General features: G+C 39.0%; 192 protein-coding genes and 4 tRNA genes (1 of these 196 cut by a window edge). 97 read left to right on the top strand and 99 right to left on the bottom strand.

Translation table 11 applies throughout. The annotated features are described in order from the left end of the window. Positions 1–40 carry the final stretch of a hypothetical protein gene (locus K348_RS0116500; protein WP_156032907.1) on the top strand. The gene continues 674 nt to the left of window position 1, outside the view, so the window shows 40 of its 714 coding nt (coding positions 675–714); its start codon lies off the left edge, out of view; it ends in the stop codon at positions 38–40. A 64-nt stretch (positions 41–104) separates the two neighbouring features. Then, entirely contained in the window at positions 105–584 is a 480-nt protein-coding gene (locus K348_RS0116495) for a hypothetical protein (RefSeq protein WP_029906648.1), read from the top strand. 247 nt (positions 585–831) lie between these two features. Here K348_RS0116495 and K348_RS0116485 read toward each other — a convergent pair whose 3' ends face one another. Genes K348_RS0116485 through K348_RS0116470 form a run of 4 tightly spaced genes read right to left on the bottom strand, consistent with a single transcriptional unit; the run spans position 832 to position 4,858 of the window. After that, on the bottom strand, positions 832–1,890 hold the full coding sequence (locus K348_RS0116485) for a hypothetical protein (protein WP_029906647.1): 1,059 nt from the start codon (positions 1,888–1,890) through the stop codon (positions 832–834). 37 nt (positions 1,891–1,927) lie between these two features. After that, a complete protein-coding gene (locus tag K348_RS0116480; RefSeq protein WP_029906646.1) occupies positions 1,928–2,593 on the bottom strand; it encodes a hypothetical protein in 666 nt (221 codons plus the stop codon). A 2-nt stretch (positions 2,594–2,595) separates the two neighbouring features. Further along, the gene (locus K348_RS19325; RefSeq protein WP_029906645.1) at positions 2,596–3,600 is read right to left on the bottom strand and encodes a hypothetical protein; all 1,005 of its coding nucleotides are present in this window, start codon (positions 3,598–3,600) and stop codon (positions 2,596–2,598) included. Between the two features lie 16 nt (positions 3,601–3,616). Beyond that, positions 3,617–4,858 carry a hypothetical protein gene (locus K348_RS0116470; protein ID WP_029906644.1) on the bottom strand — a complete coding sequence of 414 codons (1,242 nt, stop codon included), beginning with the start codon at positions 4,856–4,858 and terminating at the stop codon, positions 3,617–3,619. A 749-nt stretch (positions 4,859–5,607) separates the two neighbouring features. On the opposite strand from K348_RS0116470, the gene K348_RS0116460 reads away from it, so the two are divergent. After that, entirely contained in the window at positions 5,608–6,078 is a 471-nt protein-coding gene (locus tag K348_RS0116460; RefSeq protein ID WP_051697962.1) for a helix-turn-helix domain-containing protein, read from the top strand. Positions 6,079–6,267: 189 nt separating this feature from the next. Here the strand turns inward: K348_RS0116460 and K348_RS0116455 are convergent. Next, positions 6,268–6,340 (bottom strand) — tRNA-Lys (locus K348_RS0116455). A 435-nt stretch (positions 6,341–6,775) separates the two neighbouring features. Between K348_RS0116455 and K348_RS0116450 the strand changes: the two genes are divergently transcribed. The 3 genes from K348_RS0116450 (at position 6,776) to K348_RS0116440 (ending at position 10,697) form a co-directional block, all read left to right on the top strand. Then, positions 6,776–7,861, top strand: a complete 1,086-nt coding sequence (locus K348_RS0116450; RefSeq protein WP_029906641.1) for a phosphotransferase enzyme family protein — start codon at positions 6,776–6,778, stop codon at positions 7,859–7,861. 33 nt (positions 7,862–7,894) lie between these two features. Next, the gene (locus tag K348_RS0116445; RefSeq protein WP_029906640.1) at positions 7,895–9,901 is read left to right on the top strand and encodes a glycoside hydrolase family 97 protein; all 2,007 of its coding nucleotides are present in this window, start codon (positions 7,895–7,897) and stop codon (positions 9,899–9,901) included. A 454-nt stretch (positions 9,902–10,355) separates the two neighbouring features. Further along, positions 10,356–10,697, top strand: coding sequence for an MGMT family protein (locus K348_RS0116440; RefSeq protein ID WP_029906639.1), 342 nt, complete (start codon positions 10,356–10,358; stop codon positions 10,695–10,697). A gap of 51 nt (positions 10,698–10,748) precedes the next feature. Here K348_RS0116440 and rluF read toward each other — a convergent pair whose 3' ends face one another. The 5 genes from rluF to K348_RS0116415 all read right to left on the bottom strand — a co-directional run bounded on the left by rluF (position 10,749) and on the right by K348_RS0116415 (position 15,021). Beyond that, complete coding sequence (gene rluF, locus K348_RS0116435; protein WP_029906638.1) at positions 10,749–11,738, bottom strand: 23S rRNA pseudouridine(2604) synthase RluF; 990 nt, start codon at positions 11,736–11,738, stop codon at positions 10,749–10,751. Position 11,739: 1 nt separating this feature from the next. Further along, entirely contained in the window at positions 11,740–13,107 is a 1,368-nt protein-coding gene (gene hisS / locus K348_RS0116430) for a histidine--tRNA ligase (RefSeq protein ID WP_029906637.1), read from the bottom strand. Positions 13,108–13,216: 109 nt separating this feature from the next. Further along, on the bottom strand, positions 13,217–13,906 hold the full coding sequence (locus tag K348_RS0116425) for a ComF family protein (RefSeq protein ID WP_029906636.1): 690 nt from the start codon (positions 13,904–13,906) through the stop codon (positions 13,217–13,219). Next, the gene (locus tag K348_RS0116420; RefSeq protein WP_029906635.1) at positions 13,887–14,372 is read right to left on the bottom strand and encodes a regulatory protein RecX; all 486 of its coding nucleotides are present in this window, start codon (positions 14,370–14,372) and stop codon (positions 13,887–13,889) included. Before K348_RS0116420 ends, K348_RS0116425 begins: the two co-directional genes overlap by 20 nt. Positions 14,373–14,493: 121 nt before the next feature. Next, positions 14,494–15,021: a DJ-1/PfpI family protein gene (locus K348_RS0116415; RefSeq protein WP_029906634.1), complete on the bottom strand. Its 528-nt coding sequence runs from the start codon at positions 15,019–15,021 to the stop codon at positions 14,494–14,496. A gap of 165 nt (positions 15,022–15,186) precedes the next feature. On the opposite strand from K348_RS0116415, the gene K348_RS0116410 reads away from it, so the two are divergent. Beyond that, positions 15,187–15,549, top strand: a complete 363-nt coding sequence (locus tag K348_RS0116410) for a helix-turn-helix domain-containing protein (RefSeq protein ID WP_029906633.1) — start codon at positions 15,187–15,189, stop codon at positions 15,547–15,549. Between the two features lie 6 nt (positions 15,550–15,555). Here K348_RS0116410 and prmC read toward each other — a convergent pair whose 3' ends face one another. From prmC to rplS, 6 genes are all read right to left on the bottom strand, one after another. Continuing rightward, entirely contained in the window at positions 15,556–16,395 is an 840-nt protein-coding gene (gene prmC / locus K348_RS0116405) for a peptide chain release factor N(5)-glutamine methyltransferase (protein ID WP_029906632.1), read from the bottom strand. A gap of 5 nt (positions 16,396–16,400) precedes the next feature. Continuing rightward, positions 16,401–17,012: a YiiX/YebB-like N1pC/P60 family cysteine hydrolase gene (locus K348_RS0116400; RefSeq protein ID WP_081852599.1), complete on the bottom strand. Its 612-nt coding sequence runs from the start codon at positions 17,010–17,012 to the stop codon at positions 16,401–16,403. Next, entirely contained in the window at positions 16,982–17,323 is a 342-nt protein-coding gene (locus K348_RS0116395) for a DUF4878 domain-containing protein (RefSeq protein WP_029906630.1), read from the bottom strand. The genes K348_RS0116400 and K348_RS0116395 overlap by 31 nt, the downstream gene beginning before the upstream one ends. 64 nt (positions 17,324–17,387) lie before the next feature. Next, positions 17,388–18,608, bottom strand: coding sequence for a GTPase HflX (hflX, locus tag K348_RS0116390; RefSeq protein WP_029906629.1), 1,221 nt, complete (start codon positions 18,606–18,608; stop codon positions 17,388–17,390). A 120-nt stretch (positions 18,609–18,728) separates the two neighbouring features. Continuing rightward, entirely contained in the window at positions 18,729–19,682 is a 954-nt protein-coding gene (locus K348_RS0116385) for a hypothetical protein (protein ID WP_029906628.1), read from the bottom strand. 130 nt (positions 19,683–19,812) lie between these two features. Further along, positions 19,813–20,178 (bottom strand): 50S ribosomal protein L19, encoded by a 366-nt coding sequence (rplS, locus tag K348_RS0116380; RefSeq protein WP_029906627.1) that lies wholly within the window; start codon positions 20,176–20,178, stop codon positions 19,813–19,815. A gap of 252 nt (positions 20,179–20,430) precedes the next feature. On the opposite strand from rplS, the gene K348_RS0116375 reads away from it, so the two are divergent. The 5 genes from K348_RS0116375 to K348_RS0116355 all read left to right on the top strand — a co-directional run bounded on the left by K348_RS0116375 (position 20,431) and on the right by K348_RS0116355 (position 26,308). Next, on the top strand, positions 20,431–23,505 hold the full coding sequence (locus K348_RS0116375; protein WP_029906626.1) for a glycoside hydrolase family 3 N-terminal domain-containing protein: 3,075 nt from the start codon (positions 20,431–20,433) through the stop codon (positions 23,503–23,505). After that, positions 23,477–24,340 carry a hypothetical protein gene (locus K348_RS0116370; RefSeq protein ID WP_029906625.1) on the top strand — a complete coding sequence of 288 codons (864 nt, stop codon included), beginning with the start codon at positions 23,477–23,479 and terminating at the stop codon, positions 24,338–24,340. The genes K348_RS0116375 and K348_RS0116370 overlap by 29 nt, the downstream gene beginning before the upstream one ends. Next, the gene (locus K348_RS0116365) at positions 24,324–25,007 is read left to right on the top strand and encodes a M15 family metallopeptidase (protein WP_036930749.1); all 684 of its coding nucleotides are present in this window, start codon (positions 24,324–24,326) and stop codon (positions 25,005–25,007) included. The genes K348_RS0116370 and K348_RS0116365 overlap by 17 nt, the downstream gene beginning before the upstream one ends. Positions 25,008–25,012: 5 nt before the next feature. Continuing rightward, positions 25,013–25,723: a hypothetical protein gene (locus K348_RS0116360; protein WP_029906623.1), complete on the top strand. Its 711-nt coding sequence runs from the start codon at positions 25,013–25,015 to the stop codon at positions 25,721–25,723. Between the two features lie 360 nt (positions 25,724–26,083). Next, entirely contained in the window at positions 26,084–26,308 is a 225-nt protein-coding gene (locus K348_RS0116355; protein ID WP_029906622.1) for a winged helix-turn-helix domain-containing protein, read from the top strand. A 96-nt stretch (positions 26,309–26,404) separates the two neighbouring features. On the opposite strand, the gene K348_RS19470 is transcribed toward K348_RS0116355, so the two are convergent. Continuing rightward, a complete protein-coding gene (locus tag K348_RS19470; RefSeq protein ID WP_029906621.1) occupies positions 26,405–27,388 on the bottom strand; it encodes an FKBP-type peptidyl-prolyl cis-trans isomerase in 984 nt (327 codons plus the stop codon). A 262-nt stretch (positions 27,389–27,650) separates the two neighbouring features. On the opposite strand from K348_RS19470, the gene K348_RS0116345 reads away from it, so the two are divergent. The 5 genes from K348_RS0116345 (at position 27,651) to K348_RS0116325 (ending at position 35,322) form a co-directional block, all read left to right on the top strand. Then, complete coding sequence (locus K348_RS0116345; RefSeq protein ID WP_029906620.1) at positions 27,651–29,477, top strand: DEAD/DEAH box helicase; 1,827 nt, start codon at positions 27,651–27,653, stop codon at positions 29,475–29,477. A 112-nt stretch (positions 29,478–29,589) separates the two neighbouring features. After that, positions 29,590–30,414: an energy transducer TonB gene (locus tag K348_RS0116340; protein ID WP_029906619.1), complete on the top strand. Its 825-nt coding sequence runs from the start codon at positions 29,590–29,592 to the stop codon at positions 30,412–30,414. A 140-nt stretch (positions 30,415–30,554) separates the two neighbouring features. Then, the gene (gene dxs / locus K348_RS0116335; protein WP_029906618.1) at positions 30,555–32,501 is read left to right on the top strand and encodes a 1-deoxy-D-xylulose-5-phosphate synthase; all 1,947 of its coding nucleotides are present in this window, start codon (positions 30,555–30,557) and stop codon (positions 32,499–32,501) included. 12 nt (positions 32,502–32,513) lie between these two features. Then, positions 32,514–33,851 (top strand): Trk system potassium transporter TrkA, encoded by a 1,338-nt coding sequence (gene trkA, locus K348_RS0116330; RefSeq protein WP_029906617.1) that lies wholly within the window; start codon positions 32,514–32,516, stop codon positions 33,849–33,851. A 13-nt stretch (positions 33,852–33,864) separates the two neighbouring features. Beyond that, complete coding sequence (locus K348_RS0116325; protein WP_029906616.1) at positions 33,865–35,322, top strand: TrkH family potassium uptake protein; 1,458 nt, start codon at positions 33,865–33,867, stop codon at positions 35,320–35,322. A gap of 8 nt (positions 35,323–35,330) precedes the next feature. On the opposite strand, the gene K348_RS0116320 is transcribed toward K348_RS0116325, so the two are convergent. After that, positions 35,331–36,284 (bottom strand): ketopantoate reductase family protein, encoded by a 954-nt coding sequence (locus tag K348_RS0116320; protein ID WP_029906615.1) that lies wholly within the window; start codon positions 36,282–36,284, stop codon positions 35,331–35,333. After that, on the bottom strand, positions 36,281–37,117 hold the full coding sequence (locus K348_RS0116315; protein WP_029906614.1) for a helix-turn-helix domain-containing protein: 837 nt from the start codon (positions 37,115–37,117) through the stop codon (positions 36,281–36,283). The genes K348_RS0116320 and K348_RS0116315 overlap by 4 nt, the downstream gene beginning before the upstream one ends. A gap of 224 nt (positions 37,118–37,341) precedes the next feature. Between K348_RS0116315 and K348_RS19220 the strand changes: the two genes are divergently transcribed. The 5 genes from K348_RS19220 (at position 37,342) to K348_RS0116290 (ending at position 41,429) form a co-directional block, all read left to right on the top strand. Next, positions 37,342–37,881, top strand: a complete 540-nt coding sequence (locus tag K348_RS19220; protein ID WP_029906613.1) for a lipocalin family protein — start codon at positions 37,342–37,344, stop codon at positions 37,879–37,881. 24 nt (positions 37,882–37,905) lie between these two features. Further along, the gene (locus K348_RS19215; RefSeq protein WP_029906612.1) at positions 37,906–38,697 is read left to right on the top strand and encodes a glucose 1-dehydrogenase; all 792 of its coding nucleotides are present in this window, start codon (positions 37,906–37,908) and stop codon (positions 38,695–38,697) included. 2 nt (positions 38,698–38,699) lie between these two features. Then, entirely contained in the window at positions 38,700–39,746 is a 1,047-nt protein-coding gene (locus tag K348_RS0116300) for a lactonase family protein (protein ID WP_051697960.1), read from the top strand. Positions 39,747–39,771: 25 nt separating this feature from the next. After that, positions 39,772–40,098, top strand: coding sequence for a four-helix bundle copper-binding protein (locus K348_RS0116295; RefSeq protein WP_036930744.1), 327 nt, complete (start codon positions 39,772–39,774; stop codon positions 40,096–40,098). 137 nt (positions 40,099–40,235) lie between these two features. After that, entirely contained in the window at positions 40,236–41,429 is a 1,194-nt protein-coding gene (locus tag K348_RS0116290; RefSeq protein ID WP_029906609.1) for an MFS transporter, read from the top strand. 3 nt (positions 41,430–41,432) lie between these two features. On the opposite strand, the gene K348_RS0116285 is transcribed toward K348_RS0116290, so the two are convergent. The 3 genes from K348_RS0116285 to K348_RS0116275 form a co-directional block, all read right to left on the bottom strand. Then, positions 41,433–42,848 (bottom strand): tetratricopeptide repeat protein, encoded by a 1,416-nt coding sequence (locus tag K348_RS0116285; RefSeq protein WP_029906608.1) that lies wholly within the window; start codon positions 42,846–42,848, stop codon positions 41,433–41,435. A gap of 349 nt (positions 42,849–43,197) precedes the next feature. Continuing rightward, positions 43,198–44,892, bottom strand: a complete 1,695-nt coding sequence (locus K348_RS0116280; protein WP_029906607.1) for a glutamine--tRNA ligase/YqeY domain fusion protein — start codon at positions 44,890–44,892, stop codon at positions 43,198–43,200. A gap of 24 nt (positions 44,893–44,916) precedes the next feature. Next, the gene (locus tag K348_RS0116275; protein WP_029906606.1) at positions 44,917–45,177 is read right to left on the bottom strand and encodes a hypothetical protein; all 261 of its coding nucleotides are present in this window, start codon (positions 45,175–45,177) and stop codon (positions 44,917–44,919) included. A gap of 202 nt (positions 45,178–45,379) precedes the next feature. Here K348_RS0116275 and K348_RS0116270 point away from each other — a divergent pair, with 202 nt between their 5' ends. From K348_RS0116270 to K348_RS0116260, 3 genes are all read left to right on the top strand, one after another. Then, entirely contained in the window at positions 45,380–46,588 is a 1,209-nt protein-coding gene (locus K348_RS0116270; protein ID WP_029906605.1) for a TlpA disulfide reductase family protein, read from the top strand. A gap of 114 nt (positions 46,589–46,702) precedes the next feature. Further along, positions 46,703–47,737: a UDP-glucose 4-epimerase GalE gene (gene galE, locus K348_RS0116265; RefSeq protein ID WP_029906604.1), complete on the top strand. Its 1,035-nt coding sequence runs from the start codon at positions 46,703–46,705 to the stop codon at positions 47,735–47,737. A gap of 168 nt (positions 47,738–47,905) precedes the next feature. Continuing rightward, entirely contained in the window at positions 47,906–48,610 is a 705-nt protein-coding gene (locus K348_RS0116260) for a hypothetical protein (protein WP_029906603.1), read from the top strand. Between the two features lie 70 nt (positions 48,611–48,680). On the opposite strand, the gene K348_RS0116255 is transcribed toward K348_RS0116260, so the two are convergent. The 3 genes from K348_RS0116255 to K348_RS0116245 all read right to left on the bottom strand — a co-directional run bounded on the left by K348_RS0116255 (position 48,681) and on the right by K348_RS0116245 (position 51,079). Next, complete coding sequence (locus K348_RS0116255; RefSeq protein WP_029906602.1) at positions 48,681–49,094, bottom strand: DUF2000 domain-containing protein; 414 nt, start codon at positions 49,092–49,094, stop codon at positions 48,681–48,683. 6 nt (positions 49,095–49,100) lie between these two features. Beyond that, positions 49,101–50,054: a bifunctional helix-turn-helix transcriptional regulator/GNAT family N-acetyltransferase gene (locus K348_RS0116250; RefSeq protein ID WP_029906601.1), complete on the bottom strand. Its 954-nt coding sequence runs from the start codon at positions 50,052–50,054 to the stop codon at positions 49,101–49,103. Positions 50,055–50,218: 164 nt separating this feature from the next. After that, positions 50,219–51,079, bottom strand: coding sequence for a GyrI-like domain-containing protein (locus K348_RS0116245; protein ID WP_029906600.1), 861 nt, complete (start codon positions 51,077–51,079; stop codon positions 50,219–50,221). Positions 51,080–51,303: 224 nt separating this feature from the next. Between K348_RS0116245 and K348_RS0116240 the strand changes: the two genes are divergently transcribed. Then, complete coding sequence (locus K348_RS0116240) at positions 51,304–51,924, top strand: porin family protein (RefSeq protein ID WP_029906599.1); 621 nt, start codon at positions 51,304–51,306, stop codon at positions 51,922–51,924. A gap of 53 nt (positions 51,925–51,977) precedes the next feature. Here the strand turns inward: K348_RS0116240 and K348_RS0116235 are convergent, their stop codons facing one another. Genes K348_RS0116235 through sppA form a run of 3 tightly spaced genes read right to left on the bottom strand, consistent with a single transcriptional unit; the run spans position 51,978 to position 55,623 of the window. Next, positions 51,978–52,793, bottom strand: a complete 816-nt coding sequence (locus K348_RS0116235) for a purine-nucleoside phosphorylase (protein WP_029906598.1) — start codon at positions 52,791–52,793, stop codon at positions 51,978–51,980. Further along, the gene (lpxK, locus tag K348_RS0116230) at positions 52,750–53,850 is read right to left on the bottom strand and encodes a tetraacyldisaccharide 4'-kinase (protein WP_029906597.1); all 1,101 of its coding nucleotides are present in this window, start codon (positions 53,848–53,850) and stop codon (positions 52,750–52,752) included. The genes K348_RS0116235 and lpxK overlap by 44 nt, the downstream gene beginning before the upstream one ends. A gap of 18 nt (positions 53,851–53,868) precedes the next feature. Continuing rightward, positions 53,869–55,623: a signal peptide peptidase SppA gene (gene sppA / locus K348_RS0116225; RefSeq protein WP_029906596.1), complete on the bottom strand. Its 1,755-nt coding sequence runs from the start codon at positions 55,621–55,623 to the stop codon at positions 53,869–53,871. Positions 55,624–56,195: 572 nt separating this feature from the next. Here sppA and K348_RS0116220 point away from each other — a divergent pair. The 10 genes from K348_RS0116220 to K348_RS0116175 all read left to right on the top strand — a co-directional run bounded on the left by K348_RS0116220 (position 56,196) and on the right by K348_RS0116175 (position 65,615). Then, positions 56,196–56,930 carry a GDSL-type esterase/lipase family protein gene (locus K348_RS0116220; RefSeq protein WP_029906595.1) on the top strand — a complete coding sequence of 245 codons (735 nt, stop codon included), beginning with the start codon at positions 56,196–56,198 and terminating at the stop codon, positions 56,928–56,930. 3 nt (positions 56,931–56,933) lie between these two features. Continuing rightward, positions 56,934–57,548, top strand: a complete 615-nt coding sequence (locus K348_RS0116215; RefSeq protein WP_197027682.1) for a hypothetical protein — start codon at positions 56,934–56,936, stop codon at positions 57,546–57,548. Positions 57,549–57,571: 23 nt separating this feature from the next. Next, entirely contained in the window at positions 57,572–58,267 is a 696-nt protein-coding gene (locus tag K348_RS0116210; protein ID WP_029906593.1) for an SGNH/GDSL hydrolase family protein, read from the top strand. A gap of 26 nt (positions 58,268–58,293) precedes the next feature. Then, positions 58,294–59,499 (top strand): serine/threonine transporter SstT, encoded by a 1,206-nt coding sequence (gene sstT, locus K348_RS0116205; RefSeq protein WP_029906592.1) that lies wholly within the window; start codon positions 58,294–58,296, stop codon positions 59,497–59,499. Positions 59,500–59,581: 82 nt separating this feature from the next. Further along, entirely contained in the window at positions 59,582–60,685 is a 1,104-nt protein-coding gene (ychF, locus tag K348_RS0116200; protein ID WP_029906591.1) for a redox-regulated ATPase YchF, read from the top strand. Positions 60,686–60,699: 14 nt separating this feature from the next. Further along, entirely contained in the window at positions 60,700–61,521 is an 822-nt protein-coding gene (locus K348_RS0116195; RefSeq protein WP_029906590.1) for an alpha-1,2-fucosyltransferase, read from the top strand. A gap of 20 nt (positions 61,522–61,541) precedes the next feature. Further along, on the top strand, positions 61,542–61,970 hold the full coding sequence (locus K348_RS0116190) for a GNAT family N-acetyltransferase (protein ID WP_029906589.1): 429 nt from the start codon (positions 61,542–61,544) through the stop codon (positions 61,968–61,970). Positions 61,971–62,007: 37 nt separating this feature from the next. Continuing rightward, complete coding sequence (locus tag K348_RS0116185; RefSeq protein ID WP_029906588.1) at positions 62,008–62,787, top strand: M48 family metallopeptidase; 780 nt, start codon at positions 62,008–62,010, stop codon at positions 62,785–62,787. A 138-nt stretch (positions 62,788–62,925) separates the two neighbouring features. After that, positions 62,926–63,576: an HAD family phosphatase gene (locus K348_RS0116180; RefSeq protein ID WP_029906587.1), complete on the top strand. Its 651-nt coding sequence runs from the start codon at positions 62,926–62,928 to the stop codon at positions 63,574–63,576. A 197-nt stretch (positions 63,577–63,773) separates the two neighbouring features. Beyond that, positions 63,774–65,615: a helix-turn-helix domain-containing protein gene (locus tag K348_RS0116175; protein WP_197027681.1), complete on the top strand. Its 1,842-nt coding sequence runs from the start codon at positions 63,774–63,776 to the stop codon at positions 65,613–65,615. Positions 65,616–65,831: 216 nt separating this feature from the next. Here the strand turns inward: K348_RS0116175 and K348_RS0116170 are convergent, their stop codons facing one another. The 29 genes from K348_RS0116170 to K348_RS0116025 all read right to left on the bottom strand — a co-directional run bounded on the left by K348_RS0116170 (position 65,832) and on the right by K348_RS0116025 (position 97,390). Further along, positions 65,832–67,181 (bottom strand): PAS domain-containing sensor histidine kinase, encoded by a 1,350-nt coding sequence (locus tag K348_RS0116170; RefSeq protein WP_029906585.1) that lies wholly within the window; start codon positions 67,179–67,181, stop codon positions 65,832–65,834. 4 nt (positions 67,182–67,185) lie between these two features. After that, positions 67,186–68,544, bottom strand: coding sequence for a sigma-54 dependent transcriptional regulator (locus K348_RS0116165; protein WP_029906584.1), 1,359 nt, complete (start codon positions 68,542–68,544; stop codon positions 67,186–67,188). A gap of 111 nt (positions 68,545–68,655) precedes the next feature. Further along, complete coding sequence (locus tag K348_RS0116160; protein WP_029906583.1) at positions 68,656–70,140, bottom strand: TolC family protein; 1,485 nt, start codon at positions 70,138–70,140, stop codon at positions 68,656–68,658. Positions 70,141–70,219: 79 nt separating this feature from the next. Continuing rightward, positions 70,220–71,344: an FtsX-like permease family protein gene (locus K348_RS0116155; RefSeq protein ID WP_231496816.1), complete on the bottom strand. Its 1,125-nt coding sequence runs from the start codon at positions 71,342–71,344 to the stop codon at positions 70,220–70,222. Between the two features lie 135 nt (positions 71,345–71,479). After that, complete coding sequence (locus K348_RS0116150; RefSeq protein ID WP_029906581.1) at positions 71,480–72,727, bottom strand: ABC transporter permease; 1,248 nt, start codon at positions 72,725–72,727, stop codon at positions 71,480–71,482. 32 nt (positions 72,728–72,759) lie between these two features. Continuing rightward, the gene (locus K348_RS0116145; protein WP_029906580.1) at positions 72,760–74,046 is read right to left on the bottom strand and encodes an ABC transporter permease; all 1,287 of its coding nucleotides are present in this window, start codon (positions 74,044–74,046) and stop codon (positions 72,760–72,762) included. A gap of 3 nt (positions 74,047–74,049) precedes the next feature. Next, positions 74,050–75,303 carry an ABC transporter permease gene (locus tag K348_RS0116140; protein ID WP_029906579.1) on the bottom strand — a complete coding sequence of 418 codons (1,254 nt, stop codon included), beginning with the start codon at positions 75,301–75,303 and terminating at the stop codon, positions 74,050–74,052. 25 nt (positions 75,304–75,328) lie between these two features. Beyond that, complete coding sequence (locus K348_RS0116135; RefSeq protein ID WP_029906578.1) at positions 75,329–76,582, bottom strand: ABC transporter permease; 1,254 nt, start codon at positions 76,580–76,582, stop codon at positions 75,329–75,331. Then, on the bottom strand, positions 76,579–77,823 hold the full coding sequence (locus tag K348_RS0116130) for an ABC transporter permease (RefSeq protein WP_029906577.1): 1,245 nt from the start codon (positions 77,821–77,823) through the stop codon (positions 76,579–76,581). The genes K348_RS0116135 and K348_RS0116130 overlap by 4 nt, the downstream gene beginning before the upstream one ends. Positions 77,824–77,840: 17 nt before the next feature. Continuing rightward, positions 77,841–79,100 carry an ABC transporter permease gene (locus tag K348_RS0116125; RefSeq protein WP_029906576.1) on the bottom strand — a complete coding sequence of 420 codons (1,260 nt, stop codon included), beginning with the start codon at positions 79,098–79,100 and terminating at the stop codon, positions 77,841–77,843. A gap of 3 nt (positions 79,101–79,103) precedes the next feature. After that, the gene (locus K348_RS0116120; RefSeq protein ID WP_029906574.1) at positions 79,104–80,354 is read right to left on the bottom strand and encodes an ABC transporter permease; all 1,251 of its coding nucleotides are present in this window, start codon (positions 80,352–80,354) and stop codon (positions 79,104–79,106) included. Between the two features lie 18 nt (positions 80,355–80,372). Further along, a complete protein-coding gene (locus tag K348_RS0116115; protein WP_029906572.1) occupies positions 80,373–81,626 on the bottom strand; it encodes an ABC transporter permease in 1,254 nt (417 codons plus the stop codon). Continuing rightward, the gene (locus K348_RS0116110; RefSeq protein WP_029906570.1) at positions 81,623–82,879 is read right to left on the bottom strand and encodes an ABC transporter permease; all 1,257 of its coding nucleotides are present in this window, start codon (positions 82,877–82,879) and stop codon (positions 81,623–81,625) included. The genes K348_RS0116115 and K348_RS0116110 overlap by 4 nt, the downstream gene beginning before the upstream one ends. A gap of 62 nt (positions 82,880–82,941) precedes the next feature. Beyond that, positions 82,942–83,610, bottom strand: a complete 669-nt coding sequence (locus K348_RS0116105; protein WP_029906568.1) for an ABC transporter ATP-binding protein — start codon at positions 83,608–83,610, stop codon at positions 82,942–82,944. Positions 83,611–83,628: 18 nt separating this feature from the next. Next, positions 83,629–84,873: an efflux RND transporter periplasmic adaptor subunit gene (locus K348_RS0116100; protein ID WP_029906567.1), complete on the bottom strand. Its 1,245-nt coding sequence runs from the start codon at positions 84,871–84,873 to the stop codon at positions 83,629–83,631. A 284-nt stretch (positions 84,874–85,157) separates the two neighbouring features. Further along, positions 85,158–85,230, bottom strand: a tRNA-Gly gene (locus K348_RS0116095). Between the two features lie 6 nt (positions 85,231–85,236). Then, positions 85,237–85,322 (bottom strand) — tRNA-Tyr (locus K348_RS0116090). Positions 85,323–85,357: 35 nt separating this feature from the next. Continuing rightward, positions 85,358–85,855, bottom strand: a complete 498-nt coding sequence (ribH, locus tag K348_RS0116085) for a 6,7-dimethyl-8-ribityllumazine synthase (RefSeq protein WP_029906565.1) — start codon at positions 85,853–85,855, stop codon at positions 85,358–85,360. 70 nt (positions 85,856–85,925) lie between these two features. After that, complete coding sequence (locus tag K348_RS0116080; protein ID WP_029906563.1) at positions 85,926–86,483, bottom strand: hypothetical protein; 558 nt, start codon at positions 86,481–86,483, stop codon at positions 85,926–85,928. An 11-nt stretch (positions 86,484–86,494) separates the two neighbouring features. Continuing rightward, on the bottom strand, positions 86,495–87,358 hold the full coding sequence (deoC, locus tag K348_RS0116075) for a deoxyribose-phosphate aldolase (protein WP_029906561.1): 864 nt from the start codon (positions 87,356–87,358) through the stop codon (positions 86,495–86,497). 3 nt (positions 87,359–87,361) lie between these two features. After that, positions 87,362–87,688 carry a nucleotide pyrophosphohydrolase gene (locus K348_RS0116070; RefSeq protein ID WP_029906559.1) on the bottom strand — a complete coding sequence of 109 codons (327 nt, stop codon included), beginning with the start codon at positions 87,686–87,688 and terminating at the stop codon, positions 87,362–87,364. Beyond that, positions 87,688–88,140, bottom strand: a complete 453-nt coding sequence (gene dtd, locus K348_RS0116065; RefSeq protein WP_029906558.1) for a D-aminoacyl-tRNA deacylase — start codon at positions 88,138–88,140, stop codon at positions 87,688–87,690. Before dtd ends, K348_RS0116070 begins: the two co-directional genes overlap by 1 nt. A gap of 368 nt (positions 88,141–88,508) precedes the next feature. After that, a complete protein-coding gene (locus K348_RS0116055; protein WP_029906556.1) occupies positions 88,509–89,105 on the bottom strand; it encodes an HdeD family acid-resistance protein in 597 nt (198 codons plus the stop codon). Between the two features lie 207 nt (positions 89,106–89,312). Further along, positions 89,313–90,377, bottom strand: a complete 1,065-nt coding sequence (locus K348_RS0116050; RefSeq protein ID WP_029906554.1) for an acyltransferase — start codon at positions 90,375–90,377, stop codon at positions 89,313–89,315. Between the two features lie 41 nt (positions 90,378–90,418). Continuing rightward, positions 90,419–92,218 (bottom strand): excinuclease ABC subunit UvrC, encoded by a 1,800-nt coding sequence (gene uvrC, locus K348_RS0116045; RefSeq protein WP_029906552.1) that lies wholly within the window; start codon positions 92,216–92,218, stop codon positions 90,419–90,421. After that, positions 92,219–92,770 (bottom strand): adenine phosphoribosyltransferase, encoded by a 552-nt coding sequence (locus K348_RS0116040; RefSeq protein ID WP_029906550.1) that lies wholly within the window; start codon positions 92,768–92,770, stop codon positions 92,219–92,221. A gap of 72 nt (positions 92,771–92,842) precedes the next feature. Continuing rightward, positions 92,843–94,717 carry a tRNA uridine-5-carboxymethylaminomethyl(34) synthesis enzyme MnmG gene (gene mnmG / locus K348_RS0116035; RefSeq protein WP_029906533.1) on the bottom strand — a complete coding sequence of 625 codons (1,875 nt, stop codon included), beginning with the start codon at positions 94,715–94,717 and terminating at the stop codon, positions 92,843–92,845. A gap of 43 nt (positions 94,718–94,760) precedes the next feature. Then, positions 94,761–95,498, bottom strand: a complete 738-nt coding sequence (locus K348_RS0116030; RefSeq protein ID WP_029906531.1) for a copper homeostasis protein CutC — start codon at positions 95,496–95,498, stop codon at positions 94,761–94,763. 65 nt (positions 95,499–95,563) lie between these two features. Beyond that, positions 95,564–97,390 (bottom strand): YgiQ family radical SAM protein, encoded by a 1,827-nt coding sequence (locus K348_RS0116025; protein WP_029906529.1) that lies wholly within the window; start codon positions 97,388–97,390, stop codon positions 95,564–95,566. A gap of 130 nt (positions 97,391–97,520) precedes the next feature. Between K348_RS0116025 and K348_RS0116020 the strand changes: the two genes are divergently transcribed. The 3 genes from K348_RS0116020 to K348_RS0116010 all read left to right on the top strand — a co-directional run bounded on the left by K348_RS0116020 (position 97,521) and on the right by K348_RS0116010 (position 101,800). Then, positions 97,521–98,249, top strand: coding sequence for a helix-turn-helix domain-containing protein (locus tag K348_RS0116020; protein ID WP_029906527.1), 729 nt, complete (start codon positions 97,521–97,523; stop codon positions 98,247–98,249). Positions 98,250–98,395: 146 nt separating this feature from the next. Next, entirely contained in the window at positions 98,396–99,382 is a 987-nt protein-coding gene (locus K348_RS0116015) for a 4Fe-4S binding protein (protein ID WP_051697955.1), read from the top strand. A gap of 114 nt (positions 99,383–99,496) precedes the next feature. After that, entirely contained in the window at positions 99,497–101,800 is a 2,304-nt protein-coding gene (locus tag K348_RS0116010) for a BamA/TamA family outer membrane protein (RefSeq protein WP_029906515.1), read from the top strand. A 116-nt stretch (positions 101,801–101,916) separates the two neighbouring features. Here K348_RS0116010 and K348_RS0116005 read toward each other — a convergent pair whose 3' ends face one another. Then, a complete protein-coding gene (locus K348_RS0116005; protein ID WP_231496815.1) occupies positions 101,917–102,981 on the bottom strand; it encodes a tyrosine-protein phosphatase in 1,065 nt (354 codons plus the stop codon). Positions 102,982–103,202: 221 nt separating this feature from the next. Here K348_RS0116005 and K348_RS0116000 point away from each other — a divergent pair, with 221 nt between their 5' ends. From K348_RS0116000 to K348_RS0115975, 6 genes are all read left to right on the top strand, one after another. Next, positions 103,203–104,162, top strand: a complete 960-nt coding sequence (locus K348_RS0116000; protein WP_029906511.1) for a tyrosine-protein phosphatase — start codon at positions 103,203–103,205, stop codon at positions 104,160–104,162. A 235-nt stretch (positions 104,163–104,397) separates the two neighbouring features. Then, a complete protein-coding gene (locus K348_RS0115995) occupies positions 104,398–104,805 on the top strand; it encodes a DUF5856 family protein (protein ID WP_029906509.1) in 408 nt (135 codons plus the stop codon). A 152-nt stretch (positions 104,806–104,957) separates the two neighbouring features. Then, positions 104,958–106,625, top strand: a complete 1,668-nt coding sequence (locus K348_RS0115990; protein WP_029906508.1) for a formate--tetrahydrofolate ligase — start codon at positions 104,958–104,960, stop codon at positions 106,623–106,625. 19 nt (positions 106,626–106,644) lie between these two features. Beyond that, complete coding sequence (locus K348_RS0115985; RefSeq protein WP_231496814.1) at positions 106,645–107,481, top strand: N-acetylmuramoyl-L-alanine amidase-like domain-containing protein; 837 nt, start codon at positions 106,645–106,647, stop codon at positions 107,479–107,481. Positions 107,482–107,490: 9 nt separating this feature from the next. Further along, positions 107,491–108,378, top strand: a complete 888-nt coding sequence (locus tag K348_RS0115980) for a CPBP family intramembrane glutamic endopeptidase (RefSeq protein WP_029906504.1) — start codon at positions 107,491–107,493, stop codon at positions 108,376–108,378. A gap of 32 nt (positions 108,379–108,410) precedes the next feature. Beyond that, positions 108,411–109,823, top strand: coding sequence for an undecaprenyl-phosphate glucose phosphotransferase (locus K348_RS0115975; protein WP_029906501.1), 1,413 nt, complete (start codon positions 108,411–108,413; stop codon positions 109,821–109,823). A 19-nt stretch (positions 109,824–109,842) separates the two neighbouring features. Here K348_RS0115975 and mltG read toward each other — a convergent pair whose 3' ends face one another. Beyond that, positions 109,843–110,862 (bottom strand): endolytic transglycosylase MltG, encoded by a 1,020-nt coding sequence (gene mltG, locus K348_RS0115970; RefSeq protein ID WP_029906500.1) that lies wholly within the window; start codon positions 110,860–110,862, stop codon positions 109,843–109,845. 4 nt (positions 110,863–110,866) lie between these two features. Then, the gene (queA, locus tag K348_RS0115965) at positions 110,867–112,096 is read right to left on the bottom strand and encodes a tRNA preQ1(34) S-adenosylmethionine ribosyltransferase-isomerase QueA (protein ID WP_029906498.1); all 1,230 of its coding nucleotides are present in this window, start codon (positions 112,094–112,096) and stop codon (positions 110,867–110,869) included. Positions 112,097–112,181: 85 nt separating this feature from the next. On the opposite strand from queA, the gene K348_RS0115960 reads away from it, so the two are divergent. The 3 genes from K348_RS0115960 to K348_RS0115950 are packed head-to-tail and all read left to right on the top strand — an operon-like array spanning position 112,182 to position 114,152. Continuing rightward, positions 112,182–113,231, top strand: coding sequence for a DUF2027 domain-containing protein (locus K348_RS0115960; RefSeq protein ID WP_029906496.1), 1,050 nt, complete (start codon positions 112,182–112,184; stop codon positions 113,229–113,231). A 33-nt stretch (positions 113,232–113,264) separates the two neighbouring features. Beyond that, a complete protein-coding gene (locus tag K348_RS0115955) occupies positions 113,265–113,852 on the top strand; it encodes an LEA type 2 family protein (protein ID WP_029906494.1) in 588 nt (195 codons plus the stop codon). 21 nt (positions 113,853–113,873) lie between these two features. Continuing rightward, positions 113,874–114,152 carry a GNAT family N-acetyltransferase gene (locus K348_RS0115950; protein ID WP_029906492.1) on the top strand — a complete coding sequence of 93 codons (279 nt, stop codon included), beginning with the start codon at positions 113,874–113,876 and terminating at the stop codon, positions 114,150–114,152. Positions 114,153–114,212: 60 nt separating this feature from the next. Here K348_RS0115950 and K348_RS0115945 read toward each other — a convergent pair whose 3' ends face one another. The 6 genes from K348_RS0115945 to K348_RS0115920 form a co-directional block, all read right to left on the bottom strand. Then, positions 114,213–115,346 (bottom strand): YARHG domain-containing protein, encoded by a 1,134-nt coding sequence (locus tag K348_RS0115945; RefSeq protein WP_029906490.1) that lies wholly within the window; start codon positions 115,344–115,346, stop codon positions 114,213–114,215. An 8-nt stretch (positions 115,347–115,354) separates the two neighbouring features. Next, complete coding sequence (locus K348_RS0115940) at positions 115,355–115,996, bottom strand: DUF3256 family protein (protein WP_029906488.1); 642 nt, start codon at positions 115,994–115,996, stop codon at positions 115,355–115,357. 35 nt (positions 115,997–116,031) lie between these two features. After that, positions 116,032–116,931, bottom strand: a complete 900-nt coding sequence (locus K348_RS0115935) for a DMT family transporter (RefSeq protein ID WP_029906486.1) — start codon at positions 116,929–116,931, stop codon at positions 116,032–116,034. Between the two features lie 13 nt (positions 116,932–116,944). After that, positions 116,945–118,126 (bottom strand): Na+/H+ antiporter NhaA, encoded by a 1,182-nt coding sequence (gene nhaA, locus K348_RS0115930; protein ID WP_029906484.1) that lies wholly within the window; start codon positions 118,124–118,126, stop codon positions 116,945–116,947. Continuing rightward, entirely contained in the window at positions 118,126–118,875 is a 750-nt protein-coding gene (gene truA, locus K348_RS0115925; RefSeq protein ID WP_029906482.1) for a tRNA pseudouridine(38-40) synthase TruA, read from the bottom strand. Before truA ends, nhaA begins: the two co-directional genes overlap by 1 nt. 102 nt (positions 118,876–118,977) lie before the next feature. Next, a complete protein-coding gene (locus K348_RS0115920; protein WP_029906480.1) occupies positions 118,978–119,637 on the bottom strand; it encodes a DUF5715 family protein in 660 nt (219 codons plus the stop codon). 299 nt (positions 119,638–119,936) lie between these two features. Here K348_RS0115920 and K348_RS0115915 point away from each other — a divergent pair, with 299 nt between their 5' ends. Further along, positions 119,937–120,728 carry an RNA methyltransferase gene (locus tag K348_RS0115915; RefSeq protein WP_029906478.1) on the top strand — a complete coding sequence of 264 codons (792 nt, stop codon included), beginning with the start codon at positions 119,937–119,939 and terminating at the stop codon, positions 120,726–120,728. A gap of 8 nt (positions 120,729–120,736) precedes the next feature. Here the strand turns inward: K348_RS0115915 and uvrA are convergent, their stop codons facing one another. From uvrA to K348_RS0115900, 3 genes are all read right to left on the bottom strand, one after another. Further along, positions 120,737–123,523 (bottom strand): excinuclease ABC subunit UvrA, encoded by a 2,787-nt coding sequence (uvrA, locus tag K348_RS0115910; RefSeq protein WP_029906476.1) that lies wholly within the window; start codon positions 123,521–123,523, stop codon positions 120,737–120,739. 168 nt (positions 123,524–123,691) lie between these two features. After that, positions 123,692–124,183 carry a 3'-5' exonuclease gene (locus K348_RS0115905; protein ID WP_029906474.1) on the bottom strand — a complete coding sequence of 164 codons (492 nt, stop codon included), beginning with the start codon at positions 124,181–124,183 and terminating at the stop codon, positions 123,692–123,694. 77 nt (positions 124,184–124,260) lie between these two features. Next, a complete protein-coding gene (locus K348_RS0115900; RefSeq protein WP_029906472.1) occupies positions 124,261–126,228 on the bottom strand; it encodes a hypothetical protein in 1,968 nt (655 codons plus the stop codon). A gap of 972 nt (positions 126,229–127,200) precedes the next feature. Here K348_RS0115900 and K348_RS0115890 point away from each other — a divergent pair. After that, on the top strand, positions 127,201–127,584 hold the full coding sequence (locus K348_RS0115890; RefSeq protein WP_029906469.1) for a hypothetical protein: 384 nt from the start codon (positions 127,201–127,203) through the stop codon (positions 127,582–127,584). Positions 127,585–127,661: 77 nt separating this feature from the next. Next, on the top strand, positions 127,662–128,336 hold the full coding sequence (locus K348_RS0115885) for a hypothetical protein (protein ID WP_156032906.1): 675 nt from the start codon (positions 127,662–127,664) through the stop codon (positions 128,334–128,336). A gap of 13 nt (positions 128,337–128,349) precedes the next feature. On the opposite strand, the gene K348_RS0115880 is transcribed toward K348_RS0115885, so the two are convergent. The 3 genes from K348_RS0115880 to K348_RS0115870 all read right to left on the bottom strand — a co-directional run bounded on the left by K348_RS0115880 (position 128,350) and on the right by K348_RS0115870 (position 131,087). Then, the gene (locus K348_RS0115880; RefSeq protein ID WP_029906467.1) at positions 128,350–129,216 is read right to left on the bottom strand and encodes a hypothetical protein; all 867 of its coding nucleotides are present in this window, start codon (positions 129,214–129,216) and stop codon (positions 128,350–128,352) included. Between the two features lie 80 nt (positions 129,217–129,296). Beyond that, positions 129,297–130,151 (bottom strand): hypothetical protein, encoded by an 855-nt coding sequence (locus K348_RS0115875; RefSeq protein WP_029906466.1) that lies wholly within the window; start codon positions 130,149–130,151, stop codon positions 129,297–129,299. Between the two features lie 87 nt (positions 130,152–130,238). Further along, entirely contained in the window at positions 130,239–131,087 is an 849-nt protein-coding gene (locus K348_RS0115870) for a hypothetical protein (protein ID WP_029906465.1), read from the bottom strand. A gap of 351 nt (positions 131,088–131,438) precedes the next feature. Here K348_RS0115870 and K348_RS0115865 point away from each other — a divergent pair, with 351 nt between their 5' ends. Further along, positions 131,439–132,434: a helix-turn-helix domain-containing protein gene (locus K348_RS0115865; RefSeq protein WP_029906464.1), complete on the top strand. Its 996-nt coding sequence runs from the start codon at positions 131,439–131,441 to the stop codon at positions 132,432–132,434. A gap of 362 nt (positions 132,435–132,796) precedes the next feature. After that, on the top strand, positions 132,797–133,198 hold the full coding sequence (locus K348_RS0115860) for a VOC family protein (RefSeq protein WP_029906463.1): 402 nt from the start codon (positions 132,797–132,799) through the stop codon (positions 133,196–133,198). A gap of 198 nt (positions 133,199–133,396) precedes the next feature. Here the strand turns inward: K348_RS0115860 and K348_RS0115855 are convergent. Further along, positions 133,397–133,478, bottom strand: a tRNA-Leu gene (locus tag K348_RS0115855). 248 nt (positions 133,479–133,726) lie between these two features. Between K348_RS0115855 and K348_RS0115850 the strand changes: the two genes are divergently transcribed. Continuing rightward, positions 133,727–135,505 (top strand): DNA polymerase III subunit gamma/tau, encoded by a 1,779-nt coding sequence (locus K348_RS0115850; RefSeq protein WP_029906462.1) that lies wholly within the window; start codon positions 133,727–133,729, stop codon positions 135,503–135,505. A gap of 10 nt (positions 135,506–135,515) precedes the next feature. Here the strand turns inward: K348_RS0115850 and K348_RS0115845 are convergent, their stop codons facing one another. Beyond that, positions 135,516–136,655, bottom strand: a complete 1,140-nt coding sequence (locus K348_RS0115845; protein ID WP_029906461.1) for a hypothetical protein — start codon at positions 136,653–136,655, stop codon at positions 135,516–135,518. Between the two features lie 24 nt (positions 136,656–136,679). Beyond that, a complete protein-coding gene (locus K348_RS0115840; protein ID WP_029906460.1) occupies positions 136,680–137,843 on the bottom strand; it encodes an exo-beta-N-acetylmuramidase NamZ domain-containing protein in 1,164 nt (387 codons plus the stop codon). Positions 137,844–137,916: 73 nt separating this feature from the next. Here K348_RS0115840 and K348_RS0115835 point away from each other — a divergent pair, with 73 nt between their 5' ends. The 10 genes from K348_RS0115835 to K348_RS0115790 all read left to right on the top strand — a co-directional run bounded on the left by K348_RS0115835 (position 137,917) and on the right by K348_RS0115790 (position 158,277). Continuing rightward, a complete protein-coding gene (locus K348_RS0115835) occupies positions 137,917–138,453 on the top strand; it encodes an HDIG domain-containing metalloprotein (protein WP_029906459.1) in 537 nt (178 codons plus the stop codon). 355 nt (positions 138,454–138,808) lie between these two features. Then, the gene (locus K348_RS0115830; protein WP_036930729.1) at positions 138,809–142,867 is read left to right on the top strand and encodes a hybrid sensor histidine kinase/response regulator transcription factor; all 4,059 of its coding nucleotides are present in this window, start codon (positions 138,809–138,811) and stop codon (positions 142,865–142,867) included. 191 nt (positions 142,868–143,058) lie between these two features. Then, entirely contained in the window at positions 143,059–143,223 is a 165-nt protein-coding gene (locus K348_RS19210) for a hypothetical protein (protein WP_156032905.1), read from the top strand. Between the two features lie 534 nt (positions 143,224–143,757). Further along, positions 143,758–146,844: a TonB-dependent receptor gene (locus tag K348_RS0115820; RefSeq protein ID WP_231496813.1), complete on the top strand. Its 3,087-nt coding sequence runs from the start codon at positions 143,758–143,760 to the stop codon at positions 146,842–146,844. A 32-nt stretch (positions 146,845–146,876) separates the two neighbouring features. Next, positions 146,877–148,493: a RagB/SusD family nutrient uptake outer membrane protein gene (locus K348_RS0115815; RefSeq protein WP_029906456.1), complete on the top strand. Its 1,617-nt coding sequence runs from the start codon at positions 146,877–146,879 to the stop codon at positions 148,491–148,493. Positions 148,494–148,725: 232 nt separating this feature from the next. Further along, entirely contained in the window at positions 148,726–149,838 is a 1,113-nt protein-coding gene (locus K348_RS0115810) for a basic secretory protein-like protein (RefSeq protein WP_029906455.1), read from the top strand. Between the two features lie 22 nt (positions 149,839–149,860). Continuing rightward, positions 149,861–152,182, top strand: coding sequence for a GH92 family glycosyl hydrolase (locus K348_RS0115805; RefSeq protein ID WP_029906454.1), 2,322 nt, complete (start codon positions 149,861–149,863; stop codon positions 152,180–152,182). Positions 152,183–152,201: 19 nt separating this feature from the next. Beyond that, on the top strand, positions 152,202–153,590 hold the full coding sequence (locus tag K348_RS0115800) for an alpha-L-fucosidase (protein WP_029906453.1): 1,389 nt from the start codon (positions 152,202–152,204) through the stop codon (positions 153,588–153,590). A 28-nt stretch (positions 153,591–153,618) separates the two neighbouring features. Further along, positions 153,619–155,970: a GH92 family glycosyl hydrolase gene (locus K348_RS0115795; protein ID WP_036930799.1), complete on the top strand. Its 2,352-nt coding sequence runs from the start codon at positions 153,619–153,621 to the stop codon at positions 155,968–155,970. Between the two features lie 15 nt (positions 155,971–155,985). Beyond that, positions 155,986–158,277 carry a GH92 family glycosyl hydrolase gene (locus K348_RS0115790; RefSeq protein ID WP_029906449.1) on the top strand — a complete coding sequence of 764 codons (2,292 nt, stop codon included), beginning with the start codon at positions 155,986–155,988 and terminating at the stop codon, positions 158,275–158,277. Positions 158,278–158,351: 74 nt separating this feature from the next. Here the strand turns inward: K348_RS0115790 and K348_RS0115785 are convergent, their stop codons facing one another. Both K348_RS0115785 and K348_RS0115780 read right to left on the bottom strand, forming a co-directional pair. Then, complete coding sequence (locus K348_RS0115785) at positions 158,352–159,404, bottom strand: TIGR04133 family radical SAM/SPASM protein (protein ID WP_051697953.1); 1,053 nt, start codon at positions 159,402–159,404, stop codon at positions 158,352–158,354. Further along, a complete protein-coding gene (locus tag K348_RS0115780; RefSeq protein WP_029906445.1) occupies positions 159,405–159,779 on the bottom strand; it encodes a carboxypeptidase-like regulatory domain-containing protein in 375 nt (124 codons plus the stop codon). 240 nt (positions 159,780–160,019) lie between these two features. Here K348_RS0115780 and K348_RS0115775 point away from each other — a divergent pair, with 240 nt between their 5' ends. Next, a complete protein-coding gene (locus K348_RS0115775; RefSeq protein ID WP_029906443.1) occupies positions 160,020–161,915 on the top strand; it encodes an amidophosphoribosyltransferase in 1,896 nt (631 codons plus the stop codon). A gap of 172 nt (positions 161,916–162,087) precedes the next feature. Further along, entirely contained in the window at positions 162,088–162,789 is a 702-nt protein-coding gene (locus K348_RS0115770) for a porin family protein (protein ID WP_029906441.1), read from the top strand. 53 nt (positions 162,790–162,842) lie between these two features. Here K348_RS0115770 and thrC read toward each other — a convergent pair whose 3' ends face one another. Both thrC and K348_RS0115760 read right to left on the bottom strand, forming a co-directional pair. Further along, positions 162,843–164,141 (bottom strand): threonine synthase, encoded by a 1,299-nt coding sequence (thrC, locus tag K348_RS0115765; protein WP_029906439.1) that lies wholly within the window; start codon positions 164,139–164,141, stop codon positions 162,843–162,845. A gap of 170 nt (positions 164,142–164,311) precedes the next feature. After that, positions 164,312–165,445 (bottom strand): DUF4369 domain-containing protein, encoded by a 1,134-nt coding sequence (locus K348_RS0115760; protein WP_029906437.1) that lies wholly within the window; start codon positions 165,443–165,445, stop codon positions 164,312–164,314. A 292-nt stretch (positions 165,446–165,737) separates the two neighbouring features. Here K348_RS0115760 and K348_RS0115755 point away from each other — a divergent pair, with 292 nt between their 5' ends. Continuing rightward, positions 165,738–167,849 carry a S9 family peptidase gene (locus K348_RS0115755; protein ID WP_231496812.1) on the top strand — a complete coding sequence of 704 codons (2,112 nt, stop codon included), beginning with the start codon at positions 165,738–165,740 and terminating at the stop codon, positions 167,847–167,849. A 72-nt stretch (positions 167,850–167,921) separates the two neighbouring features. Here the strand turns inward: K348_RS0115755 and K348_RS18870 are convergent, their stop codons facing one another. Further along, entirely contained in the window at positions 167,922–169,742 is a 1,821-nt protein-coding gene (locus K348_RS18870; protein WP_051697950.1) for a leucine-rich repeat domain-containing protein, read from the bottom strand. A gap of 496 nt (positions 169,743–170,238) precedes the next feature. Between K348_RS18870 and queD the strand changes: the two genes are divergently transcribed. From queD to K348_RS0115730, 4 genes are all read left to right on the top strand, one after another. Then, positions 170,239–170,601: a 6-carboxytetrahydropterin synthase QueD gene (gene queD, locus K348_RS0115745; protein ID WP_029906431.1), complete on the top strand. Its 363-nt coding sequence runs from the start codon at positions 170,239–170,241 to the stop codon at positions 170,599–170,601. Further along, the gene (locus K348_RS0115740) at positions 170,582–171,163 is read left to right on the top strand and encodes a 7-carboxy-7-deazaguanine synthase QueE (protein WP_029906429.1); all 582 of its coding nucleotides are present in this window, start codon (positions 170,582–170,584) and stop codon (positions 171,161–171,163) included. The genes queD and K348_RS0115740 overlap by 20 nt, the downstream gene beginning before the upstream one ends. After that, the gene (locus tag K348_RS0115735) at positions 171,164–172,078 is read left to right on the top strand and encodes a ribonuclease Z (RefSeq protein WP_029906427.1); all 915 of its coding nucleotides are present in this window, start codon (positions 171,164–171,166) and stop codon (positions 172,076–172,078) included. 79 nt (positions 172,079–172,157) lie between these two features. Continuing rightward, positions 172,158–172,496, top strand: a complete 339-nt coding sequence (locus K348_RS0115730) for a T9SS type A sorting domain-containing protein (protein WP_029906425.1) — start codon at positions 172,158–172,160, stop codon at positions 172,494–172,496. 327 nt (positions 172,497–172,823) lie between these two features. Here K348_RS0115730 and K348_RS0115725 read toward each other — a convergent pair whose 3' ends face one another. Further along, positions 172,824–173,411 carry a bifunctional nuclease family protein gene (locus K348_RS0115725; protein ID WP_029906423.1) on the bottom strand — a complete coding sequence of 196 codons (588 nt, stop codon included), beginning with the start codon at positions 173,409–173,411 and terminating at the stop codon, positions 172,824–172,826. A 211-nt stretch (positions 173,412–173,622) separates the two neighbouring features. On the opposite strand from K348_RS0115725, the gene K348_RS0115720 reads away from it, so the two are divergent. The 3 genes from K348_RS0115720 to K348_RS0115710 all read left to right on the top strand — a co-directional run bounded on the left by K348_RS0115720 (position 173,623) and on the right by K348_RS0115710 (position 177,230). Further along, positions 173,623–175,374, top strand: coding sequence for a glycosyltransferase family 39 protein (locus tag K348_RS0115720; RefSeq protein WP_029906421.1), 1,752 nt, complete (start codon positions 173,623–173,625; stop codon positions 175,372–175,374). A gap of 28 nt (positions 175,375–175,402) precedes the next feature. After that, complete coding sequence (locus tag K348_RS0115715) at positions 175,403–175,882, top strand: GtrA family protein (protein ID WP_029906419.1); 480 nt, start codon at positions 175,403–175,405, stop codon at positions 175,880–175,882. A 202-nt stretch (positions 175,883–176,084) separates the two neighbouring features. Beyond that, a complete protein-coding gene (locus tag K348_RS0115710) occupies positions 176,085–177,230 on the top strand; it encodes a hypothetical protein (protein ID WP_029906417.1) in 1,146 nt (381 codons plus the stop codon). Positions 177,231–177,234: 4 nt separating this feature from the next. On the opposite strand, the gene K348_RS0115705 is transcribed toward K348_RS0115710, so the two are convergent. The 5 genes from K348_RS0115705 to K348_RS0115685 all read right to left on the bottom strand — a co-directional run bounded on the left by K348_RS0115705 (position 177,235) and on the right by K348_RS0115685 (position 185,280). Further along, on the bottom strand, positions 177,235–178,125 hold the full coding sequence (locus K348_RS0115705; RefSeq protein ID WP_029906415.1) for a bile acid:sodium symporter family protein: 891 nt from the start codon (positions 178,123–178,125) through the stop codon (positions 177,235–177,237). 66 nt (positions 178,126–178,191) lie between these two features. Beyond that, on the bottom strand, positions 178,192–180,807 hold the full coding sequence (locus K348_RS0115700) for a valine--tRNA ligase (RefSeq protein ID WP_029906413.1): 2,616 nt from the start codon (positions 180,805–180,807) through the stop codon (positions 178,192–178,194). Positions 180,808–181,032: 225 nt separating this feature from the next. Then, positions 181,033–183,123 carry a transglycosylase SLT domain-containing protein gene (locus tag K348_RS18865; protein ID WP_156032904.1) on the bottom strand — a complete coding sequence of 697 codons (2,091 nt, stop codon included), beginning with the start codon at positions 183,121–183,123 and terminating at the stop codon, positions 181,033–181,035. Positions 183,124–183,442: 319 nt separating this feature from the next. Next, the gene (locus K348_RS0115690; protein ID WP_029906409.1) at positions 183,443–184,747 is read right to left on the bottom strand and encodes an anaerobic C4-dicarboxylate transporter family protein; all 1,305 of its coding nucleotides are present in this window, start codon (positions 184,745–184,747) and stop codon (positions 183,443–183,445) included. A gap of 68 nt (positions 184,748–184,815) precedes the next feature. Next, complete coding sequence (locus K348_RS0115685; protein WP_029906407.1) at positions 184,816–185,280, bottom strand: GNAT family N-acetyltransferase; 465 nt, start codon at positions 185,278–185,280, stop codon at positions 184,816–184,818. Positions 185,281–185,407: 127 nt separating this feature from the next. On the opposite strand from K348_RS0115685, the gene K348_RS0115680 reads away from it, so the two are divergent. The 5 genes from K348_RS0115680 (at position 185,408) to K348_RS0115660 (ending at position 190,270) form a co-directional block, all read left to right on the top strand. After that, entirely contained in the window at positions 185,408–186,490 is a 1,083-nt protein-coding gene (locus K348_RS0115680; protein ID WP_029906405.1) for an acyltransferase family protein, read from the top strand. Between the two features lie 398 nt (positions 186,491–186,888). After that, a complete protein-coding gene (locus K348_RS0115675; protein WP_029906403.1) occupies positions 186,889–187,557 on the top strand; it encodes a DUF2625 domain-containing protein in 669 nt (222 codons plus the stop codon). A gap of 26 nt (positions 187,558–187,583) precedes the next feature. Next, complete coding sequence (locus K348_RS0115670) at positions 187,584–188,966, top strand: nucleobase:cation symporter-2 family protein (RefSeq protein WP_029906401.1); 1,383 nt, start codon at positions 187,584–187,586, stop codon at positions 188,964–188,966. 11 nt (positions 188,967–188,977) lie between these two features. Beyond that, a complete protein-coding gene (xpt, locus tag K348_RS0115665; RefSeq protein WP_029906399.1) occupies positions 188,978–189,547 on the top strand; it encodes a xanthine phosphoribosyltransferase in 570 nt (189 codons plus the stop codon). An 18-nt stretch (positions 189,548–189,565) separates the two neighbouring features. Then, on the top strand, positions 189,566–190,270 hold the full coding sequence (locus K348_RS0115660; protein WP_029906397.1) for a 16S rRNA (uracil(1498)-N(3))-methyltransferase: 705 nt from the start codon (positions 189,566–189,568) through the stop codon (positions 190,268–190,270). Here K348_RS0115660 and folP read toward each other — a convergent pair whose 3' ends face one another. From folP to K348_RS0115620, 8 genes are read right to left on the bottom strand one after another with little or no spacing between them, the layout of a single operon-like run. After that, positions 190,271–191,110: a dihydropteroate synthase gene (gene folP, locus K348_RS0115655; protein WP_029906395.1), complete on the bottom strand. Its 840-nt coding sequence runs from the start codon at positions 191,108–191,110 to the stop codon at positions 190,271–190,273. Beyond that, positions 191,097–191,531, bottom strand: coding sequence for a hypothetical protein (locus tag K348_RS0115650; protein WP_029906393.1), 435 nt, complete (start codon positions 191,529–191,531; stop codon positions 191,097–191,099). Before K348_RS0115650 ends, folP begins: the two co-directional genes overlap by 14 nt. Next, the gene (locus K348_RS0115645; protein ID WP_029906392.1) at positions 191,519–191,944 is read right to left on the bottom strand and encodes a hypothetical protein; all 426 of its coding nucleotides are present in this window, start codon (positions 191,942–191,944) and stop codon (positions 191,519–191,521) included. Before K348_RS0115645 ends, K348_RS0115650 begins: the two co-directional genes overlap by 13 nt. An 8-nt stretch (positions 191,945–191,952) precedes the next feature. Beyond that, positions 191,953–193,128, bottom strand: coding sequence for a Xaa-Pro peptidase family protein (locus tag K348_RS0115640; RefSeq protein ID WP_029906391.1), 1,176 nt, complete (start codon positions 193,126–193,128; stop codon positions 191,953–191,955). Then, positions 193,125–194,129, bottom strand: a complete 1,005-nt coding sequence (locus K348_RS0115635; protein ID WP_197027679.1) for an acyltransferase family protein — start codon at positions 194,127–194,129, stop codon at positions 193,125–193,127. The genes K348_RS0115640 and K348_RS0115635 overlap by 4 nt, the downstream gene beginning before the upstream one ends. 7 nt (positions 194,130–194,136) lie before the next feature. Next, the gene (gene nadD, locus K348_RS0115630) at positions 194,137–194,712 is read right to left on the bottom strand and encodes a nicotinate (nicotinamide) nucleotide adenylyltransferase (protein ID WP_029906389.1); all 576 of its coding nucleotides are present in this window, start codon (positions 194,710–194,712) and stop codon (positions 194,137–194,139) included. Then, entirely contained in the window at positions 194,709–195,272 is a 564-nt protein-coding gene (gmk, locus tag K348_RS0115625; RefSeq protein ID WP_029906388.1) for a guanylate kinase, read from the bottom strand. Before gmk ends, nadD begins: the two co-directional genes overlap by 4 nt. Positions 195,273–195,287: 15 nt before the next feature. Then, positions 195,288–196,160 (bottom strand): YicC/YloC family endoribonuclease, encoded by an 873-nt coding sequence (locus K348_RS0115620; RefSeq protein WP_029906387.1) that lies wholly within the window; start codon positions 196,158–196,160, stop codon positions 195,288–195,290. Positions 196,161–196,305: 145 nt separating this feature from the next. Here K348_RS0115620 and K348_RS0115615 point away from each other — a divergent pair, with 145 nt between their 5' ends. The 7 genes from K348_RS0115615 (at position 196,306) to K348_RS0115585 (ending at position 207,414) form a co-directional block, all read left to right on the top strand. Next, on the top strand, positions 196,306–196,665 hold the full coding sequence (locus tag K348_RS0115615) for an arsenate reductase family protein (protein ID WP_029906386.1): 360 nt from the start codon (positions 196,306–196,308) through the stop codon (positions 196,663–196,665). 9 nt (positions 196,666–196,674) lie between these two features. Then, positions 196,675–201,318: a translocation/assembly module TamB domain-containing protein gene (locus tag K348_RS0115610; protein ID WP_029906384.1), complete on the top strand. Its 4,644-nt coding sequence runs from the start codon at positions 196,675–196,677 to the stop codon at positions 201,316–201,318. A gap of 76 nt (positions 201,319–201,394) precedes the next feature. Beyond that, complete coding sequence (locus tag K348_RS0115605) at positions 201,395–201,724, top strand: zinc ribbon domain-containing protein YjdM (protein WP_029906382.1); 330 nt, start codon at positions 201,395–201,397, stop codon at positions 201,722–201,724. 85 nt (positions 201,725–201,809) lie between these two features. Beyond that, the gene (locus K348_RS0115600; RefSeq protein ID WP_029906380.1) at positions 201,810–202,634 is read left to right on the top strand and encodes an MBL fold metallo-hydrolase; all 825 of its coding nucleotides are present in this window, start codon (positions 201,810–201,812) and stop codon (positions 202,632–202,634) included. Positions 202,635–203,047: 413 nt separating this feature from the next. After that, on the top strand, positions 203,048–205,630 hold the full coding sequence (mutS, locus tag K348_RS0115595; RefSeq protein ID WP_029906378.1) for a DNA mismatch repair protein MutS: 2,583 nt from the start codon (positions 203,048–203,050) through the stop codon (positions 205,628–205,630). A gap of 85 nt (positions 205,631–205,715) precedes the next feature. Then, positions 205,716–206,660, top strand: coding sequence for a UDP-glucuronic acid decarboxylase family protein (locus K348_RS0115590; RefSeq protein ID WP_029906376.1), 945 nt, complete (start codon positions 205,716–205,718; stop codon positions 206,658–206,660). A 37-nt stretch (positions 206,661–206,697) separates the two neighbouring features. Next, complete coding sequence (locus K348_RS0115585; protein ID WP_029906374.1) at positions 206,698–207,414, top strand: glycosyltransferase family 2 protein; 717 nt, start codon at positions 206,698–206,700, stop codon at positions 207,412–207,414. A gap of 10 nt (positions 207,415–207,424) precedes the next feature. On the opposite strand, the gene K348_RS0115580 is transcribed toward K348_RS0115585, so the two are convergent. Genes K348_RS0115580 through K348_RS0115565 form a run of 4 tightly spaced genes read right to left on the bottom strand, consistent with a single transcriptional unit; the run spans position 207,425 to position 211,789 of the window. Continuing rightward, the gene (locus tag K348_RS0115580) at positions 207,425–208,543 is read right to left on the bottom strand and encodes a glycosyltransferase (protein ID WP_029906372.1); all 1,119 of its coding nucleotides are present in this window, start codon (positions 208,541–208,543) and stop codon (positions 207,425–207,427) included. Continuing rightward, positions 208,543–209,580 (bottom strand): glycosyltransferase family 9 protein, encoded by a 1,038-nt coding sequence (locus K348_RS0115575; protein WP_029906370.1) that lies wholly within the window; start codon positions 209,578–209,580, stop codon positions 208,543–208,545. Before K348_RS0115575 ends, K348_RS0115580 begins: the two co-directional genes overlap by 1 nt. Positions 209,581–209,614: 34 nt before the next feature. Then, complete coding sequence (locus K348_RS0115570) at positions 209,615–210,220, bottom strand: DUF4254 domain-containing protein (RefSeq protein ID WP_029906368.1); 606 nt, start codon at positions 210,218–210,220, stop codon at positions 209,615–209,617. A gap of 27 nt (positions 210,221–210,247) precedes the next feature. Next, positions 210,248–211,789 (bottom strand): YifB family Mg chelatase-like AAA ATPase, encoded by a 1,542-nt coding sequence (locus K348_RS0115565; protein WP_029906366.1) that lies wholly within the window; start codon positions 211,787–211,789, stop codon positions 210,248–210,250. Between the two features lie 484 nt (positions 211,790–212,273). Between K348_RS0115565 and K348_RS0115560 the strand changes: the two genes are divergently transcribed. The 10 genes from K348_RS0115560 to K348_RS0115515 all read left to right on the top strand — a co-directional run bounded on the left by K348_RS0115560 (position 212,274) and on the right by K348_RS0115515 (position 228,240). Beyond that, positions 212,274–212,771, top strand: coding sequence for an outer membrane beta-barrel protein (locus K348_RS0115560; protein ID WP_051697945.1), 498 nt, complete (start codon positions 212,274–212,276; stop codon positions 212,769–212,771). Positions 212,772–212,946: 175 nt separating this feature from the next. Then, entirely contained in the window at positions 212,947–213,465 is a 519-nt protein-coding gene (locus K348_RS0115555; RefSeq protein WP_156032903.1) for a thioredoxin domain-containing protein, read from the top strand. 11 nt (positions 213,466–213,476) lie between these two features. Then, positions 213,477–213,950, top strand: a complete 474-nt coding sequence (locus K348_RS18860; RefSeq protein ID WP_029906360.1) for a hypothetical protein — start codon at positions 213,477–213,479, stop codon at positions 213,948–213,950. A gap of 385 nt (positions 213,951–214,335) precedes the next feature. Next, positions 214,336–217,800 carry a CHAT domain-containing tetratricopeptide repeat protein gene (locus K348_RS0115545; RefSeq protein ID WP_081852596.1) on the top strand — a complete coding sequence of 1,155 codons (3,465 nt, stop codon included), beginning with the start codon at positions 214,336–214,338 and terminating at the stop codon, positions 217,798–217,800. 228 nt (positions 217,801–218,028) lie between these two features. Then, positions 218,029–219,651 carry a DUF6377 domain-containing protein gene (locus K348_RS0115540; protein WP_029906356.1) on the top strand — a complete coding sequence of 541 codons (1,623 nt, stop codon included), beginning with the start codon at positions 218,029–218,031 and terminating at the stop codon, positions 219,649–219,651. Positions 219,652–219,935: 284 nt separating this feature from the next. Next, positions 219,936–220,478: a DUF5004 domain-containing protein gene (locus K348_RS0115535; RefSeq protein WP_029906354.1), complete on the top strand. Its 543-nt coding sequence runs from the start codon at positions 219,936–219,938 to the stop codon at positions 220,476–220,478. Positions 220,479–220,483: 5 nt separating this feature from the next. Beyond that, a complete protein-coding gene (locus tag K348_RS0115530; protein WP_029906352.1) occupies positions 220,484–221,599 on the top strand; it encodes a hypothetical protein in 1,116 nt (371 codons plus the stop codon). A gap of 4 nt (positions 221,600–221,603) precedes the next feature. Then, positions 221,604–224,555: a TonB-dependent receptor gene (locus tag K348_RS0115525; protein ID WP_231496811.1), complete on the top strand. Its 2,952-nt coding sequence runs from the start codon at positions 221,604–221,606 to the stop codon at positions 224,553–224,555. A 21-nt stretch (positions 224,556–224,576) separates the two neighbouring features. Continuing rightward, positions 224,577–226,100 carry a RagB/SusD family nutrient uptake outer membrane protein gene (locus tag K348_RS0115520; RefSeq protein WP_029906349.1) on the top strand — a complete coding sequence of 508 codons (1,524 nt, stop codon included), beginning with the start codon at positions 224,577–224,579 and terminating at the stop codon, positions 226,098–226,100. A 142-nt stretch (positions 226,101–226,242) separates the two neighbouring features. After that, positions 226,243–228,240, top strand: a complete 1,998-nt coding sequence (locus tag K348_RS0115515; RefSeq protein WP_029906347.1) for a glycoside hydrolase family 97 protein — start codon at positions 226,243–226,245, stop codon at positions 228,238–228,240. 103 nt (positions 228,241–228,343) lie between these two features. Here the strand turns inward: K348_RS0115515 and K348_RS0115510 are convergent, their stop codons facing one another. Further along, positions 228,344–229,933, bottom strand: coding sequence for a glycoside hydrolase family 31 protein (locus K348_RS0115510; RefSeq protein WP_029906345.1), 1,590 nt, complete (start codon positions 229,931–229,933; stop codon positions 228,344–228,346). A gap of 334 nt (positions 229,934–230,267) precedes the next feature. Here K348_RS0115510 and K348_RS0115505 point away from each other — a divergent pair. Beyond that, on the top strand, positions 230,268–230,686 hold a 419-nt coding region (locus tag K348_RS0115505; RefSeq protein ID WP_029906973.1), incomplete at its 3' end, for a helix-turn-helix domain-containing protein.

Below are 230,686 nucleotides of genomic sequence, written 5' to 3'. Positions count from 1 at the left end.
CTATGCAAAAGTTAAATTTGATAAGATGCCATTAAGCTAAATTATCTATTCATACAAAACAGTAATAATCTTATAATATTTATAAACAACTAATTGAAATAATTATGAGCAACAAAGAAAATGAACCAGTATTGAAGTTAATTCGTTTCTGTGGAGATGAGATATATCCTGTAATAAGTGCTACATGCCATATAAGTGAGGATAAAGAAGAATCTGTATATAGATTGCATCTTAATATAGATGCCGATTATGGTCTTGTCATACATAATGATATAGAGCCGTTTGAATCACAACCGATTTGGGATTTGACTTACATTGTAGATGCTTTAAATGAAAGCGATTTACAGAAAGGACTAAAAATTGAAATCCCTATTGGAGATGATGAAGAAAGAGTAGAATTTTTATCTATTCTACATTATTGTGAAGCCGAACAAGTAGATAATAATGTGATTGAAATATTGGATGTTAAAGACGATAAGTTACTTATTCGTATTACAGGGGAAACAATAGATGTAAACTACCTCAGCCGTTCAAGACCTAAAATGAAACTATTCATTGAAACATGGTTTGAATGCCTTAAATAAATCTACTTGCATAGTTACTGATGCTATGAAAAACACACCTTAAAAAATACCCATAAAATAATATAACTATGTTTAGAAGCGTTACACTAAAAGATTTAATAAAATACTATGAATGTAGTATGACAACTGCAAAAACACGCTTAAAAGTGATAAGAAAAGCCTGTAAAAAACATCGTATAACGATTTATGACCTCGCTATGTTTGAAGGTTACCCGCCAGAAACGATAAAAGATTATTTAAATGAATATTAGAGGTTCTTATTCACATATTTATTTGGTTCTGTTCTAAGCAAGTCCAGCCATTGCATATACATTTCTTCGGGCATTTGTCGATAACCTGATTTATGTAAATGAATATATATGGATTCCATTTCAGCATACATATTTTTTATATTTTCATCAGAGAAAAGGGCATCGGGCTTTTTCAGGTTCTTGGCTTTCATTAGCGAATGAATATAATGCTTTTGCGCTTCGGCTTTAGTCAGCATAGCATTTACATTAGTAGGGTGGTATTCTAAGACCTTATTGCAGCATTTGATAACAAATTCGGGGTTATCCTTGCCATATTTATGTTGATAGCCCTGCGCTAAATCTACAAGGCAATTAGCGACAGCTTGTTTATTACTAAGGGTATCCATGTAAAGACCGTTGCGAATAGCATCGATAGTCACATAACCCGAAGCGATAATCCATGCGTCAATGGGAAATGTAGCGCTTGTCAGTTCTGTATTATACCATCCCGATTTTTCTGAAAATAATTTGATATAGATGTGGTTCGGAGCAAAAGCAAGATTACAGGGTACATCAAATTTATCGGCAAGAATTTTATATAAATAAGGCAATGAATGACAGTTGCCTTTTTCTGTTTTCAATAGCTTTGATACAAACATTTTTGTCCAATTTGTTTGTCCTAAAGGATCTTCGAAGTCATAGGTTAATGGTTTATGCTCATAGATAAGCATAGAATCAACAGGAATTAAGATTGTGTCTGTAAGGACTTTAAATATGGCTGCGTGTGTGGTAATTATATCTTTGTCTTTCTCGGCATAGGCAATCAATTCAGAATTGGAGAGACCTTTTATTAATCGGCAAAGGGTTTCATATTTCTCATTTATTTGTTGAGAATCTAATTTCCCATCAAAGTAGACATATTCTGTCAATAATACTGCATCTTTAAAATTTAAGCTAATTTTGTCTGAAAGCATATTATCTATATGAGAAAAGGCTTCCTCGTAGTATGTATCTTGGGCATGTGCGCCAATATTAACTATAAACAAAATACTTAAGAATAATACTGTTCGTTTCATATAACTATTTACATCTTACATTATACTTCTGTTTATCTTACCATGCAACGCACCAATAAATAATCATGTCATCAGGAGTTCTATAAGCAACACCACTTGTATATCCATGTTTTAGCCCATCTGGCAATATAGACCAATTGTATTTCATATATTCGGGTAATACAAAATCTCTTCCAGATTTCATTATTAATATTTCATAATCTGTTGGCAATCCACAAATTGATAAATTACCTTGGCTTTTTCTATGACGAGATTCTGTATATCCAGAAAAGGAAGGAAGTATATATTTTGACTTTTGGTATTTCTCTTTCAAAAATAAAGTATCATAAATATTAAATAAATCTTCTTCATTTCTAACAATAAAGTAATTGTCATCAGTCAACATTAAACTATCTATTGCGCAATCTCTATATTCTTTAACTAGTTTATTGTAGGAGTATCTGCTTGAGGGTAGCTGCGCCCGAATATAATAAGATTCTATAAAAATAGGTGCTTTTTCATTACCAGACTTTTTTCTTGCATTCGTTTCAATATAACTGCTTCCTGTAAAATCGGATGACTCCTTTATAGGATAAAACGAATATAATGAATCTGGGATCACTAAGCTATCTTCTTTTATATTATTCTTATTTTTGGGTGTGCAAAATTGAAAACAGAATAAACATATTAGGATGTAAAGAATTTTTATAAATCTGATTACCATGGCTAATTAAGTATTTTACTTAGAAAATTTGAAATTGTTTTTACTATTGGACTTTGAGGCTTTGGTGCTGAATAATGATATGTTTCTGTATATTTAGTAGTTTGATACCTACCCCCTAAATGATTTCTGACATCTTTTTTTATATCTAATGGAGCATAAGAACGGGTGCTACGTACATCTGTAAGCCCTTTTGGGACATATTTATATTCAATCCCTGCCGATTCAGATATAACTTCACTTGGAAAATCTCCTCCTCCTGCACCCTGTTTCATACCTCTTTTTTGGGTTTTTAAAGGAACACGCTTACCTCCACCACTTCCCGGCGATGGCTCGGAAAAGTATTTTATATGTTCTGTTATTTCTATATGTTCTTTGGATATCTGTTTTGAATATCCCTGTAAATCCATAAAGTTTGCAGACAAGTCATTAAAACTATAAGATTCTCTATCTAATACATTGAAAGATCCTCCTTTTTCTCCATAAATTCCCCATATAACATTATCCCCAAACATATTATCCGCACCCATACGGTCATAATAAGATATATCCCCTATCGCATATTTCTCCAACTGTTCTTTATTTAAAGATGATAAATCTTCAACACCTCTAACAAAAACTACATTTCCATTTTCTCGATTAGTAAACCAATCCATTCCAGTCGGGTCTGTTCTTAAAATTGGATTATTTCCTACATACACGTACGGCGACCAAGAATAATATTTTTCCGCCAGCGGGTCAACCGTCAAAAAACGGCTTGTAGCCTCTGCCCTGTAAGCATATTTTGTTGTATCTTCTTCTAAGAACTTAACGACCTTGTTTGTACGGGTATTAATTAATACTGTTCCTACCTGCATTACCTCTTTGTTGATAAAGGTTTCTTTGTATTTTCCTTTACTCAATGTAAGCGGCTCTTTTGTTACTCCATGCTTCTTAAAAATATCCTCTTGTGCCTGTGTGACTAAACAGGTAACAAATAAAATAGCTAAAAATAACGCTGCCTTTTTCATATATGGTTGATTTAAGTTATTCTATTAATCTTAATGCGTTCTTATATCTTATATCATGTTCGCGCCTTTCTTTTTCCTCATTGACCGAATTAAGCCAACTTTCATAGACTTCTTTAGGCATTTCAACATAACCTATTTCATCTAATTTGCGGTATACTTTATTCCTTTCTTCAAACAATTTATAAATATAAGGATAATTCACTTTCAATGTGTCAGGCGGTGGGCTTCCTACCTGATGGGCGGCATAACTCAAGTGTATAGAATGATAATTAGATTTTATCGCTAAAGCCGTTGTATTTGTCGGGGCATAGGATAATGCTGAATCAACGCATTGAATAACGAATTTGTCATATCCGTATTTATGAATATAACCCGAAGCTAAATCGGACAAACAATGTGCTATAACTTGTTTCTTTGTCTGGGGTTGCATATAAACTCCATGCTTTATAGCTGCTGCATTTATAAAACCCGAACCGATAATAAAAGCATCTGTTGTCATTATACCTTGTGTCAACTCAATGTTATACCAATTATTATCCCTATCCTTAAACTTAATATAAGAGTGTTGAGGTGAAAAAGCAAGGCTTGCTTCTGCGCCTACCTTTTCGCATAATATAAGATAAAGCAACGGTAAAGAATGGCATTGTCCTTTATGAGATGATAAGAGTTTAGTCACAAATAATTTTGAAAAATCCTGCTCTCCTCTAAAGTCGTCAAAGTCATATTGCATAGGAAAGGATATGGATGTTCTTTCCCGCATCGGAAATTTAATCTTTAAAGTATCAGCCATAACTCGATATAACATAATATTCTTTGTTATAGGATTATTCCAATTTAAACCATCTTGTCCTGCTTTTAACTTTGCAATGGTAGCCATTTGAGAAATAATTTCCTCATATTTCTTTTTGTCTAATAATCCCTCAAAATAGGCATTTTCGACAGCGAATACAGCATCTTTGAGATTAAGTGGTGTTTTGTCTTGAAGCATATTGAGCAACTTCTGTGCAGTCTGATAATAGAGGTCTGTGCCTTGTGTACCAGTCCAAGAGGGTAAATCATACTGTATCGATGGTGAACCAAATAAATCCCTGTCAGACATTTGCTGCATATCCATATTCATACGTTGAACAGTTAATCTATCCTGTTCATACATATTCAGTTGTTGCTGATTGCGATTGTTGGTAGTTGGAAAAGTAGGAATATTGGGAGTTTGATTATTTTGGTTATGAGAATTACCGATAATGATACTACGTGACATTGTTGCGGGTTGCGGTGTTTTCACAACAATTCCCTGTCCAAATATACTAATTATGCTGATTGACAGAAGCAAAGAAATAGTAAATATGTATTTGTATGGTATCACGTATTTTCAGATTTTAAGGCAATATCATCCTTTGTAAAATTAAATCTTTTTTACAACTAAACAAGCTGCTTGTTAATCTTTTATTTTGTTATTTATACTAATGAAAAACACACCTTAAAAAAAGAATGCCCCCTTTAATATCGGGAGCACTCAAAAGCTTATTTACAATCCCATTGGGTAGTCTATATCAGTCATTTTAAAAAAATATACATTGATACAAATATTGTTTACCATTTCGCAGCTAACTACACAATTTTTCTGTTGGAGTTCAATTATAAATTTAGTCCTGTCTTTTTTACAAGGATACAATACTTTTAAATCTGTGAAATTGTTTATAAAGTCTGTAAAGTGCATTCCGTTAAATTGGTCTGTTACTTTGTGTTCAGGTTGGATAGTCGTGAGTAAATAGAGTTGTATCGCTGTATGTGTGTTTGATGCTTTTCCCATTAGTATAAGTTTTATAACGACAAAAGTAGGTTCGATATTTTGCATATAGAATAATTGACAAATCATAAATACATATCTGATACATAGGTAAATAAAATAAGAATTTATAAAAAACAATTATGAATGTTGATTTATACATATAAAATGTTAATTTTGAAGTGTCATAACTCATATCGTATAAATTATGGATGAAATAGTTGAAAAGAAAAAAAATAATACATCAGGGTAGAAATGTCAAAATAGTAAGAGAATCGAAAGGACTTTATCAAAAAGATTTAGGATATAAAATAAATAAAGAGCAAAGCGATATTTCTAAAATAGAAAATAAAGAGATTATAGAGGAAGATTTATTGGAACAAATAGCTTTAGCTTTGGAAGTTCCTGTCGAATTTCTAAAGAACTTTGATTTGGAAGGTGCAACAAAAGCTTATTATAATACTACTACTGTAAATTCCGAAAATTCCCGTGATATGGTTAATAATCAAGGAACAATATTTTATCCAGTAGATGAGTTAACTTCTCTTTCTGAAAAGTTCTTAAATATGCAAAAGGAGCATTATGAAAAGGAGCAAATGTTGGCTAATAACTTTCATCAAAAAGAAATTGAGCTATCTACTGAAATAGCATTATTGAAGCAGGAATTAAACTTATTGAAAAATAAGAAGTAAAGATGTAAACTATATAAAATGAACTACCCTCCGAAGTATCAGAGGGTATTTTTATATCTACTTATCTTAAAATCATTAACAAGGTATATAGAGTATATCCTTAAAAAACAAAACACACCGTTTACTTCCTAAATTGGTGTGTAAAACGGTGTGAAATCTTTGTATGTTGCTGATTTCCAGCCTTATCAGTGATCCCGCTGGGGCTCGAACCCAGGACCCCATCATTAAAAGTGATGTGCTCTACCTGCTGAGCTACGGAATCTCCCTATTGCTTTATCAAAGCGAGTGCAAAGGTAGTAGAAAATATTTATTCTCCAAATTTATACTCTCAAAAAATACACATTATTACAGTTTTCCTCATTCTGTATGATATCTGTTGGTGCTCCCGTCAATAAAAATCGTTATTGAATTACTGATTTTAAAACAATTACTCTTTTGCTCATTAAAAAAGTAATAGTCTACTCAGTTTAATTTTTATTAACAAACATAATTTTCTTATCAGATTACAAAATCAATTCAAATATCGTTTATATATAGATAATTGAAATATGAAAAAACACAGAAAAATGAATGTTAAGAGAAATGAAGTTATTATCTTCGTTCAATATTTGACCTTAAACCAATACCGGTCTTGCAATTCAATCTCATTGCAAAACATCGATAACGATTATAATCTTAATTTAATAATAAAAGACCTATGAATGCAGGAAAACACTTTTCTTTCGACGGACAGGTAAAGGAAATTCGTCCGCTTGGCGAAGGACTTATTAATGATACTTTCTTTGTAGAGACTGTCGGTGACAGTCCAAACTACATCTTGCAGAAGAAGAATAAAAACATCTTCAAGGATATTCCGGCAATGATGGACAATATCCATAAAGTAACCTCTCATCTTAAAGAAAAGATTATCAAAAAAGGTGGAAATCCTTTACGTGAAGCTCTTACAATAACACCTACCAAAGACAATAAATTGTATTATCTCGATGAAGAAGGTGAATACTGGGCTGCCTGCCTGTTTATTGATAATACGCTGACATACGAATATGCCGATTCTCCCGAACTCGCTGCACGCGGAGGAAAAGGTATCGGACAATTTCAGGCAATGCTCGCCGACATGAATGAACCGCTAGCTGATATATTGCCCGGCTTTCATAATATGAAATACCGTTTCCAACAATGGGACGAGGTATTAATGAAAGATCCGGTAGCAAGAAAATCGCAGGTACAGAAAGAAATAGAATGGATAGAAAGCCGACGAAACGAAATGCTTGCCTTATGGGAAAAATTCGAAGCGGGGGAAATACCGGTAAGAATTACCCACAACGATACCAAGATAAATAATATCCTGTTCGATAAACAGGGGAATGTCTTGTGCGTCATCGATCTCGATACAGTGTTGAGCAGTATGTGCCTCAACGATTACGGTGATGCTATACGATCATATACAAACGCCGGAAAGGAAGACGATGAAAATCTTGACAAGGTATATGTTAAAATGGATATATTCGAAGGATATACCAAAGGATATTTATCCGAAGCAATCTCATTCTTAACTCCGGCAGAGATAGAAAATCTGGCTTTCTCTGCCAAATACATTACTTTCGAACAAGTACTGCGTTTCCTTATGGATTACATCGACGGCGATAATTACTATAAGGTAAAAGATGAAAAACACAACCTCGTTCGCACCCGTGCTCAATATAAGCTTCTCCGATCGATGGAAGAGAATTACGATATGATGTGCAACATTGTGAATAAACTTGTTGCCGACCTCCGAAAATAACCCAAAACCATTAACCCTCAAATATCAATAACAATGAGAAAAAACAATCTGACAATCTTATCATTATTCAGTTTATTACTCTGTTATTCAATGACGATGGACGCTCAAAAACAATTTACGCTAAAAGCTCCTGATGGAAAGCTGCAAGCCAATATCACTATCGGCAAGACTATAGAGTATTCTGTATCTCATGCCGGAGATCTGATGCTCGATAAGTCTCCTCTTTCAATGACACTCGTTGGCGGCACTACTTTAGGTCTCGAACCCAAGTTATCCGGCTCATCTACAAAAACAGTCAATCAAATAATAGATGCACCTGTTTACAAACGCAGCAAGGTAATAGACAATTACAACGAGCTTACTCTCAGATTCAAGGGAGATTATAATATCATATTCCGCGCCTATAATGACGGTATTGCCTACCGCTTCGTATCCATTTCTAAGAAACCTTTCATCGTGGAAAACGAGCAGGCAGAATATAATTTCCCTGCCGATCACAAAGCTTTTATAGCATACACAAACCGCTCCGAGAATACACCTATTGAAAAGCAATACATGAATTCTTTCGAACAACCCTACCACAATATATCCTTATCGGAATGGAACAAAAAGCGTCTCGGCATTTCACCATTGGTTGTCGAAGGAGCGAATGGTAAAAAGATATGCATCGCAGAAGCCGATCTTATGAACTATCCCGGAATGTTTCTCTATCCGGGTGACAAAGCCAACAGTCTGAAAGGTGTTTTTGCGCCTTATCCTAAAGATACACGTCAAGGAGGTCACAACGAATTACAGATATTGGTCGACACCCGCGAACCATACATAGCCAAGTTCGATGCCGGAACAAGCTTCCCGTGGAGAACTATCATAGTAGCTGAGAAAGATTCGGAACTGGCAGACAGCGATATGATCTTTAAACTTGCTACTCCTTCTCAGGGCGACTATTCATGGGTGAAACCGGGCAAGGTAGCCTGGGAATGGTGGAACGACTGGAATCTGTACAATGTCGATTTCAAAACCGGTGTAAACAACGAAACATATAAGTACTACATTGACTTCGCATCAAAATACGGCATCGAATACGTCATTCTCGACGAAGGCTGGGCGGTTAATAAAAAAGCCGACCTGTTTCAGGTAGTACCGGAAATAAACCTGCCGGAGCTTTCCGCCTATGCTCAAAGCAAGAATGTAGATCTCATACTTTGGGCGGGATACCATGCTTTCGACAGAGACCTTGAAAGGGTATGCAAGCATTACAGCGAAATGGGCATCAAAGGATTCAAAGTAGACTTTATGGATCGCGACGACCAGATCATGGTCGACTTCCACCGCCGCGCTGCCGAAATGGGTGCCAAATATAAGGTGCTTATCGATTTCCACGGGACATACAAGCCGACAGGACTTCAACGCACTTACCCTAACGTAATCAATTTTGAAGGAGTGAACGGTCTTGAACAACTGAAATGGTCGGGGCCTGAACTCGATCAGGTAACATACGATGTCACCATGCCGTTTATCCGTCAGGTAGCCGGCCCTGTTGACTATACACAGGGAGCGATGCGCAATGCCACAAAAGGTAACTACAGAAGCGTATATAGCGAAACTATGAGTCAGGGAACGCGTTGCCGTCAGCTAGCAGAATACATCATATTCGAATCCCCGATTAATATGCTTTGCGACAGCCCGTCTAATTATATGGCCGAACCTGAATGTACAGAGTTTATAGCCAAAGTACCTACCGTGTGGGATAATACAATATCTCTCGACGGACAGATAGGCAAATACATCGCTATTGCACGGCAGAAAGGCAACGAATGGTATGTAGGTACCCTGACAAATTGGGATGCCCGTAAAATGGAGATAGACCTGTCATTTCTCGGCGAAGGAAACTTCAAAGGCGAGGTATTCAAAGACGGGGCAAACGCTCACCGTGCTGCCCGTGACTATAAAAAAGAAACGATAGACATACCTGCTAACAAAAAGTTACCGGTATCTATGGCTCCGGGTGGCGGCTATGTCATCCAAATCACTAAAAAGTAACACTTCGATACAGAAATTGGCAATAGGGGTTATCCACTCGGGTAATCCCTGTTTTTATACCTACACTATTTTAACAGTATCCATTCCTAAACCAAATTATTATTTATACTTATTAACCATTTATTGTTAAAAAGTAACAAAAGTAACGGATTTTACAGTTAGCAGTCAACAGTTAGCAGTTAACAATATTTCTTTGGGGCCTTGTGACTTTGCGAGAGGCAATGTTAAAAAGTAACAAAAGTAACAGGAACTAATTAATAATTAAAAATGAACAATTAATAATCCGTAACTCGTAACTGCCCGCAGGGCGAAGTAACTTGTAACTAAAACCTATGTCAAAGAGCTAATGGCTAACGGCTAAAAGCTATCAGCTATTATTATATAGATAAAATTATAAGCATAATAAACGATATCACTACTTGATATATTATATTTGTATAAGAGTAAATTTATTATGACCAAAGTCGATAAAAAAGATTTTACAAGAGCCGTAAATGAGATTGTGAGAATGATTCCATACGGGCGGGCTACAAGCTACGGCGCTATTGCCAAAGCGATAGGTTATCCCAATATGTCGCGTATGGTAGGGCATTTAATAGGTGGAGACGACGGAGGAGGTGCTGTTCCGGCATATCGCGTGGTTAACAGCAGCGGAGTATTGTCGGGAAAAGAATCTTTCGGAAGTTCGGGCGAAATGCAACAGCTACTGGAAGCCGAAGGTATTACAGTCGTAAACGATAAAATAAAAAACTGGAAAAAAGTATTTTGGAATCCATTGGATGAGATAGAATTATAAATAACAAGAGCCGGCTTACTACCGGCTCTTGCTTTTCTTATTATTCTTATGTTACTTTTTCTTCGATTGGGGACGTGGCTTCGGTTTAGGCTTATTTGCCGCCACCTTTTGTTTGCCTACACGTAGTCCGCTTGCAGGTTTGCCTTTATGCTTCGGTTTTACCTTTCCTGTAGCGTTTTCTTCCGGAGCAAATGAACCCTTAGGTTTATCTGTTTTCTTCTCCTTAGCATATTTATTTGCAATGCCGGCTTTCCGGCGGTCGGTCTTTATATCGGATTTTTCAAGTTCCCTGTTGAATGACTTATTGCTGCCGCCTGTCTTCTTACTCTTTTCGGTTTTCTCCGAATCTTCCAGCAAATCGAATAATCCTTCCAGTTCAGCATTAGTCAGGTCTCTCCAGTTCCCTTGTCCCAGATTACCCAGTTCTATATTCATTATCTTAATGCGCTCCAGTCTGGTAACCTCATAACCGAGATATTCGCACATGCGTCTTATCTGCCTGTTCAGGCCCTGAATAAGCGTTATTTTGAATGTGTAGGGATTTATTTCCGTCAATTCGCATTTACGGGTAACACGGTCGAGGATAGGTATTCCCTGCGACATCCGTGTAATGAAATCCTTTGTTATTGGCTTATCAACCTTTACTATATAGTCTTTCTTATGGTTGTTCCCTACCCTGAGTATCTTATTTACAATATCACCGTCGTTTGTCAACAATATCAGACCTTGTGAATCTTTATCCAGACGACCAATAGGAAAAATACGCTGCTCATGCCTTATAAAATTCACGATATTGTCTTTCTCGAGCGGGTCGGTCGTACTCACAATGCCCACAGGCTTATTGAAAGCAATATATACGGGTTCAATATCATTGACAATAAGTTCGCCATTCACCCTTACCTTTTGCTTCGGCAGTACTCTCATGCCTACCGTGGCACGTTTTCCGTTTATAGTTACCTTACCGTTTTCGATAAGCTTATCTGCTTCGCGCCGGGAACAGAAACCCGAATTACTGATATATTTGTTAAGCCTGTATTCCATTTTATTTTACTGATGTAAGTATATTGATGCATTCTTCGAGGCTCAGCAACTGCTGCTCGCCCGTTTGCATATTTTTCAGTGTCATTTTATTTTCCGCCATTTCATTTTCGCCGATAATGGCTACATACGGTATTTTGTTCGAATCGGCATACGACATCTGCTTTTTCATTTTCGCAGCTTCGGGGTAAATCTCTGTAGAAATGCTTGCCTGACGTATTTTTGTAATGACAGGAAGGATATATTTTTCTTCCGCTTCACCGAAATTGACAAACAGTACCTGCGTATTTTGTATAGAATCTTTCGGATATAAATCCAGCTGGTTCAATACATCGAAAATACGGTCGGCACCGAAAGAGAATCCTACGCCCGATACTCCCTGCAGCCCGAATATACCTGTCAGGTTATCGTAACGTCCGCCGCCTGTGATGCTTCCTATCTGCACATCCAAAGCCTTGACTTCGATGATAGCACCTGTATAATAGTTCAATCCGCGGGCGAGCGTCAAATCCAGCTCTAATTGTGAACGGATGCCCATAATTTTCAGTCTGTCAAGAATGAATGCAATTTCTTCCACCCCTTTGACACCCGTTTCAGATTTTTCGAGAATTGTCCTCAGCGTCTGCAGCTTTTCTTCATTCGAACCCTCTAAAAGGATTATCGGCTGAAGTTGTTCTATAGCTTTCTGCGAGATACCTTTTGATGCCAGTTCTTCATTTACCTTGTCCAGACCTATCTTATCCAGCTTGTCTATGGCAATGGTAATATCCGTGATTTTGTCCGACTCACCTATAATTTCGGCAATGCCCGACAATATTTTGCGGTTGTTCAGCTTGATACATACACGGATACCGAAACGGTGGAATACCTCGTCGATAATCTGAATAAGTTCCACCTCATTTATCAACGAATCTGAACCTACTATATCGGCATCGCACTGGAAAAACTCGCGATAACGCCCTTTTTGCGGACGGTCGGCACGCCATACAGGCTGTATCTGATAGCGTTTGAACGGAAATGTAATTTCATTGCGGTGCATCACCACGTAGCGTGCAAACGGCACGGTGAGGTCGTAACGGAGACCTTTTTCGCTCAGCTTGGTAGCGAGCCGGTTTACATTCCTTTCTGTCAGTTCTTCGTCTTTGATATCCTTCAGATAATCACCCGAGTTCAGAATTTTGAATAAAAGCTTATCCCCTTCTTCGCCGTACTTACCCATCAGTGTCGAGAGGTTTTCCATAGCCGGAGTTTCTATCTGGCGGAAACCATACAATTTGAATACTTCGCGGATAGTATAGAAAATATAGTTACGCTTCGCCATTTCTTCAGGCGAAAAATCTCTTGTTCCTTTAGGAATTGAAGGTTGCGACATAGCTTTATATTTCAAAAATGTAAGTAACTGTTTATTTGAGGTGCAAAGGTAAAAAATTAGTTACAATTTACGGCTTGTATCAGGGCATTAACTTTTATCGTACAAATTATTAGCCGGCTGTACCTACCGCATAAATGCTTATACGGCAGCCGTCGCATTTAAGTAATTCCTTAGCGCAGGATTCTAATGTAGAACCTGTTGTAATTACATCGTCTACCAAAAGGATATGTTTATTTTTAAAAGTTTCTGTATCGGTAAGTTGAAAGATATCTTCTACATTCTTCCAGCGGTCGAAACGCGAATTCTTAGTCTGCGATTTATTGTTTACCTTTCTGATTAAGGTTTCATTATCGATTGCAATACCCGTTACTTTCGATATTCCTTTGCAGATTTCTAGTGACTGATTGTATCCCCTTTGCTTTTCCCGCTTCGGATGCAATGGCACGGGCACCAGATAATCGATACTTGCAATAAAATCGCTGTCTTTTATATTTTCTCCGCAAAGTTCACCGATAAAATTCCCGATTTTGGGATTACGCTGATATTTCAGTTCATGGATAACAGACTGGATGCTGCCACCTTTCACAAAGTACGCATATGCCGCAATATGCTGAAAAGGAATACGTCCGGCAAAGAACTGTTCCAGACGGTTATCGGGTTGCAGATGAAAGTTTGTTTTAGGAAGCAGAAATAGACAATCGGTGCAGATGTGCAGTTCTCCCTCCGATAGCCTCTCTTTGCAGACCACACAAAGGTCGGGAAAGAACAGATTCAGGAAATTACGAAACAGATTCCTCATAATCTCCACCCAGAAGTTTATTTACACACTTGATAGTTAAATCAATGGGAAAGCCTCGTCCGAGCGCAAAGCGAATGAGTTTCGTCTTTCTGTCATAGTCATTTTTCCCCTTTACGGATTTTGCTTTTATTGTGAGGATATGCATCAGCTGTTCTTCAAATTCATCTCCGGAAAGTTCTTCAAATACAGGATTATAAATAGATTCGGATATCTTTTTTTTCTTTAGTTCAAAAATAATTTTAGCCTTTCCCCATTTGTTAAACTTCATCTTATCGTTTATAAAGCTTTTGGCAAAACGCGCATCATCGAGATATCGTTCTTTTTTCAATCTATCGATAATCCGTTTTATAGCATCACTTTCCAGTTCCCATGCAACCAGTTTTTTGCGCACATCATATTCGCATCGTTCCGCTTTGGAACAATAAGCTGCTACGCGATTGAGGGCTTGGGGTTCGGTAAGTTTCATACTATCTCAGGATTTTGGTGTAAGCAATATCAAAAATAGATAAAAATTCGATAGTAGTAAATATAAAAAGCGGTCACTATCGCAACCGCTTCCTTATGCTAGATACTAAAGACCCGATATTTTACTTCAATGCTTTTAAAATTTCAGGTATAAGTTCGGGAATTGTGTTCTCAGTCTGTGCCGTATAAAAATTACCGTCTACAACTGTTTTCTCATCTGTTCCTATACATCCTTTCACCGCAGTTTTAGCATATGGATGCAAAGCAACTTTGCGACCGTCAACAATACCGAGATTATCAAAAAACATCGCTGCAGCACAGTGTCCGATCATAATCTTATCCTTATCGGCAAAAGCTTTTATTACAGCCAGCATGTCCTGATTGAACTGCTTTTCTGCATTTTCATTATACTTAGGAATAGCATCTCCACAACCGAAAACTAATGCATCGTATTCATCTTCATGCCCTTTAAGATTAGTAATTACATCATCCAATTTGATGCTGATTCCCGAATTTGTTTTAATTTCACTTGTTTCCGACACGGCATAGGTCTTGTACTGAATACCGTTTTCGTAGAATGCTTCCAGATACTGGAACAATCCGGCCCCGTTTACAGGGTTTACCGCTAATACTGCAACTTTCTTTCCCATGGTTGTTAATTTTAATGGTTTATATTAGTTACTAATAGTAATTATATTACTTTTGTTATGCAAACATATAATTAGTAATCGGATATTGCAAGAACGAACTTATTGATAATTAAGTTACACGGATGTTAGTAATGCTGATTATCAAAGATATAAAATTAAATAAAAATGAAAACTTTTTTACATATCGAAGCTTGCCCTATCAGGGATATTATCAGCCGGCTGGGAGATAAATGGTCGCTTCTGGTACTTGCTACCTTAAATGTAAACGGTACAATGCGCTTTAATGATATCCACAAATCTATCGGCGACATTTCGCAACGGATGCTCACCGTTACGTTAAGGTCGTTAGAGGCTGACGGACTTGTGGTGAGAAAGATTTATGCCGAAGTTCCGCCACGGGTAGAATATAAACTGACCGAATCGGGTAGTGAGTTGATGCCTTATCTCAATAATCTTGTAGAATGGGCTGTAAAGAATATGGAAAATATAGAAAATAACAGGAAAAAATACGAAAAGATAAAAGCCTGATAAAAATCAATTCTGCTTTTCCGCTCTTACCATTCGGTCTTTTTTACTTAAATCCTGAAACAGAGCGATATTTTTGAATCCTTTCTTTTCCAGCATAGCAACAGTTTCCTTTCCTTTTGCCTGATTGATTTCGAAATATAGTTTTCCGTCCGGATTCAGTAAATCGAGCGCTATATCTGCAATGCGTTCATAGAAAATAAGAGCATCATTATCAGGGACAAATAAGGCTGTATGAGGTTCATAAGCCAATACATTTTGTTCCATTGCCGATTTCTCGCTTTCCAATACATAAGGGGGATTGCTGACTATGATATCGAATTTTTTATCCTGAGGATAATCAACCAATACATCTACCCTTTTAAAAGAAATATCTACCGAATTAGCCTTTGAATTTATTACCGCTACATCCAGAGCCATAACCGATATATCCCATGCCGTAACGTTGGCATTATTCATTTGTTTGGCAAGGGCGATAGCAATAGCACCGCTGCCTGTGCCAATATCCAGTACTGTAAGATTCGGTTCCTTATTTTCATTCAGGATAAGTTCAACTAATTCCTCAGTCTCGGGACGTGGAATAAGTACATTCCGGTTGACAAAAAACGGTAATCCGTAAAATTCCGTTTCTTCTGTTATGTATTGTATGGGCTCGTATTTCTTCAGCCTGTCGAGTATGGAATCTATTTGCGCATAAGACTCCTGTGAAAGAATAAACGGGTCGATATATACCTGCTGATAAGGCTTCTTCGTAATATATTCTATTATAATACGCGTAAATCCCGAAATCTCACTTTCGGGATAATACGCTTTTAATGATTCTTTTATGTATGGAATTGCTTTACGCATGGATATTATTTTGTTGCCTTTTTTATTTCTTGTATTCCCGGCAACAAATATACATTATCGATGCCATATATTTTGCGTTTCCCGAAATTCAAAAGAGGCAAAACGAAATCACATCCGACCGATTTATTTATCGCTAAGGCTACAAGTTCGGTGCAATAAACCTTACTGTCGTCCGAAGCATCGAAATCGAGGTCGAATGGAGTCTTCCGGTCATAATAAGTTTTTGCATGCATTGCTATAAGATTGCGGATAGAATCCTGAGCATCGATACGGTATATTCCCCAAGTCTCGATATCGTCCAGGAAGACAGATACAGGCTCCCTTTTTACATAGCCGATACCCGTTAGTTCGCTGGCTTCGGCATGAATTACAAATAAAGAATCGCCCAGGGCCTCTATAATGCCTACATGGGAATATAGCTTCTCCGACAAAGAATAATCTTTAAACTTATCAGAAAAGAAACCTCTCCCTAAGCGACATATTATATCCCCGTTCTGGATTCCTGATAAAGAGAAAGGCTGAGTTGTTTTCCTCTCCGCTTCACCACACGACGCAAAAATAGAAAGACAAAAAAGGAGTAAGTATATTACTTTTTGGATTCTATATTTACTTTCCAATCCCCGTCTATTTTTACAAGATGAAGAGTCTGCTCTCTATCTGTATTTTTATCTTTGAAGGTAACCCAAGCCCTGTTGTCTACAACAGAATCTTTTACAAATTCGAATTTAAAGTCCGGATCTACCTTACTTGTACCCATGCTGGAAGCAAAATCCAATAATTTACCGGTTGCTTCTGTTGCATATTTTTTCGCTTCTTCAACTTTACCTTTCGAAAGGTTTTCAGAGAAACTTTGCGCAGCTTTTTGAGGGCCCGAAGAGCATGAACACATCAGTGCAACTGCAAACAATGTAAATAATAGCTTTTTCATTTAAAGAGGTGTTAAAGTTTATATCTTAACAAAGGTATATCTTTTAGATTGTAAATCAATTATTTTACTCCGTTTCTTCATCATATTTCTGAAACAGGAAATCGTTATAAGGATAGCGCTCGATATGGATTTCTTTTACTTTCTCGTAAACCTTTTTCTTCAACTCGTCGATATTAATTTTTTGTTTTGCAGAGATAAAGATGCAGTCGTCATGCATTTTGTTCATCCACGATTTTTCCAGTTCTTCCAGCGATACATTCTCTTTTGTTGCAGGCGTCAGGTCGTCTTCATCTTTAGGTGTGTAGGTAAATGCATCCACTTTATTGAATACGAGTATAGTCGGTTTCTCTTCCTTATCGATATCGGCCAGTGTATTCTTTACAACCTCTATCTGTTCCTCAAAGTTAGGATGCGAAATATCTACTACATGGATAAGCAAATCGGCCTCGCGCACCTCATCCAATGTCGATTTGAACGATTCTACAAGATGTGTCGGCAATTTACGGATAAAACCTACCGTATCGGATAACAGGAAAGGCAGATTATCAATAATCACCTTACGCACTGTTGTATCTAGTGTTGCAAAGAGTTTATTCTCTGCAAAGACATCCGATTTGCTCAATAGATTCATCAGCGTCGATTTACCCACATTCGTATAGCCGACAAGCGCTACACGCACCATTTTGCCACGATTTTTCCGTTGCGATGCCATCTGACGGTCAATATCTTTCAACTCATTTTTAAGGAAAGCTATCTTATTGAGGATAATACGGCGGTCGGTTTCCAACTGGGTCTCACCCACGCCACGCATCATCACGCCCCCGCCTCGCTGGCGGTCGAGGTGAGTCCACAGACGGGTTAGTCGCGGCAACAGATATTGATATTGTGCCAATTCTACCTGTGTCTTGGCGTATGCCGTTTGTGCACGCATAGCGAAGATGTCGAGGATAAGACTGGTACGGTCGAGGATTTTTACCTGCAATTCCTTTTCGATGTTCCTGATTTGCTTTGGCGATAATTCATCATCGAAAATAACGAGGTCTATCTCATTGTCTTCCATATATTGCTTTATCTCCTGCAATTTCCCTGTACCTACAAAGGTTACGGGATTAGGATATTCCAGCTTCTGTGTGAAACTCTTAGCAGGAATGATACCTGCCGTTTCGGCAAGGAATGCCAGTTCGTCGAGGTATTCGTGTACCTGCTCTTCTGTCTGGTGCTGGGTGATAAGCCCGACAAGGACAGCTTCTTTATTTTTTGATTCGGATATTATAAAGTCTCTCATATATTTTAAAATAATTGGCAATTAAGTTATAACACTTAATATAGCCTCGTTAAAGTTATAAATAAAAATTACGCTGCATCAAAAGCAGGCAATAATCCGCTGCATTTTTATTCAATATGTTTATATGCTTTTAATTTTTTTACTCAAAAGTAATTGTATGTCATGCAATATAGCTCCATTATCATTTATCGGCTTGTCTACAATTTTTACTATAGTCGAATCATACAAAGAGATATAGTAATCTGAACTAAGATGAAATCCTTTCATATTTTTGAGTCCGATTGTATCGATATCCCGTATTTTATCTATATCTATTGTATTTTCTACCCTGCCTTCATCTGTTGTCACATTCATTCTTCTATTATTCAAATCTATCATAATTTTATTGCTCTTAGGATAGAATAAAATTAATGCAACAATATACAGTAGAAAAATGTATTTATTAATAAATAAACTTGCTGCGAAAAACAGGATAAATCCCATAACAAAGAAACCGGATACTCTACCATACATTCTATATTTACACAAGTATACATTCGGTTCTATTTCTTTAAATAACAGGCACCTGTCTGTATTGGTATAATTTTTACCAGAATGTGATGAAACAAATTTCTGTAAATTATCATATGCTTCTTCTACATTTTTATTCGGTATATTTATTTCCTGAGTGAGCTTAAGCAGTTTTATATTATTTCCATGCCGAACATGACAATAGTATTGTGCTCCTTTAAGGGTCGGGTGTGTAGATATACCCAAATCACAAATATCAGATGCAGATGCAATGCTTCTCTTTATGCCAAATAATTCATAATATACCGAGCCGGAGTCTTTATCGACAACTATCTTTATTCGACCAATGATATACAATAACAACAATATGGAATATATAGCTGATATTACATAGAATAAATATTCTATTCCATTCGTACCTAAATCTACTACAATGGCCCAAAAGACTATAAGTAACGGCACGGTTATGAAAAGAGAAAAATAAACAGCTATTTCTTTCAGATTTCCGAGAGGATAGAATATTATTCTTTGAAGTTCTACTTTTGCATGTTTAATTTTAAACATCAGCCTTAATTTACTTCTTAAGCATTATTAAATTGACTTCCTATATACTTAAGCATAACAGACAAAAAAAGAGCCTGTTTGTAGACAGACTCTCCTATATCTTTCTGCGTGCAAGCTGCAGAATAAGAAATTAAGCTTGTTGTTGCTTTGTAACTCTTTTTTCTTTGATTCTGGCTTTTTTACCTGTAAGACCACGTAGGTAATACAGTTTAGCACGGCGAACCTTACCTACTTTATTTACAGTGATACTGTCGATAAATGGAGATTCTAGAGGGAAAATTCTTTCTACGCCGATGTTATCAGACATTTTGCGAACAGTGAAACGTTTCTTTTCTCCGTGTCCGCCGATTTTGATAACTACACCGCGGTATTGCTGAACACGCTCTTTGTTACCTTCTTTGATACGGTAAGCAACTGTCACTGTGTCGCCGCTCTTAAATTTAGGATGCTCTTTTCCTGTGGCGAATGCTGCTTCTGCAACTTTAATTAAGTCCATGATTATATATGGTTTATTGTTAATATACGCAATATACACGAGTCTCTCCCGTCAGAGATTACGCAAAGCGGATGCAAAGATAAATATATTTCGCAAATTTGCAAAGGTCTTAGTTCCTTTATTTTATCATTTTTCCACGTACTTGTTAATCTATGTTTAATTAATGATTCAAAGCCTCTCTCTAAAACATATTCGTTATACTTTTGTATATGGGTGGCAAACCCCGGCAAAATTTTCTTATATAAGAATAAAATGAAAATCAAATATATTATAGCATTGGCTGTCTGCTGCACAGTTTTTTGCTCATCCGGTATGGTCACCGGAATTAATAAAAAGACCCCGACCCTTAATCAGACCGCCGATTCCATTAAGATAAACCGTTGGGTCGACTCTGTATACAATCAAATGTCGACCGACGAACGTATTGGCCAGTTGTTTATGCCTGTAGTAACAGGAGATAATACCGAAGCCAATAAAAGCAGAATATCTTCATTAATCAAAAACCAGCATATAGGAGGCCTCCTCTTCTCAAAAGGAACACCTAATAATCAGGCAGACCTTACCAACTGGGCGCAAAAAGAAGCTAAAGTCCCAGTAATGATTTCCCTCGACGGTGAATGGGGATTATCGATGCGTCTTGCTAATACTACCCGCTTTCCGCGTAATATGATGCTGGGAGCTATACAAAATGATTCTCTATTATATTATTACGGACTGGAAGTTGCCCGCCAGTGTAAACTGATGGGTATCCATGTCAATTTTGCCCCTGCATTGGATGTTAACAGCAATCCATCCAATCCGGTAATCGGCAACCGTTCGTTTGGAGAAGATCCGGAAAAGGTTGCCCGTTTGGGAATAATGTATTCTAAAGGACTCGAAGCCGGAGGCATAATGGCTGTTGCCAAACACTTCCCCGGACATGGAGATACTTCTACCGATTCGCATAAAGTATTACCGCTGATAGCACACAATCGTAAACGGCTGGATGAAGTAGAGCTGAAACCTTTCAGAGAATATATAAATAGCGGATTATCGGGAATGATGGTGGCACATCTTAATATTCCGGTACTCGATAATAGAAGTCAGCCAAGTTCCCTCTCAACAGCTATTACCACAGATCTTCTGCAGAAAGAACTCGGATTTTCAGGACTTATATTTACCGACGGACTCCAGATGAAAGGTGTGTCGGGAGAAGATAATTACTGCGTACGTGCATTACTGGCAGGAAATGATATTCTGGTCGGCCCGCTGAATCCCGCAAGAGATTACGAATCGGTAAAAAAGGCTGTAGAAGACAATGTGATGACGGAAGAACAGCTGGCTGCAAAATGTAAGAAAGTACTTGCTTATAAATATATCCTCAGTGTAAAAGATGCGAAACCGATAGATACAAACGGGCTGGTTCAGAAGCTGAATACATCCAACAGCGAATGGATAAACAGGGAGTTACATAAAGAAGCGATAACCTTACTGAAAGACGATCAGAAAATCCTTCCGTTAAAAGGTCTCGATAAACGTAAAATTGCAGCTGTATCTATAGGCGAATCTTCAAATAATACTTTTCACAATACATTGAAAATGTATGGAGATGTAACCACATTCACCGTATCGGGCGGTGACGAACTATTGAAACTGAAAAAAAATCTGGAAAGCTTCAATACCATTATCGTATCTATCCATAACAATAAAGGCAATGCCAACCTAGCTATACAAACGGTTTGTGCGGGAAAAGAATCTGTTATGGCTTTTTTTATAGTACCATACCGCATGACGTCATATGCTTCATCCGTTAAAGCTGCTAATGGAGTTATTCTTGCATATGAGAATTCCGATTTGGCACAGGATTATGCGGCACAGGCAATATTCGGAGGCTATGATGTAAACGGCAAAATACCTGTATCAGTAAAAGGTCTGTTTAATCTCGATACCGGTATCGATACTAAGAAAACAAGGCTGGGATATGATGTTCCCGAAGTGGTGGGTATCGCATCAGGGAGATTCAACAAAATAGATTCCATTGCCCTGGAAGGTATAGAGGCAAAGGCTTATCCCGGATGCCAGATACTTATTGCAAAAGACGGAACTGTAATATACAACCGTTCGTTCGGCTCATTCGAATACAATGGCAACAGGAAGGTTACTAACACTGACATATACGATATCGCATCCATGACTAAAGCTTCGGCTACTGTTCCAGCCATTATGAAATTATATGATGAGAATAAACTCAAACTTACTACTCCGATAAGTAGTTATGTGTTGGAACTGATAGGAACAGACAAATCACGCATTACCATCAGGGATGCTCTCTTGCATGAAACAGGGCTTACGTCCTTTATTCCTTATTATATGAATGCGATAGATAAATCGAGTTATGAGGGGAAACTGTTTAACCGTCAGCGTACAAGTATCTATTCGGCACAGTTCGATACTGATACATGGGCTCGCACCGATTACAAATACAAGCCGGCCATGGTATCTACTACTCCCAAAACAGGATTTCTCCCTTTAGCTGACGGATTGTTTATAAATAAGGTATACAATGATACTATTATAAAAGCTATTGCCGACTCAAAACTTCGTAATAGGAAAACTTATCTGTATAGCTGTCTCAATTTTATGCTGCTTAAAGAAGTAATAGAAAAAGTAGCAAAACAGGATTTGAATACTTTCGTCCAGAATAATTATTTCAACAAACTCGGTGCAACCACCACGACCTATAATCCTCTGAAAAGATTCGGCAAAGGGCGCATTGTACCCACCGAGAAAGACGACTTCCTGCGCAAGCAACTTGTTCAGGGATATGTGCACGACGAAGGGGCTGCCTTTATGGGCGGCATATCGGGCAATGCGGGCTTGTTCTCCGATGCCAACGATCTGGCTAAGCTATACCAGATGTGGCTTTATAAGGGAGTTTACGGAGACGAAAGATATATTTCGGAGAAAACATGGCAACTGTTCACCAAAACAAAAAGTGCCTCATCGCGCCGCGGACTGGGCTTCGACAAACCCGAAATGCGTACTAACAAATCGGGGCCTACTGCCGCAAGCGCTCCCGCCAGTGTTTACGGCCATACGGGATTTACGGGAACTTGTTTCTGGATAGACCCTGATAATGATTTAATTTTTATATTTTTGTCAAACAGAATAAATGAAAAACGTACGCATAAACAAATATCGGGTTTGAGCATACGCCAACGCATACAGGAGGAAATCTACAGGGCTATGAGAAAAGGATCATCCCTGACAGAACCGACCGAATCGACTAACATAAATACTAATACTAACATTGACACGGATGACGACGACCAGACTGACGCTGAATGATGAAATAAAACCATTTTTTGAAACAGAGGACAAACAATTGTGGGACCTGATCATCGAAAACAATACAGACGAAGTGCTTGCTATACTGCCACGCGAACATACGGAAGATGAAAATCTTGACCTGATAATAAAAGAATTGCTGGCGACAGGTAAAAGTGAAGTACTGGAATCGTTCGATTTTGTCAAAATAGAAGAAGGCAACAGCGCACTTTTCAGAAATCTGGTACGCTTGCTTTTTGCCTTGGATATAAACGGAAATTATGAAGAAACCCGCTTAGTCATTGCCGATAAGCTATTCGATTCTTTGCCCGATATGGTCGAACAAATCCAAAAAGAAGCGACAGGATATCCTATGACAAGGAGAGTAGACGAACTGACAATATCCGAAGCAGTAGGATTAAGAGCATCATTAATAAATCTGATTTACTATTACCGTCTGAAAGATGATATAGAAGCCCTGCATTTTGTCACCATTTTGCGGTCGAAAATTACGCTGGCTATTCTGGGCAACTATAAAAATGTGGTAGGACATGACATGATAGAATCTGCTCAAATAAAAGAAAAAGTAGGAGAGACTGATACTGCCCTGACTTTTTATAATCTGGTAAAAGATAATCTCAAAGGCGAACTGCACTGGTTTATAGAAAGCCCCGAAATGGGAGCCAATGAAGACGATACAGTGATGCTGAAAGCTTTAAGGGAGGCCTTTTCTTCTATAGACCGCCTGAAAAGCACGGCAGACTTTGAGAGAGAATGCGCTATAATCGACGAAATACTCAGTAGGGAATACGAAGAGTTCAGCTTCGATGACGACGAGGATGAAGAAGAAGATTAAAATTATACACTGCTTACTTCTGCTTCTCCCCCTGACAATTGCAGGACAGCAGAAAGGCAAAACATCCGGACTTGAACACTACTTGCAAACGAAAGAACTTGTAAATGTTCATACGCTGGATGCAACTATCCGTATGGATTTGAAATACGCTACTACCGACAACTTTACCAAAACAATTCTTTACGATACCTTGTTTAATATATATCTGCATCCCGTTGCAGCAAAGAAGCTGGTGAAAGCGCAGCAATATCTGAAAACGCTCGATCCGGATTTATCTTTGCTGGTTTATGATGCCGTGAGGCCATTGAGCATACAGAGGAAAATGTACAAAGTTGTACAAAATACGAAATATGCCGCCTATGTAGCAAATCCCGAGCGAACAGGATTGCACAATTACGGAATGGCCGTGGACCTGACCATCTGCGATAAAAATGGTAAACCTCTTGATATGGGCACACCTTTCGATTTTTTCGGCCGTGCAGCCGGAATAAACAAAGAAGCAGAACTCTTGGAGCAGGGTGTACTGACCACACAGCAGATAAAAAACAGGCAACTGCTGCGCAAGGTCATGACACATGCAGGCTTTTTGACAATCAGGGGAGAATGGTGGCATTTCAACGCCGTGTCTCTCAATCAGGCAAAACAATCGTATAAAGTAATAGAATAGCGGTTATGAAAAAAACTAACACAATCTTACTCATCTTTATCCTGAGTGCTTTTGCATATAATGCATCTGCTCAGTTTGTAGTAGCGAACGATACAATAAGGGGAAGTATAGACTTCTGTCCCCGTCTGGGAGATTTGAAGAATGCAATTAACGTACCTAACGACTCCGTATTCTACATGTTTCCTATCACTCCCGGAACCGATCCCTGGCGTTATGCCGACTATTATACACCATCCCGGACAACTCAAAACGGATATCTACAAAGTTCGCTGATAATGCGGGTGGAAGATTACGATATTATAGAAGTGGAACGATTGTCGGCTCATGGTTACGTTTCATTCAAAAGCGATAAAGTGCGCGCCCGCGTAGACGTGGCAAAAATCACATCTAAAGATACATCCATAAAAAATTCATCATCCGGCTATACAGTCAATGGAAAGGAAGCGAAAGGCGCAGGTAAATGGCGCTCTCCACAGCTTCGGTATCAATCCATATCTGTTACTATTAAAGGAAAAACTATTACATTTCCGAAAAAATTTTATGAACATTTGTTAGAACCGGAAATCGATAATATGGCCATATATTATAACGAGAAAAAAGACATTGTTTATGTCATTGCAAATAACGGTGGTACAGACAATTACTATCAGGCAATGTGGCAGGTTTCACCGCGTGGCGTAGCCAATGTATATATCTTCGATCCGACGAAAAAATAACGGATAATTAATAAAAATTTAATTATTGCGTCGAAAGAACACCTGACCGTGAACATTTATTCACGATCAGGTGTTGTAGTTGTATAGGGATTGAATTATATAAATGCCATTAAAATCAGAGGAAATTAACACTGTCGTTTGACACTAATAAAGGAAAGAAAGAGAGACAAATACATCCGTAATTAAATTTCTATAAAATTTATGTATAATAAATTCTGTCTGTATCATTCAGTTTAAGGATTAAATTATACACACTTTCGGTCTGATGAACGAATCAGGCAAAAACAGTTATCTCTTTATCAGAGGCCCATCGTGGAGAATCAATATAATCTGTTTAATCTATTTAAATTATTTTGCATCATGACAGAAAAAGATGTTGGAATTAATGCCGGTAACATTTTCACATTATTGTCACACAAAGGAAGATTGACTATCAGAGAGATCGGAGATCATACTCATTGCAGAGACCGGGTCATATTTATGGCTTTAGGGTGGCTGCTCAGAGAAAATAAGGTCCGTTTTTCTGACAGGAACGGCCTGCTGTGTGTCGAACTGAATTCACTGATGGTAGAAACCAGCTATTAATTCTTTATCTGATACCATTTAACAAATGAGCACTAAAAACAAACGGGCCTGGCAGATGATGTCAGACCCGTTCGTTTTATATATACTCAAAATATTTTAGTTCGGAATATCGATCAGTTCAACTTCAAAAATCAGGTTGGAGAAAGGTTTGATCTTACCCTGATCTCTAGGCCCGTAAGCCAGATCGTATGGAATATACAACATCCATTTCGACCCTACAGGCATCAGCTGCAGCGCTTCTGACCATCCTTTTATCACCTGTCCTACACCAAATGTAGTAGGTTCTCCCCGTTCGTAGCTACTGTCGAATACAGTACCATCGATGAGAGTACCTTTATAATGTACGGTTACGCGATCGCTCGATGTAGGTTTAGCGCCCTTACCCTCTGTAATAATCTTATATTGCAAACCACTAGGAAGTATAACAACACCTTTTTTCTTTTTATTGTCTGCCAAAAACTTATCACCTTCAGCTATCTGGGTTGCATACTCTGCTTTAGCTGCTTCAGCCTGAGCCAGTTCTTTAGCTTCCTGCGCCTTCTGTGAAGCATCCTGAATTATACTCTCAGAATCCTCGATAAGCAATTGTTCATCTTTCAGACTGCTCGAGAACGCTGCAATAAAAGCCCCGGTACTGAAAAGGTCGGGAGTACCAAGCATCTCTTCCGAGAATTTACCGGTCATAGCCGACAACTGGCTTCCGATAGCTGCTCCGGCATTATATGCCGATTTACTCTTATCCTGATATATTGTTTGCGTAAATCCTGTGAGAAACTCGCTGAGATTTACCGTATTTGCCACATTCAGTGAATCTAATTTCACATACAGTTCTCTTTTCAGTTTATCTTTTTTTGCAGCATCGGCTTCCTTCTCGATTTTTGACATATAATCTGTCCTAACTGCAGCCGTGTCGGTTATAACTCCCATCTGGTTCAGATATGGCTTTAGACCACTCTGTACCATAGTAACTCCCAAAGCATACGAAATCGTATCGGCCTGGTTTTTAAGCACCGTCTGTGCAGATAAAGCCATTGGGCTTAATAATGCACATGCTGCCAAAGAGAAAAGTAATTTTTTCATATTATTATTGTTTATTTATTGATATTCTGTTTATAGTTTCTGAATAAGTGAGCGTTATCAATAGAAATGCAAAAATAGCATTTTTTAAGCTACAACTTCCATACTTAGATAAAGTTATTACTAAATGTTTTAAAAAACTGAAAAGTAATCACTACCTTTGCGCGTCCTTTTTTGGCGGACTCTTTTATGTCGAATGTTTTTGGGGTGGGAGTTGGCTATTTTTAGAGGGCTTAATTACCACATAGTTATTTGAAAATTTTTAATGAAAACATTTGAAGAATTAGGGGTTGCCGCGAATATACGTAAGGCAATCGAAGAAATGGGATACGAAAATCCCATGCCCGTGCAAGAAGAAGTGATTCCGTATTTGCTGGGCGACACGAGCGACGTTATTGCACTGGCGCAAACAGGAACAGGAAAGACTGCGGCTTTCGGTTTACCTGTATTACAGAAAGTTAATGTGAAGGAAAATGTACCTCAGGCACTTATCCTTTGTCCTACACGCGAGCTATGCCTGCAGATAGCAGGCGATCTGGCCGATTATTCCAAATATATCGATAATCTGAGGGTATTGCCTGTATATGGCGGTTCAAGCATCGAAAGCCAGATTAAATCACTGAAGAGAGGAGTACAGATTATTGTTGCCACTCCGGGACGTCTGATAGACCTTATCAACCGTAAGACTGTCGACTTGAAGAGCGTGAAAAATGTTGTGCTCGACGAAGCGGACGAAATGCTCAACATGGGCTTTACCGAGAGTATCGATGAGATACTTTCCAAAGTGCCCGAAGGGAGAAGCATGCTTCTCTTCTCGGCAACCATGCCTAAAGAAATAGCGAAGATCACCAAAAAATACATGCAAAATCCTAAGGAAATCACCATAGGACGCAAAAACGAAGGTTCGAGCAATGTAAAGCATGTATATTATATGGTGCATGCCAAAGACAAATATCTGGCACTGAAACGCATTGCAGACTTTTATCCGAATATTTACGGTATCATTTTTTGCCGTACCCGCCGCGAAACGCAGGAAATTGCAGATAAACTGATACAGGACGGCTACAATGCAGACTCACTGCATGGAGACCTGTCACAGGCACAACGCGATTATGTAATGCAGAAATTCCGTATCCGTAACATACAGCTGCTTGTTGCTACGGATGTTGCAGCACGCGGACTGGATGTAGACGATCTTACACATGTAATCAATTATGGATTGCCTGACGATATAGAATCGTATACACACCGTAGCGGACGTACAGGACGTGCCGGAAAAACAGGAACTTCCATCTCTATTGTCCATGTAAAAGAAAAGGGCAAGATCAGAGAGATAGAAAAAATAATAAACAAGAAATTCGAACAGGGAACTATCCCATCGGGAGAAGCGATATGCGAAAAACAATTGCTCAACCTTGTTGACCGTATTGAAAAAGTAAAAGTAAACGAGGACGAAATATCTAAGTTACTACCTTCTGTATACAGAAAACTGGACTGGCTCGAAAAAGAAGATATTATCAAACGTGTAATGGCTCTCGAGTTTAATCGCCTGATCGATTATTATCGCGATGCTCAGGAAATTGAATCCCCTTCCGACCGATATACCCGTGAAGAAAAATCTTATCCTCGCCGCAAAGACCGCGAATATTCAGACCGTTCTTCGGGTGGAAGCCGCGGTGCCGAAAGAGGATATTCGCGCCTGTTTATCAATATCGGACGTACCGATCATGTAAATCCTGCCACATTAATGGGATTGGTAAATGATTTCGTACCGGAGAAAGTAAATATCGGCCGTATCGATATCATGCAGAATTTCTCTTTCTTCGAAGTTCCCGAGAAAGATGCCCAAAAGGTAATAAAAGGCATGAGCAAACAGGAACAGAACGGACGCCGTATTTCGGTAGAAGTTGCACAAGGCGGAGGTGGTGACCGTGGAAACACAGGAGCTTCACGTTATGGCGGACGTGTAGGAAAGAAAGAATATAGCGATTCCCGTCCGGAACGCGGATCAAGAAGGAATTCAGATTACAAGTCATCAAAACCTTCCGATAAAGGACACAGGAAAGGTGGCCGGAAGCCGAAATATTCTTAAATATTATAAATGGTATAGGATAAGCAGTCAGAGGAATTTCTGGCTGCTTTCTTTTTAATGATATTAAATATATAGACTACATTTGTATTCTTATAATTATTACAAAAAGTATATGAAATTTGCATTCAAAATCGTAGGATTGTTATTGTCTACTCTTATATTTTCATTAAATACAAAGGCGAATGAAAATCTTATAAAGACTGATACTATCATATATCTGGCTCACAAAAATAAACTTTACCACAATCCCGTTAAATCTAACACCAATGAATTTGTAGATGAAGATCCTGAAATAGCAGGTGGGGACAAAATAATGGAAGAGTTCTTTGACAGTAACTTAAAATATCCGGAAGATGTCAATCCCGATTCTTTAACTAATAAAGGAGTACTGCTTAAATTTGTAGTAACAGATAAAGGGAGAATAAAAGACATTGGAGTAGTTTGGGGATTGAATCCGGTTTATAATGCAGAGGCAGTCAGAGTCATGAAGCAACTACCCAAAATGATTCCGGGAAAAATAAAAGGCAAGGCTGTCAATACTTTGACAACATATATGGTCGTCTTTAAAAAAATAGACCTAAAGCCTCAGGAAAAAATTGTAGAAAGAATGCCGTCTTTTCCGGGTGGGGAAGCAGGGCTTATTGAGTTTCTTAAAAATAACTTGCAGTATCCTCACAAAGCAATAATCGATAAGGTAGAAGGTAGGGTTCTTGTCCGGTTTGTTGTTGGTAAAGATGGACAAATTCGTGATGTAGAACTTATTAAAGGAATTAGTCCTGAATGTGATGCGGAAGCCATGTGGGTAGTAAAGGCGATGCCTCCCTGGGAACCGGGAGAATTGAAAGGAGGGGAACCGGTTTCAGTATTTTTCACTATTCCAATGGTATTCCGGCTACCGAAAGAAAGCCCTTCAATTATACCTATGCGTCGCAGATAGAGTTATGACTCTAAAAAAAATCTATTTTAGTTAAACATAGAAATTTAGCAAAATATCACCCTTTAAATAGCTTTTCTTTTATATATTTGCTTGTTTATTTACGCCTGTAAAAAGGCGGTTCTGAGAAGAAGAGAACAATTATGAGCGAACAAAATAATATATCGGTATTAGACAAGATAAATTTTCCTTCAGATATGAAGGATCTCAGCATAGATGAGTTGGAAACTCTATGCTCCGACTTGAGGACATTTATTATCGATCAGTTAAGCAACAACCCCGGGCATTTCGGTTCCAGCCTTGGTACAGTCGAACTTACCGTTGCCCTTCATTATGTATATAATACGCCTTACGACCGCATCGTATGGGATGTAGGACATCAGGCATACAGCCATAAAATACTTACCGGAAGAAAAGAAAAGTTTCATACCAACCGCCGTTTCGGGGGACTAGCAGGTTTTCCAAGTCCGACCGAGAGCGAATACGACGCTTTTATTGCGGGGCATGCTTCCAACTCGATTTCTGCAGCATTAGGTATGGCCGTGGCATCAAGCCTGAAACATGAAGACAGGCATGTAGTGGCCGTAATAGGAGACGGTTCTATGACAGGAGGATTGGCTTTTGAAGCATTGAATAATGCAAATTCACAGCCTAACGATATGCTTATCATATTGAATGATAACGATATGGCTATCGATAATAATGTGGGAGGCATCAGGGATTATCTGGTAAAGATGACAACATCGCAGGCATATAACCGCGTGCGTAACGATGTATATCAGAAGTTTAAAAAAGGAAACCTTATCACGGAAAAAGGTAAAAACTTTATACTCAGGTTCAACAATAGCTTAAAATCTCTTTTAACTAAACAGCATAATCTTTTCGAAGGATTTAATATCCGCTATTTCGGGCCTGTAGACGGTCACGATTTGCGCGGGCTGATACGTGTACTCCAAAATATAAAGAATCTCAAAGGTCCTAAAATGCTGCATATCCATACCATAAAAGGTAAGGGATTTAAGCCGGCCGAAGTGTCTGCCACCGTATGGCATGCTCCGGGAAAGTTCGATAAGGAAACCGGGGAACGCATCATAGTAAGGTCGAAAGACCAGCCGCAGTTATATCAGGATGTATTCGGACATACATTAGTAGAACTGGCCCAAAAAGATGAAAAGATAGTAGGTATCACCCCAGCCATGCCGACAGGTTCTTCGATGACATATCTGATGAAAGAGTTCCCCGAAAGGGCATTCGATGTGGGCATAGCAGAAGCGCATGCAGTAACTTATTCTGCAGGCTTGGCAAAAGAGGGTTTAATACCGTTCTGTAATATATATTCTTCCTTTATGCAGAGGGCATACGATCAGGTTATACACGATGTCGCCCTGCAAAAGCTCCATGTAATTATGTGCCTCGACAGGGCAGGCCTAGTCGGTGAAGACGGCCCTACGCATCACGGGGCATTCGACCTAGCTTATATGCGTTGTATCCCGAATCTGATTATAGCATCTCCATACAACGAGCATTATCTCCGTCATCTGATGTATACAGCTGCTTATGGCAATAACGGGCCGTTTGTTATCCGGTATCCTCGCGGACAAGGTGAATTGTGTGACTGGGAATGCAAAATGGAAAAGCTTGAAATAGGAAAGGGACGAAAGCTTAAAGGCGGGAAAGACCTTGCAGTACTGACTATCGGCCCGATAGGAAATGCAGCAAGAGAAGCTATCGGCATACTCGAAGGAGATACAGGCTATTCTATAGCCCATTATGATATGATGTTCCTGAAACCTATCGATACTGAACTATTGAAAGAGGTTGCGGAGAATTTCACGGATGTGATGACTATCGAAAATGGCGTCATAAACGGTGGTATGGGAAGTGCTGTACTTGAATACCTTTCCGAAAATAATTATCATAATGTCAATGTAACCAGAGTAGGTTTGCCGGACGAATTCGTTACGCATGGTTCTGTCAAAGAACTGAACAGGCTATGCGAAATAGATGCTTTAGGGCTGGCAAAACGTATGCAGGAAGTTTTGAGTGAAATAAAGTCAACTCAATCGAAGCACGAAAAGGAATATAAATAGATACAGGTATCGATGAGAATAGTTATCGCAGGTGCAGGAGCCGTAGGTACACATTTGGCTAAATTACTATCGGTGGAAAATCAGGACATTGTACTGATGGATTCCGATAAAGAGAAGCTGAACTTCTCCAGTACCAACCTTGAAATGATGACCATGACAGGCTCATGTACCTCATTAAAAGACCTCACCGAAGTAGACATAGATGAAACCGACCTGTTTATAGCCGTTACCCCCGACGAATCTGTAAATATTACCGCATGCATGCTGGCTGCCAATATGGGAGCGAAGAAGACCTTTGCCCGTATCGACAATTACGAATATCTGCTGCCCAAGAATAAAGAATTCTTTGAAAAGCTAGGCGTAGGCTCTATGGTATATCCTGAGATGCTGGCAGCTAAAGAGATCGTTACAGCCCTCAAGCGTCCGTGGGTACGCCAATGGATCGAATTATGCGACGGCAGTATTATCCTTGCCGGTATTAAAGTTAGGGAGAATTCGGAACTCGTTAATAAGCAGTTGCTTGAATTAGGAAAAGAGGATAAAAAGTTCCATATAGTTGCTATTAAGCGAAAGAATATAACGATTATACCTACCGGAAGCGATCAGGTTCTGGCAGGGGACATCGTATTTTTTACCGTTACGAGGGATAATGTGAACGAGTTGCCCAAAGTAGCAGGCAAAGCAACCTTCGACGTCAAAAATGTAATGATAATGGGCGGAAGCCGCATCGCTATCCGTACCTGTCAGTATCTGCCGGATACCACAAATATAAAATTGCTGGAATCGGATAAGGAAAAATCATATCAGTTATTGGAGAAACTTCCTAAAAACGTCACGGTATACCACAATGACGGACGGAATGCTGAATTCCTGTTGCAAGAAGGGATAAAGGATATGGATGCGTTTATTGCTGTTACTGGAAATTCGGAAGTTAATATCTTAGCATGCATGGCGGCCAAACGTTTCGGGGTAAGAAAAACTGTGGCCGAAATTGAAAATATGGATTATTTCTCTCTGGCAGAAAATCTGGATATCGGTTCTATTATTAATAAGAAACTCATTACTGTAGGGAATATATACAGGTTTTTGCTGAGTGCCGACGTATCGAATGTAAAATCGTTGACCGTGGCCAATGCAGATGTGGCTGAAATCATTGCACGGCCAAATTCTAGAATAACAAAAAAGGAAGTAAAAAAAATCATATTACCAAAAAATGTGACATTAGGAGGACTCATCCGCAACGGCGAGCCTATGATGATCGATGGCGATACCCTTATAGAGCCTTACGATCATGTCGTTGTCTTTTGTCTTGATGATACATTACGCGAAGCAGAGAAGCTTTTCCACTAACCGGTAAAGATCAATGAGCAACTTTAATTATCGTTTCGTATTAAAAACAATCGGCTTTCTGCTTATCATCGAATCTATTTTCATGATGGCGGCAACCATTGTTTCCTATTACTGCCACGAAATATCAGGCGATTCGATACTTTTAAGTGCAGCAATAACTTTTCTTGCAGGTGTATCTATCCGTCTGACGGGTACCGAATATTATTCGAAACCGATAGGAAAACGCGAAAGCTTCTTGATGGTTGCCATGTCGTGGATTGTGCTCTCGGCTTTCGGGATGCTGCCGTTCTATTTCAGCGGTTCGATTCCCCATATCAGCGATGCCTATTTTGAGACTATCTCGGGCTTTACGGCTACAGGCGCTACCATACTCACCGATATAGAAAGTATGCCTAACGGATTACTCTTCTGGCGCAGCATAACGCAATGGATGGGAGGCTTGGGAATCGTGGTCTTTGTGGCTACCATATTACCCATGGGCGGCAACGCATCGGTATTGTACGATGCAGAGGTTACTGGAATAGGCTACGATCGCTTCAGACCGCGTATATCGCAGATAGCAAAACGGCTCTGGATGGTGTATGTGCTCTTAACAGGCGTGCTCATCTTCTTACTTTGGCTCGGCCCTATGAATTTATTCGATTCGGTGTGCCATGCATTTACCACTATATCCACTGCCGGATTTTCGACTAAACAGGCCAGTATTGCACACTGGAATTCTGCTTATGTGGAATACGTTATAACTATTTTTATGTTTATCGGAGGTATAAATTTTCCTCTCATTTATTTCTTTATGAAAGGCAATCCGATGAAATTATTAAAAAACGAAGAGTTTAAATGGTATGTCCTTATTATACTGCTCTTTGTTGCCATAATATCTTTCGGACTTTATTCTTCGGGAAAAATTGAAGGTGTGGAGAAATCTCTACGTACATCCTTGTTTCAGGTAGTTTCCATGATTACTACGACCTGCTTTTCTACCGAGAACTTTATTAACTGGGGATCATTTTACCAGTTTATCATGGTTATTTTTATGCTGACCGGAGCCTGTGCAGGATCTACAGCCGGAGGTATTAAGATAGTGCGTATAATCATACTTTTCAAGAACTCTATCAATGAATTCAAACGGCAGGTACATCCTAATGCCATTCTGCCAATCCGCCTCAACGATCGGGTGATTTCGATAGATATCGTAACTAAAGTACTGGCTTTTATCTTCCTCTATCTAGGTATTCTTATATTCAGTTGCTTACTGCTATCCCTGTCGGGAATGGAATTTGAGAACTCCTTAGGCGCTGCCATTTCCTGTATAGGAAATGTAGGGGGAGGTCTGGCCGAAATAGGAACCGACGGACATTTCTACGATGTACCAACAGCCTCTAAATGGTACCTCAGTTTCCTTATGCTGACCGGACGTCTGGAATTATTCACTGTCTTGTCTTTATTCATGCCGACTTTCTGGAGAAGATAATATAAATTCTAAATAATACTGTCTCTCAACTCCTGTAGATTCCTTGTATCTACACTATATTTTTCTCCGCTATTAATTATATCCTCCAGCATCTTTGTTATTTCTTTGTGCGAAGAGCTTAGATATCCGTCAAGCATGAGGCTCATATCCTCATTACTGAATATCTTTTTCATTATCGGGATACAGATAAAAAAAGGTAGATAGTATAACTTATTTACCTTCTCTTTTTTAGGGTCTATCCCCCTTCTACATGATATTTGAAAGCCTTCTCTGATTGCTTTTACCGACTTCTTAATGAGAGTAGTATTTTTCAGAAATCTTTCCATTGTACCTCCCGCACTTAATACTCCGGCTGAAAGCGCTGCAATAAATACACAATGAGGAACAAGCCAGTCGATAATTTGGGATGAGATAAAAGGCTTCATATCGGCTTTCTCTAATGCATCTGAGAGTTTTTGTATGCGCGGGCTTACTTCTCCGTTAGATTCTCCCAGCATAGTTTTTGAATACTTCGAACCGGAGATGACAGTATTCACAGTATCAGAAGATTTACCCCCACCCGCCATAAAAGGAAAGCCGAAGAAATATTGCTCAGAATTAAGATGTTTCGCAATCTCTTCAAAATCATCCCATATATTCTGAAAAAACAGTATGTGCGCTTCCCCTGCGCAATCTTTCAATACAGGTAGCACTTCTTTTAGATTCAGATAATTCACACATATAAGGATGTATTCGAAGCCGTGATCCGGAGTCAATGGATCTGTTACTTTCGGGAAAAAGGTTTCTTCGCCAGTTTGTTTTTGGCCGTTTCTGTAATCGGTATAGTGGATAGTAATACCGTTTGTTTCTACTTCACTTTTTCTGTCTTCTCTTACAAGCATTGTTATATCATATCCGGCTTTGCATAACTGCCAGCCATAAGTAACGCCTATTACGCCTGCTCCGTAAATCAATATTTTCATAGCATATCTGTTTTTATAATCGAGTGAGTAGGAGCATCCAAAAACGCCGACCGAAATAAGGAATGATAATCCGAATAAGGATCGCAAAGGGATAAATATTCCCTAGGGGTATAACCTGTAAAAGTTTTAAATTCCCTGATAAGATGGGATTTATCGGTATATCCGGTTTCGATAGCCAGTTGCATTAAAGCTATATCCGCACATGTCTGTATAAGACTTGCCGCTTTCTGAAAGCGCACTATACGTATAAAATCATTGGGATTGATTCCTATATATTCTTTAAAAAGACGGCTGAATTGTTTATATCCCAGACAAGCTGTTTGTGCCAAATTTGACATATTACTCTCACCGCTATCAATTGATTTTATAACTGCAGATAAACGGTGATGATGATTAGTAAACCGATAAAGTCTTTTCAATAGGAAATCTTCAATTATACGGATGCACGTATCATTATCTGCAGTCTCTATCAATTGGTCTTTCAATTCTGTTACTTCTGAATCGGACAATGCATCAATCTCAATATAGGAATTACAAAGTTCATAGATAGGTATATAGAAAAAAGCCATTGCTCCGGCAGGCTGGAAAACTATGGAAATAAAATCAACATTCCCCGAATAGGATAAATCTATATATTGCATGCCCTGCCCTGAAAAGCAGGAAATTGTATTATTCGTACCTGTTTGCCTATTCCGGTGAATAGTCAGCATCGTATGGCCGAAAGGGATAAGCCGTTGGGAACTTATTTGTGCATCCTCCAACGACAAAAACCAATATTGCTTTACATAGGGTGCAAGTAATGGTGAGGGTTCTATAACCTGAAAATTATCCATATGTCAACAAGCAAAAATAGATGATATATTTCTGTTTTGGGTGTATAAAACGGACATCTTTGGTGAAAAGGATATAGTACAGATACAAAAGCAAAAAAAACTTTTTATATCAAACATTTAGCTTCTGTTATGCGTTAACAAACAAGTCTCTTATTTATAGGTGACTTAGATAATATCCCCCGAGTTTATATTATTTTTTAACAAACAACATTTTAGTTATGAATATGAAGAATAGAAATTTAGCTATTGGCGGGATAATACTGGCCGGAGCAGCTCTGGCAATATATAAATCACTTAAGACAATACCTAAAGGCGCAGTGCCTGTAAGGCCATTCAATCTGAAAAAATATCTGGGAAAATGGTATGAGATTGCACGGCTCGACTACAGATTCGAAAAGAATCTGAACAATACCACTGCCGAATATTCACTGAACGAAGACAAGACAGTAAAAGTGGTAAACAAGGGCTATAACCCTAAAAAGAAGAAAGAAGAGGTAGCTGTAGGCGTAGCCAGATTCGTAAACGAACCGGACGAAGCCCGCTTAAAAGTGTCATTCTGGGGACCTATCTACTCCGGATACAATGTTATCGCTATCGATTCTAAATATAAGCATGCGTTGGTTGTAGGAAAGAACAGGAATTATATGTGGCTCTTATCGAAAGAGAAATCAATGCCGGAAGATGTAAAACTAGAATATCTTCGCCGAGCTATCGAATTGGGTTATGATGTTTCGAAGCTTGTATGGGTAGAGCATAACAGATAGTCTCACTTCAATAAACCGAAATAAATGTACAACGATCTGAATGGAAAGACCGGTGTTGTAACCGGCTCTTCCTCTGGTATTGGTGCGGCCATAGCCGAACGATTCGCTAAGGAAGGCATGAACGTGGTAATAAATTACTATCACGACAAAGATTCTGCAGACAAAATTGTAGATAAAATTGAACATATAGGCAGTCATGCTATAGCCGTGCGTGCAGATATGAAAAACGAGGAAGAAGCTGCCTTATTACTACAAACGGCTATCGAAGAATATGGCGATGTAGACGTATGGGTGAATAACGCCGGAAAGCAGAAGGCCTTTTCTTCACACGAAATGCCGTTGGAAGAATGGCAGTCGGTTATCGATACGAACCTTACAGGGGTATTTCTGGGATCGAGAGAAGCTCTCAAATATTTTCTTAGTAAAGACAAGAAAGGAAATATAATCAATATATCGAGCGTGCACGAAATAATACCACGTCCTACGTATGTGCATTATGCAGCAAGCAAGGGAGGAGTGAAATTACTGACCCAGACCCTTGCCCGCGAATATGCAAAAAAAGGAATAAGAGTGAATGCAATCGGCCCGGGAGGAATAGATACTCCTATCAATGAAAACAGCACTTCCGATCCTAAACAAAGGGAGAAGGACGAAAAAGCAATTCCTTTGGGATATATAGGTTCGCCCTATCAGATTGCCAATGTAGCGGCATGGCTGGCATCCGACGAATCGAGTTATGTTACGGGAACAACAATATATGCCGACGGAGGACTTTTATTATATCCTTCGCCCGACGATATCTTTTTAGACATATAAATATGAACGACGTATTACATCTATTTGCCGGGACATACACTTCCGGAAGCAGTAAAGGAATCTATATATACAGGTTTAATCTTCAGTCCGGAGATTCGGAGTATACCAGCATGATAAATGTGGAGAATCCTTCGCATATGGTTGCCTGTAATAGTCGCAGGTATGTCTATGCCGTATCGGAAAATGAGGAAAAGCCCTCATTTGTAAATGCATTCTTTTTTGACCAGAATAAGGAGAAACTGACGTTGCTCAACAGGAAGCCTACCATCGGAGAAGGCCCATGCAATATAACAACCGACTGTTTCCGCTCACGTATTCTTACTGCTAATCACAAAGGAGGAAGTATTAATGTATTCGATGTGAATACATACGGGCCTATATATGAAGCTTCTCAGGTTATCGAATTTGAAGGAAAAAATATCACTGCAGAAAACAAAGAGGAAGCACACATTCAATGTGTTAACTTTTCCCCCGATCAGAAATACATTTTTGCTACTGACCAAGGTACCGATAAGATCTATCGGTTTGAAGTTAATCCGAATGAGAAAGATAATTATATACGAAAGTCTACCCGTAAGCAATACAATGTACCGGAAGGTTCAGGCCCACGGCATTTCATTTTTCATCCTTGCGGACGGTTCTTTTACCTTATCAATCAATTGTCGGGAGCAGTTATGGCATTTTCTTATAAGAACGGCAATCTCGAAGAGTTACAGATTATCAGGGCAGATAAGTCCGATGCCAAAGGCGGAGATATAGCTATTTGCCCGAGCGGTCATTTCCTATATACCTCAAACAAGTTGGAAGGAGACGGAATTACTATATTCTGTATCGATGACCTCACCGGAAGGCTGACTAAAGTAGGTTTCCAATATACCGGAATGCGTCCGCAAAACCTGCTGATAACCCCTAACGGTAAATTCCTGCTTGCTGCCTGTCGCGATAGCGAAGTAATAGAGATATATAAGATAAACCCGAACAATGGGACGCTTACTCATATAAAGAAAGATATCTACATCGACCAGCCGGTATGCCTCAAATTTATATAATATATAATCAATAAATAGAGAACAGATGGAAAAAAAAGTAATGGATCTGGCCACTGTATTGGCTAATTGTCAGGCAATGTGTAACTACTGTTTCGACTCATGCCTGCATGAAGAGGATGTAAAGATGATGGCAAAATGTATAAAGCTCGATAAAGAATGCGCAGAGGTCTGCAGTGTGACTTTATCACTGCTTGCATCCAACAGTTCTTTCACAATGGATATATTGCAGGTATGTGCAAGAATATGCAGTGAATGTGCTCAAGAGTGTAAAAAGCATAATAATGAGCACTGTCAGGAATGTACTAAGGTATGCGAGCACTGTGCAGAAGCATGTAAAGCATACGCGGCTTGATTATTACAGGAAATATTGATATAAGAAGTAAGGCTTTGACAGTCTTACTTTTTTCTTTATATAAGGTTAAGCCTATAGGAATAGTACATATTGATAAATATTAGTTATATCTTTGCAGACTTTTTAAACTATCCGCAATGAATACAACTTCCCGTACTACCGGTACGGCCTTCACTATACTCTCACTGCTGGCAGTATGCCATATGTTCAATGACATGCTGCAGTCCATTATTTCGGCTGTTTATCCTCTTCTGAAAGATTCTTTGTTACTCGACTTTACGCAGATAGGATTGATAACACTCGTTTTCCAATTATCATCTTCGCTTTTCCAGCCTATAGTAGGTCTTATTACCGACAAAAAGCCTCAACCATACTCATTGCCCGTAGGCATGACATTCACCATGATAGGTATTCTGTCATTATCTATGGCTAACGATTTTATACATGTACTCATTGCCGTATTCATTACCGGAATGGGCTCTTCTATCTTTCATCCCGAAGCATCGCGGCTCGCCTACCTTGCATCCGGCGGAAAACATGGTCTGGCACAATCGCTCTTTCAGGTGGGAGGCAATTTCGGCTCTTCGATTGGCCCTTTACTCGCTCTATGGATAATAACCCCCTACGGGCAACGCAATATCGGTTGGCTGTCCATTATTGCCCTTGTATGTATCGGCATTATGCTTGTCATCAGCAAATGGTATAAGGCCAATTTATACCGCTTAAAACCTGTATCAAAAGATAATAGCAATATAAATAAAACTTCTGTCTATTCCCCGCGAAAGACAGCCTTTGCTATCTCGATTCTACTGATACTTATCTTCTCGAAATATGTATACATGGCCAGCCTAAACAGCTACTATATGTTCTATCTCATCGATAAATTCGGACTGTCAGTACATGATGCACAGCTGTATCTCTTTGCATTCCTCTTTGCCGTAGCTTTGGGTACCATAATCGGAGGGCCTGTTGGTGACCGCATCGGCCGCAAATATGTCATCTGGGTATCTATACTGGGAACGGCTCCCTTTGCCCTTATTATGCCTCATGTAGGGCTGATGTGGACATGCATACTGAGCATCTTTATCGGGCTTATATTATCTTCCGCCTTTTCTGCTATACTGGTGTATGCACAGGAACTGGTACCGGGAAAAGTCGGATTGATCGGAGGCCTGTTTTTCGGACTGGCCTTCGGAATTGCAGGAGTAGCCTCTGCCGTATTGGGAAAGGTAGCCGACAATACAAGTATACAATACGTATATGATATCTGTGCTTATCTGCCGCTTATCGGACTGGTGGCGGTATTCCTACCGAATACCAAAAAAATATAAGTATCAGTGTTTCAGATTCTTAAATAACGTACGGGCTTCACGAGCCTTGTTAAGATATGAAATAAGCATTTTGCGGTCAAAATTTTCTGGCGACTGGGGCGTGTACATCAGTTCGAATAAAGTCATCAATTCCTTATCTGTAAACTGATCCAGTATAATATTGAATTCCATTTCATCTCCCAATTCGAAATACAACAAGGCCAAACGTTGTTTTATTGCCAGATTATCTGCATCCAGTTCCAGTAATTTCTCGGTATAATAAGCGGCTTGCTGGTAATCTTCCTCTTTGATATATACCATAGCCAGCCTGTCGAGCAGTTGGAAATTATCCTGATTCTGATTGTAAACGCTTAAAAAATATATTTCCGCCTCTTTGTAATTCTGCTGATCGAATTCTATCTCGCCCGCAATCATATTCAGATCGAGCGAATAAGGACTTTCCCTTATACCTTTCTCAGCAATAGACATCGCCTTTTTATAATCTCCCTTTTCAAGATAAACATATGCCTGCTTGGTAAGTAATTCTACGCTTTCTCCCTCTGCCTTTTCATATTGAGCGAGACAATGCAGGGCTTCATCATACATTTCCAATGATTCGTAGCATTCCGATAATAAGAAATAAATAGAGGTATCTTTCTCATCGTTACGCAGAAGTTCCTTAAATATTTCTATAGCTTCTTCTACCCTTCCTGATAATGAAAGACAGTGCGCTTTGAGTTTGAGGACATTCGTATCAGAATCTTTGATAGTCAGTGCAAAATCAAAAGCATCTATTGCTTTCTCATACTCTTCCGTCAATGAATATAGTTTACCGAGATTAATCCACGCCTCATAAGTATAAGGCTCTATATCGAGTATCTTATTAGTAGTCTGAATAGCCGATTCGAAATCGGACAGCATTTCATGTGCATATGCCAGATCGGATAATACTTCTATATTTTCGGGATCGTATTTCAGGCTTTCATTGAAATACAGCACAGCTTCTTTGAAGCAATCGGCCTCGACATGGAGAAATCCCAATTCGGCAAATACATTATCGAGTATTTCGGTATCTTCTTTTTCAAGTAATTCTTCCGAATAGCGGAAAGCATCGGCATATTGTTCCAGTTGGAGATAACACTCTATACGCAACAGGTATAAATCGAAATCGTATTCCGTTGAACCGTCCAGTAATGAAAGGGCAAGTTCATACTCCCCGTCATATACGGCAAGCTTGGCTTTCTTTACAATTAAAGGAGTATTATTCGGATGAATGGCAAGCCCTGCGTCTATGACTTTTCTGGCAGTATCCAGATCATCCTGCTGATCGAAATAATCTGCCAGATCGCTGAATTCATCGGCATCGAAATAGGCATTCTTTCCCGATTCCAAAGCCTGTTTGTATCTTTTTACAAGTGTTGATATATCTTTATCCGGCATGCGTGGTGCTGTTTTAATTTAAAAAAGTAACAAAGGTAACGGGTATCAATTAATAATAATTATATCATTGAATTTATCCTATCATCTTAAATTACAAAACAATTTACAAAGCTAATGTAATGAAATAATTCTTTATTAATTTACATTAATTAACAATATATAGTTAAAAAGTAACGATAGTAACGGAAATCAATGTGCTAATTAGTAGATATGCCAATGTGCCAATGACGAAAGCGATCAAATAATGAACAATTAATAATCCTGTAACTTATGACTAAAAAATCTATACTAAAGAGTTAGTAGCTATCGGCTAAAAGCTAACAGCTAAAAATAATATAGATAAAAATCTTTACTTATCTTTTGCTTTTGCCCATGAATCTTTCAGCGAAACCGTGCGGTTGAAAACCATATTGTCAGCAGTTGAATCACGGTCGACACAAAAATATCCGGTACGCTGAAACTGGAACTTGTCTCCTGCCTTCGCATCTTTCAGATAGGATTCCATTTTGCAGCCCTGAAGCACTTTTAAAGAATCGGGATTGAGTAATTCGATAATATCGCGTCCGTCATCTGCCGGATTCTCCACCATAAACAGACGGTCGTATAGGCGCACTTCGGCATCGAAACAATCTTCTGTCGATACCCAATGGATAGTGCCTTTTACTTTGCGGCTGCTCTGAGGCATACCGCTCTTGGTCTGGTCATCATATTCGGCATATACTTCCGTAACATTGCCGTCCTCATCTTTTTTGCAACCTGTACATTTTACGATATAGGCATTTTTCAGACGAACTTCGTTGCCGGGAGTCAGGCGGAAATATTTCTTAGGGGCATCTTCCATAAAGTCGTCACGCTCAATAAACAGTTCGCGGGAGAATAATACGTGATGTGTACCTGCACTTTCGTCTTCCGGATTATTCTGAGCCTCCATTTTTTCAGTCTGCCCTTCCGGATAGTTCGTGATAACCAGTTTTACAGGGTTAAGTACTGCCGATACACGGTTAACCCGTTTATTCAGATCTTCACGTACGGCATATTCCAGCAAACCTATGTCTATCACACCGTCATATTTGGTATAGCCGATGCGGTCTATCAGGTTATGAATCGCCTCAGGCGTATATCCCCTGCGGCGGAAGCCGACAAGCGTAGGCATACGCGGGTCATCCCATCCTGTAAGTATCCTCTCTTCTACCATACGGCGCAGATTACGCTTGCTGAGAAGGGTATATGTAAACTGTAACTTATTGAATTCGTACTGATGCGGGCGATAATCGTCTGATGCCAGCTGATCTATAAACCAATCGTATAAAGGGCGATGTACTTCAAATTCGAGTGTGCACAATGAATGTGTCACTCCTTCGAAGTAGTCGCATTGTCCATGGGCAAAGTCGTACATCGGATATGCCTGCCATTTATTTCCCGTACGGTGGTGCGGATGCTTGATAATCCTGTAAATGATCGGGTCGCGGAAATGCATATTCGGTGAAGCCATATCTATTTTGGCACGAAGCACCATACTTCCCTCTTCTAATACGCCTTCATTCATCTTATTGAAAAGGTCGAGACTTTCCTCAATCGGGCGGTCGCGATACGGGCTATTAACTCCTGCCTGTGTAGGAGTACCTTTTTGCTTGGCGATTTCTTCAGCCGATTGTTCATCGATATAAGCTTTACCCTCTTTTATCAGTTGAACGGCAAAATCCCACAGCTTGCCGAAATAGTCGGATGCATAATATACATTCTCCCACTTGTAGCCCAGCCACTCTATATCTTCTTTTATAGAATCTACATACTCCACATCTTCTTTTACAGGATTTGTATCATCGAAACGAAGATTACAGACCCCCTTATATTCCTGAGCAATACCAAAATCTATGCATATTGCTTTTGCATGTCCTATATGCAGATAACCATTCGGTTCGGGTGGGAAGCGTGTCTGCACCCGTCCGTTATTTTTCCCCTCTTTCAGGTCGTTTTCTACAGCCTGTTCTATAAAGTTGAGGCTTCTTTTAGGTTCTTCCACGTTCAAAACATTTTCAGACATATGATTAGAAATATATTATATTTTTTATTCTTCTTCAACCTTGCCATACATATACGTACTGTAGGCCTTACTGAATTCATTATATTTTTCTGTCCCTTTGTAGCGGGAAACTATTTCTTTCGATTCTTTATATATTCTCTCTGCTTCCATCAGATTACCCGCTTTTACATATTCTATAGATTCCTTATTGAGCTCTGCCGCCTTTTTAGCATCGCTGTCGACAGTAGAACAAGCCATAAAGAATAAGGAAGAAAAGATAACGATCAATAAAGAAGCAAGTTTCATATCAAAATAAATCAGGCTACAAAGATAACTCTTTAGTTAGAAGTTGGACGTAAGATACAGCAAGTTTTTAGCAGTTTATAGGGCTCTTAAGGTAAAAAAGTCAATATTTACAATATAAGAAATAAATGTTGAGTATCGGCGTTAATAATAAAGATGCACAACATATTAATTTCTATTATTCAAAATCTTAATCCGATATCCCATGAGACTATTCATTTACCTTTTTCTGTCCGTAAGCCTGATTGGATGCAATACACCCCCTTCCGACACATTCACACTGGAAGGCTATGTGAAAAACGCGGGGGAATCGGAAACCGTTACGCTGTATTATTTATCATTGAAGAATAATAGATGGCAGGTAGTAGGCGATACATCAAAAATAGTAGACGGTAAATTCTCTTTTGAAGGAAAAATCGATGAATTAACCGGTGCCGATGTATGTTTCGGAAACCAAATCATCATGTATGATTTTCGCATATATCTGGAACCCACCCACATGAAATTAATTGTTGATAAAAATAATCCTTACAGCTATGAACTATCAGGAACAAAAGCTGAAAAAGAAAATATTGAATTAAAAAAAGAACTAGAGCTTGATGAAAAAAATATTCAAGAAAAAATAGATTGCCTTCAGGATATTATAAATCAAATGATTTTACTCAATGATAATCATGTAGCACAAGACAGCTTAAGGAATATACATGGGCAAAAGAGACCCGAATTAATTGCTGCCAATGAAAGGATAGATAAAAAACGCCTTGATTTTATATCGAAACACCCTGATTACCATATAGCGCCCGATTTACTATATATAGTCGCAAAAAGAGGGCTAATAAGTATAGATACCCTCAATAAGGTTTACAATAGTTTACCCGATGCGGCTAAAAAAACATTAGCCGGTAAGCTCGCTAAGAAGCAAATTGAACATAATGAAAAGCAGCAAAATAATAAAATATACGAAGTAGGAGATACTGCACCTGATTTCGAAAGAGAAGACACTTCCAGAAAAATAATCAAATTTTCTGATTTGGCACAAGATAAGTATGTTCTCATCGATTGTTGGGCAAGCTGGTGTGCCCCTTGCATAAAAGAAATTCCTAAAGTAAAACAATTACATAAACAATATAAAGATAAAGGATTAGCAATAATCGGAGTTTCGCTGGATGGAGAAAAAAATGACTGGCTGAAAGCAATCGATAAATATAAACTTGATGACTGGCCACAGGTACTCAGCAAACCAGACATAGATGAAACAGTCTTTATAGAAAATGACATATCCGATTCCTATGGTATAGAAGCTATTCCCTATTACGTTCTGATAGATAAACAGGGTAAGATTTTAGCTAAATGGCAATATCTTGGCGATGAACAGTTAAGTGAAATTGATAAAATCTTAAAATCCAAACAGTAAATTAATGGTGAAAATTCATAATTTACCGTCATTAATTTTTACAAAGTTTCCCTCTTCGCGTTAACTTTATTTACGATTTTGTATCTTTATGCCTTAATTAAAAACACACTGATAATGAAAGGGAAAATACTTGTAACAGGAGGAGCCGGATACATCGGTTCGCATACTGTTGTTGAACTGCAGAATGCAGGGTATTCTGTCGTGGTTATCGACGACTTATCAAATTCTACAGCCGATTCTATCGACGGGATAGAACGCATCACAGGCATAAGGCCCGTGTTTGAAAAACTGGATTGCAATGACCTCGAAGGATTAAAAAAACTGTTTACCGCACATCCCGACATCAAAGGGATTATACATTTTGCAGCAAGCAAGGCTGTAGGCGAATCGGTACAAAAGCCTCTGCTTTATTACAGGAATAATCTGAATTCCCTTATCAACCTTTTGGATCTGATGCCTCAGTTCGATGTTAAGAATATTGTTTTTTCATCGTCGTGTACCGTATATGGCGAGCCGGATGTAAACCCGATAGATGAAACTGCTCCGGTGAAGCCGGCAGAATCTCCATATGGAAATACCAAGCAGATAAACGAAGAGATAATAAAGGACTTTGTCCGCTCGGGAGCAGATATCAAAAGCATCATACTGCGCTACTTTAACCCGATAGGCGCACATCCGTCTGCTGAAATCGGCGAACTGCCTAATGGCGTCCCTCAAAACCTTGTTCCGTTTATCACACAGACAGCAATAGGCGTCCGTGAACAGCTGAGCGTATTCGGAGATGATTATAATACGCCTGACGGTTCGTGTATCCGTGACTTCATCAACGTGGTAGACTTAGCTAAAGCCCATGTAATTGCTATCGATCGCATGCTGGAAGACAAATCGCAGGATAAGGTAGAGATATTCAATCTGGGAACAGGCCGCGGAGTTTCGGTACTTGAACTTATCAATGTATTTGAAAAAGTATCAGGCAAAAAACTAAACTATAAGATAGTAGGACGCCGTGCCGGAGATATAGAAAAAATATGGGCAGAGCCTAAACATGCAAACACAGTACTCGGCTGGACTGCCAAAGAAAACATTGACGACACAATGGAGTCGGCATGGAAATGGCAATTGAAATTAAGAGAAAACGGGATAATGTAAGATAAATCCTGAATTGTATTATATCAAACGGAGTGAAGTATTTCTTTTTACGGGATATTTCACTCCGTTCTTTATAATTTAAGCTAGAATCTATACTTCTTTAATCTCTATTTCATTTATTACAATTACTTTTGCTTTCCATAATTTAATTTTAAAGAGACAAATACTATGAAGAAGACTTTATTTATTGTGTGTTTACTATTATTTGTAATGAACCTATCGGCACAAGAGCAGGTTATAGAAGGTGATTTAACAGCAACGGGAGAGATAAGAATAGGAAAAGATATCTCTAATAAATGGGGGCTGGGTAACAGATTAATTTTGAAAGGTACCGCTTTGAGTAATGATCCTGTATGGATCGCTAAATATACACCTCAACAGGAGACAACGGATTTAAGGATTAATGTGGGAGATGGCTTTGCAATTGAAGACCGTTTGGTTGTTGGTACTACCGAATGGGATACCAAAGTTTTTCATGAATGGTTTGTAGTAAGAATGGACGGTAATGTAGGTATAGGCACTCCCCAGCCGACTTCCAAACTGGATGTAAATGGCAGAATTAAAAGCACAACTCTTGATGTCAGTACATTAATCCGTGCCAAAGAAGTAAAAATCCAGATACCGGACTGGAGTGACTTTGTTTTTGCTCCCGATTATAATCTTATCAGTCTTTCAGAAGTAGAAAAGCATATCAAAGAAAAACAGCATTTACCCGATATTCCTTCTGAAAAAGAAGTGAAAGAAAACGGAATAGATTTGGGAACGATGCAGGCTAAACTTTTACAAAAAATAGAGGAACTGACTTTGTATGTGATTGAGCAAGATAAAAAAATAGTGGAATTACAGGAAAAAGTGGAAGAATTACAAAAATAAATGAATATTGACAAACGGAGTGAAGTATCCCGATAAATAGATACTTTACTCCGTTTTGCATTATATAACTCTATTGGTGAATTTTCAAACCATCGAGCGCTTTGCTTACTTTTCTATTCTCACCATATATTATCATCCCTGCAAGCACCTGGTTCTCATCGGTATATTTACCTATTTCGATATGATTTTCTTCTTCACATTTTGTAGAAAATAGCGGCTCGGTATAGATACCGATAGATAAATCTCTGTCTTTAGCTCTGTTGAATGCTCTTTTTATCTCCTCATCATTATTGGCTGCATATATCATCATCGGTTGTTTTATAAAAGGCAAATAGCTTGTGCCCGATGCATTTACAAAGGGTTCTCCATGTATTTCCGGAAAACGTATAGCCACAGAAGAGGCCAGAAAGGAAACGACATTCAGTTTCTGCCAGTCCTTCAGGTCGTTTTTGATTACAATTGCAATCTTATTTTCGTATATCATTTTTTGCTATTTTAGTGTCAATTCCATTTGTATATTGCATCTTTTATAAGGCGTGGAATGCCCTACAACCTTTTTAAAACCCAATTTTTGATAAAGGTTGATAGCGGGTTTGAGTATGGTATTGCTTTCCAGATAGACATTAGATGCTCCCAGTTCAATAGCTTTGTTTATAGCAGCCCGTCCCAGCAGGAAACCTATATTTTTACCTTGAGCATTAGGACTGACAGCCATTTTTGCCAGTTCATAATCATAATGTTCGTCTTTCATTTTAAGTAAGGCACATGCGCCTACAGGCTGGTCTTTATACAATGCAATGAAAATATATCCGCCGTTCTTTAAAATATATTCCTCAGGATTATCCAGTGCCTTATAATCGGCTTCCTCCATTTCGAAATAAGACTTGATCCATTGTTCGTTCAGGCTTCTGAATATCTGCTGATAGTGAGGCGTATAAGAGATTATCTGTACATACTTACTTTCACGTGCTTTTTTCTCTTCTTCCACACGTTTCAGAAGCGACTTTTCGGATAAAAGAAATTCCCATTCTTCTATCGCTTTCCATAAATCGTTTTTAGTCTGACAGGAAATGCTGTCGATAGCAGCGGTTACATCAACATATTGTTCAGTGAGTTTTTCGGCAACGAGCTTGCCTTTTGCCGATAGTCCTACAACATTCCGCCTGCCGTCTGTCTTGTCTTTTAATTCTTTCACTAAGCCTTTTGCCACCATTTCTTTTATTATATTGCTTACCGAGGGGTGAGAATGTCCGATTTCTTTGGCAATGGCAGTTATTGTTTTAGATTCCCCTGCCGACAAGACAAAAAATACGGGAAACCATTTGGCTTTTAGATCCACATCATATAGTCTGTAAATTTGGGAAGCATTTTCAGTTATCAAGTCGGTGAGCATCCTCAGCCTGCTACCGATAGCCATTTTACCTGTTTGGTTGAAAAAATCCATTTATTTATTGTAATTAATTATGTAACTAGTTACGCAAATATAAAAGAAGTGTTTTTATTGTGCAAATGTTTCGCATATTTTTCAGTTCGAAATTATATAAGTCATATCAAAAGCCCCGAAAAGTAGTTTAACTTTTCGGGACTTAGTTCTTTGCTGCTTTATCCTTATTCTATAGGAATATACAATTCTGTTTTCAACTTGTCCGGAGTCACTCTATTGGGATCATTTATATATTTCTCGAATCCCTGCTCCATACGAAGCTTATATCCGCTTTCAGGCAGCCATTTGCGGTAAACAGTATTGAAAACATTCTCGAGGTCATCATATGGTCCTACATAAGTAAATATAGCAAACTTGCCTCCCAAAATTTCCCGCACGCCTATTTCTCCTTTCGGTTCTACAGGTTTGGTTATTACAAGGCATACATCTGTGCGGAGTTTTTCAGTTTCGGTTACTTTAGGATCGTCATGCGAGATAGATAGATGCTCGATTCCGGCGGAATATAGCCCGTTTTCTTTTACAAATGCCCATAGTTTCTTAAAAGCACCGGCATAATCTACTGTACGGTAATCGCCCTGTAAGCGTACGTATATTGCTTTTTTAGTTTCCAGCTCTACTATTTTAGGAGCTTTCAACTGCACATCGGAAGTCGGTTGTAATGGTTTCATAATGGTATAACTTTTATTATTTCTATAATCTGTCGGTGAAATATTATAGAACTGACGGAAAACCTTTGTCAGAGAAGAGGGGGTAGCATATCCCACATTATAGGCTATATCCTGAATCGGCAAAGATGTGTACCTCAACAGTCGGGCTGCAGTCTCGACACGTATCCTTACAATAAAAGCACCTATAGGCTCACCTACAATGGCACGGAATATTCTGTGGAAATGATAGACAGAAAAATTTGAAACGCCGGCCAGCTCGTTCAAATCCATTTCCTTATCCAGATTACTGCCTATATATTCTATTACAGTATTTATGCGTTTGGCATATTCTTCTCTGGTAATTGTTTTCTGTTCCATTGTCTATAGTTATTTCATTACAAAAGTATCTACCCTACGATTTATAAACTTTTCCAATCTTGCTAACTTACAAAAAAGATTATACTAATATATTTAATGCTGCGGAAACCCTATTACAAATGTATAATGTACTCACTTTCTTAACATTTTTTTGTTTAACAAAATTATTTATATAATTTTAGGATGTCTTAGAACATAGATTATTTATTAAATTAATTGATATTATGAGAATTATAAAAATTTCTTTTGCATTACTTATCAGCCTTATTGTCAGTACGAGTATGTTTGCACAGCTTCCCCTGACTTTCGGAGTAAAAGCCGGAATGAATTTATCTGAAATACAAAAAATGGAAGATAAAATTAAGGTGGGCTTCAACATTGGAGTAACTGCAGAACTTGCTTTGCCAAGCAATTTTTACCTATTGTCTGGTCTTGAGTTCACAACTAAAGGTGCTAAAGGCAAAGAAATGTCGCTCACTCTGCCCGGCGGAAAAAATTCTGTTACAGACAAAGCTTCATATAATGCCATGTATCTTCAGTTACCTATACATGCAGGATACAAATTTGATATTGCTCCCGGCACTAAACTTCTTGTTCACCTGGGACCATATTTTGCATATGGCGTAGGAGGAAAGATAAAATGGGATAAAAAAGAAATCGAAGATCAGGATTTTTTCCATGATGACAGTAACAAATTCGATTTTGGTATAGGCGGAGCTGTAGGAGTTGAATTCTTTGAAAGAATAGAAATCAGTCTTGCTGCGGATCAGGGTCTGACAAAAATATATAAGGATACTAAAATGAAGAACAGAGCTGCATATATCAATCTAGGATATAAATTCTGATACGATTGTAGAATAAATTAATAAAGAAGGGGTTCAAATGAACCCCTTCTTTATTAATTTATTCTATTTATCACTTCCTGCATTATATATGCCATTTTCGGTTGTGCAATTTTAGCGGCTTCCTGTACATCTTCGTGTGTTACTTCCACTATCTTGCCGATAATACCTATATCGGTAATTATAGAAAAAGCCATCACTTTCATTTTAGCATGATTAGCTACGATAACTTCGGGTACGGTAGACATTCCTACAGCATCGCCACCAATGATACGAAACCAGTTGTATTCGGCAGGGGTTTCGAATGTCGGGCCTTGTGTTCCTACATATACGCCGTGCTGCAGTTTTATATTGTTCTCCCTCGCTATTTCCATAGCCATCAGGCGAAGTTCCTTATCATATGCATTACTCATATCCGGGAAGCGTGTACCCAATTCATTATAGTTCTTTCCATGCAGAGGATGCTCAGGGAAAGTATTTATATGGTCGTCTATAAGCATGATATCGCCTATATCGAAGCTGCCATTCATACCACCTGCTGCATTAGATACGAAAAGGTAACGAACACCCAGTAATTGGAATACGCGGATAGGGAATGTTACTTCCTGCATGGTGTATCCTTCATAATAATGAAAGCGTCCCTGCATAGCAATCACATCCTTACCGCCGAGCTTTCCGAATATAAGCTTTCCGCTATGTCCTTCTACAGTAGAAACAGGAAAATTAGGTATACTTTCGTAAGGGATATCCCGTTTATCTGTGATTTCATGTACCAGTTCGCCAAGGCCTGTGCCCAATATAATGGCAATTTGTGGAACTACCGGTACGCTATTTCTTATAAAGGCGGCGGTTTCCTGAATTTTCTCTAACATGTTTAAATATCTTTTCTTTAAATTCTTCTTCCTTATCCAAAAATGAAACTTCGATAGGAAGATAATATATGTGTTTCTTTATATCCTCGTCTATATCGGTGAATAAAACCAGGCGTGTAGCATCTTTTTCTGTTACCAGAATTATTTTATTATCCGATAATGTATTCGTAAACCTGCTGACGAGATATTTTACATCTTTCGGTTTAAAATTATAATGGTCGGGATAAATTACCGTATCAATTTTATCTGTATATTCTTTCAGCTTTTTTAGTATAAGGGTAGGAGAGGCGATACCTGTTGCCAACAGAATATCTTTATCTTTCAGGATATCTAAAGGCTGCTCTTCGGCAACATCTTTAAATACCGGTTGCAACTGATTATATTTAAACTGAGTGAAATAAAGTCCCTGATATGGAAATGCATTTATATCATGCGAAATGATACGGAAATCTATCGGCTGCATATCGTCAGGACACTTCGTCACCATTATAATATTGGCATTACGGAGAGCCGAAGCCGGTTCCCTAAGTCGTCCGGCAGGCATAAGAGTATCTTCATATACCGGACGATTGAAATCCGACAGAATAATAGTATAAGAAGGTTTTACATATCTATGCTGGAAAGCATCGTCTAAAATGATTACTTCCGGCGCATTATCCAGTGCCAACATTTCTTTTATTCCTCTTCGCCTGTTGCCATCTACAGCTACAATAGCATCGGGAAATTTCTTCTTAATCTGGAAAGATTCATCGCCAAGATCGAGGCTGGTAGATTTTGCATCGGCAAGAACGAAACCTTTCGATTTACGCTTATATCCACGACTGAGAACCCCTACCCTATATTTTTGCTGCAGTAACTGCACAAGATATTCGGTATGGGGCGTCTTTCCTGTTCCTCCGACTGTCACATTTCCTACGCAGATAACAGGTATATCGAACTCTTCGTGTTTCAGTATTCCCCAGTCGAAAAATTTGTTACGTATAAACACAATCAGCCCGTACAACCATGAAAACGGCAGCAACCATTTATTGATATGTACGGACGGAATTTTTATCATTCTTATATAGTGCAGACTTTATCGCACATCAACATCGTAAGGCATACGCGCCTGTATAAAGTCCTGCTCTTTAATTTCTTTTATTGTTTTGAATAATTGATAGTCACTGCCGAGATATTCTTTCATTACCTGTGTGGCGATTTCTTCTTTTTGGTCGCTCATCAACGATTGGAAGAAATCTCTCTTTTTAGGAAAACTATTCAGTGAATAATTTTCGAGATCGGCCAATTTAGCTGCTTCTTCTATTGCCATATCCAAATCGCCGAGAGCATCTACAAGACCAATTTCTAGTGCTTGTCTTCCTGTCCATACACGACCTTGTGCAATAGAATCGAGTGCATTCTTAGCTATATTGCGACCATCAGAACAACGGGTAAGGAACAAGTCATATCCACGTTCTATATAATTCTGCAGGATAGCCTTTTCATCTTCTCTCATCGGGCGTGTCAAGTCACCGAAATCTCCATGCTTATTTGTTTTTACATTATCGAATGTAAGCCCGACTTTTTTAGTAAGCCCTTCTACATTCGGGAACATCCCGAATATACCTATCGAACCTGTCAAGGTATTAGGCTGCGCAATAATTTTAGATGCACTGCAAGATATATAGTAACCTCCAGATGCAGCATAGTCACCCATGGATACAACTACCGGTTTCTTTTCTTTCAGGTCACTGACCGCTTTCCATATCTGCTCGGATGCATACGCGCTACCTCCGGGAGAATTTACACGGAAAACTACAGCTTTTACCTTATCATTATCTTTCAGTTTCTGCAATTCTTTTACAAATCGTCTGCTGGTAATTCCGTCGTAACCCGAACCGTCGGTGATTGACCCTTCAGCATACAATACGGCTATCACATCGGACGATTTAGTTCCTTTTGATGTAGGTACAGTTACCATATCTTTTACAGAGGCCAACTTCAAATTCTTCACATCGTCCAGTCCTATAATAAGTGAAGTGATATATTCCCTTACTCCCGTTTCATACATTAATGTATCTACCAAGCCGTCCTGAACGCATACCTTCGGTTCTTTGAACAAGGCGAGTGAATCTGTAATAGTATTCAGTTTATCGACCGATATACTCCTTGAATCCGATATTTCAGTTGTAATAGTAGACCACATATCATTTATATAAGAGGATACCTGCTGTCTGTTAGCATCGCTCATCTTATCGAGCATGAAAGGTTCTACCGCAGATTTAAAAGTACCTACCTTGAATATCTGCATTTCTATACCTAACTTTTGCAACAGACCTGTATAGAACATAGGAGAAGATGAAAGTCCGTGCAAATCGAGATTACCCTGCGGATTCATGATCAACTTATCGGCTACAGAAGCTATATAATAGCATCCCTGTGTATAAACATCGCCATAAGCTACGATAAATTTACCGCTTTCCTTAAAATCGACAAGTTCATCCCTTATTTCTTTAAGAGACGCATTGGCAGCAGAAAATGCTCCTGCATGAATATAGATACCTTTTATCTTATCGTTATCCTTTGCTTTCTTTATAGATGAAAGAATATCATCCAAGCCCAGTTGGGCTTCATTGTTCTGGCCCAATATTGCCAGTAAAGGATTCTCTTCTTCTATCCTTTCGGCCAAAATGCCGTCGAGCTTTAGGGTGAGAACCGTATTGTCTTTTAATGTATATTGTTCCTTTGTAGACATTGCTGCCAACGTGACAAAGAATATCAGGAAAAGAACACCTAATACTATAGAGCAGCCTAAAATAGAGGCCAATAAACTCTTAAAAAAATCTTTCATCCTTCAATTTTTTTATTTAATAAGTAACAAAATTATATATTTATCTGGTAATATGCTATTTAAAATGATATAAATCACTTTTATTTATAAATATGAAAACATGTTGATAAGCTGTTGAAAACTGTTGATATATTTTTTAATTAAAATGTAGCATTTATTCAACAAAAACTTCATATATAAAATATGTCGCGAATAACAATTAAAAATCACATCAATTTATTGTATAACATTTCATTGGTTTATCAACAGTAAAGTGTCATTTCTTATTTGTCTTTTTTTCAACAATTATAGTTATCAACATTATTTTAATAAAGTTCACAAGAGGCTAGATACAAATAATTTGCCTAATTTTATCACGTTTAATAACTCGCACATCTTATACAAACAAATTTTAATAACGGAATATACAAGTCTTTTTATAGAAAACAATGAACATAATTAACAGCCAATAATCACCACAATGAGTTTTTTAAAGTTTTAAATAAAAAGAATAATATTAATATCATTTGATGATAACATTCAGTTTGGTTTGTATGTTTAAATAATTAGAGTTTAATTACCGGATACCATATATGAAAAGAACCTTTTTAAAAGTAATATTTATTTTGTCTTTGATTGTAAATGTTGTAGCCATAGGATATATCGGCATCGATTATTACAAGAATAAAAGAAATAGAAATATTTTCAAACTGAATGCCTATGCATGGGCGAACAGCCAGATGAAAGAACCTCAACCGGAAGAAAACAGGGTTATATTTATAGGTAATTCCATTACCGAGAACTGGGTACATCTTCGTTACAAATTCTTTAAGGAGAATAACTATACATGCCGGGGCATCGGAGGACAAACAAGTCCGCTGTTATTGCTTCGTTTTCGTCAGGATGTAATAGACTTGAAACCGAAAGTTGTTGTTATTAATGCAGGAATAAACGATATAGCTGAAAATACAGGAGAATATGACCCTGTATTTACTATTGATAATATAAAATCTATGGCTCAGCTTGCGCAAATCAATGGTATTAAAGTGGTGTTGACAGGTGTTTTACCTTCCGACGGATATGGTTGGAAAAGCCACATAAAAAATATTACCGAAAAGATAAAAGACCTGAATTCGGAAATGAAAGCATACGCTGATGAAAACGGATACCAATTTGTGGATTATTATTCAGCAATGGTAAATGAACAGGATAAAGGTATGAAATCCGGATATACTTTCGACGGATTACACCCTAGTGAGCAAGGCTATGCCGTAATGGAGCCTCTGGTACAGAAAGCTATAAATAATGTATTAAATGAAAATTTATAAGATATGAAAAAGATATTTTTATTGTTTATTTTATCTGTATGTGTATGTCTTACGGCCTTTTCACAGATCTATGTAGATAATGACGGGAATGTATATGACCAGCGTAGAACAACTACTACCCGAACTCAAACAACAACAAGGTCTAATAACAATCAACGATCCGGTTCCGGATTCGATATGTCGAAACTTTCGATAGGCGGTAATTTCAGCCTGCAGTTTGGTGATTATACTGTTGTAGGTATTTCTCCGCAGGTAGGGTATGATTTTTCTAAATACTTTACTTTGGGCGCCGGTTTAGGATATACTTATTATAAAGATAAGTATTACGACTATAAATGGTCGAGCAGTTATGCCAGCTTTGATATATTCGGCCGTTTCTACCCTGTCGAATATATTGTATTGGGAGTCCAGCCCGAAATAAGCCGTATGTGGCAGACTATAAAATATAACGACGGATTCGAGTCGAGTGAAAGTAAATTCGTACCTTCGTTCCTGGTCGGTGGCGGATTACGTCTTGGAGGGATGATAGCCATGATACAATACGATGTGGTTCAGGATAAAAATTCTCCGTATGGCGATAAGATATTTTACAGCGTAGGATATACTTTCAGATTTTAAAATAATATAAACTTAAATCAGCAATGAAGAAACTTATTTTAATGGCTTCGTTTTTTTCTTTTTTCGGTTTGTTTTCTAAAGCCCAGCAATTTAATGAAATGATAGGTTTGCAGAGGTATGCAAAGGCAAACAGCGAATTAGCACCACCTGCCAAAGGTGAAAACAGGGTAGTATTTATAGGTAATTCGATAACTGACGGATGGCCGGGACAGCGTCCCGATTTTTTCAAATCAAATAATTATATAGGCAGAGGGATAGGAGGGCAGACAAGTCCGCAGTTGCTTTCCCGTTTTCGTCGGGATGTAATAGATCTCAAACCTGTAGCTGTTGTGATCAATATTGGGACAAATGATATAGCACTCAATACAGGGCCTTATGATCCCGATTTCACACTGGGAAATATTAAATCTATGGCCGAACTGGCAAAAGCTAATGGCATCAAAGTAATCTTGTCTTCTGTGCTTCCTGTATACGAATATCCATGGAGAAAGGAAGTAAAAGAAGTGCCTCTTAAAATAGCAGAACTGAATGCCGGTATTAAAGAATATGCTTCATCTAACGGATTTGCTTATATAGACTATTATGCTGTAATGCATGATGAGAACAGAGGATTAATAAGCAGTTACGGTAGCGATGGTGTACACCCTAATGCCGAAGGATATGCCGTAATGGAGAAAGCGGCAAAGGCTGTAATCGATCAGGTTTTGTGCGATAATTAAATAATACTGGCAGATATTGAATAATTATGGATATTAAGAAATTTATTTTAAACGGAAATCTGGTTATTCAAATATCTATCGGATTACTTTTAGGTATATTATTGGGAATATTTCTACCTGAAGCTGCTCTTTCTGTCGGCTTACTGGGAGATTTATTCCTTTTTGCTTTGAAGGCAGCTGCACCTGTTCTGGTTTTCTTACTGATAATATCTTCTATTACCAATCATAAATCAGGACAGAAAACAAATATAAAATCTGTCATCCTTTTGTATTTATTAGGTACTTTCCTCTCAGCTTTAGTTGCCGTTATTGCCAGTTTTATATTTCCGTCTTTTCTGACATTGAGGGGCGGGCAGGAGATAGATATACTTCCACCTTCGGGAATATTGGATGTATTGAAAGATATTTTATTTAAGATAGTAGATAATCCTGTTAATGCATTAATGAATGCTAACTTCATAGGAATACTGGCATGGGCTATAGGGTTAGGATTTTTTCTTAGGAAAGCATCGGATAATACTAAATCTATTTTTAACGATTTATCGGATGCCGTTATTTTCATAGTTAAGACTATCATACGGTTTGCACCTGTAGGTATTTTCGGATTAGTAGCTGCTACGGTTGCTTCCACAGGTTTGGGTACTTTACTGGAATATCTGCATGTTGTGCTTGTTTTAGTAGGTACAATGTTATTTATAGCATTGGTAGTTAATCCTATAATTGTATTCCTGAAAATAAAACGAAACCCCTACCCTCTTGTATTCACATGTTTAAAAGACAGCGGAATTACGGCATTCTTTACCCGTAGTTCGGCTGCAAATGTTCCCGTAAATTTGGCTTTGGCTAAAAAACTTAATCTTGATGAAGATACCTATTCGGTAACTATACCTTTAGGTGCAACTATAAATATGGAGGGCGCTGCAGTAACTATTACAGTTCTCACTCTGGCAGCTGTACATACCTTAGGTATAGAAGTCGATATTTTTACAGCTATACTTCTCAGTATAGTTTCAGCTTTAGGTGCTTGCGGAGCATCCGGTGTGCCGGGTGGTTCTTTATTACTTATTCCTGTTGCTTGCAGCCTTTTTAATATTCCTACAGATACGGCTATGCTTGTAGTCGGAGTAGGGATGACGATAAGTGTTATACAGGATTCGATGGAGACCGCACTCAATTCTTCAACCGATATTTTATTTACTGCCGCTGCTTCTATGGCGGAAGAAAGTAAGTGATAATCTGAATGCTTGTTTATTAAGTTTTAATGCTACACAAAAAAGTCTTACCTTTGTAGCCAAAATAATTTAAAACTGAATAATGGCATTACAATGTGGTATAGTAGGCCTTCCGAATGTGGGAAAATCTACTCTTTTCAACTGTTTATCGAACGCCAAGGCTCAATCGGCGAATTTTCCTTTTTGTACAATAGAACCCAATGTAGGTGTTATCACTGTTCCCGACGAACGTCTGAATAAACTTGCCGAACTGGTAAAACCGAATCGTATAGTACCCACTACTGTAGAGATAGTAGATATTGCAGGGCTTGTAAAAGGTGCTAGCAAAGGTGAAGGTCTGGGAAATAAATTTCTTGCCAATATCCGCGAAACGGATGCTATATTGCATGTGCTGCGTTGTTTCGATGATGATAATATTACTCATGTGGACGGTAGTGTAAATCCTGTGCGCGATAAGGAGATTATCGATATAGAACTTCAGTTGAAAGACTTGGAAACCGTACAGTCACGTATTCAGAAAGTAGAGAAACAGGCGAAGACAGGTGGAGATAAAGATGCTAAACGTGCTTATGAAATCCTGTTGCGTTTCAAAGAAGCGCTGGAGCAGGGAAAATCTGCACGTACAGTCCAATTCGATAATAAAGAAGACGAAAAGATAGCGAAAGAAGTATATCTGCTGACTTATAAGCCTGTACTATATGTGTGTAATGTAGACGAAGCCAGCGCTGTTTCGGGTAATGCATATGTAGAACAGGTGCGCGAGTCTATCAAAGATGAAGATGCCGAGATACTTGTTGTTGCCGCAAAAATAGAGTCGGAAATAGCCGAATTCGAATCCTATGAAGAACGCGAAATGTTTTTAACTGAAATAGGACTTCAGGAATCGGGTGTGGCACGTCTGATTAAAGCAGCCTATAAATTGCTTGGACTTCAGACCTATTTTACTGCCGGAGTACAGGAAGTACGTGCTTGGACATTCACTGCCGGATGGAAAGCCCCGCAATGTGCAGGAGTAATTCATACCGATTTTGAAAAAGGATTTATCCGTGCCGAAGTAATTAAGTATAATGATTTTATAACTCTTGGTTCTGAAGCTGCAGTGAAAGAAGCCGGAAAGATGAATGTGGAAGGTAAGGAATACGTAGTACAGGACGGTGATATTATGCATTTCAGATTCAATGTATAAATAACCTTTAGGTTATGATTGTAAATTATGATTCTCCCGGTCAGTTATGCAACAGGATATGGTCATTGTTACCGTCCATAGCATACGGGCTTGAATATAAAGAAAAGGTGCTTGTTATCAACTTTGACGAATATTCGGAGCCCTTTGAGAATCTGAACATAAATAAATATATTAAATTTGCATCGAGAAAGCTTTTTAAGAGGCTTTTGATGTCCATGAAAGCCAGAGGGCAGATACAAAACGGAAAGCCCAATCTTTTTTCGAAATTATTTAAACTTAATTTAATAGAGGGCTGGTCGAACCGTTTAGGTAATGTTGAACTGGTAATAAAGCAATCGGATGAAATCCGTAAAATATTCACATTCAGGAGTGAAATTGTGAATCCGGTAGATAATGTTTTTGCATCGTTAAATAATCAGATTGTAATCGGCGTACATATCCGGCGCGGCGATTATGATGTATGGAATAATGGCATTTTTTATTATTCCGATGAAGAATATCTGTCGGTGATGAAAAAGTTAGAGAAACAGTTTTCTGACAAAGGGCAAAAAGTAAAATTCTTATTATGTTCGAATGAAAATCTGAATCTTAATAATTTTAATGAACTTGATTGCTTTATCATTCCCGACTCATCCGGACCTAAAGATTTATATGCTTTATCAAAATGTTCATATATTATCGGGCCGCCTAGTTCTTATTCTCAATGGGCCTCATATTGTGGAAAAGTGCCTGTGAAATTTATAATGAATGCCGAGGAAGACATGAATGCGGATAGTTTTTCAAAGATCGTGGCACTGAATAAATTTGAAAACGAAAAAGTTATTAATATTGATTGAATACTAAAAAATTATATGATATGATTAGTCCGGCAGACAAAAAAGATTACCCTGCATTGATAGCAATATGGGAAAGCGCTGTAAAAGCTACTCATGATTTCTTGTCAGACGAAGATTTTGAATTCTACAAACGGCATATCCCTATCTATTTTCAGCATGTAGATTTGTTTAAATATACGGATGATAAAGGTGTTATCAAGGCATTTCTCGGTGTTGACGATGATAGTATAGAAATGCTTTTTGTAGATAATGAAAGCAGGGGCACGGGCATAGGAAAGATACTTCTCGACTACGCAGTGAATAAACTGCATGCCATACATGTCGATGTAAATGAACAAAATACGCAGGCTTTGAATTTTTACTACCACTTCGGATTTAAAGAAGTCGGTCGCGACGAATACGATGGAGAGGGTAAGGGATACCCTATACTTCATCTCGAAAAAAGTTGACAAGTAATTTAAATATTAACTCAAACATTAATTTTTTATGAAAAAACTACTACTTGCGCTGGCCTTGATACTATCTTGCAGCTTTACAGTAAATGCACAATTCGGTAAACTAAACACAAAACACATCGATGCAGCCAAAAAAACTGCAAGAGCCTTAACAGTATCTGATGCAGAGATAGCACAGTATTGTCAGGAATACATCGACTGGATGGACGAACACAATCCGGTTTGTAATTCAACTGATGAAGGCCCTAAAAGAAGCGGCTTCGCTCAGCGCCTCGAAAAAATAGTAGCTGAGATCCCTGAAAGTGAAAGAAAAGGTCTTGATATCAAATCTTATTTTGTAGTAGACCAGAATGCCTTTGCCTGTGCTAACGGCAGTATTCGTGTTTTTGCAGGGTTAATGGAGTTGATGACAGATGATGAAATATTGGGTATAATCGGCCATGAAATAGGACATATCGTAAATAAAGATTCTAAAGACGCTTTCAAGAAAGCACTGCTTACATCTGCACTGAAAGATGCAGTAGGTTCTACAGGCGGTACGGCTGCTGCACTTACGGATTCACAGCTAGGTGAGTTGGGTGAAGCTCTGGCTGGTGCTCAATTTTCGCAAAAAGCAGAATATGCAGCTGATGATTATGGCTATGAACTATTGAAAAAATGTGGTAAAGACCCGCAAGCAATGGCATCTGCCCTACGCGTTATCCAAAAATTACAGGATGATGCAAATGTAGATAAAAGTAAGGTAAGACAACTTTTCTCTACTCACCCTGAAAGCGGAAAGAGAGCAGAAAGGCTGGAAAAGAAAAAATAATACATTATTTATTACATAATGAAAAGGAGGGGTAATCATTATCCCTCTTTTTTATTTAATATGAATTTGCTGGGAGAAAAAAAATACTTTACTTTGTCTGTCTTAGTGTTGAGTAATAATGATATATGATTAGAAGAAATGACAAAAAGTAAGATCAGCACCATTTTATTTGGTTTGGACGGAGTAGTAGTCGATACAGAGCGTGAATATGACAAATTCTGGAATAAGATTGCTTTGGAAAATGAAATCAAAATAGAAAATTTTCCGGCTGTAATCAAGGGTATGACTCTCAATTCCGTTATAGAACTTTACTTTGCCATTTCTTCCGCCGAAGAGAAACTAGCAATAAGAAAGGCTTGTTTCGATATGGAGCAATCTATTGATTATACTAAAAAAGTTATTCCGGGAGTATTGGAATTCATAGCATATCTAAAGAAAGAAGGCTATAGGGTAGGTTTGGTAACCAGTTCTCCGGCCAGTAAAGTGAGAGTAGCTCTCAGTCAGTTATCGCTGGAAGATACTTTCGATACTATCATAACTTCCGACAGTATAAAAAAAGGTAAACCCGACCCTATGGGCTATGTATTGGCAAAAAATAATCTTGGAGTCCTTTCCTCCGAATGCGCCGTTTTCGAAGACTCTTTTACCGGGATCAAAGCGGCTACATATGCTTTTATGAGAGTGATAGGTATAGCTACAACTTTACCCGCCGATTTCCTGAAAGATTATACTTATGCAGTCATTTCCGACTTTTCGGACAAAGAAGTTGTTAAAGCTTATTTAGAGTAATATTAACTTATTTTACAAAAGAGCAGCGGTTCAATGCTTTTTTTCTTTTATTAAGCTTTAATAAATGTATAATAAAGACAATTTAAATAAATAATAGGTTTTTTTATATTAAATAATAAAATATTTGTTATATATTACACTGTTTTTGAGACTTATATAAACTACCTGACGTATGTTGGAGAATGTACACTGAATCGATGCACAAATTTACATTAAAAAAAACTTTACTATTCTTCTTTTTTTCTTTCTCTGCTCTCGTAATTAACGGGAACACTACTGATAGCGCCTATATCGAGAAATATGATAAAACGATTTATTATAATTCCGATACAGTCTTTGCTAACTATGCCTGCAAAGGGTATCTGCCAATACTGGATGATATGTATGAATACTACGAAGAAGTTTTCCAGTATCTCCCAGATGACAAAAAAGACTATGAGGTATCAAAAATGCGGCAGGTAGCAAAGATCTATGAAAGCAACGAACTCGAGAATGAAGCTGACTTTGTAGCTGTACTTTCATTGCCGGATGATAATGAATACGAATTAAAGACGAAGGTAAAAAAGATGCAGGCTATCGTAAACAAAGCAGAAGAGGAGAATAACATCACTATGCAATTGAGAAGCATGGTATCTGTTTTCGATATCTACTGGTCGTCTATGAAGTATGCCAAAGCATTCCATCAAATAGGATTAATAGATAAGATTTTACAGAAAGCGACGGACGATCAATATCCCGATAAAGGACGCATATATTTCAAAATAGGGGAGGCTTACTTTTTTTTCAGGGACTATGAAAAGGCGATACCTTATCTCCGTAAGGCGATGAAGCCCTCGAAATATTTTTACGACCGGTCGAATATAAAAGCACGAAATACGCTTGGTACTTATTATAATCTGAAAGGGCAGATCGACTCTGCCGAGTATTATTTCAGGTCGGCATTTGCCAATGAAGATGTTGTAAAAGATAAATCTTTACACGATGCTATTTCTTTGTGCAACCTTGGACACAGCCTTATTCTGAGGGAACAATACGATAAAGCCATACCATATTTTGAAGCAAGTATTGCCCGTACACTATTAGACTACGATTACCGTTCTGCTTCATACGGTTCACTAGGTCTTGCGCAATGTTATATCGAAAAAGATGATGTGAGGAAGGCCAAAAGTATGATAGATTCTACACTTCTTTACATCGAGAAGTCTGATTATCATGACCTTGAAAGATTATTGTATCCGGTTATCTGCAAGTATTATTTTAAAATACGCGACAATAAAATGACTAAAGCCTACCTTGATTCGTCATTGGTAGCTCATAAACGATTCCTCGATAAATATAATAGCCTCCATATCCTGCGGGCAGAACAAGAGCTTTTTGAAGCAGAAACTTATGCGAAAGATGAGGAACTTAAAATAAAAGAAGAAAATTACAGGCAAAAGCTTCTTTTTAGTATAGGTGTTATATGCTTTATCTCATTGATACTCCTTGTAATCGCATTATTGTACCGGAAAAGCAAAATAGCTTATCAGGCGCTTGTATTGAAAAATCAGGACTGGGCGGCAACCAATCCGGTGTTTGAATCGTATCATCCTGTTGCAACAGTTAGAATAAAAGAAGAGGATGATGTATCTTCTGCAACGGAAGAAGAAGTTGATGATGCTGGTAATGAGCCTGATGAAGAAGATATACAGCTGATTCAGAAAGTTCATGATCTGATAAAGAAAGAAAAGATATATAAAGATTTAGACCTTACTCTCGAAGTATTATCAAAACAAATGAATGTAAACAGGAATTACATGTCTAAAGCGATTAATAAAACTACGGGCAAGAATTTCAATACATTTATTAATGAATACAGGATTAAAGAGGCTATCAAAATAATGTCTGATGAGAAATCCGACCTGATATCTTTGGATGCTATTGCACTCGAAGTAGGTTTTAGCAACCGTACAACATTTTATCAATCTTTCAAAAAAGTGACTGGTCTTACTCCTTCCGATTTCCGGAACAACAAAATAAAAAATGAATCTGATCAATGATTTAAATAATTGATTATAAGTTCATTGAAAATTAAATTTAAAACTTGTGGTTAAGAATTATAAATGTTAACGAATATGCAGAATTCGTGATATACTTTTGTATTATACAAAGCCGGACTACCCAATCTTATTACATACAGAAACTACACAAAACAAAGCCCTCGAGAGTACCAGACCTGGTGCTCTTTTGTTTTATATTAACTTAAGAAAGCGGTATTAGGGGAAATAGATATCGAATTTAGTCCATCCGTTTTCGGATTTCAGATCGAATTTGCAATTGTGGTTTATCAGTACTTCGCGTACAAACATCAGTCCTATTCCCTGTCCGGATGCTTTGGTAGTAAAGAAAGGCGTGAATAATTTCAGTTTTACTTCATTTGGTATTTCCGGGCCGTTGTTTTCTATAGAGATCGATAAAGGATGCGATTTAGTAACTATTCTTATCTTTCCGTTCTCTCCAATAGCCTCATAAGCGTTTTTAACGATGTTTACAAGCACTTGTTCGAATTGTATACCATCTATACGCACAAGATTGCGATCTCCCGTTAAATCCAATTTAAACTCGATATTTCGGTTTTTGCATTCGAGGCATGTAAGTGCATCAACCGAACGGGCAAGTTCATTCAGGCTGGTATCGGCAACGACCGGCTCAGGTATTTTAACCACATCGGCAAAGTTACTTATAAAGTGGCTTAAATGGTTACAGCGGTCGAAAGAAGCATCCACAGCCGGAAGAACGTCTGATAATTCATTATTTTCGTTTTGTTTCAGTATATCTGAGATAACATTCAGTGTTGAACTTACAGCACCTACCGAATTGTTTACTTCATGAGCCATCATGCGAATGATATTTTCGTACGATTTTTTTTCTATTTCCAACAGTTCATGTGTAAGTTCTTCGATGAGGATAAACGGGTGTGAAAAGCCTCTGTCAATGAACGAAGAACGTACACAGCGGTACATGGTGATACCCGAACTCCTGATAACTACATCTTCGTTAGGCTTTAAAGTTTCCAATTGTGCACCGATGCTTATCCCCGACAGGGATAGCTTTTTTCCTATCACTCCATTTTTATTTTTTATATCAAGCAGACGAACTCCTGAAGGATTGATTTCAGATATATTATCATCAAAATCAAGGATGATTACCCCCTGAGGGGATGCCTGAATAAGCAAATCCAGAAAATGATTCTTCTCTCTTACCTGCAGGCGTTCTTCCTTCAGCTGATCCATCATTTTATTGAAGATTTCGATAAGTTTATTAGCCTCACTGTCGGATATAGGTCTTAAACGGGTCGAAAAATCCTGTCCTTTAAGTAATTCCATTCCATCGGAAATTATCTTATACGGTTTTATAAGCCTGTAATACATGATAATGAAGAGTATAACAGCCAGGATAGCGATTCCTTCAATCATCAGGAACTGATAAGGGTTGGCCTTATAATATACCACCCCGTTTATTATCATGTAATTATATATATCTGTCTTATAATAAACTACACCAATGGAAAGGAGTGCCCCAAATACTAAGATAGCCAATAACCAGAATAGAATCTTTGATTTCATAGGCTTATTGTCCGCTGTTTATACCATACTTTTCCATTCGCCGGTAAAGCGCTTGACGTGTAAGGCCGAGTGCTATAGCTACTTTCGAATGATTATTTCCGTATAATTCGATTGCTTTTAATATCATGTTTTTTTCCAGTTCATCCAACGGATAGATTGAATCGGACATGGTGGAAGAGCTTGGTATTTCAGTATATTGTTCCTTAAAGTCCTTATCGGTTATCAGGCTTTTACCAGATACGAGGATAACTCTGTCGACCAGATTTTTCAGTTCGCGTATATTTCCGGGATAGGGCAGGCGTTTGAGATATTCTATAGCATCCGAAGATATTTCTATATTATCCATTCCGTTTATCTCCTGCTGTTTTTTGGTAAAATGATCGACAAGCAGCGGTATGTCTTCTATCCGTTCACGCAAGGCAGGCACGCGTATTGTTATCAGGTTTATACGATAAAATAAGTCTTCGCGAAACAACCCTTTCGATACCATTTCCGCCAGATTTCGGTTTGTAGCGCTTATAACCCTGACGTCTACCTGCTTTTGTTTGCTGTCGCCCAGCGATTCGAATGTTTTATCCTGTAATACCCTTAATAGTTTTACCTGACAGGCGGCATCCAGTTCGCCTATTTCGTCCAGAAAGATACTTCCTTTATTGGCGAGTTCGAAGCGCCCTACCCTATCGTAATGCGCATCGGTAAAGGCTCCTTTCTTATGGCCGAACATTTCGCTTTCGAACAAAGATTGTGAAATACCTCCGAGATTTACCTTTACAAAAGGATTTTTATTGCGGTTGCTGTTTTCGTGTATGGCTTCTGCTATAAGTTCTTTTCCCGTACCGCTTTCTCCTGTTATGAGTACTGATGCATTGGTCTTTGCTATTCGCGAAATCGTATTGAAAACGTTCTGCAATAAGGGTGATTTTCCTATTATTTTATCGCTACGGAAAACTTTTATTTCATCTTTTTCTCCCGATTTTATTTCATTCCTGTTTTCTTCTTTCAGCTGGAGAGCTGTTTGTATAGTATTCAACAGGGCGAGGTTATTCCATGGTTTAGTCACAAAATCGAATGCGCCTGCCTGTATTCCTTTCACAGCCAGATTGATCGATCCCCATGCCGTAATCAGTATTACAGGTACATCGGGAACAAACACTTTCACCTGCCGCAGCAGAGTAAGTCCTTCTTCACCACTGGTTCCTTTGGTATAGTTCATATCCATTATGATGAGATCGGGTATAGTGGTGCGGACGAAATTTATTGCTTCCTGCGGAGAAGACACATTTGTAGTTTCATATCCTGCCCGTTTCAGAACAAGAGTTAATGAAGAACGTATAGCGACATCATCGTCACAAATCAGTATCATAGGGCTTTATATCTTTTCGTTCGATAAATATAGTTATTTTCACCGGACAAGGGGCGAAAAGTGACAAATGTTAGGAGTTTTCAATATTTTTTGATAGTAGAGACTACGAAATCAATTTGTTATATTCTCATAATCGGTTGTTATCTCCCTGTCGGTAATAAAGTCATATAGAGTAAGGCTGCGTATCTGGTAGTAATATGACCAAAGCAGATACATTTGCTCTATATAATTGCGGCGTGCTTCGTCTTTCGACGACTGCGAATCGTTCAGGTTGAGAACATCAATTTTACCCAGTACAAATGCTTCTATCGATGTATTATAACGCTGCTGGGCTATCAGGTCTGTTTCTTTGGCCAGTTCCAATTGCTTAGACTGACTATTGAAATTTTGCACACGTAGGTAGATATTCTGGTTAAAATCCATTTGTTCTTTTTCTATCCGCGACTTTTCCACGTCTCTTTCAGCTTCAGCTATTTTCACTTTTCCTTTTCCTTTTCCCCAGTCAAGGATTGGGATTTTTACCCCTACGTTTACTATCTGGTTACTTCTCCAATGGTTACTGTTAAATGCCTTGGAGAAAGTATCATCTTGCCCCGACATACCGAATGAAAGGAACAGTTTTGCATTCCAGCGGTCGGCTTTTGCCTGACTTACATTACGGGAGGCCTCAAGCATTCTTTTCTGTACATTCTGAGTGAATGAGTTATTTTCTCTAGCCAGCCCTATAACCTGCGGATAAGATAATACAGGCAGTCTGGATGCCAGAGATTCGGGTATCATAGGTTTTAATATGGCATCTTCACCGTAGCCCAAGAACGAACGTAACTGGAACATGCGGGCGTTTAGCGAAGCTTGTGCATCTGTAAGATAGGATTCTGCTTTCAGTAAGGATACTTTTAGCTGTAGCAAATCATTTTCGGATATCTGGCCTATTTTGCGTTTGGCCTCTGCTATAGTATACAGCTTTTCTGAGTTTTTGAGGTTTTGCTGGGCTATTTCCATATTTATTTGCCCCAGTAACAGGTTGAAATAGTACTCGATAGCCGTATTAGACACTTCTTCCATATCTCCTATCAATTTTTGCCTTGCTTCTTTAAATTTAACAGGTTCTATCTTTTGAAGCCACTTTACACGGTTGAATCCGAAGATAGGTTGCTCAAGTGTGATTGAAGCAGGTATACCCATATAACGTGTAGAGCCATCCTTACCATATTGCTGCAGACGCTCAAAACTACTTTCGATAGATAAGGTTGCACCTGTGAATGGTATATTTTGATTTATGGATAAGCCCCCGTCGATACGGCTGTAATCATTACTTACATAGGTATATGTACCGTCAGAATTCTGGAATTGGTTGTATGATTTAGAATAATAAGGCAAGGTTGTATTCAGTATTACTTCCGGTAATAACTCAGCCTTATAGGTGCGGTAACCCCAATAGCTGGATTTATATTGGTTACGTGCTACAACTGCATTTACCGAATTGGATATACTGCGTTGAATAACATCCGACAGGCTTACAATAATGGTATCCTGTGCTGATAATCCGGCAGATAATACCCAAAATGCTAATATAATTGGAAGCGTTTTTCTCATAACTTATTATTTTTATCACTTATTTTAATCCTCTATGATACAGATATATAGATGTAAAGATTTATAAATTTTTACACGATTATTCATCTCTCAGGGCTATTGCCGGCTGGGTTTTCGATGCCCTCCATGCAGGATACCATACCCCTGCAACTGCAATGATTGCTAATATGCCCAATGTTGTTCCATAATTGATAAAATACTGAAATATATCTATTGATTTTTGTTCCCTATTGATGGACGGTACACCTATTTCTTGTAATACATCAACAAGGGAAATATTAATGCATATAATCGTTGCTAATATACTTGCTATAAAAAGTAAAATTAAAGTTTCGCCAATAAACATGCTTTTTACATTTTTGCGTGATGCACCCAACGCAATACGTAAACTTATTTCACTCCGGCGCGCCTGGGTGCGGAACCAGAAAGTTCCTACTACCCCGAGAAAAATATTGATAAGTATAAATGCTGAGATTGAATAAATGCTTTTCAGGTTATTATCATATTCCCAGCCTTTCATATATGAATCCCTTATATCGTTCATCGACTGCACGGAAGATAAGTAGAACTGGCCTAATGACAACTGGTTTTGCATATTCTTTGTAAATCTTTTTGCAAAATCCTTATCGGCTTCCGGTTTTACCCTTACACATAGCTCTCCGGTTCCCAGACGTTCATCGTCTTTTTTCAGCGGGTAATATACTACCGGTTCGTAATCGGCATATTCACTCCATTTAGCTTTTGTTGCAACACCACAGACTTTATATGTATTTTCAGCATCTGCTGTATCTCCCAATCTTCCTTGAACGAATTTTTTTACTTCCTTAGCCGGCATTTTCATGAAATTATCATTTTCATCACCACTGATAACGGCTATGTTTTCTCCTACAATATCATCCCAGTTAAATGCCTGCCCGTGTTCAATTTTTATTTTGAATACTTCGAAATATTCCGGGGTTACGTGTTTCATCCTGTTTCCCTGATCTACAGTATCTAAAAAAACTGATCCACCCCAATAGGAAGCAGAGTAGGGAATAGATGCCAGAGACAAGCTGGCATTTTCAATTTCAGGATATTGTTTTATGCGGTCTAGAATAGACCAAATAGTATAAGTTTCAGCATCGGAGTTATTATCTTCAGTACTTTCTTTCTCATTTATATTAATGCGATAGACGTGGTTCGTATCGAATTCCGTTGGTTTCATACTTTGCCCTATAAGAAACGTTATATAATCGACACAAAACCACAGGATACAGAAGACCAATATAAGTTCGACCAGTATCCAGATATTAATCCTCCGTTCGTTGAATATTATTTTAAAGATGTGTCCGACCATAGCTTACATATTTTTCTTGTTAATGGAATCGACAATAGACTTTTTACATGCCCAGTAAGCCGGCAATCCTGCTGAAAGCAGATTGAGTAAAAAACATGCCAGAAATACTCCTATAAATACAGGTATAGATACCAGTGCGCTTACAGGAATGGAACTATCGGCTCCTATATCCAGCAACCAGCCTTTTAGAGCAGTAACAGTAATATATGAAAGTACCAGTCCGATTATTCCTCCGATAAGCGATGTAATAAAATTTTCGTATAATATCTGGATAAGAATTATATACTTCTTCGCTCCGAATGCTTTCCTTATGCCTATTTCTTCTGTTCGCCTGTTTACACGCGACAAGCTGAAACTGGATAAATTTACAGCAGGAATGAGCAGGAGTATGCTTAATATGAATATCATTTTCCGGTTGGCTTCCCCTACATTCGGTGCTAGGTTCGACCACCTGTTCAATATTTGCAGGCGATGGTTATACGGCCCGAACAAAGTAAGATTCCATTCCGGGTCGGCTGCATTGAATTTCCGTTCGGCAGCCCTTACTTCTTCTTCCGCTTTATAGATATCGTTTTTGTCTTTAATAAGGAACAGGACAGCATAATTTTGATTATTATATCCTTTTTTTGAAGTATACGGAATAAAAGCTTCGCCATATGCAAACTTGAAAGCCTGTGAGACATCCTTTATTATGCCTGTGACTTTATAGGGTTTGAAATCTATTTCTATAGTCTGGCCTAAAGCCTCGTTATTACCGAAAAGTTTTTTGCCCATACTTTCTGTAATTACCGCATTTTGTATTCCCGAATTAAAGTCTTCCTCGGTAAAAGGTTTTCCCACTATGAAATTGAAAGCCATTATTCTCCAGAATGCAGCATCTGTCTGCTTTACTTTTGTGAGTATCTGCTCTTCACTTTGATCTGAACTTACCATAAATTCGGTTTTGGATACATTTATAGCCGATATATATTCCGGGCTTTCGAGATCAGATAAATAGTTTTTATACAATTCATAAGGTATTTTATCACTCATCATCCAGTCCGTATTTTTCCCGTTTTTCACACAGTTTTTTATATACAGCGTTTTGTCTCTGTTTATTTCGGGTGCGATACTTATATGATTTATCGATTCGGTAACCACTAATACCATTATCATCATTATGGCTAGTGCGGTACCGATGATAGTGATCAGACTGATAAACTTATTCAGTTTCAGTATTTCAATTGCTTGTTTGAGATATACCTTATACATTTGCATATAAAGATTTATAAATTTTATTTGCCCTATTCGTCCTTCAGCGCTTGTGCAGGCTGGATTTTCGATGCTCTCCATGCCGGATACCATACTCCCCCGATGGCAATTATGGCAATTATGACGAATGTTATTCCGTAATTGATAAAATACTCCGATGTCTCTATCGGGTTCCATTTCCTGTTGATAGAAGGTACTCCTATATCATTCAGTACATCTATTAGAGATATATTGACACATATAAATGCAGCTACGATACTGGCAATGAATAGTAAAATAAGTGTTTCGCAAATAAACAGGTTTCTTATTCTTGCTGCAGATGCACCAAGTGCAATCCGTAGCCCTATTTCGCTCCGGCGCGATTGAATACGGAACCAGAATGTACCGGCAACAGCAAGAAATATATTAATAAACAGGAATGCACTGATAGAATAAATACTTTTAAAATTGCTATCCCACCCGTTCTTTATAAAATTTTTGCGTATATCTTTAAATGATTGTACCGAAGAAAGGAAATATGGACCGACAGCAGTCTGCTCCAGCATATTTTTAGTAAACCTTTCTTCAAAACCTTTGTCTGCTCCGGGCTTTATGCGAACACTGATTTGAATGCTGCGAATAAAGATAAGAAATGTCTCCTCACCCAATAAAGCCTCACTCTTCGCCAAAGGGAGATATAATATATTAAGAAAACTCTCAAACTGGCTCCTTTTGGACTTCCGGGCAATGCCTGTAATCTTGAGCCGCTTATAATCCGTGGCGCTATGATCACCATAGTTTATCGTATCTATCTGCATGACATCTTTTTGCAGGAATATATTATCTATATTGCCTGAAATAACCGCTTCATTCATATTATCACCTGAAAAGACTTTTCCTCTTTCCAGATTGATTTTGAAGACATCAAAAAACTCAGGAGTGACACTTTTTATCTGCGGGTATTCTATTATTGTATCGTAGAAGACTTCTCTGCTCATATTTGAACCTGAGTAAGGAACTGAAGCAATAGACATACATGCATTCTCTACCTCGGGGTAACCTTTTATCCGGTCGAAAATAATCCATATATTTTCGAAGAGGTCGTCTTTACTAATTTCCCCTTCTGAGTTGATATTCTCCTGTCCGTTATCTTTTATACCCAGATTTATACTATAGACATGCTCTATGTCGAATCCCTCGGATTCAAAATATTTCTTAACAAAGAAATACATGTAATCGACACAAAACCACAGGATACAGAAAACAAGAAAAAGTTCGACTAATATCCAGATATTTACTTTTTTTTCAGTCCAGATTATTTTCAGTGTATGGAGTATCATATCTTATGCATTTTTTTGATTAAGGGAATCGACTATTTTAGTTGCTGACGCGCGGTATGCAGGTAAGCCTGCAGACAGAAGGTTGAGGAGAAAACAGACTACAAATACTCCTATAAATACAGGTATCGATACCAGTGCACTCAGCGGTATGCCACTTTCCGCACCTATGCCCAGAAGCCATTCCTTAAGCCATATAACTACCACATAAGACAGAATCAATCCTATAATTCCTCCGATAAGGGAAGTAATGAGGTTTTCATATATTACCTGGATAAGGATTATATATTTTTTAGCACCGAATGCTTTTCGTATGCCGATCTCTTCCGTACGCTTTTTGATGCGGGACATACTGAAACTCGACAGGTTTACAGCCGGTATCAACAATAGAATAGAAATAATAAAAATAGTTTTCCGGGTTGCCTTACCATAATCAGGATCCACATTCGAATAGACGGCTATTTGCTGTTGTTGATGTGTATATGGCCCTCTCAGGGTTAAGTTCCATTCCGTATCTATTGCATTGAATTTTCGCTCGGCCTCCCTGAACTCTTCGTCCAGCATTGGAAAATCTTCCTTGTTTTTCATCAAAAAAAGCAGACGGTAATATCTGTTCTGATAGCCGGGCTTCGATGTATAAGGTATATAGATTTCGCTATACGCATACCCGAATGTTTCAGGCACGTCTTTCACAACGCCTATCACTTTATAATCTTTGAAATCGATTTCTATATTTTTCCCTATAGGGCTTGTATTACCATATATTTTCTTAGCTGTTTTTTCGCTGATCACAGCATTCAGTATCCCTGAATCAAATTCTTCCTGAGTAAAAGGCCGCCCTTCAATAAATGAAAAAGACATTACTTTCCAGAAATCGGCATTCGTCATCTTCGTATTTGTCATGAAACGTTGATTTCCTTCATTTTCCTTTACCATAAAATTTCCTCCGTTCCATGTATTATCTATAACAACGGTATATTCCGGACTTTTCAGTTCGGATAAATAGTTCTTGTAGTCAGCATATGATACACCTCCGTTCCATGCACGTTCTTCCTTTTTGCCTTTCTTGGAAAGATCTTTTATATACAAGGTTCTGTCCCTGTTATTTTCGGGTGCTATACTTATATTCTTTATCGAATCGGTAACGATAAGTACCATAATCATCATAATGGCAAGCGCTGTACCTATAATAGTTATTATACTCACAAACTTATTCAGTTTGAGTATTTCTATAGCTTGTTTGAAGTAGGTTTTATACACGGCTTTTAATATTTAGTTTTCAAATCTATTCGTCTCTCAAGGTTTCGGTAGGCTGTATATCGGATGCCCTTTTTGCAGGGTACCAGACGGCGCCGATAGCTATTATGGCAAGGAAAAGGAATGTTATTCCGTAATTGATGCAATATTGCACGATGTTTACATCTTCGTTCTCCCTGTTGACAATAGGTACATTAATGTTTTTAAGCAGGTCGGCAGCAGTAATATTCAGGCAAATAAATGTTGCTATGATGCTAGCTATCAGTAATAATAGGATAGTTTCTCCGATAAACATTTTTTTAACGCTCGATTTGGAAGCTCCCAAGGCCATACGCAGGCCTATTTCACTACGGCGCGACTGTACACGAAACCAAAAAGTACCTATCACTCCCAGAAATATATTGATGATGAGGAAGGCCGATACCGAGTATATGCTTTTGAAATTGCTACTATATCCTGCAAACTTCATGAACTCATGCCTTTCTTTTTCTATGGATGAAACACTTCTGAGATAGTAAGGGCCTAATTCGAGTTGGCTACGCATATCTTTCGAGAATTTACTGATAAAATCCTTGTCGGCTTCCGGTTTCACCCGAACGCACAATTCATTGTAAGATGCTGCGATACCATTTCTTTTCATCGGTTTGTACCGTATGCATTTGTATTCTTCGTATTCGTTTATTTTCGTTTTGTTAGCTACTCCGACAATCTTATTAGTATCGCTGCCTGTACGCAGATAATCCATTTCTTCGGCGGGTTTTTTACCAAACAGGTTGTCTTTGCCCGAACTAAGTATGACCGGATCCTCTGTCATTATATTCGCATCGGTGAAATTCGACCCTTTAATTATATTTATTTTAAAGACATCGAAGAATTCGGGCATCACACTCTTTTCCCGTATCTCTACCGTTACAGAGTCGATCATGAATGTACTCGTAGACATCGTGTTCGTATATGGATATGCTCCACTGGAATAGCTCACATGTTCTATTGCCGGATATTGACTGATGCGGTCATATATAGTCCATGTATGGTCTTTTATCCGGGCTATTTCTGTACTGTCCCCCGAGTATCCGATATTCCGGCTTTCCGGTTTCAATCCTATAATGATTTGGTATGTGTGTTCTATATCGAAGCCTTTAGGTTGAATATATCTTTTGGTCGTATAGTATATGTAATCTATGCAAAACCATAATACACAAAATACAAGTATAAGCTCCAGCAATATCCATGCATTCACCTTACGCTCCACCCAGATGATTTTAAATATATGCTGTATCATGGTTGTTGGTGGTTTTGGTTAATAGAATCGACAATTGAAATTTTAGATGCACGGTAAGCCGGTATTCCGGCCGATAGCATATTTAACAGCAGACAAACGATAAATACACCTAAAAAGACCGGTAGTGATATGAATGTTTCTAACGGAATACTACTTTCATCTCCTAAATTGAGAAGCCATTCTTTCAGCCAAATAACTACGATGTATGATAATATGAGGCCAATTACTCCACCTGTTATAGATGTTATAAAGTTTTCATACAACACCTGAAAAAGAATAACATGCCTTTTTGCTCCGAACGCCTTTCTGATCCCTATCTCTTCCGTCCGTTTTTTTATGCGCGACAAACTGAAACTGGATAAATTTACAGCAGGAATGAGCAGCAGGACACAAAATATGAATATCATTTTGCGGTTCTCTCCTGCTGCATCAGGTTCTTCAGCCTTTGTATTCAGTATTTGCGTTTTATGGTCGTAAGGACCGAGTATGGTAAGATTTTCATCGGCACTTGTTGCATTAAATTTGCGCTCCTGAGCGCGCACTTCTTCGGCAATAGTATTGAAATCATCCTTATCTTTAGCCACAAGCAGTAAAGAGCATGCTCCCCCTTCATACTCTTCAAGACTAGTAATCGGTAAATATATTTCTGCCTGGGCAAAAGTAAATACAGGTGATACGTCTTTCACAATCCCTGTAACGGTGTAAGGAATAAAATCTACTTCTACAGTTTTGCCTAATGCAGGATTATTTCCAAAAAGCGAATGTGCCGTACTTTCTGATAGTACTACTTTCTTCAACCCCGAATCGAAGTCTTCATTTGTGAATGGTTTTCCTTCGACAAAAGAGAATGACATTATTTTCCAGTAGTTATAATCACTGGCGCAATAGCCTACCTGCTGCAGTTCGGGATTACCTTCTGTAGTAGCCATAGCTACATATTTTTTTACTACAGAAATGTATTCCGGAGTAGCTAGTTCGGACAAATATTCTTTATACGTCTTATAATAAAGAGAACCCATACTCCAGCTACTTCCGTCCTTACTTTTCTTTATTTCATGTTTTATGTACATTGTCCTGTTTCTGTTCACCTCCGGGGCTATGCTGGTATTTTTGATGGACTCGGTAACTATGATCACCATGATCATAGTTATTGCCAGCGCCGTACCTGCAATAGTTATTATGCTGATAAACTTGTTTTGTTTCAGCATCTCCAAAGCTTGTTTGAAATAGATTTTGTACATAAGCTTTCAGCTATTTTTTATTCGTCTCTCAATGCTTCTGTCGGTTGTATATCCGAAGCTTTCTTTGCCGGATACCATACGGCAACAATGGCTATGATGGCAAGGAATAAAAATGTTATTCCATAATTGATGAAATATTGCACGATGCCTGCTCCATTTTCGCCTCTGTCGGGTATCGGCACATTTATATCTTTAATCAAATCTGCTACGGAAATATTTACACAGATGATCGTTGCAAGTATACTTGCCAGAAATAAGAGTAAGACAGTTTCCTGCACAAACATATTTTTTACATTCGATTTGGAAGCACCTAAAGCAATTCGCAAGCCGATTTCGCTTCTGCGCGACTGAATACGGAACCAAAAAGTACCAATGATGCCAAGGAATATATTTACGATAAGAAAGGCAGTGATTGAATATATACTTTTGAAATTGTTATCATACCCGTTCCATTCCATATACATTTGCCGTTCTTTCTCCATAGGGACAATCGAAGACAGGTAGTAGTGTCCCACTTTGAGCTGGTTGCGCATATCATTAGTAAACTTTTCTTCGAAGTTTACATCGGCGTCGGGTTTCACTCTTACACATAATTCCCGAAATTCAGTAATATAACGATGATCCTTTTTCAATGCTCTGTAGAGAGTGACATCATAGTCTTCATATTCATTTCTTTTGATTTTTTCTGCTACTCCCACCACTTTCTCTTTGTGATCGCCGCCATACTCTATATATGGTACATCTTGCGGTTGCTTATTCCCCAATAATCCGTCTCTACCCGTGCTGATAACAACAGGATTGTCAGCAACCATATCATCCCAGGTGAAAGATTTACCGGAAATTATATTTATTTTGAATACATTGAAAAATTCAGGGGTAACAGTTTTAAATTGTGTATAAATCGATACCGAGTCAATAATTATACCTCCCTGAGACCATGAGCCGGAATAAGGATAAGCCGAAAATGAATAGCTTATGTTTTCTATTGCCGGGTATTTTTTGATTCGGTCATAAATAGTCCATATGTCGTCACGCATTTTACTTTTTTCCTCTTCACTTCCCGAAAAGAGGACTTCCCGCCCTTCGTCTTTCGCATCGATCCCGATCCTGTAGGTATGCTCTATATCAAAACCCTTAGGTTCCAAAGAGCGTTTGGCCATGAAGTACAGGTAATCAGTACAAAACCATAATATGCTGAATACTACAATGAGTTCCAGTAATATCCATCCGTTTATCCTGCGGTCGGCCCAAATTGTTTTAAGAATATGATTTATCATGGGTTAAATGTTATTTCGGTTAAGAGAATCGACTATATTGACTTTAGAGGCCCTGTAGGCCGGAATACCGGCAGAGAGAAGATTCAGCAGCACACATGCTAAAAATACAGCAATGAAAACAGGCGCAGATACAAGACTATTCAAAGGTATTGCTGTTTCCTGACCTACACCCAGCAACCATTGTTTCAGCCATATGACTACTGCAAAAGACAGTATCAGTCCTATAATCCCTCCTATAAGTGAAGTAATAAGGTTCTCGTATAGTACCTGTATCAGGATGATATATTTTTTTGCCCCGAATGCTTTTCTTACACCTATTTCTTCCATACGCCTTTTTATCCTCGAGAGGCTGAAGCTGGATAAATTTATAGCAGGAACAAAGAGTAAGACAGCCAGAACAAAGACAATTTTCCGTGTATTTCCTTTTACATCTGGGCCGTCCGTAGAATTCTTAAGTAAATGTGTAGAATGACTGTAAGGGCCGTTCAGGGTCAGATTCCATTCTTCATCTGTAGAATTAAATTTGCGTTCGGCTGCCCTGACCTCTTCCGATATTTTGTCAAAATCGTTTTTATCTGCTGCTAAGAATAAGACTTGGTAAGACCCCTCTTCATATTTCTGGCGGGATGTATACGGTATATAAATATCAGAAGTGGCATATTTAAATATCGGAGCTACATTTTTTACAATACCTGCTACAGTATAATTTTTAAAATCGATGTTTATCGTTTTCCCCATAGCACTTTCATTTCCATACAGCCTTTTTGCTACTTTCTCCGATATTACAGCCTTTTTCAGTCCTGCCTGAAAATCCTCTTCAGTGAAAGGATTCCCTTCGATAAAAGAAAGGGACATCAGTTTCCAGAAATTGGCATCAGTAGACTTTAATTCAAATGCAACCCTATCCTTTGAACTTTCGTTTGCTGTAACCTGACTTTTATTCCATGCGTTGTTTTGGATACTGATAAGTTCGGGAGTCTTTATTTCCGACAGGTAGTTTTTATACACATAATAACTGATTACTCCGTTGGTATTTGTTCCCTGTCCGTTTTTCCTGTTTTTTATCTCGTGCCAGAAGTACATAGTCCTTTCGCGGTTAGCTTCGGGGGATATGCTTATATTTTTGATAGATTCGCTGACAATAAGAACCATTATCATCATAATAGCCAGTGCTGTTCCTGCAATAGTTATTATGCTGATAAACCTGTTTTGTTTCAGCATCGATATGGCTTGTTTGAAATATACCTTGTACATGTTTTTGTTCTTTAATAGTTAGTCTTCGTATCTTAAAGCAACGACCGGCTGTGTCCTGCTTGCCGCATAGGCGGGGAACCATACAGCAATAATAGCTATGATGGCAAGGAACGAGAATGTCAGTCCATAATTGATAAACGACTGGATAGTAATCAAACCTTCTTCTGAGCGGTCGATTACAGGTACTCCAATTTCTTTCAGTAAATCGGTAGCCCCTATATTCAGGCAGATTATCTGGCCTATTATGCTGGCGATGAAAAGTATCATTACCGTTTCACAGATATACATACGCCTTACATTGGCTTTACTTGCACCAAGAGCTATGCGCAGGCCTATCTCGCTGCGCCGCGATGACATCCTGAACCAGAAAGTTCCCAATATTCCGAGGAATATGTTTATGATGAGGAATGTAGTTACAGAATATACGCTCTTCAGTTGATTGGCGTATCCGGTCCAGTCCAGATATTCTTTCCTTATATCACTCATAGGCGTTACGCTAGTCAGAAAGAAAGGTCCTACATCGAGGCGTGTTTCCATATTCTCGGTGAATTCCTGAACGAAATTTTTATCCATGCCCGGTTTTATCCTGATGCAAATATCTGAATAGAAAACTCCCGGTGATTTCTTGTTTATAGGTTTATAAAGTATTCTGCCGGCTTGCTGGTATTCACTTCTTTTAACTTTATTTGCCACACCCGAAACATGGAAGGTAGTTTTTTCGCCTTCTTTACCTTCGGAAACAATCTCGACCTGATTTACAGGATGCCCTATGAAAGTTCCATCGCTGTTTGCGCTTATGACTACTTTCTTCTCGTTCAATTCGAATGGTTTGCCTTTTTCGAAATTGATTCTGAAAACATTGAAAAACTCAGGCGAAACTATTTCTATTCTGGCATGTTCCGAAACCGTATCTACAGTAACCATATTTCCGCTATAGGCACCGGTATAAGGATAGCTGAGATTTGAAATGCATACATCTTCTACTGCTTCATAGCTCTTTATTTTATCGAGTAATGTGTTGAAATCTTCATATAGCAGCGGTAGTTTTTCTTCATCTGAGAATTGGTGCTTTGCATCGTTGCGTATACCTATATCTACCTTGTAAGTATGTTTTATGTCCAGACCTAATGGCTCCATTGCCCTTTTAGTCATGAAGAAAAGGTAGTCGGAGCAAAACCACAGGATACAGAAAATTATAACTAACTCTACCAGCAGCCAGATATTCTGATAACGTTCTGTCCAGATTATTTTTAGTATATGTTTCAGGTTCATTGTGCTTCTTTTTTGGTGAGTGAGTCTACAATTGTCATTTTAGATGCCCTGTATGCAGGTATGCCGGAAGATAAAAGATTTAACAGCATGCACGCACAGAAAGCGGCCAAGAATACCGGTATAGAAACAACTGTGGAAAGAGGTATAGTGGCATCCGCGCCAACTCCAAGCAGCCATTCTTTAAGCCATGAAACAGTGAAGTAGGATAGTATCAGCCCTATAATTCCTCCAATGAGTGAAGTCACCATGTTTTCATAAAGCACTTGCATAAGGATTGTATATTTCTTAGCTCCGAATGCTTTTCTTATACCTATTTCTTCTGTCCGTTTTTTGATACGAGACAGGCTGAATCCCGAAAGATTTATGGCGGGCACCAATAGCAATACAATAATGATGAAAACAAAGCGTCTGTAATATCCTTTTTCGTCAGGGAATACATTGGAAGTATTGAGTTTCTGTATTTCCTGATCGTAAGGCCCCATAAATGTAATAGTATGCTCGCCGTTGGGTACTGTTGCATTGTATCTCCGTTCGCAGGCTCTGACTTCTTCCCTGATAGCATCAAAGTCTTTTTTATCCTTTGCCAGCATCATAGTCATAAAAGCCGATTCCTCATATCCCTCCTTAGTTGTATAAGGTATCCATATATCGGCATAGGCAAACTGGAATACTTTCGAGACGTTTTTCACTACTCCTACTACCTTGTAAGGGACAAAATCCAGATCGAATGTATTTCCTACAGCAGTATTATTACCGAACAATTTACGGGCTAAACCTTCTGTTATAACCGCATTTTTTATTCCTGAACTGAAGTCTGCCTCTGTGAATGGCTTACCTTCGATGAATGAAAGTGATATTAATTCCCAATAGACAGCATCAGTTTGTTTAAGATCGGCAGCTATTCGATTTTTGGTATAGGAAGATTTTGTCAGACCTTTATTATTATAATAATTTGATATGACTGATATCTTTTCCGGAGTTTTCAATACAGAGAGATAGTTCTTTACAGACTCGTAATCGAGCCCGCGGCTCATCATAGTTTCACCTTTAGGATTGCTCCTGAGAAGTATTTTCGAATACAACATTCTATCCCTGTTGTTTTCGGGCGCAATACTGATACTGTTAATAGACCGCGAAACAATCACTACCATTATCATCATGATAGCCAAAGCTGTACCTGCAATACTTATTATGCTGACAAACTTATTCTGTTTCAGCATAGTTATGGCTTGTCTGAAGTAGGTATTATACATACGATATATTGTTTACGGTCTGTTGATAGTAATTTGATTTAAGTTTAGCACTACGATAGTGTTTATTCTACTCTTCTTCCGTCAAAGAAGCGAACGATTCTTTTAGTTGTTTTGGCAATATGCTCATCATGTGTAACCATTACTATGGTAGTTCCTTCGTTGTTCAGTTCGAAAAGCAGATCCATAATTTCCGCTCCCATTTTACTGTCGAGGTTTCCGGTAGGTTCATCGGCAAGTATAATCTGGGGATTTCCGATAATAGCGCGGGCGATAGCTACACGCTGGCATTGTCCTCCCGAAAGCTGCGAAGGAAAGTGTTTCATACGGTGCGACAGGCCTACTTTTTCAAGCACTTGTTTTGCCATTTCGTGCCGGCTGTTATCACCCGATTTGCGATAAAGAAGGGGGAGTTCCACATTGTCGAGTACATTAAGTGAATTTATCAGATGGAAACTTTGAAATACAAAACCTAAAGTCTTATTCCGGAACTCCGCCATTTCCTTATCCTTCATATTGTTGGTTTCGGTATTATTTATCAGTACTTTACCATTACTGGCTACATCCAATAGTCCCATGATATTGAGCATCGTACTTTTCCCGCATCCCGACGGGCCCATTACAGAAAGGAAATCTCCTTTTTCTACTTCAAGATTCACATTTTCCAATGCGACAGTCTCGACTTCTTTCGTGCGGTAAATCTTAGTTATACCCTGTAAATTGATAATTGACATAAAGCTAAATGTTTTAGATTATTTTATTTTCAGTGTTTTTTTGCCTTTATATTCACTCATATCGGAGATGATGACCTTCTCTCCCACTCCGAGTCCGTTTAATACTTCCACATATTCGAAGCTGCTTTCTCCCAACTTTACTTTACGGTTTTCGGCCTCTCCGTCTTTTACTATCCAGAGATCATATTCTCCCGCCCCGATGTAATAAGAGCCGTTAGGTATACGTAGCGCATCTTCCTGTATGCCATGCGACACGTAAACGTCCGTTTTCAGGCCGCTTCTGAGTCGCGGGTGTCCGGCTTCTTTCAGCATAACGGTAAATGTGATGACTCCATTCTTAACGGAAGGAGTAATATTTACCACTGTTCCTTCGAGCTGAAGTTGTCCGATTTTAATTATTGCTTTTGCACCTGAGCTGAGTTTCTCTGCATAGCTGTCGGCAATATCCGCTTCCACTTTGAAATGGCTTAAATCGGACACAATTGCTATCTGTGTACCGGCCGATACCTGGAAACCTATCTGGTTATTCACAAATGTCAGCGTAGCTTTCTGTGGCGAGAGGATACGAGCATCTTTCAGCAGGCGCGCGCTTTCGGCGAGTGATTTTTCAAAAATGCTGAGTTCCAGTTCCTGAACTTTTGTTTCGGCAGTTGCTGTTTTCTTCTGGTTTTCGATTTGTTGTTTAAGTTGCTGAAGTTCCAGCTTGGCAACTTCATAATTGAGTGCTGCCTGACGTACTTTATCTGCTGTACTCGCTCCTATGCTGTCCAGATATTGCTCGTTCTTCAGTTCGGTCTGCATTTGTCTCAGGTTCATTTCTTTTACCTGCATCTGCATCTGCATTTCCGATATTTTATTATCGAGTGTGATTTGAGACTGGATAAGCTTACTCTTCTTCATCTCCTTTTCATCCAGTTTCTGCTTATAATCGGTTTCTACAGAAGCTAGTTCCAGTTTCAGAATTGGTTCACCTGCATCTACCGAATCGCCTGCATTCTTATAGACTTCCAATATACGGCTGTTGATCGGGGAAACTATTATTTCTTCTGACAGTGGTATAACCCTGCCCGATGCATTGACGGTTATTTCCAAAGTTCCTCTGTCTACTGTTCCTACGGAAATACTTTTCAGTGAAAGCGATCCTTCAAGCATATTGATGAGGAAAATGATAATAATTACAACTGCTACGAAAATGCCTCCGTATTTCAATATTTGTTTTCGCCTTTCTTTTCGTTGTACGCTCAATGGTATCTCTCTATCCATTCGTCGGTGTGTTTAGTGTTTACTATTTGTTATCAATCGATATGCCGTTTTGGTAACTGTTTATTATTCAGTGTATATATTGTTTTTAGAGTGTCCGTTTTCGGACAGAGATGTCCGAAATGATGAAGTTAAGTATAAGAATAATTAAGCAAAGGTTGATTCAATCTCTTGTGGGCAGATGAGGCTTATGAAATAGGATAGAGGAATACCACTTATTAGCGGCTAGTTAACAAGGAATGTAAAAATAAGAAGCGGCTACATTTCTGTAATCGCTTCTTCATCAGAGCGGAAGACGGGGCTCAAACCCGCGACCCTCAGCTTGGAAGGCTAATGCTCTATCAACTGAGCTACTTCCGCAAAGTATGGTGGGCAGTGAAGGATTCGAACCTCCGAAGACGTAAGTCAGCTGAGTTACAGTCAGCCCCAGTTGGCCACTTTGGTAACTGCCCTTGCATAATTGCGAATGCAAAGGTAATATATTTATTTATTCTTCCAAATTTCTGCGATAAAAATCTATCATTTTTAGTGCTGTAACCGCGCATTCATCCCCCTTATTGCCATGACGGCCTCCGGCACGATCTTCGGCTTGTTGCATGGTATCGGTAGTTAAAAGTCCGAAGATAAACGGGATATCGTAACGGATGTTCATATCTGCAATGCCTTGCGTTACTCCGCTACATACATAGTCGAAATGCGGAGTATCGCCTCTTACTACACAGCCGAGGGAAATCACTGCATCCACTTCTTTGTGTTCCACTATATGTTTCGAACCGAAAATAAGTTCGAAGCTTCCGGGAACAAAGTCTATAATGATATTTTCTTCCTTTACACCATGTTTTATAAGCGTTTTAAGTGTGCCTTCGAGTAGGGAAGAGGTTACTGCCTCATTCCACTCCGAAACGACGATTCCTACTCTCATATCTTCTCCGTTCGGAACTTTTTCGGGATCGTATGACGATAAATTGTGATAAGCTGTTGCCATATTATTGTTTTTTTATTTATTGATAAAGATATTCAATATTGATGATATATAATTATAAAATGGTTAGATACTAATTTTTGGATATAAATATTCTATTTACGATTTTGCCTATTTTTCTTATTTCAGTTATTGGAATGCAGTCTCGAGATAACAAAATATCATTATTATCCATTTCGAAAATGATACTGCTTACTTCTTTTTTGCATATTTCCTCTCTTAGCAATGAAGCATCATTCAACTTATCTTCAAAAGAATAATATATTTTCAGCTTGTTATATCTAATTTCTTTTCTATTATCCTTAAATAATTTATAATCAAAATAATGTTCTAAGGATTCTTTATTTATGATAAAGATTTCTCTTCCGTATCTATTCCAAAGATATAGTCTCAATAAATATGATGATACTCCCCAAAATATTAATAATGAAATAAAATACCCAAAAACTAAAGACTCATCATCTGCAATGATGAATGACATAATTAATAATGGCAGCAAATATCCTATTATAGCAGTAATTAATAACAGATTAAGAACTATTTTATTTTTACTTTTACCATAAATTTCCAAACGAACAGAACTGTTTATTCTTATTTTGTAGAATTGGTTATTTTCTTCCAATATGTTCATTTACAGGTAATTTATTTTATACTTTCTAATAAATTGTCCGCTAATCTGCTTGCCCCAATCCTGAAATACTCATTATTCAGATAATCCTTCCCTAAGACCTCTTGTACAATTGTGTAATATTTAACAGCCTCTTCGGTAGTAGAAATACCGCCGGAAGCTTTGAATCCGGCTTTACGGCCTGTCTTTGCTTCATATTCTTTTATTGCCGTACACATAATATATGCAGCTTCGAGTGTAGCGCCTTCATAACCTTTTCCGGTCGATGTCTTGATGAAGTCAGCACCGGAATAAAGAGCTAGGAGAGAAGCTTTCATTATATCTTTAGCTGACTTTAGTGCTCCCGTTTCCAGTATTACTTTAAGCTTTGCATCACGGCAGGCATGCTTTATTTCATCGAGTTCTTCGGCCAGTTCTTCGTAGTTTTCATCCAGATAGAATCCGAGATTGAGAACAGTATCTATTTCGTCCGCTCCACTTGCCACAGCAAGGGCTGTTTCGGCTATTTTCACTTCTGTAAAGGTCTGCGAAGAGGGAAATCCGCCTGCAACGGATGCAATCTTCACATCGGCAGTCAGTGCATCTTTTACTGTTTCCACAAAGTTTGGAAATACACAAATCGCCGCTACATTGGGAATATCTGATGCGCCGTCCTGTTCGTTTACTTTTTCGGCTAGTTTCCAGATATCCTCTCTTGTATCAGTAGTATTCAGTGATGTAAGGTCGATGCACGAATAGATCCTTTTATAAACTTCTTTATTATTATTCTGAGCAAATTTTTTACTGATAATTTCATTCACTTTATCGGTGATATCAGCGTTTTTAAGGTCTGTTTTATACTTTTTGAGCGTGTCTGTATATTTGTTTATTTCTGCCATGATTTATTTTAATTTTTCGTTATTCTTATGTCTGTTTTTATCTCTGTTTGTTTTCTTTTCCAGATTCTTTCTGAATGCTTCGGTGAGGTCTATGCCCGTCTGGTTAGCAAGGCATATAAGAACCCATAGCACATCGGCCATTTCATCTCCGAGGTCTTTTGCCAGATCCGATTTTTTAAATGACTGGTCACCATATGTACGCGCCATAATACGTGCCAGTTCACCTACTTCTTCGGTAAGGATAGCCATATTGGTGAGTTCGCTGAAGTAACGGACACCGATCGTTTTTATCCAATTGTCAACTTCTTTCTGAGCTTCTTCTATTGTCATCATTCTTTTACTTTAGAGTCCATCCATATTGTTACGGGCCCGTCATTTATCAATTCTACCTGCATATGAGCGCCGAATTCACCTGTTCCTATATCTTTGCCTAGTTTAGCCCTTAAAGTGTCGCAAAAGGCTTCGTAAAGCGGAATAGCCGTATCCGGCTTAGATGCGCGGATATATGAAGGACGATTTCCTTTCTTTGTAGAAGCGTGCAAAGTAAACTGTGAGACTAGTAAAATATCTGCATTTCCATCCATTGCCGAAAGATTCATTACCCCTTCTTTATCATCGAAGATGCGAAGACTCACTATTTTATTACTGAGCCACTCTATGTCGTCCTTGGCATCGCTGTCTTCTATCCCAATCAGGATAAGCATTCCGGCTCCTATTTGAGATTTGATTTTGTCGTCTATTGTAACCGACGCCTGAGATACGCGCTGGATTAATACTCTCATTTTTCAGTAATATTTTTACAGATTGAACCTAAAAGGTAACAAAGGTAACGAAAATCAATTAGCAAATTAGTAAATATGAAAATTTGACAATTTCGCAAAGCGATAAATACAATTCATCATTTCTTATTGCTTTACATTAGTTAACTATAATCTGTTAAAAGGTAACAAAAGTAACAGATTTTACTGTGTAAACATTTATAAATATTTACAGGCAGGAAATGTATTAGATATTGTATTTCAGAGAACTACATCGATGCCTGCGATGCAGCATCTACATTATATTGATAAATTTTTTACGGATATTTATAAAGAAAAAGCTGTATATTATATTAAAATATACAGCTTATAACTTAAGTATTCCGGTGAAATTATTCTCTGTTCATTTTCTCTATTTCGTCCATATCGTTATGTAGAGATTTTAATTTTACTCCTAAATAAATGCGGAATATTCCATATGCTATAAATGAAATACTAATCAACGCAATTATAAATCCTGTAGTAAAAGCAGGACTTAGAATAAAAACAAATGACATGATTACTCCCAATATGGCAAGTGCCATCAGCCATCCCCAGCCTTTTACTCCGTTTCGTTGCAGTTCCGCCGAAGTTCCTATTGCCCAGATAGACTGGAACATAACCCAAAATCCTACAAAGTATACCAGTACTAAAGCAATAACTTCGACCGGCATTGCTATAAGTATAATACCAAAAACCAAATCGATAATACCACTGGCGAGTGTCCATCCCCATGCTTTAAGGACTTTTTTGTTTGATATTGCAAAAGCGATTTCGAAAATACCGCTGACAAAAAATGCAACTGCAAAAACCATAGTCAATGCGACCAAAGTACTGAGCGGTGTAATCAGACACCAAATTCCGAGGCCTACAGCCAATAACCCGATAAGTATCGAAACCCACCAGTATTTTACGGCCTGTTTTGCCGAATAAAATAGATCATTCTTCATAATTCTATAGTTAATTATATTATATATTTTGTGAATTTTCAACTAATTATATATTAACGCTTTTCTTCTTTAAAGAGTTCGTTAAATTTATTAGCTGCTCTTTTGAAAACGGGATTTTATAAAAACTATAGATATAATCAAATAGGCTTATTTACTGTTCAGCAAATAAATGATAGAGGGTATATATTTAATAATTAGATAATTATATTAAATAATCCATTTGTTGAGTACAGGAATTTTCCTGATTATCAACACAACGCCTAAAGAACACAAGTACACGAAAAGTGCAAGTAAAGGAACAGATATTATTGCCGGAAAAGTACCGGTATTTATATTCAACAGACCTAACAGTATATTAAAGAAATCATGAACAAGATATATTCCAAGGCTGCAGTTTGCAAACAAAGTTATATACTTGTTATTCTGATACTTCTGTAATCCTTTGCTATTACTTATCACATTTTTTGCAAGTACAAAAACAAAAAATGCAAGAATCATAGTATGAGGCCCCATATTTTCAAAGAATTGTGTACTTGCATAACCTTGTAATCCCAAATAAGTAGAAGTTCCCAGCATATACAATAATGTAAGGATGCCGGCGGCATATAAGATCCTCTTTTGCAGAGTACTAAGATCATATTTAGCGAAGAAGTAACCTGCTATAAAATATCCGGTATACGAGTAAAGTTCATATATGCCGAAGCTAATGTGCACATTATAAGCAGCATTGATTTTAGGAATTACCGAACCGAAAACAAAATATAGAATCAAAAAATAGAAATAATGCTTTTTTTCGGCATTGGCAGTAAAGATGCGGATGAGTGGAGCGAGAAAATATATAGCGATAATGGCATACATAAACCAGAGGTGGTGCCACGGTGTGCCGAAAATAATTTCGGTATAAATTCTGTGCCAATCATCCATTGTTACTTCTTTGATATTCAGTATCATCGATGTAAGAGGAGAGAGGGTTCTATACAAGATGCTCCAGAAGACAAGTGCACAGATAAGTCGGGGTAATGATTTGGTATACAGCTTTTTAAAAGACAGATTATAATTTGGGTCGAGTACTATAATCCCACTGAGCATGAAGAATACAGGTATGCACCATCTCAGCATTGTCATATATGTATTGAGTACAAACCATTCCGAGGTTCCGACGGTTGAGTACCATCTTACTCCACATACATGAATTATAAAAACTGCATAAATTGTTAATGTTCTGAGTATGTCGGCGTATAATATGCGGTCTTTGGTCAGTTTATCTGTCATATTTCAAAAGATAAATTACTATGACAAAGTTAAGAAAATATTTAACTGTTTTTATCTTCGAAATACTTCCTGATTAAGGCAGTCTTATGTTTACCTACAATTTTTTCTACTTCTTCATCACTTGCCAGTTTTATTCTTTTCACACTCCGGAATTCTTTCAGAAGAAGGCGCTTCGTTTCATCCCCGATTCCTTTGATATTGTCCAGTTCCGATTTAACCTGACTTTTACTTCTTTGATTACGGTGAAAAGTGATTCCGAATCTATGTGCTTCATCTCTAAGGTGTTGAAGAACTTTCAAAGATTCAGAGTTTTTATCCAGATAGAGCGGAATAGAATCTTCAGGATAATATATTTCTTCAAGGCGTTTAGCGATGCCGACTATTGCCACTTTTCCATAAATACCAAGAATTTTCAATGATTCGCAAGCTGCACTCAACTGGCCTTTTCCCCCATCGATTACAATAAGTTGGGGTAGGGGAGTTTCTTCATCCATCATCCTTTTGTAGCGGCGATATACTACTTCGCGCATGGTGGAAAAATCATCCGGGCCCTCTACCGTTTTCACATTAAAATGGCGGTAGTCTTTTTTCGAAGGCTTTCCCATTTTGAAGACTACACAAGCCGATACGGGGTTGGTTCCCTGTATGTTAGAGTTATCAAAACATTCGATATGTGTTGGTAACTCTTTGAGGTTTAAGTCTTTTTGAATCTCTTTAAGTATTCTTACGCTTCTTTGTTCAGGGTTTAGGCTTTCTGCTTTTTTTATTTTATCTATTTTGTATTGCCTTACATTTTGCGTAGAAAGAATTAATAACTTTTTTTTATCACCCCGCTGAGGAATTACAAATTCTACGCCCTCGAGGGCCATGTCCGGATAGAATGGTACTACTATCTCTTTGGCTTTTGAGCCGAAACGTTCTCTAACTTCCAGTATACCAAGGCCTAGTAATTCTTCTTTTGCTTCATCCAGTCGCTTGCGGTATTCGAATGTATAGGCCTGAATGATTGCCCCGTTGTGGACATTGAGGTAATTTATGTATGCAGCATTTTCATCTTCATCATAGCTATAGACATCTATGTTATATTTAATACTGCTGACTACTGTCGATTTATTTTTGAAGTTCTCGATAAGTAGATATTTTTCTTTCAACCTGTTTGCTTCTTCGAATTGTTGCTGCTCGGCAAGTTCCAGCATTTTTGCATAGATGTCGTCACTTACCAGATTTGTGTTTCCTTTAAGGATTTCTTTTATAGAGTCTACATTTTTTATATAATCCTCAGTAGCTTGCAATCCTACGCATGGACCGAGACATCTTTTTATATGATATTCCAGACATACCTTATATTTCCCTTCTGCTATTTTTTCCGGTGTAAGATTTAGGGAACAGGTACGTATAGGAAATAATTTATGTATAAACTCCAACAATGTTTTCACACTGGGCACATTTGAGTATGGGCCGAAATATTGTGACTTGTCTTTCAGTATCTTACGTGTCAGTTCTACTCTTGGATAATATTCGTTGCGGATGACAATGGATGGGTAGGACTTGTCGTCTTTCAGCATTACGTTGTATCGCGGCTGAAATTCTTTTATCAGATTATTTTCTAATAATAGGGTGTCGGCTTCGGTATCTACAATAATATATTTTATATCCCTGATCTTACTAACAAGAATTCTTGTCTTTGGGCTGTCATGCCTCTTGGTAAAATATTGACCTACTCTTTTTTTCAGATTCTTTGCCTTACCAACGTATATAATAACGCCCTTGTCATCATAATATTGATAACAACCCGGTTTTTCAGGAATGTTCTGTATAATATTTTTTAAATAATCATTCATTTAAACTGAAAATTGAATAAGCGCTTTAATATCCACATCTTTAGGGAATAATGCACGTCCTTTTAAATCTTCCAATTCAATAATAAAGTTAACATAAATATTTTTGACTCCCATCTTTTTAACAAGATTGTATGCAGCAAACATCGTGCCACCGGTAGCGAGTAAATCATCATGTATCAGTACAATATCATCTTTTGATAGAGCATCTTTATGAATTTGAATTTTGTCAGTTCCGTATTCTTTTTCGTATTCTTCTTCAAATACTTCAGCAGGAAGTTTTCCGGGCTTCCTTATAGGAACAAATCCGGCTCCTAATTCTAACGCCATTATCGGCCCCATTATAAATCCGCGAGATTCTATACCGACTACTTTTGTTATTCCTTTATTTGTATATTCTTCTAGGAGCACATCGGTTAAGGTAGATAATGATTCTTTTTTATTAAAGAGTGGTGTGACATCTTTAAACTGAATGCCGGGAATTGGAAAATCCGGTATATTTCTCACGGTATTTTTTAGAAATAATAATTTTTCTTCTTTTGTTAATGGTTTCATTTCGTATTATTTTTTTGTTCCACGTGAAACAATTCTTGTTTTTCGTTTTGTTCCACGTGAAACATGGTGGGTTTATCTTCCTAAAAGTACTAAAAGAATTGAGATATCATTGGGCGAAACGCCCGGTATTCTGCTCGCTTGGGCGATTGTTTCGGGGTTTATTTTTGCTAATTTCTGGCGTGCTTCTGTTGATAAAGATAAGATATTCTCATAATCAAATTTGTCTTTAATCCTAATATTTTCCAACCTTGATATCTTATCGGCTATCAATTGTTCACGTTTTATATAGCCGTCATATTTGATTTTTATCTCGCATGCCTCAATGATTTCATCTTTTCTGTTCGGAATTTTATCTAGCTCGGCCTTGAATGCTGGCACTAATTCTGCAATCTTTTCGATGGTGATTTGTGGCCTTGTTATCACATCTTTTAGCTTCATTCCATGCTTTAGCGGGGGTGTTCCGAGCTGTTCTAATCCGTTGTTTATATACTCCGGTTTCAGAGAATAATTGCTTGCGAACTGAATAATCCGTGCTATTTCTTCCTTTTTTTGCTCCAATAAATCGATGCGTTGTTGTTTTGCAAGTCCTATTTTACACGCTTTTTCTGTGAGCCGCATATCTGCATCATCCTGTCGAAGTAGGATCCTGTATTCAGCTCGCGAAGTAAACATGCGGTATGGTTCATCTACTCCTTTTGTTACAAGATCATCGATTAATACACCTATGTAGGCTTCGTCTCTTTTAAGGATAAATTCCTCGCCACCATGTGTTTTTATATGTGCATTTATACCTGCAATCAGGCCTTGTCCACCTGCTTCTTCGTATCCTGTAGTGCCATTTATCTGCCCTGCAAAGAATAAATTATCAATAAGTTTTGTCTCCAGCGTATGCTTTAATTGAGTAGGATCGAAAAAGTCATATTCAATAGCATATCCCGGCCTGTAAATATGTATATTTTTAAATGCCGGAATTCTTTGTAATGCTTTTATTTGGGTGTGTAGTGGGAGAGAAGAAGAGAACCCGTTCAGGTAATATTCCTGCGTATTTTCTCCTTCAGGTTCAAGGAATAATTGATGTGAATTTTTCTCTGCAAATGTTACTACTTTTGTTTCTATGCTTGGACAATAACGCGGTCCAATGCTTTTTATTTGACCGTTGTATAATGGAGAATCATCCAATCTATCACGTAATGTAGTATGTACTTCTTCATTCGTATATGTAATCCAGCAACTCAATTGTTTCAATGGGCGCGGCTGAAAATCGAGATATGAAAATTTATGAAAATCGTTATCTCCTTTTTGTTCTTCCATCAGGCTGAAATCAACACTTCTCCCGTCTATTCTTGCAGGAGTTCCTGTTTTCATTCTATCTGTTGCAAAGCCAAATTCTTTTAATTGTTCGGTGATTCCAAAGGATGAAGGCTCGGAAACACGTCCACCTTCAATCTGTGTTTTGCCTATGTGCATCAGCCCATTCAGGAAGGTCCCGTTAGTCAGAACGACCGATTTAGCCGAGAATTTCACACCCATAGCTGTCTTTACTCCGGTCACTGTTTTATTCTCTATAACAAGTGAAGTAACGGTATCCTGCCAGACAAACAAGCTGTCGGTATTCTCGATGATTTCGCGCCACTTCACTATGAATTTCGCGCGGTCACTCTGTGCGCGTGGGCTCCACATTGCCGGGCCTTTCGATTTGTTGAGCATGCGAAACTGTATGGCAGTAGTATCGGTAACAATTCCCATTTGACCGCCTAAAGCGTCTATTTCACGCACTATCTGGCCTTTTGCGATTCCACCTACAGCAGGGTTGCAGCTCATCTGGGCAATCTTATTCATGTCCATTGTTATCAGTAGGGTCTTCGATCCCATATTGGCGGCTGCTGCCGCTGCTTCACAACCGGCATGTCCTGCTCCGACAACAATTACATCATACTTGAAATTCATTTTTATATAGGAAAATTAATTAAAGAACAAAGTTAGTATTTTATTATATCTTATTGGCGTTGCCTAGTGCGAGTCTTATTTTTTCCGGGTCACTCTGTAAAGTGGAATATTCTTCATCTTGATTAATAAAGACTGGAGACTTATATTTCATACCTCCTGTATATCTGCTTCGAAACGATCCGTGAAACTCTTTAAGTCCTGTAGCGTTTACCAGTTCCGAAATATTAATTTCTGTAATACCTCCACCCGGCATAATTATAATACGGTCGTCGGCTTGTCCGATCAATTGGCGTAATATCTCTTTTCCTTCAAGTGCTGTTTGCATACCTCCTGATGTAAGGATACGATCACAGCCGAGTTCAATAATATCTTCAAGGGAATCGAATAAGTCGGCACATCTGTCAAAAGCCCGATGAAAAGTTACCGACATGCCATATTCTTTAGCAATATCTACTAATTCTTTATTTCTCTTTTTATCGATGGAACCGTCGGGGTTCAGTATGCCGAATACAACACCATCGCATTCTAGATTTCCACAACACATTATGTCCCGTTTCATGATTTCGAACTCCAAATCACTGTAGAGGAAGTCGCCTTCACGTGGTCTTATTAGTATATTTAATTGTATATCAATATGTTGTCTTACTGCTTCTATCTGCGAATATGACGGGGTAGTGCCTCCTTCGCTCAGATTGTCGCAAAGTTCTACTCTTATTGCCCCTCCTTTTTGAGCATTGATGGCCGATTGTGCCGAATTGGCGCATACTTCTAAGGTAATCATAAGTTTAACTATTTGATATATAATGAATTATATTATTTCTAAATATAACTTGTATTGATAACCGATTAATATACAGACAGTTTTTTTAATAAATCATCTCTTTTCAGCCTTTTTAGCGATTTTATTATCTGTGGCCTGTAATTTCTGTCGTACCAAAAGAAATATTGACGTTGAGCCAATTTCTGTTCTTTGGTCCTTGCTGTATATACTTTTTCAAGTGTATAAGGATGGTAACCGGTATAATATATTTCCGTCGCCACAGTCATAGGGGAGGGGGTAAAATCCTGAATCTGTTCCAACTTAAATCCCATCGGTTTTGTTTCGGCTGCCAACTCGGCCATATCTATTTCTGTACATGCCGGATGCGATGAAATGAAATAGGGGATAAGTTGTTGTTTCATTCCGCTTTCCGCATTGATTTTATCGAATATTTTTTTGAAAGTATGAAATTGCTGAAAACTTGGCTTACGCATACAATTGAGAACTTTATCCGATGTATGTTCCGGAGCAACTTTTAGCCTGCCTGAAACATGGTTCAATATTAGTTCTTTTGTATATTGATTGGATATTTTGTTCAGCTTTTCATCGTCATTTCTGTGCAGTAGCATATCGTAACGCACTCCACTTCCTATAAAAGATTTTTTTATTTTAGGTAAGGAATCAACTGCTTTATAAATATCCAATAGAAAAGAATGATCAACATTCAGGTTCTTACAAATCTTCGGATGAATACAGGAAGGGCGCTTGCACTTTTCGCAAATCCGCTCATCTTTTCCTTTCATCTTGTACATATTGGCAGAAGGACCTCCCAGGTCACTCAGATATCCCTTGAAATCCGGCATATCTGCGATTTGCTTTACTTCTTTCAATATAGAATCTTTAGAACGTGAAGCTATAAATTTCCCCTGATGAGCCGATATCGTACAAAAGGCGCATCCTCCGAAGCATCCGCGGTGCATATTTACCGAAAACTTTATCATCTCGAAAGCGGGTATGGTTTTACCCTTATATTTCGGATGCGGAAGCCGGGTATATGGCAAATCGAAAGAGGCGTCTATTTCTTTTTCGGACATTGGTGGATACGGCGGATTTATTACTACTGCCTTTCCATCGCACATCTGTATAATGCGGGATGCATGCATCATATTCGACTGTTCTTCTACAATACGAAAATTCTTCGCCTGCTTCATTTTATCGCTTAAACATTCTTCGTGGGAAGACAGATATATGTCTTGTATGCCTTTTTGCTGTTTTAAAGCCTTTCCTTCGCTTAAATATGCTGTTTGTGGTATGTCTGTCAGTTCGCGGAAAGATCCTCCGTTTTTGAGCTCTAAAACGATCCTTTTCAGCGGGCTTTCTCCCATACCGTAAACAAGCAGATCGGCTTTAGAGTCGATAAGTATCGATTTATGAAGTTTATCATCCCAGTAATCGTAGTGTGTAACCCTTCTCAGGGAAGCTTCGATACCTCCCAAAAGTATGGGAACATCCGGGAATAAATTTTTCAATATATTTGAATAAACTACAGATGCCCTATCCGGACGCATCCCCGCTTTTCCATCGGGTGTATATGCATCATCTGACCGTAGTCGCTTATTTGCCGTATAGTGATTTATCATCGAATCCATTGCTCCTCCTGTTACCCCGAAGAAAAGGCGAGGTTTTCCCAATTTCTTGAAATCGCGCAGGTCGTCGCGCCAGTTAGGTTGGGGAACAATAGCTACTTTCAACCCCTGGGCTTCCAGTATTCTTCCTATAACTGCAGCCCCGAATGAGGGATGGTCTACGTAAGCGTCACCCGAAAAAAGGATGACGTCGAGTTGATCCCAACCTCTGAGTTCCACCTCTTTTTTGGTGGTCGGTTGCCAGTCTGTAAGGCGGTATTCTTTCATAATCAGCCACAAAGGTATTGCTTTTCCCTGATTAATACAGCAGCCCGCGTATATTCTTAACTTTTTTAGATATTGTTGAACATTTCATCGTATCTTTATTTTTTCAATTAAGAATTGTATAAAGCACGTCATGTATAACGAATTTCGGCCCAATCCGCTTCTTAGTCCTTATATAGAAACATATTGGACTTTGTTTTCCTTTCTGGAACATGAAATGGAGTACCGCGTATTACCGGACGGGTGTGTAGATATCATTTTCTCCCTTTTCAAGCCGGATAGCCCTTATATTGTAGGAACAATGACTACTTTTCTGAACATTCAGAATGTAGGGGAAGTAAAATTAGTGGGCGTGCGTTTTCGTCCGGGAGGGATTACCGCCTTTACCCGTGTTTCTGTAGATAACTTTACAGATGTGCATACCGATCTTTTTTCTACCGAATCGATATTAGACAAATCGTTTTATGAAAGCCTGCCGGAAAATTGTAGTATTGACAACAACATCGTTTCATATATGGACGACTACTTCCTTCATAAGTTATCGCGTTTTTACATCCCGGATAAACGAATTGATTATGCCGTTTCATTAATTGAAAAATGTAAGGGGAACATTTCTATTCCTCTTATAGCTGAAAAATCGTGCCTGAGTAAACGGCAGCTTGAACGCCGGTTTTTAAACAATATAGGTGTTTCGCCAAAAGCTTTCAGCCGTATTGTGAAATTCAAAAGTACTGTGCAATTTTTGAAAGCTACTTCCAGTCAGAGCCTTTTCGAAACAGCTGTCGACTGTGGTTATTACGATCATGCCCACTTGGCAAAAGAATTCAAGAGGCTTTCGGGATATTCTCCTTCCGAGTTCTGAAATGTCGTTTTCTTGCAGCAAAATTCAAAATAAATAAAAGGAATAGTGATAGGGAATTTTAAGAATTTCCTTTATTTATCCACTCTTTATTGAATATTTTCTAATTTTGAATTTCTTCATAGCTGCTTTTAGAGAATAATGATATTATGAAAAAGTTCAAATTATTAATAGTACTCCTCGTTTTCTTTTATTCAATCGCCGTTATTTTATGGCTGGCTCTCGATGAAATCTTTTATTTATATAATTTCATCATCATCGGTACATCAGTTGGCCTAGGTGTAGGTCTTTGGCCTGTTTTCTCGAAAAAGAACAAATATATAGCGAGACTGATATCCCAGTTTTTAGTGGGAGGTTATATGTTTTTCGGATTGGGCTGTGGGTTTATTTACATTATATTCGGGCATATAATGCCTGAAAATATGCAGATCGAGGGCTTTTGGTTTTGGCTATTGTCCGGAATGTTTATGGCCGGGGTCATCCATTATGCAATAGCGAAGATTATCGGGCCGTTGATTTTCAACCGCGCCTGGTGTGGCTGGGCGTGCTGGACTGCAGCTGTATTGGATGTCTTGCCATGGAAATACAATAAGCAAAAAAGATCGGAAAAACTTTGGAAAGTAAGATATGTATACTTTTTTCTCACTACAGCTATTGTGTTTATATTGTTTTTTGCTTTTGATTATGATCTGAGCGATACAGTTGTCAGATTGGAAATAGGGGAAACTGCAACTTTCCCCGGAGTGATGAGCGCTATGGTTCAAATACCTGAGTTGTGGTGGTTTTTGGGAGGAAATCTGTTATATTATTCTATCGGAATTATACTGGCTGTGGCATTAAAAGATAACAGGGCATTTTGTAAATATATTTGCCCAGTATCGGTCATTATGAAAGTGACTTCCGGTTTTGCTCTGTTGAAAGTGGATAAGACAGAAAAAGACTGTATCGACTGCAAAATTTGTGAAAAACGCTGCCCTATGGAAGTGAAGATTCTGAATTACATAAAATCGGATAAAAGGGTTTCATCAACTGAATGTATTTTGTGTCAAAGTTGTATCAGTAATTGCCCGAAAGATGTATTGAGAATATCGTTTTCATTATCAGATAAGTCCACCCTGAGGGGTCAAGGCAAGTAAATTGCTGTTGGTGAATTATCATTCCAAAAGCAGGACTGAAATAAATTATTCAAAAAATCCGTTTATCATAAGTTAACGAAAACATTATATATTTGTGAAACGTTAATATTCTTGATGAAAAAGATTACACTCATATCCCTGATCTTAATCCTTGCGGCATGTAACACTACAAAAAACATTCCGGAAGGACAATATCTTTTAGATGATATTAAAATAAAGCACGACACAAAGAATGCAACTTCCGACCTGAAAGACTTTGTTCGTCAGCAACCGAATTCAAGTGTTCCACTACTGGGAAAAGTTCGTCTGGGTATATACAATATGGCCGGACAAGACACCAGTAAATGGATTAACCGCACAGTTCGAAAACTAGGGCAGGCACCGGTAATATACAGTGCAACACAAACTGCGATATCAGAGAATCAGCTGAAGAAAGAACTGAATAATCAGGGTTATCTGAATGCTGAAGTAGACACTACATTGGAAATAAAAGACAAAAAGATTAAAGTTACATATACTATAGATGGCGGCATCCCTTACCTTATCCGTGACTATAAGTATGATATCACCACCGATACTACGATGAAACGTATTATGGGGCTTATACCGTTCGAGCCCATTCTCAAAAAGGGCGATATGTTCGACATGTCTATGCTGGAAGAAGAGCGCCTGAGAATAAACAATATAATGCGAAATGTAGGTTTTTCAACATTTTCTAAAGAGTATGTATACTTCAAAGCCGATACTACCCTCAATTCTCATCAGGTAGATTTGTATATGGACATATATCCCCCTAAAGACAGTTTGCGGTATCCTAGGTACAAGATAAATAAAGTAACCGTTGTTTCCGGAATTAATTCTATAAATATCGACCGGAATCAGGACGGACAGATGAATACAAACAGGTGGTTTTTCAGAAATGCCGACACTACCCAATATCGTGATCTGACTATTGTACGTGGACGGAACAAGTTCCTGCGTAATTCCAGTATAGCCCGTAATAATTATCTGAAGAAAGGAGGCTATTATTCCGACTATAATATTACACGGACATACGAAGCATATAGCAAGATGGCCGCAATCAAACAGGTAAATATAGCAACCAGTCCCTCACCGGAAGACAGTACAAAGTTGCTGGATGCTACAATAATATTACTGCCGGCCAATGCTCACTGGTTCAAGGCCGGACTGGACGGAACAAACTCAGCCGGAGATATCGGTGTGGCTCCGAGTATTTCCTATCAGCACCAAAATCTGTTTAATGGCGGTGAACAGTTGAGTATAAGGCTTAAAGGGGCATATGAATTTATTGCAGGCAGTAAAAGTACTGATTTACTAAACTCAAATTATTACGAGTACGGTATAGAAACAAGCCTGACTTTTCCTCAGTTTCTTTTCCCTTGGCTCAAAAAGAGCTGGAGAGAACAGCCTTTGGCTACTACACGATTTACTCTGGGATTGAACAACCAGCACCGATCCGAATATACACGCCAGTTTTTTAATATGGGTGTAGCTTACGGATGGAATTCGAAGAGAAACAGGCTGAGCCATTCACTCGACCTGCTAGATATAAACTATATCCGCATGCCGTGGGTATCCGATTATTTCCGTCAAAATTACCTCGATTCGACGAATAATGTTGTACTACGTGAAAGTTACAGTGATAAACTGGTTGCCCGTACTGCATATACAATTACATATGTAAACGGACGACGTCTTACTTCTCTCTATCCTACATTCACACTGAGAGGATCGGTTGAAGTTGCCGGAGCATTGCCTCGGTTGGCAACCACAATAGGCAAAGCTAGTGAAAACGAACTGGGAGAAAAGAAAATACTCGGTGTTGCCTATGCCGAATATGTAAAAGGCAGTATCGATTATGCCCGCACTTTTTATTTCTCGAAAAGGCATTCTCTCGCATATCATATGGGATTGGGTTTGGCACATCCATATGGCAATTCATCAGTTCTTCCTTTCGAAAGGCGATTTTTCTCCGGAGGAGCAAACAGCGTCAGGGGCTGGAGCACCCGCTCACTCGGTCCGGGTGCCTATAAGCGCTTGGGTAGTGGTGACTTTGTAAATCAGGCGGGAGATATGAAACTGGAATTCAATATTGAAAACAGGTTGAAGCTTTCCGATTTGTTTGAATTCGCCCAATTTATCGATGCCGGTAATATATGGACACTGAAAAATTACGAGGAACAGCCGGGCGGACAATTCAAATTCCGTTCATTCTATAAAGAACTTGGAGTATCATATGGTATAGGATTGCGTCTCGATCTTAATTTCCTGTTGCTTCGCTTCGATACGGGTATGAAAGCATACGACCCGGGAAGAGATCAGTCTAAGCGTTTTATCCTGTTTAAACCAAGGCTGAATAACATGGCTTTCCATTTTGGTATCGGCTATCCTTTCTGATCCGTATTTTCTTCCTTTTCTCCGGTAAATTCCGGTGTTTGTTTTTGTCAACTGTCTGGCAGTAGGAAATCCATTCCGGGTAATAAGAAATCTGGAATAATGAGAGTATTCGAAAATTAATGGAGTAATATTTCCTTTAATCTTTTTCTCTTTTCAGGAGTGAGCCGGAGTTCGTTCAACATATATTCGTCTATCGATCCGCTTTTTTCCCGTATGCATGAAATACCGTATTTCAGATAAGAGAGATCCGTCTTGGTCAACATGGTCAGTGCTTCCTGACGGGATTCCGAGAGGCTGTCGGCATCACGTACAAGTTTTGTCCGGTTGATACCTATGGCCGATCCCATGTAATCGTCTTCAATTATATCCATAGGAACATCCAATGCGCGAAGCAAAAAGTATGTAGCAAGTCCGCTTTGGTCTTTACCCAGATAGCAATGGAAAACTACAGGATAGTTGTTCGGATCGCAGAGATAATCGAAGAAATGGGCGTATTCACGGGCAAAATTATTTACCATATCCTTGTATGTATCCTGGGTATAGATAATTGCATCGCCACGTAGAAACTGCCCGTCCATTACTTTTTGAGATATAGAGCCGTATCCTTTCATTGATATAGGTATTCGGACATTGTTAGCAGACTTGAATTTGTCGAGGACATTTCTTTTTACATCTTCCGAACGTAGATCTATTACTGTTTTTATTCCCAGTTTCGACAATTCCATACTATCGTGATCGGTCATTCTGTAAAAGCTTCCCGAACGGAATATTTTTCCCCAGCGTATAGTACGGTTATCATTGGTTATATATCCGCCGATATCCCTGAAATTTTGTATACTATCGAGTTCAAAAAAGCGGTTTGTAATGATGTTTGACACTGTTCCCCCGATTTTAAGCCGGAAATATTTCCGCTTTTCGATTGAATCGGACACATTGTCTATCATGGCAATGTAATCGTTTGAATTCACCGTAATGGAAGGAGTGGAAGGGAAGACACTATCGTTATCCGAAATAAATATTTCGGCAGGGACATTATCCGCTTCGGGAAATATTTCCCACTTGAGGATATAGTTCCCTCTCGTATCTCTTTCGCAAAGAGCCGTTACGGTTGGCTTGGATGTGCAATTGTAAAGAGATGCCAGCCCTGCTATACAAGCTAATAGTTTAAGTTTTATATGCATGTCAAACGTCTAAGTTACTCTGCTGTCATAGCAAAGATACATTAGTCAATCGTTTTTTTCAATAGTCTGCAGGCTTTTTGCAAAGATTTACCTTTTTTTATACTTTGAGGATTTAATACCATAATTGAAAATATATCAACTAATTGCGTATATTTGCTCTTCCTTAGCTATATGAAAGGGAAAAATATTCAAACATCACGACAGGGGTACCAGCGTTAAAAATGGATAAAGCTATTCGTAAAGCTCAGATAATACGGGAGAAGTATACAAAGGAAGCCAGCCTTAAAATAGAGGCTAAAGGTGCTTGGTCTTTGTATGCGGGAAGTTCTGTGGATAATATCAACAGGACGACGCCGATATTGTCAGCTAACGGAAGCGGCACCTTTTTCCTGAGTGTTAGCACATCTATCCGAATTTATTTCGAACTGGTTTCCGGTGATGAAAGAATCACATTAGCCGATCGCCATTTACCTATGACAGGGGGCTATAATTTCCGTGATCTTGGCGGCTTTAAGACAAAGGACGGACGTTATACTAAATGGGGTGTCCTGTTTCGTGCCGATGAATTATCTAATCTGACCGCCGAGGATGTCAAATATTTAGCTAGTATTCCTATTGCTTCGGTGATAGACTTTCGTGCACGTGCCGAGGCACGCCGGTCGCCCGACAGGTTACCTTCGACAGTCCATTTTAGATATCCTATTGCCATTACTCCCGGCAACCTTAGTCGAGAGGGCGTGCAGGCCAACATGCTGAAGACGAATATCGATTCTCATATGAAGAATATGAATCGCTTGCTGGTGAGCGATCCTGTTTGTGTGAGGGCATTCAGAATTTTTTTCGCAATTATCCAGAATAATCTCAGTTCTCCTTTAATTTTCCATTGCTCGGCCGGCAAGGACAGGGCGGGAATGGCTGCGGCACTCGTTTTGTTTGCACTGGGAGTAGATGAGGAAACGATAATGGAAGATTACCTGATGTCGAAAATATACCTTAGTGATAAATATGATGCTTTTATCGCAAAATATCCCCGTGCTGAATCTATATTTACCGTGAAGCGAACTTTTCTACAGGCAGGCCTAAACCAGATAAAAAGAGATCATGGCTCGATAATGAATTTTCTCACCAAAGAGCTGAAAGTAGACATCATAAAGATGAGACGGCTCTATCTCGAAAAATAAATCCTTTAAGTTCTTATTAACAGGCTATTAAATAAAATCGTCCGGACTCTATAAACAAATGGGAACAATCCGTTGTTTATAAACTGTATGTATTATATATAGATTCAACTAAAATATCTTATAGATTAAATTGATATTAACATTTAAATATTCAATTGTTAATATTTGGATTTAAATTTTACAAACATTATCTTTGTCTATATAATAAGAAACTAAATAAATAAATTTTATAATTATGAGCACATCTACATTAAAGGAAAAGAAAACTGCTACAACAAAGAATGCAGAAATCGGAACATTTTTAGGTAAATTATTTTCATTCAACAGTGCGTTGAAACTTCATCACTGGCATATTACAGGTCAGGGAAGCTATGCTGCACACATCGCTTTGGATCAGGCTCTCGAGGACTTGCTTGACGTTACAGACCGATTGGTAGAAACTTCGTATGCAGTGAAAGGTGATATCGAAATCGTTATCCCTGAAACAAAAAATCCTTCGAATCTTGTGCAGTACGCAGAAGATTTCTTCAAATACACTGAAGACGGAAGAGAATTGTTTGCAGAAGCATTTACTCAGGCAATAATCGATGACTATCAGGAAGCAATCCAACAGTTGTTGTACCGTCTGAAAAGATTACAATAATCTGTAATCAGAAGATATTCGAGACAGGGGCTATTTTATAGTTCCTGTCTTTGTTATATAATGTTATGTCGCAAATTTACATAGGGCATGCGGCTGATAGACATGATAAAAATTTATATCTTTGTTGACCTAAAAAAATGCAATAATATAGAATGAAAACGGACATTGAAATAGCGAGAAGTATAAAACTGGAACACATTTCACACATAGCGGAGAAAGCGGGAATCGATGAAGAAGAAATTCATCAGTATGGTAAGCATATAGCTAAAATACCTGTATCTCTTATCGATGAACAAAAGGTAAATAAAAGCAATCTGATTCTTGTAACAGCTATTACTCCCACTAAAGCCGGTATCGGAAAAACGACAACCTCTATAGGCCTTGCCTTGGGATTAAACAAGATAGGTAAAAATGTAGTTGTAGCATTACGCGAGCCTTCACTCGGCCCATGCTTCGGCATGAAAGGCGGTGCAGCCGGAGGAGGATATGCGCAGGTGTTACCAATGGAGGATATTAATCTGCATTTCACTGGTGATTTCCACGCTATTACATCTGCTCATAATATGATTACCGCATTACTCGATAATTACCTTTACCGCAGCAGAGGTACGGATCGTTATCTGAAAGAGGTTGTTTGGAAGAGAGTTTTGGATGTGAATGACCGTAGTCTACGTTATATAGTTACAGGACTGAACGGCTCAGAGAACGGTGTACCCACTGAATCGGGCTTTGATATTACACCGGCTTCGGAAATTATGGCAATTCTTTGTTTGGCAAAAGACCTTGAAGACCTGAAAAGACGAATCGGAAAAATTATCCTCGGTTACTATGCAAATGGAGAAGTGTTTACAGTGAACGATCTTGAAGTAGCAGGCTCCATCGCTGTCTTGCTAAAAGATGCAATAAATCCGAACCTTGTACAAACAACCGAACATTCGGCTGCAATCATTCACGGAGGCCCTTTCGCGAATATTGCTCATGGCTGCAATTCTATAATAGCAACTAAAATGGCAATGTCACATGCCGATTATGTTATTACAGAAGCCGGATTCGGTGCGGACTTAGGTGCAGAGAAGTTTTTCAATATCAAATGCCGTAAGGGAGGTATCAGCCCGAAACTTACTGTAATTGTTGCGACGACTCAAGCTTTGAAAATGCATGGAAATGTTCCTGTAGAAAGTATCAAAGAAAATAATATGGAAGGCCTTAAACGCGGCTTTGCAAATCTGGATAAGCATATCAGTAATATGAAATCATTCGGACAAAGCGTGATGGTGGCCCTTAACCGGTATGGGTTCGACTCCGATGCAGAGATACAAGCTATAAAAGAACATTGTGAAAAGCAAGGAGTAGGCTTTGCATTGAATGATTCTTTTACAAAGGGTGGGGAAGGCGCAGTAGATTTTGCAAAAAAGGTAGTTTCCCGTCTACTAGAAAACCCTTCTGATAAATTGGATTTTACATACGAAAATGCAGATTCCATCGAAGAAAAAATTAATAAAATTGCTAAGAATATATACGGAGCAGCTTCTGTAAGAATAGAGAATAAGGCGAGAAAGAAATTGGAGAAACTTGAAAAGCTTGGATTTAGTGAATATCCGGTATGTATAGCTAAAACTCAGTATTCTTTTTCTGATAATGCCCACGCTTACGGAGTCCCGACGGATTTTGTAATAAACATCAATGATATAATTATAAATAACGGAGCAGAGTTTATAGTTGCTGTAGCAGGCAGCATCATGCGTATGCCGGGGCTTCCGGCTGTGCCGCAGGCAAAGTTTATCGATATAATCGACGGTAATGTTGTAGGATTAAGTTGACATGAGAACAAGTAGGTTAATGATATTCATTTCTTTTGTTTTGACTTCTTTTTCGGTCAAAGCGGGAGATATTATATCCACGCCTGCCGATATAAATATCTATAAGTCCTATGTAAAGCAGTTTGAGGGACAGAAGGAAAAGCCGATAGCTGAAATATTGATAAATACCGCAAAATATTTTCTGGGAAAGCCATATGTCGCTTCTACATTAGAAGTATCGGGCCCGGAAAGAATGGTTATAAACTTGCGTGAATTCGATTGTACTACCCTTGTTGAAAACTGTATTGCTCTATCTCAGGTAATAAAGTCGGGAGATACATCATATAAAAACTTTATTGATAAATTGATGATAATCCGCTATAGGGGCGGAGAAGTTTCCGGATATACCTCACGGCTTCATTATACTACCGATTGGATATATGAAAACGAAAAACGGGGTCTATTTAAAGATATCAGTGTTGAGGTAGGAGGTAAGAAGACAGCAAAAGCAATTGATTTTATGACTACTCATCCTCATTTGTATAAACATCTTGAAGATGATACAGTTAATGTTAGTAAGATGAGGAAAATTGAGAATGAAATCAATGAAAGAAATTCATATTCTATTATTCCGGTGTCTGAAATAGAAAACAAGCAGGAACAAATTAGGAATGGCGATATTATTGCTTTTGCCACATCTATTTCCGGTCTCGATTATTCACATATAGGCATAGCTTTTTGGCAAGCCGGAGAGCTACATTTTATCCATGCATCGAGTAAATATAAAAAGGTAATTATAGAGAAGAAAACACTTTTATCGTATTGCCAGGATATCAAAAGCTGTATGGGAATAAGTGTACTTCGCCTAAATAATTGATTAATAGTTATGGAAGACAACAAAGGCATATTGTATAATATGGGAGGCTGGTCACAGTTTTTCTTCTTTTGCTTCTTGTCCTTTAGTGGAATGATAATGTTTGCACTTGTTGCAGGGCTGTTTATGAATACCGAACAGATGCTTAGTTCGGCACCAACGTTGAGATTGGCGCAGACTCTGCAGACAATTTTTATGTTTTTGTTTCCTTCAATAATATTTGCATTTTTTTATTATGGTAAACCTAAGATTTATCTGAAGGCAAATAATAATCCGAATCCTTCATTCCTTATTTTTGCTATTTTACTTATTCTGATTATCCAGCCTCTGATCAGTTGTTTAGGATATTATAACCAACAGATAATTGTATCTTATCTTCCGGAATCTTTCGACTGGATTATAAAATATGAAGAATCTGCTGAAAAATCATTTAATCTATTGTTTTCAGACAGATCCGTGAATGGCCTGATATTTAATTTGCTTGTAATTGCGGTTGTAGCGGGGCTTGCCGAAGAGTTATTTTTTCGGGGGTGCTTGCAACAGATTATGCAACAGATAGTAAAGAATAAGCATGCTGCTATATGGATAACTGCTATAATTTTCAGTGCTATTCATTTTCAGTTTTTCGGCTTTGTACCGCGTATATTACAAGGTGCGCTTCTCGGTTATATATTTATATGGTCGGGGAGTATTTGGGCTCCAGTAATTGTACATACAGTTAATAATGCTTTTAATGTGATACTTCTTTACTTACTTTATGGTACTCCGGAACTGGAACAATTGAATAATTTCAGTTTTACTCAATACATATGGTATGTAATTCCAAGTCTTGTATTATCGTGTTTGCTATTGTTTATTATATACAGAAAGAGAATAATTAGTCCGGAAATTGAGAACTAAATGTTATCTTTGCGTTTTGTAAGATTTACACTATGAATAGTGCCGATAGAAAAGAAGGTTATGGATATCTTATAGATTGGATAATTCGTTTTGGCGATTTATTCATCATAAATATTTTCTTTTTGTTAGCCTATCTCTTTGCCCACAATAATAATGAAATATTAGATAATCTGCAGTACAGGGAAAAGATTACAGCTTTTCTTATGATCAATCTGTGCTATTTCTTAGCTTCTTCTTTTGTACGTTTTCATATAACTTCTAATATCGCATATTTGGATAAAATTGTGCAGAGGTCGTCTGGTTTTATCACTTTATATGCACTTTTGATTACTGTTGGTTTTTCTATTTTCAATATAATCAGCATACCCGTGATTCCATGGATTGTCGGCTTTTTTATTCTGGGAGCATTAGTAATCGGATGGCATGTCCTTTTCAGGGTGACGTTGAAATCTTACAGACGGAAAGGATATAATTACAGACAGGTCGTAATAATCGGAGCAGGATCTAGTGCGGTAAAAACATATGAATCCCTTATTTTTAGCGATTTTGGATATAAAGTCTTGGGCTTTTTCGATGATGATGAGAAAAAGAGGAATAATCTCCCTAATTATTTAGGAAAAATATCAGACCTTGAGTTATTTATTGAAAATAAACGGGTTGATGAAGTATTTTGTACTATTACCGGTAATGATGATGATTTGATCTATGACCTTATTAGATTTTCAGAAAAAAACATGATACGTTTTCATCTGGTACCGGAATTTCATAAATATATAAAAAGACGTTTTTCTCTACATTTTATCGACTCTACACCTGTATTGAGTTTACGTTATGAGCCTTTACAGCATTTCTCCAATAGGTTTATAAAAAGAACTTTCGACCTCATCTTCTCCGGACTTGTATTAATATGTGTATTTCCTCTTATTTATCTTATTTTCGGAATAATAATAAAACGGACTTCTCCCGGACCTATCTTTTTTAAGCAAAAAAGAACAGGTATAAAAGGGAAAGAATTTTATTGCTATAAATTCCGCTCGATGAGTTTAAATGAAGAAGCAAATAAAAAGCAAGCTACTGCAGATGATCCCCGTATAACTAAAGTCGGGGCTTTTATGCGAAAAACAAGTATAGATGAACTTCCTCAGTTTATTAATGTTTTCAAGAACGATATGTCGGTAGTGGGACCGCGTCCGCATATGCTTCAGCATACCGATCTTTACAGTTCGCTAATAGATAAGTTCATGGTACGCCATTTAGTTAAGCCGGGAATCACAGGCTGGGCGCAAGTTACAGGTTGTCGTGGAGAAACAAAGACTGTCGACGAAATGGAAGAACGTGTAAAAAGAGATGTCTGGTATCTCGAAAACTGGACTTTCTTCCTCGACCTGAAGATTATCTACCTCACTATTGCAAATGTCTTTAAAGGCGACGAAAAGGCCTTTTAATTATTTATAAATTTCTTTATTAATATATTCCTCGTGCATTTAACGCATTCCGGTATTTTGTGGCATTTCTTTGATGTTCGGCAAATGTTTTGGCAAAATTGTGCCGTCCTGAGAAATCTTCTTTTGCACACATATACAAATAATCGCTTTTAGTATAATTAAGTACGCTGTCTATTCCTTTTATAGACGGTATGCGGATAGGCCCGGGTGGTAGCCCGGTTTGCTTATAGGTATTGTAAGGAGAATTCACTTCCAGATGCTTATTCAATATACGGCGAAGACTGAAATCCCCGACTGCAAATTTTACGGTAGGGTCAGCCTGCAAAGCCTGTCCTTTCCACAGGCGGTTAAGGTATAATCCTGCTACAATCGGATATTCGTCTGCATAAGTACATTCTTCTTCTACTATAGAAGCAAGTGTTGACACATCGAGCGGAGTCAGATTAAGTTCTTTAGCCAGTTCCTGCCGTTTAGGATTCCAAAATGAATCGTATTCTTTTTTCATCCGGTCGAGAAATTCGTTTATAGTGATATCCCAATAAAATTCATAAGTATTCGGGATAAACATCGCTACGATATTTTCATTCGTAAATCCATATTTCTCTTGTATTGCAGGGTCGTTTAATGCATATAACAGCCCTACTTCTTTTATCATCAACTGTCCGGCAATCCGTTTCGCAAAATCCTCTTTTGTCCTGATATTATTAAATTTCAGTTTTAATGGAGTTTGGTTGCCGCTCCGTAAATTACGTATCAGGTCTAAAATATTCATTTCCGGTTTTACTGCATAACGACCGGACTTTAAGTTATCCTTGTAGCCCATTATCGATGAAAGCATTTCGAAATTAGACAGACTCTCTACTTTCGCACTATCCTTCAGTTCGCCGATTAAAGTGTTATAATCTTTATTTTCGTCAATATAAATGTATACGGTCTTATTAATATCGAAGCCTGTATTAATAATACTGTAGCCATATACAGCCGCTCCGATACCCACAATAATAAGGGTAATAAGTATATACAATAATTTTTTCTTCATCTTTTTAGTCTTTTAGCAATAACGAACTATCCCCGTAACTTAAGAAGCGATAGTTATAATCGAGTGCATGTTTGTAAATTGTTTTCCAATTATTGCCTTTTATAAATGCAGATACCAGCAACAATAATGTGCTTTTAGGCTGGTGAAAGTTAGTAATTATTCCGTCAACTATTTTATAATCATATCCGGGAACAATAATTATCTGCGTTTCGGCAATAAGCGTGTTAAGGTTATGTTTATTTAGATATCCAATTATATTTTTTAATGCCTTTTTTGCGGTGAAATCTGCAACTTTATCATTTTCATAGGGTTGCCACTGAAACACTTTTAACTCTGTATTATGACTTTCCTCTCCCAGTATTTTCCCTATATAATAAAGGCTTTCCAGTGTGCGTACCGATGTTGTGCCTACTGGAATGATTTTACCTTGGTGATCAAGCAATTGTTCGATTACCTCTTTTTTTACAGAGATAAATTCGGAATGCATTATATGGTCTTTTACATCCTCTGTCTTTACCGGTCTGAATGTTCCTGCACCGACATGCAGGGTTACTTCGTTTGTTTTTATCCCTTTATTTTTAAGAGCCTCAAAAACTTCGGATGTAAAATGCAGGCCTGCCGTTGGTGCTGCTACCGAGCCCTCAATTTTTGAGTAAACAGTCTGATAAGTCTGCTTATCCTGTTCTTCTGTATTACGGTTCAGATAGGGTGGGATAGGAAGTTCTCCTGCTACATCCAGTATTTCCGAAAAGGTAATATTTTCGTTATTCCATTCAAATTCTACGATGTGTGAATCGCCGTTTGTCTGGGTGCGCTTTGCACTAAACTTTATAGTATGATTATTTATAGTCAATTCCCTGATTAAATCACCTTCTTTCCATTTTTTGAGATTACCAATCAGGCAAACCCACGAACACTTATGTGTTTGCTGAAAATTAAGCTGGTAATCGTTCGGAAAATGTGGTTCAAGGCAGAATATCTCTATCCGTGCACCGGTGGATTTCTGAAAGTGCACGCGTGCCTGAATAACTTTTGTATTATTGAATATCATCAGGCTGTCGTCTGGTATATAATCGGGCAATTCCTTAAAATGGGAGTCTGTTATCTGTCCTTCTTTATAGACAAGGAGCTTTGATTCATCCCTTTTTGCCAATGGATATTTTGCAATACGATTGTCTGGCAAGTCGTAATTATACTCGTCGATTCGTATATTTTGTAGATCTGATACTGCCACTTTGATTTTTTTTATCCGACAAAAATAAGCAACTTTGTGTGAATAAAAAAGCTGAATGTGAGCTTAGAAAGATAAATTAAGATTTATGAAAATAGGAGATAAAGTCCGTTTCCTGAATACGACAGGTGGTGGTATAGTAAAAGGCTTTCAGGGGAAAGACATCGTATTGGTGGAAGACGAAGAAGGATTCGATATACCTGTCCTTATACGCGAAACAGTGGTCATAGAGCCCGCTAAGGATGTTCAGGTAAGACAAACTTCCAAACCGACAGAAGAACTGCAGCAGAAAGCCGTAATCGGCAAAGTGGAAGAACAATATGAGGATTATAAGATAGAGGAAACGAAAGAAGGTGAGCAATTATCCGTTTATCTGGCTTATTTGCCTGTGGATATAAAAAGTCTTAGTACGACCACATTCGAATGCTATCTTGTAAATGATAGTAATTATTTTCTCTCATTCAATTACATGAGCAGGGCAGATGAAGGATGGAAAAGCCGGAATGCCGCTACAATCGAGCCAAATACGAAGCTTTTCATCGACGAATTCGATAAAAGTGAATTGAACGATTTAGAACGAGTCTGTCTGCAGTTTTTCGCTTATAAAAAAGATAAAGCTTTCGCACTGAAAAATTCTTATTCTGTAGAAGTGCATCTCGATACAGTAAAATTCTATAAACTTCACAGCTTCAAAGAAAATGATTATTTCGAAGATGAGGCGATAATTTATCCGATAGTTCGTCGCGATCTTGCCGAACGGGAACTCATTATTTCTGCAGAAGAAATAGAGAAGGCGATGAAACAAAAGGAAGAAAAGCGGCCGCGTATACAGCCTATTGAGAGAAAAGAAAAAAGTGCAATTCTCGAAATAGACTTGCATGCGGATGAACTTTTAGATAATACGAATGGTTTATCATCTGGTGATATCCTCGAATACCAATTGAAGAAATTTAATGAAATAATGGAGGAAAACAGGCGGAAGAAAGGGCAGAAAATCGTTTTTATACATGGTAAAGGCGACGGAGTGCTTAAAAACGCCATATTGAAAGAACTAAACACAAAATATAAGTCGGTCTACTATCAGGATGCTTCATTCCGCGAATATGGATATGGGGCCACGATGGTAACGATAAAATAAGATTGATTTACTACACAAACTAAATTATTGAAAATGAAGAAGAGAATTTTTGCGGCATTAGTTGCTGTTTTTATATTGGTCGGTTGCGATAGTGTACAGCAGGGACTCAGAAGTACTTATAATTTAATCAATTGCGAATATAGTTATAAATCGATTACAGGACTGAGCGTGTCGGGAATGAACCTTTCCAACGGCCTTTCTGTTACTGCAATCCCTAAAATAACATCCATTCTATCGGGAACAGCTACATCCATTCCGCTGGATTTTACACTAAATCTGAATGTAAAAAATCCGAACGAATCGGCTGCTTTACTTCATGGGTTACAATATATAATCAGCATCGACGATATCCAGTTTACTACAGGTGCCGTTAATCAAACGCTGAATATAGGTGCGGGGCAAACTCAAACCCTACCGCTCACGATCGGAGTAGATCTGGCAACACTCATGAAAAATAATTCGAAAGATGCAGTTGTAGATATCGCTAAGAATTTTATCGGGATGGGTTCTAAAAAATCAAATGTTTCTCTACAGCTAAAGCCAACATTTATGATTGGCAACACTCCGGTTTCATCACCGGTTTATATACCTGTGAATTTTAGTTTCGGAGGAAGTAAATAATCATATTTAAACTTGTGTCATATGGAATATAAGGTAATACATAATGAAGATAAAAGCTGTTTCGAAGCCGAAGTAGAAGGTATGGTTTCGGTAGTGGACTACACAAAAAGGGAAAATGTTCTAGTCGTTACACATACGGGTGTTCCTCCTCAACTGGAAGGACGCGGAATAGCTGCGGCAATGACTAAAACCATGCTGGACTATGCCCGTGATAAGGGATATAAAGTGCGCCCGGTTTGTTCATATACAAGGACATATATATTGCGTCATCCTGAATATCAGGATATAGTAGCGGATTGAAGCGATTTTAAAAAAATCACTAAGTCGATAAAGGCAGATAAACTAATTATCTGCCTTTTCTTATTTCGAGTAACGCATCACCCAATCTTGTTCTTCTTTTGGTAATTCGGATAAAACGGCTTTATAATTTGAATCAGGTTTGTACCATATTTGTCCGGAATAATACTCTTTCAATTCGGGAGATGAAAATATATATCCCCTGCGGGCAAACGGCAGGTTTTTCAATATTTTTTTAGACGTTTCGTCTGTAGTTGAAATACTATAATCTTCAGATTCGATAAGGGTATATGAAATATATGGTGTTTCTTCATAATTGAAAGGTGTGGGAGTGAAAGCAATGGCGCGGAACGATCTGATTGCCAGTTCTGCTTTCGGTCTGAAATTCTCAGCTTTATATATAATCTCTCCGTTTCTGATCATGAATCTGGTGCGTGTTTTTTCCTGTTCCGGTGTTTCCCTGTAGTCAATATACGGCTCGCTTGTTATACTTAGCTTATTGCCGTGAATATCCCATTTTGGATTATCTCTAAAAGGATTATCATCAATGTAAAAGTCCTGAAATTCGCCCATATCGATTATCAGGGTAAAATCATCTATTTGTTTGTTCCCCCAGCGTATGGCTGCTGTCAGTATATAGTCAAAAGAATAGGCATAATCTACACTAGTGGACAAATCGCAGGTATATGTGTGCTTTAAAGTATTTAATCCTTTCTTAAAATCTGCGTTGAAATGATAGACATAAAAGAAATCTGCGCTCATCCATCCATGATCTTCCAGTGATTCATTCATCTGTTTGCGTGTTATTCCTTTAAATTTTCCATTTTGGTAATAAACGCTGTCCTTTACCATTGCGACTTTATATGGTAAAGATGATTCATTCATCTTCACGGTAAAATCATATATATTGGGATGCCGTCCGTTTTTTGGATTAGGGTTTACATCCCCGCCGGGGGAAAAAGCCTCAAAGCCTACAACCACTTGTTTAGTATTACCCGGATTGTAAAATTCGTAATATACATCTACTTCAACCTGCTTTCGGTTTTTCCGCTTTATTGAGAGTATTTCTTTTTTTACTGTTATGTCGGTTTCAGTTACAGGTATAAGCTGGTTTCCACTGACATAGTAGGCTCCGTCATTAGCATATGCTATAATCGATAAAAAGAAGAAAAGTAAAAGATGTGTAAGGTATTTCATGCATTATTTTATTTGTAGGAAGATTTATCCCAAGTCAGTATCTTGGGCTTTTCGGTAAGGTATGGTTCTAATTTTTTATAATCTTCTTCCGACAGATAACTCTTTATATTGTATGTAATCGTCAAATTGTTGTCAGTAGGGGATAAGTCTATTTTCATAGGGTTCATATCCAGAGCGGTGTAAGCATTTATAAAATCCTGACTATTGTGGTCTGTTCCCTCTTTAATAAACCAGTTTTTATCTTTACCGGGGAACAATTCACTTTGATTTATCGGCAGCCATTTTGTAGTATAGAATTGCATACGGCTGTCGCATACACTGTCTTTAGTACACACTGTTTTTACTACACAGATTATTTTTGAGTCATTGATCAATGGTAATAATTTTATTTGTGTAGTGCCCGATTCGGACGTCTGTAATGAAATAAAGTCCGGTGAAATGGCTAATCTTTTTATATCTGCATAAGTTCCCTTGTCTATAGTTATTTCGGTGGTGTCCGAAGGATCGGATATCAATAATTCTTTTTGTGCCGCTTCTAATCCGAGAATAATGTCATCAGGCATTGAAAGAATAACATCTTTGATCTCCTGTGCTGATAAGGAAGTTATGCCTGTTATTAGAAGAACTATTGTGAAGAATAATTTTTTCATTACTATTTATTGTAAGATATTTACTGTCAATTAATTTATTTTGTCCCCAAATATAGGAAAAACATCGCTATAATTATTAATACAAGGTCGATAGCCTTTCCTTTTAAGTTTTTTTCATGGAAGAATATAACTCCGCCCGCAAATGAAACCAACACACTGCTTCGTCTCACCATAGACACAATCGAAATCATAGCATCGGGATATGTAAGTGCATAAAAGTATACAAAATCTGCGATGGTAAGGAATAACGATACCAGTAGAATGCTCCATCTCCATTCGAACGGGGTATTCTTTTCGCGCTTAGGATACCAAATTACAAGAAGCACAATCAGCATCAGTATGCACTGATATGTATTGAACCAGAATTGTACGGCAGTAGAACTAAATTGCTGCATTAGGAACTTATCATACAAGCCGCTAACTGCTCCTGCAATTGCAGCGAGTAGCATAAAGAATATCCACTTGTTTTTATGGAAACTAATGCCCTCTTTCTTACCTGATAAGGATAATAAAAAGAACGATATAATGGTAATAATTACTCCTATCCATTGATAAAGATTTAACCGTTCTCCAAAGATAAATAAAGCGCCCAACAGGGTCATTACAGGGCGTGTCGCATTAATTGGTCCGGTAATAGTAAGAGGTAAATGTTTTATGGCAAAGTAGCCGAATATCCACGATGTGAGTACAATAACTGATTTAACAAATATATATCCGTGTGTTTCCATTGAAACGGACGGGACATAACCGATTGTGCCGTTAAGTATATCCGGTGAAATACTCGAGATAAGTACAAGTGGTAAAAGTAATAACGAACAGAATAATGTATTCAGAAATAAAACGGGAATAACAGCGTTGCCGTTTACCGATTTCTTTTTACATATATCGTAGCATCCTAAGAAGAACGCCGAAACAAAGGCTAGAGCTAACCACATATTTTTTCTTCAACTAATCCTTTTCAGCGATCTTTTTCTCCTTTTTCAATACAAAGTTGAGCCAGGTATATCCTATAATACCAGATGTAAGCGATGCTAACAGTATCATTAGTTTCGACTCGTTTATATAATGCAGGTTGCCTTTGAATGCCAATAAGGTTATGAAAATGGACATTGTAAACCCGATTCCTCCGAGCATCCCTGCACCTAGTAACTCCTTCCATTTTACCCCTCTCGGAAGAGAGCATAGGCCTGTTTTCACCGATAAAAAGCTGAATAATGTAATACCAATAGGCTTCCCAACTATCAGCCCCAGAATGATACCCATTGCAAACGGCTCGCCTATCGACTGATCCCAGTTGCCCTCTATCACCATAGCTGTATTTGCCAATGCGAATATCGGTAATATTGCGAAGGCGACAGGATAATGCAGTGCGTGCTGCATCCTGTTGGACAAGCATTTTGCATCGCCTTTCTTGAATGGAATTGTTATTGCAAGCAAAACACCTGCAATAGTTGCATGTACCCCCGAATGGAGCATGCAATACCACATGATGATACCGCCTATAAGATAGGGGATAAGGCTTGTTACATTGAATTTTTTATTTAGGATAAGAAGCAAAGCAAACATGCCTAAGGCTATCAGTAAATAAACCCATGCTAATGAAGTTGTATAAAATATTGCAATCACTATTATCGCTCCTAAATCATCTATCACAGCTAAGGCAGTCAAAAATACTTTAAGTGAAGTAGGTACACGGCTACCGAGCAACGAAAGTACGCCCAATGCAAACGCAATATCTGTTGCCATAGGTATACCGAATCCTGCATGTGTATCCGTTCCGAAGTTCAAAAACATATATATTCCCGCAGGAATAAGCATTCCTCCTAATGCTCCGGAAATAGGAAGCATGGCGCGTTTTACGTTTGCGAGTTCCCCCTCGTAAATTTCCTGTATCAGTTCCAGTCCGACCAAGAGGAAGAATATAGCCATCAGTCCATCATTTATCCAATCGGCTATTGTATGGCTTCCCGCCTGAATTTCCCAAAAATCGCGATAACTTTCTCCGGCAAAGCTGGAATTAGCCAGTAGTATCGATATTAATGTGCAGACAATCAGAGTTAGGCCTCCCGATTTCTCACTTTCCATAAATCCCCGCAGGGTTCTTCCACTTAAGATTCTGGGTATTTTCATCACTTATATATGTCGTTGTTATATTCAATTTCTTCGAGAAAAAGGGCGTTTCCCGGCACCGAGGCGCCTGCTTTACACCGGTCTTTGGCTTCTATTATTTTTCTGAAATCTTCCGGAGTAATTTTTCCCCGACCAACTTCCAGTAAGGTACCCACAATCGAACGTACCATATTACGCAAAAAACGGTTTGCTTTAATGGTAAAAATATAGTCATTTCCTTTTTGCTCCCATTCTGCCAGCATAATCGTGCAGTTGTTTGTCTTTACATCTGTATGTAACTTGCTGAAACTGGTAAAATCCTCGTACTCGAAAAGTATTTTAGCGCAATCGTTCATTGCCTGTAAATCAAGGTTGCCGTATATTTTATATTTCAGAGGATACAGAAACGGGTCTTTTTCTGTGGTGATATAATATCGGTACAATCTGGACGTGGCATCGAAACGGGCATGCGCATCCGCTTTTACTTCTATTATTTTCTGTATAGCTATATCTTTTGGCAATAGGCTGTTCAGTTTATTTGTCAACATCGGCAAGTCGATATTCTCTTGTTCGCTGTCGAAATGCGCTGTCATCATGCGGGCATGTACACCGGCATCGGTACGTCCGGCACCGACGATCGGGGTAGGAGTGCGCAACAGGATACCCAGTGCATTCTCTATTGTTTCCTGCACCGATATTCCGTTTGGCTGGATTTGCCATCCGCAATACTTTTCTCCGTTGTATGACAAATATATGAAGTAGCGTTTCATCGTTGTTAATTAGCGAATTAGCAGATTCGGAAATTAGCAAATTGTAAAGCATTTTATTTTTGCATTTGCTAATATGCTAATTCTCAAATATGATAATTGATTTTATCTTACCGTTATATGAAAACATGACTGTTTTCTCTCGTGCTTTATATAACATCTTTCGCGTTGCTTAAGGTCGAAAAGTACCTGAGCCAGTACTGCCTTTAGCTTCCCGTCGTCGAGTGTTCTAGAATCGGTAGGGTCGACCTTGTCGAAACGTGTCCATGCTATGTCGAAAGTAGTACCGTAGCGGTGTGCCGAATTATCACTTGCATTTCTGTTGCGCTTCGATAATCCTTTTACATCATCGTCGGTACGTGTGATGCTCGTTACAATCGGTTTGTACAGAGCCATTTTTTTACTTACCAGCGAATCTCTGAAATTAAGGCATATATCCGAGAGTAACGTTGCGGCTTTAGGTACAAGAAAAGGCATGGAATGTTTTAGCCTGTCTACCTTATATATCTCTAGCTCGCTTGGAATACGTATCAGTTCTCCTGCATAAAGACTGGTGTCTGCCCTGCATGTGAGTGGGCCCACTCCATTATTTGTGGCAGCTTCAATATGCAAATCCTGCAGGTCGGCAAATGCTTTGGCATAACTGCCTGCAAAACGGCTGTATTTTTTTACTTCTATTACTTCTTTTTCTTCTTCGATTTGTCCTTTCGAACTACAGCTTATAAGAGTCAGAATACTTAGAGAAAGTATCCACACGTGCTTCATATGTCCTTTGAATTTAATTTTCAGGTGCAAAGGTACAAAATAAGGGTTAAATCCCTATTTTTGTATCTCTCTTTAAATTACAAAATTATTAAAAGCCTGTTTAAATTTTATACGAATCTTTTATTACGCATAAAAAGCAATTAGTCTTCGTTCATTTTTAGTTTGTTTCCGGCTAATTTTCCCTATTGCTCAGCTCACGTAGCCCGCTACTATCGCTTCGCAGAAGAAAAAATTATCTCAAAAACAATTCTAAAAATGAAGACGAATAAAATTTAAACAGACTCTTAAAGAATATCAGAATGGAAAAAATAACAAGCCTGCAGAATACCAAGATAAAGAATATTGTAAAACTGTCTAAAAGCAAAGAGCGAAAGGAACAAGGTCTATTCGTTATTGAAGGTGCGCGCGAATTCAGCCTCGCACTTACAGCAGGTTATACTATAGATTCGGTGTATGTATGTCCTGAATTATTCGCTAAAACGGATTATCCCGAAGTACTGAATACTATTCCGGAAAATAAGATGTTTGAAGTATCGGAAGCGGTGTTTGAAAAGATAGCCTATCGTGAAGGTTCGGATGGACTTCTAACATTGGCAAAATCTAAAAGCCATACTTTAAATGATTTAAAATTATCTGAAAATCCTTTTATAATTATACTCGAAGCTGTAGAAAAACCCGGAAATTTAGGGGCGATACTCCGTACTGCGGATGCAGCACAAGTGGATGCGGTAATAGTTTGCGACCCTGCTACCGATCTGTATAATCCCAATGCTATCCGTTCCAGTGTCGGCTGCCTTTTCACCGTGCAAACGGCTGTCAGCACATCACAGGAAGCACTGGATTTTCTCCATGAAAAGGGTATAAAATCATTTGCAGCCGAGTTACAGGCATCGCAGTGGTATCAGGATGCGGATTTTACTGTGCCGTCGGCTGTTGTAATGGGTACGGAAGCTGATGGTCTTACAGACTTTTGGCTGAATAACGCCGATGCACGAATAAAGATTCCGATGCGCGGAAAAATAGATTCACTGAATGTGTCTGTTTCCACCGCCGTAATTACATTTGAGGCGATGAGGCAACGCGGATTTTAGAAACCCGATTAAAGTTTATCTTTCAGGAACTTTCCGGTATATGAATCTTTACATTTGATAATTTTTTCGGGAGTACCCTCACAAACCACATATCCGCCTTCTTTACCACCTTCGGGACCTATATCAATAATATGGTCGGCACATTTGATCACATCCATATTGTGCTCGATAATAACGATAGTATGACCCCTTTTTATCAACGAATCGAAAGCTTTCAGCAGGGTTTTGATATCGTGGAAGTGAAGGCCTGTAGTAGGTTCGTCGAATATAAATAAAGTCGGCTCGGGTTTTTCATCCACAAGATGGAATGCCAGTTTTACACGTTGGTTTTCACCACCGGATAAGGATGACGAAGATTGTCCGAGTTTTACATATCCCAGTCCTACGTCTTGCAGTGGTTTCAGCCGTTTTACTATTTTCTTTTCAGTAGAGCCTTTTCCTGATTCGAAGAATTCGATAGCCTGGTCTATAGTCATTTCCAGTACATCATGGATGCTTGCACCTCTGTATTGTACATCCAATACATCTTGTTTGAAACGTTTGCCTTTACATACTTCGCATTCTAGCATTACATCTGCCATAAACTGCATCTCTACCAAAATCTTGCCTTCACCTGCACATTCTTCACAACGCCCGCCTTCTACATTGAAAGAGAAATAGGCCGGAGTAAAGTGCATTTGCTTGGCAAGAGGTTGCTCAGCGAATAGTTTACGTATTTCGTCGTATGCTTTGATGTACGTTACAGGATTGGAGCGGGATGAACGGCCGATAGGGTTCTGATCTACCATTTCGATCTCTTTTATAAGGTTGAGATCACCTTCGAGTCCGCTGTACTGGACTATCTGATCGCCCTTTCCTTTATAGTGACGCTCGAGCGCTGTATATAATACATCGCAAACCAATGAAGATTTCCCTGAACCGCTGACCCCTGTTACAACTGTCATTACGTTTAGTGGAAACTTTACATTGATATTTTTCAGGTTGTTTTGCCTTGCGCCTTTTACCTCTATATAGTTATTCCATTTACGTCTTACCTTCGGGATGTCTATCTTTTCTTCCCCGTTGAGGTAGCGGACAGTATAACTATCGGTATGTTTCTGCAGACCGGCAATATCTCCCTGATATACCACTTCCCCACCTAAACGACCGGCTTTAGGGCCTATATCGATAATATAATCGGCAGCGCGAATGATTTCTTCGTCATGCTCGACTACAACAACTGTATTTCCGATAGATTTTAGCTCATGCAATACTTTTATCAATAAATCCGTATCGCGTGAATGAAGACCGATACTCGGCTCATCAAGTATGTAGAGTGAGCCTACAAGACTGCTGCCTAAAGATGTCGCTAAATTGATGCGCTGGCTTTCTCCTCCCGAAAGAGAATTAGAGAGGCGGTTGAGGGTTAGATATCCCAGCCCTACATTCATAAGGTACTGGATACGTACATTTATATCAGTAAGCAAGCGTTTGGCAATGGCTGCATCTGTCTCGTTAAGTTCTAATCCGTCAAAAAATACTTTTAATTCGGATATCGGCATCAGTACAAGGTCGGCAATTGTCTTTTCTCCGACTTTTACATAGAGTGCCTGAGGCTTTAACCGTGAACCTTTACAAGCCGGACAGGTTGTTTTTCCTCTGTATCGAGCAAGCATAACACGGTATTGTATTTTGTACTGGTTTTCTTCCACCATTTTGAAGAAGTCGTCAATGCCATGCAGGCCGCTTGCACCCTGCCACAATAATTGTCTTTCGAGGTCGGATAATTCGAAATAAGGGCGATGAATAGGGAAATTATACCTACCGGCAGCACGGATAAAGGATGTTTTCCATTCACTCATTTTTTCCCCTTTCCAGCATACTACAGCGTCTTCGTATACCGACAGGCTTTTATTCGGAATAACAAGATTTTCATCTATGCCTATCACACGGCCGAATCCTTCGCATACCGGACATGCACCCACTGGACTGTTGAAGCTGAACATCATATCGTTCGGTTCTTCAAACTGGATACCGTCGGCTTCAAAATGCCTTGAGAAATCGAAACTCTCCGGTTTATCTCCTACATAGAAGCGGATGATACAATCACCCTCTCCTTCGAAGAATGCCGTTTCTATAGATTCCGAAAAACGGCTTATATTGGCTGCATCCTTATCACAGGTGAGGCGGTCGATAAGTAGAAGAAGTTCATCTGTTTTATATTTCTTTTTTGAAGCAAGAATATCTTCAATCCGTTCGAATTTCCCGTCGATTTCTACCCGTGAGAAACCTTCCATAAGAAGTATTTCCAGCTGTTCATTCAGTGTCCGGTTGTCACGTAAAATAATTTTAGTAAGGATGGCCAGCCGTGTTTCTTCCGGATAGGACTGCATCTTTTCCACAATATCGCTTACCTGATGCTTTTTCACTTCCTGACCCGACACGGGAGAAATTGTTTTTCCGATACGTGCAAATAATAGCCTCAGGTATTCATATACCTCTGTGGATGTTCCTACCGTCGAGCGCGGATTACGCGCGCTTACCCGTTGCTCGATGGCGATTGCCGGCGGAATGCCTTTTATATAATCGCTCTCAGGTTTGTTCATTCGCCCGAGGAACTGCCGTGCATAAGCCGACAGGCTTTCTACATAACGACGTTGGCCTTCGGCATACAGTGTATCGAAAGCGAGTGAAGATTTTCCTGAACCTGAAAGTCCTGTGATTACCACAAATTTGTTGCGGGGTATCTCTACATCTATATTTTTGAGATTATTGACCCGTGCGCCTTTTATGAATATATTTTTTTCTTCTGACATGATCTCTCCAAAAAATGGATACAAAGGTACTAAAAAAACAAGTATCTATACTCTATTATAATAGCTTATGTTTATAATAGATGAAAAGATATATTAAAAAATTATATTTTGACTTTATGAAGAATATACAACTCTTAGGAGGCCTTTATTGAATTGTGATATAGATGATTATAGCAATTGTATAGCTATCTCAGCACAGGCTTCTGCATCGGCAAGTGCATTGTGGTGGTTTGTGAGTATATGTCCGCAATCTTCGGCTACGGTGTTCAGTTTATGATTGGGTAAATGGCGCAGTTGCCGTCTGGCTTCGGCTAGTGTGCAATAGAATTGGTAGTCGGGATAATCCATCTGATAAGTTCTGAATACAGCTTTCAGGGATGACTCGTCAAATCCTTTATTATGTGCTACAAGGGGTAATCCTTCAATTAGCGGTTCTATTTGTTGCCATACTTTGGGAAATATTTCTGCATTGGCAGTGTCTTCATAACTTAGCCCGTGAACCTGACTGTTTGAATAATTGTAGTAATCCGGCTCGGGTTGAATGAGGCTATAGAAACGTTCTGTAATAATCCCATTCCGGACTATTACAATACCAACACTACAAACACTGGATAATTGCTCGTTGGCTGTTTCAAAATCAATGGCGGCAAAATCCCTAATCATCGAATAAAGTTAGAAAGATTTTTTTACAAAATTCATAATTTCTGCCTGTTTTTTACATATTCGTGTACTCTATCTTACATATTTTTATTCATCAGGTTGGAAAGGTATATGTCCAGATCGTCGTTATTGCTCAATTTCAATTTCTTTTTTATGCGATATCTTACCATATGAACAGTATTAAGTTCAACGGAGAAGCATTCGGCAATCTCGCTATTAGTCATATTAATGGCAATGCACATGCAATACTTTATGTATATAGGAGAAATATTATTGAATGTAATTTCTTCCAGTTGCGTGATAAAGTTTTCATTCAGTGTATTTAATTTATCCAAATATATATCTTTATTCTCTCCGCCTTTCCTTTCCAACAGGGATTTTAATTCCTCGATGAGCAGGTCTGTATTCTTTTTATTTTTTTCATATTTCTCACCGATACGTTCTTCATATTGCCTTAATTTTTCGCTATACGTTTTCAGCTGTTTGTCAAGTATTTTTTTATTATTCTTAAGTTCTTCCAGCTCGGCCTCTTTCCCTTCTATTGCAAGATCTTTGAAATGAACTTCGAGCAATGCTTCGTATTTCTCTAGTTGTATGCGTTTTGCCTGTTCTTCTTTTAGTTTTACCTGCAATTCCACTTCATGTTTTTCCATTTGTATCATTTCCATATTTTTGATGGTTGCATTTCTTTTCATAAGATATAACCTTACAACCACAATCACAATTATTATCAGTAGTATACTGATTCCTGCATAGAGGGATTTCATCTTTTTCTGATATAAATTATATTCGTTTAAGAATTTTATTTCCTGCTGTTTGGTTTTTAAATCATACCTGACTTCCATATCTTTCAATGATTCGTAGACTTTATCCAGCATCATTTTGTTTAAGTATTCCAATTGTGTTTTCCTGTATTCCAAGGCTTTATTTATATCTCCTTTTAATTCGAAAGAATATGATAATTGATCGTAAAAATGATTTGCGTAAATATTATATTTAATCAGCTGAGTAGAGTCTTTTCTCATCTCATCCAATATTTCAAAGGCTTTATTGCTTTCTGTAATTGCCCTTGTGTAGTCATGCAGATTATTGTATGCATTTACTTTCATCAGAAGGTTTTTTATATCATTCACGGTGCCCAGAAAGGCTAAGTCTTCAGATTTGTCGATCCATTCCAGTACTTTTTTCCATTTGGGATTCTTTCTGCTAGATTCTGCTTCGGCCAGATTTCTGTAATTTCCTCCCATTAATTGGTTCAGATGGGGGTAAAATTCCTTGTTAGGAAAAGTATCGAATATATTCATCGCCTTATAGCTGAACATAGCGATGGAGTCTAAAAGAAGTTCATCAGAATAATTTTTATCTGTCAATATATTTTCATACTTATTAGAATAGTAGTATCCTTTCATACTATTTATAAAAAAAGAACCGAAAGGTGTTTTATCTTTTTGTCCTTTCTCCAACCTTTCTATAATATTGTACATTGTCTTTGTTTCATTTCTTTCTTCATACGAAGAGAACAGATTATAGGAGATCATAATTATCTTTTCTTCCAGTCCCTCTATTTTTTCTCCATATTCTATGGCCTTATAGTAATAATAATGCATTTTTTTATCATCATCGATTTGGGCATAATATTTTGCTGCACAATCATATATAGCAAAAAGGAGTCTGTTGTCGGTGACTCTATTTTCAAATGATAAGACAGTCTCCACATATTGTCCTGCTTTGTAGAAATTCTGATCGATCACATTAATAACAAGCAACAGGTTGCATAGATATATCTGTATGGAATCGTTTCCCTGCTGCCTTGCTTCGTTCAGTACATTTGCAAAATATGGTTCTAAACCGACGCATGCATTTAGTTTTGTAGCCTCTTTCAAGATTTGGTATTTATCCGTAAGGGGCACGTTTGGGCTGGATGTCACTGCAATAAGAGAATCTGCTGTCAATCCTTTCGAGTTAAGTATAAGATTGCCTGTATTTTCCTGGGCAAGAAAATTGATGTGTAGAGAGATCAATGCGAAAAATAGTAATTGTTTCATTAATCAATGTTGTATATGTGATATAATAAAATTTGCCACATTATTCACCCTTTGAATACAAGAAAATCTCTTTGTACTAATAATACGAAATACTGAAGAGATAATGACTTATTACCTTTCAGTATAGCTTAATTCGTATTATTAGTGTAGATGGAGAGATTAAAAATGTATAAGTGATAATAATGCAATTTGCTTCATTCTTTGTGTTCTGTTAACCACTACAAATATATATCAACATAAATTTACCTTTAGTTAATTTAACATTTATTATGACCTATACAAATTTTAATTTATAGATTATCAGTCTATTACGTGTGATGTTAAAATAATATAGACAAATCGAAACTTGTAGAGGCGTGTATATTGGCAGCGGAATTAATAGCAAATATCTTTGTGCCGGGTTAATACCTGATACATCGTATCCATATTCGTTTTGGATAATTAAATCTGATAGTAATCTTGACTTGAAAAGAGATCAACATTTCGCGATAAACAAAACAATATATATCATGAAGATTAAAGTAAAATATCAAGCATCGGCATTTTCTTTAATGAAAGTTAGGAACAAACAAACTGAAAAGTATTTTTATCGATTTAGTATGACTTCCGGCTTTTATACACAAACATTTACTGGAGCAGACGTCCTTTCGCTGAATACACGTATTCCAGGCTTTACGAAAAGGATGTAAATAGTTTTCCAAGCAGCTTTCCAACCTTAATACAAAGACAAGACAATTACACATTCCTTTGTTTCATAACTTTTAAACGAACAAAACAGGCATATGATTTTTAAATATCAAAAATATTCAAAGCCGTTAAGATTAGGTTATACCTACAGGGAATACCAGATTTGTCTTATTTGTCTTCACTTTTATTATCCTGTTTGGGAAAATAGGAAATATATATCGTTAATGGATATTCCCTGCGGCTTTAGATTGGATACGAAAAAATCTCATTCTAAAATTACATATTATGAAAGCTTACAAACATACATCGCTTAAATTATTAATCATTTTAGTCGTGCTGGCTCTTGCCGGATATGGCAATGCACAGGTGACAATAGGCTCGAATATTCGCCCTAACGGTGGGGCACTTTTAGACCTGAAAGAAAACGACAATGAGGAAGAGAACTCTACAAAAGGATTGCTTTTCCCTCGAGTAGAACTGGAAGACATAAACTCTTTGGTTCCATGTATAAAGACGGTTCCTTCCGATCCGAAGATATACAAAGGACTTATAGTCTATAATGTAGAACCATCTTTCGATAATAACAGAGGAAAAGGCGTATATATCTGGGATGGTGGTAAATGGGTTTATACTCCGTGTAATCTAAAGCGGAAAGAAATCTCTCAATAGAATCTTAAAAACAAATTGCCTTGACACAAAACTTTACATCTGCCAAAGATTATATAAAGACAAAACATAAATTTGAAATGAAGACAATACCAATCATCCTTATATCTATCTTTTTTCTGCTTTTGCCTGTATGTATAACAACGGCTCAGGTAACGATAGGCGATGAAAGCGAACCTAACAGGGGAGCCTTACTCGACCTGAAAGAAAGTGACTCAAATAATATGAACAATGCAAATTCGACTCAAGGGATATTGCTGCCCAGAGTGAACCTCACCACCACCAACCTTGTTACCATAAAGGATAATACAAATAACCTGATCGGAGAAGAAAAAATACATGTAGGCATGGTAGTATATAATCTTAAAGATAATGGAACCGACCTTTGCGAAGGCCCTTATGTATGGAACGGGCAAAAATGGATACGTTCGTGGGGCGATTGCGGCGATTGCGAATATACTGTTATAGGCAAAGACGGTAAAGAGTATCATATCTATTGTCTGCAGTTTATAACTGCTCCGGAGCAGGCTGCTTCACGTTGCAAGCAGCCTGATGTGACTAACCCCGGCGGATCGGGGGGATACTACACATATCATCTGATGACTGCCGATGAATACGGGCAAATCGAGCCCGATAAGAAAAAAGGTATAACTAATGATAAGTTCAGTGCCAATAATAATCATTTCAACAGCACGCCACCTTTTTCCGATAGAGCGCTAAAAAATACCCTTGTTGTCCGTTGTGTCAGGGATTGATACCAGTATTAAATTATTCCGATGTAAACAAATACGTCAGTGAAAAGTATCCCTCTAAAACTTTAGAATCTCTGGTATAACCGGACATAATAACAAACTTTTGGTTTTTTTTAAGATATACTAATCCTGATAATGACTGGTGTATAAGTTTAGTAGTAAATCCATACCAAACATTTATAACGAACTCCCTTGTATATTGCATTACATCATTGCCATTTACTATACCTAAATAAGTTAATAATGTGCCATCCGTTTTATTCTGCTCATTATTAGGGAATTCTACATCCACCTTGCTGTAAATGTTTGCTACATAATAACCATCTTTTTCTACTGTGAATTCTCCTTTATCTTTATTGTACTTAAAACCGATCATGAGCTCCGGTTCATCATAATATATGACATAGTTCTTTTTCATCGGTAAAAGCACGGAGGGTTTTGTTTGCTTAGCAAATAAAGTGACAGAAGGTACATTCACTTTCGCCAGGTCCTGCCATTGTGGTGCTTTGCCCTCGCCTTTCGAAATAAGCACCTGTGCCTGCGTGCCGGGGTCATCTGTGGCAACAATCAGTTTCCACATCTTTCCGTCCCAGCTATATATGCCTTCGGTAAGCCCGCCTGAAGGATTGGTATTCTGTACTGTCAATCCTTTATATTGGTCTCCTTTCGAATCGTCATCGACGGTAAGTGTGTTTGGAGAATCTATATGCACCCGTGGAAGGCTAAATCCTTTCGTTGCATTTTTTCCGGTTTCATTATCCTGTTTTAGTTCCAGTAAAGAACCATCCCGAGGTTCAAAATCGGAACCAATAGTAACCTGCGATTGTATCGGTAAGAGTATGTGTAATGTTCCGAGAAAAAGCAATATAATTTTTATTTTCATGATCTTATCCTTTCGTTTTATGATAAATAAATTAGACCTTTAGCTCAGAAAGCCTGTTTTTGGTCATAAACTTCGTATGGTTAACTACCGCCCAGATAAGTAAAGGAAATTCCTCCTCCATCGACTTTAAATTTTTTATTATAAGTTGTCCTGATAACGTAATCCTTACCGGCTGTAAGATATATTAATCCCGAAAGCGGCTGATGGATCAGCGTATCAGTTCCATTGGGATAATAGGCTGAGAAAGATAATAGTTCAGTATAATTGGCGCCCTCTCTAAGGCAAAGTGTGATAATTGCTGTGCCTTCATTGTTTGTCTCATTAGTTGTTGCTTTGGTAGCATCCATTTTATTGTATAAATTTATTTGATAATAACCGGGTTTGCCGGGCGTAATTGCTCCGTTATTGTACGAAAAATTATTATTGTGGAGAATCGTATATAATAGATTGACTTTAGAATCCTTAACATTAATAGTAGGTATTAAATCTCCGGTAGCAACAAAATCGACGGTTGGTATATGCAATTCCAACTGGTTTTTCCATTCGGCAACAGAGTCGGTACCATTTGATGTTAGTATCTGCCCGTCCGTACCCTGTCCTTTTGCGGCAACAAGATATCTCCAGTTTTCTCCATCCCAAGAGTGAACACCTTCGGCAAGGCTGTCCGAATCAGAACGATTTGTATTTTGTATTGTCAATCCTTTGTATTGATCTTTCTTCGAATCATCGTCGACAGCCAGCTTTTTTCGGGATTTCAATTCGACACGCGGAAGGCTGAATCCTTTCGTCGAATTTTCATCGGCACTCTCATTTTCTTTCAATTCCAGCAATGAGCCTTTTCGAGGTTCAGAAAGCGAGCCGATAGTAACCTGCGATTGTACCGGCAACAGTATATAGAATGTTCCGAGGAGAAATAGTATAGTTTTTGTTTTCATGTTGGTTATTCTTTCATTATGTCAAATAAATTGGATTGTTCCCTATTAAAATAAATCCTTGCCTATCACCACCGCATGCAGATATAGCTAATCGCGCAAATAGACAAAGGCAATTCGTCCGGCGGTAACTCGATACTCTAGTGTATAACTTGTTCTTATAGCGTACTTCTGGCCTTGTTCAAAATAAATTAATCCCGCAACCGGATGACATACATAACTGGATCCCTTATAATAATAGGCGTTCAAAGATAAAATACTTTGATAACTGCCATCAGGAAGTCTTTTGGCTAATGTGCTTGTGGCTGTGCTGCCATTATCGACGGGTCCTCCCGTTTTGTTAACGTCCAATGTGTTGTATATATATACCTGATAATAAGCGGATTTTTTCGGAGTGAAATTTACATCAGCTTTATTGTACTCGAAATCTTTCATGTAGATAGAATCAAGTTTTACGGTCCTAAAACCTTTAGGTACATATGTAGAACCGGTTGTTATTGTATTGGCAATAAAATCAACGGTAGGTATGTTCAATTCCTGTTGGCTTTTCCATTCGGGAGCATTGCCTGCACCTTTCGAAGTAAGCATCTGCCCGTCTTCTCCCTGTTCTTTTACGGAAACTACCAGTGTCCATTTCTCTCCGTCCCAACAATAAATACCTTCGGTAAGCCCGTTTCCGGTAAGGGTATTTTGTACTGTCAGTCCCTTATATTGACCTTTTTTCGAATCATCATCGACAGTAAGCTTGGTTGGTAATTCCAATTTGACCCGCGGAAGGCTAAACCCTTTCGTAGAATTTTCACCGTCTGCATCATTCTCTTTCAATTCCAGTAAAGTGCCTTTTCGCGGCGAAATTCCGGAACCCATAGTGACCTGTGATTTAATAGGGAGAAGAATATATAATATTCCGAAAAGCGGTAGTAAGTATTTTGTGTTCATGTTTTTATTCTTTAATCTATAAACAAAGGAATTTGATTTCAAGCTAAAATTTTTAATTTTATGTATATTCCTCAGGCATTATTCGAGAAAAATTGTTCATATGTGAAACACTTGTTATTATGGAAATTCAGGAATAGTTTCTTATCACTGATAATAAGATTTTTTTCATGATTTTTATTCTTTTATTTAAGAAGAAAGTAATCTTATTTTAGGCTGAGAATACGTAATTTTGTCTATATCCATCAGTTATGCCCGGAAATAATAATTTATATTTGAAAAGACTCCTAGCCTTTTGATATCAAATTGTCTCATTGCTAAATTTTGTATTAATACCCATTAAAAGTTATCAAGATGAACAAAAGAGAAAAAATAAGGAATGATATTATTGATAAGATCATAAAAAATACTCCCGAGAATGCAACCGCTACAAAGTATATTATGGAAATACTTGGTATAAGCAGGGTTTCAGCCTATCGCAGAATGAAAGGACTCATTCCTTTTACTTATGAGGAAATTATTTTGTTAGCACGGGAGATGGATTTCTCTTTGGATGAAGAAATTGAATTGGATTCGAGGAGAAAATATATTATTGAATTTGGTAATTATTTTTACGACGAGGTGTCGGATATTATTTTTAAAGCTTTGCACAGATATTATACACATTTGAGCATAAATCAAAAAATGAAGAAGGTTATTAATTTTGAAACGACCAATAACTTATGGTTTGTTTATACCCTTTTTTCCGATAATCTGTTTAAGTTCTTCTATTATAAATACTTTCAGCAGTATCACATACCTTCTTTAAAATTGAAAATGAAGGATATAAAGATACCTGATTCAATACTAGATATTAAAAAAGAAATTGTAGATGTAATAGTCAATACTCATAATCGCACTACAATATGTATAGTCGACCGGAATATTTTTTTCAATACCATAAATGAAATACAGTATTATTACAGACGGGGCCTTTTGGATAACCAAGAGTTGAAATCGATCGCCAACGACATAAAGCATCTTTTGACTGACCTTGAAAAAGGAGCCATTGAAGATGTGTACGATGGCAGGCAATACCAGTATTATCTCGGCATGAGGAATATATATTCGAACACATCTTATATCCAAAACGATAAGCAGTCTTACTCTTTCTTCTATCAGGATAATCTACATCCCATGATATGTTATGACCAACAGATGTGTGAACTACATCATAACTACTTACAGGCACATAAAAGACAAAGTGCACTGATATCGGGATCGAATGAAGAATTACAGATTGATTTTTTTGAAAAGCAATATGGGTATATAGAGAATTTGGTGGAGGATAAAGACTTGATAGTCTGTTGAAAATCAGAAATTAGTAAATAAATCCCAAGAATCAATTGATTCCCGGGATTTATTATTTTTGGTTTTGTGCGATAAGGTATCAGATTACCGAAGACTTTTTTGAGGTTATTGATTTTATGAAGTATACAAACTTTCCGGATAGGAATCTATCTTTGAGGAAGGTAATCATTATTATGTATCTGGAGTTAAGAAGGTGGTAGATAATGAGAATTATACAACAAAGTATGTAGAAAGAAATGGTGTTGCATTGACGAATCATGAAATTTATTAAGATATATTTTTGCAGAACATATTTATTCTTAAATACTCAAACTAATTATAAACTATAGCTGTTCACAGTAGACAGTTTAAAACATATAATTATGAACAGAGATGTATATATCAATCTCCCAGTGAAAAGTCTTGAACGTTCTGTGGAGTTTTATACCAATATCGGATTTACATTTAACCCCCAATTTACCAATGAAAAAGCTACGATGATGATTGTCAGCGACAAAGCTTCGGTAATGTTGCTGACTGAGGAATTCTTCCGGACATTTACAAAAAAGCCTATTGGAGATGCAGTTAATTCACCCGAATTACTTACGGCATTAAGCGCTAAAAACAGGAATGACGTGGATGATATAGCTGAAAAGGTTGAAAAAGCGGGCGGAAGGATTGTGGATAAATTTGAAGAAATGGAAGGTGCGATGTATGGTATACGCTTCGAAGACCTCGATAATCACCTATGGGAAGTGTTTTATATGAACATGAAAGCGATGTAGCAATAATACTTGCGGTAGATAATGAATTAAACGATATTCCTTGCCTAGAAATATCCCATTTTGCTTCGGTCAAAAATGGTTAAGGATGAGCTACAAAATAGTATTGCATTTTGCGTTTTATTACCGTTCTACTAACATTTAGTGAATAAAAAAATCCCTGAAATCAATTGATTTCAGGGATTTTTTTATTTGGCTCAGTGCGGATGAAGGGACTCGAACCCCCACGCCTCACGGCACCAGATCCTAAGTCTGGCGCGGCTACCAATTACGCCACATCCGCGTAGCTAATTGCGTTAGCGGGTACAAAGGTATAATTATTTTTGTTATTGCAATGTTTTATATTGAAAAAAACAAAATTTTTTAGTTTTCGAAGGATAAAGTAATTGCATTTCATTGCAATTACTTTGTTATATAGATAAATTTATCTCAAATAAATTGTTAAAAATGATATGGTTTCGCTAGGCTTTTTTACATTTTTTCTTTCCGTTTTTTTTCATAGCTTTGTACTGCTAAAGGAGAAAAATAAGAATGGATAACTATATTGTTTCGGCACGCAAATACCGCCCTATGACTTTCAACTCGGTTGTCGGTCAGAGGTCATTAACCACTACACTTAAGAATGCTATCGCTTCGGGGAAACTCGCGCATGCATATCTTTTCTGTGGGCCACGTGGTGTGGGTAAGACAACATGTGCACGTATTTTTGCCAAGACGATCAACTGCCTTTCTCCGGCGGCCGATGGTGAAGCATGTAATCAGTGCGAATCATGTGTAGCATTTAACGAGCAACGTTCTTTCAATATACACGAATTGGATGCCGCATCTAATAACTCCGTCGATGATATACGTTCGCTAATTGAACAGGTGCGCATTCCTCCTCAGATAGGAAAGTATAAGGTTTACATCATCGATGAGGTGCATATGCTTTCGCAGGCAGCATTCAATGCTTTTTTGAAAACATTGGAAGAACCGCCGCACCATGCTATTTTTATCTTAGCTACAACCGAGAAGCATAAAATACTGCCTACCATACTTTCCCGTTGTCAGATATACGATTTCAGCCGTATAACGATTAAGGATACTGTCGAGCATTTGCAATATGTGGCATCTCAGGAAAATGTTACTACCGAACCCGAAGCATTGAATGTGCTTGCTCAAAAAGCCGACGGGGGTATGCGTGATGCACTGTCTATTTTCGATCAGGTAGTTAGTTTTACCGGTGGAAACGTCACATATAAGGCCGTTATCGAAAATCTGAATGTGCTCGATTATGAGTATTATTTCAAGCTTACAGACTGTATACTGGCAAATAATGTAGTAGACGCATTGCTTATACTCAATGAAATATTAAGCAAAGGCTTTGACGGCAACAATGTTATTACAGGCATTGCTTCGCACTTTCGCGATCTGTTGCTTTGCAAAGATGCAAGGACAGCCGATCTTTTCGAAGTCGGGGCTTCTATCCGTGAACGATATATAGATACAGCAAAGAGATGCAGCAATGAATTTCTGTATAAGGCTATTGATATAGTCAACCAAAGTGATCTCAATTACAGATTGAGTCGTAATAAACGGCTCCTTTCCGATCTCACAATCATCAGGCTTTGTCAGTTATCTTCCCCGCAATCAGGAGAAGATCAAAAAAAAAAGCAGGTAATTGAGCCTGTTTTCTCTAAAGCCAATGCAGAGTCGAATCCGGTTCAGCAACAACCGCAACAACCGGTAACTAGACCACAGGTACCGGTAGGTAATCCGCAACAAGCAAATAAACCGGTAATATCTACCAGAAACATATCAGAAAGTGTTCCTCAATCTGCTCCGAAGCCTTTATCTTCTAACCCAGCAAAGACTACAAGCTCTTTAGGCTTAGGAATATCTATTTCTGCGTTCGGGCAAAAGAAAGAAGAGGAGAAGACGGAGGTAGAAATCAATACGGAATCTCTGAATGAGCGTTTCACTCCACTACAGCTAATCAACGAATGGAAATCATATGCAGAAGGGTTGATAGAAGAACATCATTTAAAGAATACGATGCTAAACTGCCTGCCTAATCTTTTGGAGAATACTTTATTCGAGGTAGTCGTAAACAACCCTGTACAAGAGCAACGACTCGCAGAAAACAGAATGGCTATTCTGACTAAATTGCGGGCACAGCTAAGGAATACACATCTGAGGATGGAAATACGCATAAGTCAGGATAACGAAAAGAAACTGGCTTTTACTCCTGCCGAAAAGTTCAATCTGATGATGGAAGAAAATGAAAGCCTGCGCCGCCTTAAAGACGAATTCGGGCTCGAACTTTCTTAAGCTTATCTTCTTATTTTTCCTTTATATATAAGGCTTGTACCAACTTTTGAGCATCCAGCTCTATATTTACAACCTGTTCGGTAGTGACTTTTTTCTTTTTCTTATCGGTAAATACCGTCTCCGATTTAACAGGAACACTTACAAAATAGATTCCTTTATTATCCTTAATTACTTCAGGCAGAGTATCCGGTAGCGCGTAAGAAATCTCTTTGATCTTCTTAGTCTTAAAGGTTGCCTTTACAGAATCCACTATATTTTTGCTTTCCTGATTTTCAGTCTTATATAATTGCTTCAATACGGGAGCCGAGTACTTTTGTATATCTTTATTATCGATTGACGATAAAGCCTTAAAAAAACCTTCCACCGTCTCCTTCACCTCTTTCAGTTCATCGCCTTCCACCACTTTCATCTGGCTTAGGTAGTCGTATTTTTGGCGGGCAACAGACTCGTATTCCCCGGCATAACGCCCGATTTTTACATTATCCATATAAGCCTGATAGGCGGCTGTGGTATTTTGTTCTGTTGTCTGTAGCCAGCCGAGCGAATCTATCACGCGCTTTATTTCCCGCTGATAGGGTGTCTGCGGGTGGTCGGTAAGGAAGGCGAAGAGAGCATCAATATTCTTCGAGTTACGCAATTTTTGCCATTCATTACGTTCCTCTTCGCGTAATGTTACTATTTTCACCTGAGCTTCTACACTATATTTTCCGTCGGGATATTGCACCAGATATTTTGAATAGGACAGTGGCGTGTTTTCTTCGATACATTTATTCCAGTACGCTATTTCCGTTTCCTCTGCATTCTTATTCTGAATGAAAATATAGGAACTTATACCCCCGATAATTACCAGTAAGATGAGTCCGATAATAAGGAATATAATCCATTTTCTATTGCTTTTTACGGGAGGAGCCGGTGGTATAGGGTCTATCATATCATGTTCCGGAACCACCTCCGTTCCGTCTATATTTAATGATACGGGTACTTCCAGATCGTCTTCGCTGCTGATAGTTATAAGTTCGGATACCTCTGTGTAATATAAGAAGTCTTCGGAATATGTATTTTTAGCAATTTCCTGACAATTGCGACAAAAAACTTCTTCTGCGTTTGTGTCCTTTCCGCACAGCGGACATTTGTTTTCGTTGTCGGTCATATACTCTGTTTTATATTGATGTAGTTAGTTCTCCGCATACAACAAATACTTTTGCCTTATTGTTCTGTACTTGTTCAGGTCTTTTTCCCAACTCTTACGGATATTATCGGCATTCAGCCCTTTTGTGATCTGCAAACGTAAGGTATTTGTACCTGCTAGCAAATCCATAAATTTCGGACTGGAAAAGAACGCTGAGCCCAATGCCGACTTCTTATAAAAGCTTAGCAGGAAGTTCAGGTCTATTCCTTTCTCATGCTCATAATATCTCAGATCGACCCCGTAACAGGTCTTGCCCATATTCAATGGTGTTTTATTCCCTTCGTTAGGTCTCGGCACGAAGGTAAAATCTCCGTACTTCCGGCTTGTACCTCCTATCACCTGAAACGGGAAATCCGTACCCCGTCCTATGCTTATTTTAGTCGCCTCGAAAAAGCAAAGCGAAGGATATAAGCTTACCGATTGTGCATTAGGCAGATTCGGCGACGGTTTTATCGGGATTATGTAATGGTCTCCGTGTTTCCAGCCTGTCATGGCAATCACTTTCAGATTACACTTTTTGCCTCCTTTGAGCCACCCTTCCCCGTTTATCATCTGCGCCAGTTCCCCTATTGTCAGCCCGTGGAGTACAGGAATCGGATGCATCCCTATAAACGATTTGTACTTCGGGTTTAATACAGGGCCGTCTATCTGATCGTTCGGATTTGGACGGTCGAGTATAATGCATTCCTTTCCGTTTTCGGCACATGCCTCCATAACATAATGCATCGTACTGATATATGTATAGAAACGTGTGCCTACATCCTGTATATCGAACAGGAGAATATCTGCATCTTCCACCTGAGAGGGGAGAGGCTTATAATTCTTCCCGTATAAGGATATTACGGGTATCTGCGTTTTCTTTTCTTTCTCGTCTGCTATTGTCTCCCCCGCGTCGGCCGTACCTTTGAATCCATGTTCGGGAGCGAATATTTTAATAATGTTCACTTTGTTTGCCAGTAAGGCATCCAGCAGATGCGTTCCGTCGGATAAAACAGAGGTCTGGTTAACGATCAGTGCTATTTTTTTACCTTTAAGTTCGGGAAGCAAGACGTCGAGCCTGTCAGCACCCAAAGATAAAGTTTGCGCGAAAATTCTTATATTTGGAATAAAACTGAGAAGAACAACAAGAAGGATATAGAACATTTTCATTTGTCTGTCTGTTTTAAAGCGTGCTGTCGTTTTACAAATTTACATATTTTTGAACAAAAAAGAATTATACTGTATGAATACATTAGCTATCATCGAGAAATATTATACAAAAGATTCGGATTTATACAATATTCTTGTACGACATAGCACAGATGTGACAAAAAAAGCGCTCGATATAGCAGGAAATCATCCCGAATTGCATATTGATACCAAATTTGTGGCAGAAGCTGCTATGCTTCACGATATTGGCATCTTTATGACTAATGCGCCTTCTATTAAGTGCTTCGGTATAGAACCGTACCTTGCTCATGGATATCTCGGATGCGAATTGCTCACTAAATTGGGCTATCCTATTCATGGACTGGTCTGCGAGAGACACACAGGCACAGGTCTATCCCTTGAAGAAATTATAGAAAGCAAATTACCTCTCCCTCACCGCGATATGCGCCCTGTCAGCATGGAAGAGAAGCTTATCTGCTTTTCCGACTGCTTTTTTTCGAAAACAAGGCCGGGCGAAGAACGATCGATAGACAAAGTACGCCAAAGCCTTTCCAAGTTCGGGGAAGATTCTGTAAGACAGTTTGATAAATGGTGCGCGATGTTTTTGTAATTCCTGATAAATTCATATTTGTTAACTAAGTTTAGTTAAAAGGTAACAAAAGTAACGTTTTTTTCAGTTATCAGTCAGCAGTTATCAGTTAACAGCATTTTTAGCAAAGACGCTAAGTCGCAAAAAGTAACAAAAGTAACAGGAACTAATTAATAATTAAAAATGAACAATTAATAATCCTGTAACTTATAACTAAAAACTATGTCAAAGAACTAATACTTTATCTTATATAGATAAAATTTGATATCGATAACAATCCTGCGTAAAGAAATTTTTAAGATATAAGTTTTTCATTTTACATCGGATAATACTATTTTTGTAGGAATTGAACCACTATTCGTCTCAAATTGCTGCTATGAAATACACGCTATTCTCATATAAATTTCATTTTCCCTTTTTCGTAAAGTGTTGTTTATTAATCTTTTTTCTTCTTGCTCTCACATTTCCAGCGTCAGCTTCTTACAGCTTGCACAGGGCAGATAAACTGGACTTATCCAATAATGCAATACTTTGCATGTATCAGGACAAGGATGGATATATGTGGTTTGGCACTTACGATGGACTAAACTTATATAATGGGAAAAAAACATTTGTCTACAGGGCTGAGCTGGATAAGGAATTCTCATTATCCAGTAATATTATCCATAATATAACACAGGCCGATGAGGATAATCTTTGGATATCGACTTTTCTCGGACTGAATAAATTTTCACTGAAGGAAAGGAAAATAACCGCATCATATCCCGATCTTCCCGAAGCAAAGCTTATTGCATCCGATGGAAAGGGCAAAACATGGGTTATCAGCAAGAAGAACTATATCTCTTACTATATTCCTACTAAAAAGACATTTACGGACATTCATCTTCCCGGTGCGGATATGGAAAATGTCAAATCTTTATTTTTCGACGATAACGGTAATTTATATATGATTACTATCGATGGCAAATTGAAAAGTATCGAAGCCATCGGTGAAGATGATACCGAACTAACACTTCAGGTTTCCGAAACCGAATTGTATAAAGGCAATATTGTCACTGCTTTCTATGAAGATAACAGCATATATTATGTAAATACAAAGCGTGAACTATTTCAGTATGATCTGTCGGATAGAAAAAGTCGCTTTATAACTGATCTTTTATCTCTTACAGAGAAATACGGCGGCATATCGAAGATTGTAAACTTCAAATCAGACCTCTTTATCTCGTTTAATAATAACGGGCTTATCAAGCTCGATGTGGAAGATAATTATAAGCCCGAAGTGGTTTATCTGGGTATAAGGGTATTCTGCCTGCATAAAGATAAAAATCAGGATATTTTATGGATAGGAACCGACGGTCGGGGTGTGCAGATGTATTATCAGGGTCACGACCTGTTCGGTAATATTACTTTCGACAATTTTACATCCAGTACCCAAAAGCCTGTAAGGTCTATCTATACAGACGAGGAAAATAATCTGTGGATAGGTACTAAAGGGGACGGTATAATGCGTGTTAAGAATTACGATGCTTACAATCAGGGAACAATTTCCCAGTCACAATCTATAAATTATACGACAGATAACGGTTTGTCGAGCAATCTGGTATTTTGTTTCCTAAGGAGCAAATACAGGGATGTTCTCTGGCTGGGAACCGAAGGTCCGGGCTTCTCTTATTATTCATACAAAGATAATAGAGTTAGAAGTTTACCGGGTAAGTCTGCCGATATGATAGGGCGTGTTCATTCCATTTGCGAAATTAATGACTCTACATTGTGGATGGCAACAGCCGGGCAAGGGCTGCTTGAGGTTATTATTAAAGAAGAAAATACAAGGCTTACGGTTCAATCTGTTAATGAATACGTATTAAAGAAAGGAGATAAAACCTGTGTAGAATTTCATTCTATGTTTTACGACGGAAAATCTACACTCTTTATAGGAAGCCGTGGCGGTTATGGAGTAGCCAGATATAACATACAGAATAAACAATACGAGTTTCTTCAAATGAAAAATGCCGAAAACTCGGCAATTGGTGATGTATTATGTGTTTATCAGAGCACAGACTCTGTATTCTATATCGGTGCCAGTTCCGGAATGACGCGGATACAATTTTTGAACAACGGAACCAGCAAGGTTAAACAATTCGACCGCAGAAACGGAATGATCAACGATATGATTCATGGTATACTCGAAGATTCCGATGGCTGTATATGGTTGAGTTCCAATAAAGGATTGATAAAATATAATCCGCATAACGACTTTTTCCATAATTACTCCTTTCCCGATCTTAAGGTGACGGAATTTTCCGACGATGCTTACTGGAAATGTCCATATACAGGCCGGTTGTTTTTTGGTGGAATAAACGGTCTTACATGGGTAGAGCCGAAAGAAGCCGATACACAGAGCAATTATTACAAGCCCGGACTGAATTTCTTCGATCTGCAAATTGCAGGAGAAAGTTATACTCTTTATGACTATATGAGCAAAAAGGACGGTAGTTTGGAGATTAAAGCTAATATTCCGTCTTTCACCATATCTTTTGTAGCAACAGATTACATAAACGGAGATAATTATGAGTATTCTTATCTGCTCGAAAATTATAATGATGAGTGGACCGAGTTGCAGAAGACCAATGAGATAACTTTCACCAATCTTCCTCACGGTGACTATCTGTTGAAAGTTAAATATAAAAATGATGTGTTCGATTCCGAAGAAAATTTCTTTACTCTGCGTATCAAAAAATTGCCGCCATGGTATCTTACAAGCTGGGCATATTTGGCATATATAATCTTATTCGTTCTATTAGGTACACTTATCATATATATTGTGCGCAAGCGGATAATCGACAGGCATTTACAACTTTCTCAGAAAATAAAAGAAGAACAGAAAGAGAAGTTGATGGAATCGAAGCTCAATTTCTTCACCAATGTTACGCATGAATTTTGTACACCGCTCACAGTCATAAAGGGAGTGAGTGATTATATTGAGAAGTCGGCGAAAACAGATCAGAATCTTAAGAAGTATACTGATATTTTGAGAGATAATGTAGCCAATCTGAATCATCTGATACAGGAAATACTCGATTTCAGAAAGATGGAAGAGGGAAAACTTAACTTTAGCGACATTGAAGAAGCATCTATATTATCTCTGATCGAAAGGCAAATCGAATGGTTTATCCCTATTGCCGAACAGAACAATATCAAACTGGAGATATCCGTACCGCAAGACCTCAGGTGGAATACCAATATATATGGTTTCAACCGTGTATTAGTCAATCTTATTTCCAATGCTTTCAAATATACAACGAACGGTGGATACGTAAAAATATCAGCGAATGTTGAACAAGAATGTCTTATGCTTAGGATATATAATACAGGGCAGGGAATAGAACAATCTAAAATGTCTTCCATATTCGATCGTTACAGTGTGCTTGATAATATGGAAACGAACAGCTCTTATTCGTTGATGACTTCACGAAACGGTCTTGGGTTATCTATATGCCACGATATAGTTGAATCACTCAATGGCAGTATAACCGTACAGAGCACAGTAAATGAATATGCGGAGTTTACTGTCAGGCTTCCTATGCTTGAGACTACATTATCAGAACAAGAGGAAGAAGAATCCGTGGTTGTTACCATGGAAGAGGAGGTTGTTAATAAAGGAGATATTCAGGAGGGCAAGAAGATTATACTGGTTGTAGATGATAATAAGGATATATCATGGCTTATTGCAGATGCTCTTTCCGATCTTTACACAGTGAAAAATGCTTATACGGTCGATGAAGCCATGAAGATCATAGAATCCGAAACACCGAGCCTTATTATTACCGATATCATGATGCCGGGTGATAGCGGACTGGAGTTTATAAAACGTCTCAAAGCCGATAAATTTACCAAACACATACCAATCGTAGTCGTTTCGGCAAAAATAAGCGAAAAGGAACAAGCGGAAGGTTTGGATTTAGGGGCGGATGTGTATCTTACCAAGCCTTTTTCTCCAATTGTTCTCCGCTCGGCTATAAATCGTTTGTTGGTTGTGAAAGATGAACTGAAGGATTATTTCTATTCACCGGAGAGTGCATATAAATATTCCGAAGGGCAATTGATACATCAGGAGGATAAAGCTTTCATGGATTCGGTCATTGCCATTATCACAAATAATCTTGAAGAAGAAAATCTGCGGCCGGAATTTATTGCCGACAGACTCAATATGAGTACAAGAAGTCTCTATCGCCGGTTTAAGAAGATATCAGCCTTATCCCCTAACGATTTTATAAAGGATTACAGGTTTACTTTTGCGGCAAAATTATTAATAACTACTAATTTGACTATTCAGGAAGTTATATATAAAGTGGGTATAACTAACAAATCATATTTTTATAGGGAATTCCTGAAAAAATACAGTATGACTCCTAAGGAATACCGTTCCAGGAAATAGAATCAGCCATATACCCGTCGAGGTGCTTAGCATATATTAAATAGTATCCCAATGACACTTTGGCAACTCAGGATACTTCTTTTGACGAACAGGATAACGCTAAATGTTTTTATAATAATTAATATTGTGCGTTAATATATCTAAACAATTGTGTTTTTGTAGTGTTATATATATAATAAAAGGTAAAAACCATGAAAGACGGGATGTGTATGTCTTTACAGTTTAAATATTTCAACAAAATAAATTTGATTTTAGCTCCTGAAAATTTGGGGGTTAGATTCATTTTGTTAGAGAGAGAGAGAGAGAGAGAGAGAGAGAGAGAGAGAGAGAGAGAGAGAGAGAGAGAGAGAGAGTAACAAATCTAAACATAATTTTGCGACAGATAAGAAAAATATCCATCTGTCCAAATTTTTATACCCATATAAAAGCCTTATGCCGGAAAGTTTCTGTACTTACGGTATAAGGCCTTTTTTTGTGCGCTGATTTCTAACAGGCTTTCGGGCCGGCGCACATACAAACATCACAGTTATGAACCCTTAAAAATCTTTGCAATGGAAATTAAACTGATTCTTTATTTATGATGCCTGTTTTATATATCATATAAACAGAGCAATTATTTAGTTAACTTAAAATTTATATTATGAGGAGTAAGTCTACTTAGTAATCATTGTATTACTACCGAAAGACCGATAAAAAGGGTCTTTTTACCTCAAAATCAATTTAAGGAAACAGTGTGTTATTTTTTTTAAAATGAATTATTAATTTAAAATCTCATTTTATTTATGAAGTATTTTAATCTAAAGGGCAAACAAGTTCTTAATAGAATGAAAATGTCCGTGTTGGCTATTTTGATGGGGCTGTGTTTTACCCCGACAATTTATGCTGATACAATGAAAGCACAAAGCGTTCAACAAACAAAACAGGTAAGTGGCCTTGTTGTAGACCCACAAGGTGAGCCTCTGATCGGAGTTACTGTCCGTGTTAAAGGAGGAACAACCGGTACTGTTACCGATCCTGACGGAAGATATAATCTTCAGGCATCGGCAGGCAGCACACTTGTTTTTTCATATGTAGGTTTTCTTCCACAGGAAATTGTAGTTGGAAACCAGTCGGTTATTAATGTAACATTGGTAGAAGACAGCAAAGCTTTAGATGAAGTTGTAGTTGTTGGTTACGGTACAATGCGTAAATCGGACGTGACCGGTTCTATCTCTACTGCTAAAGGTAGCGATATCATTAAGAATCAGTCTTTCAACGCTCTCGACGGATTGAAAGGTAAAGCTGCTGGTGTAAACATTTTCTCTAATACCGGTCAGCCGGGTGGAGAAATGCGCGTTATTATCCGTGGTATCTCTACAATCAATGCTTCTGCAAGTCCGTTATATGTAGTTGACGGAGTAGTTATGAGAGATTTCCAATTGGTAAATCCGAATGATATCGAGTCGATTGAAGTATTGAAAGATGCTTCTTCCGCTGCTATCTATGGTGCCCGTGGTGCCAATGGAGTTATCCTTGTAACTACCAAACGTGGCGACGGCGGAGGAAAGAAAGCAACTGTTTCTTATGCCGGTTCCCTATCAATAGGTACAATGGCTAAATACATGGATGTGATGGATGCTTACGAATGGATGGATGCATTCAAACAGGGTTTGGAAAATGCTAATGCTTGGCAAGGTACAAACTTCGACGTAAATGGAATGTCGCAAATATTTACAGATCCACGCATCTTTAATTCTGACGGTTCTCCGAAGTATAATACAGACTGGCAAAAAGAAGCATCACGTACATCTGTTTCTCACAACCATCAGTTAAGTATTCAGCGTAGTGGCGAAAACTCATCTGTCGGAGCATTTATCAACTATACAGACCAACAGGGAGTCTTGGTTAATTCTTATATGAAACGTTTGAATGCCAAGTTGGCTTACGATGATAAACCAACCAGTTGGTTGTCAACTTCTGTTAACTTAATGGTAAACCATACATGGGGCAACAGAACTTCCGATAATCCATACGGACAGGGAGCTTTACGTACCATGATAGAACTATTGCCGTTTTTACCAGTGCAACTGGATGGTGAATATCTTCAGACAAACAACTTTGAATCAGGAGGACTCCTAAAGGATAAAGACAATCCAAACAGTGGTAAGCAATCATTCAGTCCCGAAGGTGTAGGTAATCCTGTTGAACAACTTAAACGTATTCAGGCGTTACAGTATAAAACAAAAATTTTCGGTAATGCAGCCTTGACTTTCCACCTAACTCCTGATCTTTCTGTAAAAACCCAGTTTGGTATCGATTATACAAATAATCGTGACAAAAACTTTACTCCGGTTACTCCACATCCGATAATTGGTGCTTCTTCAACAGGAGAGGCCTTTGCAGCTAATCAAAACGAATTGTACTGGCAGGAAGAAACATTCCTAAACTATAATAAAGTTTTCGGCAAGCATTCTCTCAATGCGATGGCCGGTTTGTCTTGGCAACAGTATGATAGAACGCAGTTTGAAGTTAAAGCTAAAGAATTTGAAGATGATTTCTTTGGCTATTACAATTTGGGGAATGGTATTGCTCTTCCGGAACCCAAAACTGCCTGGGATAAATGGACGATGAATTCTTATTTCCTCCGTGCAGCATATTCTTATGACAGCAAGTACATGGCTACTGTAACAGGCCGTTATGATGGTTCATCCAAATTCGGAACAAATAATAAATATGCAATCTTTCCTTCGGTTGGTTTAGGCTGGATGGCTTCTAATGAAGACTTTTTGAAAGATAATAGCATTATCAGTAAATTGAAACTGCATTCGTCTTATGGTATAACAGGTAATTCAGAAATCGGAACATTAAGATCTTTATCTCTTGTAAGCCAGTCGAAGACAATTATAGGTAATGAACTAAAAATCGTTTCTTATCTGGATAATATGCCTAACCCGAACTTGAAATGGGAAAAAACAGGTCAGTTGGATGCAGGTTTTGAACTGGGTTTATTCAAAAACCGACTCAATTTCGATATCTCATATTATTACAAAAGAACAACAGATTTGTTGATGGAGCGTCCGGTACCTGAATCGACTGGTTATTCAAGTATATGGGATAATATCGGCGTGGTTTCAAATCGGGGACTGGACATTCTGGTTACTGCTCATCCTATCGATAACCACGATTTCCAATGGACTTCTACTGTTAATTTAGGCTTTAATAAAAATCGTGTTGATAAACTGGATGAAAGTGCATCTGTTGATCCTATCAGCGGAAAACGTCAGCTAACTAAGGACGGTTTTGTGGGTTATGATATCCTGATTCGCGAAGGAGAAGAACTATCTTCGTTCTATGGCTACAAACGTATCGGTATTTATGACGGTGTTCCTTCTAACTGGGATCCTGAAACAATGAATATACCGGGAACTATCGGAGAAAAAGTTACATCGAAGAATCGTGAAATCATTGGTCATGGTCTGCCTCGTTGGATGGGTTCATTTATTAATACTTTCAACTATAAAGGATTTGATCTGACTCTGGATATGCAATTTACATGGGGAGTAGACGTTATGCAGGAATTTTTCCATTCTGCAGAAGCTCGTTTCCTTACAAATGGTATAGATCGTTTATATAAGGAAGCATGGCATCCGACATTAAACCCTAATGGCAAAGCGCAGGCCATTCGTTTGAATAACTTTGGTATGGGAGCTAACAATCAGGCTGATGATACATGGGTTTGTTCCGGAGCTTATCTGCGTGCTAACCTGATCCAACTAGGCTATACATTTGAGCCGTCTCTGATCAAAAAAGCTGGACTCTCTGCATTGCGCCTCTATGGTAGTGTGAACAATGCTTTCCTGATTACTTCATCTGATTATTTAGGTTTCGATCCGGACAACTCATCGCGTTTGGGTGACAACAAGTGGGGAGCTAATCGTCAGTTCTTTACTTATCCGCGTCCAAGAACATTTACGTTCGGAGTTAATCTGACATTCTAATTCGTAGTTATAAAATATAAAATCATAATCATATGAAATTCTATAAATTCTATATATCCATATTTTGTACGATTGCATTCTCATTACTAATGAGTTCATGCGATGGTTTTTTGGACGAAGAACCTGAAAATAGAAAAAGTACCGATCAATTTTGGGCAACGAAGTCTGATGCCCAAACAGCTGTAAATGCGCTTTATTTCGGTGGGGTTCCATATTTGCACAGTACTGATGTCGATGGTGGCTGGACGCCTAAAGCGACTATGTGGGGTGGTATCATTTCAGGATTGTATGTAGATAAGCGTAAAGACAGAACGTTTACTACTGCATCGGAAAGTTGTAACTTTAATGTTCCGGCATTTGATAGCCCGGCTATGAAATTATGGCATGAGTTTTACAAAGGTATTTCCCGTGCAAACTTTGTTATTGCCAATATCCCGACAATGACCGGCATATTATCTGATACAGAGATGGCAAATTATGTTGCGCAAGGTAAATTCTTCCGTGCTTATGCTTACTTCTATCTGGTAAAAGAATTTGGTGGTGTTCCATACGTATCCGAACCTTATCTGGCACCTGTAGATATGTATAAAGAACGTATTCCTGCAGAACAAGTATACAAAAACATTGAAAGTGATTTACTTAGCATTATTCAGGGAGACGCATTACCTAACAAGGCGTTTTACGATAATGGCTGCTATGTAACTAAACCTATGGCGCAGACTCTGTTGGCAGCAGTATATTTGCAATGGGCTGGTGAGCCGGTCAAAGGTGGAGATCCGTACTATACCAAAGCTGCTGAAATGGCTTTGGAAGTTGTAAAAGGTGGACAGCATGCTCTTGAACAGCCTAATGGCAGTAGCGATGATCTTAATTCTGCATTTAATGTTATTAAGACCACCAAATCGTCTAATGAAATTATCTTTGCTAAGGAATTTAATCAAGAAGTTCTACAAGGTAATTCTTATCCTTCCCGCTCAATGGGAGCCGAAGCAAGTCAGTGGAAAGTCTTCGGTGGAGGTACTTTGTATAATGCATACCTGCCTTGCGATATGATAGTGCAAAGTTATGAAACAGCGGATATCCGCGGACATGAAAAACAAATGTTTTTCCGCACTTGGACTGAAGGTGGTAAAACCTATACATTAGGTGATGTTGGAAACTGGCAATGGTTTGATGAAACTGCCCTGAAGACGGATAAAAGCGGAAGTTACAATATGCCTACATTCCGTTATGCCGAAGTGCTTTTGATCGCTGCTGAAGGTCTGGCTCGTACAGGAAAAGAAGCTAACACTGAAGGTGGAGCCAAGTTCTACCTCAACCAGGTACGTAAACGTGCGGGACTGGCCGACGAAACAGCTACTGGTGATGCTTTGATAAAATCTATCTTGACCGAACGTTTGCATGAGTTTCCATTGGAATTCAAAATTTGGGATGATATTCGTCGTACACGCTTATATCCTGAAGCAGATGGTGTGAACTCAGGTAAACTGAAATGGACTCCTCTTGCATCAGCAGTAATCCAGAATAAACCGGATGGAAAGACCAGAGTTGGTGCTATTCCGGAATTCGCTTTATTGTGGCCTCTTCCACTTGATGAAATCCAACGTAACCCATCTCTGCAAGGACATCAGAATCCGGGATGGAATTAAGATAAACTGACGAAGGTCTTATAGGACTAAACTATAACATTTAAGCGGATACTCACTTATGTAAGTATCCGCTTATTCATATAAGGTTATCAAAAGAAAATGTCGAGTAAACCAGCCATTTTAGTATTCAAGATACCTTTATTGAACTTCAGGATATTTCATTCTTAGCCGACAATCACTATAATTGCATTAAATTTTTAAACACACACATTTTCTAAATAACCGGAAAATCATGAAAAAGTTAATTCTATCCATTATTACCCTTACCTTTCTCGCCTGCCAAGGTCAATCCGTAGTCGTCAATCCGCATGAACTGACAGACAATGACCTGACTACAACTTATACAGGAACTAAAGATTTGAATCAGATCGTATTCGACACTGATTTCTCAGCACCTGTATTAAGTTATAAAATTTACTCTTCAGGGGAGCTCCCTGCTTACGATCCATCCCAATGGACACTTAAAGGCTCTAACGACGGCAAAGAATGGGTAACAGTAGACGAACGCAGCAACCAGACTTTTTTTTCCCGTTTTCAGGAAATACTATGCGTAGTTCAAAATCCACAGACATTCAAGACATATAAACTGGAAGCAAGCACCCTCAGCAAAGACACTTTGAAAATTGGGGAAGTAGTTCTTTCAGATAAGAATCTTTTGGCAGGCTGGGAAGATTTCAACTATCCGAATATCCAATTCGAATCCTTATCTCCTGATACCGAAGGTAGCAAAGTATATCACGAACTGGTACAAAATCCCGATGAATACATAAAATTCCATGCACGTAAGGTTGCCGAAATTTTGTACTATACAGACAAAGACAGCATAAACGATGTAAGAAATATCAAATATACGCTGGAAGACAAACCGGGTGTATCTGCAAAAGGAGGCAACACTCCTAATATCCATATATTCTACAGCACACAGCATATCGAAAAATCGGCAAAAGAATCTCTTTTCAAACTAGATTTCGAAACACGCGGCGTACTTTACCACGAACTCACGCATGGTTACCAATACGAACCAAAAGGAATCGGGAACTATGGCAATAATAAGACATTCTGGGCATGCATCGAAGGTATTGCCGACGCAGTAAGAGCAGAGGCAGGCTACTTTGATATGAGCACTCGCAAACCGGGCGGTAACTGGATGGACGGATACCGTACTACAGGATTCTTTATCCAGTGGCTTACAACCAAAGATCCGGATGCTATCCGTAAATTCCATGCTACGGTAGAAAAAATGGATGTATGGAGTTTCGACGGAGCTATAAAATTAGTTTTCGGACCCGAAGCCAGCATCGAAGGAATGTGGGAAGAATACCAGACTTTTTTGAAAAATCAGTAAACTAACATACTCAAATACTCAAATGAAATTAAGCACTATCACTCTTTCTTTCTTACTTATGGGCGGAATAGTATCTGCACAGAATAAGGTCTCCTACGTCAACCCGATGATAGGAACGGTAAAAATGGGTCATACATTCCCCGGAGCATGCGTGCCCCACGGTATTGTCCAGTTGAGCCCGGATACGGATACTATCCCCCATAGTATAAACGGTGTATACCAAAAAGATACTTATAAATACTGCGCCGGTTATCAGCATGATGACAAAACGATTGTAGGATTTAGTCATACACACCTTAGCGGTACAGGACACTCCGACTTGGGAGATTTCCTTATCGTTCCGGTTACGGGAGAACTGAAGTTCAATCCGGGTACTGCAGATAATCCTGATTCGGGCTATCGTTCACGTTATTCGCATGATACCGAAGTTTCGCGTCCGGGCTATTATGAAGTTGTTCTGGATGACTACAAAGTAAAAGCGCAGTTGACAGCTACCGAAAGAGTAGGGGTGCATAAATATACTTATCCAAGTAATGAAGTTCAGAAAATTCTGCTCGACCTTACCCATGGTATTTATAACTACGACGGTAAAGTATTATGGGCGAGCCTGCGCGTAGAAAATGATACCCTGATTACAGGTTATCGTATTACAAACGGATGGGCTAGGGAAAACTATACATACTTTGCTATTTCTTTGTCGAAACCGATAAAGAATTACGGATATGTAGACAGGGAAAAACCAAAATACATGGGATTCTGGCGCAAATTCAATCTTTACCAAAACTTTCCCGAAATAGCAGGACGCAAGATAGTTACCCATTTCGAATTCGATTCGGATGCTTCAACTCCTCTCATTATGAAAGTAGCCCTGTCGGCAGTTAGCACAGAGGGTGCACTGAAGAATCTGGCAGCGGAAGCAAAAACAAAATCTTTCGAAAAGATCGTTGCTGAAGCTTCTGCTAAATGGGAGAAGGAACTGGATGTAATAGAGGTATCGGGGAATGAAGATAAAAAGACAATGCTTTATACATCCCTGTATCATACAATGATCAATCCGTCGGTTTATCAGGATGTAGATGGACAATATCGTGGTATAGATCATAACATTCATCAGGCAAACGGATTTACCAATTACACGATTTTCTCTGTATGGGATACGTACAGAGCACTTCATCCGCTTTTCAACCTTATCAACAGAGAAAGAAGCACAGACATCGTAAAATCGATGATGGCTCATCACGATCAAAGCGTACATAAAGCATTACCTGTATGGTCGCATATGGGAAATGAGAACTGGTGTATGATCGGTTATCATTCTGTATCTGTACTGGCCGATGCAATAGACAAAGGACTGAATATCGACAAGCAGCATGCCTTACAGGCGATGATAAATAGTTCCAATGTCGATTACTATGACGGAACAGGCGAATATAAAAAACTTGGATATGTTCCGATTGATAAAGCGGGTAGCGGTTCGTCCATTACTCTCGAATATGCATATGACGACTGGACTGTTTACAATACTGCATTGAAAATGAATAACCAATCTGTAGCAGATACATACAAAAAAAGAGCATTAAATTATCATAACGTATTCGATCCGAGTTTGAAATTCGTTCGCGGACGCAAAAGTGATGGTAGCTGGAAAACCCCTTTCGACTTACTGAATACACATGGCGAAGGCTTTATCGAAGGCAACTCATGGAATTATTCATTCTATGTGCCTCACGATGTGAAAGGCCTTATAGCCCAGATGGGCGGAGACAAGCGGTTTGTGGAACGTCTTGATTCATTGTTTACAATGCATTTGCCTGATAAGTTTTTCGAAGATACAGAGGATGTTACACGCGAAGGCCTTATGGGTAATTATGTACATGGCAACGAGCCGAGCCACCATATAGCATACCTATATGCATGGACTTCGCAGCCATGGCGCACGCAGTATTGGGTACGCGAGATCATGAATCGTATGTATCTTAATTCTATCGACGGGCTTTGTGGAAATGACGATTGCGGACAGATGTCGGCATGGTATATATTCACCGCTATGGGATTCTATCCTGTTTGCCCGGGCTCGAACGAGTATGTGTTAGGTGCACCTTACTTCCCATACATGAAGGTAAAAGTAGGCGACGGCAAATATCTCGAAATAAAAGCTGATAAAGTAAGTGATAAAATGCGTTATGTGAAATCCGTAAAACTGAACGGTAAACCATATACTAAAGCTTATATCACATACGATGACCTCAAAAACGGTGCGGAACTGACATTCGAAATGTCTGCTACTCCTTATAAGAAGAGAACATTCACCGAAGACGAGAAACCTTATTCTTTATCGAAATAAAGAAATAGACTATAGTACCATGAGAAAACGGCTTTCTTTAGTTCTTTTAATATTTCTGTCATTGTCTGCCATCGGGCAAACAGGGAAACCATTGACGCAGCTACAGCAGGAGTTTGTAGACCTGAGGTTCGGAATGTTTATCCATTTCAATATTCCTACCTTTATGGATGATGACTGGGCCGACCCCGATGCATCTCCCGCAATATTCAATCCTGTAAAACTGAATTGCGGACAATGGGCCAAAACAGCTAAAGAGGCCAACATGACTTATGGCTGCCTCACAACAAAGCATCATAGCGGATTTTGTATCTGGGATACCAAGACAACCGACTATAATGTAATGAATAGTCCTTTCAAAAGGGATGTGGTAAAAGAGTATGCCGATGCTTTCAGAGCAGAGGGATTGAATGTGATGCTTTACTATTCGATACTGGATACACACCATAAACTGCGTCCGGGATGGATTACACCGAAGCATATCGATATGATAAAAGCCCAACTAACCGAATTATTGACGAACTATGGTGAAATAAAGGCTTTGATTATTGACGGGTGGGATGCTCCGTGGTCGCGTATCTCATACGATGAGGTTCCATTCGAAGATATTTATTATCTGATAAAATCCTTGCATCCGAACTGTCTGGTTATGGATCTGAATGCAGCGAAATATCCGGCAGAAGCCTTGTATTATACAGATATCAAATCTTACGAACAGGGAGCCGGACAACATATTTCGAAGGAAACCAATAAGCTTCCTGCGCTGTCTTGCCTGCCTATCAATACAGCGTGGTTCTGGAAGCCCGATTTTCCTACCACTGCGGTCAAATCACCCGAAATGCTTGTCAATGATAATATCGTTCCGATGAATGATGTTTACTGTAATTTCATTCTGAATGCTGCACCTAACCGCGACGGCCTGATAGATAATAATGCAGTGGAAGCATTCCGCCAAATAGGAAAGATCTGGAGCAATAAAGGTCCTGTGGCTAAACTGCCTGCTTATCCGGCACCGATTATTTCGAAGAATATAGCGAAGAATAAACCTGCAAATTCCAGTTGGGGCAACGATATGAATATCATGGACTTCGCGGTCGACGATAGTTTCCGTTCGGCATGGGAATCAAACAGGGCGGTGAAGAAACCATGGCTCGAGATCATTCTCGATAATACCGAACAGGAATTTAACTTGATTACTATCGCTCAAAGAGGAGAGAATAGGTTTAATAAGTATCGTCTCGAGTATTTCCATAACAATGAATGGGTACCTGTTTTCTCCGGTGAAAATAGCGATATTATAAAGGTGCACCGATTTGGGAATGTACGTGGAAATAAAGTGCGTATCCAGATAGATGAATTTAGTAAACCTCCTGTTATTGCCGAATTCGGCGTATATAACGAAAGGAGATAAGCTACACATAATAATAAATTTAATAGATATGAAAAGTAAACTGTCCATAGGACTCCTTCTCTCGGCGTTATTGTTTGTTTCGTCCTGTAAGGAAAATAAAGTTCAGGTTGCGGACGAATCTGTCGACCTGTCGCTCAATGCTTATGTAAATCCTTTTGTGGGTACATCCGGCTTTGGGAATGTTTATCCCGGCGCGCAGGTGCCATTCGGTGGTATACAGATTAGCCCCGATACCGATAAGGATTACTACGATGCGGCTTCGGGCTATAAGTATAACCATATGACTATTATGGGATTCAGCCTTACGCATCTTAGCGGAACAGGGATACCCGATTTGGGAGATTTCCTTTTTATTCCGGGAACAGGCGAAAAGAAATTTATTGCAGGTACTCATGAAAATCCTGACGAAGGCTATCGTTCACGTTATAGCCACGACAGGGAATGGGCATCGCCTAACTACTATGGCGTCGACCTGCTGGACTATAATGTAAAAGCCGAGATGACATCGGGAGAACGTGCAGGGATATTCAAATTTACGTTCCCTAAGGCGGACAGCGCATTTGTAATGGTAGATATGGATCATGTACAGTGGTTTAAAACTGCATGGTCGCAACTAAGAATAGAAAACGATTCCACTATTTGTGGCTTCAAGCTTGTCAACGGCTGGGGCCCGGAACGTTATGTTTACTTTGTAGCACAGTTTTCAAAGCCTTTCTCCCGCTCCGGAATTATGCAGGATGGCAAACCCGTAATTTACGACACGAAACGTTTCCGTAGCGATCGTGTTGCTTACGGTAATAAGATTATTGGATGGATGGATTTTGATGCAAAAGACGGAGCGGAGATCGAGGTTAAGGTGGCAATATCTTCTACAGGCACATCGGGCGCTTATGCCAACCTGAAAGAACTGGATAAGCAAAACTTTGAGAGCGTTAAGAAGAATGGCGAAGTGCTTTGGGCAAAGGAATTGAATAAATTCAATGCAAAAGGAAGCAAAGAGCAGCTGGAGACATTCTACACGTCAGTGTATCATGCATCCCTGCATCCTTTCATTTATCAGGATGAGGATAATAAATACAGGGGTCATGATTCCAATATTCACAAAGCTGAGGACTTCAAGAATTATACGGTTTTCTCGTTGTGGGATACTTACCGTGCACATCATCCGTTACTGAACCTGATCAATCCCGAGAGGAATGCGGATATGGTTAATTCTATGCTGGCTCATTACGACCAAAGTGTAGAACATATGCTGCCTATCTGGTCTTTCTACGGAAATGAGACATGGTGTATGATCGGTTATCATGCCGTATCGGCGATTGCTGATGCTATTGTAAAAGATGTGCAGGGATTCAATTATGAAAGGGCTTACGAGGCGATGAAAACCACTGCGATGAACCCTCACTACGATTGCCTGCCGGAATATACACAAATGGGTTGGGTGCCGTTCGATAAAGAACGTGAATCCGTATCCAAGACATTGGAATATGCTTATGACGATTATTGTATCGCCATGGCTGCCAAAAAGCTTGGCAAGGAAGACGACTATAAATATTTCCTTAATCGCTCGCTGGCTTATCAGAATCTGATTGACCCTGAATCTAAATTCATGCGCGGACGCGACTCACAAGGTAACTGGCGCACGCCTTTCGATGCTGTAGCGTATACAGGGCCGGGATCGGTACACGGTTGGGGCGATATCACCGAAGGATTTACGTATCAGTATACATGGTATGTGCCACAGGATGTACAGGGATATATCAACGAAATGGGTGAGGAAAAATTCATTAAAAATCTCGATGATATGTTTACAATGGAACTGCCGGAAGATATACCGGGCGCCCACGATATACAGGGACGTATCGGTGCATACTGGCACGGAAACGAACCTTGTCATCAGATACTTTACCTCTACAATTATGTGAAACAGCCGTGGAAAGGGCAGGAAAAGATACGTTACGTACTCGATACCTTCTATGGAAACAAGCCTGATGCGCTGAGCGGAAACGACGACTGCGGACAGATGTCGGCATGGTATATATTTAATTGCTTAGGTTTCTATCCTACATGTCCGTCAAGTAATATATACGCTATAGGCTCACCGGGACTTGAAGCTGTGGAAATGACCTTAGGCAACGGTAAGAAAATATCGATGACTACCGAAAATTACAGCAAGCAGAATGTATATATCCAGTCTATGACTCTCAACGGAAAGGAATATAACAAGACTTATCTTACTTACGACGATATAAAGAATGGTGCTGAAATCAAATTCGTATTGGGAAGCAACCCGAATAAGTCATGGGGAACATCCGACGATTCTGTTGCGCCTTCTATATCCAAGCCTAATGAAACAGTACGTTATACCAAAAATCAATAAACAACTATTACTAAAATGAAGCGTTTAAAGTTATTTATTTTAAGTTGTATCATCTGTGCAGGAAGCATATATGCTCAAAAGACTACGTCTTTGGTAGATTATGTGAATCCGCTGGTAGGTACACAATCGAAAATTTCATTATCGACGGGTAATACCTACCCTGCTATTGCTCTTCCATGGGGTATGAACTTCTGGATGCCTCAGACAGGCAAAATGGGCGACGGATGGGCTTATACTTACGATGCAGATAAAATCCGCGGCTTCAAGCAGACACACCAGCCGAGCCCGTGGATGAATGACTACGGCCAATTCGCTATTATGCCTGTAACAGGTAAAGTGGTATTCGATCAGGATAACCGTGCCAGCTGGTTCTCTCACAAGGCGGAAACAGCAAAACCTTATTATTACAAGGTGTATCTGGCCGATCATGATGTAACCACAGAGATTACGCCGACCGAACGTGCGGCTATGTTCCGTTTCACTTTCCCTGAAAACGACAAATCTTATGTTATTGTAGACGCTCTCGACAGAGGATCATACATTAAGATTATCCCTTCTGAAAACAAGATAATAGGTTATACTACCCGTAACAGTGGAGGTGTACCGCAGAACTTCAAGAACTACTTTGTAGTGAAGTTCGACAAGCCGTTTACTTATATGGCAACTGTTGGGAACAATGAAATACGCAGAGGCGATACCGAAGCTCAGGAAAACCATACAGGCGGTATTATCGGTTTCTCTACTAAAAGAGGAGAGATCGTGCATGCACGTGTAGCTTCTTCATTTATCAGCCCGGAACAGGCTGAACTGAACCTGAAAGAACTTGGTAGCGATTCATTCGATCAAATCGCTGAAAAAGGTAAGAACGAATGGAATAAGGTATTAGGACGAATTGTAGTAGAAGATGATAATATCGACAATCTGCGCACATTCTATTCTTGTCTTTACCGCTCGGTGTTATTCCCGCGCTCATTCTATGAAATAGATGCTCAAGGTAAAGTAATGCATTACAGCCCATACAATGGCGAGGTGCTTCCGGGATATATGTTTACAGATACAGGATTCTGGGATACATTCCGTTGTTTGTTCCCATTCCTGAACCTGATGTATCCGGAGATGAATACCAAAATGCAGGAAGGCTTAGTCAATACATATAAAGAAAGCGGCTTCCTGCCTGAATGGGCGAGTCCTGGTCATAGAAGCATCATGGTGGGTAACAACTCAGCATCTGTAGTAGCTGACGCTTATATGAAAGGTCTTCGCGGATATGATATCGAAACACTTTGGGAAGCGGTTAAACATGGTGCGAATGCAGTACACCCTCGCGTAAAGGCAACCGGACGTTGGGGCTGGGAATATTACAACAAACTTGGATATGTTCCTTACGATGTGAAAATCAACGAAAATGCAGCACGTACTCTTGAGTATGCATATGACGACTGGTGTATTTACCAACTGGGTAAGAAACTCGGAAAGCCTGAAAGCGAACTGGCTCAATATAAGAAGAATGCAATGAACTATAAAAACCTCTTCGATCCTGAACATAAACTCATGCGTGGTAAGAACGAAGACGGTACTTTCCAGAAGCCATTCAATCCGTTGAAATGGGGTGATGCTTTCACTGAAGGTAATAGCTGGCACTATACATGGTCGGTATTCCACGACCCGCAAGGGCTTATTGACTTGATGGGAGGTAAAGCAGGCTTCAACCAGATGATGGACTCGGTATTCAACGTGCCGCCATTATTCGATGACAGCTACTATGGCGGTGTTATCCACGAAATCCGCGAAATGCAGATTATGAATATGGGTAACTATGCACACGGTAACCAGCCGATACAGCATATGATCTATATGTATAATTATTCAGGTCAGCCATGGAAAGCGCAGTATTGGAACCGCGAGGTAATGGACAAACTGTACACGCCTAATCCTGACGGTTACTGCGGAGATGAAGATAACGGACAGACTTCGGCATGGTATGTATTCTCTGCCCTTGGTTTCTACCCTGTATGTCCGGGAACGGATGAATATATACTCGGCTCGCCGTTATTTAAATCGGTAACGCTGAATCTGCAAAACGGAAAGAAAATAACTATCAAGGCGCCTGAAAATAATAAGGCAAACAGATATATTCAGTCGATGACAGTAAATGGTAAGAACCATACCAAAAACTATCTGACACATGAAGTATTGACAAAGGGAGCAACTATCAACTTTAAGATGTCTGCTAATCCTAATATGCAGAGAGGAACTCAGGACGCAGACTTCCCTTATTCATTCTCAAATGAATTGAAACAGAAATAACACTTGTTTTGTATAAATTGATTATTTGAGGTTGTTAGCGCCTTTATCGGTTTCATCCGGTAGGGGCGCTAATTTTATTTGATAAGTTGGAAATGGCAGGTTAAGACGTTCGATTTATCCTCAGGCCAGTAATGCATCCCGTTTCCACCGCAGTATTTGTATTCCTTGCAATTGGCGCATTGTCCCCTTTTGGTCCACGATCTGTCGCGATACATCTCGTATCGGTTATTCCACACATCCATAAAATTGTCGGTATAGATATTCCCCTGAACGAAACTGCGGTCGATATTCGGACATGCCCCGATGCTTCCGTCTATCAATACAGAAGCTACATTGATTCCTGCCCGGCAGAAAAAGTAATCTTCGCGTACCTTTCCTTCGTAAGGGCCGACATATCCTTCACAGCTGAATTTCACATCCATTTCACCGCTTTTTCTCTTTTCCTTGATGAAATCCATTAAACCGGTAAATTCATCGGCATCGAGCAGCATATCTTTATTATCCTTTGCCCGGCCGATAGGAGTTATAGTAAATAGGCGCCATGCCTTGCCGCCATTTTCAGCTATCAGACGGTAAATATCTTCCAGTTGATGATAGTTTTGTTTATTCACACAGGTTACTACATCGGAGAAAAGACGTTCCGAACCGGATATTAATTGAAGTGCATTCAGTGCTCTGTCAAAACTCTTCGGATTATTGCGCAGCCAGTTGTGTTTATCATCCAATCCATCGAGGCTAAGTGTTATTGAACCCATGCCGGCATTTAGCAATGTTATATGCCTTTCTTTCGTATAAGCATAGCCATTCGTAACGATTCCCCAGCGGAATCCGCGTTTGCGTATTTCGAAGCCGCATTCCTCTAGGTCTTTGCGCAATAGGGGTTCGCCTCCTGTAATAATTACCGTCGTTTGCTCATGATCATGTTGATTGATATTATCCAATACTTTGAAAAAATCTTCCTTTGGCATGTCATTATATTTCGAATCCGACAGGCAGTCACTCCCGCAATGCAGGCACGAAAGATTGCATCGCTGGGTACATTCCCAGAACAGGTAAAAAAGGTTGTGCTTTTTCTCTGCTTCCCTTTTTCTTTTTACGTGTAAAGATTGCTTTATTTTGCCGAGCATCTATTCTTTATCGAGTGTGACTGTTATAAAAATATCCCTGCGGCGGTCTTCTACAGTGGTGTCTTTTCGTTCTACCATGGTATTTCCTTGTTGATCCGCGAATGTTATTTTGTATTCTTCCTGCCGCGGAACAAAGAAACGGAACTGCCCCTGTTCATCGGATTTTGTATACTGGATGGTATCGTTGTTTATGGTGACATATATATCTTTTACAGGTTGCCCTTCTGCACTCAGCACGACTCCCTCTATATACTGATCCATTCCGAAATCGCGCGGTGCGCCGTAGCAGGCCTGAAAAGCGATAGCCACCGTAGCTAGAGAAGCTCCTTTAAAAAGTCGGATAAGCCATTTAGTCGAAAATAAAGTAGTTTTCATCGAAGTTTGTATTTTCTTCAAATATAGTGATATATCTTTTTTTGAGAAAGAATAAACGGCTTTTTAATATTAATGCCTGCTCTTCGTTGTCTGCTGAAACTCTTTACCTTCGTTTTCTTATACATTGTTAATAGACGTTTCCGGTGACAGTATTTTTTAGGATAACATGAAAAATCGTATTATATTTGTATGCTCAAAAAATAACAATTCCAACAAATTCTCACAGGAGGAGATCTTTATATGACAGAGCCTTTGAAGCATGAATGCGGTATCGTTATGATACGTCTGCTAAAGCCGCTTGACTACTACCAGAAGAAGTATGGAACATGGCAATACGGACTGAATAAGTTGTATCTGCTAATGGAAAAACAGCACAACCGCGGACAGGAGGGTGCGGGATTGGCTGTAGTAAAACTCGACTCACCTCCCGGAAGCGAATTTATATTCAGGGAGAGAGCTACAGGCTCCGGTGCAATTTCTGAGATATTCTCAAACGTTTACAGCAATTACGAAAAAGTTCCTAAAGATAAATTGAATGATCCTGCATATGCCAGTCAATACCTGCCATTTGCAGGTGAATTGTTTTTAGGGCACCTGCGTTATAGCACAACGGGCAGAAGCGGCATATCATACGTTCATCCTTTTTTGCGCAGAAGTAACTGGCGATCTAGGAATCTTGCTTTAGCCGGAAACTTCAATATGACGAATGTAGATGAACTCTTCGCAGCCTTGGTTGCAGAGGGGCAGCATCCGCGCGATTATGCCGATACTTTTGTACTGCTGGAATCCTTAGGTCATCATCTCGATAGGGAAGTGCAGTTCCAGTATGATAAGTTTGGTAAAGACCGTAAAGTGAAAGGCGAAGAACTGAATGATTTGATAGAGAAAAATCTCGATATTCATTTTATGCTTAACAAAGCCAGCGAAAACTGGGACGGCGGATATACTATCGGCGGCCTTATCGGCTGTGGCGACGGTTTTGTTTATCGCGATCCTTCGGGCATCCGTCCGGCATTCTATTATCATGACGATGAAATAGTGGTAGTAGCTTCCGAACGGCCTGTTATACAAACTGCATTATACCGGAATGTATCGGATATAAAAGAACTGAACCCCGGACAAGCTATCATAGTTAAGAAGAACGGTGAAGTGCAGTTTTCGCAAATACAGGAGCCTCGGAATGTTTCACCCTGCTCTTTCGAACGCATTTATTTTTCGCGTGGTTCCGATGCGGATATTTATAAAGAACGTAAGGAGTTAGGTAAGCTTTTGCTTCCGCCTATCCTCAAAGCTATTGATTCCGATATCCAGCATACGGTTTTTTCATTCATCCCTAATACCGCCGAAGTTGCTTTCTTCGGTATGTCAGAGGCTTTGAATAAGCACATGAATGAAGTGAAGCTGAAAAAGATTACAGAGAAAGGGGCTTCAATATCCGAAGAGGAATTGAATAAAATACTTTCGATGCGTGTACGTACCGAAAAGGTAGTCATAAAAGATATCAAGCTTCGTACATTCATTGCGCAGGATGGAAGCCGAGATGATTTGGCCGCCCATGTTTACGATGTTACTTACGATTCGGTTCGCCCATATGAAGACAATCTGGTGGTGATTGACGATAGTATAGTAAGAGGTACGACGCTCAAGCAAAGCATAATAAAAATACTGGATCGCCTGCATCCTAAAAAGATTGTGATAGTATCATCATCCCCGCAAATACGTTATCCCGACTGTTATGGAATAGACATGTCGCGAATGAGCGAGTTTGCAGCGTTCAGGGCAGCTATCGAGTTGCTGAAGGAGAGAAGTATGCAGTCGGTTATAGATGAAGTGTACCGCAAATCTTTTGCTCAGAAAGATAAGCCTAAGGAAGAGATCGTAAACTATGTGAAAGAGATTTATGCTCCGTTTTCCGATGAAGAAATTTCTGCTAAAATGGCCGAAATGCTGACCCCGCAGGGAACAGAAGCCAAAATAGAAATTGTTTTCCAGACAATCGCCGATTTGCATAAGGCAAGTCCTGATCATAAAGGTGACTGGTATTTCTCAGGGAATTATCCTACACCGGGTGGTAACAGGATGGTAAACACTGCTTTTATTAATTACATCGAAGGTATAGATAAGAGATCCTATTAAGAACTATAGCTGAAAAGCAGGAGAAAATACCATTCTCTTGATTTTTGGCAGATTATTAAAAACAAATTTTATATATCGATAAATCAATAAATTATTTATCTTTGCTTTGTATAATTTATTATTTATTGCACAAAATAGCAAACAAGCTACAAAATCTTAACCAAAATATTTTATGAAACAAATTTTCAAAATCTCACTGATTGCAATATTTTTTTCTGCTGCATTGATAACGAATGCTCAGGAGAAAAAATTAGTTTTTGGGGCTAAAGCCGGCTTTGTTTTTTCGGACCTGAGCGGATATCAGTTCGATACAAAGATTAAGTATGGCTTTACGGCCGGACTTACGTTCGATTATTTTCTGAAACCGAATATTTTCCTGACTACAGGATTAGAAGTTGCGAATAAAGGGTCTAAATTCGAGATCGTAGACAATTATCCGGAAATTAATACAAAAATTACATTTAAGAAGTCTACGGCTGCTGCTATATATCTGCAGATACCTGTACATGCAGGATATCAGTTCGACCTCTCTAAAACAACAAGACTATCTGTTCAGGCAGGTCCGTATGTTGCTTATGGAGTAGGAGGCCAGACTGAACTTGGCGATAAAGTGGAAATCCAGTCTCCCGACGGAACATCTACTATAGGACTGGCTGAATATATGAAAATGACAAACGGTTGGCGAAGAGGAGAGGAAACTTTCAGCGATACGGGTTTCAGAGATTTCGATTTTGGAGTAGGAGCAGGTGCTGCTATCGAATATGAGCATGTCAATATCGGGTTGAAATTTGATTTCGGCTTGTATGATGTGGCCAGAGGAGAGGAAAAAGTAAAGAACAGGAACGGTTATATCACATTAGGATATAAGTTCTGATTTAAAAAGATATAGTATAAAAAGACCGGCTTCTGTAGCCGGTCTTTTTAATTTTAGTTCAATAAAAAATCTTTGAATTCAGCAAAGCTGTTGTTCATACTTATACTCTGTTTTCTCCCTTTCATGAATTCTTTCAGTTTATCGGGTATATCAACTGAGTGCCCAATGATTGATTCTACCGTTTCAAGGAATTTTGCCGGATGGGCGGTTTCAAGAAATATCCCCGTTTCATCTGCAGACAATCCGTCTTTCAGAGCCTGATAGCCGCAGGCGCCATGAGGGTCTAGCAGATATCCGGTATCTTCAAATGTGTTTTTTACTATCTGTTTTATCTTGTCGTCATTATACCATTCAGCTGAGATATCTTTCCTTATTTCATCAACTGAATTATTATACAGGTCGAGGATACGGGCAAAATTACTCGGATTACCAACATCCATTGCATTGGCTATAGTCTGGACAGACGGTCGGGGATTATATTTGCCTGTCTGCAGATATTCGTAGAAAATATCGTTGCTGTTATTGGCTGCAATAAATCGCTTTACAGGCAATCCCATACGTTTCGCTATCAGTCCCGCCGTGATGTTGCCGAAATTGCCGCTAGGCACGGAGAAAACGATGTTATCGGCCTTTTCTTGTCGTACCAGCTGCGCATATGCATTGAAATAATAAAATGCCTGCGGTAGGAAACGTGCTACATTAATCGAGTTGGCAGAGGTCAGGTTAAGCTGATTATTCAGCTTTTCATCGAGAAAAGCAGCCTTAACCAGCGCCTGACAATCGTCGAATGTACCATCGACTTCAATTGCAGTTATGTTTTGCCCTAGCGTTGTGAACTGGCATTCCTGTATATTGCTTACTTTTCCTTTGGGATACAAAACATATACATGGATGCCTTCTACACCTAAAAAGCCGTTTGCTACAGCGCTACCTGTATCTCCCGATGTGGCGACAAGCACTTTTACATCTTTCTGGCCCTGTTTCCTGATAAAGTAACCCAGCAGCCTTGCCATAAAGCGTCCTCCCACATCTTTAAAAGCGAGGGTAGGGCCATGGAAAAGTTCGAGGCTGTATATATTATCGTTTACATGTACTAAGGGAGTGTCGAAACTTAAGGTGTCGTTTACGATGTCTTTTAAAATCTCCGGCTCTATATCCTCTCCGAAAAATGCATCTGCTACTACATAGGCTATTTCCTGAAAACTCATATTGCCTATATTGTCATAGAAAGACTGAGGCAGCTGTTTTATTTTTTCAGGCATAAAAAGGCCGTTGTCAGGAGCTAGCCCTTTTACTACAGCTTCCTGTAGACCTACTTCCGGCGTTTTCTTATTTGTACTGTAATATTTCATTATATCTTCGGATTTGAGGGGTCAAAAATAATAAAATGAAAGCAAATAACCAATATTTTTGACAATGTAATTAAAATCTGCTTATTATTGTAGCGACTTAAAGCTTTTTATAAAAAATAAACGCTGATAAGGAATTCTTACCAACGTTTAAGTATATCAAAATTATTTTTTTATTTTTTACTATTTCCAGTCAGTTCGTCCATTTTCTTAGTTACGGCAAGTATCGATAAATCCCTTTCAAGGATAGTTCCGGTAGGAGATATCAATATATTATAAGGGATTTCACGGATGTAATAACTGTCGAACGGTTTGGCAGCCCAGCCTCCTTCTACGGGCACTATATCCCATTTTACAGTATCGGATATATTTTTCGGTATGGGAACTATTTCCGAATCCTTTACGATGGAAATAAATTCTATATTTTTCTTTTGCTTCTTCAATTCGTTGTAAACTTTGACAGCATCAGCTTTTTCTTCCTTACATGCTTCGCAGTTTGTTCCGGCAAATAAGAGAAGTACATATTTACCCCTGAAATCGGATAACTGTACTTTCTTCTCCTGTGTATTCTTCAATGAGAAGCCCGGTGAATAGGCTCCTTTTGCCGAAGCTTTTACTTTATCCCTGTAAGTTCTCAGTTCGGCTGTGAGTGGAAAATCAACCGCTTTACCCCGTAGCAGAGACAAGTTCTCATCTAATCGCGGAATAGATGTTTCATCTTTGAAAAACATATTTATAAGCATTACGCTTGCTATCTTATCCGGATTTGCCTTTACATAGGATGCAGCTACATTTGATAACTCAAAGTTGAGATTCTTCAATTCTACAACATAATCTTTTACGCCTAGGCTGTCTTTATTATTTATATTATTTTCTGCAGTATTCAGGATATCGGTACGCGATTTGAGTAAGTCTTTGTTTTTATCTTTAAAGGCTGTAAGGTCGTCGTTTACATCACCGCCTTTCACATCAATAAGATCAGGGTATAAAACATCTCCTTTGAGTTTTACATCCCAGCCTTTGTCAACCATTAGGAAAGTGCCTTTAGTGTTCTTATTGAAATATAAAGAAACCTCTGTCAGCGTATCGGTTTTTCCTGTATATGAAAATTCTCCCTTAGTATTTATCTTAACTGTATCTATTCTCACCGAATCACCTGACTGACGCGACAGGAAGAAATAATCACCTGTAACATTTTCCAGTTTTCCCGTAATTTCGTATTCATTAGGCGCCTTGCTGCACGACATAACCAGCCCTGCTAATAATGAGATAAATAGCGCGCAGGACAATATATTGATATTAGACATTCTCACGTTTTTTAGTTGTATTATAATACTTCCACCTTGATATAATTAATAACGCAAAATTATAACTTTTATTTTTAAAACGTTTAAAAAAATAAATTGTTCTAAAAAAAAATTAATTCGACATGAATTTGTTTTCATTTTGCCCCTGACCCGATACCAAATGCATTAATATATAAACCAAACAAATCTGAAATGCGGAAATTCATTATCTTTGTTCACATGAATAAATTACACATATAAAGATATGAAATTTCACGTTCCCGTTTTATTAGCTTTAAGCATTTTGCTTCCAATGAAATCATACAGCCAAGACATTCCACTCACACTGGAAGACCTTACTCCCGGTGGTAAAACATTTTACAAGTATCGTGCCGAAATGCCGCGCCAACTCGCATGGTTTGGTGATAAACTCACTTACATAAAGGGTGATTCTGTAATGACTGCACCCCTTACGGATAATGAACAAGCACACTTACTTTTTAGTTTAAAGGATATTAATGCAGGACTTGGTCTTAGTGCGGATGAATCGCCAAAAAGCCTCAATTCGATGCGGTTTGTTTCCGCGCAGTCAAATGATTTATTAATTGCAACACCAGATAAAATCTATTTTTATGACGTAGTGTCAAAAAAGAAGACGGCAGAATTCCGGTCTTTGGATAAAATGGATAACCACGACTGGTCTGAAAAGAGCCGTATGCTTGCCTATACCAAAGATAATAACCTGTATGTACAAGATTCGCAAGGTAAAGAATATGCCGTAACTAATGAAAGTGATCCGGGTATCGTTTGCGGACAGGCTGTGCACCGCAACGAATTCGGAATCAATAAGGGAACATTCTGGTCGCCTGAAGGAAACCTCCTTGCATTTTACAGGATGGACGAAACAATGGTGACGGATTACCCGCTGGTAGACGTTTCTGCCCGAGTAGCCAAACTGAAAAATATAAAATATCCGATGGCAGGGATGAAAAGTCACCATGTTACAGTAGGAGTATACAATCCTTCTACACAACAAACAGTCTTTCTGAAGACGGGTACTCCGAAAGAGAAGTACCTCACAAATATTTCGTGGAGTCCCAACGAAAAAAGTATTTATATTGCTGAGGTAAACAGAGGGCAAGATACCTGTATTGTCAGAAACTATGACGTTGCAACAGGAAAACTGCAGAACACATTATTTACAGAAACTCATCCGAAATATGTAGAACCGGAAAATCCGCTTCTATTCTTAAAGAACGATGCCGCAAAATTCCTGTGGCAAAGCGAGCGTGACGGATATAATCATCTCTATCTGTATGATACGGCCGGTAAGCTATTGAAGCAGGTTACTTCGGGAAAATGGAATGTACTTTCTGTCCTCGGTTTCGATGAAAAGGGTGAAAACCTGTTTTTTGTATCTAATGAGGTTAGCCCGATAGAGAAGCATCTTTATAAACTGAACCTGAAAAGCGGTAAAAAGGAGCAATTATCGAAAGAAGAAGGGGTACACAGCGCTATGCTGAGTGCTACCGGTAAATATATCAGCGACAGATATACCTCACAAAATAACCCGGGAAAAGTAGCTGTAACGGATACAAAATCGAATAAAACTTTTGTTTACTATACAGCTAAAAATCCATACCGTAATGTCCAATTGCCGGAGATTACACTCGGAAAACTAAAAGCGAATGATAATATTACCGATCTGTATTACCGTTTGGTGAAACCGCTGAACTTCGACCCGAATAAGAAATATCCTGTCATTGTATATGTGTATGGAGGGCCTCACTCGCAGATGGTTGACAACTCATGGATGGGACAGGTAAGAGGCTGGGATATTTACATGGCTGAAAAAGGCTATATAGTTTTCTCGCTCGACAACAGAGGTACATCTTACCGCGGACTCGATTTCGAAAATATCACCCATCGCCGATTAGGTGTAATAGAAACGCAAGACCAAATGACAGGTGTAAACTATCTGAAATCGCAGCCGTATGTCGATGCAGACCGTATCGGGGTTCATGGCTGGAGTTATGGAGGATTTATGACGCTGAACCTGATGCTTCGTCATCCCGAAACATTTAAAGTAGGTGTGGCCGGAGGGCCGGTTACCGACTGGAAATATTATGAAGTCATGTACGGTGAGCGCTATATGGATAGCCCGCAGGAAAATCCCGATGGATATAAAGAAACCAGCATGGTGGAGCGTGCCGGAGACCTCAAAGGTCGTGTGATGCTGATACATGGCGATGAAGACCCTACGGTGGTAATGCAGCAAAGCCTGCAATTCCTCAATTCTGCAATAAAGAAAGGAACACATCCCGATTTCTTTATCTATCCGGGTCATGGGCATAATATGATAGGTCGCGACAGGGTGCATCTGCATGAGCATATCACGCGTTACTTCGACGATTTTTTAAAATGAGAAGATCAAGATTACAATATAAAACAGGCAGTCGATATCGGCTGCCTGTTTGCTTTTATGTATTCTGATTTATTAATTACAGTAAAAATTTGTCCATGCATTCGGTACTTTCGTGGTTCCATCGGATTGATACTGCGGACATACATATGCCGAAGATCTGTTTGCTAATTCGAGGAGGTTATCAGGAAGTTCCCCTGAAAGCTGATTTCCCGCCAAGCTGAATGTACTATATCCAAACGTAACCAGCCTTGTAAGGTTGCCGAGTTCGGCAGGTATAGTACCGGTTAATTTATTATTACCTAATTCAAGCCCGATAATACCTGTTATCTTCCCCAGTTCTTTAGGTATAGTACCTGATAACTCGTTGCCACTTAAATGAAGTCGTGATAGATTCGAAAGATTTCCTAATTCTTTCGGTATAGTTCCTGTCAATTTGTTATTGCCTAAATAGAGAGTAGACAGATTTACCAGATTAGCCAATTCTACAGGTATGGTGCCTGTCAATTCATTGTTGTCTAGCCTGATGTCTCTCAGGTTGGTGCTGCCAAATTGCACAGGAACGGTACCCTGCAGTTTATTAATACTCAGACGAAGCCATTGCAGGTTAGGTATCTCAGCCAATTCTACCGGAATATTTCCGGTTAACTGGTTATTATCTATATAAAGAGTTGTTAAACTTCCCAGTTTTCTAAATTCCACAGGTATATTTCCGGTTAACTTATTACTGGATAATTCAAGAATTACTAAACTCGCCAAACTACCCAGTTGAGCCGGAATAGAATTTTCTAAAAGGTTGTTATTCAAATAAAGATGTCGCAATCGTGGAAGGCTGCCAAGTTCTGTTGGGATACTGCCGTTAAGTTGGTTGTTGTTCAGAAGAAGGTATTGTAAATTTTGCAGATTACCCAGTTCTACAGGAATCTTTCCGGTAAGTTTATTGTGTTCTGCACTGAGTCTTTCCAGGTTTGGCAAATTACCTAATTCTACAGGAATATAACCGGTTAATTGGTTATTATTCACGCTAAGCTGTTTCAAAGCGGTAATCTTACCGAATTTCACAGGAATATTGCCTGTAAATTGATTGTTCCCCAAACCGATTTCCTCCAAGCCGGCAATTCTGCTTAGCTCTTCCGGAATACTTCCCGATAGGTTGTTGTTTCCCAAATGGAGCCGCTTTAGATTTGTAAGATTTTGGAATTCTTCAGGGACGCTACCTGTTAATTGATTATTATTTAATTCGAATCTCGCCAAATTTGGCAGATAGCTTAATCCAATAGGAATGGTACCGTTTATTTTATTTTTAGTCAGATTAAGTGTTTCCAGATGAGTCAGGTTGCTCATCTCTTCAGGAAGCGGTCCTTCCATATTATTCTCACTTAATATTATTGAGACTACTCTCTTATTTCCGCATACATCAGGGGTAGAAGAAAGGATAATTCCATCCCACTTATCTATCGGTTGTGTAGTACTTTTCCAGTTTGTTTTCTTTGTCCATGTTGGCCCTTTTGTAGCATCGTAGAGGGCTACCAGTGCAAGACTATCGGTATGCCTGTTTCCTCTTACGGCCGTTCCCGTATTTGCATATAAAGCTTCCCAAAAGTTTCCATTCCATACGTATAGGCCTTGATCTATACCGTCGCATATACCTACATTATATACCAAAAGCCCGGTATGGATATTTGCATCGGCTGCATTAACTTCAGAGATGTCTTTGGTAATATCATTCAGATCGGTCAATCTTATCCGTGGTAAGCCTAATCCTTTGCTTGCGGTTGTGCCGCCGGGGGCGTCGGGCTCATATTCTTTTAGTTCGAGCAGACTACCCTTTGCAGGTTCTTTTGCCGATCCGATTGTGACTTGCGCTTCTGCGCCGGCACTAATTGTCAATAGCATAAAGATGGCTAAAAATAGACTGTAATTTGTTTATTTGCATTCATAAATGTTTTGTGTAAGTGGAAGTGTTGTATTATTTAATTTTATTTTTTGGTCGGAAAAGATGGAATGACTGGATACCTACAATATTACAGATATGTATATTCTGTACTATTGAAGTATTCTTTTTTATTATAATAGAAATGACTCCCTGAATAAAATTGTAGTTGTGAAATATGTCTTTTTGTCTTCTGTGCATCCTTACTTTGTATCTCAAGCGGGGCAAAAGTAATAATTATTTGTTAAAAAAAATAGAATGAAAAATAAAAAGTTAAAATTTTAGCTGCATAATGGATCGAATATGTGATAACCCGGAGTAAGATTTTATGATTATGGAAAACTGTTTTTCCTTTTTGTGTATCTTTGTATTTTGATTTTTAAGTTATTGTTTCTCTGAGAAAATAGGACTGAAGAATAATTCTTTTGTTGCTTTTAATAAAATATCGGTCATAGAATTATGTATAAAATAAGTAAACAATTTTCTTTCTCTGCTTCACATATCCTTGAAGGCTTGCCGCAGGAGCATCCCTGTTCACGCCTGCACGGACACAATTATGTCGTTACAGTTCACCTGCGGGCTAAGGATTTAAATAATGTCGGTTTCGTAAAAGACTACAGGGAATTGTCGGTTGTAAAAGAATATATAGACCAAAGACTGGATCACAGGCATTTGAATGATATCGTTCCGTTCAATCCTACTGCCGAACTATTAGCTAAGTATCTGTATGATGTTTTCAAGAAGTATATTCCTGAACTTTATGCTGTAGAAGTATCCGAAACCCCTAAAACCACTGCGATTTATGAAGCTGACAGTGAATGAGATATTCTATTCACTGCAGGGTGAGGGAGGACGTGTTGGTGAGGCATCTGTATTTATCAGGCTTACCAAATGCAATCTGGCATGTAGTTTTTGCGATACCGATTTTGCCGATGGAAAGGATATGACTACGGATGAGATTCTTCTGGAGATAGGGCAATATCCATGCAAATGGATTATCTGGACAGGGGGTGAACCTACTATCCAGCTGAGAGACGAGCATCTAGCCGTATTTCGTGATCACGGTTATAAGCAGGCAATAGAAACAAACGGCACCCGCCGCGTACCCTCGCTGATAGATTATATTACCTGTAGTCCAAAACAAGATTATGAATCGATAAAAACGCGTATCCCTTTTGCTAACGAAATACGTATGCCGATACAGGTAGGGGACGAGATACCCGATATATCGGTTTTCCCGAAAGCGGATAACTATTTTTTAAGCCCTGTATTCGATTCAAATGAAGTCAATGCGGAAAATGTAAACTACTGTGTCGAACTCATCAAGAAGCATCCGCAATGGCGTCTGAGCCTGCAAATGCATAAACTGATACATATAGAATAAATGGACAGATTCGAACTCGATATATTAGGTTGCGGTTCAGCTACGCCGACAACATTGCATAATCCTTCATCGCAGGTACTGAACATCAGGGAAAAGCTCTTTATGATAGACTGTGGGGAAGGGACACAACTGCAGTTCAGACGCAGTAAGCTGCGGTTCGGTCGTCTTAACCGTATCTTTGTCTCGCATCTACATGGCGATCACTGTTTCGGATTGATAGGACTGATATCTACTCTCGGACTTCTTGGACGCACGGGAAGCTTATTTATCCATACGGTTGCCGGACTCGAAGATACCCTCCGCCCCGAAATTGATTTTTTCTGTAAAGACAATCCATTCGAGGTAAAGATAGAAGTTTTCGACCCAAAGAAAAATGAAGTTATTTACGAAGACAGGTCGGTGAAAGTTGAAACCATTCCACTTGTGCACCGGGTACCTTGTGCCGGATTTTTGTTTCGCGAGAAGCAGAAAGAAGCACATCTGATTCCCGATATGATAAAGTTCTACAATATACCGGTCAGGGAATTGGCGAAAATAAAACAGGGAGCCGATTTTCTTACCGAAGACGGACGGATTATTCCGCATTCCCACCTTACTACACCTGCCGAACCGGCTCGCTCATATGCCTATTGTTCAGATACGGCTTACAGCGAAAAAATTATACCTATCATAGAAGGCGTCGACTTGCTATATCATGAGGCCACATTTGCCGATATAGATAAAAACAGGGCGCGGGATACAGGGCACAGCACTGCGCGGCAGGCTGCAAAAATAGCAAAGATGGCTAATGTTAAAAAATTAATGCTGGGACATTTTTCAGCACGTTATCCGGATAATAAAATCCTTTTGGAAGAGGCTAGAGAGGTGTTTTTTAACACTGTACTTGCTAACGAAGGACTTCGTGAAAAATTGTGAAACAAGTCACTTTTTTTACTTTTTTTATTCTTTTATAAGGTTTAATCCCTATATTTGTGAATATTAGGAATAATGGATAATGGTAAATTTGAGAGGCATACTATTCCTTGTATTGTTTGGCGGAGCCGCTATATCTGCTTATGCAGGTAAGTTGGACTATCTGTCGAATATATTTGCGTCTGAAGCAAAAGAACCTCAGGAGAATACAAAAACCATTGAAATAACCCTTAATTATAACAGCAAAATTAAATTGGAAAATGTTCCGGTTTCGGGCTATCTCGAGGTATATAGCATACTGGGAGTGAAGGTCAGAAGTATAAACCTTAAGACTATTGTAGCAGAGACTAATCTCGATCTTCAGAAAGGTGTTTATATATTAAAGGCCGGTAAAGTAGCCCAGAAAGTAATTGTTAAATAACATCCAGAAAAAGTATAATATGAAAAGCCACTGATTCAGTGGCTTTTTTAGTGTGTTATCACATGGTGAATTCAAAGATTGAATTTGATTGGATACAAATATATTACCCTTGTTCTAGGTAAAATGTTTTTTGTGTTCCGAGAGATTACAACCGGAATCCCATATCCGAGAAGTTACGGATATTATGATTGAATAAATAATCATATGGAATCTCTATAGCTCAATACTTACTTGTCTCGTCTTTTAGACGATGAAAAGAGGTGCTTTGCTGCACGAAATACTGTTTATAAAACTTAAAAATGTTGCGGGGTAGTTTAATATTGAGGCTTATTGATTCTTCTTTCTCTGAAGTTCATCTCTTAAGAGGGAAGCCAGTTCGTAATCTTCACCTTCAATTGCATCTTTGAGGAGTGTTTCCAATTCGTCTTTATCAAGCAGGGAATAATCCAAAGCCAGATTGTCTTTGTCATCTTCGGATGCACCTGTATCCTGAATAGAACTTTCATCGAAGATTATTGCTTGCTCCTGCATAATGGCTTCGGTAGTATATATGGGAGATTTAGTCCTCAGGGCAATGCCGACGGCATCGGAAGTTCTCGATTCTATATAAATTGTCTTATCTCCTTGGCTGAGTAGCATTCTTGAAAAAAAGACCCCGTTTTCGTATTTATATATTTCTGCTTCACGTAATGTGATGTCAAGCTGATTAAACAAAGATTTGAATAGATCATGTGTGAGCGGCCTCGGCGGATGCGACCCCTGCAGTTTGAATGCAATAGATTGCGCTTCGGGAGTTCCCACAACTATCATCAATCTGCGCGCGCCGTCTTCTTCTGCCAGCACCAAACCATAGGCACCGGACTGTGTCTGATTAAAAGAAAATCCTAAAACTGATAATTTTACCCTCTCGTTCATATTCACTTAAATATCGGATCAAAATTACTTATTTATTTTTCATTTCGTAGACAATATATCTTTGTTTTAAAACATTTTAAACTATTCTATGGTTTTGTCTGTTTCATATTTTCTGATTTATCTTTGCAGCATTGTTTCTATATATTTAGTACTCATTTGATAACGCGGGAAAAATAAAAACTTATCTTTGTGTCAAATATCGGTGTGTAATATGAAGAGATCACATTTCCTGCAAACACTTTATTTGCAAAAACCGCTTTTACTTATTATTCTCATAGCTACTTTATCTACTTTACCGTGGATCGGATTGGGTGAATTCTATACCAAGGGCGAACCTCGTGAGGCTGCTCTGGCTATATCTATGATAGAAAAGGGAGAGTGGATAATACCTTCTAGTTATGCCGACGAGTTTGCTTATAAGCCGCCATTAAATCACTGGTTGATTGCGGGCTTTTCGCTTGCCTTGAACAAAGGTGAGGTTACTCCGTTCACATCGAGGTTGCCGTCTACACTGGCATTTATTGGAATTATAGGCATTTGTTTCATGTTCTTTGCCCGACGCCGTCCGGTATTGGAGGCGTTTGTTTCCTGCCTTATATTAATTACCTGTTTTGAAATACATCGTGCGGCAATGACCACACGTATCGATATGCTATTGACTTTCCTCATGGTGGCAGCCATTATACAATTATACCTCTGGCATGATAAGCGCAGGCTCGGGCAGCTTGCCGCTGCATGGATATTGCTCAGTCTGGCTACACTGGCTAAAGGGCCGGTAGGTGCATTGCTCCCGTGCCTTATATTTGGAGTATATCTATTAGCCCGTCGCCAAAATTTCTTCAAATCGACATTTATATGCCTTGCCATATTGATAGCTGCCCTTCTGCCGCCGTTGATATGGTATTATGCTGCATATCAGATTCAGGGAGAAGCTTTCTTGGATAAGGTCTTTGCAGAGAATGTCGGACGTTTTCTTCGTATCGAGTCTTCAAATCTCGATATAAGTTATGAGCTTGGAGTGGAGAATCCATGGTATTATTATCCGCTTTCCCTTGTCGCCGGATTCCTCCCATGGACTATTTTACTGGGTATATCTTTGTTCTTTATCAGATATAAGCGGCCTTCGGTTTCAATAAAATCTTTTTTCAATAAGTTGCTTTCTCTGGAGCCTGTATTATTGTTCAGCCTGATGGTAATAGTCGTTGCTTTAATCTTTTTTACTATTCCGTCGTCTAAACGAAGCACTTATATAATGCTAACATATCCTTTTATTGCTATATTTGTTGCGCGATTTTTTATTTACCTTGCAGACGCCCGGCCAAAAGCGGTACGAATCACCACATCAATTTTTCTGATTATAGGTATTGTAGCCCTGATAATTGTAGCCTTGGCATATACAGGAATAATAAATGAAGATATTGCAACCTCGATATCGAAGCGTGAAAAAACAATACGCGATATCAAAGTGTTCTTTAATATATTTCAGCATCCCGGCTGGTTGGGTGTATTTGGTATAGCTGTGTTGCTTTGGGCGATAATCAACAGTATTTATCTGTTGAGGAAGAATATGAATATAAAAGTTTTGATGGCCGGATTCGGCCTGATACTCGCGATAAATCTGTTTATGGACGCGTATTTACTCCCCGGGTTTAAAGACGCTTATTCGACAAGGCCTTTCGCCGAATTGCTGGCTAAGAAATACGATTTGAACGGGAATGTGTATGTTACTAATTATTTGAAATGGTACAGGAATCTGTATTCTTTAAATTTTTCGATGCACAACCGTTTCAAGAATATAGCGATAGAAAAGCCCGAGGAAGGTTATTTTATAGCATTAGAACTTGATATAGAAAGAATAAAGGAGCAATACAGTGATTATGATTTTACTTTATTGGAATCGAGTGACAAGATGAATGAAAATAAGAATGAAATACTTTTTTTCAGAATAAAGAAAAAGCATTGATCACGCCAAACAAACTTGAGAGTTACACATGAAGCAGCAGCTGGAGGGACTGGTTAAACGGAAATCTGTCAGACAATTAGTGAAATACGGTCTGGTGGGTATAGTAGGTTTAATTATCGATATGGGAGTATATTATCTGCTGATAAACAAATTCGCTGTGCATTATCCTTTTTCGGCAACGATAAGTTCTTTATTGAAAGGGAATATGTCGGTAGGGATGCTGGATATACTTATATCCAATGTTATCAGCCAGACACTGGCAGTAGTAAATAACTTTATACTGAATAGTTATTTTACATTCAGGGTTACCGATAAAAAGTTGAAGCGTTTTGCTTCATTTGCCTCCATAGCGATAGGAGGCATGGTTATAAGCTCGATGCTGTTGACCTTGTTTATCGGGGTAATGAAGATAGACGATATGCTGGCGAAGGTATTTGCTATATTTATTGTAGCTGCAATACAATTTGCTGTAAACAAGTTCTTTACATTTAAAGAAAAGAAAAACTAAACACTGGGGAGCAATTTATTTTACAATAAATGCGAATAATATAGAACAAAGTTCTTATAAAATTGTTTAATTGGTAATAGAGTACGATGATTTATGATGAAACTACGCCTAATAGAGTAACCTTTGGTTAATAGCCGGGGCTGCAACAATATTTGAAAAATGCTACAAACTCACATAACTCATCATTGATAATAGGAAAAAAATGCTAAGTAAAGGTATAAGGAAACATATCTCCAATCCGGTAATAGGGTTAGTTCCGTTCATATTGTTTATTATCCTGCATATGATGAACGTACCGGAACAATATGCATTAATTGCAGGTATCAGTCTTTCCATTCTCGGAGAGTTATTCCTCAGATTATATTATAAAAGCCGTGGATTTAGTGTAACATTTTACATATCAGGCATTTCTATGCTGATAGGGTTTGTTGCATGGATATTCAGCCACGAACATATAGAAGCCATAAATAAGCCTAACACTTATGTCGTGCTTTGTGAGGTATGTATGATCTGTCTCTTCATGCTACTAAGGGTGAGTAAGACTTATGTGGCTACGCGTTTCTTCCGGCAGAAAAGCCTGATGCAGAAAGCACTGCTGAATGAATTCTACGATTCGGCGACACTCATTCAATACGGGCTTACCATTCATGTATTTGCCATAATACTATATCGCCAGTTTACATTTCAGGGTGAAGATGCGCAGGTGCTTGACGTAGTCATGTTCTCATTGCTTCCTCTGCTCATTCTTTTATCTATAGGGATTTATCAGACTCTCAAGATAACGAACCTTGTATCGCGGTTGAGGAAAGAAGAATGGCTTCCTATCGTTACCGAAAAAGGTGAAGTAACCGGTAGGATAGCTAAGAGCGTTTCCATGAATATGAAGAATAAATTCCTTCATCCGGTAGTCAGGGTAGCTTTGATATCCGATTCGAAGGTATATCTACAGGAGCGTCCGATGGATGATATCTTGAATCCGGGCAAACTGGATTATCCGTTCGAAAAATACATGCTGTTCAATCATGAGATCAATCTGGCTGCACGTAACAGCATAAGACGGATGATAGGCGACGAAATAGAATTCTCTATAAAATTTCTCTTGAAATATGTCTTCGAAAATGACGATACGAAGCGCCTGATATTCCTTTTCACCGCAACAGTCGAAGATGAAGATCTGATAAGGCGGGACGGTAAGATGAAGGGGAAATTCTGGACTGTAAAGCAACTTGAAGAAGGATTCAGCGATGAAATATTCAGTGAATGTTTCGAACTGGAATTCGAATATCTGAAGAATATGGTACTTGTTCCGCAGGATATCTTTGTTCAGAACCGTGCCAGTGCAAATTAAATTCTTACATGTTTTTACGGTTTCGCCACACCTGATACGAATTCACAATATTTTGCCATAATACATAGGCCCCGGGGCCTATAGATGAAATAGGATTGAGATAAGTTTGTGCCATCCATATAGCAAGGATGGTATTTTTTTGTCCTAATCCCTGCCCTCCGGCAATAGTGTCATCGTAAATTCTGCCGAGCCGTCGGCCAGTCAAAAACTGAAATATACAAACAATTAAAGCTAGCAGGGCAATACTGGTTTCTATGATATAATTCGGATTTTCCTGATCAATAATAAACTGGACAATCTTTCCTGTAATTATTACTAAAGCAACCGACCATATGTAGAAAGACAATCCTTTGGCCTTCTGTATTTCGTAGTGAACTCTCGGTAAAAATTTTCGCAGTAGCATAGCACCAAAAAAAGGTAGGAACAAGAGAATGAATACCTTTTCAAATACAATCCACAATGAATCGGTAAAAGATACAGCTTCCACTTCGCCGATGAAAGCGAAAATTATGGGAGACACAATTACAATTGTCATATTACTCAACAGGCTGTAAGCAGTAAGGCTTTCTATACTACCTCCAAGCATGCCTGTTATAACAGGAGCAGAAGTGGCGGTAGGAGCCATTATGCAGATCATCGCTCCCTGTGCAATAACGGGATAAATAGGGTAGAGCAGGAGGTATACCCCGATGCTTCCGCATATTTGGATGATAATGAGCCACAGATGCAGCCGTTTAAATTTAATATCGCGAATGGATATGTTGCAATAGGTGATAAATAGCATCAGGGCAATAAGATAAGGAGTCAAAAAGGATAAGCTACCCATATACTTATGAAGTATAACTCCGGTAATCATTGCAATGGGCATCATATATGACTTTATCTTATTCAGCATATCTTTAAAGATACAGAAAAGGAGCTGCTTCGTTGCAGCCCCTTTTATATTATAGATTGGTAACTATTATTTACTCAGGCTGGCAATGCTTTCTTTTATTGTTTTTATCTTGCTTTCTGCATCTGCCTGCTTTTTACGTTCGTTTTCCACAATTTCGGGCTTGGCATTGGCTACAAACTTTTCGTTGCTTAATTTGGCTGTAACCGACTTAAGGAAGCCTTCCAGATACTTCAATTCATCGTTCAATTTGGCTAGTTCAGCTTCGATATCTATATTGTTGCCCAACGGTACGGAAAATTCGGTAGTACCGACAAGGAAAGAAGCTGCCGTCGCATCTTTTTCACTGACATTCTTTATCGAAGAAAGATTTCCCATCTTGTAAATAACACTGTCGAAAGAATCATCGTATTTTCCGACAATTTCAAGTGACAATTCTTCTTTATTTGCAATATTCTTCTGCAGACGGATTGTACGTATGCCGGCTATTGCCTCCTTTACCTTTTCGAATTTATCGATTAAATCACTATCGAAATCAGTCGTTTGAGGCATGTCGGATACCATGATGCTCTCGCCTTCTTTACGATTGGTAATTGCCTGCCATAATTCTTCCGTTATAAACGGCATAAACGGATGAAGGAGACGCAGCAGAGAATCGAAAAATCCGAGTGTAGCTTCATAAGTTTTGCTGTCTATTGGTTTCTGATATGGCGGTTTTACCATTTCAAGGTACCATGATGAGAATTCGTCCCAGAAAAGCTTATATACGGCCATTAAAGCCTCTGATAAGCGGTATTTGCTAAATGAATCATTGAGTTCGCCTATGGTCTTAGCCAGGATATTTTCGAACCATTTAATCGCGATTTTAGCTGATTCGGGTTGCTCTATATCTTTACTTACTTCCCAGCCTTTAACAAGACGGAATGCATTCCAAATTTTATTATTGAAATTGCGTCCCTGTTCACATAGGCTTTCATCGAAAGGTAAGTCATTTCCGGCAGGTGATGTGAGCAGCATTCCCATACGTACACCGTCAGCGCCGTATTTCTCCATTAATTCGATAGGATCGGGAGAATTACCGAGCGATTTAGACATTTTACGGCCTAGTTTATCGCGTACGATACCAGTAAAATATACATTCCCGAAACAAGGCTCATTTCTGTATTCATATCCTGCCATAATCATTCGTGCTACCCAGAAAAATATGATTTCGGGAGCGGTCACCAGATCATTGGTTGGATAGTAGTATTTAATATCTTCATTATCGGGATTATTGATGCCATCGAAAACCGAAATCGGCCATAACCACGATGAAAACCATGTATCCAGACAATCTTCATCCTGACGCAGGTCTTCCATATTCAGGTTCGGATTTACCTTTCTGGCTTCTTCCAATGCTTCTTCCGGAGTTTCTCCTACCACAAAGCCTCCTTCAGGCAAATAATACGCCGGAATCTGATGTCCCCACCACAACTGACGGCTAATATTCCAGTCTTTGATGTTTTCCATCCAGTGACGGTACATGTTTTTAAATTTTGCCGGATGGAATTTAATTATATCGTTTTCTACCGCATCCAACGCAGGTTTAGCCAGTTCATCCATTTTGAGGAACCATTGCATCGAGAGTTTCGGCTCTATAGGCACATGCGTACGCTCCGAATATCCCACGCTGTTAGTATAAGGCTCGGCTTTTTCCAGTAAGCCTGCGTCCTGCAAATCCTTTTCTATTTTTTTGCGCACTTCAAAGCGATCCATGCCCTCATATTGAAGTCCATATGAATTCAATGTACCGTTATCGTTGAATATGTCGATTCCATCGATATTGTGTTTTTGGCCCAGCATATAGTCATTTACATCGTGCGCAGGAGTTACCTTAAGAAATCCTGTTCCGAACTCCATATCTACATATTCATCTTCTATGATAGGTACAACGCGGTTGGCAATAGGTACTATGACCCTTTTCCCTTTCATATAAGCCGTTTTCGGGTTGTTAGGGTTAATACATACAGCTACGTCTCCGAAAATCGTCTCAGGGCGTGTTGTAGCGACTACAATGTAGCCGTTTTCACCGTCTATCTTATATCTTACATAATAAAGCTTACCGTGTTCCTCTTTATGGATAACTTCTTCGTCGGAAACTGCTGTTTTAGCTGCAGGATCCCAGTTTACCATACGTATTCCGCGATAAATTCGGCCTTTTTTATACAGGTCGACAAATACTTTCATCACACTCGCAGAGCGTTTTTCATCCATTGTAAAGCAGGTACGGTCCCAGTCGCAGGATGCACCCAGCTTTTTCAGCTGCTCGAGTATGATTCCACCATGTTTGTGAGTCCAATCCCATGCATGTTTGAGGAATTCTTCGCGCGTGAGGTCATTTTTAGCGATTCCATCGGCAGCTAGCTTAGCTACAACCTTTGCCTCGGTAGCGATAGAAGCGTGATCAGTACCGGGTACCCAGCACGCATTCTTACCCATCATGCGGGCACGGCGTACAAGTATATCCTGTATGGTATTGTTGAGCATATGGCCCATGTGGAGCACGCCTGTGACGTTAGGAGGGGGAATTACAATGGTGTAGGGTTCACGACTATCGGGTTCTGAATGAAAGAACCTGTTTTCCAGCCAGTATTTATACCATTTATCCTCTACTTCTACAGGGTTGTAAGTGCTTGCAATTTCCATATTAACAGTTAATGAGATTTTGAGAGAACAAAAATACGAAATAGTTTTCTATTTAGGTACCTTTTTTGCTTTCTCAGTAACTATTTACAGGCAAGGCATTCTATTGACTGAAATATGGAGAATTAAGCCCAAAAATCGGTGTTTTTATCTATATTTTAGGATATAGAAATCTACTGCACTCCTTTTGGGGTACACTTTAAGAAAATACGTTGTATTTGGTACTAATTATATATTGTCAAGCAGATCAATCTTGTTGGTTGCAAGTCTTTTGTCTTTAGGAATAAAGATCAACAGACGTTGTCTTACCTTAGCCATACCTGTATCAAGATTGTTCCAAGCAACAATATCGTCTTTCGAAACCTTGTAACGGGTGGCTATCTGTGTAACAGTTTCACCGATTCTTACTTTATGATAAAGTTTTACCAGATTTTCGTCTTTAGCAGCGATGTCAGCCGCCGTAAGTATGGCTTCCCTTTCAGGAACGGCAGACAATCCATTCTTTATTGCAAATAAGTTAGTCTGCTTAACTTCAGTGACAGTTTCTTTAGGTACTTCTGCCAGTAATTCCTGTTTAGTTACATCTGTATCTGTATCCAAATTCTTCCTGACAGCTTTAGCTTTGATGTTTTTAGAAATTGCCTCAGTGGCAGATTCACCCCAGTTTTTCACGCTGTTGAAAGCCAGAGTCGCAGTATTTGTAATGCGTCCCCATATATTCTTTTTCCTGCCGAAATCATTATTTCTGTAATCGATTTCATTTGCTATGGCAAGCATTTTCATATTATAAGAATTCGTAGCATTGTCAAATTCCCTTTCTTGCTCTATAGCTATATTCGTTTTCTTCAAATAACCACCCATTATATCGAGGGTTATATCAGATGACGGAGCAATGGCAAGAAGTGCCGGCTCTTTATACTGTGTTTTTATAGCTTCCTCTACCGAGATAAATTCAACTCGCATTATTTTGAGTTTCATACCCATCTTAACGCTGTTCGATTCCAAGTCATTCCATCTCCTTAATTCTTCGACAGTAACTTTATTCGCTTTAGCTACCCGGTACAATGTTTCTCCTTTTCCTATTTCGTGATAAGAGATAATTGTCTGCGCCTTTTGCACAGTGACGTATTCCTGCGCAACAGGAGATGAAGGTTTTCCTACTTTTGATAATTCGTCAAGGAATGATCCCTGATTATTTTTAGTATTGGCATCTGCAAGAAGCGGATTCGATAAGATATCATTTCCGACTTTCTCCATATTTATATCAGGAAGTGAAGCGCCCGATTTTTTATTTTCAGAATCTATATATGCCAGAACATTTTGGGTAGGTAAATTAAGCGTATACTCTTTAACGTTTCCCGGAATGATGTCCCCTTTAAATTGAGGATTAAATTTGCGCAGGTCTGCGACTGAAAGATTTACTTTCTCTGCAATTTCCCTGAAGTGCATCCGCTTGTTGATTTTTATAGAATCCATTGACGACGGATAAGGACATTTTGCAGGATGGATATTATGTTCGTGGTGATAATTCATGATATATACAGCTGCAATAAATGCCGGCACATATTCTCTTGTTTCTTTCGGCAGGTAAGACTGGATTTCCCAGAAATCCGTTTTGCCTCCGCTACGCTGGATCGCCTTGTTTACATTACCGGCTCCGCAGTTATATGCAGCAAGAACAAGATTCCAATCGCCGTATGTATCATATAGTTCTTTAAGGAATTTTGCTGCGGCATATGTAGATTTTACAGGATCGCGACGTTCGTCTACCAGACCATTGATTTGAAGGTTGAAGTTTTTCCCTGTCTTATCCATAAATTGCCACAACCCTGTCGCTCCTGCTTTTGAACGGGCGGTAGGGTTGAGAGCTGATTCTATAATTGTCAGATATTTTAATTCGAGGGGTAATCCTTCCCTGACGAGAATTTCTTCGAAAAGCGGGAAATAATATTTGCCTTCTCCCAGCATATGGCTGACATGGCTCTTTCCCCGTTTGGCATATCTTTCTATATAGCCGCGAACCTTCGGATTGAAAGATAACTCCATTTTTGTGGGTAGGGAGGTAAGCCGTTCGATGTAGACCGAATCGCTACACGTTACTACGCTACTTTTTTTCGGGGAATAAATTTCGGAACTTGAACCCGATGATGATGTGTCTTTATATTCCAATAGTCGTTGATAATAATCCTGATTGGAATCAGTAGAAACTTCATACGAACTCTCCGCAGCCGAATTGTTCGTTTGTGGTAGTTCGTTGTTTGTTTGTCCCGTAAGTGCCAGCGTCATGCTGACGAATAGTCCTGTTAGTTTTATCCGCATAGTGTTTTGCAGTTGTATTTCTAGGTGTTCTGTGTTATATACATTACTATATATAGCAAACAATTAAAAATATTTCAAATCAGAAATCCAGGCCTCTGATTTAGTGATTTCCTCTAAATTAGAATCTCGTGTCGTATGTAATTTCTACAAAAGTAAGGGTTCGTTTTGACAATTCTGTTAAAATTTATAATTTCTAACAATAAATTATTAACTATTTTGAAAATAGTAATAATTTGAGAAATAAGGTCTTCATCTTGATTGTCAGACGTTTACTCTATTTTGTGTAAAATCAGAATGCAATTTATTAAATTTTTTTTAATTATTTGCCAATTAGGGTAATAATTATTAATCCGGTGACTACTGCGCCAACGGTTGCCACTAGTCCCGGCAACATAAAAGAGTGGTTCAGTACCCATTTTCCGATGCGGGTGGTACCGGTACGGTCGAAGTTAATAGCCGCGACTACGGTCGGATAATTAGGAAGGAAAAAGTAGCCGTTGACTGTGGGGAAAAGTGCGATCAGCATCCACGGTGATATACCTAAAGCGATACCTAAAGGCATCAATGCCCTGACGGTTGCCGCCTGACTGTATAGCAAAATGGACATAACAAATAAGGCAATTCCGAATATCCAGGGCATGGATTTTACTATGCCTTCTATCGATTCACGAAGCTGATCCATGTTGCCATGAATGAACGTATCGCCCATCCATGCTATACCGAATATGGCAACAACGGCCTGCATGCCTGCTACAAAAACGGAGCCTTGGGCAGCTTTTATTCCGTTGGTTTTTGTTATAAGAAGGATAAGCGCGGCGGCAGAAAGCATCAGAATTTCTATGATAATAGGCATATTTAAATCTCTTCCGCCTATGTTTCGTAAGCTCTCGACGGAGCCGAAAAGTATAATAAAAACAGTGGCAAGTATAAAAATAAGGACTGATAAACCAGCCTTACTTTTCATTTTGTATTGGGTTTTTTCCTCTGAAATGTCCTTCGCGAACATCCCGTTTTCGAGACGCCTTTGGTATTCCGGATCGAGATGTAATTCTTTTCCTACACGCATACTGACCAGTGCTCCTAATAGTACACCGACCAATGTCGCCGGTATAGTTACCATTAATATATTCAAAAGGGAAATATCATATCCGGCCAACATGCTTAATAGTGCAACGGTAGCTGCCGAAATCGGACTTGCTGTTATCGCTTGCTGCGATGCAATAACTGCAATGCCCAGCGGGCGTTCGGGGCGTATTTTTGTTTCGCGGGCAACTTCGGCTATCACGGGTAAAACAGAATAAGCAACGTGCCCTGTTCCTGCAACGAAAGTAAAAAGATAAGTAACAATCGGACTAAAGAGTGTAATCCGCTGCGGATGCTTTCGCAGGAATTTTTCAGCCATCGACACCATAAGGTCGAGACCTCCCGCTGCCTGCATACAACCTGCTGCAGCAATTACCGCCACTATCATCAGCATGACGTCTATAGGCGGGGAAGTCGGTTCCAATCCGAATCCAAAAACAAGTACCGCCAGTCCAAGCCCCCCCATTACCCCAAGTCCGATACCCTGTATACGGGCACCTATTATAATAGCTGTAAGAATAAATAGAAACTGGATTAGCATGATACTTTATTTTCTTTATTATATCATATAACATCAAAGGAGATGCAGATGTTTTATGGGGAGTGCAATTATAATGTCAAACTCATATTTGTATAATGAGGGATTTCGAATCCTAGTTTTTCATATAATTCTTTTCCGTCTTCCGTTGCTAATAAACTGATGTTGGATACATTCATTTTTTTAGCTTCATCTATTATATAATGTATAATTTTTGTGGCAATTCCCTTTCTTCTGAATTCCGGATATGTGATTACATTCAATAAAGTTCCTGTAATCCCTGTCAAAAAAGTCGGGTTTGCCGGCATCTCCTGAATAATCAAAAATGCCGACGAAGCAATTATATTTTCATCCGTCCGCGCAATTACTGCTATAACTTTTTCTTCGGGAATGTATTTTTCAAAATATTTTTTTAATTGAAATCGGATTGCTTTTTCTTCCTCTTCTGTTAAAAATCCTCTGTCGATTTTTAGGAAATCGATGCGCAATTTTATCAAATCTTCGAGATCGTTAATCGTTGCTTTATATATTTCCATATGTAATATTTTTAGTTCTTTTTTATTACAATATCTCAAATATTTTTCTTAATTTGTGTCATATATTTAACTAATGAAAGATAATTATAATAAATCTTTTTACACTTAATTATCCACTTATTTACGGATGCCCAACCCGAAATTTCCGGTAAAGGTATGCTCAAAACATAATCTCTTTAAGACAAATCAGCCCAATATTCGACATTATTTTATCTTACAATATACCAAAAAAACACATAAACAACCTATGGAACTCCAAACTAAATTTTATCCGCAGCGAAATATAACTCTGGATTACTTCAAACTAATATTAACTATATTAGTTCTTACTATACATACTCCTATATTTCCAAACGCCTTCATAACAGATCTCTTTAGAAATGGAATTGCCCGAATTGCGGTACCCTGCTACTTTATTATCAATGGATTTTATTTTGCTTTTTTAAAGAATGATGATAAAAAGGTTTTCCGCTATTTAAAAAAAATCTTGATTATGTATATCACATGGAGCCTGATTTATGCCGGTATCAGTGTATATTATCACTATCCGGTTTTCACCAGTGTTTTTTTTGGCTTTCACCATTTATGGTATATCGTTGCCCTTTTTGGTGCATCTCTTATAATATATCTGATTCATAAGATAGCAAAAAGAGTAAACAGGAAAATAATCTTGGTATCAGCGATTATTATTTATTTGTCGGCATGGGCGATATTGCGGATATTTACTAATGATACATACATCCTTCAAAATGGCATTTCTCTTTTCCGCAATTTTCTGTTTATGGGATTTCCTTTTGTTTTTGTAGGATATTATATTTCTACATTACTGACTCAAAAACCTATCGAAATACGGAAAAGCCTTTTGCTATTTTTCATCATATCAGGTTTCGTTTTGCTATTCGCTGAAAAAACTATTTTGAATTATTTTGAGATAAAGTTTCTAGGCGATTTTTATTTTTCCCTTATTTTTCTCTGCCCTGTCTTGTTCCTCTTTATTTTAAAAATATCCAGATATAAGGAATCTGACGGATATATGTCGAGTTTTTCCTCCGGGATCTATTTAATACATATCCTTGTTATCTTATTATTGAAAATGTTGTCGAATGATACTTATCCAAAAGACTATCTGTTTGTTCCTATTCTTCTGTTATCTGCAATATTATCGGTGGGCATTATCAAACTAAACTCTCGTATAAAAATATTCTTGTAATAGGCAGCTTAAAGAATTCGAAACGACTGACCTCATTATTAATGTGATCGAAAATTCACATTGGAAAAATAAAGTTTCCGAAACTGGAATTTGTAAAATTACAAATTTGTGTACTTTATTACGAATTTGAGTACTCGGCGAAATTTCGGGTTAGTTTAATAATTCAATTTTAATTTTCACAAAAAGCCGAATAATATTTTGAAGTGCATAAGGGAAAAACTTTCAAATTTTTTAACCCTCTTAGAATTCCTTTATTTCGATACAATACACAAGCCGTTTTCAAATATTCAATTCTCAGAGAGTTAATTCTGCCTTTTCTTAACCCCTTTTATTTGTCATAATGCGGAATTATACGCATAATTATACTAATTTTGCACCTAATTTAAAAACTTGTACCTATGCGTACACTTCAGGAACTTGTCAATACGGTAGATCCCGGCTGGCCCGTTATTAAAGAATGGATAAAACTGGCAAAGAACAAAGTGGAGGTTTTACCATGTAATCGCCAACAGGCGGAAAATGCCCTTGTCAATACTCAGGTAACTACACGTTCGCTCATGGGGGCTGTCATTTACGAAACAGGAGGGATGCTCATCGATAACGGCTGGATAAGAATACTCGGCTCAGGATCGGACAAAATGAAAAGAAGCTTACCCGACTGGAATCAGGGCAAAACCTTCGAAGAATTCGGCGAACCCGCACCTTATTTATTGATTGCTGATGATGCAATCGGGGGATTTTATGCGATAAACGGGGGATTTTTGGGTACTGATGCAGGCAATATATATTACTTTGCACCCGAATCATTGAAGTGGCTGCCTATGAATATAGGATACAGTCAGTTCTTGTTGTTTTGCTTCGAAACGGACATGAACGATTTCTATAAAAACCTGCGTTGGAAAGGGTGGGAAAAAGATATAAAAGAATTGAATCCCGATTATGCATACAGCTTTGTCCCTTTCCTTTGGACAAAAGAGGGCAAGGATATCGATGCCGTTTCCCGTAAGGTAATTCCTGTGGAAGAGGTATACGATTTTAATATGGAAATGAAGAATACATTAGGTTGATATAATTACACAATAATAATAAGTTCATGCAAGTTACAGAGAAAGAAGCGGATGAAATTATCCAACCCATACGCAAGACAGACCTGATATACCAGATAGAGGATAAGCCGCCTTTCAGCGAGGCCATGTTTGCCGGATTCCAGCATCTGCTGGCCATATTTGTAGCTATCATCACGCCTCCGCTTATTATTTCGCGGGCATTGGAATTCAGTGCCGAAACGACCGGATTTCTCGTTTCCATGGCATTATTGGCATCAGGTATTTCTACTTTTGTGCAGTGTAGAAGATTCGGCCCTGTAGGTTGCGGACTGTTATGTATACAGGGAACCAGCTTCTCATTTATCGGCGCATTGACCGCAAGTTTTGCAGCCCGAGGAGATATGGCTGAAACTGCTATTCTAGCCGCTATATTCGGTGTGTGCATCGCTGCTTCTCCCGTTGAAATGGTTGTCAGCCGCTTGCTTAAATATACAAAGAAGATAATAACTCCGCTGGTTTCGGGCATTGTAGTAACCATGATAGGGCTATCACTGATAAAGGTCGCTATCATCTCTTGTGGCGGTGGATTCGCTGCAATGGGTACCGAAGGAGAGAGAAGTTTCGGTAGTCCTCTTAATCTGGGAGTGGCTGTGCTTGTCCTTGTTTCCATACTTATACTGAATAGTATCCGGAATAAATACATCCGCATGAGTTCTATTATTATAGGCATAATCATCGGATATATCGTTTCTTATTTCCTAGGGTGGATAGATTTCTCAAATATGGGTGAAATCGGTGCTATTACAATTCCCCAGCCCTTCAAGTACGGATTGAGTTTCGACTTATCCGCATTTATAGCCGTGGCACTTATCTATTTCATCACTTCCATCGAAGCTTTCGGCGATATCACCGCCAATTCGATGATTGGGGGAGAGCCGATAGAAGGGCCAAAATTTATGAAACGCGTACAGGGTGGAATACTTGCCGACGGTATAAATTCGGCTATTGCAGGAGTTTTCAACTCTTTCCCGAACTCGATATTTGCACAGAATAACGGACTGATTCAATTGACCGGAGTAGCTAGCCGCAGAGTAGGTTACTATATTGCCGGATTCCTCGTTGTTTTGAGTGCTTTTCCATTCATCGGAGGAATTTTTTCTATTATGCCTGAGCCTGTTCTGGGAGGTGCAACTTTGTTGATGTTCGGAACAGTAGCAGCGTCAGGAGTTCGTATTATCGCCTCGCAAAATATCGATAGAAAGGCGATTCTTGTACTCGCAGTGAGCTTTGCATGCGGACTGGGTGTTGAACTTGTGCCTGATATTCTCTCGCAAATGCCTGCCATAGTAAAAGGCATCTTTTCATCGGGAATTACTACCGGAGGTGTAGTGGCTATAATTGCCAATGTTGTTATCCGTATTAAAGACTAAATTTTATCATAATGAAGTTACTCAAAGACCGCATACTTAAAGACGGAAAAAGTTTCGATGGGGGAATCCTCAAAGTGGACAGTTTTATCAATCACCAGATGGATCCTATTCTGATGAAATCAATAGGGGTGGAATTCGTCCGCAAATTCGGCAATTTACCGATTAATAAGATTATTACGATAGAAGCCAGCGGAATTGCTCCGGCTATTATGCTTGGCTATCTGCTCGAATTACCCGTTGTTTTCGTGAAAAAGGCGGTGCCTAAAACAATGGTGAATATGGTTTCTACGATTGCCCACTCTTTTACTAAAGATAAAGACTATACAATCTGCGTAAGCAAAGATTTTCTGAACCCGAATGATAAGGTCGTTTTTATCGATGATTTTCTTGCGAACGGAAATGCTGCTATAGGCATCTATAACCTTATTAAAGAGGCAGGTGCCGAACTTTACGGAATGGGCTTTATCATCGAAAAGAGTTTTCAGGACGGAGGTCGCAGACTGAGGGAACTCGGCATTCACGTAGAATCGCTTGCCCGTATTAAGGAATTAGGCGATAATAAGATTATATTTGAAGAATAATCTAAAAATATCAGCCTGATGGATAAGACAATCTTTTTTACACCGGATATCCTTTCCAACGTGGAACTGCCCGTTGAAGAGGCGCAACATTGCATAAAAGTGCTGCGTAAGAAAGAAGGAGATGAAATTCTCCTGACCGATGGAAAGGGATTTTTCTATGATGCTGAGATTATACAGGCCAATCCGAAACATTGCATTGTCAATGTACTAAGGACAATTGAGCAACCTAAAGGCTGGAACTTTAATTTACAGATTGCCTTTGCCCCTACAAAAAATATAGACCGCATAGAATGGTTTGCCGAAAAAGCGACGGAAATAGGTACCGACCGTTTTTCTCCTATTCTTTGCCAGCACTCCGAGCGGAAAGAAATAAAAGCGCAGCGTATCGAAAAAATACTGGTTTCAGCGATGAAACAATCAGAAAAGGCGTTATTGCCGCAACTCGATGAAATGATATCTTTTTCGAGATTTGTCACTCAGGAATTCGACGGGCAGAAATTTATCGCTCATTGTTATCTTCAAGAAAAACTTTCCATTAAGGAAGCATATAAGAAAGGAGACGATGTACTTATCCTGATCGGACCGGAAGGAGATTTCTCGGAAGAGGAGGTAGAGTTGGCTGTGAAAAACGGATTTCAGCCGATTTCACTGGGCCAAAGCCGCCTTCGTACGGAAACGGCAGCCCTTGCCGCCTGCCATGCTATCCATGTTTTGAACTGGTAATCAGAATTTATATTCTTCCAGTTTCTTCACTATTTTAACCGCTTCCACCGCCTCTTTTACATCGTGCACACGTAAGATATTCGCACCGTTTTGAAGAGCAAATGTATTTAATACCGTAGTTCCGTTAAGGCTTTCATCGGTATTTATATCTAGTAAGTTTGCAATCATCTTTTTTCGGGATATTCCGACCAATAAAGGTAATTCGAAAATTGAAAAGCCTTTCAGGGTAGCCATTAATTCATAATTCTGCTCCATTGTTTTACTGAATCCGAAACCCGGGTCGACGATAATATCGTTTACACCGAGCAAATGCAGTTCGGCAATCTTCTTTGAGAAATAGTAAAATACCTCCTGAATAAAGTTATCGTAATTTGTCATACTGTTCATTGTCTGTGGCGTTCCCCGCATATGCATCAGTATATAAGGCACATTCAGCTTGGCAGCCGTTTCGAACATCGATTTATCCATTTCACCGCCCGAAATATCATTTATAATAGCCACGCCGTGCTCTTCTACTGCAAAACGGGCTACATTGCTATAGAACGTATCCACCGAAATAATTGCATCCGGGAACTCGCGGTTAATAATCGGCAAGGCAAATTTCAGGCGTTCGATTTCTTCTTCCGCGGATAAAAGAGTCGAAGCAGGGCGTGTAGACTGCGCACCAATATCGATAATCGCTCCTCCCTGATCAATTATTTCTTTTACCCTGTCTGTAATCTGTGCTTCTGTTTCTTTTCTACTACCGGCATAAAAAGAATCGGGCGTAATATTTAATATTCCCATTACTATCGGAGAAGACAGGTCGAGTAGTTCGCCTTTGATATTAATCGTTTTCATAATCTTCAAATTTAGCCGTTTTTAATAATTTGCGAAAACGGATGAAGTGATAAGTTTGTAATATAATCAGAGATACCGGTATTGCTGAGAATAACAGTACGGAAATGAATTTGGCACTATAAGGTAATACAAGTATAAAAGAAGGAATAATAGGAATATAAAATGTCAGTGCAGATAATATGCTGTTTTTCTGCACATATTTGTTCTGGTTGAGATAGGCAATAAATGACATTACTGCGGATACTATTGCGATTAAAACGGATAAAAAGAGAAAAAACTGACTGGCATCAAAACTGTCATACATCTCATTTTCCTTTTCAATACAACTATCGAAAATCAGGAATGTTATAATCGATATAAATGGAATCAACAGAAAAACTTTCAGCGGTATCCAAAAACAAAATCGTCCTAATTTCCCCATTTTTTCGCCTGTTTTCTATGTGATATAAAATTGTATAACTGAGCTGCTATGTATGGCAACGGCATCCCGAACATCGCAAATTCCCTGTTGTGCTTTGCGATTATCCCCATCCAAGGAATATATATTATCACAGGCAGAAAAAATGAAATAAAAGACAGTATACTGCTATCTCTTACAGCTTTGAAAAGATTTAGCTCAATGGTGAAAGAAAAAAGCGACAGAATAAAATTGAAAATCATCAGCATGAAAAACAACATTAGCCAGTGTATATCTTCTACGAATCCGAAGACCGACGGCAAAAGGCTGTTCAACAGAGGTAACAGAAAAGAGAATACAACAGATAATATACCGGATAAAAGGATGACCATTATCTGCAAACTGAGAAAATAACGTGCATTCATCTTTTCTTTCATAGCTGCAATTACAGTTCGATTATTTCTTCTTCCAGTACAGTCAGTTTCTCTATTCCCGTTTCGGTTACCAGATAGGTGTTTTCGATGCCTACGGCACCTACTTCGGGGATTACAAATTTAGGCTCTAAAGCGAAAACAATATTTTTCTCCAGTAATTCCTTCGAGCGTGGTGTAAATACAGGCGGTTCGTTTATTTCCAACCCAAGCCCATGGCCTATGAATTTTGCCTGTTGCTTCGTACCCATAAAATAAGGTTCCAAATTGTTTTTAGCAACCGTTTCCATCGCTATATTATATATATCGGCACAACTTACTCCCGGTTTTGCGATATCCATTATATGATTATGGATATCGATAGAAACCTGATGCGCGCGATAAGCTATATCCAACGTTTTCCCTGCTGAAAATACGCGGGTCATATCTGTCATCCACGGAGTGTAATTTCCTGCCATGTCTACCATGATGGTTTGTCCTTTGCCTATTTTCTGACCTGATGCTCCAAGAGGCAAAACAGGAGTTGTTCCCGCGCCCCCCAACGCATAATCGTAAGGAGAAGGTGCTTCTGCATTCTCGCCCACAAGAAGGCTTCCCATATAGATATCCATGTTTTCACCGTAACTTCTGAATATTCCCATAGACCCGTGCAGGCGCATAAGCCGTTCTATTTCTATCTGCAGTTCTACATCGGTCATCCCCTCTCGGTAAACCGATGGAATCAGTTTATATACGGCTTCATGCTTACGGGCACAGGCTCTAATTTGCTCTACTTCGAAGTCGGTTTTCACACTGCGTATTTTACGCATGAGTAGCGATGCATTCGATGCTTCCGATATATTGAATGTTTTCAATAAACGTGTGCATTCACTGAAAGAAATTACATCCGTTTCCAGTAAAAGGGTTTTCGGTAATGCAATATTCCTCTTTTGCAACTCTTCAGTAATTTGTTCCGGCTTGCGGATATATATTGTATTATCAAATTCGATTCCTTCCGGCCGTTTAACAAAGTGTATCGGACTGCCTTCTGCCGGTAAATAAAAGTATCCGTTATAGACCATACCGGTCATATAAAAGACATTCACGGGCGTACTCAATGCGCATGCTTCGATATTCATCTGCTGCATTGTTTTCTGCAACTTACCGCAACGGATAGCCAAATCTTTTGCTAATGATTCCTGATAGTTCATGATTTTATTGTCGATTTATTCTTTTGAAATATTGTTATTGGATTTATCAGATACTGTATGATTTTTTGCTTCGATAAAAATAAGCAAATAAAGATGATAATGAGAAAAACGATGAAATCGATAAAAATGTTCGTATTCCAATGATAGGTTTCAATCAGTTTTACATACACCAGATAGACCAAAGGCGCATGCAGCAGGTAAATATCCAGCGTTCTATCACCCCATTTGGCAAGTTTAGTAGTAACTAGAGAAATTATGGCACAGGATACTATTATGGAAATTATATAAGTTGATAAACGGCATACAAGTCCTAACGTTTCTTCTCCGGGGAATAATTGGGTGTATGGAATAGTGCCATAAAAAGAAATCGCTTGCTGAGATGGCATTGTAGTATATATTAAGCCTATGATAACAACTATAATAGCTACCGAAAATTCTTTATCCATCTTCCTTATTTTTTCTATACTCTTTTTCGGACAGTAATAACCCAAAATGAAATAAGGCAAAAATACCAATATTTTAGAAGGTGCATAGAAAAGCGGACTCGGATGATATTGATATCCTATGAGTAGCGATAAAATCAAGGAAATAATAAATATTACAGGAAAACTCAGTTTTAATTTCGGGATGAAGCAGAATGTAAAACGCCATACCAGTAAAGCTGGAATATACCACATTACTTTTTGAGGGTAGAAAAGGTAATATCGCAGAGAAAATGTACCGTTAACTATATAAGGAATAAAAAGTATAGTTTGAAAAACGATATATGACATTACTAATCCCCAGAATTTTGGTTTATATCTACTCCATGTTACATTTTTTGAAAAATAGCCAGATACAAATACGAACAAGGGCATGTTAAATGTATACATAAAAGTGTAGGCCGCAGATTCTATATGATAAGTCGAAAAATGAATATGATACTCCATTGTATGCCCAAATACGACAAATAAAATGAGCACAAACTTCAATGAATCGAAAAAGGGATCTCTTTCTGCCATAAGCACCCTATTTATATATTCCTTTCTGTAAAATATAATCGTATACATCGTCCGGCAGGAATGCACGGATATCTTTTCCTTCTGCAATATGTTCCCGTATAAATGTCGATGAAATCTCGATAATTGGCGAATCTAACGCTTCTACACGGTTTCTCACTTTATTGGGAATGGTAATGCGATGGCCTAGTCGTGGGTAAACTTTCAGCTTGTAGTTATCTAGGATTTTATCGTATTCACGCCAGTTTTCGAAAGTAGTCCAGTTGTCGCTTCCTATAATGAGCGTGAAATTATGCTTCGGATACTTTTCCTGCAATGCATCAAATGTATTGATAGTATAAGATGGTTTAGGCAGATGAAATTCGAAGTCCGAGGCTTTAAGTTTGGTATATTTTTCAAGCGCCAGTTTTACCATTTCATAACGAATATGCTCATCCGAAAGGTTGCTTCCCGCTTTCAACGGGTTGCACGGACTAACCAGAAACCAGACTTCCTCTATTTCCGTAAATTCTGCAATATAGTTTGCCAGAATCACATGACCGATATGAACAGGGTCGAAAGAACCTGAAAAAATTCCTATATTCATTTTGCAAGAAAATCTGTTACCACTTTCAATGCTTTTGCTTTTGCTTCTTCCAGATTATCATTTTTGATAACGATATCGAACTGCGGTGCAAATGTCATTTCATATTCGGCTTTTGCCACACGCGCCTCGATAATTTCCGGCGAATCCGTTCCTCTTTTTTCAAGCCGGCACCTCAGTTCTTCGATGGAAGGGGGCTCGACAAAGATAGATAAGGCTTTGTCGCCATAATATTTCTTTATATTGCATCCGCCTACTACATCTACATCGAAAACAACATTTCCGCCTTCGTCGAGAATTCGCTGAACTTCCGATTTCAATGTGCCGTAAAATTTATCTTTATATACCTCTTCGTATTCAAGGAATTCTCCTGCTGCAATTTTCTGCCGGAACTCTTCCGGACTGTGAAAATAATATTCTACGCCGTGTCGTTCCATTCCGCGGGGCAGGCGGCTGGTGGCAGATATGGAGAAGCGCAGATTCAGGTTTTGAGAAAGCAGGTAATTAACGATGGTGGATTTACCTGCACCGGATGGAGCCGAGAATATAATTAATTTCCCCATTTTAACGGTAATTCTTTATAATACGTTTAAAACCTGTTCTTTGATTTGCTCCAGTTCGTCTTTCATGCGTACAACTATCTGTTGCATTTCGGCATGGTTCGATTTCGAGCCCATTGTATTTATTTCGCGTCCCATTTCCTGAGAGATAAAACCGAGCTTTTTCCCTTGCCCCGAACCTGCCTTCATCGTTTGCAGGAAATAACTCAGGTGATTGGTCAGGCGTGATTTTTCTTCATTTATATCGAGCTTTTCTATATAATATATCATTTCCTGTTCGAAGCGGTTTTTATCGTAATCGAAATCCTCAATTTTCTGAAGTGCTTCCGTAATACGGATTTTAACTTTCTCTACACGTTCGACTTCATACTGTTCTATTTCGGAAAGAAGAGAAGAAATATTTGCTATCTTATCTTCGAATAATTTTTGAAGCATAAATCCTTCCTGTCTGCGGAAATCAAGTAATTGTTTCTTTGCTTCATTGATTGTTTTCGATACGGCATTCCATTCGGCTTCGTCTACTTCCTGAGATTCGTATTTCAGTACATCTGGCAGGCGCAGTAGCGTTGCAAACCAATCGGACGGAGTATCCACACCCAATTTACGGGCAGATTCCTTTATCTGGTTATAATATCCTTCGAGCAGGTTATGGTTGATCTGTGAAACCGTTTCATTTCCTATATTTTCCACATAAATAAGAAAGTCCACTTTTCCCCGTTCCAGTTCACGGGAAAGCATGTTGCGTACTTCCATTTCGTGCTCTTTGTAGAGGTTCGGCATACGTACCGAGAGGTCTAGTTGTTTGCTGTTAAGGGATTTTATTTCTACAGTAACCTTTCTTTTCTCAAGTTCGGTCGAGGCTTTACCAAAGCCTGTCATTGATTGTATCATGCTGCAATTTTTAGATTCAGCAACAAAAATACACAAATATTACGCGTTCCGGTCAAAAAAAACGAACTTTAAACACCCGAACAGCGTTAATCAATAGTAAATAATTATTTTTGCAACTAATCGAAGATATAAAACAGACTATTATATGAGCACAAAATTGTTTCTTCAATATCCCAAATGCAGTACATGTCGTAATGTATCCAAATGGTTGAAGCATAATAATATAGAAGTAGAAAGTCGTGATATCACCACTGATAATCCGACTAGAAAGGAACTTGCTGCATGGATAAAGAAGAGCGGGCTTCCCGTATCGCGGTTTTTCAATACATCGGGAAGGATTTATAAAGAACAGAACTTGAAGGATAAGGTTAAAACTGCATCGGAAAACGAACTCATAGACATACTTGCGTCAAACGGAATGGTTGTGAAACGTCCGCTTGTTATTACCGGCGATTTAGTCCTTGTAGGATTTAACGAAGAAGAGTGGGCCGACAAACTGAAATAAATACTTTTTATGGCTGAGGCTGAAAACACCAAAACTACTCCGGAAGAAACTCCTGTGAAAAAGAAAAGCTTGCTGAAAAAGTTTTTCAAAATAATTATGTACATTGTTCTGTCCTTGATCGGACTGAACGTTCTACTATACGTGTTACTATCTATTCCCTACATACAACAAAAGGTTGCCAATTTTGCCGTGGACAAATTGAAAACGGCTATGCATACCGAAGTGTCGATTGACGAAATCCGTCTCAGTCTTTTTAATAATGTAAAGCTGAAAGGAATCTATGTAGAAGATCAGGCGAAGGATACGCTGCTTTATGCGAAATCGCTCGATGTTTCGATTAATCCGTTGAAACTTATAAAAAGCAGTACGGTTCAGATAACAAGCGTCGATCTCGAAGATTTCCTTATAAATGTAAATCAAAAGGATAGTATAAGTGATTTTAATTTCCAGTTTATTGTCGATGCTTTTGCGAGTACCGATAGTGCTGCTGTGGATACTACCGGCGGTTCCCTGATAATCGTTATCGAAGACCTCAATCTGAAAAACGGGCGGTTGAATTATGATGTACTTTCCGCACCTTATACTCCGGGAATGTTCAATGCATCGCACATATCATTATATGATTTCAACGGAAATGCAGACCTGAATTCTATCAATCCTGATAAATTCGATATTGCTCTCAACGGTCTTTCTGCAAAAGAGAGATCCGGCGTTGAAATCAAGGATTTGAAAGGACATTTGTTCTCTGAAAAATCGCAGTTATGGGTGGATGATTTTTCATTAACATTGCCCGATTCCCATTTGATAACGACTAAAGCAAGATATAATCTGGCATCCGGTGCTTTTGAACTGGGTACAGACGATACAGAATTATCTGCAGCCGATTTGCTCGCTTTCCTTCCCAATCTGAAATTTTTGCGGAATAAAGTTGTATTAAGGACAAACATTGCTGGTACGCTACCCGCTGTAAATGTTCAGAATATCACACTTACTTACGGTGAAGACCTGATACTTGAAGGTGGTGCAGGATTGGCAAGCTACGAAAGCTACGGTACTTCGGATATTAATCTGAATATTGATAAATTTAAGGCTACGACCAATGCAATAACCGATTTTGCACGTGTCGGCGATTCTACTTTCGTTACTCCCGACATTTTGAAAGAATTGGGTGATATTTTCCTCAAAGGTACACTGACCGGTCAACTAAGCCGATTTAAACTCGATGCCGAGGCATGGTGCCGTCAGGGCGCACTTACGATGCTTGCTACAGGAGGAGTAGATACTACATTTACCAACTTCAATGTAACGGCAGGATTGAGAACAAATAATTTCAATCTGGGCAGGCTCTTGGGAGGCACCTCGGGACTAGGATTATTATCGGCGCATGTAGATGTAAAAGCAGCCCAGACCGAAAAGCAGTCGCTCAATGCAGTCATGCGCGGAAATATCGATGCCCTGCAATACGAAAAGGAAACAATGAAAAATGTCCCTTTCACCGGATTTTATAATGCATCGAAAATGGGCTTGACGGCAAAAGCCGATTGGAGTATAGGTAAAATACAGCTTGCCGCCGATATGTCGCAGGCACGCGTGCCGGATATCAATGTAAGGCTAAGGCTGGATACGGTACATGTAGACAAATTCTACAAGAATCCCGACTGGACAAATCCACGTCTGACAATGGCGCTTAACGGCAGTGTCAAAGGGCTTGACATAGATAATATGACCGGAAAAGTCGTTATTGACAGCCTTAGTTTCCGGGATAGTACTACCTTATTCCAGCCGGGAAAATTTACACTGGAAATGGGTAAAAAAGAAACCGGCGACAAATTCATAGCACTGAATTCTTCGATAATTACGGCCAATATTGAGGGTCAGTATTCTTTTACTACTCTTTCCGATGAATTTACAAACCTGATGAACGGCTACTTGCCTGCGGTATTTGTGGAAACAAAACGTATCAGGAAAGAACAGAATAATTTCACATTTAATATTACAGCAAAAAATACAGGAGAGGTAAGCCGGATTTTTGCCCTGCCTGTAGATATTATGCAGCCTGCAATAATTAACGGGCAGGTGAATACGATCGATAATCTGATTACAGTAAAGGGAAATATTCCGCATATACGTTATTCCGGCTGGGATGTGACCAATACCACAATCGATATAGCCAACCGTGATTCCGCATTTAATATAACTGCCGGTAGCGGTGTGCTGATGAGTGAAGGGCGTTACAAGCTGGCACTAAATCTCGATGGCGCTAACAATATAATACATACAAAAGTAAATGTCATAGGCGACAGTACAGAAGTAAAAATAAACGGAACACTCGATGCGATAGCTCAATTTAGCCGTAATGAAGCCCGGGAGCTTGTCTCTTCACTGAAAGTAAGCCCGTCCGATATTATGGTAGACAGGCTTGCGCTGAATCTGCTTCCGGCAGAAATTATCAATGAAGGGAAGCGTACCGAAGTGCATAATGTGGGTTTGGGAGTGAATAAGAAGAAATATTTCGGATTCGACGGAGTGGTTTCCGATCAAAAGACGGATACATTGCGTGCCTATTTCGATCATGCCGAAATAGGCGACCTGCTCGAAGCTTTCGACGTGAAGAATATCAGGGGTGAACTTGATGGGAATATCTTACTCACTAATCTTCTCGATCAGCCGGAACTGTACACTAAAGGTTTCCGTATATCTGATATTATCTTATTCAGTGATACCTTAGGTACACTCGATCTGGAAAGCCAATGGAGTGACGAGTACGGTGGAGCAACTATGGCCGCCACACTGCAAAACAAAGGGCAAACATACGCCGATCTGGATGGAACGATATACACCAATCAGGACTCGCTCGACCTGCAATTGCGTATGCAGCAGATGCCGCTAAGATGGATGCAGCCTTTCTTTTCGGGAATGCTGAATAAAGTAGACGGAAGCTTAAGTACGAACTTAATAGTAGAGGGAAGCATGAAGGCTCCTCAGGTAAGAGGTTTCATCGGATTTAACGATACACAGATAGGTATCGATTATACGAACGTAACTTATACCATATCTGATACTATCAGGGTAAGCCCCGACAGAATCGGTCTTGATAACCTCACTTTGAGAGATAATGAGGGAAATACGGCGCAGGTGAGTGCTACCGTCACGCATAAGAATTTTGCGGATATGCATTATGCGCTGAATATGCAGATGAATAAACTTATGGTATTGAATACCGAACACCGTACAGACAGTTTATTCTATGGCCGTGTATATGCTTCGGGAAGTGTCAGGGTAGATGGTAGCGATAATGGCATAAATGTGAATATGCAGATAAAGAACGATAAGAATTCGACGCTGAATATTCTTATTCCACAGCATTCCGAGGCTTCCGATTACAAGAGTGTTGTGTATATCAACGTTCCGGAAGAGAAAAGGAATCCGCTCAAAGAGATGGCTCCGAGAGAAGAACCGCTGCCGATAAAACTGAATGTCAAGCTGGATGTAACACCCGATCTGAATATCGGTATAGTAATAAATCCTCAGACGGGCGATGCATTGCAGGCAAAAGGTGCGGGAACCATCAATTTCAACTATGATATGGTTACCGAGAACATGGGGGCATATGGTAATTATACCCTTAATGAGGGCAATGTGAGGCTGAATCTGCAAAATGTAAAACGGCTGAACTTTACTATCCGGGAAGGTAGTAAGCTCAATTTCATAGGAGACCCGATGAAGACCCAGTTCGATATCACTGCTTTCAGAAGGGTGAAAGCCGACTTGAAAACTCTTGACAGTAGCTTCGGTATGGGGGATATTTCGTCCAAAGTACAGGTGGATTGTGTGCTGGGTATAACAGGAAACATGGATAAGATGGAACTGACTTACGATATCAGTTTGCCCGATGCCAACGAAGACCTGCAGCAAAGGGTAAACAGTTATATCAGTACCGACGAACAAAAGATCAGGCAGTTTGCCTATCTTGTTGCCGTAGGTTCGTTCTATTCGAGTTCGGGTAGCAGCGGTGTCAATTTCGGTGACGGCTTGTGGACAAATATTGCTGCCAGTGCCATGTCTTCCGTGCTTAACATGATGGTAGGAAATATATTGGGCGATAAATGGCAGATAGGTGCAAGTGTAGAATCGAATGACGGTACATTCAACGATCTGGATCTGGGCGTAAATGTTTCCCGTAAGTTCCTGGATGACAAACTTACTTTCAGGACAAATCTGGGATACCGTACCGACCAGTCGGCAACGAATGATAATGCTTTCATCGGTGATTTTGATCTAGAATACCAGTTAAATTCTGTGTGGACATTGAAGGCATATAGCCATACCAATGATAAATATTACCGTCAGGCGCCTACTACTCAGGGTGTAGGTATCGTATATAGTAAGGAAGCTGCTACCTTAAAACGATTGTTCCAGTCGTTCAGACCTAGGCGTTTCAGAAGAAACCAGAATCAGGCTTCCGATTCTATACAGACAAACGGGCAACAAAGTAACAGGAACCAAAGGAGAAACCAGAACGGAGATCAGCCGCAACCTGCGCAACCGGAAATAAATCCGGCTCCGCAACAGACAGTTCCTGTACAACCGTCTGATTCAACACAGGCAAATGTGAATAAGCAACCGGCTATAAACGACCAGCGGAAAAAATAGGCATATTGTTTCCGGTTTTGGCTCGTGTATCCGAAAGCCTTATCTTTGCATTTCTAACAATAAAAAATTAACAGAAATGGAAGGAACTCCGAATTGTCCGGTGTGCAGCATGGAAAATACTTATTTCGATGGTACGGCATATGTATGCCCCGATTGTTTCCACGAATGGACAGGCGAAGCAAACACAGAAGCAGAAGACATGACTCCGCGCGACAGTAATGGTGCAGAACTTGTAGACGGTGATGCGGTAACAGTCATCAAAGACCTCAAGGTAAAAGGTTCGTCGATGGTTATCAAAAGGGGAACAAAAGTGAAAAGTATCCGATTGACCGAAGAACCGACAGAAGTAGATTGTAAAATAGACGGTTCGAGTATCGTATTGAAGACTTGTTTTTTGAAAAAGTAATATTAAAGAAATATATAAAAGGTGTTCATAACTTTAACTTTATGGACGCCTCTTTTTTTGAATATACTCTTTACCTTTGCACATTATGCAATACGATCTGTTCACACAATACAAATATAAATTCTTTAGTTTAGGAAGCGGCAGCAGCGGTAACTGCTATTATCTCGGGACAAATGAAAACGGAATACTTATCGATGCCGGAATAGGTATACGCAGTGTACACAAGGCTTTGCGGGAATACGGCGTTTCTTTTGATAAGATAAAAGCGATACTTATTACACACGATCATGCCGACCATATAAAGACTGTCGGATGTTTCGGAGATAAATACAACATCCCCGTATATGCTACCCAAACAGTTCACGAGGGCATACAGCGCAACAAGATGGTACAAGCCGACCTTTACCAGTCGAAAAGAATTATAGAAAAAGAAATACCATTCACAATCAGCGATTTCACAATAACGGCTTTCGATGTGCCTCACGACAGTATAGAGAACGTTGGATACCATATAGAATTTGACGGGCAGACCCTCGTACTGATAACAGATATTGGTTGCATAACCGATAAAGTACGCAATTATGCCTGTCGCGCCAATCATCTTGTAATCGAATCGAACTATGATGAATATATGCTACAGTCGGGCAGGTATCCATATTATCTGAAAGAGCGTATACGCAACGGGATGGGACATCTCAGCAACCGTCTTTCTGCCGAATTCATCGCCAGTATCTACAATAATAACCTGCAAAATATCTGGCTTTGTCATCTCAGTCAGGACAATAATCATCCCGAAATAGCTTTTAAGGCAGTGGAACAGACACTCGCAGCCAACGGGGTAGTAGCAAATAAGGATGTGAGAATTGAAGCGCTCAGCAGGCATAAAGTTTCCGGTCTCAGGGAATTCTGAAAAGCTTTCTTATTAAAACTTTATCTATATTGTTTTAGCTGTTAGCTATTAGCTGATGGCTGTTAGCTCTTTAACATAGGTTTTTAGTTACAAGTTACTTCGCCCTGCGGGCAGTTACAAGTTACGGGATTATTAATTGTTCATTTTTAATTATTAATTAGTTCCTGTTACTTTTGTTACTTTTTGCATCTTTCCTGTAATAATGCTAACGGCTAAAAGCTATCAGCTAATAGCTATAAAATCGTTACTTTTGTTACCTTTTAACAAAATATGGTTAATAAATATAAAATTCAGAACTGCGGACACATGGAATTGAATGTTATTTTTTTTTATCTTTGTTTCCTTATAATTTTTCTGTAGAATATATCTAAATAAGCAAAACTGTGTCGAAAAAAATAGTCGAAACTCCTTTGATGAAGCAGTATCTTGAGATCAAGAGTAAACATCCTGATGCCATTTTATTGTTTCGCGTGGGAGACTTTTACGAAACATTCTCACAAGACGCTATCGATGCAGCCGAAATACTGGGTATCACCCTTACACGCCGGGGGAATGGTACTGCTCAGTTTATCGAACTGGCAGGATTTCCGCACCATGCGCTCGATACCTATCTGCCGAAGCTGGTTCGCGCAGGAAAACGGGTAGCGATTTGCGATCAGCTGGAAGATCCGAAACAGACAAAAACGATAGTTAAAAGAGGGATTACCGAACTTGTGACCCCGGGTGTCTCTATCAACGATAATATACTGAATCACAAGGAAAATAATTTCCTTTGTGCTATTCATTTTGCAAAAAGTAATTGCGGTATTTCTTTCCTCGATATTTCTACAGGTGAATACCTTGTAGCAGAAGGAACGAAAGAATATATAGATAAGCTTCTTACAAACTTTTCACCGAAGGAAGTTCTGGTGGAAAGGAGTAAAAAGAAACTTTTCGAAGAGTCGTTCGGCACCCGTTTCTTTATCTTCGAACTCGACGACTGGGTCTTTACCGAAGATACAGCAAGGGACAGGCTATTGAAGCATTTCGAAACAAAGAACCTGAAAGGCTTCGGAGTAGAACATCTGACAAATGGTGTAATAGCTGCCGGAACAATACTACATTATCTGGATGTTACGCAACACAACCATATAGGTCATATAACTTCCCTTTCGCGGATCGAGGAAGATAAATATGTCCGTTTGGATAAATTTACGGTACGCAGCCTTGAGCTTATTTCTACTATGAATGAAGGTGGTAAAAGCCTGCTCGATATCCTCGACCGTACTGTGTCGCCGATGGGTGCGCGCATGCTGCGCCGCTGGATGGTATTTCCGCTTAAAGATGCCAAGCCTATAAACAGTCGCCTATCGGTAGTCGAGTATTTTTTCAAGGATTTGGAACTGAAAAACCTGCTCGAAGAACAGCTTTCACTAATAGGTGATTTGGAGCGGATCATCTCTAAGGTAGCCGTAGGCAGGATAACTCCCCGTGAAGTCGTACAGCTTAAAGTTGCATTGAAGGCAATCGAACCTATAAGGGAGGCTTTCCTTGCTTCGGATGAACCGAGCCTGCGGGAAATAGGAGAGAAGCTCAACCCTTGTCCGGTTATCAGGGAACGGATAGAAAAGGAAATACATCCCGACCCTCCGACAATGCTCAACCGTGGGAATGTTATCAATAAGGGAGTGAATCCTGATCTTGATGACCTGCGCGAAATCTCTTATTCAGGCAAAGATTATCTGTTGAAAATACAGCAGCGGGAAACCGAAGCGACGGGTATTTCTTCGCTTAAGATAAGCTTCAATAATGTATTCGGCTACTATATAGAAGTACGTAATGCACATAAGGATAAAGTTCCGGCGGAGTGGATACGCAAACAAACGCTTGTAAATGCCGAACGCTATATAACACAGGAACTGAAAGAATATGAAGAGAAAATTCTGGGCGCAGAAGAAAAGATTTTAGCGTTGGAAACGACGCTTTTCAATGATCTTGTGCTTAGTTTGGTAGATTATATTCCAACTATTCAGGTAAATGCAAACTTGATAGCCCAGACCGACTGTCTCTTGTCTTTTGCCAAAGTGGCTAAGGAGAATAAATATATCCGTCCTGAAATCAACGATTCGGATGCATTGAAGATAAAGAACGGACGGCATCCGGTTATTGAAAAGCAATTGCCGTTGGGCGAATCTTATATAGCAAACGATGTTTTTCTGGATAGTAATTCGCAGCAGATAATTATTATCACCGGGCCTAATATGGCGGGTAAGTCGGCGCTTCTTCGCCAGACTGCACTGATTACATTGATGGCGCAGGCAGGAAGTTTTGTCCCTGCCGAATCGGCGCAGATAGGATTGGTAGATAAGATATTTACCCGTGTAGGTGCATCCGATAATATATCACTTGGTGAATCTACCTTTATGGTAGAGATGAACGAAGCGGCAGATATCCTGAATAACTTGTCTTCGCGTAGCCTTGTTTTATTCGATGAATTGGGAAGAGGTACGAGCACCTATGACGGTATTTCCATTGCATGGGCAATCGTAGAATATATTCATGAACATCCGCGAGCCAGGGCTAAAACATTGTTCGCCACCCATTACCATGAATTGAATGAAATGGAAAAATCATTCAAAAGGATAAAGAACTTCAATGTTTCGGTAAAGGAAGTCGACAATAAGGTGATATTCCTACGAAAACTTGTTCCCGGAGGCAGCGAGCACAGTTTCGGTATCCATGTAGCCAAAATGGCGGGTATGCCGCAAAGTATAGTGAAGAGAGCAAACAATATATTGAAGCAATTGGAAACGGATAACCGTAAGCAGGGCATCTCCAAGCCTATAAAAGATATAAAGGAAAACAGGGAGGGTTATCAGTTGAGTTTCTTCCAGCTGGACGATCCTGTACTTAGTCAGGTCAGAGATGAGATAAAGTCTCTGGATGTTAATAACCTCACTCCGATGGAAGCATTGAATAAGCTTAATGATATAAAGAAAATAGTGTCGGGCAAATAATATGAACAAAGAATTTAAAATACACTATATTTTTCGTTCCTTTGTATTATAAACCAGACTTAAAAACAATCTTACAAAGAATTTAATGAATCGAAAAAAAATATTAGTGACAGGTGGTGCCGGTTTTATCGGCTCCCATTTGTGTGAAAGACTACTGAAAGAAGGCAATGAAGTATTGTGTCTGGATAACTATTTTACCGGCTCGAAGGAAAATGTTATCCATTTGCTTGAAAATCCTTATTTCGAACTAATAAGACATGATGTCGTTCATCCTTTTCATGTAGATGTCGATGAAATCTACAATCTGGCCTGTCCGGCTTCTCCGGTTCATTATCAGTATAATGCGATCAAGACAATTAAAACATCTGTAATGGGTGCTATCAATATGCTTGGTTTGGCAAAACGCCTTAAAGCAAAAGTATTGCAGGCATCTACCAGCGAAGTATACGGAGATCCGCATGTGCATCCGCAGCCGGAATCTTATTGGGGAAATGTAAATCCTATAGGTATCCGTTCGTGTTATGATGAAGGAAAGCGTTGTGCCGAAACATTATTCATGGACTATCACCGTCAAAATGGAGTTAAGATAAAGATAGTACGTATCTTCAATACTTACGGGCCGAATATGAATCCTGCAGACGGTAGGGTTGTTTCCAATTTTATTGTTCAGGCACTAAAAGGGGAAGATATTACAATATATGGAGATGGTACTCAAACCCGGAGTTTCCAATATGTTGATGACCTTGTGGAAGCCATGATAAGAATGATGGGTACAGGCGATTCGTTTATCGGACCTGTGAATACAGGCAATCCGGGAGAATTTACCATGCTGGAACTGGCAAACCTTATCCTGGAATTAACAGGATCGAAATCAAAACTGGTTTTCCGACCTCTACCGAGTGATGATCCGAAACAAAGGCGGCCTGATATTTCCTTGGCGAAAGAAAAGCTGGGCTGGGAGCCTAAAGTTCCTTTGAGAGAGGGGCTTATTAAAACAATCGCTTATTTCGACGATAAACTGAAGCAATAATATTCTGATCAGAAGACAACATAACGATAACTTTAACATGAAACTTTCAATTGTAATTCCTGCATATAACGAAGCCCGCACGATTCATCTGATATTGGATAAAGTGTTGGCTGTAGATTTGATCGGTAATTTCGGGAAAGAAATAATAATCGTAAACGACTGCTCTAAAGATGATACAGTTGAAGTTGTTAAAGCATATATAGCAGCTCATCCACGGGCAGATATCAAATTATACGAGCAGCCTGTGAATATGGGTAAAGGAGCTGCATTGCACAGAGGCATAAAAGAAGCTACCGGTGACTATATTATTATACAGGATGCCGATCTGGAATATGATCCGGAAGAATATAATATATTGTTAAAGCCTGTTGTCTCTGGTTTTGCTGATGTCGTTTTCGGCTCCCGATTTATGGGAGGCAAACCTCACCGGATACTTTTCTTTTGGCATTCGATTGGAAACCAGATATTGACTTTTGTGTCTAATATGTTCACCAACTTGAATTTATCCGATATGGAAACCTGCTATAAGCTTTTTCGTGCAGATATTATCAAGTCTATTCCTCTGCAGGAAAGGCGTTTCGGTTTTGAGCCGGAAGTGACTGCCAAGGTAGCACGCTATCCGAATGTGAGAATCTATGAAGTAGGTATTTCATATTACGGTCGAACATATGAAGAAGGAAAGAAAATAGGATGGCGCGATGGGGTGAGAGCCTTTATCTGTATGCTTAAGTACGGATTGTTCCGCATGAAATAATCCCACATTATTATAATGAAGCAAAGAAAGCTTCGATGGAATGGGTAAAATTATCCCAGGATAATAGCTTCTTCTCTTTCTTCAGATTTTCCTGATATAGTTTGGAATAATCCGACCCGAAGAACTTTCTGATGCCTTCGGATACATTTTCAGGAGTAGCGGATTCTACCACCAGTCCGGTTTCGGAATCTTTGACAGTGGTACCAAGTGCTCCCACATTTGTCGCAATCATCGGGGTTTCCAGCTGATAGGCCAAAGCAACGACCCCACTTTGCGTGGCAGATTTATAAGGGAGAACGAGTGCATCCGCAGCCGAAAACAAGGTTGTCACCATATCATCGGGGATATACTGTTCAAATACGATTATGTTATCTTTTAACGGAGATTGATTTATTAGTTCAGTATATTTGTCGAAGCTTCCGTAGCTTTCTCCTGCAATGATTAGTTGATACGAATTATCTAACATACCCATCGCTTCGATAAGGATATCCAGTCCTTTGTAATCCCTGATAAGTCCGAAGAAAAGGAGATTTTTCTTGCCAGCCTTTATTCCCAGTTTTTCACATGCAGCTGTTTTGTCGTAGCGTTCGGCGTAGTGATCATATATGGGATGAGGCTGTAGCAAAACTCGGGCATCTTTCTTCAATGATAAAAGGTCCTTTTTTACAGGTTCGCTCATTACAATGAAGGCATCGCATCGGTTGAAGAAGAATTTTGTAAGGGGCTTATCTATAATTCTTCGTTCATGGGGGATTGCATTATGAACCAATGCTACCACTTTTGTCTTCTTATTCAAAAGGCGGCATACCGAACCATAAGCCGGAGCGAGGAAAGACATCCAGTAAGGTATTATCAACAGATCGGGAGCATACTTATTTATATGTTTGGCAGTGCGGATATATGAAAACGGATTTATACTGCTGAGTACCCGTTCGCTCTCTATCACCGTAACGGGGTCGCCCTCCATTACATACTGCGTCTTGCCGGGGAATAAAAAATCTGGATATAGAGTGGTAAACGTAAATGCTTTTACTTCGTTCCGTTTCGAGAGTTCTGTATACAGCCTTGCATTCAGCTGCGCCAACCCTCCTCTGTAAGGATAAAACGGTGAAAGTATCGCTATTTTCATCAACTTTTATTATCTAATACCTTATGTATCCTGCTGATTACCATTTCTTCGGTGATACGTTCCAGACATGCATAATCTTCCCGTTGGCACGGAAGTTCTCCGAATACGGAACAAGGCCGGCAATCGAGATTATTGATCTGCACAGCATTTGCAGAATCCTGCCTGAAGCCGTAAAATCCCATTGAAGGGTGAGTAGCTCCCCAAACAGATACGACCGGAATCTGCACTAATGACGCTAAATGCATATTTGCCGAATCCATAGACAACATTACGTCGAGATATGAGATCAGCAGAAGTTCCTTTTGAAGGTTTAGCTTTCCTGTTGTATTTATCACATTCGGATACTTGGATACCCAGTGTGATAATACTCTTTGCTCTTCTTTTCCCGAACCGAAAAGAAATATGGTAACGTCTTCTTCTTTGGATAATGCTCCTATCACCCTCGACATTTTTTCCAAAGGATATATCTTGCCTTTGTGTTTCGAAAAAGGCGCTATGCCAATCCATTTCCCTTTCTTTTCTTTGGCAATGGCTTTTAAATCTTCAAAATTCCGGGGAACGAAGTCAAAGAAATTGTTGAATACCATCGGTGCCGGAAATCCCAGTGTATCGAATACATCCTGATATCGTTGCATCGTATGTTTAAGCGGTATGTCCACTTCCTTGCTTGCAATCAGGTTGTTTTTCTCCTTGCGGCCTTTATTTATCGTTGCTGTTTTTCGTCCGCAAAGTTTCATTACATAGCGGACTCCCTTCGATCGTAATACATCGTGGACATCTGCTACATGGGAAAATCTCATAGCGGACAGTCTTCTCATCACCCTGAAATAGCCGATCAGTCCTCTGTGTCTCTTTTTTATATCGAGAGGGATGACATTAATATTAAACCCCAGATTTTCGAACAAAGGTGCGAATGCTTTTCTGGTCATTACAGAAAAACGATCCTGAGGATATTTAGCTGCAACGGAAAATACTACCGGAACGAGCATTGCTACATCACCGAAAGACGATATCCGTATAACTAATACTTTTGACATGACTCAATTGTGTAAATTTATAGTGTAGTTTTGTTTATGATTTCCCATATAAAACGGGGTTAAGGCTCGGATCATTATACATCTTCATCTGTTTGTATACTTTCATATATTTTCTGCCCAGACTGATGTCTTCCAATAACTCTTCAATAGCTGCGGAAAGGTCCTTTCGCTGTGTAAGCAGTACCTCAAGTTTTTTTGAGGCACCGGCTTTGTGTTCGTCCGATGCATCCTTGCGGTTGGCCTCCAGTTCCATGTGGTATATTTTTAGGGCAAGAATAGAAAGACGGTCTACGGCCCATGCCGGACTTTCTGTGTTAATACGGGCATCGGATGAAGCTTCGATATCTTTATATTTGTCCAGAAAATAACTGTCTATCAACTCGACCAGATCTGTCCTGTCCTGATTGGATTTGTCTATGCGCCTTTTAATGACAAGGGCGTCTGCCGGATTTATTTGCGGGTCGCGGATAATGTCTTCTAAATGCCATTGAACAGTGTCAATCCAGTTTTTAAGGTATAGAAAGTATTCTATAGATTTTTCTGGATAATGATTACTGATAGGAGTATCTACATTATCCGTTTTGTGGTAATCATCGATTGATTTCTGAAAAATAGAATTACTTAGTTCTGTAAAATCCATGGCTTGTCTTTTTATTTTGTATTTACATTATTTGCCTGCCCAGCTTTCCCTGTCAAGATTGCGATAATTGATCGCTTCAGCCAGATGTTTAGGCTGAATATTTTCCGAATTGTCGAGGTCTGCAATTGTACGGGATACTTTTAGTATACGATCGTAGGCCCTTGCCGATAAATTAAATCTATCCATCGCTGTTTTCAACAATTCGAGCCCTGCGTTATCAGGGGAAGCGTATTTCGCTAAAAGCTTCGGAGTCATTTGTGCATTGCAATAAACACCCTCCTCATCCTTAAAACGTATTTCCTGTATTTCTCTTGCCCTTATCACCCTTTTTCTTATCTCGTAGCTCGCCTCTGCAGGTGTTTTATCTGAGATTTTCTCAAAGGGTACAGGCACGATTTCTATATGTATGTCGATCCTGTCCAATAGCGGTCCCGATATCTTATTCAGATATTTCTGAACTGCTCCGCCGGGACAAACACATTCCTTTTCGGGATGATTATAATATCCGCACGGGCAAGGGTTCATCGAAGAAACAAGCATAAAGCTGGCTGGATATTCAACCGAGAATTTCGACCTTGAAATAGAAATACATCTGTCTTCAAGCGGCTGGCGCATTACTTCGAGTACGCTCCTGCTGAATTCGGGTAATTCGTCCAGAAAAAGAACACCGTTATGAGCCAGACTTATTTCTCCCGGCTGGGGATATGCACCGCCGCCTACGAGGGCCACATCTGAAATCGTATGATGCGGACTCCTGAACGGACGCTGTGCCATGAGGGAAGTTTCCGACCCTATTTTACCGGCTACACTGTGTATCTTTGTCGTTTCCAATGCCTCATGCAAGGTAAAAGGAGGCAGAATAGACGGCATACGCTTAGCCATCATTGATTTTCCTGCTCCCGGAGGACCTATCATTATAAGGTTGTGACCGCCTGAAGCGGCAACTTCCAATGCCCTTTTTACGTTTTCCTGTCCTTTAACGTCAGCAAAGTCAAATTCGAATACCTGCTGAGCGTTATTGAATTCGTTACGGGTATCGATAACAGTCTTTTCTAATTCGGCCTCTTCATTGAAGAAACGGACTACCTCACTTATATTATCTACTCCGTATACATCCAGATTATTAACTACTGCTGCTTCCTTTGCATTCTTGTTCGGAAGAATCAGTCCTTTAAATCCTAGTTCCCGCGCCTTAATGGCTATAGGGAGTGCTCCTCTTATCGGAAGAATAGTACCGTCAAGGGATAATTCTCCCATGATGATATATTGTTCCAGTTTCTCAGATTTGAGGCTTTCCGATGCAGCCATAATGCCTATCGCTAAAGGCAAATCGTAAGCAGTACCTTCTTTACGGATATCGGCAGGCGACATATTGATAACTATCTGCTGACGCGGAAATTTATACCCGTTTACCTGCAATGCAGAGACAATGCGTTCATGGCTTTCTTTTACGGAAGCGTCCGGTAGTCCGACAAGCATAAATTTTATACCTTTCGAACAGTTAACTTCTATTGTGATCACACTAGCTTGTATTCCTTGTACCGCCGCTCCAAAAACCTTAATCAGCATTCTTCTCTTTTGTGATATCCTTTAAATGGCAAATGTAAGAAAAAACTATTAATTTTTTATGCTCTTAATCCGCCTTTTTAGGTATTTAGAGGATGCATGTATAATCGAAATTATATCCTCTTCGCAAAAATTTTGTTTGTTCTATCAGATATTTATCAGAAATATTGTTTTTTCTCTCATTTTGTAAATTAATATTTATTTATTTCGGAATGTGTAAATAATAATTCATATGTGTCTATAGGAGTGATAATGATAATGTTTTAGGCCATTTTCTACAAATATTTAAGCCAATATTTTTCTATTATTTCACTAACTTAATGAAGGAATAATAAAAAGAGCATTATTCATACAAGGATAAAATTTATTAAAAAATATTAACGGAACTATTCAAGGATAGCAAAATACCGTTCGACCGTTAATTTTTTTGTAATATTTGTAGATATTCTCTGCCGGAAATCGGGAGAAGATGTAAACACTCAGATTTATGAAAAAAGTATTATTTGTATTAGCCTTTAGCCTTCTAATAGTAGGTAAAATTTCTGCTCAAAATCAAATGGGTAGAATATCTTTTTCTGGTAATTTAAGTTACGGTACAGAAGTTGAATCGTTGGGAATAGGCCTCCGCACACAATACGGTTTTACGGATTATATACGTGCAAGCGCCGAATACAAATATTATATAGACAGGCACAACCTGAGTGCATGGGGTATAAATATCGACGGACATTATGTTTTCGGCATATCCGGCGCAGTTTCTTTATATCCTCTTGTTGGTATTAACTGTACACGGTGGACATACGATCCGGGCAGATCGGATGTGGAAGGTGCAAAATATTCCAACAACCGTATAGGTATGAATCTCGGATTAGGTAGTCAGGTGGAACTGAGTTATAACACATTTCTTCAAATAGAAGCCAAGGAAGCTTTTATAAAAAACTATTCACAGTTTGCCATAACTGTTGGATTTATGTATCAGTTTTAACGTAAACAAACTTAATATTTCTATATGAGGATAATCCGATAAAGGGTTATCCTTTTTTATGTGAAATATTCGGAACAACGGTAAACAAAAATATCTGTTGTGGTGTTCTCATTAAACTATTAATTAATGGTGTAGCTTATCGTCACCTATATTATCACTTCAACAATACATAAACATGTCCGCCAATTTAAAAATAAATAAGAAAGATCACATAAAAGGCAATGAGAATGCTTCGGTAGAAATCCTTGAATATGCAGATTATCAGTGTCCTTACTGCAGGGATGCCTATTTCATCTTGAAAAAATTGCAGAACGAATTTGGTCAGGATATTAAATTCGTTTTCCGCAACTTCCCGCTTACCGAATTGCACCAATATGCCCTTCATGCAGCTTTGGCTGCAGAATCGGCTGCACTTCAGGGTAAGTTTTGGGAAATGCATGATATTCTTCTCGAACAGCAGGAAAATCTGCAGGATGAAGATATATTGAAATATGCGCAGGAAATCGGACTGGATATAACAAAGTTTAAGCACGACTTTGAAAGTGATGAGGTATTTAATAAAGTTGAGGCCGATTTTGAGTCGGCAGAAGAATACGGGGTAAACGCTACACCTACCATTTATATTAATGGCGAAAAATATAAAGGCGACTGGATGAATGCCGGATTTTTCAGATATATAAAATCACTTATATAAATTCATATTGTATGTTCAAACAATTATTATCGGTCATTATTCCCTCTATAATGCTGTATTCGTGCTCTTATACCACAAAGCCGAATGAAAATTTAGCGGAAGGGCTTTCTCAGAAACCGCTTATGGCAATGACCCAGACTACACCGGCTATGATTCCGTCAGAGGCGGGGATAGTACGTATGAATATTGTCGATGGAAAGGGAAAAATAAAGGTGCAGAAGAAGAAAGACCAGACTGTCTATATCGAATTCGAATCGAAAGGATATAAAAACGTTTCGGCTCAACTGTTTTCCATGGATTCTCTGGCTAATATAAGATTCTCACAGATAATATTGCCTAACGGTTCTCAGGACGGGCCTTTCGGTAGGGAATTGAAATACAGGACTACGAAAGATGGCATATACAAGATATCGGTTCACGAAAACATGATGGCCGGAGATCCTTGGGGCGGCACTTTCGATGTAGAAGTTTCGCTGACGAAATAAACATATATAGGCTATATATAGCCATGAATTTCAATTCTCTTAAGGCTTACCTTGGGAGGATTTTTATTTATATATACCACAAAATGAGACAGACTACTGTTAAAATATTCTTTTTTTTCTTTTTTAGAACTATCTTTGTATAAACTAGTGAAACATCCTTAACTATATTATTCCGGTATGCAGCGAATAGACTTACTGTTATTATCTTTCTTTCTGTCTACACAAAATAAGACATTTATATCGGCATAAACTTAGTATCTGTTCTACGGCGGAGACAGGATGGGCAAATCAAAAAGAACAGGGTTATTATAATAAAATCCCCCAATAATTTACACAAAGTACAAGAGTTATCCTATACGTTAGAAAAAAACAAACGGTTTTGAAAATGAGAACACACAAGCTTTATCTCTACAAACGTTATGCACTGCTATGCGTATTAATGAATTTAATGTTATTTTCATTTGCGCAGGAAATACTGGTTTACAATCTCAATGAGATGGAGAAGGCAGGCAAAGCCTTATATGACGAAGGGCGATATCTTTCGGCAGACTCTATATACACACGGCTCATCGGATTGCAAAAGCAAAAAGGAAAATATAAGCTAGCCGGTTATGCCACGGCATTGAACAGTCTGGCAAAGATAAAACATAGGACAAGTCAGTACGAAGTTGCTAATACATTATTTCTCGAAGCCTTAACTATAAGAAAGGGCGTTTCCGGTGACCGTAGCCGCGAATATGCCGAAACATTAAATGACCTCAGCGAACTTCGTATGGAGATGGGAGATATGGCGGAAGTGGAAAGTTTCCTAAATGAGGCTATCGATATCAGGAAGAGATGGTTTGGTGAAGCGGGCGAACTATATTCTCATTCACTTACAAACAAAGCATACTATTATATTTTGTCGGGTAAGAGCGAACAGGCAGAACCTTTACTCGAAAAAGTTTCCGAAATGCTTATAGTCTCAACCGGTAAAGAACATCCCGAATATGCGCGATTCCTTACGATTTCTGCAATGAACAGCTTTCTTAAAAAAGATTATGACTATGCAAAAGACTATTGCTCGGAGGCTGTCGATATTTATAAAAGTACAGTAGGGGAATCCCATTACGATTATATCAACAGTGTACTAAAATTGAGTATGATTAAAAAGGCGGTCGGCGAATATGTGGACGCAAAACAATTGATTGAGGAAGTTCTCCCCTCTGCTGAAAAGAATTACGGACGGATAAATGGCATGTATGCAGGGGCTCTTGCCGATCTCGGGTCTATATTGATGCTATTCGGCGATTCGCAAAAGGCGGAAATGTGTCTTCATGAGTCGCTCTCTGTATCTGAAAAAGTTTTTGGGAAGCAGCATACTTATTATTTCAGCGTGCTGAACAGCCTCGCGCAGCTTTATCAAGGAGAGGGGTATTATGAAAAAGCAGAAGGGCTATATCTGGAGTCGCTTGAATTAAGGAAGTCTTTGCATGGAGAAGATAATCAGAGTGTTGCTGATGCTTTAAATAATTTAGGTATGTTTTATCTGGAGATGGGTAATTACGAAAAAGCAGATATGCTGTTCCAACAGGTGGGGGATATATATAAATCGACACTGGGTGAAAATACTTCGTTCTATGCCGGTTCTCTTGCTAGTCAGGCACTGGCCTATGAAAAGAAAAACGACCTGCTTAGAGCGCTTTCGCTTTACGAGCAGGCATTGCCTGTGCTAAAGCAAAATAGTGGAGATAAACATTCGGATTATCTGAATGTTTTGGAACATATGGTTAGAGTGAGACAAACTTTCCCCGAAGTGGACTATGCTTCTGTAGAAAACTTATATAAAGAGATATTGGACAAGAAAAAAGAGATATACGGTGAAAAAAGTTCGGACTATATTGGCACACTTTCAGCTTTAGCCGGATTTCAGGATTTGAGAGGCAGGTATGATAACGCTTTTGAAACCTATCAGGCTATAGAAAGGCTGCTGAATAAAAAACATCCGAAATATTATATATATCTGACGAATGCGGCATTAAACAGGGAAGCTGCAGGGGAAATAGAAGCAGCACAGTCTTATTTCAATCAGGCATTTGAACTGTTGAGAGAGCAAATAAATCAAAATTTTGCCTTTTTATCGGAAAAACAACGTACCTTATATTCCATATCCTTACGTAATATGCTGGATGTATTCCATTCCTTTGTCAGCAGAAACAAGGACGCGAATCCGGAGCTTGTAGCATCTGCTTATAGTAACGAACTTCTGGCAAAAAGCCTGCTGTTGAATTCATCCAACCGTATACAGCTGTCTATAAAGGAAAGTCGCGACGAGAAACTTATCGGGCTGTGGGATATTGTCAGCAATATGAAGCACAGCCTTGCAGAGATGGAGAATATAATTTTACAAATGGAAAACGGAATTGTGGAAAGCTTTTCCGTAAGTAACTATCAGCAGGTCGAAGATATTATAATGAATAGTGGTGATGACGAACTGCTCGACCTCTTGAAACAGGTAAATGATTTGAGGGACGGTTATGCTGAATCGGAGAAAGAGACTCTTATGTTTGAAAATGAAGTCCTGTCCGAGTCGAAAGTTTATCGTCGGCAACGTCAGGATTTTACGCTGAAATGGGAATATATCAGGGAAATACTCGAACCGAACGAGGCAGCAATAGAATTTATTTCATTTAAAGAAAGCGATATTTCAAATTCATTGACCGGAGGTAATGTTTACTGTGCAATTATACTCCGTTCCGATTATGACTATCCTTTGATGATTCCATTATGTGGAGAAGAGGAATTAAAAGCGGCAATCGAGACTTCTCCCTATGATTTCAGAGATGCATATCCTCTGATATGGGAACCTTTGGAGGCGTACCTGAGTAATACCGGCCGTATTTATCTGGCTCCGGCAGGTTTGCTGCATGGCGTTTCTTTTGCGGGTATGAAAGGGCAACAAGGTTCTCTCAGTGATAAATATGTTATACACAACCTGCTGTGTACAAAAGATATTGCCGAACTTAAAAGCGAAGAAGAGAGTGTTACTTCACACGAAAGGGCAATTATGATAGGGGGTATTAATTTCAGTTTTCCTTTAGAAGGTCTCGATAGCTTAAACGACGGACATCTTCTGAGAGGTAGAGATCAGAATCTTACCGGTGGCATGTTAGCCGAATTCGATAAAAATAAAACGCGGGGGCAAGGCTTTATCCAATCTCCGGGTTCGCTTACAGAGGTAGAAGCCGTACAGAGACTGCTATTGGAATTAGATTGGGGTACTATTCTTCATACGGATAAGGATGCAACGGAAACACGTCTAAAGTCCTATTCATCGTATCTGTCTCCCGACTTATTGCATATATCAACTTATGGATTTTATTTTCCACAGCCGGAAACAGCCGGTAAACCAAAATTAAACTTTGCCGATAAACCGATCTATCGTCTGGCAAATAATCCTCTGATGCGCGCCGGACTTGCTATGGCCGGAATAAATGATGCATGGAGCGGAAAAGATATAAGAGACGATATAGATGACGGTATACTGACAGCTTATGAAATTTCGCATATGAACCTGACTAACACTCAATTGGTCGTACTCTCCATGTTAGATGCCGGACTGGGTGATATCGACGGAAGCGAAGGTGTATATGGAGTACAGCGTGCATTCCGTCTGGCCGGAGCAAAAGCGATAATTACCAGTCTGTGGAAAGTTCCGGATATGGAAACAGACGAATTTATGGCGGAGTTTTATCGTCAATGGTCTGACGGGATAAAAATAAGAGCGGCATTTTCTGCTGCACAAAATAAATTGAAAAGAGCATATCCCGATACGCCACGCAAATGGGCAGGGTTTGTATTGATCGAATGACCTTATCTTATAATATTTTGAAATTAAACCCTTTTCCGGAATTTTGATTCCTTAACTTATTTTGTACCTTAGTGGTTTAATATATCGATAAATCAAATGTTAATTTGATTCATGTTATACTAATTCCGGTAATAAGAGAGGGTGTTGATAATAATAAAGATCTGACCATGAATATCTTGGCGATTATTCTGAGTTTTTTAACAGAATAGTCCCGAAAACCTGTGAAATATGAGAAGGTACTTTGCTCTATTCTTCCTTTTAAATGTTTGTATAGCTTATACTTTCGCGGTAAGTTCCGACAGTATAAATGTACTCCTGAAAGAACTCGATGAATATATAGATAAAAAAGACTACTATATCCAGTTGAGAGAAAACCGCATAGAGACACTGAAGCAAAAACTTCCCACGGCAGCCGACGAATCAGCTAAGCTGAATATTTATAGTTCGCTGTTCGACGAGTATAAATCATATGTATACGATTCGGCCTATGTATATGCCGAAAAATGCCTTCGCCTTGCCGATAAAATAGGGGAACCCAATAAAATAATAGAGGCGAAGCGGTGTGTCGCTTTCTGTTATCTTTCTTCGGGCTTGTTTAAGGAATCGTATGATATAATGACGAGTATAGATGTTTCCGAGGCGCCCGATCATGTAAAGAGAGAATATTACGCACTTATTGCACGGCTCTATTACGATATGGCCGATTATAACAATGGCGAACCTTTCAGTGCGGGATATATACGGCAGGGTATACAATATTGCGACTCGGCTATTACCTATCAGTCGGTGGAATCGCCCAATATGTGGAGTACGGTAGGGCTGAAAAGGATGCAGCAGCGCGATTTCCCCGCGGCTATCGATGCATTCCAGACATTGCTGCACTCTCCCAATCTCGATGAACATACATCTGCCATAGCTACATCCAGCCTTGGATTTATATACTGGTCTATGGGTGATGTGAATAAGGGCGCCTTATACCTTATCAAAGCTGCGATAAGCGATATCAAATCGGCGACTAAGGAAGCTGTGGCTTTACAGAATCTGGCCAATATTTTATATACGACAGGCGATGTAAGCCGTGCCAACAGATATGTCCGTCTTGCAATGGAAGATGCTAACTTTTATAATGCCCGTCACCGCAAAATCCAGATTAGCGCTATTTTGCCCATTATTGAAAAGGAGCGGCTCGGCATGGTTGAGAACCAACGGAATAACCTTATGGTATTCGCTATCCTTGTTTCGTTTCTATTTATATTATTGCTGGTAGCTACAATCGTCATTTACAAACAGGTGAATCGCTTGCGAAATGCCCGAGGAACTATCCGCTTACAGAATAAGAGCCTGAAATCGACTAATATCAAACTTACGGAAGCCAATGCTATCAAGGACGAATATATAGTGCAGTCGCTCTATGGTAAATCGGAATATATAGACCGCATGGAAAACCTTTACAGGACTATAAACAGGAAAATCACAGCCCGTCAGTACGATGATATCCGCTCCTATCTGAAAGAATCCGACCTTAAGAAAGAGCGTGAGAATATGTATTCCTCCTTCGATGAAACGTTTTTGAGAATTTTTCCTGATTTCATAGAAGAATATAACCAATTATTCCGGCCGGAGGATGCTATAATACTGGATGCAAACAGAGCATTAACCCCTGAGCTCCGCATTTTTGCACTTATACGCCTTGGTATTAATGAAACGGAACGTATAGCCAAGTTTCTGGATTATTCGGTTAATACTATAAATACCTACAAGACCAAAGTAAAGAATAAATCGATTATCCCCAACGAACAATTCGAGCAAAAAATAATGGCTATAAAGTCGGTTCGGATTACTCCCCATTGACCACTGTTTTTGACAATATGTTATTAAAGGAGCTTAATAAAGCTCTTTTTTTGTTTATATTAAGGTTATATTTTTGATTTTCATCCTTTGTGTTAATTGTCTAATATACAGTGGTTTTAATTTTATATTTTCAGAAAAGTCATTATATTTTTCATAGGCAATTTCTTATTTTTATTAACACACTCTACATTTGCATCGATACATTACGATACCTGTTTTTACGGGTATATAAATTATCAGATTAAATCTAAATAACCATATTTTTCTAACCAAAACTTGTACCTATGAAAGTCTTATTAAAGCATCTCAGTGTTTTATTTTTACTGACTATCATGTTTTCGTTTACCGGGTGTAACGATACTGATGACGGGCATTTTGTAGAGCCTGTTACTCTTTATGAAAAAGTAAAGGGTAGCTGGGATCTGTCTGATGTCCTGCAAATTGACGAACTGGCTATTACTTCGGGTATCACACCTACCGAAATCAGCCTTTCCGGACAACTTGGTTTTGATAGTTTTAACCTTGCCCTGAATGTAGAGGGTAATAATATTCCTACTACTTATTCAGTGTCGGGTACTGCTCCCGAATTGTTCCCTAAAAGCGGTTTCTGGGATATGAGTTCCACTTTCCAGATGGCCGACGGCACGATACCGGTAATCTGGCTGTATTCTGATGCTGCCAAAACCACCTTGATAGGTAAGCTGTCAGTAGTTTCTATGCCGGGGTCAAAACCTGAAATGGAACTGAAGTTTACCCGCAGTACAGACGGAATAGCATACGTGTCTTATCAGTATAAATTAATTAAGAAAACCGAACCTAATCAGTAAGTATCATGAAAAGATTATCAATAATATGTCTTGTCAGCGCATTATTCATTGCAGTTCCGCAGATATTGCAGGCTCAGAAATACGCTGTCAAACACTGGTCACAACCTGCAGCATTTCTTCCTGACGAGAAGGTCTCCCTATTCTTTGATGTATCCAATACAAATCTGGTGGGAGAGAAAAGCATCTGTATTCACTCATGGTTTCCGGCCGATCCGGGACGCCCTACAGAAGAAGTCTTATTAACACATGTCGAGGGGAATATTTATCGTTTTGATATGGTTCCTACCGAATTTTATAAAATATCGGCAGAGGAAATTTATGAAAAAGGAGCCTTTTACGGAATGCTGAGGACAGCCGACTGGTCTAAGGCTGATCAGGTATATTTCGCTCCCGATGTAGAAGCAAGTCAGATAGATGTCTATAATCTAACTACAATAAAAGGCGATGCGGTAATAGATGTATATCCGAAGAGCTTTTTGCAGGATAAACCAGTATCATTCCTTATCAATGCGGGTAATACATGGTCGACAAGCGGTACTGAATGCATAAAAGGTGAATTGAATAAAGCAAGTGGGGTTGTAGCCAGTGCAGGTTTGAACAACTGGGAATATTCAGTAGAGAGCAACGATCCTAAAGCCAAGCTATCTAAAATAGCCGAGGGAATCTGGCGTCTGGATATGACCATAGACGATTATTTCAATCTGCCGGAAGATACCGATGTAGACGATGTCAACCTCTCTTTCAGCAGTCCTGATGGAAAAATAAAAGGACTGAATGTGGGTTGTGCCGAATTTAAAATTTTGGCTCCGGGCCGTCCTGTACCGCCTGCGCCTGTATTCTCTCTTTTCCCTATAAAAGTCAGCTTAGATGATATCTTTATTCTCTCACGTCAATATAATGAGAAAGGACAACAACTTTCGTATAAGATAACAGGAGGGGATAAAGTAATAGAAGGCGACCTTGTCGGAAACAGGGATTTGCAGCGCGCCTTTATCGATATGAAGAAAGAATTTGGCGGGAAAAATATCACTAACATACATGTTCTTGTGAGCGATGAAAGGGATAGAATCATTTTCAATGAAAGCATTCCATTGGTAAAAGTCGATAACCTTATTAAATAGTATCATGATGAATTTTAAGAGATTTTCTAAATCTGCATTACTGATTGTAGTATCACTTGTTTGCTTCATCAGTACAGCATATGCACAAGACCAGATAACAGTGAAAGGAACTGTTGTCGATAAAGATAATGAACCTCTTATCGGAGTCAGCATCATGCCGGCTTCGGGACAAGGCGGGACTGTGACCGACGTAGATGGAACTTTCACATTGAAAGCGGCTTCGGGAGAAATAATAACTTTTACATATGTCGGTTATAATCCGGTGAGTGAGCCGGCAGAAGCTGTAATGGACATAAAGATGCAGGAAAATATGGTTGCTCTGGATGCCGTTACTATCGTAGGGATAGGATATGGTACAATGCGCAAATCCGATCTGACAGGATCGATTAGCTCCGTTTCAGCCGACGACCTGAGAAAAGGTGTTATCACCTCTGCCGAACAGGTACTACAGGGAAAGATTGCCGGACTAACTGTATCGCAGGCAACAGGCGACCCTACACAAGGCTCATCTATACGCCTGCGTGGCGGTACATCACTTTCGGCAAGCAACAGCCCGCTTATCGTAGTAGACGGGATACCGGGAGTGGATATGAATACTATACAACCCGGGGATATCGTTTCCATCGACGTTTTAAAGGATGCTTCTGCGGCCGCTATCTATGGTTCGAGGGGTGCCAACGGTGTTATTATCGTAACAACAAACCGTGAGAATGCAAGCCTCTCGATGAGTTACAACGGTTATGTAGCAGTCGGCACAGTGGCTAAAAACCTCGATATGCTGTCGGCTAATCAGTGGAGAGCATACGTCCGCGACAATAATATCGGTGGTGCAGTCGATTACGGCGGTGATACCGACTGGCAGAAAGAACTACAGCGCACTGCTGTTTCCCATTCGCACAATCTTTCTTTCTCGAATGGTACCAAGCAAAGCGGATTCCGTGCATCGGTAAGCTATATGGATACGGAAGGGGTAATTAAGACCAGCTCATTGAGCCGTCTGGCAGGAAGCCTTACCGCATATCAGTACGGACTAAACAACAGGCTTAAAGTAGAAGCCAGCCTGCATGCCAACAAGGATAAATATAATCCGGTGGATATAAGGATATATGACAGGGCGTTGAATCAGAACCCGACCCTGCCGGTAATGCAAAACGGCGAATACACCCAGATAGGTGGTACAAACAGTAATAACCCTGTGGAAACACTGATGAACCGTAAAGACGATCAGACACGTACCCGCCTATTCGGTTACCTGAAAGCAGAACTCGATATCATTGACGGATTGAAAGGTGTGGCAAATACTTCTTACGAATACAACTCGCAACAAGGCCGTTATTACCTGCCGTCATATTCTTTCTTCGGACAGACAGATAAAGGTTATGGCAGACGTTCTGTGGCTGACTATGAAAATAAGCAGATAGAAACATATCTGACTTATGACCGCACATTCAACGATATACACAAGATGAATGTAATGGCAGGTTACTCTTATCTGAAAAATATGTATGAAGGATTCGGATCGGAAAGAAGAGGCTTCGATACCGATGCATTCCAATATAACAATCTCGGCGCAGGATTCGATTCCCGCTTAGGAGATGTATATTCTTACAAGGGTCAGGCTCAGCTGATTTCATTCTTCGGACGTGTTAACTACGTATTGATGAACCGTTATATGTTTACAGGAACGCTTCGCCGCGACGGTTCATCACGTTTCGGGGATAACCACAAATGGGGAACATTCCCGTCGGTATCAGTAGCATGGAGAGTTTCCGACGAGGCATTTATGGAAGGAAGCCGCAGCTGGCTTGATAATTTGAAGCTGCGTGTGGGCTATGGTGTAACAGGTAATCAGGATGGTATCGGTGAATATGCTTCGCTTTCGCTGATGGGAACTATTCCGGGAGGCGCATACTACAATCAGACATCCGGCGACGGCTCATGGAAACAGTCCTATGGTATCACACAGAATGCTAATCCCGACCTGAAATGGGAATCAACAGCGCAGACTAATATCGGTGTGGACATTTCTTTCCTGAACCGTTTTAATGTGACTGTAGATGCATATATCAAAAAGACATCCGATCTATTATACAGATATTCTGTTCCTCAGCCGCCGTACCTATATAATGAAATGATGGCAAACGTGGGCGACCTGGAAAATAAAGGGATAGAATTCTCTTTTGGTGCAAATATCATCAACCGGAAAGATTTTTCATGGAACGGAAATCTGACACTGGCATACAACAAGCAGAAAGTAACAAAGTTGTCGAATGATAAATACCAGACTGATGCTGTTGCAACAGGTAATCTTCACGGATTGACCGGAATGACAGGCGTATACTCGCAAACATTGAGAGAAGGTTATGCAGTAGGTACTTTCTGGGGACCTAAATGTCTGGGAATAGATGAAAGCGGCAATTATATACTGGAAATGAGCGAAGACGGAGAGACTCCCCTTCTACAGGACTTAGGAAATGCACAGCCTAAATTCACAATGGGATTGTCATTTGATTTCACATACCGCGATTTCGACCTCAATGTGGCCGGTTACGGAATGTTCGGACAAAAGGTGCTGAATGCGCAGGCAATGAACCTTGCAAGCCTTGGCCGCCTTCCGGGAGCAAATATTTTGGACTCATGGGTAGATAAAGGTGTGAAACAAGACCCTGTTTACTCCGATTACTGGATTGAGAAAGGCGACTTTTTCCGTCTCCAGAGCCTGACATTAGGTTATACTCTGCCTATCAAAAATGAATGGTTCAGCAAGATCAGGGTATATGCTACGGGCGAAAACCTGTTTGTTCTCACAGGATATAAGGGAATCGATCCTGAAGTAAATTCCAGCGGATTGTTAAGTCCGGGTATAGATAAATCTATCGGTGAAGCGAGAGACGGCGATAACTTCTATTATCCGAAAGCCAGAACATTCTCATTCGGTGTAAATCTATCCTTTTAACTAACGAATCAAATTAAGATTATGAAAATCAAATCAATAATATCCATATTAGGCGGTATACTGCTGCTAAATGCATGTACCGACCTGTCAGAAACACTTTACGATAAAGTAGGATCTTCTGACTACGGAAAAACACCCACTGAAATAGAAACAATAGTAGGACGTGCGTACTCTTCCCTGAGAGGAGGGGCAGCAGACGGGGTTAACTATTACCCTACCTGCGAATTTGTATTCTTTGCCAATGCCGTAGCATCCGACGAGTGTGTTATCCCTACCCGTAATCCCGGAAACAACTGGAACGACGGTGGAGTATACGTTGATATTCATGAACATACATGGAAACCAGGTAATGAAAAGTTGTGGTCACTGTGGAAATATGCCTACAGCGGAATCGCTTCTACCAATGCTATCATATATCAGGTACAGCAATCGGGTCTGGATGCCGAATCGAGCAAACCTATCTTTGCCGAGCTGAAAGCACTGCGTGCCTATTACTATTACAATCTTCTCGACTGGTACGGTAATGTGCCTATCGATACATCATATGTGGTTACTCAGACTCCGGGAACTTCTCCGAGGTCCGAGGTATATAAATTTGTAGAAAAAGAACTTCTGGATAACGTAGATTATTTACCGGAAAAAGCATACGGGCGTTTTACTAAAGATGCAGCGAATTTGTTGCTTGCCAGATTATACCTGAACTCTGAAGTGTTTATCGGGCAGGCTCGCTGGAATGATTGTTTGGTTACATGTAGCAAAATAAAGTCGATTCCGGGAACTCTGGAACTGGAATCGGATTATTTTGCGAGTTTCAAAACCGATAATCACCTTTCGAAAGAAATAATCTTCAGCATCCCTTACGACGGTAAAAAGGGTACAATCGGTAATTATCTTGCTTCGATGACATTCCATTACGAACAGAAATATGCTTTCTCTGCCGCAGGCGATTATCAGTGGTGCGGAAACGGTATTGCTGCACAGCCGGAGTTGTATTCATCTTACGATGAAAACGATATACGCCGCAAATCTTTGCTGATAGGGCCTCAGATCGATTTGAGGACAGGCTCTACTATAATTATGCCTAATACAGGTGAGCCGCTGATATATACCGAAGATATCTCCAATATAAGGGATGCTAAAGAAAATGAGGGCGCGCGCCTTATCAAATATGAAGCAAAGGCCGGAGAAGCATGGGAAAGAGATCATGACCTTGTGTTGATGCGTTATGCGGAAGTGCTTATGATGCAGGCTGAATGTAATGTCCGTCTGGGAAATGCAGGAGCGGCACGTCCGTTTATCGAACAAGTGCGTAGAAGAGCAGGACTGGATACGCCTGATGTAATCGACCTCAATTTTATAGATGAGGAGCTGAGAAGGGAATTTGTATTCGAAGGACACCGCAGGACAGATAATATCCGTTTCGGTACGTTCTTTAAAGAATGGTGGGGTAAAGAGAGTGAGGCTGATAAACATACAGCTCTCTATCCTATTCCTTCACAGGAAATTGCAAAAAATAATAGGCTGGAACAAAATAAGGGTTATTAATAAACTGAATATATTCATCCGGTGATTTTTTCACCGGATGAATTGCAATCGCTGCACGAATACTAATAAACCTGACGATATTCTTCTGTATTCCTTGCAGAGTAATCAGTAAAGTGGAACTGATAACTATTACAATATAATTATGAAACTATTTTTGAAATTATTCCTCATTGTCTTTATCTTCCTGACTGCATGTGGCAAGAAAGAATCCCCTGCGCTCACATCTCCCGACGGAAGTATTTCCGTTATGGTAGGCGCCGAGAGCGGGAAGATTTATTATAAGGTTGCCAAAAACGGGAAAGCTGTATTAAATAAGTCTTTTCTTGGGTTTGTATTGAAAGACAATGATTTCGATAAAAATATTACCATTAAGGATATCCGGCATACATCTTTCAGTGAATCATGGAACCAGCCTTGGGGAGAAGAAGCCAGCGTGAAGAACGACTATAATCAGATGACGGTAGACGTGGAAGAAGCAGGAGGCATGAAACGTAAATTTTCTGTTGTATTCCGTGTTTTCGACGATGGATTGGGTTTCAGATATGAATTTCCCGAGCAGGAGAATCTGAAAGACTTTGTCATTATGGACGAACTCACAGAGTTTGCACTGGCCGGTAATCACAAATCGTGGTCGATACCTGCCTACCATACAAATTATTATGAAGGCCTTTACCGGAATATGACGCTAAGTGAACTGGATACTGTAAGCACTCCGTTGACAATGGAAACAAAGGACGGCCTGTATCTGAGTATTCACGAGGCTAATCTGACCGATTATGCAGCAATGAATCTGCTTCCAGTAGGTAAAGCATCGGTTTTGAAAACTGATCTCACCCCATGGTCATCAGGTGAAAAAGTAATGATGAAAGCACCCGGGGTTACGCCTTGGAGAACGTTGATCATAGCGGATAAACCGGGAGATTTACTCCTCTCGCGTCTGATGCTGAACCTGAATGAGCCAAGTAAGATAGAAGATACTTCATGGATAAAGCCCGGAAGGTATATCGGTATCTGGTGGGGAATGCATATGGAAAAATATACATGGCATCAGGGGCCGAAACATGGTGCAACTACAGCTAATGCAAAAAAATATATAGACTTCGCTTCGCAGCATGGATTCTCGGGAGTATTGGTCGAAGGGTGGAATGACGGTTGGCAAAACGACTGGACGAAAGAAGGAGATAAATTCAGTTTTACGAAAGCATATTCCGATTTCGATATAAAAGAGATTACAAAATATGCCGCCATGAAGAATGTAAAACTTGTGGGTCATCATGAAACAGGCGGGTCTACACTGAATTACGAAAAGCAACTCGACAGCGCTTTTGCCTTTTATCAACGGTTCGGGGTGAATGCCGTCAAGACGGGATATGTCAGTCCTTTACTCGATGGAAAGGAAAGGCATAGCAGCCAGTATGGTGTGCGTCATTACCGCAAAGTAATAGAAACGGCAGCAAAGTATCACATCATGATCGATAATCACGAGCCTGTGATGCCTACCGGTCTGCAACGTACATGGCCAAACCTGATGACACAGGAAGGTGTCAGGGGACAGGAATATGATGCATGGTCTGCCGACGGTGGCAATCCTCCGGATCATACGACGATTATTCCGTTTACACGGGGCTTGGCCGGGCCGATGGACTTCACACCGGGTACATTCAGTTTTTCAAATCCTGTGTTCCCGAATACGCGTGTGCAAACTACTCTTGCGAAACAATTAGCATTATCCGTTATTATTTACAGTCCATTACAAATGGCTTCTGATATGATTGAAAATTATGAGAACAATCCAGCTTTTGAATTCATCACATCATGTCCTGTCAACTGGGGCAAAACGATTGTCCCTGATGCAAAAATAGGGGAGTATGTAACCATTGCACGAAAGGATAGGAACAGTGAAAACTGGTATGTCGGTAGTATTACCAATGCAGATAGCCGCAAGCTGTCCTTACCACTTACATTCCTAGATAGCGGGGCAAAGTACAAAGCAAAAATATTTAAGGATGGTAAGGGCGCTGAATATAAGACGAACCCTTATCCTGTAGAAATAGAAGAGATAGAAGTAACTTCAGATAAGACAATTGATCTGCAGTTAGCAACAAGTGGTGGTGCAGCTATAATATTCACTAGACTATAGACAATATATCACTGTTTTTATAGCATTTTGCAGTATATATGGGTCTGAAAAGCAAGCGTGTGTTCCGGGAAGGAACACACGCTTTTCTTGTGGTGGTGCTATATTATTGCTTCTCGAAATATACTAGCCTGTTAAGAGGAATATCCATTGTTATGGTTTGACCGCCTTTATATGTTTTTCCCAAATCGTCGCGCCACTTTCCTTTCGGAAGTTTTATAGTACGGCTGTTTTCTTTTGTAATAACCGGAGCCACCAGATATTTGTCGCCCAGCATAAACTGGTCTTTACATTCGGCAAAGCCTTCATTCGGAAATGCGTATTCCATGTGACGGACAATAGGTTCGCCTGTTTTTGCCGACTCCCGGGCACAATTTATTATATAACCCCCAAACTTCTGATGAAGATCGGCCATTTCACGAACCATATCCATATGTTCTTTATCGAGAACCCTCCACGGCGCTACCGAAAACTGCATCATCGGCATCAGGGCATGAACCTGTGCCGACCGTACTATCAAATTCTGATTAAAGTCCTTTTCATCGAGGTTAACGAAAGAAGAGATTTGCCCGCCGCCTATCATATCAGGGCAGGTATAGGCATAACCGAGTAGTCCGGCAGCTATCATTTCCGGTATCAGCGATTGCAAGGCACTGTATGAATAATGCTTGTCTCCCAGCCGCTGGACAAGTGGCTGACCTCCCATTTTCCAGCCTGCGCGGTATTCATTGAACGGGAATTCCAGCCCTACTTTCATCCATGCAAATGTATGGTCTACCGATGTAGCGTCTTTTTTATAGCTGTCGAGATACCGGGTATTATAAAAGCCATTATCGCCTGCATCGAGTTTAAATCCGTCTACTCCGTATTTCTGCTGCATTTTTTTAAGTATTCCGGTGAAATGGTCAAAAGCATCGGGATTAGTAAGGTCGTAGCATGCGCTTTGCCCGTTCCACCAGTTTATAATTGCCGGAAGCCACGAACCTTTACGCTTTATGAGGTATCCTTTTCCAAGAAGTTCACGGTATTCTTTGCTGTCGGCACTCACAAAAGGACATATCCACAGTATTACCTTAAATCCCATATTGTGCAGCTTATCTATCATCCCTTTAGGGTCGGGGAACTTATCGGGGCGGAAGTCGAAATTTCCGTAATTCTGCTGCCAGTTATCGTCTATCATAAGTACCCCTCTCGGAAAATTGTTATCGATTACAGACTGTGCATATTTCAGTATATCTTCCTGATTTTGGTTGTACATGAGTTCTATCCATGTATTATACTGGGGCATGGTGAAAAAAAGTTCATCTGGTAAAGTTCCTGTTGGCGGGAAGTATTTTTGACAAGCTGTAATGTAGGCTTCCCGCAGTGTACTACCACCTTGCTGAATCATTATTTGCTCGTATTCTGACTTTATTTTGACCGTATTATCGGTAATTTCGAAAAAGAATGGCTTTTCACTCCATAAATACCGTCCTTTATTCGATAAGAATAGTGGCACTACCTGATTGTTATTGTTATCCAGTGCAAGATTGAATTCTTTCACAGGTTTCAGATACGGCATCTGTGCCCCGTAAGCGACAGCACCGCCCCACCAGTATTCGTCCTGTGCGAGAGGGATGTCGGTTTTAAAGAATTCCTGTGCGAATATGTCTAAAATTGAAATGAATAATAGAACTAATAAAACGACCTTTTTCATTGTACTTTAAAGTTAGATTATATATTCAATAGACATTTTAAAACCGCTTTATGTACTCAAAGTATAAAATAAAAAGTGCCCGTTAAAATATAACGGACACTTTTAAATATGTATTTTCTTTAATTTACTCCCACTCGATAGTAGCTATATATTGATTACTAAATACATACATATGCTTTTCATTCATGGGGTTCATTTTTAGGGGACGATTCATGTTTTTATACTTTTCTTTTAGTTATTTCAACAAAGCAAATATAATTCATTTTAGATTATTCTGAATGTTAAAAATCGCTATCTTTATGTTTATTAGAAGTTACTAAAGTAAGAATATGAAATGGAGTTGAATTTGGAGTATATTAATAGCCTTATTAATAATAAAATAGAAGAAAATCTTAATTTAGATTATAAGGCAGCAGCATCTTTGCAAAGAGATGATAAGAAGACAGCTGAGATTTCAAAAGATGTGTCTGCATTTGCCAATTCTGACGGTGGAGTCATTATCTATGGATTAAAGGAAGATGAGGTTAATAGACATTTACCAAGTACCATTGACCCTATTGACAGAAATACTATATCGAAAGAATGGTTAGAACAGATAATACAAGGAAAGGTTAGACCACGAATTGATGGAATCAAGATAACTCCTATTAATGTCGATGAATCTAATAGGGTTATTTATGTGGTTGAGATTCCTAAAAGTAATACTGCACATCAAGCAGATGATAAACGATATTATAAAAGATTTAATTTTAA

Origin of the sequence: Prevotella sp. 10(H), assembly GCF_000711235.1 — a bacterium.
Classification (GTDB): domain Bacteria; phylum Bacteroidota; class Bacteroidia; order Bacteroidales; family Dysgonomonadaceae; genus Dysgonomonas.
This window is presented reverse-complemented; position numbering and strand designations above follow the sequence as displayed.

Coding starts and splice junctions, on each gene's coding strand:
- K348_RS0116080 (WP_029906563.1), bottom strand. CDS start 86,483: ATGAACATATTGGAAGAAAATAACCAATTCTACAAAATAAGAATAAAC.
- K348_RS0115700 (WP_029906413.1), bottom strand. CDS start 180,807: ATGGAAATTGCAAGCACTTACAACCCTGTAGAAGTAGAGGATAAATGG.
- K348_RS0116160 (WP_029906583.1), bottom strand. CDS start 70,140: ATGAGAAAAACGCTTCCAATTATATTAGCATTTTGGGTATTATCTGCC.
- K348_RS0116115 (WP_029906572.1), bottom strand. CDS start 81,626: ATGAACCTGAAACATATACTAAAAATAATCTGGACAGAACGTTATCAG.
- K348_RS0115755 (WP_231496812.1), top strand. CDS start 165,738: ATGAAATCATACAGCCAAGACATTCCACTCACACTGGAAGACCTTACT.
- nhaA (WP_029906484.1), bottom strand. CDS start 118,126: ATGAAAATACCCAGAATCTTAAGTGGAAGAACCCTGCGGGGATTTATG.
- K348_RS0115945 (WP_029906490.1), bottom strand. CDS start 115,346: ATGAAATACCTTACACATCTTTTACTTTTCTTCTTTTTATCGATTATA.
- K348_RS0115935 (WP_029906486.1), bottom strand. CDS start 116,931: ATGTGGTTAGCTCTAGCCTTTGTTTCGGCGTTCTTCTTAGGATGCTAC.
- K348_RS0115725 (WP_029906423.1), bottom strand. CDS start 173,411: ATGAACGAGAGGGTAAAATTATCAGTTTTAGGATTTTCTTTTAATCAG.
- K348_RS0116165 (WP_029906584.1), bottom strand. CDS start 68,544: ATGATACTGATTTGTGACGATGATGTCGCTATACGTTCTTCATTAACT.
- K348_RS0115540 (WP_029906356.1), top strand. CDS start 218,029: ATGAGAAGGTACTTTGCTCTATTCTTCCTTTTAAATGTTTGTATAGCT.
- gmk (WP_029906388.1), bottom strand. CDS start 195,272: ATGGGGAAATTAATTATATTCTCGGCTCCATCCGGTGCAGGTAAATCC.
- K348_RS0115620 (WP_029906387.1), bottom strand. CDS start 196,160: ATGATACAATCAATGACAGGCTTTGGTAAAGCCTCGACCGAACTTGAG.
- K348_RS0116130 (WP_029906577.1), bottom strand. CDS start 77,823: ATGTACAAAATCTATTTCAAACAAGCTTTGGAGATGCTGAAACAAAAC.
- queD (WP_029906431.1), top strand. CDS start 170,239: ATGTATAAAATAAGTAAACAATTTTCTTTCTCTGCTTCACATATCCTT.
- K348_RS0116180 (WP_029906587.1), top strand. CDS start 62,926: ATGACAAAAAGTAAGATCAGCACCATTTTATTTGGTTTGGACGGAGTA.
- K348_RS0115515 (WP_029906347.1), top strand. CDS start 226,243: ATGAAACTATTTTTGAAATTATTCCTCATTGTCTTTATCTTCCTGACT.
- K348_RS0115985 (WP_231496814.1), top strand. CDS start 106,645: ATGATATTCATTTCTTTTGTTTTGACTTCTTTTTCGGTCAAAGCGGGA.
- K348_RS0116135 (WP_029906578.1), bottom strand. CDS start 76,582: ATGATACAGCATATATTTAAAATCATCTGGGTGGAGCGTAAGGTGAAT.
- K348_RS19470 (WP_029906621.1), bottom strand. CDS start 27,388: ATGAAAAAATTACTTTTCTCTTTGGCAGCATGTGCATTATTAAGCCCA.
- K348_RS0115580 (WP_029906372.1), bottom strand. CDS start 208,543: ATGAAAATAGCGATACTTTCACCGTTTTATCCTTACAGAGGAGGGTTG.
- K348_RS0115795 (WP_036930799.1), top strand. CDS start 153,619: ATGAAAAGTAAACTGTCCATAGGACTCCTTCTCTCGGCGTTATTGTTT.
- K348_RS0115860 (WP_029906463.1), top strand. CDS start 132,797: ATGAACAGAGATGTATATATCAATCTCCCAGTGAAAAGTCTTGAACGT.
- dxs (WP_029906618.1), top strand. CDS start 30,555: ATGAGCGAACAAAATAATATATCGGTATTAGACAAGATAAATTTTCCT.
- K348_RS0116370 (WP_029906625.1), top strand. CDS start 23,477: ATGACGACGACCAGACTGACGCTGAATGATGAAATAAAACCATTTTTT.
- K348_RS0116215 (WP_197027682.1), top strand. CDS start 56,934: ATGAAAAAGATATTTTTATTGTTTATTTTATCTGTATGTGTATGTCTT.
- K348_RS0115520 (WP_029906349.1), top strand. CDS start 224,577: ATGAAAATCAAATCAATAATATCCATATTAGGCGGTATACTGCTGCTA.
- K348_RS0115800 (WP_029906453.1), top strand. CDS start 152,202: ATGAGAAAACGGCTTTCTTTAGTTCTTTTAATATTTCTGTCATTGTCT.
- K348_RS19325 (WP_029906645.1), bottom strand. CDS start 3,600: ATGAAAAAGGCAGCGTTATTTTTAGCTATTTTATTTGTTACCTGTTTA.
- K348_RS0116415 (WP_029906634.1), bottom strand. CDS start 15,021: ATGGGAAAGAAAGTTGCAGTATTAGCGGTAAACCCTGTAAACGGGGCC.
- K348_RS0116125 (WP_029906576.1), bottom strand. CDS start 79,100: ATGATAAATCATATTCTTAAAACAATTTGGGCCGACCGCAGGATAAAC.
- K348_RS0115675 (WP_029906403.1), top strand. CDS start 186,889: ATGCGTACACTTCAGGAACTTGTCAATACGGTAGATCCCGGCTGGCCC.
- sstT (WP_029906592.1), top strand. CDS start 58,294: ATGGATATTAAGAAATTTATTTTAAACGGAAATCTGGTTATTCAAATA.
- K348_RS0115820 (WP_231496813.1), top strand. CDS start 143,758: ATGAAAGCACAAAGCGTTCAACAAACAAAACAGGTAAGTGGCCTTGTT.
- K348_RS0115530 (WP_029906352.1), top strand. CDS start 220,484: ATGAAAAGATTATCAATAATATGTCTTGTCAGCGCATTATTCATTGCA.
- K348_RS0115560 (WP_051697945.1), top strand. CDS start 212,274: ATGAAAAAAGTATTATTTGTATTAGCCTTTAGCCTTCTAATAGTAGGT.
- xpt (WP_029906399.1), top strand. CDS start 188,978: ATGAAGTTACTCAAAGACCGCATACTTAAAGACGGAAAAAGTTTCGAT.
- K348_RS0115730 (WP_029906425.1), top strand. CDS start 172,158: ATGGTAAATTTGAGAGGCATACTATTCCTTGTATTGTTTGGCGGAGCC.
- K348_RS0115880 (WP_029906467.1), bottom strand. CDS start 129,216: ATGAAAATAAAAATTATATTGCTTTTTCTCGGAACATTACACATACTC.
- K348_RS0115565 (WP_029906366.1), bottom strand. CDS start 211,789: ATGCTGATTAAGGTTTTTGGAGCGGCGGTACAAGGAATACAAGCTAGT.
- K348_RS0115570 (WP_029906368.1), bottom strand. CDS start 210,220: ATGGATTTTACAGAACTAAGTAATTCTATTTTTCAGAAATCAATCGAT.
- K348_RS0116495 (WP_029906648.1), top strand. CDS start 105: ATGAGCAACAAAGAAAATGAACCAGTATTGAAGTTAATTCGTTTCTGT.
- K348_RS0116040 (WP_029906550.1), bottom strand. CDS start 92,770: ATGAAACCATTAACAAAAGAAGAAAAATTATTATTTCTAAAAAATACC.
- K348_RS0115915 (WP_029906478.1), top strand. CDS start 119,937: ATGGAAAAAATAACAAGCCTGCAGAATACCAAGATAAAGAATATTGTA.
- K348_RS0115525 (WP_231496811.1), top strand. CDS start 221,604: ATGATGAATTTTAAGAGATTTTCTAAATCTGCATTACTGATTGTAGTA.
- K348_RS0116220 (WP_029906595.1), top strand. CDS start 56,196: ATGAAAAGAACCTTTTTAAAAGTAATATTTATTTTGTCTTTGATTGTA.
- K348_RS0115830 (WP_036930729.1), top strand. CDS start 138,809: ATGAAATACACGCTATTCTCATATAAATTTCATTTTCCCTTTTTCGTA.
- K348_RS0116285 (WP_029906608.1), bottom strand. CDS start 42,848: ATGCCGGATAAAGATATATCAACACTTGTAAAAAGATACAAACAGGCT.
- K348_RS0115615 (WP_029906386.1), top strand. CDS start 196,306: ATGAGCACAAAATTGTTTCTTCAATATCCCAAATGCAGTACATGTCGT.
- K348_RS0115920 (WP_029906480.1), bottom strand. CDS start 119,637: ATGAAGCACGTGTGGATACTTTCTCTAAGTATTCTGACTCTTATAAGC.
- K348_RS0115805 (WP_029906454.1), top strand. CDS start 149,861: ATGAAATTAAGCACTATCACTCTTTCTTTCTTACTTATGGGCGGAATA.
- K348_RS0116185 (WP_029906588.1), top strand. CDS start 62,008: ATGAAAAAACTACTACTTGCGCTGGCCTTGATACTATCTTGCAGCTTT.
- K348_RS0116375 (WP_029906626.1), top strand. CDS start 20,431: ATGAAAATCAAATATATTATAGCATTGGCTGTCTGCTGCACAGTTTTT.
- K348_RS0115775 (WP_029906443.1), top strand. CDS start 160,020: ATGACAGAGCCTTTGAAGCATGAATGCGGTATCGTTATGATACGTCTG.
- K348_RS0116190 (WP_029906589.1), top strand. CDS start 61,542: ATGATTAGTCCGGCAGACAAAAAAGATTACCCTGCATTGATAGCAATA.
- K348_RS0115975 (WP_029906501.1), top strand. CDS start 108,411: ATGAATAGTGCCGATAGAAAAGAAGGTTATGGATATCTTATAGATTGG.
- K348_RS0116440 (WP_029906639.1), top strand. CDS start 10,356: ATGACCAAAGTCGATAAAAAAGATTTTACAAGAGCCGTAAATGAGATT.
- ychF (WP_029906591.1), top strand. CDS start 59,582: ATGGCATTACAATGTGGTATAGTAGGCCTTCCGAATGTGGGAAAATCT.
- K348_RS18860 (WP_029906360.1), top strand. CDS start 213,477: ATGTTCAAACAATTATTATCGGTCATTATTCCCTCTATAATGCTGTAT.
- K348_RS0115790 (WP_029906449.1), top strand. CDS start 155,986: ATGAAGCGTTTAAAGTTATTTATTTTAAGTTGTATCATCTGTGCAGGA.
- K348_RS0115950 (WP_029906492.1), top strand. CDS start 113,874: ATGGAATATAAGGTAATACATAATGAAGATAAAAGCTGTTTCGAAGCC.
- K348_RS0116485 (WP_029906647.1), bottom strand. CDS start 1,890: ATGAAACGAACAGTATTATTCTTAAGTATTTTGTTTATAGTTAATATT.
- K348_RS0116170 (WP_029906585.1), bottom strand. CDS start 67,181: ATGAAATCAAAGATTCTATTCTGGTTATTGGCTATCTTAGTATTTGGG.
- K348_RS0115955 (WP_029906494.1), top strand. CDS start 113,265: ATGAAGAAGAGAATTTTTGCGGCATTAGTTGCTGTTTTTATATTGGTC.
- K348_RS0115585 (WP_029906374.1), top strand. CDS start 206,698: ATGAAACTTTCAATTGTAATTCCTGCATATAACGAAGCCCGCACGATT.
- K348_RS0116000 (WP_029906511.1), top strand. CDS start 103,203: ATGGATAAAGCTATTCGTAAAGCTCAGATAATACGGGAGAAGTATACA.
- K348_RS0115980 (WP_029906504.1), top strand. CDS start 107,491: ATGGAAGACAACAAAGGCATATTGTATAATATGGGAGGCTGGTCACAG.
- K348_RS0115875 (WP_029906466.1), bottom strand. CDS start 130,151: ATGAAAACAAAAACTATACTATTTCTCCTCGGAACATTCTATATACTG.
- uvrA (WP_029906476.1), bottom strand. CDS start 123,523: ATGTCAGAAGAAAAAAATATATTCATAAAAGGCGCACGGGTCAATAAT.
- K348_RS0115575 (WP_029906370.1), bottom strand. CDS start 209,580: ATGTCAAAAGTATTAGTTATACGGATATCGTCTTTCGGTGATGTAGCA.
- truA (WP_029906482.1), bottom strand. CDS start 118,875: ATGAAACGCTACTTCATATATTTGTCATACAACGGAGAAAAGTATTGC.
- K348_RS0115635 (WP_197027679.1), bottom strand. CDS start 194,129: ATGGCAGAAAGAGATCCCTTTTTCGATTCATTGAAGTTTGTGCTCATT.
- K348_RS0116280 (WP_029906607.1), bottom strand. CDS start 44,892: ATGTCTGAAAATGTTTTGAACGTGGAAGAACCTAAAAGAAGCCTCAAC.
- K348_RS0116015 (WP_051697955.1), top strand. CDS start 98,396: ATGAAAAAGTTCAAATTATTAATAGTACTCCTCGTTTTCTTTTATTCA.
- K348_RS0116025 (WP_029906529.1), bottom strand. CDS start 97,390: ATGAAAGAATACCGCCTTACAGACTGGCAACCGACCACCAAAAAAGAG.
- K348_RS0116210 (WP_029906593.1), top strand. CDS start 57,572: ATGAAGAAACTTATTTTAATGGCTTCGTTTTTTTCTTTTTTCGGTTTG.
- K348_RS0115610 (WP_029906384.1), top strand. CDS start 196,675: ATGGCTGAGGCTGAAAACACCAAAACTACTCCGGAAGAAACTCCTGTG.
- rluF (WP_029906638.1), bottom strand. CDS start 11,738: ATGGAATACAGGCTTAACAAATATATCAGTAATTCGGGTTTCTGTTCC.
- K348_RS0115760 (WP_029906437.1), bottom strand. CDS start 165,445: ATGTCTAATATCAATATATTGTCCTGCGCGCTATTTATCTCATTATTA.
- K348_RS0116340 (WP_029906619.1), top strand. CDS start 29,590: ATGAAATTTGCATTCAAAATCGTAGGATTGTTATTGTCTACTCTTATA.
- sppA (WP_029906596.1), bottom strand. CDS start 55,623: ATGAAAGATTTTTTTAAGAGTTTATTGGCCTCTATTTTAGGCTGCTCT.
- K348_RS0116260 (WP_029906603.1), top strand. CDS start 47,906: ATGAAGAAGACTTTATTTATTGTGTGTTTACTATTATTTGTAATGAAC.
- K348_RS0115780 (WP_029906445.1), bottom strand. CDS start 159,779: ATGAAAACTACTTTATTTTCGACTAAATGGCTTATCCGACTTTTTAAA.
- K348_RS0116005 (WP_231496815.1), bottom strand. CDS start 102,981: ATGCATATAAAACTTAAACTATTAGCTTGTATAGCAGGGCTGGCATCT.
- K348_RS0115555 (WP_156032903.1), top strand. CDS start 212,947: ATGTCCGCCAATTTAAAAATAAATAAGAAAGATCACATAAAAGGCAAT.
- K348_RS0115960 (WP_029906496.1), top strand. CDS start 112,182: ATGAAAATAGGAGATAAAGTCCGTTTCCTGAATACGACAGGTGGTGGT.
- K348_RS0116450 (WP_029906641.1), top strand. CDS start 6,776: ATGAATGCAGGAAAACACTTTTCTTTCGACGGACAGGTAAAGGAAATT.
- uvrC (WP_029906552.1), bottom strand. CDS start 92,218: ATGAATGATTATTTAAAAAATATTATACAGAACATTCCTGAAAAACCG.
- K348_RS0115885 (WP_156032906.1), top strand. CDS start 127,662: ATGAAGACAATACCAATCATCCTTATATCTATCTTTTTTCTGCTTTTG.
- rplS (WP_029906627.1), bottom strand. CDS start 20,178: ATGGACTTAATTAAAGTTGCAGAAGCAGCATTCGCCACAGGAAAAGAG.
- K348_RS0115845 (WP_029906461.1), bottom strand. CDS start 136,655: ATGACCGACAACGAAAACAAATGTCCGCTGTGCGGAAAGGACACAAAC.
- thrC (WP_029906439.1), bottom strand. CDS start 164,141: ATGAAATATTACAGTACAAATAAGAAAACGCCGGAAGTAGGTCTACAG.
- K348_RS0115590 (WP_029906376.1), top strand. CDS start 205,716: ATGAATCGAAAAAAAATATTAGTGACAGGTGGTGCCGGTTTTATCGGC.
- K348_RS0115785 (WP_051697953.1), bottom strand. CDS start 159,404: ATGCTCGGCAAAATAAAGCAATCTTTACACGTAAAAAGAAAAAGGGAA.
- mnmG (WP_029906533.1), bottom strand. CDS start 94,717: ATGAATTTCAAGTATGATGTAATTGTTGTCGGAGCAGGACATGCCGGT.
- mutS (WP_029906378.1), top strand. CDS start 203,048: ATGAAGCAGTATCTTGAGATCAAGAGTAAACATCCTGATGCCATTTTA.
- K348_RS0116300 (WP_051697960.1), top strand. CDS start 38,700: ATGAACGACGTATTACATCTATTTGCCGGGACATACACTTCCGGAAGC.
- K348_RS0116010 (WP_029906515.1), top strand. CDS start 99,497: ATGAAAAAGATTACACTCATATCCCTGATCTTAATCCTTGCGGCATGT.
- folP (WP_029906395.1), bottom strand. CDS start 191,110: ATGAAAACGATTAATATCAAAGGCGAACTACTCGACCTGTCTTCTCCG.
- K348_RS0115995 (WP_029906509.1), top strand. CDS start 104,398: ATGAGCACATCTACATTAAAGGAAAAGAAAACTGCTACAACAAAGAAT.
- K348_RS0116120 (WP_029906574.1), bottom strand. CDS start 80,354: ATGTACAAGGTATATTTCAAACAAGCCATATCGATGCTGAAACAAAAC.
- deoC (WP_029906561.1), bottom strand. CDS start 87,358: ATGGCAGAAATAAACAAATATACAGACACGCTCAAAAAGTATAAAACA.
- K348_RS19220 (WP_029906613.1), top strand. CDS start 37,342: ATGAAGAATAGAAATTTAGCTATTGGCGGGATAATACTGGCCGGAGCA.
- K348_RS0116470 (WP_029906644.1), bottom strand. CDS start 4,858: ATGTCACGTAGTATCATTATCGGTAATTCTCATAACCAAAATAATCAA.
- K348_RS0116290 (WP_029906609.1), top strand. CDS start 40,236: ATGAATACAACTTCCCGTACTACCGGTACGGCCTTCACTATACTCTCA.
- K348_RS0116270 (WP_029906605.1), top strand. CDS start 45,380: ATGAGACTATTCATTTACCTTTTTCTGTCCGTAAGCCTGATTGGATGC.
- mltG (WP_029906500.1), bottom strand. CDS start 110,862: ATGAAGAAAAAATTATTGTATATACTTATTACCCTTATTATTGTGGGT.
- K348_RS0115605 (WP_029906382.1), top strand. CDS start 201,395: ATGGAAGGAACTCCGAATTGTCCGGTGTGCAGCATGGAAAATACTTAT.
- K348_RS0116240 (WP_029906599.1), top strand. CDS start 51,304: ATGAGAATTATAAAAATTTCTTTTGCATTACTTATCAGCCTTATTGTC.
- K348_RS0115705 (WP_029906415.1), bottom strand. CDS start 178,125: ATGCTGAATAAGATAAAGTCATATATGATGCCCATTGCAATGATTACC.
- K348_RS0115640 (WP_029906391.1), bottom strand. CDS start 193,128: ATGAACTATCAGGAATCATTAGCAAAAGATTTGGCTATCCGTTGCGGT.
- nadD (WP_029906389.1), bottom strand. CDS start 194,712: ATGAATATAGGAATTTTTTCAGGTTCTTTCGACCCTGTTCATATCGGT.
- K348_RS0116275 (WP_029906606.1), bottom strand. CDS start 45,177: ATGAAACTTGCTTCTTTATTGATCGTTATCTTTTCTTCCTTATTCTTT.
- K348_RS0116155 (WP_231496816.1), bottom strand. CDS start 71,344: ATGAAACCAACGGAATTCGATACGAACCACGTCTATCGCATTAATATA.
- K348_RS0115735 (WP_029906427.1), top strand. CDS start 171,164: ATGGACAGATTCGAACTCGATATATTAGGTTGCGGTTCAGCTACGCCG.
- K348_RS0115720 (WP_029906421.1), top strand. CDS start 173,623: ATGAAGAGATCACATTTCCTGCAAACACTTTATTTGCAAAAACCGCTT.
- K348_RS0115535 (WP_029906354.1), top strand. CDS start 219,936: ATGAAAGTCTTATTAAAGCATCTCAGTGTTTTATTTTTACTGACTATC.
- K348_RS0115815 (WP_029906456.1), top strand. CDS start 146,877: ATGAAATTCTATAAATTCTATATATCCATATTTTGTACGATTGCATTC.
- K348_RS0115670 (WP_029906401.1), top strand. CDS start 187,584: ATGCAAGTTACAGAGAAAGAAGCGGATGAAATTATCCAACCCATACGC.
- K348_RS0115865 (WP_029906464.1), top strand. CDS start 131,439: ATGAACAAAAGAGAAAAAATAAGGAATGATATTATTGATAAGATCATA.
- hflX (WP_029906629.1), bottom strand. CDS start 18,608: ATGAGAGACTTTATAATATCCGAATCAAAAAATAAAGAAGCTGTCCTT.
- K348_RS18865 (WP_156032904.1), bottom strand. CDS start 183,123: ATGCGGATAAAACTAACAGGACTATTCGTCAGCATGACGCTGGCACTT.
- K348_RS0116150 (WP_029906581.1), bottom strand. CDS start 72,727: ATGTATAAGGTATATCTCAAACAAGCAATTGAAATACTGAAACTGAAT.
- K348_RS0115835 (WP_029906459.1), top strand. CDS start 137,917: ATGAATACATTAGCTATCATCGAGAAATATTATACAAAAGATTCGGAT.
- prmC (WP_029906632.1), bottom strand. CDS start 16,395: ATGCGTAAAGCAATTCCATACATAAAAGAATCATTAAAAGCGTATTAT.
- K348_RS0115645 (WP_029906392.1), bottom strand. CDS start 191,944: ATGAAAGAAAAGATGAATGCACGTTATTTTCTCAGTTTGCAGATAATG.
- K348_RS0116295 (WP_036930744.1), top strand. CDS start 39,772: ATGGAAAAAAAAGTAATGGATCTGGCCACTGTATTGGCTAATTGTCAG.
- K348_RS0116425 (WP_029906636.1), bottom strand. CDS start 13,906: ATGAGGAATCTGTTTCGTAATTTCCTGAATCTGTTCTTTCCCGACCTT.
- K348_RS0116410 (WP_029906633.1), top strand. CDS start 15,187: ATGAAAACTTTTTTACATATCGAAGCTTGCCCTATCAGGGATATTATC.
- K348_RS0116420 (WP_029906635.1), bottom strand. CDS start 14,372: ATGAAACTTACCGAACCCCAAGCCCTCAATCGCGTAGCAGCTTATTGT.
- K348_RS0116385 (WP_029906628.1), bottom strand. CDS start 19,682: ATGTTTAAAATTAAACATGCAAAAGTAGAACTTCAAAGAATAATATTC.
- K348_RS0116445 (WP_029906640.1), top strand. CDS start 7,895: ATGAGAAAAAACAATCTGACAATCTTATCATTATTCAGTTTATTACTC.
- K348_RS0116070 (WP_029906559.1), bottom strand. CDS start 87,688: ATGACAATAGAAGAAGCTCAGAAAGAAGTTGACAATTGGATAAAAACG.
- K348_RS0115650 (WP_029906393.1), bottom strand. CDS start 191,531: ATGGGGAAATTAGGACGATTTTGTTTTTGGATACCGCTGAAAGTTTTT.
- K348_RS0115680 (WP_029906405.1), top strand. CDS start 185,408: ATGCCCAACCCGAAATTTCCGGTAAAGGTATGCTCAAAACATAATCTC.
- K348_RS0115600 (WP_029906380.1), top strand. CDS start 201,810: ATGCAATACGATCTGTTCACACAATACAAATATAAATTCTTTAGTTTA.
- K348_RS0116110 (WP_029906570.1), bottom strand. CDS start 82,879: ATGTATAATACCTACTTCAGACAAGCCATAACTATGCTGAAACAGAAT.
- K348_RS0115545 (WP_081852596.1), top strand. CDS start 214,336: ATGAGAACACACAAGCTTTATCTCTACAAACGTTATGCACTGCTATGC.
- K348_RS0115685 (WP_029906407.1), bottom strand. CDS start 185,280: ATGGAAATATATAAAGCAACGATTAACGATCTCGAAGATTTGATAAAA.
- K348_RS0116250 (WP_029906601.1), bottom strand. CDS start 50,054: ATGGATTTTTTCAACCAAACAGGTAAAATGGCTATCGGTAGCAGGCTG.
- K348_RS0115850 (WP_029906462.1), top strand. CDS start 133,727: ATGGATAACTATATTGTTTCGGCACGCAAATACCGCCCTATGACTTTC.
- K348_RS0116235 (WP_029906598.1), bottom strand. CDS start 52,793: ATGTTAGAGAAAATTCAGGAAACCGCCGCCTTTATAAGAAATAGCGTA.
- K348_RS0115940 (WP_029906488.1), bottom strand. CDS start 115,996: ATGAAAAAATTATTCTTCACAATAGTTCTTCTAATAACAGGCATAACT.
- galE (WP_029906604.1), top strand. CDS start 46,703: ATGAAAGGGAAAATACTTGTAACAGGAGGAGCCGGATACATCGGTTCG.
- K348_RS0116480 (WP_029906646.1), bottom strand. CDS start 2,593: ATGGTAATCAGATTTATAAAAATTCTTTACATCCTAATATGTTTATTC.
- K348_RS0115710 (WP_029906417.1), top strand. CDS start 176,085: ATGCTAAGTAAAGGTATAAGGAAACATATCTCCAATCCGGTAATAGGG.
- K348_RS0116100 (WP_029906567.1), bottom strand. CDS start 84,873: ATGGATAGAGAGATACCATTGAGCGTACAACGAAAAGAAAGGCGAAAA.
- K348_RS0116315 (WP_029906614.1), bottom strand. CDS start 37,117: ATGGATAATTTTCAGGTTATAGAACCCTCACCATTACTTGCACCCTAT.
- K348_RS0116365 (WP_036930749.1), top strand. CDS start 24,324: ATGAAGAAGAAGATTAAAATTATACACTGCTTACTTCTGCTTCTCCCC.
- K348_RS19215 (WP_029906612.1), top strand. CDS start 37,906: ATGTACAACGATCTGAATGGAAAGACCGGTGTTGTAACCGGCTCTTCC.
- K348_RS0116105 (WP_029906568.1), bottom strand. CDS start 83,610: ATGTCAATTATCAATTTACAGGGTATAACTAAGATTTACCGCACGAAA.
- K348_RS0116175 (WP_197027681.1), top strand. CDS start 63,774: ATGCACAAATTTACATTAAAAAAAACTTTACTATTCTTCTTTTTTTCT.
- ribH (WP_029906565.1), bottom strand. CDS start 85,855: ATGGCAACAGCTTATCACAATTTATCGTCATACGATCCCGAAAAAGTT.
- K348_RS0116030 (WP_029906531.1), bottom strand. CDS start 95,498: ATGATTACCTTAGAAGTATGCGCCAATTCGGCACAATCGGCCATCAAT.
- K348_RS0115810 (WP_029906455.1), top strand. CDS start 148,726: ATGAAAAAGTTAATTCTATCCATTATTACCCTTACCTTTCTCGCCTGC.
- K348_RS0116055 (WP_029906556.1), bottom strand. CDS start 89,105: ATGAAGAATGATCTATTTTATTCGGCAAAACAGGCCGTAAAATACTGG.
- K348_RS0116255 (WP_029906602.1), bottom strand. CDS start 49,094: ATGATATACGAAAATAAGATTGCAATTGTAATCAAAAACGACCTGAAG.
- K348_RS0116325 (WP_029906616.1), top strand. CDS start 33,865: ATGAGCAACTTTAATTATCGTTTCGTATTAAAAACAATCGGCTTTCTG.
- K348_RS18870 (WP_051697950.1), bottom strand. CDS start 169,742: ATGCTATTGACAATTAGTGCCGGCGCAGAAGCGCAAGTCACAATCGGA.
- K348_RS0115770 (WP_029906441.1), top strand. CDS start 162,088: ATGAAACAAATTTTCAAAATCTCACTGATTGCAATATTTTTTTCTGCT.
- K348_RS0115715 (WP_029906419.1), top strand. CDS start 175,403: ATGAAGCAGCAGCTGGAGGGACTGGTTAAACGGAAATCTGTCAGACAA.
- K348_RS0116050 (WP_029906554.1), bottom strand. CDS start 90,377: ATGACAGATAAACTGACCAAAGACCGCATATTATACGCCGACATACTC.
- K348_RS0116360 (WP_029906623.1), top strand. CDS start 25,013: ATGAAAAAAACTAACACAATCTTACTCATCTTTATCCTGAGTGCTTTT.
- dtd (WP_029906558.1), bottom strand. CDS start 88,140: ATGAGAGTATTAATCCAGCGCGTATCTCAGGCGTCGGTTACAATAGAC.
- trkA (WP_029906617.1), top strand. CDS start 32,514: ATGAGAATAGTTATCGCAGGTGCAGGAGCCGTAGGTACACATTTGGCT.
- K348_RS0116355 (WP_029906622.1), top strand. CDS start 26,084: ATGACAGAAAAAGATGTTGGAATTAATGCCGGTAACATTTTCACATTA.
- K348_RS0115740 (WP_029906429.1), top strand. CDS start 170,582: ATGAAGCTGACAGTGAATGAGATATTCTATTCACTGCAGGGTGAGGGA.
- K348_RS0115870 (WP_029906465.1), bottom strand. CDS start 131,087: ATGAACACAAAATACTTACTACCGCTTTTCGGAATATTATATATTCTT.
- K348_RS0115690 (WP_029906409.1), bottom strand. CDS start 184,747: ATGCTAATCCAGTTTCTATTTATTCTTACAGCTATTATAATAGGTGCC.
- K348_RS0116195 (WP_029906590.1), top strand. CDS start 60,700: ATGATTGTAAATTATGATTCTCCCGGTCAGTTATGCAACAGGATATGG.
- K348_RS0116395 (WP_029906630.1), bottom strand. CDS start 17,323: ATGAAAAAGCTATTATTTACATTGTTTGCAGTTGCACTGATGTGTTCA.
- K348_RS0115900 (WP_029906472.1), bottom strand. CDS start 126,228: ATGAAACAATTACTATTTTTCGCATTGATCTCTCTACACATCAATTTT.
- hisS (WP_029906637.1), bottom strand. CDS start 13,107: ATGTCGCAACCTTCAATTCCTAAAGGAACAAGAGATTTTTCGCCTGAA.
- K348_RS0115660 (WP_029906397.1), top strand. CDS start 189,566: ATGGATAAGACAATCTTTTTTACACCGGATATCCTTTCCAACGTGGAA.
- K348_RS0115990 (WP_029906508.1), top strand. CDS start 104,958: ATGAAAACGGACATTGAAATAGCGAGAAGTATAAAACTGGAACACATT.
- K348_RS0116020 (WP_029906527.1), top strand. CDS start 97,521: ATGTATAACGAATTTCGGCCCAATCCGCTTCTTAGTCCTTATATAGAA.
- K348_RS0115840 (WP_029906460.1), bottom strand. CDS start 137,843: ATGAAAATGTTCTATATCCTTCTTGTTGTTCTTCTCAGTTTTATTCCA.
- K348_RS19210 (WP_156032905.1), top strand. CDS start 143,059: ATGAAAGACGGGATGTGTATGTCTTTACAGTTTAAATATTTCAACAAA.
- lpxK (WP_029906597.1), bottom strand. CDS start 53,850: ATGATAAAAATTCCGTCCGTACATATCAATAAATGGTTGCTGCCGTTT.
- K348_RS0116320 (WP_029906615.1), bottom strand. CDS start 36,284: ATGAAAATATTGATTTACGGAGCAGGCGTAATAGGCGTTACTTATGGC.
- K348_RS0116345 (WP_029906620.1), top strand. CDS start 27,651: ATGAAAACATTTGAAGAATTAGGGGTTGCCGCGAATATACGTAAGGCA.
- K348_RS0115510 (WP_029906345.1), bottom strand. CDS start 229,933: ATGAAAAAGGTCGTTTTATTAGTTCTATTATTCATTTCAATTTTAGAC.
- K348_RS0115890 (WP_029906469.1), top strand. CDS start 127,201: ATGAAAGCTTACAAACATACATCGCTTAAATTATTAATCATTTTAGTC.
- K348_RS0116245 (WP_029906600.1), bottom strand. CDS start 51,079: ATGGAACAGAAAACAATTACCAGAGAAGAATATGCCAAACGCATAAAT.
- K348_RS0116145 (WP_029906580.1), bottom strand. CDS start 74,046: ATGATACTCCATACACTGAAAATAATCTGGACTGAAAAAAAAGTAAAT.